Here is a 230,686-nt window from a genome sequence, read left to right as displayed (position 1 = left end):
ATCCTCAACTGCTTCACGATGTCCTACACCATCCATAATTACAAGAACGTGAGGAATTTTGCCAGCATTTGCATCCGTCATAATGGACTCTCTGTTTGTCTATCATTTGATCGGCATAGTCTACCGAAATTTGACAAATTTCTCCATGATCTTGCAGACGCTTTAATCAATAATGATTATCAATTCAAACTATTCAGACCTCTAACGTGCACGATAGAGCAAATAACTCCCTGCCGCAAACATCAACAGGATTGGCAGCAAGACAAACCACGCTGGAGATGGCGCATAGACCAGACTTGCATAACCTAAAAAGTCTTGTAAATAAAAGAACCCTAACCCAGTGAAAAGTGCGATAACCAAGCGAAAACCCATCGACTGCTGACGCAATGGACCAAAAATAAATGAGCAGGCAATAAGAACCAACGTAATCAGTGCAAATGGAGACGTGACTTTTTTCCAAAAGGCTAACTCATAGGTCTTTGGAACTTGGCTATATTCTGATAAATACTGCATAAAACTAATCAATTGACTTGGAGATAAATCATCTGGGTCCAAAGTCACCATATGTACATATTTAGGTTGTAAAGCCAATCCTAACGCTTGTTGCTCGTGATCCGTTTTAATCGCATTCCCTTGAGCAAGTAAATCAACCTGATGTGATTTGTCTAAAGTCCACTGACCATCTTTTAAAAACTGGCCTTTTTCAGCAGTGACAAAGGACTGCAATCGATAGTTCTGATCAAAATCAATCGCTTGAATATTACGCAATTGACCTTGGGAATTCGCATAATCAATATAGATAAAACGTTGACCTTCACGCGACCAATAGCCTTTTACCTCACCCAGTGCAGCAACACTACGTTGGCTTTTTATACTCTGTGCTTTTTCATTGGTATAAGGAATCACCCATTCACTCAATACAAAAGACAATACAATTAAGAGTAAAGCTGAGCGCATCACCCAACCCACTATACGCCACAAACTGATACCAACCGAACGCATGACGATGAGTTCACTATTCGATGCGAGTGCGCCTAAGCCTAAGACAGAACCTATCAGTGCTGCCACAGGTAAAATTTCATATAAATAACTCGGTGCACCCCATATCACATATAGGAAAGCTTGCCATGCATTATAAGTGGGTTTCAGCGAGCCTAACTCACCTAAGTAAGTGAATAATATTTGTAAAAAAGATAACACGAGCGTTGTGCCCAGCATCGCAAGGACTGTAGTTTTTGTCACATGTTTGGCGACTATTCGACGTGCTAACATTACAACCCCACTCGCTGAATACTTTTCTTAAGTTTTGGTGCTAACTTTTGTTTCCGTGCAAAAATTGCCGCCACAATAGCATAAATCATTAATGCGACAGGATAAGCCCAGATATCCAGTTGTTCCTTACTAATCCGCGTTTTAATCGCAATCATCAATACAATCAGGCTGGCGAAAATAAATATAGATGGAATAAGACGATAATATCGGCCTTGGCGTGGACTTACTTCAGATAACGCAACCGCAAGCATCAATCCAATAATAATCACAAATGGACCAAAGATACGCCAACCAAGCTCGCTGCGAATAACAGGGTCATCACGTCTTTCCCATAGCTTAGACATGGATAAAGCTTCAACATCATCGCTTTCAAACTTAACGTCTTTATCATTCTCTAAACGTAAGCGATAAGATTGAAATTCTGCTTGGGTATAGCGCGGCTGATTCGGATAAATTTCGTAACGGCGACCTTGAACCAAATCAACGACATTCGCTGTATCATTTGCCATTTCGACACGTGTCGCTTCTTTGGCTAAAATCATCACATCTGGTTTATCTTCACGATCGGCTTTCTGATAATAAAAAATATCTTTTAAATTTTTTCGATCTTCGGAAAGTGAACCTGCATAAATGGTATACGGCCCCGAGGAGATAAACTCCTTTGGTCGAACCAGATCAAAACCTGCTCGCACTGCTTGTGTTTGCATCAAGCTTTCGTAAGCACGAATTCCAGATGATGAACCCCAAAACATTAATATTGCTTGAACAATCAAAAAAACAAATGTCATCGGCAATAAAAGTTTGGCCAATTGATTACGGCTAACACCACTGCCATTTAAAACCGCCATTTCATGGTCAACATATAGACGACCAAAAACCAGCATGAGTCCAATGAAGAAACCCAATGGCAAAATTAAAGTTAGAAACTCTGGCAAACGATAAGCAATGATACTCAGCAACACACTAGCGTCTAAACGACCCTGTGCAGCTCGCCCAAAAATCTTGATTAACTGCCCACCCATAATAATTAAAGTGAGCAAAGCAGTCACAACCAAAGAGGTGGAGACCACTTGTTTGACGAGATAACGCCGAATAATCAAAGTAATGCTTCCAAAAATAGACCAATCGAGGGGTAGTGCTAGTTTACCCGAATGTTAAAAATATAAAACCTATCGCTTGTTGCGGATTGCAACCTCATATCTGAAAGTGTTTAATGGACTTATCTTTCTTTTTCGCTGCTTAGGTTCTATACAAACAATGAAATTTACCCTTCATACCGCATTCCCAACACAGTCGTCTAGTGAATCTTTGTGGATTTTGGTTGATTCAGAACAATTACAACAAAACTTAAATAGTTATCAAATCAATCATCTAGAAGATGTTCTAAATGCTACACAATTCAAAGCTGGTTTTAATGAAAATATTGCACTGATTACCAATATCGCTGTACAAGCCAATGCACATTTACTCGGTTTAGGCAAAAGTGCTGAATTGAAAGCGACAAAATTAGCAAAACTCGCACAAACGATTATCAAATCATCACAAAATAAATTTAGACAAATCACTGTAGATCTCAGCGCATTACCAACTGATTTACATTACCTATTTGCCTTAGGTTTAACTCAAGCAGCCTATGCCTATGATGAATTTAAATCTAAAAAAAATGAGTTCATCTTAGAAACCATTAATCTAGTTGCAAATGAAACTGTACTTGATGATGCTCAACTAAAGCTCGTCCACGCAGTTCAGTCTGGACAAAATTACGCTCGAGATTTAGGCAATCGTCCAGGAAATATTTGCTTCCCTGAATACCTTGCAGATCAGGCGATTGCACTTGCAGCACAATACCCTGACCTATTAAAAGTCACTATCCTGAATGAACAGCAAATGGCTGATTTAGGGATGAATGCTTTTCTTGCTGTAAGTAAAGGCTCTGATCGACCAGGCAGAATTATTACACTTGAATATCAGGCAAAAGCTGATCAAGCACCTATCGTACTTGTCGGTAAAGGTGTTACTTTTGATACAGGCGGTATTTCATTAAAACCAGGCTTAGGTATGGATGAAATGAAATTCGATATGTGTGGTGCTGCCTCTGTATTAGGTACGATGCAAGCACTTTGCGAAGCTCAACTGCCAATTCATGTTATCGGTGCGATCGCAGCAGCAGAAAATATGCCTTCAGGTCATGCAACACGCCCTGGAGATATTGTGACGACCATGAGTGGTCAAACTGTAGAAATTTTGAATACGGATGCTGAAGGCCGTTTGGTTCTATGCGACACCCTCACTTATATCAAACGTTTTAATCCTGCGCTTGTCATTGATATTGCGACACTTACAGGTGCATGTGTTGTTGCGCTAGGCAAAGTCGTCAGTGGGCTATTCTCTCCAGATGATGAACTGGTACAAGAATTACAACTTGCTGGTGAACAATCACTCGACCGTGTATGGCGTATGCCTGTAATGGAAGAATATCAAGAACTCCTTGATTCACCATTTGCCGATATTGCCAATATTGGTGGCCCTTATGGTGGTGCAATAACTGCAGCATGTTTCCTTGAGCGTTTCACTCGTGATTACCGCTGGGCACATCTTGATGTGGCTGGTACAGCATGGTTATCTGGTGCAGCTAAAGGTGCAACTGGACGCCCAGTACCATTACTGATGCAGTTTTTAGCGAATCGTGTTGAAACGAATAACTAATCTATGGCACAAGTTAGTTTTTATTTGTTTGAAAACAGCGTTGAGCGGCAAGTTGAAAGTGCTTGCCGTTTATGTCGAAAAATTCTGAATCAGCACCCACAGATTTGGTGGTATTGTGTTGATTCAAATTTACAAAATGAGTTGGATAACAAGCTATGGAGTTTTGATTCAAGTAGCTTTATTGCTCATGGAATTGATCAATTGAATAGTCCAGTGTGTATTTCAGCTGAATTACCGCCATCGAATGATTGGATTGTATTTAATTTTAACAATCATGCACTTGAACAAACTCAAGATTTTCGCCACATTATCGAAATTATTGAAAATAATGAAACTGCAAAACAGATCGGGCGAGAGAAATTTAAGATGTATCGTCGTTTAGGCATTGAGCCACGCACATTTAAATTATAAGTCTGTAAATCATAGCATCGTATAAGGAGTGTCGCGTGGCATTAAATGTAGGTCAAGATTTTAAAAAACGTTGGTTAAATACGCCTGAAACTGTCCGTCAGACCTATCAGGAAGATTTAGCTCGTATCTGCGATCTACTGTTACCACAAACACAAATCCAAACATGGATACAACTCGAAGAAAAAGCTCAGCTACGCTCTCAACAACGTATTGATCAAGCTTATGCACATTTAAAAGCCGAGTTAATTGAACAAGCACGTGTTCGTAAACAGTTGGCTTTGGAAAAAGCTTTAGCAGAAAAACGTGCTGCCCAAGCTGCTTATGCCGCGCAACTGCAAGCAGATGAGTTAAATCAGTTCGAACAACAAACGGAAAATCTTGTTGCCCTTCGACAACACATTGATCAAGAAATTGCACAACACACTGAACGTTATCAACCAAATCCTGAACAACCAAGTATTGATTATGCTCAAGGGCAACGTGTTCAGATTGATGACCAGCAAATCTTATCTGAGCTCGAAAGTGTGCGTGTTCGCTTAGAACTAGAAGCAGAAAACTTAATAGAACAAGCTGTAACTGTATTCCGAGCAAAACTACATGCACTTGCGCAAGATGAAATTGATTACATTCTGAAAAATAGTAAGTTCTCAGATGAAAAATAATAAAAAAGCCCAGTTTAAACTGGGCTTTTTTATGTTTCATTTTTTATTTTAAGAAACCGTTTTCAGCCAAAAATGCCATACTGATGTTTGACTCAGTTTTTTGTTCCGCTGCTCTATCACCCAACAATAAGCGCTCGATATAGCGTGCCAGCACATCAACCTCTAAATTAACTTTTGTACCAACTTGCCATGTGCCAATATTAGTACGCTCAGCAGTATGAGGGATGAGATTCAAACTCAGAATATTGCCACGTAGATGGTTAATGGTCAGACTAATCCCATCGACAGTTACAGAACCTTTTTCAGCTAAATATTTTGCCAATTCAACAGGTGCTGTTACTTCAAAATATAATGAACGTGCGTCTTCTCGAACGACTGTAATTTCTCCTAGACCATCAACATGTCCACTCACAATATGTCCACCAAAACGTGTTGTTGGCAACATGGCTTTTTCGACATTGACGGATTGACCTACTTTCCATTGACCTAAAGTCGTTCGATTTAAGCTTTCACGAGACACATCTGCAGCATACCAATTGCTTCCCCACTCGATCACTGTGAGACAAATTCCATTCGTCGCAATTGAATCACCTAAATGTACATCAGACATATCCAAATCAGTTTGAATACGTAGACGTACATCACCGCCTACACTTTGTAAGCTCTCAACCTTACCTAAACTTTCAATAATGCCTGTAAACATGGGAGTTCTAACCTAATCTTATGCAATATATGCCATAGTGAATCGAATACCATAAAGCAAAGCCTTAGAGATAACAAGGGACTCCGAGTTCAAATACCTGCAATAAAAAAGGCGATCTATTGATCACCTTTTATTATTTTCAATCTTAAATTACTGCATTTCAGAGATACGTTTATTGACCGCCTGTTTAAGCTCAACCGTATTATTTAACAAGAAATGGCTAAAAAATAATTTATAACCTAATACCCCTAAGCAAGCGCCAACAATCGGTGCAAAGATAGGCACAATAAAGTAAGGAATATCACGACCGCCAGTAAAAGCAATTGAACCCCAGCCTGAAAAATAGGCCACAACTTTTGGACCAAAATCGCGTGCAGGATTCATAGCAAAGCCTGTTAATGGACCAAAAGAAGCGCCAATAACAGCAACTAATAAACCCACCAAAATTGGTGCTAAAGCACCACGTGGCAAACCATTATGATCATCCCCAATCGCCATGATGAGCCAAAGTAATAACATAGTGATAAACATTTCCACCATAAACGCCTGTCCAATAGACAATAAATGATGTGGATAGGTTGAGAAAATTCCAGCCAACTCCAAACTCTCTACACTCCCTCGTACCATATGGTGTGTTTGCTCATAATCCATAAATAGATTGCTATACAAACCATAGACCAATAGTGCGCCTAAAGCAGCACCAGAAACTTGAGCAATAATATAGAAAGGAACTTTACGTTTATCAAAACCAGCAAACAGTGCTAATGCGATCGTAACGGCAGGATTGAGATGAGCTCCAGAAATACCTGCAGATAGATAAACAGCCAATGCTACAGCCAAGCCCCATACAAGGCTGATTTCCCATAACCCTAGACTTGCTCCTGCAAGTTTAAGCGCAGCCACGACACCAATACCAAAAGATAAAAAAACTGCGGTAGCAAAAAATTCAGCTATACATTGCCCCAACAAGCTGGGTTCCGAGCGACTCATCACAACCTCTCTTGGTCAGTGCTGCGTATAGGCATGACCTGAAATAAAGCTCGGCAAAATATATTCATTTTCGAAAATGAGCAATATTATTATGGTAGTTTTTCAACCAAATAGTAAAATATTTTTTGTAAAAAAAAGATTAAGCCACGCAACAAAAGCATATAAGTAATTGTTTTTAATTATTTTAAAGGTAAATAGTTATTCAGAAAAACTGATTTAAATTTAATGACAATTCATGTAAAAACAATCATTTATTTTATAAAATTATATGTATTAACAAGAAAGTGAAAAAATAGAAAATAGACACCACATTATCCCAAAATGGTGTCTACTTGAATTTACCAAAGTGCAAGCTGAGTACTATTGCCTGTCGTATCAACACCACCTAACTCAGCAAAATGATATAACTGCCCTAAAAGTTGTCGTAATGGCGGGCCAGACTTCGCATGGGTATCCGTAATCACAATAAACTCAAGCACACGTGCACGTTCTGATTGACGCTGTTTACTCACTCGATAACGCGGTACATCTTGAGTTAGCAAAGTCACTTTGCCGCGCTTTAAATTAGCAGTCAGCAAATCTTTAGGCTCAATATTTCCATCAGTCGAATAACTAGTCAAAATATAGCGTGCATTAATCGTTTCCAATAACTTTTCATAAGCTTCTTTCGCATACTTAGAGGAGTTATAAGGACTTGGGCGCTCTTTACGCCATGCTCGATCAATTCCACTCTTAAAGCCTTTGGTATCAGGTGATGGTAAATCCACTTGATCCCATAAAGTCAGAGCATTCAGAACGTGGTAATTACTACTGTAGGCATGCTGATTATAAGGTGGGTCAAGATAGGCAACATCGACTTCGAAACCACTCATTTGGTTGGCTAAATGTTGTGCATCGACACACCACATTTCAGCCGCAGGTCGTTTGGGATCACCAATCTCACAGAAACGGCTCGGAGTAAGCCATATTAATGACTCGATTCGTTCTAGCGCCGTTTGAGTTCGACCACCCCAACCCTGATGAAAGCTCTTAAATACACCACTGGTATTACTAACAAAACTTGCCGAATATAAAAGTGGTGCCAATAGAGCACTCATTTCGACATCATTGATTGCACCTTGCGCTTGCCAAGTTGCGATCTGTTGACGAATTGCATCAATACGCATCCCATTACGGCGTTTGAAGAACAAACGGTCACGAGCAGGATCATACACATCGTCATTACGTGGACAAAGATTATGTGTCACCCAGCCTTTGACTTCTGGCAATCGATTCAAATAGTCGATCGCTTTTTGATAGCCACCTAATTCTTTAAATGCGGGTGCATCAACACAGGCTAAAATCGCGTTGTTCAATGCATGGCTATACGGTTCCCAGTCATTTGCAATAACACGATAGCCGTTTTGACGTGCTAAACGTGAGACCACGCCACTCCCTGCAAAGAAATCAGCAAAAATCGGTGGATTCTTTTTCTTACTATTCAGTGTGCCCGTAATCTCAAGCGCTTCCAAAATGAGATGAAGCAGTCGACGCTTATTGCCTAAATAAGGTACTAGCTGATGAAAAAGATATTCGTCAGTCGTACGTGCTGCATGACGACGCTTGTGATAAACCGATGGTTCTGGATTCATATCATCTCTTGGATAGGGAGCAATCTTAGGCGAATATCTTGCCCAAGTTGGGTTACATCGACTAAATCAAAACGCAATTGTTCTGCCATTGTACTCAATTCAGCATTGAACATTGCACGAGCAGATTGGCCAAGTAAAGTCGGTGCAACATAACTGATCATTTCATCAACTAAACCCTGCTGTAAAAAAGCCGTTGATAAAGTTGCGCCTGCTTCAACCAACACATCATAAATTTGATACTGCTGAGTTAAAGTTTGCAATAATTGACTTAAGGGTTGCGGCGCCAATTGTATCACGCCTAAATCAGCAAGTTCTTGACGAAATGGTGTCATCACCATCACTGTTTCAGGATTTTTCAAAATCTTCGCTGAAAGTGGTAACTGTCCTTGGCGATCCAATACAATACGCTTCGGCTGAACCACGGTACTTAGCTCAATACCGTCCAATGCACGTACATTCAATTCACAATCATCGGCTAAAACGGTTTGAATCCCTGTAATCACAGCACCCGAAATTGCACGCCAATGTTGTACATCTTGTCTAGCTATTGCTCCAGTAATCCATTTCGATTCTCCTGAAGCCATTGCAGTACGGCCATCTAAACTTGATGCAATTTTCAAACGCACATACGGCGAACCCGTAGACATCGCTTTTAAAAAGCCCAAATTGAGCGTTTTTGCAGTTTCTACACAAATTCCTGTTTCAACTTCAATACCAGCTGCTTTTAAAATTTGAACGCCTTTTCCCGCGACTAATGGGTTAGGATCTGAACAAGCGACCACGACTTTCTTCACCTGAGCTTTAACCAATGCTTCTGCACAAGGCGGCGTTCTACCATAATGTGCACATGGTTCCAAAGTCACGTAAGCTGTCGCGCCTTTAGCATGTTCGCCCGCTTGGCGAAGTGCAAAAACTTCTGCGTGGGGTTGACCCGCTTTAGGGTGATAGCCCTCTCCAATCAGCTGCCCATCTTTGACAATAACGCAACCCACGTTAGGATTCGGCTTGGTTGAATATTGTCCTAGTCGAGCCAACTCAATTGCTTGCTGCATCCAATATTGATCTTGGGATAAATGATTTTGCGTGAACTCAGACATGATTTCTCTAACTTATGCTTCATTTTCACGTTGTTGCATTTGCTCAATCTGACGACGAAATGCTTCAACATCTTGGAAATCTTGATAAACAGAGGCAAAACGAACATAGGCTACATGATCAAGTGCAAATAAAGCCTGCATCACAATCTCACCAATGGTTCTCGACTTTACATCTCGCTCACCTAAACGGCGAATTTGTGATTGTATATCACTTAAAACCGTTTCAATTTGCTCTTGGGTTACTGGACGTTTCTGTAAAGCATGCATCAATGAGCGGCGCAATTTTGCTTCATCAAATGGTTCACTCTTGGCATCTGATTTAATGACCCGTGGCATCACCATTTCATAACTTTCAAAGGTGGTAAACCTTTCACCACAAATCGTGCATTCTCGACGACGACGGATTTGACAACCCTCAGCCGCAAGGCGAGAGTCGATGACTTTACTATCAGCAGCGTTACAAAATGGACAATGCATAGTTGTGCGATTATTTACTCACTTGCTTTAAGTGTAGCAAAGTTTCTGCAATTGCTGAACTAGCACACGAAAGGCATAAAAAAACAGCCTTATTCGGCTGTTTTTTAAACTTCAAAGAATAATGAATTATTCGATACGCTCGCCATGTTGGCTAAGGTCAAGACCCATGCGCTCATCATCAGCACTTACGCGGATACCAATCACAAGATCAATCACTTTAAGGATAATGAAAGTCACTACTGCGCTATATACCATCGTTGCGAGTACACCTTCAAGTTGTACTTTTAGTTGTTCGATGATTGTTGGAGCAAGCGCAACGTTAGCAGCTTTAATGATTTCATCACTGTAGAACACCCCCGTAAGAACCGCACCAACGATACCACCAACTGCGTGTAGACCGAAAGCATCCAATGCATCATCTGCTTTAAGGAGACGTTTAAGTGCTGTAATACCCCAGAAGCACACTACACCACCGATTAAACCCATGATTAAAGCACCACCCACACCAACGAAACCAGCAGCAGGAGTGATTACAACCAAACCAGCAACCGCACCTGATGCACCACCAAGTACTGAAGCCTTACCACGAACGAGACGTTCAACAATCAGCCAAGAGAATGCAGCGGCAGCAGCAGCAACTTGAGTTACAAGAATTGCCATACTTGCACGAGCGCCAGCACCTAAAGCACTACCACCGTTAAAGCCAAACCAACCTACCCAAATTAAGCTTGCGCCAATCACAGTGAGCGTAAGGTTGTGCGGTGCCATTGATTCGCGACCTAGACCAGCACGTTTACCCAACATGTACGCAGCCACTAAACCAGCTACACCTGCGTTGATGTGTACAACTGTACCGCCAGCGAAATCTAAAGCACCTGCTTTGAATAACCAGCCATCAGCAGCCCAAACCCAGTGAGTAATTGGTGCATAAACCAAGATTACCCAAACTGCAATAAACGCCATGAATGCTGAATATTTCATACGATCAGCAATCGAGCCGCTAATAATTGCAACAGTGATAATCGCAAAAGTCATTTGGAAAATAACAAACAAGCTTTCTGGAATAGTTCCACTTAAGGCATCAAATGCCACGCCATTTAGCATTGATTTGGCAAAGTCACCGACATAGGCGCCTGAACCAGAGAATGCAAGCGAATAACCAACGATAACCCAAATTAAGCTGACTAGAATGGCCGCAGAAAGGCTAAACATCATGGTGCTGAGTACGTTTTTCTTACGAACCATACCACCATAGAATAGAGCCAAACCAGGGATCGTCATCAACAGAACCAGTGCTGTTGAAACGAGAATCCAAGCTGTATCGCCTGTATCAACTTTTGCAACTGGTGCAGGAGCTGGAGTAGCTTCTACAGGAGCAGGAGCTTCTGCTGCGACAGTCACAGTTGATGCAGCCGCCGTATCAGACGCTGCTACAGTTTGTTCAGCAACTGGTGTTGATGCAGCATCTTCTGCCCAAACCATCGCTGAACCACCTAAGAGTGCGCCAGATAGACTGAGCGCCATAAGCATTTTTTTCATTCGTGTCCCCCAACCTTATTTTGTGAGCTATTTCTCTTAATTCTAACTCAGCAAACTTTGTGCCAATTTAGACAGCATCTGGTCCAGTTTCACCAGTACGAATACGAATGACTTGTTCCAAATTCGTGACAAAGATTTTACCGTCACCAATTTTCCCAGTGCTTGCAACACGAGTGATAGATTCAATAACCGCATCGACCATTTCATCGCTAATCGCAATTTCAATCTTTACTTTCGGTAAAAAATCAACGACATACTCTGCACCACGATACAGTTCAGTATGACCTTTTTGACGACCAAAACCTTTTACTTCAGTTACGGTAATCCCTTGAACACCAATATCAGAGAGTGCTTCACGCACATCATCGAGTTTGAATGGTTTTACAATTGCAGTTACAAGCTTCATGTGTGTTTTCCTTCGGCTTATTTTCACCAGTAAGGTTTTATGTTCAATTTTCATGCCAACATTTGAAGGTTGGGGATTTTCAAACCATCAGCAAGAGCTTTCTTTATAACCTATTTGGACGTCAAGATGTAGATATTCAATCGAAAATAAGTTTCATTTGCTCCTGTTTAACTGAATTTAGATATCGGTGGCATCAATGCGTTGAACAGGGCTATGGGATTACTACAAGCAATGGTACACTTGCCTACAAATACATATAACCTATTGAGCGCTTCATGATTGAAACTCTTTTACAAGCCATTCTTGAACAAGTTGATCAACCTAAAAAAGATTTAGAAAAAAATTTACGTGCTTTGCTCAATGAAAGCGTCGAAAAATTAGATTTAGTCTCTAAACAAGAGCTAGAGCGCCAGAAAATAGCGCTAAATTTGGCAAACCAACGCCTCGCTGCGTTACAACAGCAAATGAGCACCCTAGAAAAAATGGTGCAAGATCAAAAATAAGCACTAGTTTAGCGCAGAGATCAACAAAAATGATTAAAAATAAAGCACCATGATGGAACAATAATAAAATGTCTTTCGCAAAAATTTACACGAGGGGTTTATTAGGTTTACATGCCCCTCAAATCGAAGTTGAAGTTCATATCAGTTCAGGACTCCCCTCCTTAACCATTGTAGGTTTAGCAGAAGCCGCTGTAAGGGAAAGTAAAGATCGTGTTCGATCAGCAATTATCAACAGTGGTTTCTTGTTTCCAACCAAACGTTTAACGATTAATTTAGCACCTGCAGATCTTCCTAAAGATGGCTCCCGCCTAGATTTACCGATCGCACTAGGAATTTTAATTGCTTCAGGTCAACTTCCTGAAAATTGTACTGACGGCTTTGAATTTATTGGTGAACTTGCATTAGATGGACATTTACGCCCTGTTACTGGAATATTGCCAATTGCGATGGCTTGCCAACAAGCCCAACACCGCTTATTGGTACCTACTAATAATCTAGAAGAAGCCAATCAATTTCCGCAGTTTGAAGTTTATGCTGCCAATCATTTACAAGATGTATGTGCACACTTTTTGGGCACTTCTCATTTATCAGCATCACCCAAACATGAAAATTTAACCATTACTCAGTATCAATTTGATCTTGCAGATGTCAAAGGTCAATTACGTCCCCGTCGTGCACTAGAAATAGCAGCAGCGGGTGGACATTCTTTACTTTTCAAAGGTCCACCTGGTACAGGTAAAACATTATTGGCTTCTCGGCTACCTTCTATTTTGCCACCACTCAATGCCCAAGAAAATTTAGAAGTCGCAAGTATTTATTCGGTTGCAAATGCTCAACATACTTTTGGACAACGCCCCTTCCGTGCACCACACCATACTGCGTCAGCGATTGCATTAGTTGGAGGCGGTTCACAACCTAAACCAGGCGAAATTACACTTGCACACTTAGGTGTATTATTTTTAGATGAATTACCTGAATTTGACCGCAAAGTTTTGGAGGTTCTCAGACAACCGCTAGAGTCGAAAGAGATCGTCATCTCCCGTGCGGCAAGACAAATGACATTTCCAGCGAATTTTCAATTTATTGCAGCAATGAATCCATGTCCTTGTGGTTACGCATTTAACCAAGATAGCCGCTGCCAGTGCTCAGCAGAAAATATTCAGCGCTATCAAAACCGTATCTCAGGTCCATTACTAGATCGTATTGATTTACATATTGATGTGCCACCTTTGCAGACCAAAGAACTACAAGATCAAAGTCCGACAGAAAGTTCTACAATTGTGCGGCAACGCGTGATGAAAGCTTATGATAAACAAATGTTAAGACAGCAATGTTTGAATCAGGCACTTTCTCCAAATTTGCTAGAACAATATGCTCAATTAGATGAAAATTCAGCCAAAATCATCGAAATGGCTCAACAGCGACTTAATCTCTCAGCACGCGCCTATCATCGTGTACTTCGTGTTGCACGAACTATAGCCGACTTAGCCGAAAGCGATATCATTTTAACAACCCATTTAACAGAAGCCTTGTCTTATCGAGGCTAGATAGAAAATTACATGAATCAAAAATTGCCTTTATTAAAACTAAAACCTAGCGACATTGAACATGGACTGAAAGTCGTCAATCGTACGAAACGTTTCATTTTTTTGTTCCTGCCTTATTGCATGGCGGTGAAGCACTGATTTTTCCATCGTAAAGTTGTTACTCAGGTCAACAAATTAAGCAAGGCAGAGGTGTTGTTTTTTTATAATGGGGTTGACTCTGCATGGCAAGCAGCCCTCGGTAATGGTGAAGACTGTATTATTATTAATGACATTACTCCACCACAAGCATCGTTGTTACTTGAAGAGTATCATGCTCTCTTAGGGCAAAATAAAAATCTGAACTTACAAAGTATTAAGATGCTTTTAGCATACACCAACAAGAATTAAACATTATTGATTTTTATAATCAACGTACATCCAGTGTATTAACGAATACTAAAATTATTGATAAAAATAATCCATTTTTTATGGAAGTAACCAAACAAGAAATTCACAAAGGATTATATATTCCACATGGATTTATATTTGATGGTGCCGTCCAATAAGTATACCTTCAAGGAGCAGTGATGGTGAGCGATAAGAAAAGATGCTGGGGGGGAGGAACAGATGTATTTCTAAGGGGTTATCGAAAAATAGAAAATGGCAAAGAATACAATGTAATAAGTATTGAAAATGATTTTGGAGAAAGATTTACTTTCTCCAAATAATCAAACCTATAAAAAAGGCTGAGAGATATCTCAACCTTTTTATTAAATAAAATGTCTTTAAAAAGCGTAACCTAAACCCAAAACAACTTTATTTTTTTGCTTTGTTTCATCACGAGTATAGCCACCAAAGATATAGTCTAGGCTCCAAGTTGCACCAGTATTACCTAAAGGATGTGACAATCCAAGAGTTGCGTGACGGAAAGCAAAATCAGTTTTGGTGACATCTCCTGCTTTAGCTTGGTAAGCTAAATACTCATCATCATCACCATAATAATAAGCCGCAACTTGAGCTTTACCGGTAAAACCACCAGCTAATTTTGGTGCATAAGTTGCTAGGAAATAAGTATCACCTTTATTTCCAAAAGTGACATTATTTAATAACGTTTGAGCTGTAATACTCAAATCTTTATAACTTAAGCCGACAATGGTTTCATATCCCGTTGATTCCCAACCTGGATAATAGTAATAAACCGTACCACCAATTTGATAACCAAGATCATCTGTAATCTTACCTTTATAACCAGCATATAAATCATTTTCAAATGACTTCTTCTCTTCCTTCACATCTGTAGGTGAGGTATTAAAATCTGCATATGCAGCAGTTAAGGTCGAAAACCAGTATCCTAAATAGAATCCACTATCATGCGTATAATCAAGCCCACCTTGTACTGCAGGTGTATCACTTTCAGGTGAATTTGTCATGCCACGTAGATTATAACTAGATACTACGTTTACATTGCCTGTAATCGTTCCTGGAAATGGTAGCTTTGTTTCTTCAGCCAAACTTAAAGTTGATGTTGTAAATACCATTGCTAGAACTGTAGCTTTGCATGCAAATTTCATCATATTGATTTCCCCCATTATTTAGATATTCAACTGATTTATGTTCTAAATTGCATCATGATAAAATTTGCAAATGCTGTGCCAAAAGTAGAATTTAAATTTAAATTAAATATAAGCTATTGATTATAATTATATTTTAAATATATTTATTTTATTTTTCTATTAATCAATCAACCGCTCAGGATTAAAATGTGATAATAAAATGCATCTTTAAATATAGAGACGCACATAATTAGCACCTATTTTTAATATGAAATTTTCGTTTTTCTTTTCTAAAAATGAATAAAAAAAGCCAGCAATTTGCTGGCTTTTAAAACATCAATCAATTACATGATTAGAATGTTTTGTTTAATGTAAATACTGCACCTGTTTCAACACCACGTTTATATGGTTGCGCATTTGCATCAATGTTTGTTCCTACAGCAGCTAGTTCAGCTGACAAACCAGGTACTGATTTCACGCTATAAGTTACACCAACTTTCCAATCAACATAGTTATCGTCTTCACTACCATTGTCGCTAAAGTCGTAATCATCAGCTTTGGTATAACCAACGCTAGCTACACCACCAAAACCAGTGTCAGCAAAAGGAATAGTATAAGTTGCGTTTAGATACCACGCATCTTCTTCTAAACCAAAGAAGTCGTTAGTGTAGTTAACAGCAGCTAAAAGACTGTCACCAGAAGCAATAACACTGCTGAATCCTAATTTAGCGTATAACTCAAGCCAGTTAAAATCTGAAGCACTTGGATAACCGTAATACCATAAACCAACATCTAATTTTGGCTTACCAGCAAATGGTAATTCAGTTGCATAACCTACATATGGGTCTAACTCCAAATGTGGATCAGCAGAACCAAAATTTACATTTGAACCCCATACCCCTGCATACAAACCAGAAGAATGAGATAAAGCAAAACCACCTTGTAATGCTGGATCACTTTGAGTTTGTGTCATACCACGATAACGGTAGTCTGTAGTTAAAGCAGCATTACCAGAAAAGCTAAGGCCATACTGAGATAAAGTATTTGTTTCTTCGGCCATAGCAAAAGTCGAAGTCACAGCAAAAATACTCAACGCGATCGCTTTACATGCAAATTTCATCATATTGATCTCCCCCATGATGGATATTCGACTGAATTTATGTTTTAAGTTGCATCATTATGTGAATAGCAAATGCTATGCCAACTTCTTTAAAGCACTATAAAACCTAGGTTTGATGTCACAGCTTTGTCATGAAATATATAAAGAGAATAAAAAAGGGCTATTTAAGCGTTTTAAAATAGATTTTTTGATCCATTTTTAAGCAAAAAATAAGATTAGTAATTAAACTGCACAAAAATAATGCAACAATACTGCTCGACAATCGATCATTGTTAAACATTTAAAGTATTGGCTTAAAAAGCGAGGAAAATTCGCACAACATAAGTGCAACTTCTAAAAAACGAGCGCTTTTTGATACAAAAAACTTACCACTCATCGGGATGTCATTTTTTGCAAATCAACTCAATCATTTTTTAATCGATTACAAAATAACTCATTAAATTTGAAAAGAAATTATCAACATAGTCACATATTTTAAAAAGAAAATATCAAAAAATAATCAATTTTAATTACAGGAATTATATTGTATTTTTTATATAAAAAACAATTATTTAATTTTAATTAATCTATTTTTTATACAAGAATAAAAACAAAAAATCTTATCCTATTTTTGTGTAAATTTAATTAAAATATTTTAATAAAAATCTATCTTTTTTATGCATAACTTATACAATTGGTCAAAATTTCGATTCTGACCGAAATTGATCTTATTTATTATGAGGCTACCTATGCCAAAGGCAAAGAAACTAACATTAGCGGTTTTGATTAATGCCGCATTGATCTCCTCAACATACGCAAGCGAACAAAGCGAAGCAAAAGGTTTTGTTGAGGATGCAAATGGTTCAGTATTGTTCCGCACAGGCTTTTTAAATCGTGATAAAAAAGACGGTTTAACAAATGATACAAGCTCAACTGCTCAAACTGCCATTTTTGATCTTCAATCAGGCTTTACAAAGGGTATTGTTGGCTTTGGTGTTGGCGTAGTAGGTGATGCATCTTTTAAGCTTGGTGCGAATAATAATACGGGTAATCAAATGATTCCTGTAGATGATCGTGGATTTGCTTATGATCATTGGGCTCGTGGTGGTGCCAATGTGAAAGCACGTATTTCCAACACAACCGTGACTTATGGTACACAGGTGTCAACACTTCCTGTCATGGCAAGTAATCAAGCCCGTTTAGTGCCTGAGTATTACACAGGTGTTTTCATTGAAAGTAATGAAATTCCAAATCTAAATGTGGTTGCAGGTAAATTCACAAAAAACCAAATGTCAAACCAAATTAGTACCGATAAAGATGTGACAGGTCAAGGGCTTGATCGTGCAGTAGTTTGGGGTGCTAAATATAAATTTAATGATCAACTCAACTCATCGTATTATGGCTTAGATGTTCAAGATAAGTTAGAACGTCATTATGCCAATGTAAACTTTACCCAAAGCTTAAAAGACAAGAGTACCTTAACACTTGATGCCATGGGTTATCATACAAAATGGGATAAAGATGCACTCACTGATTCACATACCACAGATGATCTAGCAAACCGTAAAAACTCGATTTGGGCTGTTTCAGTGGGCTATGGCAAAGATGTACATAATGTCATGCTTTCTTATCAAGATAACACAGGTAATACTGGATATGACTATGGCTATAATGCTGATGGTTTACAAAGTATCTATGTCCCTAATTCCTATTTAGGTGACTTTAATGGTAATGATGAAAAATCTGTCGGGCTACAATATAACTACAACTTTAAAAATCACGGTTTACCTGGTCTAAACTGGACAACTGCATTTGTTTATGGTTGGGATATTGATATCGCTAAAAAAACAGATCGCTCAAAAATCATTGACCAAGCCGAAGAACATGAGTTCTTTAACCAAGTCAAATATACAGTTCAAACAGGTGCATTGAAAGATGCAAGCCTACGTGTTCGCTATTCTTACTTACGTTCAAGTGATACCTATAATAATGTTTCTGATGAATATGTCAGCAATGTCATTGGCTCAACCAATGAATGGCGTTTGTTCCTTGATATTCCTGTGAAACTGTTCTAATTCACAGCTTTATTTAAGTCATAAAGAAACCTCCATTCAATTGAATGGAGGTTTCTTTATCAGCTAGACTTTAAATCATAAAATCTAGCTGAATCTACTCAGAAAATTACTTCTTAGCAGCTTCGATTGCTTTCAATACTTCAGCTTTTGCAACGTCAGCACCTTCCCACCCGCTGATTTTTACCCATTTACCTGGCTCTAAATCTTTATAGTGAGCAAAGAAGTGCTCAACTTGGCTAATCAATAAAGGTGGAAGATCTGTATATTCTTTCACATCTTTATAGAGAGGAGATAACTTCTCATGTGGAACTGCGATGAGTTTCGCATCGATACCACCATCATCTTCCATTTTTAATTTACCCACTGGGCGGCAACGGATCACTGAACCCGCAGCAACAGGATGTGGAGTTACAACAAGTACGTCTAATGGGTCGCCATCTTCAGATAATGTATTTGGTACATAACCATAGTTAGCTGGGTAGAACATTGCTGTACCCATAAAACGGTCTACAAATAACGCATCAGAATCTTTATCGATTTCGTATTTGATTGGCGCTGCATTTGCAGGAATCTCAATGATGACATAGATGTCATTTGGTGCGTCTTTACCCGCAGGAATATTGCTATAACTCATATCAACACTCGTTTATCTTGTGAACTTAGATGTAAATCCGACAGATTATAGCGTGAATACCATAAAAATGATGCTAGATATGCTGAGCGTTAATGAATTTTATACTCAACATCGATTTAGGTCAGTTTAATCGTAATCACAAACAGTAAAACTGGACAAAATATTGAAAAAAACCAAATAATCGAACGTAAAGTGGCTAGATTCGCTAAATAACAGATGCCATAAATAATGCGAAATACAATATACGCCCAGCCTAAGCTCAGAATAAATTTCTCAGGCACAACCATATATTCAGCCATTAAAATTGCAGCGATAAATAAGGGTAAACTTTCAAAACTATTCTGTTGTACTGCATTGGCTCTTGCAGCTAGACCTGTCGTTTTCGCCAAAAAATCACGCGGATTCTGATTATCCTTTGCTTGGAAGCCACCTTTTGCTTTTGCAATTAAGGTAAAAACATATGGCAATAAACACGCAACGATAAGAATCAATATAATGCCGCTAATACCTTGCATGCTAATATCCATCATTTGAAGTTCTTGTGATCATGCTATCATAACTTATAATTTATCAAACTTTCATTTGTGCTTGTTCAGCAAGCACTGCTTTTATATATTCTGCTAGTTTTAAAAGTAGTTTTCTTTGATTCAATCTCAAGGTCATGTTATGCCAGCTCAAGATCAAAACAAATTGTTTGATGTTCTTGCTCAACAACGACAGCATCAGCTTTTAGTTGACCGCATTCTCAAAGTAGTGTTGCCCATCATCGCATTTCTACTCAGCGTGATTTGTGCAAACCTCAATTGGCAATCAACTTTGGGGACTTTCGCGATTCTCACACTTGCATTTTATGCGGTTGGAATTAAAAGGCTCACTCTTTGGCATTGGCTAACGATAGTTGTTCTCTACGTTTTTGCGGACAATTACTTCAGCTTTAATGGAATTGACCCAATTCGGTTACGTTTTCAACTTGCGACCATGCTTGTATTTGTCGGCATTGTTGGTATTGGACGGCCTTATATTGATCGTTGGTTGATGAAATCAAATAATACTCAATAAGCCCCCCAAAAAAAAACGCCACAATTGTGGCGTTTTTTATTTCCAATAGCTCCCTTATTTTAAACGGAGGCTAAGTGGGATTCTTAAGCTGGTTTACGTAAATCTTTACGTAAGATCTTACCTACGTTCGATTTTGGTAGATCATCCATAAACTCAACATAACGTGGGCATTTATAGCCTGTTAAGTTTTGTTTTGCATAAGCAATAATTTCTTCAGTTGTTAATGAAGGATCTTTTTTCACAATGAATAATTTAGGCACTTCACCTGATTTTTCATCTGGCACACCAATCGCAGCAACTTCCAATACTTTTGGATGCTTCGCAATCACTTCTTCAATTTCACTCGGGTAAACGTTAAAGCCTGAAACCAAGATCATATCTTTTTTACGGTCTACAATTTTGAAATAACCGCGTGAATCCATGACACCAACATCACCCGTACGGAAGAAACCGTCTTTGGTCATGACTTTCTCAGTTTCATCAGGACGATTCCAGTAGCCTTTCATTACCTGTGGGCCACGAATCGAAATTTCACCCTGCTCACCAAATGCCACTTCGTTACCATCATCATCAAGTAAAGCAACTTCAGTCAATGGTAATGGGATACCAATCGTGCCGCTAAACTCAGTCGTTGCAGGAGGGTTTGCTGTTGCAACTGGTGAAGTCTCAGACAAGCCATAACCTTCAATGATGATGGTGCCTGTTACTTTTTTCCACGCTTCAGCAGTCGATGGCAATACCGCCATACCACCACCCATTGCCATCTTCAATTTGCTATGGTCAAGCTGTTTGAATTCTTCGTTATTCACTAAGGCATTAAACAAGGTGTTTACTGCTGGGAAGAAAGAAGGTTGGTATTTACGTAATTCGCCAACGACTGCTGGTAGGTCACGTGGGTTCGGAATCAAGATATTCGCTTGACCTTTATACATACCGTAAAGCGCGCACACCATGAATGCAAAGATGTGATAAAGCGGTAACGCACACACGATACGATCATCTTTAGAACCGTCACCTGTGCCAAATTTACTTGAGAAAATACCATCACATTGTAATAGGTTAGAAACCAAGTTACGGTGTGTTAACTCAGCACCTTTAGAAACACCTGTCGTACCACCTGTATATTGCAGTACAGCAGTATCGCTTAAGGTCAAACTCGGGCGTTTATAATTGCTTGGATTTGCTTTACCTAACGCTGCATTAAATTTAACGTGGCCAGGAATATTCCATGCTGGAATTTGTTTACGTACTTTACGTAAAACGAAGTTTACAATCGTACCTTTCAGTGTACCGAGCATATCACCGACAGAAGCAACCACAACATGCTTCACTGGTGTTTTACCAATAATGCTTTGATAAACACTAGCAAAGTTTTCGATGATTACAAGAGCTTCTGCCCCAGAGTCATTTAACTGATGCTCAAGCTCACGTGAAGTATAAAGTGGGTTTACATTGACCAATACTAAGCCTGCACGGAATACACCTAGAGCAACTACTGGGTACTGGAATACGTTCGGCATCATCACCGCAACGCGCGATCCTTTTTTCAAGCCCAGACCTTGCAGGTAGGTGGCAAATTTACGGCTGGCGACTTCTAATTCATTATACGTTAAAACTTTATCCATGAAGATAAAGGCATCACGTGAACCAAATTTTTGGAAATTGCGTTCAAAAATATCAACAAGTGAGGTGTTTTCAGCAGGCAGCGCAACTGTTTCTGGGATTCCTGTCTTTTGGTATTCTGCAAACCAAATCTTTTCCATAATGCCATTATCTCCGAGTAGTAATCCTTAAAAATGTAACGACGTTACTTTCCATGACAAAACTTTTTTTTAACTTTTGGAATTGCCCTGTCAATCTATTCAAATAATATGAATACCTTGTCATATATAACGTATTTTTATCACAGAATACTAGCCTTATCTCTGAATGAGGAGTCTATTTGCTTTTTGATATCCCCGTGGTAAAAGTTGCCCCTTTGTTGCTCTTTTTCCTATATATTTTTGGAGATCGTCCCCTTTCAGTTTTAGGTGTTGTTGTCCTGCAGCGACTTGGATTATTTCATCTAAACTCAGTGTTGTCATGGATAAAATTTGCTCTTTTTCATCAAGTTGTATCAACTTGTTACCTTTACCTTTATTCAGAACAGGTAATTCAGCCAAATCTATGATCAATAAGCGCCCTGATGAACTGAGAATTGCAACATGTGTGGCTTGTTGAATTGGCAATAAAGGTAAAGCAGTTGCATTGTCTGCAACTGTCAAAAAGGCTTTACCTGCTTTCGCATTGGTATCTAACTGCGCCGCTTGCGTTTTAAATCCATATCCGTTTGAACTGACTGCAAGTAACTCATTACTGTCCTCATCAACAAATACTTGAATAAATGACACGCCGCTGGCTGGTGCAAGCTTTGAGCTCAATGGCTCACCCAGACCACGCGCCGATGGCAAGCTGCTGATTGGCAAGGCATAGCTACGCCCCGTTTCATCAAGGAAATACACCCGTTGATTGGTTTTCCCAACTGCATGACTCAAATATTGATCACCTGCACGGAAATTTAGATTTGCTGCATCAACATCACCACCTTTAGCGGCTCTCACCCAGCCTGCTTCTGACAAGACCACAGTTACTGTTTCCGCAGGCATTAAATCTTGCTCTTTGATTTGTACCGCATCTGCACGTGTCACAATCGGTGAACGACGATCATCACCGAACTTTTTCGCGTCTTCCTTCAGTTCATTGATAATCAGGCTTTTCAATGATTCAGGATTTGCCAGTTGTTCACGAATAATGGCTGCTTTGGCTTCCAACTCCTCCTGCTCGCGGCGGATTTCCATTTCTTCAAGCTTGGCCAAATGACGAAGCTTGAGTTCCAGAATGGCTTCAGCCTGAATATCATCAATGCCAAAATGCTGCATCAAAACAGGTTTTGGTTGATCTTCTTCACGAATAATCCGAATCACGGTATCAATATCTAAATAAGCAATTAAAAGGCCTGCCAAAATGTGCAAACGTTTTTCAATTTTATTTAAATGATATTGTAAACGACGTGTTACGGTTTGCTTACGGATCTCAATCCATTCCAACAAAATACGGCGAATCGATTTGACTTGAGGACGACCATCTGCACCAATCATATTCAAATTAACGCGATAGCTGGATTCGAGATCGGTGGTGGCAAATAAATGACTCATCACCGTTTCGGCATCGACACGATTAGAACGTAATACAATCACTAAACGCGTTGGATTTTTATGATCTGATTCATCACGAATATCTGCCACCAAAGGCAACTTTTTCGCAATCATTTGATCTGCAATTTGCGTGACGACTTTTGAACCTGAAACTTGATAAGGTAGCTCAGTAATCACAATCTCATTTTTTTCGACCGTATACACTGCACGTGCACGATAGCTACCACGCCCTGTAGTTTGGATTTTCAGTAATTCTTCTGGTGGCGTAATAATTTCAGCTTTGGTCGGTAAATCGGGTGCTGGAATATATTCTGCTAATTTTTCATCAGTGGTTTCAGGGTTACGAATCAGCGCAATCGTACCTTTGACCACTTCACGTAAGTTATGCGGTGGAATATCAGTTGCCATCCCCACTGCAATGCCCGTCGTACCGTTCAGTAGGATATTGGGAATCCTTGCAGGCAAAGTAATCGGTTCTTTCATCGAACCATCAAAGTTATCTTGCCATTCACTCGTTCCTTGCCCAAGCTCACTCAGTAATAATTCACTATAAGCAGACAATTTGGCTTCGGTATAACGCATTGCAGCAAATGACTTAGGGTCATCAGGTGAACCCCAGTTGCCTTGACCTTCAATCAATGGATAACGGTAGCTGAATGGCTGTGCCATCAATACCATCGCTTCATAACAGGCTGAGTCACCATGCGGATGATATTTACCAAGTACATCGCCAACAGTACGGGCTGACTTCTTCGGTTTGCCTGTCGATTTTAAGCCCAGCTCGCTCATTGCATAAACAATACGACGTTGTACAGGTTTTAAACCATCGCTGATATGCGGCAATGCACGATCCATAATCACGTACATGGCATAATTTAAGTAAGCTTGTTCTGTGAATTCGGCTACGGAGCGGTTTTCGGTTGCATGATGTGCAAGGCTGGTCATTTCAGCAAGTCATCCAAAATCATTGTTATCGTCAATGCTTTGTATGCTATGTGGATGAATGGCTTGTGACAACCCCTTGTTGTTGTTTAAACGTCAAATGGTGTCTTTGTATAGAAGATAACTTGATCTATCACTTTCTATGGTGAGTATCGCTTTGATACTCACTATTCTTTTAATTAATTAGCGTTATAACCAAATGTTCTCGTAAGTAATGTATTCTTCCACCAACTTTCTCGATTTAATATGACTTGGTCATCAGTTGTTGATTTAAAAATATCTAAAATAGAAAATTTAAAATTCTTTTCAATATATTCTCGACTCAGTTTTTCTAACTGAATATTTCCACCATGCCCACTTTTGATATAATTTTGCCATCTATTTAAAAGCATATTTTCACCATATGCTGACCCTACATACATTTTTCCATTAGAAATATCGGTAATGAGATAAACAGCTTTTTGATTTTGTAAAGCAATTTTCCATGATTCTTTATCAATGACATATTTCAACTGATTCCATGACAAATGGATATGTTCATATCCTGGAAACTTTTCCATAGGTTGATCAGAATATAACTCTATTACTTTTTTATCTGCATTATGATAATGTTGATGCCATGACCTTTCTGCATCCCCCCAATCAATAACTAATCTAAATTTTAGCGCATTAAATTGAGGCATTTCTTCAAGATCATACTCATACTGATCTTTCTCTGGGTTATATCTCCCACTATGGACTTTAAATACCCCCCAAAATAAGGACTTTCGCCCCTCAAAACCAATAAAAGAAATAATGTAATCTAAATTTTTAAATACATCTTTACGCTGTTCACTTTGATAACCCTCTAACTCTGAAATATTAGGAACAATATGTTCAGAAAGCTCTAAGAATCGTTTCTTATCCTTATGGCGAACATACTTAACTCTACTATTTTCATCTAAAGGGCTATTTTCAATTAATTTCATTAAGCTTTTAAATGTCAAATGGTTCACTATTGTTCTCTTTTCTATAAAATATGATTACTTAAAAATTAAGTCAGGTTGAATATCTAAGATACGAAGTAAAAGCAACACTGAACCCGTTGGAGATCGCTTTCGACTTTCCCAATTTTGAAGCTTTTTCATATCTATATGTAAACGTGCAGCGAACTCCTCTTGGGATAAATAGGTCTTTTCTCGCACTTTTTTCACATCTGGATAAGAAATATTACGAAGTACACATTCTATCGGATTGTTCCCCAATCCAAGTTCCCCTTCCTCCAATAAATCCTTAAATTCAGGGTGATTAGGTGAAATTATTTTGACTTCTAAATTTTTAGACATTTATCTATCGACCCTATATTTTTTTAAAGTATAAAGTGCTTAAATTTATAAAAATATAAGGATAAAGATCAAGACGTCAAATTATGGCGCATAAAACATAAGTAATTAATCTATACAAATAATTGTAGAAAAAGCACTCTTATTTTAATTTTGACTAAAAGAATCACTAAGAATCTTGATCTGCTGTCTTAATTGCTTAAGTGCATCATTATTCATTTTAATGCTCATCTGTTGAAGAAGCAGACTCAGCATCATCTTCTTTATAAATAAATTTCGGCATTTCCAAACCAAAATAAATTGCGATTACACGCAAGGTAAAACCAAATACTAAGGTGAAAATCACGGTAAGATCGTGCTGCAATCCGATCTCTAAACAGACCCAATAACAGATCACCGCAACAAAAGAAATACTAGCATACAACTCACGGCGGAACACTAAAGGCACATCATTACAAAGAATATCTCGTAGGATACCGCCTGAAACTCCCGTTAACACGCCTGCCACGGCGGAAACTACAAAACCATGCCCCATCGATAATGCAATTTGACAACCAATAATCGTAAAACCAATTAAACCCATGGCATCGAGCAATAAGAATACACTACGTAAATGCTTCATCCATTTGGCGATAATAATGGTGACAAACGCTGCACAACAAGTCAGAACCAAATATTCAGGATGTTTGACCCACGTTAAAGGATAATGGCCTAGTAAAACATCTCGAACTGAACCACCACCTAAAGCGGTCACACAAGCAATCAGCGTTACCCCAAACCAGTCCATACTACGTCGTCCTGCTGATAACGCCCCTGTCATCGCTTCCGCAGTAATGGCAATAATATAAATCACGGTGAGTAACATCTGCCGACATCCCTAAATCAGGCATCAAAGTGTGCGCTATTTTAAGGCAAACTTAGATGAATTGCGCGCAACATTGTTTAAATTTTTTCCCTGAACCGCAAATACAGGGTTGTTTCATGGTGATTTGCAGATCCAAGGTTGGATCAAGAAAATACCAGTGCTGCTGATGCAAAACAAAATGAGAGATTTCATGATGAACGTGTTGCTGTTTTCCATCATGGTAATGGGCCTTGAATTCTACCAAGGCATGGGTTTTATCCAGTTTTGGCTGGTGCTGCACGACTTCTAATTTTAGCCACTGATTGGATTGACTCCAATCTGCAATCGCATCTCGATCAAAAGCGGCTTGCTGCCCCAAAGCGGTGGTTTCCAAAATATAATCAATCTGTTGTAAAGCAAAAGCACTGTAACGCGAACGCATTAATTGCTCTGCATTTTGAGCAAATTGTTGTTTCAAATGCAAAGGGTGGCAACATGTTACATATAGCCCACTTCCACATGGGCAATTCTCTGTCAATGTCATTTCAATACTCAAATAAAAATAGCCTTGAGCAAAACGACCGTAATCACGATCGTAAAACTCAGAGGCTATTTAAAACAAACTTAATTATGTATCGGCTAACTTTTCTTTGGCAATAATACGCACTTTTTCAATTTTGTGCCCATCCATTGTAACAACTTCAAAGCGATAGCCATCAGCTTCAACCATTTCCCCATTTTCAGGTAAACGACCTAAATGGAATAACACATAACCGGATAAAGTTGAATATTCTTCACTTTCATCAACCAGATCTTTACCTAATAACAGTGATACATGGCGAATGTCCGTTGAACCTTCTAATAACATTGAACCATCATCCAAACTGGCAGCCACAGCTTCCAATTCGTCTTCATCAGGGAACTCACCTGCGATCGCCTCTAATACATCTATCGGCGTTGCAATTCCCTCGATAGAACCGTATTCATTTAAAACGATGGCAATTTGTAATGGAGCCTGACGTAACTGCTCCATCACCATTAATACTTGTGCATTTTCATGCACAATCACAGGCTCACGTAAGTGTTTACTGAAATCAATTGCACCTGTTTCAATATATTCATTCAACACTTTATGCGTTAAAACAACACCTTCAATATTGTCTAATTCACCACGCGCAATAATCAACCGCGAATGAGTCATTGCCATTAAACGTTCTTTCAACTCTGCCGGATCAGCGTCTAAATCTAACCATTCTAATTCAGGACGTGGTGTCATCACAGATTTCACAGGACGTTCAGATAAGCCTAAAACACCCTGTACCAATACGCTGTGATAGACCCCATTATCTTCGTCAAAAACTTCTTTGGCATAGGCTTGAGTCGCTAAAACATCTTCGGCTTCTTTATTTTGGCCTTCACTACCATTACCTTTACTGCCCAACATACGTAATACCGCAGAAGCTGTGCGATAACGTAAATCAGTCGTCGTCACCAATTTCTCTTGATTGCGACGCATGGTCTGATTCACGATTTCGACTAAGACAGAGAAACCAATCGCAGCGTACAAGTAACCTTTCGGAATATGGAAACCAAAGCCCTCAACCACTAACGAGAAACCGATCATCATCAGGAAGCCAAGACACAGAATCACGACCGTTGGATGCTTATTCACAAAATCCATCAGCGGTTTGGATGCCCAAAGCATAATACCAACAGCAATAATCATTGCCAGCATCATGACACTTTGATGCTTCACCATACCAACTGCAGTAATCACACTGTCTAAAGAAAATACGGCATCTAAAACTACAATCTGAACAATCACCATCCAAAAAGTCGCATGTACAGGATTTTCTTCTTTCAGTGTTTGGTGACCCTCGATTCGTTCATGTAACTCCATCGTACCTTTGAAGAGTAAGAACACACCACCAAACAGTAAAATCAGGTCACGACCAGAAAAGGCATGGTCAAAAATATGGAACAGTGGTTCAGTTAGAGTCACAACCCATGCAATTGCAGCAAGCAATCCTAGACGCATGATTAAGGCGAGAATCAAACCAACTCTACGAGCAGCATTACGTTGTTCTGGTGGTAGTTTTTCTGCCAAGATTGCAATAAATACTAGGTTATCAATGCCTAGTACGATTTCAAGCACCACCAATGTAGCTAAGCCAACCCATGCAGCAGGATCAGACATCCATTCAAAAATCATTGATGTGACTCCTCTGCAAAATCAGCAATATCGTTATGTAGTTGAAATTTTAAAAGGTCGGCACAAATAGCCAAAACATTTTTTTTAGGAAATAAGAACAAAGCGGAGCGACAACAACCACTACTCATAGAGGTACATAAATTAATAAAAGGATTTTCAGTATAGGCAAGATTGCAGTGAAATTCATCTTTTTTATGTGCTTGTTGTTTTCAAATTTTTTCTAAAATTCATGATATTGTTTTGTACGTAAAGTGTGCATAAAACTGTCATAAAAGTCATTTAACCTAGACAAGCACAATGAAAATGATAAGGTGAAAATAAACCGAATGAATAGTGTATTTAGAATGACAGATAAAAAAACCATTTCTTCTACTCCCAGAAAAACCACCCAATCTCTTATTGCGTTATATTGCGGTTCTCGTACAGGTAACAAACCTATTTATCGAGATAAAGCCATCGAACTTGCTCAACACATCGCGAATCAAGGTCTTGGAATTGTCTATGGCGGGGCAAGTATTGGCTTAATGGGTCAAGTTGCAGATACTGTACTCGAACATAGTGGTGAAGTAGTCGGTGTAATTCCTGAGTTTATGTTGGACTATGAAATTGCACACAATAAATTAACAGAGCTTCATATTGTTGAAACCATGCATGAACGTAAAGCATTGATGGCAGAACGTGCCAGTGCTTTTATTGCTTTACCTGGTGGTTTAGGTACTTTTGAAGAGATTTTAGAAATAGCGACTTGGGGCCAACTCAATCAGCACCAAAAACCGATGATTATTTATAATGTAAATCGTTTTTATGATGCCTTGATTGCTCAACTAGATCATGCTGTTGAAGAAGGATTTTTACCTCCTCAACATCGTGCCAAAGTGATTATTTGTGATTCGCTTGAACAAATTACCAATGTAATTAAAAATTTGAATAGTCCTACACGTATCGAAGTCTAAAATACTCAACATAAAAAAAACGGATCAAATTGATCCGTTTTTTTTATGCCAAGAGTTTATTGAAGATTAACTTGGTAAACAGCCGTTGAACCACTGACTTCATTACCAACCACGAGTAATGGCTTGCCATTTGGGGAGTCTTTTGCAGAGACAAAGATCAACCCCTCAGGTCCTAAATCACCCTGCTGCGCAATATCGGTTTCTACAAAGTTACGGGTAGTAAAATATTCAATAAACTTAGGTTTATTCGGCGTAGTGATGTCATACGCCATGATACCACTCATACGTTCCAAACCAATAAAAGCAAAGGTTTTCTTCCCGATTGTCCCCACAGTAATACCTTCTGGTTCTGGGCCTTTGGCAGCACTTCGCTTATCAAAAGTGACTTCTTCATGATCACTATTAAAGTATTTAGGGAATAACTCTGCTATTTTCTTTTCAAATTCGCTACCCGAATCCCAAACAAGTTGACCTTGGGTATTCCAGATACTAAATGAACGTGCACCATAGGCATAGAGTTTGTCATAAACCAGATAACCATCTGCATCCAGTTTTGGTGTACCGTCTTGATTCACTTGGTATCCTTTGGTCCACGTCACTTTTAAACGACCTAATTGACCATCTTCACGACAGCCTTTTGCATCTGTTGCCGTTGCGCCACAATAAGCAAAAGTTGATGCATTTAATCGTGCACCTTTTACGCCTACAGCGATTTTCTGTAAATGCGCTGGATACTCATCTTTGACTTTATTGGTAAAACCACTACTCTTAAACAGGTCTTTAATGCGAATTTCTTCTACAAAGCCCTTACTGGTATCACCACCAAAATATGCCTCAGCATCTTTTAACCAAGCTCGTGAATCCCCTTCATTAGCAGTCACCAAATAAGTTTGGCCATTCACCTGATAATTCGCAATCGAATCTGGTTGATACATCCCCACTAAACCTGCCCAAGGTTTGATATTGATAATTCCCTTATCTTTATCTTTGGTATCAATAACACCATCACCATTACAATCTGTTTTTGGATCACAATCCCGATCACTCACATCTAAAGCATTCTCAACCAAACTATGGTCTTTATAGCCTAATGGATAAATATCGGTGACTTTCTGTTGCGCGATATCTATTCTCGCAATTGCATTATTTTCTTGTAACGTGACCCAAGCGGTTTTGCTATCTGCTGAAATGGTTATATATTCAGGTTCTAAATCTTGAGCGACGCTGGCATTTGGACCAAAGATACGTACTCCTTTGGCCAATAAATCTGACTTTTGATTATTCCATGCACTAAAACCTGCCACACTGGCTTTAGGTTGTTGGATATTGCTGATATCAATAATGCTGATTGAACCTTCAGGATCAACCGAATAATCATCATTCGGTTCTGCTTCATTTGCGACTAAAACCGTTTTAGCATCTGGACTAAAAGTCAGCATATCAGGTAAAGCACCTACACTCACTTTGCTAATAAAACTGAGATCTTTGGCATTAAAAAACACCACCATTCCGGTATCCGTTTTATTCTCAGCTTGTACTGCAATCGCAACAATGCCATTTTTCACAGCAACACTATTCACTTCAGAATTTGCTAAATACGTTCGTGCTGAAAGCTCTGCAATGTGTACAGGCTGTGCTGGTTTAGATGCATCTAAAACATCGACTAAACCTTTTTGTGCATTGACTACAAATAAGCGTTTACTTGCCGCATCATACGCAGGAATCTCAGCTGCACTTTTAACAAACACCTTGGTTTCATAACGCCCTAACAAACTTAACTTCATTGTTTCAGGCGTTGCTTCTACAACCTCTGGTGAGTTCGTAGCGTTATCATTTTCATTACAGGCAACCAACCCGACAGACAACAATGTTGTCAATAAAACTGAAATCTTAAATTTCATCATCAAATTCCATACCCTTATTTTGTATGGTTAATTTAGTGATTTGAGATGCAAGTTCGATGACACTTTAATGTCAATTCCATGACCACTCTTTGACAATTTTGGTCTTTATTTCCAATAGGGTTGCATTAAACTAGAACCGATTTCTTATGTGTCAGAACTCATGACCACGACAACACACCAAGCTGTACAGCCCGAATTTCGATGGTTGGTCATATTGGTTTCGATTGGCTTTTTTATGCAAGCCTTAGACACCACCATCGTGAATACTGCAATACCCGCCATGGCGATTCAACTGAATGAAAATCCATTACAAATGCATAGTGTGATTGTCGCCTATGTATTATCTGTTGCAGCCTGTATTCCCTTGAGTGGTTGGTTAGCCGATCGTTTTGGGATTCGTAATATTTATCTCAGCTCTATGGTGATTTTCAGCTTGGCCTCATTGGGATGTGGCTTATCGCAAAACCTAGAACAACTGTTGTTTTTCCGTGTGATTCAAGGTATCGGCGGCGCCTTACTGATGCCTGTAGGCCGTTTGGCTTTATTAAAGCTAATTCCACGCTCCCAATTTCTTTCAGCCATGAGTCTCATGAGTTTGGCAGGGCTAATCGGTCCACTGATGGGACCTACATTAGGCGGTTGGTTAGTTGAAGTCGCCACATGGCATTGGATTTTTCTGATTAATCTTCCGATGGGTATTCTCGGTATGATCATGACATTTAAAATCATGCCCAATCAAAAAGAGCCGACGGTGAAAACTTTCGATTTCAGCGGTTTCATCTTATTAATGGTCGCGATGGTCGGCTTATCCTTAGGCATTGAAAATATGGCCTCCTCACAATATTCAAATCTTGTGAGTATCAGCTTATTGTTGATCGGCATAATTGCCACAGTTAGCTATGCCTATCATGCGCATACCCATCAAAATGTGCTATTTCATGGACGTTTATTCCGTTACAAAATCTTCTCAATCGGTGTATTAGGTAATTTCTTTGCACGTTTGGGCAGCAATGCTATTCCTTTTATTTTACCTTTGATGTTGCAAGTCGCCTTTGGCTTTGAACCTTTCATTACAGGATTAATGATGATTCCATTGGTCTTGGGTTCATTATTTTCGAAACCAATTATTCGTCCATTAATTCAACGTGTAGGGTATCGTCGTTTTCTACTCACCAATACCATCTTGGTCGGATTATGTATTGCGAGCTTCTCATTCATGATAGCAGTGACTCCACTGTGGTTGAAAGTCTTACACTTGTTTATTTTTGGTACATTAAATTCGCTACAGTTTGTAGGCATGAATACGCTCACTCTCAAGGACTTGCCACAACACGATGCCAGCAGCGGTAATAGTTTCTTATCAATGATTATGATGCTGTCTATGAGTATTGGGGTCGCAATGGCAGGCACACTGATTAATCTATTCAGTCAGCACTTTTCAACGACATCAATGAGCAGTGCTTTCCATGCCACATTAATTACACTGGGTTGTATTAACATCATTACTGCAATCATCTTTTGGCAGATCCCAAAAGAAACTACGGATGAGTCTCCATAAGAGAATGTCTAGGATTACTCTCAATACATCATGTAAATTTGTGGAACAATTGAGCCATCAGATGATCAATCTAAAAGCTAAACCGAGTACAATCTCTGCATGATCAATACTGTAAATCCAATACGCAACTCGATCTTGCATAGCATAAAATATGGCAAAGAAACTCTTGAAGCACTCGCTCTCTCAACATTACCCAACGGTGACTAGCATCGCTTTAACAGTGATGCTTGGGCTTGTGAGTTATTTCGGTTTGTTCTATCAACAAAAAGCCGTAGCACAAGATTATTCAATACGTGGATTTGATGTATCACATCATCAAGGTGAGATTAACTGGAAAAAGATCTCTCCGATGCAATACCAATTTGTGTATCTCAAAGCCACCGAAGGTGGCGATTTCAAAGATCAAAATTTTCAGCAGAATTGGCTCAAAGCACGTGAAAGAGGTTTACATGTCGGTGCGTATCATTTCTACCGTCTCTGCCGTGATGGCACCGTTCAGGCTGAAAATTTTATCGCTACTGTGCCAAAGAAAGCAGATGCCTTACCGCCTGTGATTGATCTTGAATATGACAGTAATTGCATTAATACCTATACCAAAGAGCAGCTACTCAAAGAAATTCAGATCATGAATGATCAACTCCATAAACATTATGGCAAACAACCTATTTTTTATATTTCCAAGACTTTTTACCACATTGTCTTGATGGGTAATTTTAGCAATACCCCCTTATGGGTGAGGGATTATGAGGGTAAACCTGAACTCAAAGATGGACGAAAATGGCTCTTTTGGCAACATAGCCAAAGTGGAAAGATAGATGGGATTCCCAAACCTGTTGATCTGAATGTCTATGCAGAATCGCCAAAACAGTGGCGAATCTTTTTAAAACAACAAGGCATCGTAGATGCCAAGTGAACTGCACAAAATCATCCATATTGATATGGATGCCTTTTATGCATCGGTCGAACTCAGAGAACGCCCTGATCTCAAAAACTTGCCTGTGGTGATTTCATCACACCACCCTCGTGCTGTAATTGCTGCAGCATCCTACCCCGCTCGTGTCTTTGGTCTGCGCTCTGCCATGTCGATGGGGCAAGCTAAAAAACTCTGCCCTCAGGTTGTGGTGATTGAGCCGAATTTTGAAAAATATCGTGAAGTCTCAGCACAAATTCATCAGATTTTCCAACAATATACGCCCTTGATTGAACCACTTTCTTTAGATGAAGCCTATTTGGATGTCACTGAAAATTTAAAAAACATTCCGAGTGCCACTGAAGTCGCCACTCAAATCCGAGCGGATATTTTTGCTACTACAGGTTTAACGGCTTCAGCAGGTGTAGCGCCCAATAAATTTTTGGCAAAAATTGCCTCAGATTGGAACAAACCCAACGGCTTGTTTGTGATTAAACCGAATCAAGTCCTCAAATTCATTCAAGATTTAGCACTCAATAAAATTCCAGGGGTCGGTAAAGTCACTCAGGAAAAGTTGAATCAACTCAATCTGCATACACTCGGTGACCTACAAAAAATAGAAGAAAATATACTTATTCATCATTTTGGCAAATACGGAAAACAACTGTATTTATATGCTCAAGGGATTGACCATCGTCCCGTCAAAGCTGAGCGAGAACGCCAACAAATATCAAAAGAGACCACCTTTGATGATGATTATACACTTGAACAATGTCATCACACTTGGCAGCCCCTAGCTGCGCAAGTGTGGCGTAGTCTAAATAAAAAACAATTAACTGCTCGGGGAGTCAATTTAAAACTTAAACTTAAAAATTTTCAGGTTTTACAACACAGTAAAAGCTTCAAACAAGCGCTACAATCTGAACAAGACTTAGCACAAGTCATCTTTCAACTACTGAATGAAATGCATATTGACCCGACTTTTCAATTCCGTTTAGTCGGTGTTGGCGTCTATCAATTACAACCCATGCAACAAGAATCTCAACTTTCTTTGTGGTAGTGGCGTTTTTTTACACAAAAGCATATCCAAAACTAAAATTTATGTTTGCTTTTTATGCGGTTTTCAGTACTCTAGGCGGCGCGGTAACATTATCCTTGTTGCTTGCCCTTGCTAAAGAAATCCTCGCTTTTAGCATTTGCTCCTGTGGTTAGCGTGACGATCAAATCCGAATATTACAGGGCACTTCAGGTGTCCTTTTCTTATTTATCTTTTATAAAAATTCTCAACATTAGTTCTCTCGATCCAGACTTCAGTTAAACTAACATCATAAAATTAGAAAATATTGATTACTGATCATTATGAATCAAAAACAAATTCTCTGTATTGAAGATGAAGCTGCCATTGTATTACCACTGCGTTATGCGCTTGAACGTGAAGGTTGGAGTGTCAGTTGGGCAAATACAGGAATGCAAGCACTCGAATTACTCTCTCAACAGACTTTTGATTTTATTATTTTAGATGTAGGTTTACCTGATCTCAATGGTTTTGAAGTCTGCAAACAACTGCGTCAAAAATATCAAACACCTTTATTATTTTTAACTGCTCGCGATGATGAAATTGATCGGGTTGTCGGTTTAGAAATCGGCGCTGATGATTATTGTACTAAGCCTTTTAGCGCACGAGAAATTGTGGCACGAATTAAAGCAGTATGGCGCAGAATGGAAGTACAAACGCAAAATATCCCACCACAACCACCAATCACACCAACAGAAATTACTTTACAATCTGCTACGTGGACATGCAATCCACAATCGCTACAAATTCAATATCATGGGCAAATGCTGCAACTGACGCGATATGAATATCGTTTGTTATTTTTACTGATTCAGCATCCAGAACAAGTGTTTAGTCGTCAGCAACTCATGGATCATATTTGGGAACATCCTGAGCATAGTTTAGAACGAACAGTGGATACACATATCAAAAGTTTAAGGCAGAAACTCAAACAGATTACCCCTGATGATCCGATTCGGACACATCGTGGGTTTGGGTATAGTTTGGTACAGGCTTAAAATACGGTTTCAATACTGCAAATACAGACAATACTAGAATGAAAGAAAAGATTGATATGCATGATTGGTCACTGATCTCCATTCATATAGATTGGATTCAATCAAATCTGAAAGTTCAGCTCAGAAATAATCAATCTGAAGATGTCACACTCATTGCTGAAAAATTTAAAAACTTTCATATTGCTAATCACAATGAATGGGGTAAAAGTATCTCTATCAATCAAATTTTAGATTTCTCTATTTTAGAAAATGGTCATTCACGAATAATCATTGAAATACAATCAGGTGATCTATTCGAGATTGAAGCAAAGAAAATAACACTTCCCTTCATATCCTAAATTTTGATGTCATCATAATATGTCCATCTTTATCCGCATTTGGTTTTTCTTTAGCTTGGTGGTGGTACTGAGTCTCAGCTTTATTGCCTATACCCTGACTCAACAAGTCAAACCCAATGTACGACAAGTGGTCGAAGACACGCTCGCGGAAAATGCCAATATTATTGCCCAACTCATTGCGGAAGATGTCCATCAACAACAAGTCGATACCCCTGAGTTCGATCAGAAGATTCAAGCTGCATTATCACGTCAACTTGATGCCACGATTTGGCAACATAAAAAAGATCAAATTAACCAACAGCTTTATATTACAGATCAGCATGGTATCGTAATTTATGATTCCGAAAAGAAAGCAGTTGGACAAGATTATTCTAAATGGAATGACGTTTACTTAACCCTACGTGGCAAGTACGGCGCACGCTCTACTGCAACCGATCCTAATGACCGAAATAGTAGTGTCATGCACATTGCTGCACCAATTATCTATCAACAACAATTACTCGGTGTGGTGAGTATTGGTAAGCCTAATCAATCCGTACAACCTTATATTGAACGTGCCGAACAACAACTCATTCATCAAGCCTTGTGGATTGCAGCGCTCAGCTTATTACTTGCCAGTATGGTTGCTTATTGGCTTAAACATAGCATTGATAAAGTACGGCGTTACGCCCAAGCACTTGCGCCTGTGAATCAAGCACCGTTTTTCTATTCCGCCAAAGAGCTGAATCAAGTGACCCAAGCCCTCAGTGACATGCGGGAAAAACTGGAAGATCGTGCCTACGTTGAAAATTATGTCAATACACTCACCCATGAGCTGAAAAGCCCACTGACTGCAATCCAAGCCAGTGCAGAATTATTACAGGATGATTTACCTTTAGAAGATCAACAGCAATTTGCAACCCATATTATGCAACAAGGTCAGCGTCTACAATCCTTAATCGAACGCATGCTATTACTGACACGACTCGAAAAAAATCAGCATGTTTTAGAATTTCAAAGTGTGGATTTCAATACACTGATTCAACAATGCTTTCAGCAACAACAAAGCGCGTTACAGCGTAAAAAAATACAGGTGCAACTTGATCTTCCTGAGCATTGCTCAATCTATGCTGATCCATTTTGGTTAAAACAAGCACTCAATAATCTATTGGATAATGCGAGAGATTTCTGCCCTGAACAAGGTTTGATTGCAGTTCGATTGAAACAGCATAGCGTTACGAACAGTATTGAAATTTCCTTGTTTAATGAAGCTGAAGCGATTCCTAACTATGCACTCGCTCGGGTCTTTGAGACTTATTTTTCGCTAGCACGTCCGCATAATCAACAACGAAGTACAGGAATTGGTCTTAGTATCGTGCAGCAAATTATTCAACAACATCAGGGCAAAATTAGCATTCAAAATATCTCAGCTAACGCTCTCGATTTCTTAGAAAATCATTGTTCTGGTGTCCTAGTTACACTGATACTTCATACAAACTTCACATAAGCTTCAAGCGGAACTCATCCGAAGTGCATCTCGATTCGGAATACTTGTCATATCACAATGACAATGGATTCCACCATGCGCCGTAATTTTATTAATCTAAAAATAGGAGCAATTCTGTTCCTTATTTTGGTCTTTTATATTGGTCTTTTCTTTATTTCCAACTTGGTGACGGAACGTCAAAGCTACCAACAACAAGTGATTCGTGATATTGCCAATGAACAAATTCGACCACAACAACTCATTGCACCTTACTTAAAACTTCCTTATCAAGTTCAAACCACATGTACCAATGAAGAAAAGAAGACCTATGATTGTACTCAAACCGTTTTTATTAGTTTAGGGGCAGAAACAACAGACTGGACAGCACAATTTGACGTATCAAACAGCACTTACAAGCGTAATATTTATAAAGCCATCAGCTATCAAAATACGATGTCTGGTAAAGGGATATTTAAAGCGGTCAGCAATGAATCTCAACGCAACTATCTTTGGAATCAGGCTGAAATTATTTTCCCAATTCAGGATGCACGTGGGTTAAATGCCAAACCCATGTTTAATATTGATGGTAAAGCCTATAAATTCGATTTTGCTGAACAAAGCCAAAGTCAGCAAGGCTTTGATTTGATGCATATCACAGCAAAGCAATATCCTGAGTTAATCCAAAAATTTCAACAAGGATTTCTATTTAGTCTGCAATTCAAACTAGAAGGGCTGAGTGAATTTCGCTTTATTCCAACCAGTTATGAAATGACCTATCACGCAACAGGCAATTGGGGTGATATCAAATATGATGGGCAAAGTCTACCGTTTAAGAAGTCCAGCAAGAAACAAGAATTTTCAGCTGATTGGAAAAATATCGCTCTAGGTAAGCGTAATTTAAACAGTGTTTCGAAGTGTGAAAACAGCCAGTGCATTTATGATGTGTTAAATAATTCAGGCGCTGCAATGGCGGCACTCGAAGCAACACGTGCTGCTGATAGCGTAACATCCTATGCTACAACCACATTATCGAATATCTCAGGGATTTCTACTCAGTTTTTAGAACCCGTCAATATCTATACCCAAACTGATCGCGCGATTAAATACGGCATCATGATCATTATTATTACCTTTGGGTGCTTCTTCTTATTCGAGGTCTTAAAAAGCCTTAAAATTCACCCTGTCCAATATGCGTTAGTCGCTATGGCACAAGGCGTGTTCTTTGTCTTATTACTTTCAATCAGCGAATATTATGCTTTTGCATGGGCTTATCTAGTCGCTGTAGTTACCTGTATCAGTTTAATTACATGGTATTTGTACTTTGTTGTTGAAGGTTATAAAGCAGCATTCCTATTTGGTCTTTTGCTGAGTACGTTATACGGCATGATGTATCTACTTCTGCAATCTAGCGGTAAAACCTTCTTATTCGGTTCTATTCTTTCCTTCATTCTTATCGCCTGCGTCATGTTTATTACTCGTCATGTCAATTGGTATCAATCAGAACAACCAAGCCAATAAAAAATATATAAGGGTGAAGTGTAATCTCTTCGCCTCTTTTCACTACATTGATCAGGAATAAAACCATGTACCAAACGACTTATTTAGCGTTAAAGCAACTTAAACAGCTATGTCCTTTACATAGCTCGATTGCAACCTGTCTGAATCAATTACGACAAGCCAAAATCCAGTTTTTGAATCTGGGAAATATTATTATTTGCCCACAACAACGCTGCATTTTGATTTTCAAACATCGTAACTTAATGGAAATAGAAACTTTTTCCGCCTGATTTATACAAAATTACACTGTAGTTAGGGGCCATGCAGTACAATCAGCCTATGTTTTTTTCATTAGGTTACCATTATGTCTGTGCAAAGACTGCATGTCACTTCACGTTATTGCGAAGTCGCAATTTCAGGAAATCTAGTTCATTTGGCAGGTCAACTGGCAGATGATACCAGTGTCGATGTTACTGCACAGACACAACAAACTTTAGATAATATCGATCGTTTACTCGCAGAAGCAGGTACAGACAAAACGCATATTTTATCTGTCCTTATTTTTCTAAAAGACATTGAACAAGATTATGCAGCAATGAATGCGGTTTGGGATGCATGGATTGCTGAAGGTCATCCCCCAGCACGTACCTGCGTAGAGTCTAAACTGTATACGCCAGATGTTTTGGTTGAAATGACCGTGACAGCAGTACGTCCATAATCAATTAAGATGATTTTGCTGCTAGAACATTATATTTCATAACTCGTTCCGTTTGCGGCATTGTGGTTGCTGTGATTGAAACAGGCATGATCGGTTCAAATAGATCAGGAACTAAGTTCTCACGTAACTCTTGCTCCGTTGGAATACTGCTATAGCGCAATACTCGATAACCGGCTAATTCTAATAAGCTGTCTTGATAATGCTTTTGATGTAGACGATTCACATATGACTCGTCTGCAATCTCAATAATTGCAAGCACTTGATGTTGCTGATCAAGTACAACAAAATCAGCAACTAAACCTTGATACTTACGACGCGTATGTGCAAATTTTGTCGTTAATAGCGCATCAAAAGAAACATGCGCCAAAATCGTATGACGAGGTAATACAGCTTGTAAACGCATCAAGGTAATTTGCTCAGAAATATTGAGAATACCACGGCGTTTTAATGGACTATCTTGACGCCGATTAGGATGTAGACGTCGAAACACAAGTGCTGTAATCAACAGCAATCCAACTATTGTTATGAAATAATACATTTCTAACGAATCCCTTTAGATTTTTTATAATCATTTTGGCTTTGAGCCATTTTTTTAATCAGTAACAACGATAGTTAAAGTCATTTTAGCAGTGTAACTTAAATTTTTTTAATCGTGTTTCACTCGTCGACCAAAGTCGTAAAAGCATCCTGCATATATATTTATAATCATCAGTAGGCAAATATTCAAGCGGATATTGTCAGTATATGTTTCGATAAATTGTACTTTTATAACCAGATTGCGACTACCCTACCATTTATATATAAAAAAGAAGGCATCATGACTGATGCCTTCTTTTTATTGATTTAACGCTTTGGTTTCACTTTAGGTTTTGATTTTCCTGAGAATGGTTTTTTGTCACCTGTTTCACGTGGCGGTAAACCTGTATGTTGCGTTAAGATTTGCCCTTTTTGTGGACGTTTCTGACCTGATTGTGGCTGAGATTGCGCTTGACCACGCTTCGCTGAATCACCTGCAACAGTGGAGTTCTTTTTACGTGCAGATTTATATTCACCTTCAGCCGTACCTTGTGGCTGATAGGTTGGGATCAGATGCTGCTTCGAATTACCAATTAAATCCGAACGCCCCATCTCTTTCAGTGCTTCACGTAACAAAGGCCAGTTATTTGGATCATGATAACGCAAGAATGCTTTATGCAGACGGCGACGCTTTTCACCTTTCACAATATCGACATTTTCAGTATAACGTGCCACTTTAGACAACGGATTTTTGCCTGTGTAGTACATCGTGGTCGCAGTGGCCATTGGTGATGGGTAGAAGGTTTGTACCTGATCAGCACGGAAACCATTTTTCTTCAACCAAATCGCCAAGTTCATCATGTCATAATCGGTGGTACCCGGATGCGCTGCAATGAAGTATGGAATCAGATACTGTTCCTTACCTGCTTCCTTACTGAAACGCTCAAACATTTGTTTAAAGCGGTCATACGTCCCAATTCCCGGCTTCATCATCTTCGACAATGGACCTTGTTCAGTATGCTCAGGTGCAATTTTTAAATAGCCACCCACATGATGCTGTACCAATTCTTTCACATATTCAGGGTTCAATACCGCAAGGTCATAACGTAGACCAGAACCAATCAAAATCTTCTTCACACCTTTGATTTCACGCGCTTTACGATAAAGCTGAACAAGAGGTGCATGATCGGTATGTAGGTTTTGACAAACGCCTGGATAAACACAAGATGGCTTACGACAATTTTTTTCAATTTCAGGGTCATTACAATGCAAACGGTACATGTTTGCAGTTGGACCACCTAAGTCTGAAATGATGCCTGTAAATTGAGGTGCCGTATCACGGATCTTTTCAATTTCACGTAAAATTGAATCTTCAGAACGGTTTTGAATAATACGCCCCTCATGTTCAGTAATTGAACAGAAGGTACATCCACCAAAACAACCACGCATGATATTGACCGAGAATTTGATCATATCAAAGGCTGGGAAACGTGCATTTCCATAAGAAGGATGCGGTAAACGTGCATAGGGTAAATCAAACACATAATCCATTTCCTCAGTGGTCAGAGGAATTGGTGGTGGGTTGATCCAGACGTCCCGCTCACCATGACGCTGCACTAAGGCACGTGCATTACCCGGATTGGTTTCAAGGTGCAAGATGCGGTTGGCATGGGCATACAGCACATGATCATTCGCCACCTCTTCAAATGAGGGCAAACGAATCACCGCCAGTTCACGCGGTGGTAATTTATGTTTAATCGCTTTTGATGGCGCAGGCTTTAACTGCACAATCTGTGTATCTGGATCGAGCTGATCGCCTTCACGCACGATTGGATTGGCAACGATTTCTTTTTGGAAATTTTGATACTGCGCTAATGAGTTACCTTTTTCTTTTTCAACTTCACAGCCATCAATATCTTCAGTCATGACATAAGGATTAATAATTGGATCGACACGTCCAATGGTATCCACGTCATTACTGGCAATTTCAACGAATTTGGCTTTAGATGCTTTATTATGCTTATTAATAATAAATGCTGTACCACGAACATCTGTAATTTCGTGGATTTTCTCACCTTTGGCTAGACGATGCATCACTTCAATGATTGCACGCTCACCATTTCCGTACATCAATAAATCGGCTTTAGAATCCATCAAGATTGAGCGGCGAACTTTGTCAGACCAATAATCATAATGTGCAATACGACGCAAGCTGCCTTCAATACCACCAAGCAAGACAGGAACGTCAGGAAAAGCCTCACGGCAACGCTGACAGTAAACTGTTGCTGCACGGTCTGGACGCTTATTTGCTTCATTGTTTGGCGAATAGGCATCATCGGAACGAATTTTACGATCTGCCGTATAACGGTTAATCATTGAATCCATATTGCCTGCCGTTACCCCCCACGCAATGGTGGGCTTGCCTAGCACACGGAAGCTTTCCACATTGGTCCAGTCTGGCTGTGCAATAATCCCGACACGGAAGCCTTGTGCTTCAAGTACACGCCCAATCACACCCGACACAAATGACGGATGGTCAATATAGGCATCACCACAAACCAAAATAAAGTCACACGCATCCCAGCCGAGTTGATCCATTTCTTCTCGTGACATCGGCAAAAATGGTGCGGGTTCAAAACACGACGCCCAATATTTGTCGTAATCAAACAACGCTTTTGGCGCGGTCTGCATAGTATAGGCAGTAGACATGGCTTGCGAATCTCGGCTAGCAGATGGAGGAGAGACATCTAAAGATGAAAGCCGATCATTTTAGCATGAATTCAATTCATTTTTATAGATCAAAAAACAAACAGAAGCATTTCCCCAAAAAGTATTTGTAACTTATTGAGGAAATAGCATCATAAAATGTTGATAATTATACTTCTTCGTTCAAGAAGCCTTCTTTAATTTCAGAAGGTAAATCTTGATGCCACCACGTATAAATAGAAGCTTTAATTTCTTCATCTTCATCAGGATCATTCAATGGTTCATCATCTTCACGAATAAGCTCATCGCCATCAAATTTGAACCAAAACTCCCATGGATCATCATCACCACAGCCCCAAGCTTGTGCATGAATATCAGGTAATAATCCTTTTAAAAATAATAAAATATTTTCAATGTTTTCATCGCCATTTGAGCCATGTGTAAAATCTAGGACAGCAAATCCATCAACATAGTGCAATGTTTCTGGCGCAAGATCATGTTCAATCGAATCAATCAAATCAACTAGCTCTTGAGTAATCTCATCGGCTTGCGGATTGATGAGTAAAGCTGTCTGAATGAACTTTTCTTCATCTCCATGATGTGTGGTAAATAAGACCTCTAATTGTCCCATGATTGTTGAGTCAGGATGCTTATAATAAACACGACTATGTAATTCCATCTTATCTCCCCCAATTTTAATATTATCTCTACACCCAAATAGGTGCTTGTTTAAATTACTAAATTTTCAGGACTTTTATCAAGTTTATGCGACTTTAATTGTCGTTTTATTTTCATTCTTCATTAAGTGTATCGCGAGCGCAAAACCAATCACTAAGACCACTCCGACACTCAAATTAATTCCAATCCATCCAAAATGCTCCCAGACCAAACCACCACTACTCCCAAGCAAACTTGAGCCGATGTAATAGCAAAATAAATACAGCGAAGAAGCTACTGCCCGATATTGTACCGCTTGAACGGAGACCCAACTACTTGCAGTTGAATGTGCAGCAAAAAATGAAAAAGTGAAAATCGTCAATCCCAGTAAAATTGCCCAAAGCGAAGGAATAAGCGTAATGAACAGACCAACCATCATGCTAAATAATAAAAAAGGCAGCACTTTTGCTCGACCATATTGATACCCCCATTGCGCAGCTTTCGGTGAACTATAAATTCCAGCAAGATAAGCAATCGAAATCAAACCAATCCATGTTTGTGATAAATGAAATGGCGCTTCTAATAAGTGGTAACTGATATAGTTAAAAACTGTGACTAGGCAGCCCATTAAAATAAAGCCTTGGGCAAATAAAATTCGTAGTTTCGAGTCTTTTAAATTTTGCTCAAACGCGGCTTTAAAACGTGAAAATCGGAATGGAAATGGCTTGAAATGCTGTGATTTGGGCAACAATAAATAAAATAGACAAGCAATAATAAAATTTAGAAAACCAATGATATAGGTTGCAGATTGCCAAGAAATAAAGTCAACCAATACCCCTGCAATTAAACGTCCACCCATGCCGCCAATCGCTGTGCCAGAGATATACAATCCCATCGCAAAACCGATATCTTTCTGCGCAATTTCTTCGCCGATATAAGTCATTGCAACGGCTGCGACCCCACTCACGGCTAAACCAATGAGAATACGGGTGCTGAGAAAAATCTCCCAAATTGGAAACGAAGCACTAATCAATAAGAGAATCGAAACGAGGAATAAGGCACAAACCATGATCGGTTTACGTCCAAAACGATCAGAAATAAAACCTGTGAATAACAGACCAATTGCTAAGGCGACGGTAGAAAAGGATAAAGGAAAACTACTATGCGTCGGTGTAACCTGAAAGAATTTTGCAAAAATTGGCATCATGGGTTGTACACAGTACAACGATGAAAAGGATGCAAAACCAGCAAAAAATAAAGACCATAAAATCGCAGTAAACGATTTTGAACCATATTCGATATGGGTTTTGACAATGTCCGACATAAATCAGCTTTTTCTACAGGTCTGGTTTGATTTTAGTCTCTTTTAGACTCCCTGTAATGGCTGCCTTTAAAAAAACCTGAAAAGTTGGGCATTGCATATAGTTTTCTGCAAAATGACCCTATATTTTGTAGGCTAAAACGTACACGAGTTGGGGTAATTAGCGAATATACGACTAAAGTTTAATTATCTATGATATTAGTCATAAAGAGATAGGATGTCTCATTCAGAACAACAAGAAACACAGGATGTGGTCGTTGACAGGAGTTAACGGCAAGAAACCAAATATGAAAAAGCCTCGACAGGATGTCGGGGCTTTTTCTATTGATAAAGAGATATTCACATGATCATAAAGTAACTGTTATTGACTCATTTATTCGTGGTTAATACCATCCATTTAACTTAACGCTAACGGTTTATTATTTTGCAATTCATCTCCATTCACGATGATCAACAACGATCTATAAAAAAATTAAAAAGGCTGATTATTCAAATAAGCTTGATTGTGATTGCAATCAATATGACAGCTTGCAGTAGTTTAAGTGGATCATTCGCCAATCGCTCTACTCAGTTGTCATCTGGACTACAAAATGCCTATTCTGTTTCTCCAAATACAGCAAATCGCTTATCCCCAATGATCGTGCAAAATGCAGAGCGTTATGATATATCACCCACTTTACTCGCTGCGCTCATTCGCCAAGAATCAAATTTTAATAGCTCAGCGCGCTCGCCCACAGGTGCGATTGGTCTAACTCAAATTATTTCTAGCTATTGGAGTACATCTTGCCCTGGCAATTTGTATGATGAAAATACTAATATTAATTGCGGTGCATATATCCTATCGACCTATTATAAATCTGCAGGCAGTTGGTCAAAAGCCGTAGCGTATTATAATGTTGGGCCATCAGGTTATGAACGGAGTTTTTGGACACGCCATAAAGGTAAAAAGTATGCTCGTTCAGTAAAACGTCATGAAAAAATCTTAAAAAAAGCCCTATAAAATAAAGAGTAAATAAGAAACCATGCTCTTAGGCATGGTTTTTATTCGCTGAATAATGAAATTATGCTTCGTCAAACAAACCTTCAAATAACACCGAAGACAAATAACGCTCACCACTATCAGGTAAAATTACAACAATCGTTTTGCCTACATTTTCAGGGCGTTCAGCAATTTGTGCCGCCGCCGCCAATGCTGCACCGCTTGAAATACCCACTAAAATTCCTTCTTGCATTGCACATTTTCTTGCCCACTCAATCGCATCCGCACTATTCACTGGCAACACTTCATCGACCAAGTTTAGGTCTAAGTTTTTAGGAATAAAATTCGCACCAATCCCTTGAATTTTATGCGGTGCTGGTGTAATGCTTTCACCATTTTTAGTTTGGGTAATAATTGGAGATTCAGCAGGTTCGACTGCAACAGAATAAATTGGCTGATTTTGAACTTGCTCAAAATAACGTGAAATTCCTGTAATTGTTCCACCAGTACCAACACCCGCAACTAAGATATCCACTTGTCCATTGGTTGCCTGCCAGATTTCAGGACCAGTCGTATCAACATGAATTTGAGGGTTGGCTGGATTTTCAAATTGTTGTGGTAGGAAATAAAGCTCAGGATTTTCATTGGCTAAACGAACAGCTTCATCGACAGCCCCTTTCATACCCTTTGCTGGTTCAGTGAGCACTAAATTTGCCCCTAAAGCTTTAAGTACTTTTCTACGCTCTAAGCTCATACTTGCTGGCATAGTTAAAGTAATCGGATAACCTTTTGCTGCTGCAACGAATGCCAAGGCAATACCTGTATTACCACTGGTTGGCTCAACAATATGCATCCCTGCTTTCAGTACGCCACGTTTTTCCGCATCCGCAATCAACGCTGCGCCTATACGGCATTTTACTGAAAATGCAGGATTACGGCTTTCCACTTTTGCCAATACTGTAGCATCTGATTTAATCAAGCGATTGATACGAACTAAAGGTGTATTACCAATGGCTTCGGCATTGTTTGCATAAACAGCGATACCTAGGTTGGCAGGCGTTGGAAATTGCTGATCGGTCGACATGTTATTTCCTTATTAGATTTGGAATGATTCTTAAGCATTATAGGCTTGTGAATCTAAGAGGAAAGTAGAAAACATTAAGATTTATGAAAAGTTTTTCCCATATTTATAGTTTTCTTCGCCGATTATGCACCCGTAAACCATGAGAAAAACACATAGTCATCGGACGTTTCATAAAATATCTCTATCTCATTCCAATCTGCTGTTAATCCTAATGCTAATTTTATATCTGAAGAAATAGGTAAAGTAAAACTTTCAACTGGAGTAACCTCCACACCGTTATGATAAATTCCCCAACGATCAGAGTATTTTAGATTTTTCTTTATTAATTTTTCGATAGAATACACTATCCATTGTGTTTGTTCTTGTACTTCTAATTCAATTAGTTTTTTAAAATTAGCTTTCTCTAATATAGGTAATAGCCAAATATCAAAAATATTTTTTAAATCTGTTGTAGTTGTTTCAAGAATATCCCATTCTTCATAAAAATGAAGTTTATGAATAACCAGTATTATAAATGCTTCTAATGAATTCAAACCTTGTGATTTTTTACAAATAAAATAGACAGCATCACACATCCCTTCATCGAAAGTCCTATATTCAACTCGATCAATGTGTACACGGGTAGAATTAGATAGTATATTTTTTACTTGTTTAAAATTTGATTTAATTTTTTCTAATGAGATTTCATCCATAACATCTTCTTAATCAATGACAATCATATAATTAAAATAAATGTAACATAAAAAACACCCCTAACCGTTAGGTTAGGGGTGTTTAGATTTAAAAGCTGGCGATGACTTACTCTCACATGGCAAGTGCCACACTACCATCAGCGCTAAGAGGTTTCACTTCTGAGTTCGGGAAGGGATCAGGTGGTTCACTCTTGCTATTGTCGCCAGCAAACTGTTGTGGTGTTTTGGGGTCTTATTGATCATGTTGTGTTTTCACTTCATGTCTGCCTTACTTACGAACCAAAGAGTTATTAACGGATTAGATATTGAGTCTAACTTTGTGTTCAGCATTTTAACTAGTTTTCACACTAAATCAAGTTGTGTATTGAATTTATCTTGAATACAACAACTGTTTGGGTGTTGTATAGTCAAGCCTCACGAGCAATTAGTATTGGTCAGCTTCACACGTCACCGTGCTTCCACACCCAACCTATCAACGTCCTAGTCTCGAACGGCTCTTTAGAGGAATAAATTCCTAGGGAAATCTTATCTTGAGGTAGGCTTCCCGCTTAGATGCTTTCAGCGGTTATCCCTTCCGAACATAGCTACCCGGCGATGCGACTGGCGTCACAACCGGTACACCAGAGGTTCGTCCACTCTGGTCCTCTCGTACTAGGAGCAGATCCTCTCAAATTTCCAGCGCCCACGGTAGATAGGGACCGAACTGTCTCACGACGTTCTAAACCCAGCTCGCGTACCTCTTTAAATGGCGAACAGCCATACCCTTGGGACCTGCTTCAGCCCCAGGATGAGATGAGCCGACATCGAGGTGCCAAACACCGCCGTCGATATGAACTCTTGGGCGGTATCAGCCTGTTATCCCCAGAGTACCTTTTATCCGTTGAGCGATGGCCCTTCCATACAGAACCACCGGATCACTAAGACCTACTTTCGTACCTGCTCGACTTGTGGGTCTCGCAGTTAAGCGCGCTTTTGCCTTTATACTCTACGCGTGATTTCCGACCACGCTGAGCGCACCTTCGTACTCCTCCGTTACTCTTTAGGAGGAGACCGCCCCAGTCAAACTACCCACCAGACATGGTCCTCGCCCCGGATTACGGGGCAGAGTTAGAACCTCAACATTACCAGGGTGGTATTTCAAGGACGGCTCCATTGGAACTAGCGTTCCAACTTCAAAGCCTCCCACCTATCCTACACAAGTAAGGTCAAAGTTCAATGTCAAGCTGCAGTAAAGGTTCACGGGGTCTTTCCGTCTAGCCGCGGGTACACTGCATCTTCACAGCGATTTCGATTTCACTGAGCCTCTGCTGGAGACAGCGCCGCCATCATTATGCCATTCGTGCAGGTCGGAACTTACCCGACAAGGAATTTCGCTACCTTAGGACCGTTATAGTTACGGCCGCCGTTTACTGGGGCTTCGATCAAGAGCTTCGCTTACGCTAACCCCATCAATTAACCTTCCAGCACCGGGCAGGCATCACACCCTATACGTCCACTTTCGTGTTTGCAGAGTGCTATGTTTTTAATAAACAGTTGCAGCGGCCTGGTTTCTGCGGCTGCCAACCGCTCAGGGAGCAAGTCCCATCACCGTCAGCAGCGTACCTTCTCCCGAAGTTACGGTACCATTTTGCCTAGTTCCTTCAGCAGAGTTCTCTCAAGCGCTTTGGTCTACTCGACCTGACCACCTGTGTCGGTTTCGGGTACGATTCCTGTGTAACTGAAGCTTAGAGACTTTTCCTGGAAGCATGGTATCAGCCACTTCACTGTACAAGTACAGCTTGCTATCAGCTCTCAGCATAGAGTACCCCGGATTTGCCTAAGATACATGCCTACAACCTTCCACCTGGACAACCAACGCCAGGCTGACTTAACCTTCTCCGTCCTCTCATCGCATTACACAGAAGTATTGGAATATTAACCAATTTCCCATCGACTACGCCTCTCGGCCTCGCCTTAGGGGTCGACTCACCCAGCCCCGATTAACGTTGGACTGGAACCCTTGGTCTTTCAGCGAACGGGTTTTTCACCCGTTTTGTCGTTACTCACGTCAGCATTCGCACTTCTGATACCTCCAGCATGCTTCTCAACACACCTTCATCGGCTTACAGAACGCTCCCCTACCACGTATACATAGTATACATCCGCAGCTTCGGCACATAGTTTTAGCCCCGTTACATCTTCCGCGCAGGCCGACTCGACTAGTGAGCTATTACGCTTTCTTTAAAGGGTGGCTGCTTCTAAGCCAACCTCCTAGCTGTCTATGCCTTCCCACATCGTTTCCCACTTAACTATGATTTTGGGGCCTTAGCTGGCGGTCTGGATTGTTTTCCTCTTGACTACGGACGTTAGCACCCGCAGTCTGTCTCCCGGATAGTACTCATTGGTATTCGGAGTTTGCATCGGTTTGGTAAGTCGGGATGACCCCCTAGCCGAAACAGTGCTCTACCCCCAATGGTATTCGTCCGAGGCGCTACCTAAATAGCTTTCGGGGAGAACCAGCTATCACCAGGCTTGATTAGCCTTTCACCCCTATCCACAAGTCATCCCCTGGCTTTTCAACGACAGTGGGTTCGGTCCTCCAGTTAGTGTTACCCAACCTTCAACCTGCTCATGGATAGATCGCCTGGTTTCGGGTCTATACCCAGCAACTATACGCCCTATTAAGACTCGATTTCTCTACGGCTCCCCTATACGGTTAACCTCGCTACTGAATATAAGTCGCTGACCCATTATACAAAAGGTACGCAGTCACCGAACAAGTCGGCTCCCACTGCTTGTATGCATGCGGTTTCAGGATCTATTTCACTCCCCTCACAGGGGTTCTTTTCGCCTTTCCCTCACGGTACTGGTTCACTATCGGTCAGTCAGGAGTATTTAGCCTTGGAGGATGGTCCCCCCATATTCAGACAAGGTTTCACGTGCCTCGCCCTACTCGTCATCATTGTGTGTGCCCTTTCGTGTACGGGAATATCACCCTCTACGTTCGCACTTCCCAGAGCGTTCCACTAGAACACACACAACTTAATGGGCTGATCCCCGTTCGCTCGCCGCTACTAAGGGAATCTCAATTGATTTCTTTTCCTAAGGGTACTGAGATGTTTCACTTCCCCTCGTTCGCTTCATAAGCCTATGTATTCAGCTTATGATACCCGCCTTATAGCGGGTGGGTTCCCCCATTCAGAAATCTCCGGATCAAAGGATATTTGCCGCCTCCCCGGAGCTTATCGCAGGCTATTACGTCTTTCATCGCCTCTGACTGCCAAGGCATCCACCACATGCACTTAATTACTTGACTATACAACCCCAAACAGTCGCTAACCCTTACAAGTAAGGTTAGGACAGATTGCTATGCTCGTTTTTCAACTTACATCGCTCTCATCCAGTTTGTTGCTTCGTGAACTTAATCACCGTACAGCTTCAATCTAAATTCATATACCAAAACGCTTGATTCAGTGTTTTTGCTAGTTCTCAATATGTTTAAATCAATCAAATTACTTCGATCAACTTAAATTCTTGAGTGAACAATTTATTTCAGACTCAATTTTCTAATCTGTTAATGATTAACTACAGCCTCGTCAGCTTGCAGTAAACTGTGATAAATCACAGAGATTAATAAACCAAGATCAATTACTTAATCTTTTTATTCATTAAACTCTATAATCTATTTAGCTTTGAATTAATTTCGTTTTTACAAACTCTTTTAATTCATGGTGGAGACTAGGAGAGTCGAACTCCTGACCTCCTGCGTGCAAAGCAGGCGCTCTACCAACTAAGCTAAGTCCCCAGCTTATCACTTAATGAACGATATATCTTAATCTCTAGCTTTGTTGCAGATTGGTGGGTCTGACAAGACTTGAACTTGTGACCCCACGCTTATCAAGCGTGTGCTCTAACCAACTGAGCTACAGACCCTCAGATACATCTTCGAAGAACAACTTGTTGTGGATTCTTACCGATCGTCAATCTTTCGTTAAGGAGGTGATCCAGCCGCAGGTTCCCCTACGGCTACCTTGTTACGACTTCACCCCAGTCATCGGCCACACCGTGGTAAGCGTCCTCCTTGCGGTTAGACTACCTACTTCTGGTGCAACAAACTCCCATGGTGTGACGGGCGGTGTGTACAAGGCCCGGGAACGTATTCACCGCGGCATTCTGATCCGCGATTACTAGCGATTCCGACTTCATGGAGTCGAGTTGCAGACTCCAATCCGGACTACGATCGGCTTTTTGAGATTAGCATCCTATCGCTAGGTAGCAACCCTTTGTACCGACCATTGTAGCACGTGTGTAGCCCTGGCCGTAAGGGCCATGATGACTTGACGTCGTCCCCGCCTTCCTCCAGTTTGTCACTGGCAGTATCCTTAAAGTTCCCATCCGAAATGCTGGCAAGTAAGGAAAAGGGTTGCGCTCGTTGCGGGACTTAACCCAACATCTCACGACACGAGCTGACGACAGCCATGCAGCACCTGTATCAGAGTTCCCGAAGGCACCAATCCATCTCTGGAAAGTTCTCTGTATGTCAAGGCCAGGTAAGGTTCTTCGCGTTGCATCGAATTAAACCACATGCTCCACCGCTTGTGCGGGCCCCCGTCAATTCATTTGAGTTTTAGTCTTGCGACCGTACTCCCCAGGCGGTCTACTTATCGCGTTAGCTGCGCCACTAAAGCCTCAAAGGCCCCAACGGCTAGTAGACATCGTTTACGGCATGGACTACCAGGGTATCTAATCCTGTTTGCTCCCCATGCTTTCGTACCTCAGCGTCAGTATTAGGCCAGATGGCTGCCTTCGCCATCGGTATTCCTCCAGATCTCTACGCATTTCACCGCTACACCTGGAATTCTACCATCCTCTCCCATACTCTAGCTGACCAGTATCGAATGCAATTCCTAAGTTAAGCTCAGGGATTTCACATCCGACTTAATCAGCCGCCTACGCACGCTTTACGCCCAGTAAATCCGATTAACGCTCGCACCCTCTGTATTACCGCGGCTGCTGGCACAGAGTTAGCCGGTGCTTATTCTGCGAGTAACGTCCACTATCCCAGAGTATTAATCTAGGTAGCCTCCTCCTCGCTTAAAGTGCTTTACAACCAAAAGGCCTTCTTCACACACGCGGCATGGCTGGATCAGGCTTCCGCCCATTGTCCAATATTCCCCACTGCTGCCTCCCGTAGGAGTCTGGGCCGTGTCTCAGTCCCAGTGTGGCGGATCATCCTCTCAGACCCGCTACAGATCGTCGCCTTGGTAGGCCTTTACCCCACCAACTAGCTAATCCGACTTAGGCTCATCATTTAGCGCAAGGTCCGAAGATCCCCTGCTTTCTCCCGTAGGACGTATGCGGTATTAGCATTCCTTTCGGAATGTTGTCCCCCACTAAATGGCAGATTCCTAAGCATTACTCACCCGTCCGCCGCTAAGATAAGGTGCAAGCACCTCATCTCCGCTCGACTTGCATGTGTTAAGCCTGCCGCCAGCGTTCAATCTGAGCCATGATCAAACTCTTCAGTTTAAAATCATTTGTACTTTACTAAAAGTACTAAATCTGGCTCATCAATTTTCTGACTAAAAATTCGCTCAAATAAACTTCGAGTAATTTCTACCATTCAATCAATGAAATATTTTCGATCGATCAACCAGTAAAAATCCACACAAGTTGTTCTTCTATTCTCTTAATGATCTTCTCGATGATTCGTCATCATCAAGCTAGGTCGGCTATATTACTCTAATCTAAATTAAAGTCAACAGGTAATTTCGATATTTTTAAAACCCACCAATCAACCCAAGAACCTAACCAATCTAGCCAAATCCTTGTTTCTCAACAAGTTTTTATCTGCATCACCGCCGATGGATGTGCATTCTACACCATTTCAAAACACACGCAAGCACTTTTAGAAAATTTAAAATTCGGTTGTTTTTTTTTTAAACTTCAACCCACCTAATTTACTGATTTATATAATTTAAAATTTATTAATTTTCTTAAAAGTGAATTTAAATAGACTAACTAATTGAAATTAAAACAGTTTATTGGAATTATGTTTTTATTATCAGCAGAAAAGCATTTTTATTTTTATATTTAGCTTTTATTTTAAGCACCTTACTCCATGCAAAAATTTGTCTCTTATTCGATTGATGTTTGAAACTTCACCACCCAAAATAAAAACAACGGCTTTGATCGATCAAAACCGTTGTTCTCAGTATTGCAATAAGTACTTTCTCTTAAGGAGTACTCCCTCTCACAATATTCAAGAAGTATAGATGACGTTCATATTGATCAATAATGTCTTGGATTAAATCTTCTTGCGTCCAATCCATCACATCATAATTTTGACCACCTTCTCTTAAGAACACTTCTGCTTGGAAATAATTCGATTCATCCTCATCTGCCCGCCCTAACATAAAGCTAGGTGGAACAGTGGCATGCGAAACCACTTTATAGGTAAAGTTAATTTCATGGTGATGATCGACATGTAATTGCAGCCCATCTTCAATCTCCCGAATATCCACCTCTAAATGACGGCGTTTAAATTCTCGCTGGATACTTTCAAAAGCCTTACGAACTTGCGTGTCGATATAGTGCTGAACTTCAGTTTCTGTATGCGGATAATGCATGATCAAACCCAGACGCTGCTGCCAACTGCGTGGATTATTGATGGCACGTGGAGTAATACGCGCCTCTTGAATGGCCTTCATTTTAGTGACATCTAACTTCAAGGCTTTGAGTAAGCCCCAACTCATCAGCAACATAATAAAAGTAAAAGGCAATGCACTCATAATAATAGAGGATTGCAATGCAGACAGACCACCCACCAACAGCAGGATAATGGCCAATGCGGCCATCAACACCGTCCAAAACAATCTTTGCCATGTTGGAGAGTTTTCGGTTTTAGCGGTGAGATAATCAGTAACCAGTGCACCCGAATCCGCAGAGGTGACGAAAAAGAGCATCACCAATACCGTCGCCAATAAACTCATCACTCCTGAAAATGGCAAATGATTCAAAAACTCAAATAACGCAACTGATGAATCACTTTGTACGGCGTGAATGAGACTGTGATTATGCTCTTGCATAATATTGAACAGTGCAGCATTACCTAAAAAGCCCATCCAGATAATGGTAAACCCAGTCGGAATCAGTAATACACCCACAATAAACTCACGGATGGTTCGGCCGCGCGATACACGGGCAATAAACATCCCCACAAATGGCGACCATGAAATCCACCAAGCCCAATACATAATAGTCCAACCGCCAATCCAGCCATTCGGTTGATAAGCATAGAGGTTAAAGGTCATACCAAATAGGTTCGACATATACGAACCCATGTTTTGAATGGTTGTTTGTAGTAGATAGATACTTGGGCCAGCAATAAATACAAAGGCTAAAAGTACCAAAGCCAAGACCAAATTCAGCTCAGAAAGACGTTTTACGCCTTTATCCAAACCGAGAAATACTGACATTGAAGCGAGAATACTGACAAAGACAATCAAACCCACTTGGACTTGGCTACTTTGCTCCACTCCAAATAAATAATGTAAGCCAGAATTAATCTGAGTAACACCAAAGCCTAAAGAGGTTGCTACCCCAAAAACCGTGCCAATGGTGGCAAAGGTATCAATCCCATCCCCCCAAGGGCCATAGATTTTCTTACCAATAATAGGGTATAAGGCTGAACGGGTTTTTAACGGCAGATTATGACGATAAGCAAAATAGGCCAAAGCCAATCCGACCACGGCGTAAATTGCCCATGCATGTAAACCCCAGTGGAAAAAGGTAATCCTTAAGGCTTGTTGTGCAGATGCAACAGTTTCAGGATCACCACTCGGTGGGCTGACATAGTGCATCACAGGTTCTGCAACACCGAAGAACATCAAACCGATGCCCATACCTGCGGTAAACAGCATAGCAAACCACGAACCATTGCTATATTCAGGTTGGCTATGATCTGGTCCTAATTTGATTTTGCCGCTGGCCGAACAGGCAATATAAATCAGTAAAATCAAAAACACCGCAACAGAGAGGACATAGAACCAACTAAAGGAATCTGTAATCCATTGCTTCAGTTGTTGTGTCAGAAATTCAAAGGAACTGGGTGCGATAATGACGATTGCGATAAAAATCGCAATGATAATCACCGTGCTTAAAAACACGTTTGGATTCACATTCGCAAACTGCGAAGATGGCTTGGAAGGCATAATTCCCCCATATTTTTTTAATGATAATGACAGACCCTAAGGATCAAATAAGACATTCACATAGTGAATAAAAGCGAGTTCAGCGGTGTAAAACTCGATACTGATTATAAAAAATGTGAAAAATAAAGCAGTTGTAATGCTGTAACTGTATTTATTCTTTATCGCTCGATTGCTTAGGTAAATGGGCAATGTATTGTAATGCAATTAATCGAGAAACCACGACAGCGAGATACATCACCCCACCAAACATTTGTAGCATGGTTAATACTCTAGCGGCTGGGCTAATTGGCATCAAATCAGATAAACCCGTTGCTGATTGCAGACTAAAACTCAGAAATAATAAATCGAGCCAAACTTGTAAATCTTGTGGCTGATTTGGGTTTTGAAAACTATGGGGTAAAAGCAACTGGCAAATACTATATAAAAAGGCGAATGCCCAAGCGATGAGGGTAAAAACTGCACCTGCAGCAAATAATTCATCTTTGGTGAGATAACGATCTGCAAACATATAACGTAATAATCCATAAGCAGCATAAAAATACGCTAATGCTTCAAAACTATAAGCGATGATTTGGATTTTTGAATTGTCATAGCCAATAAAAATTAAAATTGAAAATAGAAAAGCACCACTGACAAAGACTAAGCCCCAAAATGTGAATACTGGTGTTTGGCGAATGACCTTGGCAATAATTAAGAGAGCTAAAACACCTAGTGACCAAGTTAAGGCACGATATTCACTATCTCCATAAGTCAACATCGCCATAACTAATAATGCCAATTGCACCAACAACAACCACGCAGAAGGTAATAAACGAAAACTGCCCCAAAATTGTTTTAAGCTTTGCATGTTGTTTTCCATGTGATTGTTATGATTTTCATTAAGTTAATGGCATCACACCGTATCTAAAAAGGCAACAATCATTTTAGAGAGTTCTTGTTGTAAACGTTGTTCTTCAATTAAAAAGGTATTTTTACTGGCATAACGCATCATGGTAAATAAGGTACTGTTAATAATCACAAAAGACTTGTGTTTTAAAGTCTCAAAATCCCAATGGGGGTAATAACGTCCAAATAAGTACATACCCACTTCCAAGAAATGCTGCTCTAATACTTGTGCCGCTTCTGAATCACTATAGGCATGCCAATTTTTTAAGATTTCGATAAAGAAACCATGATCCGATTTCAATGATTCAAAACCAAAAGCGATACTTAATGTGATGATGTCTTGAATAGCTGTTTGTTGTTGGAGCATCACTAACTGCTTTAGTGCCTGCCCTAAATTTTCGCTTTTACGTAACAATAGTTCAGCAACAATCTGTTCTTTATTTTCAAAATATTGATAAATTGATCCGACACTTACCCCTGATTTTTCAGAAATTTTAGGTGTTGTTAATTGTAATACACCATATTCAGAAATACATTTTTGCGTTCCCTCCAGAATACTTTCGACAATCATTTTTGCACGTTGCTGCTGGGGTCTTTTTCTCATGTTCAGCCTTTATTAAAACGCGAATTGAATACGAATATTTATTCATATTAAGCTTTGATTAAATAACAATCAGGGGCTTTATGCAATGCAAAGCATCGTTAAACCTAAACGCTTAGCAGCGTTTGAAGACATGATTCAATCAAATATTAAAACCAAAATTCTTGGTTATATGACGCATCAACAAATTCAACCGAGTTATGGGGACTATCTGGCACTGAATACTGCCCTGCAAAGTGGTGATGAGCCGATGGATCAGGTGTTGCGCTGGGTATTACAAAACCCAAAACAACACCGTAAGTATTTTGAAACGGCGCTGTATGAGGGTTTGGACAAGCTGCCACATGAGATTCCTGAACTCACTGAGTTTTTTCGGCTCATTGAACAAAAACCCATTTGGTACGATCAAGGCAAGATTGATGAGGCACTGAAATTTACCTATCGGCTGGGTGTGAATAATGGCCTCATCCTGAGAGATGTTTCGCTCATGACAGGTTATCTGTATCCTGGCTTTAACCAGCCATTAGTGTTGACAGGCGCATTAAAGAAACAGGCGGGCACTCGCCTGGCCGAAACCACCAAATGGTGGGTCGATATCACCGAGAAAGATGGGTTTGAACGTTTTAGCAAGGGCTTTACCTCAACGATTTTTGTGCGTTTTATTCATTCGCTGGTGCGTCATCAACTGCAAAAATCTGAAAAATGGGATGCTGAAACTTGGGGTTTGCCTATCAATCAATATGATCAGGCCATGACCAATATTGCCTTTAGCGGTGTGGTATTGCTGGGTATTCGGGCTTTGGGGATTTTTCCAAACAAGCAAGAAATTGACAGCTTTTTACATTTCTGGAAATACGCAGGCTGGTTGATGGGCGTTGAAGAAAAATGGTTAGTGGATAATGAAGCTGATGGCTGGAAACTCATGTACTGGATGCAGTTTGCACATCCTCAATCTGATGAGAGCAGTGTTTGTCTTGGCTCTAGTCTTTCAAAAGAACCCTTTGAACGGAAATATCGTTACCTACGCTCTTTTCAGCAAAAACTCGCCTATAAGCAACACCTCGAAATTACCCAGTTCTTTATTGGTCGCAAGAAAATGCAGAAATTGGGTTTAGCACCACAGTCAGCCTCATGGTTTGCTTATTATTTAATTGGTCGCAATCTAGCACTCTATACAGGTGCCAAACATATCCCAAAATTAAATCAACTGCTTGAAGAAAAAGGACGGCATTTGCAACGGATCGGTTTGTCACTCTATCGTAATCAAGCGCAACAACTGGCCAGTATGCATCAATAATAGAAAAAGCCCTCAAATGTTGAGGGCTTTAATTCTTAGGATTCGATCTACTTAGTGATCAGATGCACCAGAGATACCAATACCTGTTTGTGAACGAACAAACTGAGCATCGAACGCTTTACGCTCTTTCTCTGCACGAGCTGATTTGTCAGTTACTGAGAAGAACCAGCAGCAAAGGAAAGATAATGGCATCGCGAAAATTGCAGGACCATTGAATGGATTCACTGGGGTGTCTGAAATTTTCAACGTGTCAACCCAAACTGCTTTAGAAAGAATGATCAGGGTTACTGCAGTTACTAGACCAACAACACCACCAATCACTGCACCACGTGTCGTTAAACCTTTCCAGAACATAGACAATACAAGTACTGGGAAGTTTGCACAACATGCAACCGAGAATGCTAAACCAACCATGAACGCAACGTTTTGTTTTTCAAACAAGATACCAAGAATCATGGCAAAGATTGCTAAACCTAAAGTTGCAATTTTTGACATACGTAATTCAGATTGAGGCGTAGTTTGACCTTTTTTGAATACGTTTGCATATAAGTCATGTGAAATCGCAGAAGCACCTGAAAGTGTTAAGCCAGCCACTACAGCAAGGATTGTTGCAAATGCAACTGCTGAAATGAAGCCCATGAACAAGTCGCCACCAACTGCATCACTTAAGTGAACCGCAGCCATGTTGTTACCACCAACCAACTCTAATTTACCTGTTACCGCTGCTTTAGCGACATCAAGGAACTGAGGGTTGTTTGAAACGAATAAGATCGCACCGAAACCGATAATGAAGGTGAGCAGATAGAAGTAACCAATGAAACCTGTTGCAACTACAACTGATTTACGAGCTTCTTTAGCATCTTTAACAGTGAAGAAGCGCATTAAGATATGTGGTAAGCCTGCTGTACCAAACATTAATGCAAGACCAAGTGATAACGCATCAATCGGGTTTGCAGCCAATTTACCAGGCCCCATGATTTTTGCAGCTTCATCCCAGCTAATGCTGTGAGATTGGCTATACACACCAATCGCTTGATTGAACATGTTTGAGAAACTAAAGCCAACAGCTTTCATTACCATGAATGCCATGAATGTTGCTCCACTGAGTAACATTACGGCTTTAATGATTTGTACCCAAGTGGTTGCTAACATACCACCAAAAATTACGTATGCCATCATCAACAAACCGACGATTACAACCGCAATATTATAGTTCAAACCAAAAAGTAATTTGATTAACTGACCTGCTCCTACCATTTGAGCAATCAGATAAAATGCAACCACAACTAAAGAACTTAATGCAGCTAAGGTACGAACTGGTTTTTCTTCCAAACGGAAAGAAACTACATCAGAAAGATTATATTTACCTAAGTTACGTAAACGTTCAGCAACAAGGAAAAGTACGATTGGCCAACCGACCATGAAACCAAGTGAATAGAGCAAACCATCAAAGCCTGAACTGAACACAAGTGCTGAAATACCGAGGAACGATGCGGCCGACATATAGTCACCTGCAATCGCTAAACCATTTTGGAAGCCACTAATTCCACCACCTGCGGTATAGAAATCAGCTGTATTCGTGGTTTGTTTTGCTGCCCACTTAGTAATAAACAAAGTGAAACCAACAAAAATGGTGAACATGATGATTGCATGCCAGTTCGTTGCTTGTTGCTCTGCTGCACCTAAATCAGGGCCAGCAAATGCAACTTGAGAACAACATAGGCTTGCAAGCGCGAACAGTTTCGCTTTGAATGAGGTCCCTTTCATCTCAGTGCATCCCTTTTTCATGTGTGATTGCCTCAACTTCCTTGAGAGCCTCTTCATTCAACTGATCCAGTTTATTATTGGCGATGTATGAATAGACACCACACAATAAAAATGACAGTACGATAATGCCTAAACCGAGGGGCATGCCCCATGTTGTTACACCACCACTAAAAGAACTTGCTAGGAACTCTTTGTTATAGCCAACTAAAAGCATAAATCCGACATAGATAAACAACATGATTGCTGTTAATGTCCAACTTAATGTACGTTTTTTGCTGACCATTTCTTGAAACTTTGGATTGTGTAGAATGCGTTCTACCTGTGAGTCATCCATCATTAACTCCTTATTTTTGTGTCCAGCCGTGGACCCCTTTTTTACTAGGGATTTTTCATTATTTAAATTAACAAGATTATGCTTGACTCGTAACTTAGACTTTGGTCTCTAAATACAAATCTCTGCTCATAACCCTTTTGATGCTTCGGGTATGATAGAAAATGGAGTTTGATCACGTGAGCAATATGAACAATTGGCTTATTATTGGGGCACTTGCCCTATATATCGCACTGTTATTCGGCTGTGCTTTTTTTGGAGAAAAACATGCCAGTCGCTTAAGTACACGTGGTCGCATGTTGATGTTCAGCTTAACTTTAGGCGTATATTGCTCATCTTGGACATTCTACGGCGCAACAGGTGCAGCTGTCCGTGAAGGTATTATTTTCTTACCAATTTATTTAGGACCATTACTTTTTATTTGGTTTGGTTACGACATTTGGAAACGGTTAGGAAGGATTCGTCAGCATCATGCCATTTCTTCAATTGCCGATTTCGTTGCTGCCCGATATGGCAAAAGCGGTAGTCTCGCAGCCTTAGTCACTATTCTTGCAGTGATTGCAATTATCCCTTATCTCGCTTTGCAATTAAGAGCGATTGCATTGAGTGCCTCCGTTGTACTCGAACAGAATGCACATGTTCATACCAGCACAAATAGTGTGTTATTACTTACAGCAGTACTTGCGATTTTGGCTATGATTTTTGGCACGCGGCATATTGCACATACTGAACAGCACGGCGGCTTAATGCTTGCAGTCGCTTTTGAATCTTTTGTAAAACTGTTTGCATTACTTAGCGTTGCAGTTTTTTTCTTATTCCAATCCCCCGAAAATATCAAACAAGTCAGCAATGATGTCACTCAACATTTTCAAGATTTGCAACAATTAGGGGTTCCTGAAACCTTCTGGGTACAAACCTTACTCGCTGCGCTAGCTATGATTTGTTTACCACGACAGTTTCATGTTGCCGTAGTCGAATTACGTGATGAAAAACATATTCGTGGGGCCAGACGCTGGTTTGCAGCTTATTTAATTTTAACAATTATGGCGATTATTCCTATCGCCAGTTGGGCCTTACACTCGCTTCCTGATACATTAGGTACACCCGATATTGCAGTATTGGCTCTCCCTCTAAGTTATCAGCAAGATTGGCTGGCATTACTCGCTTTTTTAGGTGGTTTCTCTGCTTCAACAGGTATGTTACTGGTTGCCTCAGTCGCACTTTCTATCATGCTCAGTAATGATTTAATTATGCCTGCTTTATGGCACTTTAAGATTATCTCTCGACACGATCAACAATTACCAAAAGTACTCAAACTGACTCGAAGAATTAGTATTATCAGTGTGATGTTACTGGGTTTTTTATTCTTCCACTTTTTTAATGACATTAATCAATTATCAGTATTTGGCCTATTGGCTTTTAGCGCAGTTGCGCAATTTTCGCCAGCACTCATTGGGGGTTTATATTGGCGCGGTGCAAGCCGTCAGGGTGTCTATGTTGGTCTGATCGTAGGCTTCATAATGTGGAGCTACACACTATTATTTCCTACATTGTTACGTAGTCTCCCAGAACAATATCAAGCGTTCGCACAACATTTATTATTGTTTGGACCTTTCGATATTAATAGCTTACGTCCAGAAGCTTTACTTGGTTTTGAATCTTTTGCACCATTAACTCATGGTGTCATGTGGTCTTTGGGACTGAATATTATTTGCTATATTTGGGGTTCTCGTTTGTATCGACCAAGTGTTGCGGAACAGATTCAGGCTGAAAGCTTTTTCTACTATGAAAGCAAACCTTTACCCTCTACCCAGACAAACCTTGATTTAACCGATTTACCGCAAAATGCAGCACGGCTCAAAGTTGGCGATTTATTGGCTCTGGCTAAACGTATTACAGGTGATCGCCCTACGACACAAGCGTTCCAGCAATTTTGTGAACAAAATCATGTCGTACTCAATGAAAATCATGTTGCAAATGGCATGTGGTGGCGCTTCACTGAACAATACTTGGCAGGCATTATTGGTGCTGCATCAGCACGTACTTTGCTCACCACCGCCATGATCAATAATGGATTAGCATTAGGGCAAGTCGCGAATATTCTCGATCAAGCTTCACAATGGCAACGCTTTAACCAAAACCTGTTGATGACCATGATCGACCACATGACTCAAGGGGTAAGTGTTGTTGATAAAAATATGTGTTTGGTTGCATGGAACAATCAATATCTTACCTTATTTGATTATCCTAAAGACCTCGTTTATGTCGGTTGTCCAATTGCAGATTTAATTCGATATAACGCAGAACGTGGAGAATGTGGACCCGGTTCAGTTGAAGAACATGTCCGTAAACGAATTCACTGGATGAAAGTCGGTAGCGCCCATGAATTTGAACGTATTCGTAAAGATGGCTTGGTCATTCAAATGCGCGGTAATCCTATTGAGGGTGGAGGATTCGTCACGACCTTCGCCGATATTACTGCGTTCCGCGAAAATGAAGCGATTCTTGAAGAAAGAGTGAGTGATCGAACTCAACAGCTTGCAAATGCACTAGCTGAACAGCAACTTGCCCGTGAACAAGCCGATAAAGCCAATCAATCTAAAAGTCGATTTTTGGCAGCGGCCAGTCACGATTTACTGCAACCGATGCATGCAGCACGTTTGTTCAGTACGGCATTGGAACAGAGTGTCAGCTCAACTGAAGATCAACAAACCTTACAACAACTTGATCGCGCACTGTATGGTGCTGAAAGCATGCTCTCTGCCCTACTCGATATTGCCCGTTTAGAAGGTGGAACCATCCAACCAAAACGCCAAGCCTATTCATTACATGACTTATTGAGTGATCTTGAACTTCAATTCAAATCAATTGCAGCGCAGCGTAATATTCAACTGTCTGTACACGATACTCAATTCTGGGTTGATACCGATCCACAATGGATGCGACGAATTATTCAGAATTTCGTTAGTAATGCATTGCGTTATACAGCACAAGGTCGTGTCGTTGTTGGTGTATTACGTTCTGCACAAAGACCAAACCATATTCGAATCGGTGTTTGGGATACAGGACCTGGGATCAATGAACAACAACGGGTGAAATTATTCCAAGAATTTGAGCGTTGCGGGCATACCTCACCTTGGGGTGAACAAGGACTTGGACTTGGTCTCGCGATTGTTCAACGTATGACCAGCCTGCTGGATTTCCCAGTGCATGTCTACTCAGAATTAGGTAAAGGTTCTTGCTTTATGATCGAAGTACCGCTCGCCGAAGCACCAAAAATTCAAGCGACTACATCGCATGTGACCGCACTGCAACATACTGCATATAAAGTGCTTTGTTTAGACAATGATGAAACTATTTTACAAGGTATGCGGACTTTATTAAGTAAGTGGGGCTATCAAATTTTTACCGCGACTGAACCATCGGAAGCACTAAAACTAATTGAACAAGAAGATATTCAAGTGTGGTTAATCGATCAGCATTTAAATCATAATCAACGGGGATTAGATTTTATTGAACAATATCGCCCTGCACACATTCCAGTCGCATTAATTACAGCAGATTCTGATCCTGAGTTGCCTCAATATTTGAAACAGCAAAATATTGTTCTATTGAAAAAACCGCTCAAACCTGCGGGTTTACGTGCATGGCTTTCTGCTTTAAAAATTATGCCAATGAGCTAAATGGCAAAATATTTTGAAACATAGGCAAAAACCATCAAAAAAAGCGCATTAAAATGACAATAAATTGACCAAAATGCTCAAAAATTTATTGGCTATGGCAAAAACGTTCACTTACACTAGTGAACGTTTGTACACTTACTTACAATTAATTAAGATATTGTTTTTGTTAATAAATATTACCACAAAAACCACATATACAACTTTAGTCGTATTCTACTTGTTTTCTGAATCACGCATAAATTGATCAAAATGATAGAAACCTATGTCTTTGCTGTTTTAGGTTTCTAACACAATCGCCATAAAGGACATGATCATGAATAGCAATCAAGCCACTTCAGAACATAACGAGTTACAGTTTTACCGCCAATACAGTGCAAATGCATTATTACCAGAGCTCAACTGGCAGAATATTTTTGTACAGAGCAACTTAGATGATACTCATCTAAAAGCATTGAATACACTTTATCAAGCAGCCGTCCCCCTTGCCCTCAATGTATTCCATGAGCTGAATTTTGATGTATTTGCACCAGCAGCTTATCAGCCACAAGGTCTAGGACTATTTGAAAAACTAGCGTTACAAGAACAAAAATTCTTGGATGTATTAGAAACAGAATCCGCTCATGTGGATCATGAAACACGTCATCAAATGTGGAGTATGCTACTTCGTGGTGGTGCCGTGTTGGTCTTTAAAGCATGGTTAGGTCATGTCAAAGATGGCGAAAATCAACTGGATAAAAGTCAGTTCGATGAACTATCAGATTTATTATTTATTAAAACTCGCCCAGAGCAATTAGCACAACGTTTAAACGTAGATGCGAATGCAGAACTGACACACATTTTTTTGATGCATGAAAACGATGTATTTTTAGATCATTTCAATAGCTTGGAAACAGCGGCTTTATTTGTAGATTTAGGTGTTTATGACGCTGCTTTCTTAAGTTTACGTGATGATCGAGTCGCAGAATATCTCATCGCAAAAAACTATGTAACTCAAGAACAAATTGATGATTTACAGTGTGCATTAAATCCACTGTATTGCGATAGTTTGATGCCTAAGCAAGATTGTTTAGCTTAATTTTATAAAAAACAAGGTGGAATTTACCACCTTGTTTTTATTGTCTATTAGAACTTCATGCTCATCCGCATCCAGTAATTACGTCCAATATTATTAAACTGCTCACTTGCAGCATAACCAAACATAGACGCACCCGCTTTATTTAAGTGCTCTGTATAAGCCTTATCTAAAACGTTATCAATTCCAACTGAAACATCGACTGCATCAGTTAGCTTATAAGTTCCATTTACAGCTAGGGTATCGAATGCTTTATTTTCATTCATGTCATAACCAACCACATTACCCTCATTCAAACTGATACGATTTTGTTTTGCAACAGCACGCCACAATAGACCTAAGCTATATTTTTCATCAACATAGCGTAAATTTAGTCGACCCTCTAAAGGTGCAATTTGTGGTAATGCGCGATGATCCGAAGTATTTTCTCCCCAAGCGTACATGGTTGAAAGATCCGCTTGGAAATGATCAGTGAATTGATAACCTAAACCTGCTTCAGCACCCGCAATCGTGGCATCAACATTACGTGCCAATGGCTGTCTCATCGTTGGCGTATTATATTCCAACAAAATAAAATCTTTGATTAAACCTGCATAAGCTGAAGCCCACGCACTCCAAGCACCATGTTCAGCTTGGAAGCCAAGGTCAAGTTGTGCCGTACGCTCAGTTTTGAGATTGTCTAAATTATCAAGCATACGATAGGTCGTTACACCCTTGGTTGTTGAACTGATGCCTCGACCTGTCGACGTACTATACAACTCCCAAAAGTCAGGTGTACGTTCCACATATCCCAAACCTAGATAAGTCTTTAAACCATGTTCTGGGAGACTCTTTTCCAAGCGTACAAAACCACTTGGTAGAGTATCTTTACGATTTTTCGCATTTTGTAGATTATCTATTTTGACTTGATCGACACGCGCTCCTGCTACGACTTTTTGATCTTGATCAATTGCATAAGTCCACTCACTAAATGCACCATAAGATTGAAATTTCAAATCTTCAGCATAAGGCGAATTCATTGATGGCATGGCATACATGACCATATCACCACCATGCTTATTCTGCTGCGTATCTACACCTGAAATGACGCTAAATTTATCCCAATCTGTCGTTACAGCTAAACGGGTATTTAAAGTACGACGATCAACCCGCATCGACATTTTATTTGGCACAGTCATATTCATTCCGTGCATATTCATGGTCGTCATTGGCGGCGTACGTAAGCTAAAATTATCCATCACATGATCGTTATAGCTGTAGTCCACTTGGGCTTCAACTTTCTTGATCACCTCTGTAATATTTTTTTGTTCAGCGTGTAGACCGAGGCTTTCTCGTTTAAATTGCGAACCATCCATGCTACGACCAGCGTAGGCAGCCTCACCATCACCTTTACCTGCACGCAATTCTAACCAAGAATCATCTGTTGGCTTCCAACCCAATGCCAAGTCAGTATTCCAGCGCTCCCAATTTGAATGAATGCTTTTATCGTTGCCATCTTTATAATCCTCTGCAACAGAACGATTGGCATTTAAACGAGCATATTTGGTTTCATCGCCAATTGCCGCTTCAATATTATGATCTAGACGACCATATGAACCCATCAAAATACTGGCTTGGCCACGATAAGGCTGATCTTTGCTGAGATTTTCAGGTTGACGCTGAAAAATGACAGTTGCAGCCGAACCAGGCGTTGCGTACTGAACAGTTTGCGGCCCTTTAATCACCGTAATTTTATCGAAGCTTTCTGGCTGAATATAAGAAGTTGGTGCATCCATACGATTCGGGCACGCACCTAAATTTTCACTACCATCAACCAACATTTTAATCCGTGAACCAAACATGCCACGAAAGGTGACATCGCCATTGGTTCCACCATTTTTAATGGCACTAAATCCCATAATATTTTGTAAATAGTCTGCACCGTCCGTTGCAGGAATAGGTTGAATTGCTTGCTTAGGATCAGCGTGAATAATCAATCCATTTGCATCATTTGGCTGCTGTGCTGTAACGACAATAGGTGCTAATACAACATGGGTTTTATCGGACTGAATATCCATATTTGCCCATAATAATGTGCTATTTGAGGCAGCAAGAATCGCAACCGTAAGGGGCTGTAATAAAAATTTAGTTTGAGCCATGATTGGTCTCTCTTAAAACATAAGTAAAACTAGGCTAGAGTTTTGAAAACCCTAATAAAATTGACGTTTTAATTTATGCAAAGAGTGGCGGTGCTCGCCCTTGAGGTAATAAGAATAGCCGTTGCAGTGCAAAATAAACATGCTTAAATGCCTGTTGATACGCGACTAAACGGATTTGGATTCGGACTAAAACCTCTTTCACGCCGAATTCAGGTGGTAATACCAAATTGGCATACACCGTACAGTATTGACACTGGTGATTTGGATCGTGATGATCGTGCGAAGATGTTGTAGATGCCGGTGCTTTTTCGAGTTGATGTGAATGATGACGCATATTGTGCGATACAGACTGCTGTTCAGCTTTTAATTTGGGCAACAATAACGCTTGGGTAATCGTTTCACAGACAGGTGCAATCTGATATTGCTTCGGCAGTAGAGGCTGCAAAAACACCGCAATCTGTAAACAGACTGCGGTGAATGCAAGCAATAAACCACTACGAAACAATAAGGGCACTTTTAATAACCGAAAAACATTTGTTAACGTTTAACCGCAACTTTTTCTTTATCGCGTTGACGTACAACTTTTTCAACTTTCTCACGTGCACGCTGACGTTTTAATGGCGATAAATAATCAACAAAAAGTTTGCCATTTAAGTGATCCATTTCATGTTGGATACAAACTGCGAGAAGTTCGTCAGCTTCTAACTCAAATGCTTGACCATCAAGGTTAATTGCCTCGATTTTTACACGTGACGGACGCGCAACTTTGTCGTATATTTGAGGCACAGAGAGACAGCCTTCTTCGTACGGCTGAGTCTCTTGAGTCAGTGGAGTAACTTTGGGGTTGATGAACACCATCGGTTGATTTTTCTCTTCAGAAAGGTCCATGACAATAAGCTGAATATGATGATCAACCTGAGTTGCCGCTAAACCTATACCCGGTGCCTCGTACATGGTTTCTAACATATCTGCTGCAAGCTGACGAATATCATCAGTGACTTCTTCGACTGGCTTAGCAATGGTACGAAGACGGGGATCAGGAAAACTTAAAATAGGTAATAAGGCCATACCGTTCCTCATTTATGCCATTGATCAGAAAACCAACTGAAGGGAATGCTTGATCAAAAAATTGTGTGTAAAGTCGTTATTATAACGCAACTACACAGATAATTTTTAGGAATTATGATAATGAAAAAGGTTTTAAACGGCATACCATCATTTCATGCCTTGGGGTTAAAAAAACAACTGATTGCTGCTGCAATTTGTGCAGGATTAGGCATGAGCATAAACCTTACTCATGCAGCAAGCCCTAACGCAAACCCACCATCCTTAAAAGCGGGTGCACCACATGTCTATGTGGTGAAAAAAGGCGATACGCTTTGGGATATTTCAGGCAAATTTTTAAGCAAGCCTTGGCGCTGGCCTGAAATTTGGGCAAGCAATAAACATGTCAAGAATCCACATTGGATTTATCCTGGTGATCGCTTGCTACTTTGTAGTTTGAACGGTAAACCACTGATTGGTAAAGATGAAGGTGATGGTTGTGACGGTATCATTCGTCGTTACTCTGGCAATACTTCTACTTTACGTCCAAAAGTTCGTATTGAAGCTTTAAATAATAGCGTTCCTGTTATTCCATTAGCTGATATTCAACAATGGTTAGAACGAACTTCGGTACTTCCAGCGAGTGCGATTAGCAACACACCTTATGTCTTGGGTACAGCGGATAATCGTGTACTTGCAGGCAAAGGCCAGAGCATTTATGTGCGTGGTCAAGGTATTGAAAATGGTCAACGTTATGGCGTATACCGTGAAGGTGAACCGTATATCGTGCTTGATGAAAAAGGGAAGAAACAAAATCTAGGTGTTGAGCTCACGCAAGTCGCTTCTGGTGTTGCGATTACCAACGAAAAAGATATTACTACCTTTGAATTAACTGATAGTTATACTGGTGAAGTACGTCGTGGTGATCGTGTGATGCTTGAACAAGATGCCATGTTACCTACTTTATTCTACCCAACTGAACCAAATCAGGTGAAAGATGGCGGTAAAGTCATCCGTGTCATGGGGTCTATAGGTACAGCTGCGAAAAATGGTGTCGTCACTGTTGACCGTGGTACAGCAGATGGCATTGAAATCGGACAAGTTTTTAGTACGTACCAAGATGGCGAAACTGTTCGTGATCCAAAGACCAAAGAAAGTATAAAATTACCAGGTCAATATGTTGGTAGTATTATGATTTTCAAAAGTTTTGATCGCATCAGCTACGGCTATGTTTTAGAGAGTGAGTTACCAATTAAAATTGGTTCAAATATCAAGCCGCCTCGTCTTGATAACTAAACGCTAATTAGAAATGTTGAATCAGCTATCGCCCCATCATTATCATACTGTGTTGGTGTGGTACTTGGTTCAACACTCGCTTTCTAGTTTTCAAAAAATTCGAAACTATTTCGGTAGTTGTGCGGAAGCAGTCCAAACACATCGACTTTCTGAATGGCAACAGCTCGGTTTACACAAAAATCATTTAAAACGTCTAGAAGAATTCCAAACCCCACACGGAAAGCAGCAATTTGACCATATGGTTCAATTGATTTGTAAGCACACCGATTTTATTTTAACCCCTGAAGATATCGACTACCCTACTCAACTTTTACCTTACTCTGATCACCCTCCTATTTTATTTGGTCAAGGCCAGCTACAAGCATTATTACAGCCCCAGATTGCTATGGTTGGAAGTCGAAAGCCGAGTCCTCATGGACGACAAGTTGCCTATGATTTTGCGTATTATTTAAGTGAAAAAGGATTTTACATCAGCAGCGGTTTAGCCCACGGAATTGATGAAGCGGCTCATCGTGGCGGTTTAGCCCATCATCGGACAATCGCGGTGACTGGAACAGGTTTAGACACAGTTTATCCATCGCAAAATAGCAAACTAGCCCAAGAAATTATTCAAACAGGCGCTCTTGTCACTGAGTTTCTTCCGACTACCCTACCTTTACAGCAGCATTTTCCACGCCGTAATCGTATCGTTAGTGGTCTAAGTCTTGGGGTTTTGGTTGTAGAAGCCGCTTTGAAAAGTGGTTCACTGATCACAGCAAATGAAGCAGCCAATCAAGGGAAAATGGTATTTGCCATTCCTGGACATATTTACAGTGAGTATCATCAAGGCTGCCATCAATTAATTCGTGAAGGTGCAACCTTAGTTGATCATCCAGAACAAATTATTGAAGATCTAGCCTTACCTACACAATGGCAAGTACAACAACAAATTCCAGAAGAACATGTAACCATCACACCAAGCTTACCAACACATTTGATTGCTCTTTATCAAAGTCTCGACTGGGTTGGACAAGACTTGGATGAACTTGCTCAACGTCATCCAATTCCGATCGCAGAACTTACAGCTCAATTGATGGAATTAGAATTACTCGGTTTCTGTATACAACAGGGCGGTCGCTATTTACGTTGTCGTCCAATTCATTAAAATAACCCTATCTTTGTCGCTAAATATAATCCCATGATTACCTCATCAATTTCGGAAGCAGCACAGCTTTTGAAGCAAGGGCAAGTTCTTGCTTATCCAACAGAAGCTGTTTGGGGCTTAGGCTGCGATCCATTCAATCAACAAGCTTTTCAAAACATTCTTGAGCTAAAACATCGCCCAATTGAAAAAGGAGTCATTTTATTAGCAGGTCACTTAGGGCAAGTTGAGCATTTGTTACAAAGCTTAGCCCCAAAGATACGTAAGCAAGTGATTGATAGTTGGACGGATCGTGTAGCAACTGAAAGAGCAACTACGTGGTTACTTCCCGCTGATGAGCACATTCCTATTTGGATTAAAGGTCAACATCCATTAGTTGCTGTACGTGTAACCACGCACCCTTTGTGCGTCGAACTTTGTAATGCCTTTGGTGGCTTTATTGTATCGACCAGTGCCAATCCCGCGGGACTAAACCCAGCACAAAATTTAGAACAAGCTCAAGGTTATTTTGGTGCATCCCTGAATTATTTGGAGGGTGATTTAGGACTTAGCCAAGACCCTAGTCGAATTCTCAACGCATTAACAGGTGAAGTAATTCGCGCTTGATTATGTAAATAGTGAATAAAAAAAAGCTCAGTTATATAGGGATAACTGAGCATAAAAAGGATGTGTATAATCACATCCAGAGGGTCTGCAAATTGGTTGAGTATATTCATCATTAAAAATGAATCTAGCTACTCTGAAAGCTATTATGGATCAATCATTTGATTTATACAAATATATTATTTCTCTAACAAAAAATGTGAAAAGCGTACCATTTTTGTCAGTTTTAAAATTTCAATAAAATTATATTTCTATTTTTATTGAAATTTTTTTGGTCACAAACTTGATAAATATCTAAAATATATTTGAAAATCATATAGAAATAATCTTCATTAAATAAAAATTTTGATATGTTTGTCGCTATTTCAAACAATTTTATACCATCATTTCATATTTAAGTGGCGCTTTAAATCAATTCTGCAGGTGCTTTTTCCGTTTTCTTTTGCGCTAAAATGATACCGACCAAAATCGTCACACCGCCTAAGGTATGGTAGATCGTCCAATGCTCAGATAGCCATACACTTGCAATAATTGCAGTAAATACAGGCATCAAATTCATAAAAATACTAGTACGGTTTGGACCAATGCTTTGTACAGCAATCATCCATAATAAAGGTGCGATCAACGATGGAAAAATACCTGCATACAATACACTTGCTACATTATCTACATTAATTGCATCTAAGCCCAACCAAAGTAGAAATGGAAGATGGTATAGCAACGCAAAAGCGATTTGGATATAGAGACTGGTCATCAATGGCAATTGTACTTGCCATTTTTTTAGAAAGACGCCATAAAATGCATAAAAACCTACGGCCAAGACCATAACAGCATCTCCCCAATGACCTCCTTGATCAAATAAGCGAGAGAAATGCCCTTGGCTCATTACATAAAGTAGGCCGAAAAATGATAGGAAACTGCCAAAAATCGCAAATCGATTTGGCTTATCTTTTAAAATAATATAAGAGATAAAAATGGTAAAAACTGGAACAAAGGCATTTACAATACCCATATTTGTTGCAGTGGTATAATGTGCTGCTGTATAAGAAAGGCCTTGATATAAAACCATTCCAAAAGCGCTCAGAACTGCTAATTTAGGAATATATGGGCGAATCAAAGCTCGCTGTTTCCATACTTTGGGCAACATAAATGGTGTCAAAATGAGAAAGGCAACAAACCAGCGATAAAAACTAATACTGACGGGTGAAATATAGTCCGCAACATAGCGTGTCACTGCAATGTTCAGTGACCAAATCAATACCGCAATCAGTGGCAATACAAATGCCCATTTCTGATATTTTGTTAACTGACCCATCATCATCCTCACCCTATTCCAGCAATTTCACTATTCTGAAAGATGTCCAAAATAATTGAAATATCGTATTTCAGACATTTATATCGCGCTTAAGACATGGCTGGTTTAAAATATGTGTATCGCCTTAAAATGGGCAAAAAGCCTAAACAATCCTAAAGTCACCTGCGAAAACTAAAATGGGCACCCAGATGAAGCATGATGCTGCTGAGCAATTTCCTTTTCTGAGTGGTATAGAAGTGCATGAATTTCTATACCAAAAGGATGATATTGTCAGTCCACATTCCTCACTCTGGGGCGACTTTAATTTTAGTTTAAATGGTACGCTGGAGTTTGATATTGAGGGGCAATACTATCTTTCTCCGCCCAGTTATGGACTATGGTTGCCACCGCGTACTGAACATCAGTCGCTCCCTGTTGAACATGAAATTCATTATATTTGCATCCGACTTCATCCTCGTTTCGGAGATGCATTAGGCGATGTCTGCCGCTGTTTTAGTATTCAACCTTTTTTCGCTCTTTGGTCATTCAAATTCTAGAGCAACAAAAGCAAAATCTTGCGCCTGAATATCTTGAACATTTATTACAAGTGTTATTCGATCAACTAAAGCAAGCCCCAGCATATACACATTATTTACCGCAAAGCACGCATCCAACCTTAGCTCCGATCTTCGATCAACTTGCGAATCCTGAATTATTTCATATGAGCCTACAACAAGTATTGTATAACTTTACGGTCAGTGAGCGCCATGTGTTACGGCTGAGCCAACAAGAATTGCAACTCTCTCTGTCAGAATGGCGCAATCGAGCCAAAATTATTTTTGCAATCAATCAAATTCGTCAAGGCACGACCATTAAACAATTGGCATATACTTTAGGTTATCACCATAGCTCTAGCTTTATTGAATTCTTCAAGCGCTATACAGGACAAACTCCTATTCAACTCAAAAATGCCTCGATATAAATCCAAGACGTGCTTTTGCTCATAATTTGTATGGATTCATATCAAGAGGATTGCACTGTACGAAATTAGCAGTTAAAACAAACAAGTCTTGTCACAACAACATTAGGACGTATTCAATGAGCCAGTCGGTTTATCACATTCCAGTTAAAGATATTAAAGGTCAAGACGTTGATCTTGATCAATATCAGGGTAAAGTTCTACTAATTGTTAACGTAGCCTCAAAATGTGGCTTAACACCACAGTACGAAGGCCTAGAAAAACTTTATCAAGCGAAAAAAAATCAGGGCTTAGAAATTTTAGGCTTCCCTGCAAATAACTTCTTAGAGCAAGAACCAGGCACAAATGATGAAATCGAACAATTCTGTTCACTCAACTATGACGTCCACTTCCCTTTATTTGCAAAAATCTCTGTTGCAGGTGAAGACAAACATCCTTTATATCAAAAACTCACACAAGCAATTCCAGAACGTATTGGTGAAGGACCTTGGTGGAAAGACCTCGTTGATTATGGCTTAACACCAAACAATCCACCTGAAGTACTATGGAATTTTGAGAAATTCTTAGTCAATAAAAATGGGGAAATCGTAGCGCGTTTTGCACCTGACATTACCGCAGATGATGAACGTATCGTCAGTGCGATTGAAACTGAGCTGACTAAATAATTCAGAACAATTATAAGAGCGCCTTGTGCGCTCTTTTTTATGTAAAATGTAAAGCCTTACAAAAATCACTTTTTTATTCATATTTTTTCATTATAGTGACGTTTTTCACATATTTTGGTGCAGTTCAGCCATGATGGACAACCAGTCGATCAAAGCCATCCTTTCAGCCATGACACTTGCTGCTGCATTTACACTGACAGGCTGTGATCAAGTTCCCCATGACCATCAGCAGGTGGAACAAGAATCTGAATTTGAACAGCCTGCTACAACAGCGAATCAGGATAACAGCACCGAAATGATAAAGGCGCAGGACACCCAAAACCTGAGTCGTGGCAATATGCTCAACATTGCACGCGATATTGCAAAGTTACAGCTTGAGACCGATGATTATGTGGCACTATTAAAACAGTCGCAAAGCAGTCTTGAACAGGCGATTCAGGAACAAAATGTTCAGCAGTTGCAACATACCACAGGTGAACTTAAGCAGGAATTACACGGACTACATGACACTTTACTTTCAATAAACCTAAAAAGTGATGAGGTTGACCAGATTCGCCAGAGTCTACTTACAGCCAACCAGCAACTTCTGAGCATGCCTTTGCTGCATGGTCAACTGGACATTGCCCAGCTAGATTTTGCAAAAATTGAAAAGCAGTTCAACGCCATTCAAATGGATATGGTGAAACTGACAACCTTAGTACTCGGCAATAAAGATGATTCAAACGCTTAAAGTCCGTTTATTTTAATTTTCGATCCCATATAAAAAAGCCACCTTTCGGTGGCTTTCTCAATCTTAAATCTGCAATTACATTGCACGATTCTTGATTTTACGGATGGTTTCAAGCTGAGCCGCAGTTTCTGCAAGCGCAGCAAGAGCAGCAGCCGAGTCCAAATCACTCTTTTGATTTGCTAACAATTGTTCAGCTTGTTTACGAGCCTCCATAATTGCAGCTTCATCTAAGTTGTCAGCACGGATTGCAGTATCTGCAAGCACGGTCACAACATGTGGTTGAACTTCTAACACACCGCCTGATACATACACGATTTCTTCTGTACCATTTTCCAACTGAACACGGATCGGTCCCGGTTGGAGTAAAGTTACAAGTGGCGCATGTCCTGGCAAAATACCAAGCTCACCACCCGCACCTTTTGCGATTAACATCGTAACTTGTCCAGAGTAAATAGACTCTTTAACACTTACGACATCACATTGCATAGTCGCCATGAGAATCTCCTTAAATTAGAGTTGCTAATTAAAGTTTCTCGGCTTTAGCAATCACTTCGTCAATACCACCAACCATATAGAACGCTTGTTCTGGGATGTGATCGTATTCACCAGCTAATAGACCTTTAAAGCCACGAATCGTTTCTTTAAGTGGTACTAATTTACCAGGAGCACCAGTAAACACTTCAGCTACGTGGAATGGTTGAGAGAAGAAACGTTGGATTTTACGCGCACGGTAAACAACCAATTTATCTTCTTCAGCTAATTCATCCATACCCAAGATTGCGATAATGTCTTTAAGCTCTTTATAACGCTGCAATACGTTCTGTACAGAACGTGCAATTTCATAATGCTCTTGACCAACAACCAATGGATCTAACTGACGTGAAGTTGAGTCAAGTGGATCGATCGCTGGATAAATACCAGAAGATGCGATGTCACGGCTCAATACTACTGTTGCATCTAAGTGAGCAAACGTTGTTGCAGGTGATGGGTCAGTCAAGTCATCCGCAGGTACGTATACAGCTTGGATCGATGTGATCGAACCAGACTTAGTCGACGTAATACGCTCTTGAAGAACACCCATTTCTTCTGCAAGTGTCGGTTGGTAACCTACCGCAGATGGCATACGACCTAACAATGCTGATACTTCAGTACCTGCAAGTGTATAACGGTAGATGTTGTCGACGAATAATAATACGTCACGACCTTTACCATTTTCGTCTTTTTCATCACGGAAGTATTCAGCCATAGTCAAACCAGTTAACGCTACGCGTAAACGGTTACCTGGTGGCTCGTTCATCTGACCGTAGACCATTGCTACTTTGTCAAGAACGTTAGAATCTTTCATTTCGTGATAGAAGTCGTTACCTTCACGAGTACGCTCACCAACACCAGCAAACACAGATAAACCTGAGTGTGCTTTCGCGATGTTGTTGATCAACTCCATCATGTTAACGGTTTTACCAACACCCGCACCACCGAATAAACCAACTTTACCACCTTTTGCAAACGGGCAAAGTAAGTCAATGACTTTAATACCTGTTTCTAAAAGATCAGTAGAAGCTGCTTGTTCAGCATAAGAAGGCGCTTGACGGTGAATTGGCAAACGTGCTTCAGTCGCTACAGGACCTGCTTCATCAATAGGGCGACCTAAAACGTCCATGATACGACCAAGCGTAGCAGGACCCACTGGAACAGAAATCGGTGCATTTGTGCTAGTTACATTAAGGCCACGTTTAAGACCTTCTGTAGAACCCATTGCGATGGTACGAACAACACCATCGCCAAGCTGTTGCTGAACTTCTAAAGTAGTTTCAGTACCGTCAACTTGGAGAGCGTCATAGATCTTAGGAACGCTATTGCGCTCAAACTCGACGTCGATAACCGCGCCGATGATCTGAATGATACGACCGCTACTCATTGCTGTCTCCTCAATTCAAACTTAATAATGTTAAACGGCAGCGGCACCGCCAACGATCTCGGAAATTTCCTGAGTAATCGCGGCTTGACGCAGCTTGTTGTAAATGAGTTGTAGGTCTTTAATCAATTGGCCTGCGTTGTCTGTCGCTGCTTTCATTGCGACCATACGAGCAGACTGCTCACATGCAACGTTTTCAATCACACCTTGATAAACCATAGACTCGATGTAGCGAACCAACAAACCATTTAACAATTCTTCTGCTTCTGGTTCGTAGATATAGTCCCAACCATAAGTACGGTTGAGATCATCGCCTGCTTGCGCTGGTGCTAAAGGAACAAGTTGTTCTACTTTAGGCTGTTGAGTCATTGCATTGACAAAACCATTTGAAACGAGGTAGATACGATCTAATTCGCCTTTATCAAATGCATCAAGCATAACTTGTACAGAGCCAGTTAACTGTTCCAAACTCGGCGCATCGCCAAGTTGGGTCGTTGCACCAAGCACTTTACCGCCGTAATTCTTAAAAAACGAAACCGCTTTTTGACCAATCAAAGCAAATTCAACTTCAATTGACTGCTGTTGTTGTGCTTTGACATGCTGCACAACTTTCTTGAACAAGTTAATGTTCAAGCCACCCGCCAAGCCACGATCTGAAGACACTACGATATAGCCAACACGCTTAACTGGGCGGTCAACCATATAACGGTGTTTGTATTCAGGGTTTGCTTGAACTAAGTGAGCAATTACACGGCGCATATTATCGGCATACGGACGGCCCTGAGCCATGCGCTCTTGCGCACGACGCATTTTAGAAGCAGCTACCATTTGCATCGCGCGAGTAATCTTTTGCGTGCTCTTGATACTAGCTACTTTGGCGCGAATTTCTTTTAAATTTGCCATACGCTTAACCTAGTATTCGAAAGCCCTTTCGAGCTTTCGAAGGTTGATCCGTGAACCAAACTTAACTAAAGGTAAACTTAGTAAGTTTGAGTCGCTTTGAAGCTCTCAATACCTGATTTGATTGCTGCTTCGATGTCTTTGTTATAATCACCAGTTTCATCGATCTGTTGCATTAACGCAGCTTTTTCTGAACGGAAGTAAGCAATTAACGCAGCATCAAAGTCTACGATTTTCTTCACTTCAACGTCAGCCATATAGCCTTCGTTAGATGCATAAACAGATACAGCTTGGTCAGCAATTGAGTAAGGAGCATATTGTTTCTGCTTCATTAACTCAGTTACACGTTGACCATGCTCAAGTTGCTTACGCGTTGCTTCATCAAGATCAGAAGCAAACTGAGCAAACGCAGCCAATTCACGGTATTGTGCTAGAGCAGTACGGATACCACCAGACAATTTTTTGATGATCTTAGTTTGAGCAGAACCACCAACACGCGATACCGAGATACCCGCGTTCACAGCAGGACGAATACCTGCGTTGAATAATGATGTTTCTAAGAAGATCTGACCGTCAGTAATCGAAATTACGTTGGTTGGTACGAATGCAGATACGTCACCCGCTTGAGTTTCAATGATCGGTAACGCAGTTAAAGAACCAGTTTGACCAGTTACTGCACCGTTCGTGAACTTCTCAACATAGTCAGCTGAAACGCGCGAAGCACGCTCAAGAAGACGTGAGTGAAGATAGAATACGTCACCTGGATACGCTTCACGACCTGGTGGACGACGTAATAACAATGAAATTTGACGGTAAGCAACAGCTTGCTTAGACAAATCATCATAAATAATTAACGCATCTTCACCGCGGTCACGGAAGTATTCACCCATTGTACAGCCTGAGTACGGAGCTAAATACTGCATAGCTGCAGGATCAGCTGCCGCAGCTGCGACAACAGTTGTATACGCCATAGCGCCAGTTTCTTCTAGCTTACGTACAACGTTTGCAATTGTTGATTGTTTTTGACCAATCGCAACGTATACACATTTAATGCCAGAGTTTTTCTGAGCGATGATCGCATCGATCGCCATTGCTGTTTTACCAGTTTGACGGTCACCAATAATCAACTCACGCTGACCACGACCTACAGGGATCATGGTATCAACTGATTTATAACCAGTTTGAACAGGTTCGTCGACTGATTGACGCCAAATTACGCCTGGTGCTACTTTTTCAACAGCATCAGTTAATTTTGCATCAATTGGGCCTTTACCATCAATTGGGTTACCTAAAGCGTCTACGACACGGCCAAGAAGTTCAGGACCAACCGGAACTTCTAATACACGACCTGTACAACGCGCTTTTTGACCTTCTTGCAGGCTTAGGTAGTTACCTAAAACAACGGCACCCACTGAATCCTGTTCTAGGTTCAGTGCCATACCAAATAAGCCGCCGTCGAATTCGATCATTTCACCGTACATTGCATCCGCAAGACCGTGAATACGCACGATACCGTCAGATACCATGACGATGGTACCTTCATTCTTCGCGGTCGCGCTGGTGTCCAGATCGCCGATACGCTGTTTAATGAGCGCACTGATCTCGGATGGATTCAGTTGTTGCATTGCGCTATTCCTCAATCTTTTTTAAGTTCAGTCTTTTTGCTATTACGCAAGAAGACGAGTCCGCATTTTTTCAAGCTTGTTAAGCGCAGAGTCATCTATCACTTGGTCGCCTGCATGAATCACAACACCTGCGATTAACGCTGGATTAACGCTAACAGTCACATGAACAGTTCTGTTAAAACGTTTTTCAAGCGCATGAGCTAAAATATGCTCTTGTGTCGCATCTAATGGAAAAGCAGATTCAATCTCTACTTCCAAAGTGTTGTTGTTCTGCGATTTCAGTAATTCGTATTCTGCTGCGATTTCAGGCAATAAAACTAAACGATCATTATCTGCAAGTAATGTCAAAAAGTTCGACACAGCTTGTGATTGATCTTCACCTAAAACTTTCGCAAAAAGACTTACCTGCTCCGCAGGAGTCAACTCAGGGCGATTTAAATAAGCGGAAAATGCTTCATCTTGCACCGCAGCACTGAGCAGTTGTAATGCATTTGACCAAGAGTCAGTTGCATTTTGCTCAGATGCATAAGCAAATGCTGCCTTAGCGTATGGGCGTGCCAACGTCAAGAGTTCAGCCATATTTCGCCTCGCTTAAAGTTTAGCAGCCAGCTGAGTCAGCATGGCATTATGAGCTTCTGCGTCAACTTGTTGGTTCAGAATTTTTTCTGCGCCAGCAACTGCCAAAGCAGCAACTTGTTGACGTAATTCTTCGCGAGCAGCATTGATGTCTTGATCAACAGTTTCTTTCGCCTGTTGACGAATACGCTCACCTTCAGCAGATGCTTGGGTACGCGCTTCTTCTACCAATTGTGCTGCACGACGGTTCGCTTGTTCGATCAATTGAGCCGCTTGTGCTTTTGCTGCGTCTAATTCTGCCTTAACTTGTGCTTGCGCATCAGCAAGGTCAGCTTTTGCTTTTTCAGCAGCATTTAAGCCATCAGCGATTTTACGCTGACGCTCACTAATCGCATTGATTAGTGGTGGCCAAACGAACTTCATGCAAAATGCGACAAAGAACGCAAATGCAATCGCTTGACCAATCAATGTGAGGTTGATATTCATTTCGCTATTCCTCAATATGTGGATTTAGGAATTAAGCTATTAACCTACAAATGGATTAGCGAAGATGAAGAACAAGCCAATACCAACACCGATCATAGGCACAGCATCAAGAAGACCCGCAATTAAGAACATACGAGTTTGAAGTTGTGGAGCCAATTCTGGTTGACGAGCAACAGCTTCTAAGAAGCGGCCACCTAAAAGACCGAAGCCAATCGCAGTACCTAAAGCACCAAAAGCGATCAAGATAGCAGATGCAATTGCAACTAGACCTAAAGTGAGTTCCATGAAAAATTCCTCAGAGGTTAGGTTATTACCAAATTAAACTAAAATTTAAGCCTAACCATCGATTGATAATTAGGCAATACTATTAATGCTTTTCGCTTGCCATGCTCAAGTAAACGATGGTCAGCATCATAAAGATGAATGCTTGCAACGTAATTACAAGAATGTGGAAAATAGCCCAAGGCACAGATAACGCCCATTGAATCCAGAACGGTAATAACGCGATTAAGATGAAGATTAACTCACCCGCATACATGTTACCGAACAGTCGTAGAGCCAACGAAACTGGTCGAGCAAGAAAAGTTACTAATTCCAAAATCAAGTTCACTGGAATCAATAACGCTTTTGCAACTGGGTTACTTGGGTTAAATGGGTTAAGTGCCAATTCACCGACGAAACCGCCGATCCCTTTTTCACGAATACTATAGAACAAGATCAGTGCAAATACAGACAATGACATACCAAGGGTAATGTTAGGATCTGTAGATGGAACAACCTTGAAATAAACGTGGTGAGGGTCCATACCAAACACGCTTGCACCAATCTTTTGAGCTAGGAAAGGAATCCAGTCAACAGGAATCAAGTCCATTGCGTTCATGAGGAAAATCCACACGAAGATGGTCAATGATAAAGGAGCAATTAAACGTGATTTGCCGTGGAAAGTATCACGAACACTTGAGTCCACAAACTCGATAATCATTTCGATTGCAGATTGGAATTTAGTTGGAACGCCAGCATTTGCAGCTTTCGCAACTGTCCAAAATAACAAACAGAAAATAACACCAAGTCCGATAGACCAACCCATTGAATCCAAGTGAATTGCAGTGAACCCCATCGAATGAGCTTCTTCAGCAGTCTCAGCCAACTTCCATGTACCATCAGGCATTTTGCCATAGGTCATATTGGTCAAGTGATGCTTGATATACTCGGTCGAAGTAAGGGCATGTTCTTCAGCAGCCATAAATCACACCTGGTCAATGTCAATCATTAAAAAGAAGCGAAGCGAATTCTGCGAACTGCAATAATCTCACTCACACTTCCAAAAAATCTTAAATGTGTTTTAAACTCGTTTTTGTAGACGTGACACCCAAAATGGCGCGACCCACGACATCGTTTGAACGAGGATAAATCCACAAAACAACGCAACCGGTGACAGCGGTTTAACATTGCTCAAAATTAAAATAAAACCCACGATCACGATTGCAAACTTACCCAGCATCCCTCGATACATGTTCAGCATGACTTGTTTTGATGCTCTTGCGCCTGCCGTTCTAAACGACTGCCAAGCAAAATAACAATGTGCCAACCAACATACCAAAGCCCCAAGCGCAGCACTTAGAGCAGCAGTGGTGTCTTTCATCATCCATGCAAGCAAAGCTGCAACAGGAATCATACACGCTTGTAAGAAGACCAAAGCTTTTGCTAATCGTCGGTCAATCAAGCGACTAGTTTGGCTCATTTTTTATCCACTCACAACATAACTGCTTGACAAGTTTTATTGATGATCGTTTCGAATCGCAGGCATTATAGAGTTACACCCCTGAACATGCAATCTTTTCTCGACTTAAGTCTGTTTTTTTCGTTAGCATATTTTATGACGATAGAGTCAACTCATTTTTATTTTTTTCATCATTTTTGAGTACTTAATACGCATTTATCGGTTTTTGAAGCCAATTTTTTCCATGCAGCAACAAAATTATCTTGACCACGCATACTTTCATCAACTGGTTGGAACACGACTGGATTTAGCTTTTGATATTGACCACGACTTGCTGATGTTTCAGCCAACAAGCACATTTGTGTTTTAGGGCGACTATCTTTTAAGAATTTAATTTGAGCTACTGTGGGTGCAATATGAGGATCATCAGTCAATGCTCCAGCAAATTTCAAATTGAGTGCTCTTTCTAAATATTGATAGGCATCATGATAAGACCAATAAGGTTTTGCTTTATTGGAACTTTCATATTGCTGTGAAACCTGCAGCATTTGTTGCGAAAACTCTTTTGCATTCGCCATGTATTTGGCTTTATTTTCTGGATATTGTTGTGAACGTAAAGTTGCAATAAAGAAAGCAATTCGCACTGCATTGTTTGGCTCTAACCACACATGACTATCTACAGTGTTTGCCAATGCAGCACCGCGTAAACTACGCTGCGGTAAAATCGTCAAAATACCAGAATCTAAAAGTGCAATTGCTTTAGGGTTTTGATTAAGCAACTTATCTAAAGGTGCTTCATGTACTTTACCTAGCCACAATACCAGCGAAGCATCTTGAATCGCCTTACGATGAGCGGGTGTGAGTTGTACATCATGTCCTGTTTGATCGCCAAGTAACAGAACAGGCTCTTCTATGCCTGCTGTAACCTCTTTAGCAATTAAATAAATTGGATGTGTTGAAACAACTAAACTTTGAGTCCATCCCCATGTGCTTAACATTGAAAAGAAAACAAATACTATTAGGCGGGACATCACAACATTACTCAACTCAGAGAAGCGTGTTATAATATAACAAAAGTTAAAAAACACCTATGTCTTTTTTAGATTTGTCGCGCTCGCCTGTCGAGCTTCAACTTATATAGATGGTTAAATTGAATTGCATGTTATGATAATGGGTCTATTGCAATATCATAAAGGCGATGAGCGAATGAAAAGCAATAGATTCTACAAAAACAATGAGGTCTACCTATGAGTTCTTGTTCACATGAACATAACAATGCTTTACATGGTGTTCACGGTCATCACGATATTAAGGCTCGCATTGCTGAAGCAGAAATTTTGTGTACTGCAGTTGGCGCTCGCTTAACACCTTTACGTAAAGAAGTGCTTGAACTCATTCTAAATGCTTCTGCTCCAATGGGCGCTTATGACTTACTGGCTAAAATCAAAGGTCAAGCAGACCGCCCTGCTGCCCCACCTACAGTTTATAGAACTTTAGACTTCTTATTAGAAAAAGGTCTAATTCATCGACTGACCTCAATTAATGCCTATATTCCTTGTTGCCATCCACGTGAAGGGCATCAAGCTGCTTTTCTGATTTGCACTGAATGTCATTCAGTGAAAGAGGCTTCAGCACAAGGATTAATTCAACAGCTCGATCAACTTGCTGCTTCTGACCAATTTGCTGCCCAACACAGCATTATTGAAATTTCTGGAAAATGTCATCAGTGCAACACACGCCAATAAGCGCTCCACTTATTCAGTTGGAGAATATTTCTGTTCGACGCGACGAACGAGATATTTTAAGAAATATTGATTTTGCATTGCAGGCAAAAGAAATTGTGACACTAATTGGTCCCAATGGTGCTGGCAAATCAACATTAATTAAAATCTTGCTTGGCATTATGTCGCCAAATAAAGGAAAAGTTCACTTTTCCAAGAAATTAAAATTGGCCTACGTCCCACAAAAATTCAACCCCTCAGCCAGTCTTCCCTTACGTGTTCAAGACTTACTTGATTTAGAAATTTGTGCCGCTGATTTACGCGAAGAAATTATCCGAGATACGGGCATTCAAAAATTACAAGCCTCTAAAGTACAACAACTTTCAGGTGGCGAACGACAACGAGTTTTACTGGCACGTGCACTACTCCGCCAACCCGATATCCTGGTGCTTGATGAACCTATGCAAGGTTTGGATATTCAATCCGAAGCTGAGCTTTACGACTATGTGAGAAGCCTACCTGAACGCTACGGTTGTGCAGTATTGATGGTGTCACATGATTTACAATGGGTAATGCAAGGCACGCATCGCGTTGTTTGTCTGAACAAACACATTTGTTGTAGTGGTTTACCTGAAAGTATTCAGCAGCATCCTGAATACCAAGCGATTTTTGGTACGCAACGGATGTTCTATCAGCATCATCACAATCATTGTGGACATAGCGATCATGCGGAACCCTGTTCTCATGATCCACGCCCACACATTCACCCTGAACCGAAGGTCTAAGCGATGATGGAATGGTTACAACTGCTATTACCTGCTTGGATCATGGGGTCACTTTTGGTATTTCTGACAGCACCACTCGGCTGTCTGATGCTTTGGCGCAGAATGTCTTTTTTTGCTGATACCATGGCACATGGCACGCTATTAGGCGTCGCTATTGCAGCCTTACTACATCTACCCTTTTGGTTAGGGGTCGCCTTTCTGGCTGCTTTACTGGTTGGTATTTTATGGGTGCTGCATGACTCTCGCCTCCCTAATGATGCCTTACTCGCATTAAGTTCAGCGACATTACTGTGCTCTGGTTTGTTATTAATTCAGCATATTCCGAGTTTACGCCCCGAATTATTAAGCTACTTATTTGGCGATCTTCTTAGTATTGAATGGTCTGATTTACCCATGTTTGCGGTCGTGATTGTAGGTTCGCTTATCGTTTTGTATCGTTCATGGTCTGCACAAATTCAAATTGCAATTGATCCCGATATTGCAATGAGTGAAGGGGTGAGAGCCAATTGGCAACGCTTGATTTTCATGCTGTTATTGGCGCTATTTACAGTACTTGCGCTCCGTGCTGTTGGCTCACTCCTTATGGGTGCATTACTGGTGATTCCTGCACTAAGCGCACGCTTACTTGCACATTCACCTAAACAAATGGTGATTTGGGCATTCTTACTGGCTCAATTGGCTGTGACGGTTGGCTTATGGTCTAGTGCGGCGTTAAATATTGCCACAGGTCTCAGTATCGTTTTATGTATGGCGCTTTGCTTTGCCGTTATTTTTGCAGTACAAAAATTCTTACCGAATTTTAAAACCAATTAAATGTTTCCAACCTTAGCATCCAATACTTGAATGCAATGTCGACTATTATTTAACGATTATGAATATCGCAAAAATCGTCAAAAATAAGCTATTAAGCACTGCTCACATCGGGCAAAATCATATCTTTGTATCATTTAAAAATAACGAACCAAGGAGAGCTTCATGACTGCTCAATCCGTCATTCTTCCATTACCTTCTGATCATGCCCGTTTTATTGTTTTGCGTTTAAAAGATTTAAGTATTTCTGAACTCAAACAGCAGATTGAAGCTCTACTCTCAACCCGTGATCGTCTGATTACCCAACACCCTAACGATCAAATTAAAACAGCGATTGCCTTTGGTCCTGAGCTTTGGTCAAAGCTTTATTCTCAGACACCTGAAGACTTTAGACAGCTTGACCCGCAACATGGGGCTTTTGACATGCATGTGGTTCCCGCGGATGTATTTATACACATTGCGAGTGCTCGTGCTGATATCTGCTTTGCGATCAGTCAAGCTTTCTTCAATGGTATTCAAAGCAAAGTTGATGTTTTAGATGAGCGTGCATGCTTCCGTTTCTTTGATGGTCGCGATATGACAGGCTTTATTGATGGTACAGAAAATCCTCAATTCCCAGATGACCGTGCTGAAGCTGCCCTCCTTGCAGAAACAGCAGGGGCTTTTGCAGATGGCAGTTTTATTTTCGCACAGCGCTATATTCATAATTTAGCAAAATGGCAACAACTCAAAGTCGATGCTCAAGAACATGTTTTTGGACGTACCAAACTTGAATCTATTGAACTTGATGATGACATCAAACCCCAAAATTCGCATGTCGCACGTACCGTGGTAGAAGATGAGGATGGCGAAGAAATGGAAATCTTGCGTCACAGTTTGCCTTATGGTGATGGTAAAGGTGAACAAGGTCTATTTTTTGTTGCCTATACCAATAATTTGAGCATTATTGATGCCATGTTAAAACGAATGTTTGGTACTACAGGTGATGGTATTCATGACCGTTTATTACATTTCACTACTGCGATTGATGGGGCATATTATTTCGCACCAAGTGATGAATTACTCGAACAGGTTTTACAAGCTTAAAGAGAAAAATGCTATATCTATCGTCGATATAGCATCCCCACCACCACATTGAAAAATAAAAGTCTGAAAAGATTTATATGAATATGTTAATTCCACTTCAATCACTCTCCCCTTAAGCTGCTAAAATTTGCTATATTTGACGTTTTTCCGCGACATTTATTTCGGTAACTATGAATACGGCAATACAAGCAGCTCTTGATCATGCGGTACAATCCCTTCAACAACAAGGGGTACTTCCTTCAGATTGGACAAACACGAGCCATTTAACCCGTACCAAAGACCGAAGTCACGGAGACTTCGCCTCAAATATCGCCATGATTGGTTCCAAAGCGGCGGGAATGAAACCACGTGATTTAGCTGAAAAAATCTTAGCAGCACTACCTGAAGTCGCTGACATTACAAAAGCAGAAATCGCAGGGCCTGGTTTTATTAACTTCTTTCTAAACGCAGACCAACGCTTCGCTGTACTTGATCAAATTCAAGCACAAAAAGACCAATATGGACGCAGCCAAGCCAATGCAGCTAAAAAAATCCAAGTCGAATTTGTTTCTGCAAACCCAACATCTAGTCTGCATGTGGGACATGGTCGTGGTGCAGCTTACGGCATGACTGTTGCCAACCTTTTAGAAGCAACAGGTGCTCAAGTTGACCGTGAATACTATGTCAATGATGCAGGTCGCCAAATGGATATTTTGGCAACATCAACTTATTTACGTTATTTAGAATTGACTGGGCAAACGCTTGTTTTCCCTAAAAATGCCTATCAAGGCGACTATGTTAAAGAAATCGCACAGAGCATTATTGATCAAGATGGCGATGCACACGTTCGTCCAGTTGCTGACATTTACAACGATGTACCTGAAGATGTTCAATATGCTGAAGAACTCGATGCTGAAGGCAATAAAGTTATTTTGTCTGGTGATAAAGAAAAACACATTGATGGCTTAATCGCCAATTCACAACAACAGTTAGGTGCGGGCTATCGCGTATTTCACCAAGCAGCTTTACATGCCATTTTGGATGATATCAAAGATGACCTTGCTGACTTTGGGGTGACTTTTGATGAATGGTTTAGCGAAGCTTCGCTAACCGAAAAAATTGATGAAGCACTTGCGACGCTTGATCAACGTGGCTTTCTCTATGAAAAAGATGGCAATATTTGGTTTAAATCAACTGAATTTGGCGATGAGAAAGACCGTGTGGTCAAACGTCGTAATGGCCAAACCACTTATTTTGCATCTGACATTGCTTACCATTTGAATAAACTACAACGTGGTTATACTGATCTGATTGATATTTGGGGTTCAGATCACCACGGTTATATTTCACGTGTAAAAGCTGCAATTGATGCAATGGGTTACGACTCTAAGAAACTGACTGTTCTTTTAGTTCAGTTCGTGAGTTTATGGCGTGGTGGTGAGATGGTACAAATGTCATCTCGTTCAGGTCAATTCGTGACTTTACGTGATCTACGTAAAGAAGTCGGCAACGATGCGGCACGTTTCTACTACGTGATGCGTAAATCTGAACAACATATCGACTTTGATTTAGACCTTGCCGTTTCTCAAAGCAAAGACAATGCGGTGTACTACATTCAGTATGCCCATGCACGTGTAAATAGCATTTTGAACCGCGCGAAAGAGAAAGGCATTACATTTGATGTCGCATCTGCTCGCCAAGTTGCTAATCTCTTAGCATTAGAGACTGAAACAGAGATTCTCGCTAAATTAGCAGCTTATCCTGAAATTTTGATTCGTGCTGCGAATGTCTACGAACCACATCAAATTGGTAATTATCTAAAAGACTTAGCTGCGCTATTTCATGGATGGTATGCTCAAGATGGAGTTAAATTTGTTGATGAAACAAATATTCCTTTATCACAAGCGCGTTTATTACTTTCAATTAACGTACAACAAGTTTTACGTAATGGCTTAGAGTTACTGGGTGTATCTGCTCCTGAAGCGATGTAATCAATACACAGAGTTGCAATAAAAAGTTCGAATCTGAAATATTGTTGTTAACAACGCTATACAGATCTACTTTTAAACTTAGCCTATCATTGGTCGGCAATATCTTAAACAAAGCATTATTTTCAAACATAATGCTTTGTTTTTAACCAGATTCAAGTTACAAATAATCTAATAGGATCAAGAGGAATTTCAGGTGTTTGGAAAAACGCAACGTGGTGTATCTGAACGACCAAACAAACCCAAAAAACCACTCATTCCAAAATGGTTGGGAATGCTTGTCGCGATTCTTGCGATTCTATGTGTTGGTGTCATGCTCATGCTATGGCAACCATGGCAACCTGTTCCAGCAAAAAATCAGGTAACCTCCGATCATTATCAAGAAGAAGATACCAACAAAGATTATCGTTTCTACGATTTGTTGCCAAAACAACAAGTTACTCCAATCCCTGAACAGGCTGTCCCTGAAACTAAACAACAAGGTAATGTCGTGATTATTGAATCACCAAAACCTGAAACGACCACTGAAGATCCAATAACGATCACCTCGACTGAACCAACTGCATCAGTTCAAGCAAGCTATATTTTACAAGTACGTAGCTATCCTGATCCTGACAGTGCTGATGCACGTCGTGCAGAAATTATTCTGAATGGTTTATCTGCCGATGTTATAAAAACGGTTGAAAATGGCCAAACATGGTATCGTGTTTTCTCTGGTCCTTATAATAGCCAAGATGCAGCACTTGCTGCTCAACAAACCCTGCAACATAGCGGCATTGACTCCATCGTAATCAAGCGTTAATACATTGATAACATGAGAAAGGGGAAACGATCTGTTTCCCCTTTCTCATTCTATATCTGGCTTTAAGCACATTGAGAGTGCAGGCTTTTCTGCTCAGCTCGCTGAAACGCTGGACGCTGCTGAATACGCTGGACAAAAGCCTGAATGTTGGGATATTTCCCGTGTAGTCGATTTTGAATTGCAATCAGTGGAAATGCCATTTGAATATCTGCAAAAGAAAAAGCTCCAGCAAAATAATCATGCTCTCCCAAATACTGCTCCAGATATAGCATATGTTCTTTCATTCGAGGGCGAACAAAGCCAGCTTTCACGCCATCGGTAATTTTTTCAGCAACAGGTCGAATAATCCACGGAACATGCTTACTCACATTATTGATGACGAGAGTCATCACCAATAAAGGCATGAGAGAGCCTTCAGCGTAGTGCATCCAATACGAGTATTGCAGCTGATCTTTGAATTGCTGCGGTTTGAACTGTTGTTTAACATCATACTGCTGTTGCAGATAATCTAAAATAACAGCCGACTCCACAATGACATTCTCATCATCCACCAGAATTGGTGCTTTACCTAGCGGATGAATCTGTTTCAAACTTTCAGGAGCTGCGTAGCTAGGTAACCTCTGATAATACTCAACTTGGTAGTCCATACCAAGCTCTTCTAATGCCCACAAAATACGGAACGAACGTGAGCATTGTAGGTAATGTAAGGTAATCATTTTTGTGCCTGCTTTGTCTACGCAACTGCTGTATGAATCCCTCTCACAGTTACGTTTAGAATTATGATTTGCCCAAGCACAATAGCATTTTAGTCTCAAACAATCACGGTTTGTATGTCTAAACTGCGTAACAAAGTTTTCGTCACTGGTGTTTTACTACATACATTCAGCAACTTCTCTTGTAACGCTGGCGATGGAATCTGCTCAAATATAATACGACGTGTCATCTTTTCTTGCTGTTCACGGTTGGTATGAAAATCAACTTCAACACTGAAAATCACCCAAGTTTATTTGCTTATGCTGTGCATACATGCGTAAGGTAATCATGGTACATGATGCTAAACTTGCACTCAGAAAATCATAAGGTGCAGGTTCCGTATCATGGCCTCCAAAAGATTCGGGTTGATCGGTTAGAAATTGATGTGAGCCACTCGTGACTTCCCCTTTCCACGACGGTTCAGGTAAAGTTAGAACTTTTGCACTCGCTATTATACTCATTTCGATGCCCTCATTTGCTCAGGCAGTACAGGTGCTTCGAGACGCTTCCCTTGATAATCAGGAATTTCACCAAAACGGGCATCATGATTGATCCAATCTTCTCGTGCTTGCTGTAAATCTTGCATCGTACGCCCAACAAAATTCCACCACAGCAAAATTGGTGATTCAAACGGTTCACCCCCGATGAGTAACACACGATGACCTTCAGTCAGTTCAACTTCGATTTCAGTTAGCCCCGTTTCCAACACCACCATATTATCGGCATTGAGTTCATGCCCATTGACCTGAGCAATGCCTTCAAGTGCCATAAAAGCATATTCAAAGTTTGGATTGAGTGGAATACGGGTTTTAGTATTCGCTTGTGCGGTTAAGTCCACACCAACCAAAGGTGTATGTACTTGCACAGGAGAAACCATATCAAGAAAATCCCCTACTAAAATGGTAAATTCAACCTGATCCTTACTGACCACCGGTAGTTCTGGATAATGCTCAAACTTTGGCTCCATATTGCGCTTGTCATCAGGCAAAGCAATCCAAAGCTGTGCTGCATGCATCTTGGTTTCTGTATCTGGTGCAACTTCGGTATGAGAAATTCCTCGCCCCGCCGTCATTAAATTCACTTGCTTAGGACGAATCAGTTGTTTTGAACCAAGACTATCGGTGTGCATCATGGTGCCTTCAATCATCCATGTAAAAGTCTGCAAACCAATATGTGGATGCGGTCCTACATCCAAACCATCTCCAGCGGGAAAACTCACTGGCCCTGCATGATCCAGAAAACACCATGCCCCCACCAAACGCTTCTGACGACTCGGCAAGGCTCGCTTAATGATTGTGCCCTTACCAATTTCTGCCGAGCGAATCGTAAATTCTTGAATAAACTGATTGATATAAGTTTCACAATCTTTTGAATCAGAAATATCGTAATTGTTATTATTACTCATGATATTACTCTCTTTTACCTATGCTATTGCAATGAGTTGTTTTATTGATCTTAACAATATCAACAGTATTCAATATAGTCTTTTGGTAATACGCAGAGTGCTATGCATGAGACAATCTGTATTATTATTCAACAGCTTGATATATCAATGTGGTGGCATTTCCACAATAAAGCTTGTTAAGCGTCGAACAACAGGCAAAAACATAAGCACGACAGGATAGGCAATTAACCATGAAAACAGCCATGTTGACAGCCACTTCGTTGTAAATCCATCTATTAGCCCAACATTCATTAGTAAGTTCATCAATGATAATATTGCGCTCATCAGCCCTGATAATAATGGCACAATCCAAGCAGCATATTTTGCGGGTAATTTAGTAAAGAAATTCTTCTTTGTTTGTTGTATGCCATTTGTCCCCATACTCATTCAGCCTGTTTCTTTACATGTTGCTTTAGATTCTTCATAAATTGACCGAACTGCGGCAGGAATTCTTCGAATAGTGGATGATCTTTATTTTCCAGCATCACTTCGCTGAAAAGTTTTAAACCCACCGCAAAAGCTTTCGTGGTTTGATCATCAAAAAATTCAGCACTATTTAAACGTTCAACGATCTGAAAAATATCATCATGATTTCCAGTATAAAATTCTAAACGTTCGGTGTAAGTTGATGCTTGCCCTTTCGCATCTTTTAAATGTTGTACGGTGACATGGTATTGATGTTGTTTCATAAGTTTTCTCTAAATTCATATTGGATAAGGTGTTTATAAACGTCCAATCGCAATGGCGGCTTGATCAATCTTTTCAGTAATTTGATAAATTTGTTCTTGCTGTAGATCGGCGATATTGAGTTTTAATCGTAATGCTGTTTTTAGATTTTCCATTGCTCGATGGATCTCTATCAGTTGATCGTTGTTATGGATTTCACGTCTAATCCGTAGTTTTTCCAATAAGGCTGTCAACATTTCCTTCTGATCTTTCAGGTACGTTTCGCCATATTCAGTGACTTGGTATTGTTTACGCTCGGCATCGAGCAAAGAAATATAATTCATTTCTTCTAAACTGGTGAGAGTTGGGTAAATTGTCCCTGCGCTTGGTATATAGCCATCACCCACTAAATCACTAATTTCTTTCATAATTTCATAGCCATGTTTGGGGTTTTGCTGAATTAAATGCAGCACTAACAGTTTCATACGTCCTGATTCAAATAAGCGACCGCGACGACCTGAACGGTGATGCTCTCGATGATGTGTATCATGTTCATTTTCACGATGATCTGATTGATGTCTCATCTTTATTTTTCTCATATTGCACAATTTATGCATATTAAGATATATCTTAATATATCTTTTATCCAGTAAGATTTTGAATACTGGTTACCATTTATCTATATTTCGTAATTTTTTTAGCAAACGATTGATTAATTAGCTCTATTGATTATAATTGCAGCAAGGAAATAAAGAAATATCTCCCTAATTTACTTTAAAATCAAATGAGTATAATTTATTTTATGATAAATCATACTCATTAAAGGACTTATTAGTCATACTAATAAAGTCTTTTTTTACACCTTATTTTTATTAAAGGGCAACATTGTGAAAACTCTCATACAACGTCGTAACGATTTAGCTGTAAAGCTAGCTAAAATGACACCTGAAGAGTACTGCCAAAATGTCCGAAATGAAGCTGCCCACACTGCAACTATGAATTTATCAGAGGGTAATGTGCGCCTTCAATCAGGTAGGTTTCTTCTTGTAAAAACTTCAAGGTGTGCTCAACCCGCATAAATAGAGTTAATTGCTATCAAGGGCATATATATGCCCTTTTTTAACAGTCGTTTTAAGGAAAAAAATGAATCAGCTTGCAAAAATTCCAACATCCTTAAAATCAGCATTACTTGAAGTACCCCATAAAGAGCTGGAAGAAATTCTATTATCTTTGAGTGAAGCTTTTCAAAATGCTGATACTTGGTGTAAACGAGTTGAAGTTATTTGTGGAATGCTCCCAATCCCACCAGTTAATCAAATGCGTTATGCAGGCTACCACATCAGTAGATTTCTTAATAACTCAGAAATATTCTCGACAGATCAAAAATCCAATATCAATATTGATGATCTTCGTGCGGCATATAATCATTTACTTCGTGCATATTACGACTCTTTAGATTACATGACTCAGCAGCTTTTAGCTGAAATGAATATTTTCGAGCAAAACTTTTCTGAATTAAACTTAGTACCGACTGATCATTTTTCTGATTTTTACAATTGGAAACGTCAAATATCTCAAATAGAGCAATTTAAAGTCTTTGTTGATGATTCAGAAATCCAAACAACAGCTCGGATTAATGAATTTGCTTTAAATAGCAACGATAGAAAAGCCCACTACGCAAGAATTGTTGAAAAAATTAATGAATTGGAACATATCAAAAATCAATTTGAAGCAATTGGAGTTTGTATAACAACTCAGGCTGTAAACATCACAAAAGAGAAGAAGAGAGATGATATAATTAAGTATTCATTGATTGTTATGATTTTGGGTCTCATAGCAGCAATAGCCATTCCGTTATACTTAGACTATAAGAACTCACCTTTAACGTCTCAACTAGACACAACAAAGGTATCAAATTAAGATACCTTTGTGTACCGCTCGTCTCACTCCCACTCAATCGTTGCTGGTGGTTTAGATGACACGTCGTATACCACACGTGAAACATCTTTAATTTCATTCATGATACGCGTTGAGATTTTATCTACAAGATCATAAGGGAGATGTGCAAAACGAGCTGTCATAAAGTCAACTGTTTCAACCGCACGAAGCGCAATCACCCATGCATAACGGCGACCATCACCAACAACACCCACCGATTTTACAGGTTGGAATACCGCAAATGCTTGCGCAGTTTTATCATACCAACCGCTTGCACGAAGCTCTTGCATAAAGATGTCATCCGCAAGACGAAGAATATCCGCATATTCTTTTTTCACTTCACCCAAGATACGCACGCCTAAACCTGGACCTGGGAATGGATGACGATAAAGCATTTCATGTGGTAAACCTAACGTTGTACCTAAACGACGCACTTCATCTTTAAACAAATCGCGAATCGGCTCAACCAATTCAAAAGCTAAATCATCAGGTAAACCACCCACGTTATGGTGTGATTTAATCACATGTGCTTTACCATTTTTAGTTGCAGCAGATTCGATCACATCTGGGTAAATCGTACCTTGTGCAAGGAAATTTACGCCATCAAGTTTACGTGCTTCTTCAGCAAAAACTTCGATGAATTCACGCCCAATAATTTTACGTTTTTTCTCAGGATCAACTTCACCCGCTAACGCCGTTAAGAAACGCTGTTCAGCATCAGCACGAATCACACGGATACCCATGTTTTTCGCGAACATATCCATTACTTGCTCACCTTCGTTTAAACGAAGTAAGCCATTGTCTACAAATACGCAAGTCAACTGATCGCCAATCGCACGGTGTAAAAGTGCAGCAACAACAGAAGAATCAACACCACCAGAAAGACCTAACAGAACTTTTTGATCACCAATTTGCTCACGCAATTGTTCAACACGCAGGTCGATGATGTTTTCAGAATTCCAGAGATTACGACATCCACAAATCCCATGCACAAAGTTCGATAATAACTCTGCGCCTTTCGCCGTATGGGTCACTTCAGGGTGGAATTGAACGCCATAGAAACGACGTGCTTCATCACTTACCGCGGCAAATGGACAGCTTGGTGTGCTTGCAGTAACAGAGAAACCTTCAGGAATCACACTGACTTTATCGCCATGACTCATCCAAACATTAAGCTTGTCGTCACCATCATTGAGATCACCCAACAATTGATCGCGTACCAACACATCAACAGCGGCGTAACCAAATTCGTGAACTGTACCTGGTTCTACTTTACCACCAAGCTGTTCAGACATGGTTTGTAAGCCATAGCAAATACCCAATACTGGTACACCAAGTTCAAATACAACTTGTGGCGCACGTGGACTACCTTCTTCATGTACGCTCTCAGGACCACCTGACAAAATAATCCCGTTCGGATTAAACGCACGAATGTCTTCTTCAGACATATCGAAAGCATACATTTCAGAATAAACACCCGCTTCACGTACGCGACGTGCAATCAGCTGGCTATATTGAGAGCCGAAATCCAAAATAAGGATACGATCTTCAGTAATTTGAGTATTGGTCGTCATGGCTAAACATTAAAGGCAAATGAATTAAGCGCCATATTCTAACATTTTTCACGCTTTGGCGCACCGCAATTCATCATCTATCTTATTTTTTAGCATGTATGATCAATTGCGACTGATATTTAAACTAAAATTCCCCAAGCACGTGTTGGAAAAGAGAACTAAATCAACAATTCTTGCTGATTCCGATCAACAAAAAGCAAAAATTGGTGCTAAGATGATGAGTCGAAAATATGCATTACCACGGAAAGGTATGCAGTCGGCATCATCGTTTCCTTTTTGTGCGACTGCACTATCCTTGGAAAGAGGAAAATAAAAAGGTAACTAAAAGCCTAAAAGATATTGGCTCAGTCAATATTATAAAATATTTCACTATCATCTATGGCTTGCCCTATCATGAGCAACAATTAGGACTTGAAGGACCAATAAAATAATGTTTCAAGAAATGATTGCGGATTTTCAACAGAATTTCTGGTTATATATTTCGATCCCATTTATTAGTGGCTTTATTGGCTATGTAACGAAAGTTATTGCCATTCAAATGATGTTTGCACCACTTGAATTTAAGGGACTCAGGTTATTTGGTCTTCCAATCGGATGGCAAGGCATCGTCCCGCGAAAAGCTGAAAAAATGGCGACCATAGCCGTTGAGTTAATGACCTCAAAGTTAATTCAGCCCCAAGAAATTTTTGCCAGACTGGATCCGAAAAGGATTGCTCAAGAAATTGAAAAACCATTAATGGCTGCTGCCGAAGACATTACCCGTGAAGTTGCACAGCAATATCAACCGGGTTTATGGGAAGGTATGCCTGAGTTCGCACGAAAGAAATTAATTAAGCGAGTTCAAGCCAAAGCCCCTGAGATTGTTGAACATATCATGGGCGAAGTGCAAAAAGATGTGATCAAATACTTTGACATCAAACACATGGTGATTAGCAATCTCCTCAAAGATAAGCGTCTTCTCAACGAAATTTTCAAAAAAGTCGGTAAGCAAGAGTTTAAGTTCTTTAGTAATGTCGGCTTTGTCTTTGGTTTTGCGATCGGTGTTGTACAAATGTTGTGTTGGGTGGTCACTCAAGGAAAATATCCTTGGATGCTGCCAATGTTCGGTGGCTTTGTCGGCTTTTTCAGTGACTGGATGGCTTTACAAATGATGTTTAGACCATTGTACCCAAAGAAGATTTTGGGCTACACATGGCAAGGTTTGTTCATCAAGCGTCAAAATGAAGTCGCGGCAGACTATGCAGCGCTCATTTCTAAACAATTACTCACATCCCGTAATATGATGGAAGAGCTTTTCTCTGGAACAAATTCAGATAAAGTCATCGAACTTGTCAGTCGCCATGTCAAACAAGAAATTGACCTACAGGCAGGTATCGTTCGCCCATTGGTTGTTTATGCGATTGGTGGTGAAAAATATCAAAATCTGAAAGCAGAAGTTGCCGAACGCATTTTAAAACAACTCCCAGAGACGATGCGCTATGTAGAGTCTTATGCCGAAGATGCCATGGATGTTCGCACGACTTTAGTCGAACGAATGCAAAAATTAAGCCCTGAAGAATTTGAAGGTATGCTCCGCCCTGCATTTAAAGAAGATGAATGGTCATTGATCATTGTTGGCGCAGTACTAGGTTTCCTCGTTGGGGAAATGCAAATTCACTTTATGCTCTAAAGCAATACCATCAGAATCAAACAAGGAAGCTAAGGCTTCCTTTTTTATGCTTAATGCAAGTGTTTTTCTATTTTGATCACTTCAATGTCAGTGGGTTTATAGCGGTGGGTATCCACCTCTCCCACTAGCCGAACATGATCACCCACTTTCAAGCCTGCTTTACGCCAAATATCATCATCAACTTCAATGCCAATCGTGCCACTCTGATCTTTAAATTCGTAATGATCACTTCGCAAATGTTTCGTAATTTGGCCTGTTAAAGTAACACCCGTTTCATCAGCCAGTTGAGCAATCTGATTCACCATTACCACATTTTTTGCTGCTTCTTGCACAAGCACATGATCATCTTTACCTGCCCAAGTTGATGTTGATAAGCCAATTAAAATCGCTATTCCACAAGGCATCAAGATTTGTTTCATTGAATATCTCCTCCAGTTCTTCTCTTTATTATTATCTAAACAGAGATAAGCCTTTGCTTCAGCTTCTGTTTGTAATCAAGAATCAACTTTATCTGTATAAAAACCGATCCCCACTCATTGATGTGGGGATTGTTTTAAATGGCTCATTATTTCTCAATCACATGATCTAAGCTCAAACGACCTGCACCATGCAACATTAAATAAAATAAACCACCAGACATAGCTAAGTTTTTCATAAAGTTGATTTGTTGCATTTGATCATCTGCGCCATGGAAAATGAATGCGGTAATAATACTAAAGATACCTAAACCAAATGCAGCTAAACGGGCTTGAAAACCAAATAACAGCGCAAGTCCACCACCAAACTCAACCAAGATCGTTACTGGTAACAATGCGGCAGGCACACCCATCGATTCCATATAACCCGCTGTAGCGCCATAAGCACTGAGCTTGCCCCATCCTGCAATAATAAAAATATAGGCCATTAGGATACGAGCAACAAGCGTAACGATATTTTCTACACCTGACTGCGTTACCATATTTTTTACGATAACATTTGGATTAAACATAATTGATTCCACACTAGTTGTTTTTTAATACAGAAACAGTTTATGTGTGTTTTATTTTGCAATAAACGTTATATTAATTAATGCATCGTTCTATATTTGCAACAAAAATCATTATTCTAGATCAAAATTAATCATGTCGCTACTCAATGAATGTTACCAATTAAATTGGTTTTTATACTGACATTCTATAGTTGCACTGCTACGATTTAGCTCAAATTCATACTGTTAACAGCTTCATGGAACTTATTGATTTTATTCTGCACGTTGATGAACACCTTTTAGAATTTATTACCAATTATGGCGTATGGATTTATGCCATTTTATTTTTAATTATCTTCGTGGAAACGGGTCTCGTAGTGATGCCTTTTTTACCAGGAGATAGCTTATTATTTGCTGCGGGTGCACTAGCAGCATCAACTGGTGCGATGGATCCGTGGGTACTCGGTATTTTATTATTTATTGCCGCAGTATTAGGTGATACCGTAAATTACCATATTGGGCGTTATATCGGCCCACGTGTATTCGAAATGAATTTACGATTCATCAATCAACAACATTTACTCAAAACACAGCAGTTCTTCCAACGTCATGGCGGTAAAACCATTATTTTTGCCCGCTTTGTTCCATTTGCACGTACTTTTGCACCATTTGTGGCAGGTGCAGGCAGTATGAATTATAAATTTTTCCTCACCTATAACGTAATTGGTGCTTTTTGTTGGATCGCATCATTTATTACGTTAGGTTATATCTTTGGTAATATGCCAATCGTTAAAGATAACTTCACCCATTTAATTTTTGGCATTATTATCATCAGTATCTTGCCGGGCGTAATTGGTTTTGTTCGGCAAAAACTCAATGAGCGTAAAGCTCAATAAATTAAAATAATCGAAAAATCATAGGCAACATACAGATCAGTAATAACATTGCCGACCCTTTATATAAATGGTCGGCTGTAATTCCATTGAAACTCCCAACCAAAAGTGCTCGTCCGAAGTACATCCAAAAAATACTTACAGGGATTAAAATCACACTAAAAATCGCAAAAACCAGCACTGCATTTTCAATCGAATTCCATGTTTCAACAGGAAAAATACCTGCCGCTAAAAGCACTGTTTTTGGATTTTTTAAAGTAGCGCTAAACAATTTTGTCTTACGTATCTTCTGATGGCGTTGATCATATTTTTGCAAATGCGCACTTTTCCAAAGATGAAATGCCATCCAAAGTACCACTGCTAAACTCACCGTATGTAAAATCACATCTAAAGCTGGCCAAATCGGCTCAAAGAGATGAATAAATAATGCCCACAAACTTATGCCATATACATATCCCAACCATTCAATTGGAATGAAGATTATCGTCTTAAAAGCGCCTTGTTGATGAGTTGCACTGGCGAGCAATGCATTGGTTGGACCGGGTATTAATAACACCGCCAACATCGCCAAAACAAAAAACCAACTTTCAATCATAGACAGACCAGATGACAAAATATGCTCGTCACCTTAAACGAATTTGAAGCAAAAAAACAAATTTAGAGGAGAAAATTAGGCTATAAAAATTAAAGAAATGAATATAAATATTATTAAGATATTGTTTTATATATTTTTATCTTGAAATATTTTGCTAAAATTTAGTTATTTATCACTGTAGTAAATTACAGTGATAAATGAATTTCAACTTATGATTTTGAACGTGGCTTGACCACAATTGCACAACCTTTGAACTGTGCAGCTTGCACAATTGCATCCTGCTGTCCAAGCACATTGGCAAGCTCGGTATTCTTGGTGTTCATCGACTGGCCCATATTTAATGAGATTGTTGGCGAAATTCCCCAACCACCGCCTCTTGCCCAACCACCACCAAGTCCAATACCGACACCAACCCCAGTACGTTTAGGTGTCTGCACACCATTATCGATGTATTGTTGAATACGATTATATTCAGCTTGCAACTGTTGGCAGTTTAAAGCTTGGTACTGAGTTGGTGAAACATAAGACGGCTTAACTGTTGATGCGCAAGCACCTAATAACATACTGAGTGCTACCACAGGCATCCAATATAAGCGTTTCATAAGATTCTCTTATTTTTTTGATTCAATCTCACCAAATAAAGTGACGTAAGCTAAGGTCAACTTATGTTCTGATGCCAAGTGAATCAAGGGTAAATTCTTTTGATGTGATTCTTTCATCAACACGGATGGCGGTAACATGCTTTCTAAAACAGGCAAACCTTCATCTTTTAATTGCTGAACCACTTCACGCGGTAACTTTGCTTGAGACTGGAATTGATTTACGACGATTCCTTCAATCTCCAAGCGATCATTATGATCATCTTGGGTTTCGAGTACATTTTCAATCAAAGTTTGTAACGCGCGTTTCGAGAAGACATCACAATCGAAAGGAATCAATACTCGGTCTGCTGAAATTAATGCTGATAATGTAAAAAAGTTAAACGCTGGAGGAGTATCAATAAAAATACGGTCATAACGCGCACTTAGTGATTGGATTGAGTCACGTAACTTATAAATTTTGTGCTTACTTTCTAATGCATGCTCCAAAGCACCAAGACTTGGACTTGCAGGAATCACATCTAAGTTTTCAAAAGATGAGCGATGAACGTAACTTTCTAAACCCTTACCACGTGGTGCTTTCAAAATGGAACCAATTGCATTACCAATCAGGCCCTTTTGCTGCGTGCTTCCCAAAATATCTTCAAAGAAATTTTCAATGTTTGGCTCTAGTGCTGCTTTGTCAGCAGAATATGTTGCATCTTCACCTAAAAGGTACTGGCTTGAATTTGCTTGTGGGTCAAGATCAATCACCAAAGTTCTTAAACCTTGCTTAGCACTAATTGCAGCTAAGTTGACTGTAATACTTGATTTCCCTACACCACCTTTTTGGTTAAATACCACACGAGTTAACATGATTTCCCTCTACAAGATTTTTGTAAACTGCACGCAGTTTAACCTAGTGCAAAAACAATTACTAAAACAATGTCAAACAATTACGCAAAAACAGGTTTAATGATGACTAAGCCAATAATACCAACCAATGCCACTGTACCGACCAACAAACCTGCACGGCGCTGTTGTAACAACACGCTGTTATCTTTTTTATAAATTTTGATTAAAGATGACCAAAGTACAAAAAAGAGAATCACTTTGGCATAAAACCAAGGCGCAACCTCAAAGTTTTTCATCACCACTAAAATAGCACCTGTCACAATAATCAGCGTCAATGATAAATGTTGTAAGCCGACGAGTGCTTTAAATCCTTTTGGATTTGGCTGCTGATCCTGAACACCAACAAATAAAGTCGCTGCACGAAAAACAAAAGCAATAATCAGCAAACTCACAGCGGACATATGAATAATTTTGGTGAGTAAATGTGCGTCCATGATCAATCCCTAACTTTTAGGTGCGTGTGCACATTCAGGGCTGGCTGGCGCTTGACCTTGCCATTCACTAGGAACGTAAGCATGAATTGCTAAAGCATGAATTTTACCAGGACTCATTAGTTCAGCAGCCACAGCATAGATTTTTTGATGACGCTGTACTAAACGTAAACCCTGAAACTCCTCACTCACCACAATCACTTTAAAATGTGATTCTTTTCCTGGGAAATAGCCTCCATGTCCAGCCGACTCATTCAGTACTTCCAAATGGGTCGGTATTAATGTTTGCAAACGCTCAATCAACTGTTGCTCTAATTTCATCAGCCACTCTATAAAGTCAGATTGTGATAGTGCGTTAGTATACATGACCCTAGATGAAGAGAAAATTTTGTACAAAATTTTGCCTTTTAACTTTTTTAATCGCAGAAATGCTTTAATTTTATGCAATTAATTAATTTATTTGCATAAAGTTGTTGACCCTTGTTTTGCTTAATGTATTATAAACGGCACGCGGGAATAGCTCAGTTGGTAGAGCATAACCTTGCCAAGGTTGGGGTCGCGAGTTCGAGTCTCGTTTCCCGCTCCAGTTTGGTTTTTTAAGTGTAAGTTTTAGTAAAAACTGCTCAATATGCGGGAATAGCTCAGTTGGTAGAGCATAACCTTGCCAAGGTTGGGGTCGCGAGTTCGAGTCTCGTTTCCCGCTCCAAATTTAAAAGGCCCTAGTCGAAAGATTAGGGCTTTTTTCTTGTTGATTTTATTATATTTTTGAAAATTCCGCCTCCCTTTGTGATTCAATTCAATAAAAAATATTCTTAATGTAATTTGTATTTTGTGACCAAGATGTGACCATGGCGTGCCCACGACAATAAAAATGGTCTTAATTGATCTCAAATGCTCTCATTACATCTCTACTTTTTAGCCCCCTCAGAGCTTTTTTGGGTGTAAAAAACACATAACTCTTTTCAAAGCACAGTGTTTTTTTACCAATCGTTCAATAATTTGTGACCATTTTACTTTTTGATGTGACCATTTGTGACCAAACTAGTCATTATCATTTTGATTATTATCAATTTTCTTAAAAATCAATAAATCACCCACTCCCACATCTAATGCAATACAAATTTTATCAATGGTTTCAAAATCAATCCGTACAGATTCATCATTATAAAGTTTGTGCAAAGTAGATTTATTAATTCCAGTACTTCTTACCAAATCAGCAACCTTAAGTTTCCTTTCTGCTAATAAAACTGCCAAGTTTGAAATAATCATAAAATTTCCTACTTAAATCATAAAAAGTACTTGCAACAACATAAAAATATGATAATTTATGTCTTAGGAATAATTTTTCCTAGTTACCTAGTAAAAAATATGAGGCTCTATTATGTCATATACCTATCTCACAGCCCAGCAACTGGCTGAAAAAATCCAGTACGACGCTCGTACTATTCGCAACCAGCTAAAGGACAGTGTCTTTATCGAAGGTGTTCACTACATCCGTCCTTTTGGTGGTCGCAAAATTCTTTTTGTTTGGGAACGCATTGAAACTGAAATGCTTAAATTCACTGGTTTAAGCATGGATGCCCTGCAATAAGGCTTAGGAGGTTTAACTGATGGCTACCATCCGGGAACGAAGTGGCAAACTGATTGCCGATTTTCGCTACATGGGCATTCGTTGCAGAGAAACAACTAGTCTTGAAGACAATGCCTATAATCGTCGTATTTTGAAAAAACGTCTCGAGCAGCTTGAAGCTGAAATTACTTTGGGAACCTTTGAATACGAAAAATACTTTCCAAAAAGCAACCGTGTTGAGGAGTTTAAGGAAAAAAGAAGTCAGCAAATCGCTGTACAAACCAAAGTGCCTCTTTTTAAAGAGTTTACTGAATTGTGGTTTAAGCAGAAACAAGTTGAATGGAGAACCTCATACCAGCAAAAGGTTTCAATTGTGATCAAAAACTATTTGATTCCTGCTTTTGGTAATCAGGTTCTCTCGAAAATCAAGAAGTCAGACTTGCTGAACTTCCGTGCCTCTCTCGCCAAAGTGACACACGGAAAAAATCAGACAAGTCTGAAAGCATCGAGAATCAATCAAATCATGACGCCTTTACGTATGATACTCAATGATGCGGCTGAACGATACGAGTTTGAGTCGCCTTATAAAAATATTAACAATCTGAAGGAAAGCAAGATTGAAGTCACACCTTTTTCTCTGGAAGAGGTACATAAAATTCTTACCACGGTGCGTGAAGACTTCCGCCCCTATTACACCATCCGCTTTTTTACGGGTATGCGTACCAGTGAAATCGATGGTCTGCAATGGAAAAATATCGACTTACAGCGTCGTGAAATCCATATCAGAGAGGCGTTAGTGAATGGTGTGCTTGGTGGAACCAAAACTTATGGTTCTGACCGCACGATCCAGATGAATGACCGCGTTTACCAAGCCTTTCTCCAACAGAAAAGCTTAAATAATGGTAAATCAGAGTTTGTTTTCTGCAATCGTGATGGTGGACCTCTCGATTATCGTCTGGTGAATAAACGTGTCTGGCATCCGATCTTGCGCTTTCTAGGATTGAAGTCTAGAAGAGCCTATCAAACACGCCATACAGCAGCAACTCTTTGGCTGTCAGCAGGAGAAAATCCGGAATGGATCGCACGTCAATTGGGACATTCAACGACTGAAATGCTGTTTCGAGTCTATAGCCGTTACATCCCCAATGTTACGCGCCGCGATGGCAGTGCATTTGAAGCCATGCTGGAAAAACTAAATACAGAGGAGCTTGCACATGAATAGTAAAGCTTTCTTTGGTGGTGTGGTCGTCAGCCCTGAAGCAGATATGGTCGCTCGTGAATTAATCCATGAGCTACACATTCCCAAACTTCACAATCTAGCTTTTTTGTTGGAAATCAATAAATGCTTCGATGATCACCAGGCGTTGAGACTCTGGTTACAGCGAATGTTGGATGAAGGGCAAGCCCATTACGATGACTTGGCCCAACAGGCCCGTCTCCGCTTAATGAGTCTCGCTCACTAATAAAACAAACACAGACAGAAGGTCATCCAATCGATGACCTTAGCCCCTCTATACCTATAAAAAGGTGAACACATGCATAAAGATATTTCAATTTGGATGCCACTCTATATTGGCGACCTACAGGCAAAATTTGCACGAATGACGGCAGAACAAATTGGTGCGGCACTGCTGTTAATGATGGATTTCTGGAAAAATGGTGCCATTCCTCATGACCTAGCTACTGTATGCAGCATCACGAAATTACCTCAGCACACCAAGGCTAAAACTTTGTTGAATACGCTGATGGCTCTGGAATTGTTTGAAGTCGAGTCTGAGCAGATTCATTCAAGTTTTTTAACCAGTTTAAAAAGCCAGGCATTGCAAAATCAGCAAATGAAATCTGATAAAGCTAAAAATGCAGCTCAAGCACGTTGGGGGAAATCCGCTAGTAATGCTCAAGCATCAACCAAGCAACGAAAAGTAAATGCTCAAGCAACTCCTGAGAAGAGCTCGAGTATTACTCAAGCCATGCTTGAATCATGCCCTTCATCTTCATCTTCATCTTCATCTTCATCTTCAAATTTTGAAGAAAAAAATGAGAGTTTTTTAGAAAATTCAAAGTGGATTTAGGAGATCAGTCATGAATACCATGCTTAAAACACTCCAGTTTCGCGCAGAAACAACGGAAACACTTTGCGCTACCCATCATATACCCCTGATAGAAATTGCAGGTCACAGGCTCTGTAAATTGTGTGCCAAAGAAACCGTCCATCACTCAAATGTAGCCTATGAGGATGAACTGCAACAGCGATTGCTAGAACAGAAAATCAAAAACTCAGGGCTCAATAAACGCTATCTGGACCGTGGCTTCAAGAATTTTGTAGTTGCATGTCCTGCTCAAGACAATGCCATCAAACTATGTCAGGCTTTTGCGCAGCAGATTATTTCTGGTCACAATCCGAACATGTTGATGATTGGTACACCGGGTACAGGTAAAACCCATCTGAGCGCATCAATTATTCGCAACATTCTGCATAACAGTACAAAGTCTGCACGCTACTATACCAGTGCAGAAATTGCTCAAAAAATGATGGATACCTGGTCAGATACTTCACGCTCTGAGAAAGAAGTCATCGACCATTTCTCCAGTTTTGATTTATTAGTGATTGATGAATATGGCCTGCATGACCGGCATGAAAAACGCCTAGAGATGGTACATAAGGTTCTATATAGCCGTTATGACAATATGAAATCTACCCTGCTGATTTCCAATTTCACAGTCCAAAATATGCAGCGGGATTTAGGTGTAAGATTATGGTCTCGGTTACATGAGAACCATTTGATTGTAGTGCCGTGTTATTGGGATGACCGACGAATTAGCGGATAATCGCAACTCTCACTTAAGCCAATTATCTCACTGAAATAATTGGCTTTTATTACAAGAATTATTTACAGAATATCTCGCTTGCATAAGTATAACTGAAAATAATACTTCTAAGCTGCCTATACGGCAGTGGACGGCATGTCTCAATCAGCATTAGCAAAAAAGGCTTTCTAAGCTGCCTATATGGCAGTGAACTTGTTGGTGTGTTATCAGGTGGAATAGTATCATTTCTAAGCTGCCTGTATGGCAGTGAACCTATACACCAGTAGAAACGTATTATTCAGCATTTTCTAAGCTGCCTGTATGGCAGTGAACTTATTGCTTTGGCAGATGAAAGAATTTGGCAATTTCTAAGCTGCCTATACGGCAGTGAACTTTGCTAGTTTAAAGGCTTCATTCGCTGCATTTTTCTAAGCTGCCTATACGGCAGTGAACCTCGGCTCCGTAGTGATGCTTTGACTCGTTCGTTTCTAAGCTGCCTATACGGCAGTGAACTGAACGGTTGAGAGGTGGGTGATGTTGGTAAATTTCTAAGCTGCCTATACGGCAGTGAACGATTTTGAGCTTTCGATCTGTCTCTTGACTCATTTCTAAGCTGCCTATACGGCAGTGAACCCATAATTTATGTCTGGTTCATAAGGAATCTTTTTCTAAGCTGCCTATACGGCAGTGAACTGTGGAATACGACCAATTTCAAAAGATGAACATTTCTAAGCTGCCTATACGGCAGTGAACCAGTTAATCCGACTCCAGTAGTTGATGAAAATTTTCTAAGCTGCCTATACGGCAGTGAACGTTACATCAACACACGAGTAATATCGCAAATGTTTCTAAGCTGCCTATACGGCAGTGAACGTTGACGGTAGCACAACTTTCGGGCACTCATTTTTCTAAGCTGCCTATACGGCAGTGAACTAAGCCGCCTACCCAGTTATTCTCAACACGTCTTTCTAAGCTGCCTATACGGCAGTGAACCTGTTCCAGCGTTAGTGTTTCTAGCTATTGTTTTTCTAAGCTGCCTATACGGCAGTGAACAAAGGCGGTAACTTAAATTCTGAACCTTGGGATTTCTAAGCTGCCTATACGGCAGTGAACCTGATATACCCATTCATGTATCAATCGGTACTTTTCTAAGCTGCCTATACGGCAGTGAACTTTTTGGGAAAAGGTTAACGAATTTTTCGACTTTTCTAAGCTGCCTATACGGCAGTGAACTTTTGGCGCTGCTGCTAACGATTTTAAATATATTTCTAAGCTGCCTATACGGCAGTGAACTGTTTCCACTTCAAACTTTTATCAATGCATTTTTTCTAAGCTGCCTATACGGCAGTGAACAAGACTGACGTTCATCAAAGTTTTGACGCAACTTTCTAAGCTGCCTATACGGCAGTGAACCTACACCAGCTTGGAAAGGTAGTTTTACAACATTTCTAAGCTGCCTATACGGCAGTGAACTCATGCAATTTAAATCAACAATGGTAGTACTTTTTCTAAGCTGCCTATACGGCAGTGAACTCGTTAGCAGCAGCGCCAAAGTTTTTTTGGACTTTCTAAGCTGCCTATACGGCAGTGAACATCGACACTACAACAAATCAGTGCCTTGAATGTTTCTAAGCTGCCTATACGGCAGTGAACATAAAAATCATTGTTCTGCTGTAAATCTTGTTTTTCTAAGCTGCCTATACGGCAGTGAACCACTGGTGGTACTTGGGGCTAAATCTTCAAAATTTCTAAGCTGCCTATACGGCAGTGAACGTTCTGAGCAGTGGTATGCATTCAGAGACGATTTTCTAAGCTGCCTATACGGCAGTGAACGATATTTTAATCGAGGATTGATTTTTAAGAATTTTCTAAGCTGCCTATACGGCAGTGAACCAGAAATCGCAGGAGTCAAAGACTCAAGACAATTTCTAAGCTGCCTATACGGCAGTGAACATAAGGCTCTTGATATTGTTAAGGTTCAGTTCTTTCTAAGCTGCCTATACGGCAGTGAACACATCAAAATTACATGTAATGAAATTACACATTTTCTAAGCTGCCTATACGGCAGTGAACATGTGATTTTATTCAGCAAGCGCCTAAAGACTTTTCTAAGCTGCCTATACGGCAGTGAACAATGCCCGATTGGTCAAACTCTTGATGCTTCATTTCTAAGCTGCCTATACGGCAGTGAACATGGAAAAATATGGGCGTTTGAGTCGAACTAATTTCTAAGCTGCCTATACGGCAGTGAACAAGGTCTAATCATGCTCATAAATTGACAAAGTTTTCTAAGCTGCCTATACGGCAGTGAACTGCTAGGTTCAATTGCTCGATGGTCAGATGATTTTCTAAGCTGCCTATACGGCAGTGAACGGGATGGAAAATACTACGCATACACACAACAATTTCTAAGCTGCCTATACGGCAGTGAACAGCTTGTGAAACGTCAAGTTTTGTGCCTTGTTTTTCTAAGCTGCCTATACGGCAGTGAACACATTCCGATTCACGTATCAATCGGCACGGGTTTTCTAAGCTGCCTATACGGCAGTGAACTTTTTGGGAAAAGGTGAATGAATTTTTCGACTTTTCTAAGCTGCCTATACGGCAGTGAACCAAGGTCGGCAATGCAACCCACAAATCGCATTTTTCTAAGCTGCCTATACGGCAGTGAACCTCGCAACCGTATGGGGTATTAAAGTCATTCGTTTCTAAGCTGCCTATACGGCAGTGAACATTTAAAATACTTTCACTTGCATCGGGTGCAGTTTCTAAGCTGCCTATACGGCAGTGAACGTTCCAAGTCAAAGTAGTCAATTCAGAAGCACTTTCTAAGCTGCCTATACGGCAGTGAACCAGAAAATCCCGAAAATCCCGAAAATCAGGATTTTCTAAGCTGCCTATACGGCAGTGAACGCATTCAGGCTTTTCAACATTCGCACCCTTTCTTTCTAAGCTGCCTATACGGCAGTGAACAATTGATTAAATAGAGTTAAAACAACACCACTTTTCTAAGCTGCCTATACGGCAGTGAACATTTTATGATGAGATACGTGATTTTTTTGATTTTTCTAAGCTGCCTATACGGCAGTGAACCGTAGAATTTACGAAAAGCGTTTAAATATTTGTTTCTAAGCTGCCTATACGGCAGTGAACAAAAATGCCCAGTTGGCCAAACACTTGTAAACTTTCTAAGCTGCCTATACGGCAGTGAACTTAGCCCTTACTTTTGTGAAGGAACGATTTTGTTTCTAAGCTGCCTATACGGCAGTGAACTTTCTCCAGACATAAAAAAACCGCCTTTCGGCTTTCTAAGCTGCCTATACGGCAGTGAACATAAAAAGTATTGTGAGCAGTTGTGTCTTTAACTTTCTAAGCTGCCTATACGGCAGTGAACCCTTTTTTAATTCATGCGCCATTCGTCTAATTTTTCTAAGCTGCCTATACGGCAGTGAACGCACGAATGTTCAGACAGCCTTTGGTATGGATTTTCTAAGCTGCCTATACGGCAGTGAACACACTGGTGGTGGTGGCCAGTTTGGTGGTGGTTTTCTAAGCTGCCTATACGGCAGTGAACAATAGTTTTAACATAAAAAATAAAGCTATAACAGCAAGTTATGCTTAAAATCCTATAAAAGACCCAAGTATTAACTTACTATTATAACTTATTGATTTTATTAAGCTGTTAAAGAGTGAAAAAATATTGGGTTAAAATTCGGGTACGGATGATACTGAACTTAATCCATAAGTGCTAAAAACCTGAGTTTCAGATTTTTCAGCAGATTGCTTTTCGATAAACAATTTAAAACGTTTTTCACTTTGCTGATCTGAAGTGCTCAGGCTTTTCATTTCAATATAAGGCATGTTGGTTGTCGTAACTACATTGCTGTATCTGGCTAATGCCTCATCAAAGCCAATATCTCCACGTTTAATACGATGCCGTGCCAAACGCTGGGCATTGGTTTTCACTTGCTTACGCTTGTAAATGGCATAGCCTTTAATATCGCTAGGTACTTCACGAATTGATGTAATATGCACATAATCTTCTAAACGTTCCAGCCATTTTCGAATATCTAATTTTTTTAAATCAGCTTCAGACTCAGCAAATAAACGAAGTTTGTTACCTAGATTGATCCTAGCTTTTTGGTTTTCTACTTTTTCCTCAAAAATATATTGAGGGAAAGAAGCACCAATTCCCACCTTATCTGAATCATCCTTTATTTCAGCCAATGCGATATGTACTTGTGTATACAGCTTTGACCAAATGAAATATGGGGAAATTTCAGCCTGATCAATCAAGGTAATTTCCTGATAAAATTTCATAATCAGTCATTTCCACCAAAGACGCCACCACGGATTAAATTTGCAACCACAAAATGTTGATCATCTTTAGAGATCTCTTCATTTTCTAGCCAGTTAATAAGTAGAGTATAGAAATCTGTTTTACTGATTCGATATGCTTGACCACGGTTTGGTACTGAGCCATATGGTTCAACTGCAATAGGTGCTTTTAAGGAATCACTATTTTCTACTGTGTACCAATCGTCAATCGTTCGAATAGCATTACCAATTTTTTCAGAGTGGATACCGGCACACATACCTTGATTCGTTTTAATCTGATATAAATATTTAGACTTTTGGCCTTTTGGTGGTTTATCTACAAATTCTTGTGATGGAAATATATGTTGCCCTTCACCAACTTTAGCAAATGCCGTCACCTCTAATAATAAATAATTATCTTCACTAAAGCTTTTAGCAACTAGCTCTGCAATTTCCATCGCTTGTTTATCTTCTAGCTCATCAAAATTATTTAATGAATGCTGATAAGCATTTTCAAAGTTCCAAATCTGATTAGTGTCTGTATTTCTAATTTGTAAAGCAATATTTTCTGCACCCAAACGATTTCGCCATAAGAATCGAGCATTGATCAAGTTTCGAACATAGCGTTTTGCTAATGTTAAAAATCCAATGTCTTGCTGATATGTTGCAAATTTTTCTTTTAATTTAATCTCAAAATCTGGACGATTATGCGTAGTAGGTTCAGCAATATTTCCTAAGAATTTCACTGTAAAGAAAACTTTTAAAGTATCCGCTTCAAATGGTAGACGCGCATCATCTCCCCATACTAAATTTGGGTCAGTTTTCTCGGCATCATCTACGCCATATTGGCTTTTTGTACCTCTATTACGCTTTTCATGTAGATCGATATTTTTCCATGCTGTTGAATTAGCGCGCTCTGACCATAAGCCTGACTGCATTAAGGCATCCGAAGGTTCAATTTTACGATTAAATGCGAGTACGCTTGGTACTTTCGCGCTATCAGTTGCTACTTTAGGTTTCTTCGCCATGTTATTTTTTCCTTTTTAGTTTGAAAGATTAATTGAAATCAAAGTTAAATGAACCATCATCTAAGGCTGGTTGTGGTTGTTCAATAGGTTCTATATTTGCTTGAAAATTTTGCTTCTGTTGGCATAAATACCATTCGTCTTCTATGTGATATCTCCAAATCAAATCAGATAAGTTCTGTATTCGGTGTGTACTACGCCATTCACCAATACTATGTACAGATTCAACAAATCGGAAGGGATATCGTGGATCACGATGGTGTTCAACTTCTTGCCCCTCATACAATGGACTAATCCCTTTAAAACCAATCATCAAGGGTACAAACCAACCTCTAGGATTGGGTTTATCTTTACGTACCCATTGCACAGTACTTTGATCTTCATCAATTTTAGATTCTGCTTTATAGGCAAAAAAATCTGTCCATAAATCGAATAAATCAGAATTTGGATCATCTATTTTTGATTGTTCCACATGCTTTTCTAAGGTGGATGTCGCATCAAGTAATACAAAGCTAGGTAAGAGCTTTCTTTTTAATTTGTTGAGATCTGATTCTTCAGTCCAAAAGCTAATATTTTTAATATTCGTAATACTTCCACCGACTAAACGTGCTTGATATACCCATTTTTTTAAAGATTTTTGATAAAGTTTTTTTTGTTCATCTACACCTGACAACACCTGTTTACATTGTAATAGTAAGGAAATTGTTAAATCCATTTTCCCTTCTTCAATAATAGGTGGTGTTTTATTGGCTTCTGCACGATATTTTTGCCCTTGTAATGTCACAGGCGGGCGTTTACTTTGAATAAATCGAACATCATATTGTTCATTGGTATGCAAGGTAAAATCATGACTAAAAATCGCACAACCTACAATTTCTATGCCAAACTCAGCATTAAATTTACGGGAGATCGCATGAGTAAAGCCTAAAAAACCTGTGATTGCTGGAAAACCATAGGTAAATCCCGCAATACAATTTGCATCTTCCACGCTAACTTTTTCTAATAAAATATATGAGGTCATTCAATTGACTCCACTGTTAATACTGCATGAAAATCTTTAAAAACAGGATGTAGTGCATTAAACCAAATTGCTTTTAATTCTCTATGCTCATATTTCTCACCCATATTTTTATTGATCCACTTCGAAACTTGTTCTGTAAATTCATCAATAAATGCTTTATTTTCCTGTTGCTTACTTTCAATTGGATCTAAAAACGCACGTAAATAAGGTTCAATTTCTAGATCATTTGCCCAACCTTTGGCATAACTTTGCTGAATCCATAAAATTTGATGAATCACTTCATCTGCGATTGATTCGAGTAATTCTGTTAAAACATTTCTTCGATTTAAATTAATGCTCAGATTCTCTTTTTTCATGACATAGAATAATCTTTTAATTTCTTTGAATATTTCTACACTATGAGTTGTGCGACAACGTGCTAAAAAGTTTTCCATATTCGGAGGTGGTAAAGCATCTTTTCTCCACTGTGGCGGATTTGCTTGGAAAAAATATAAGCCTCCCCGACGTGTTCCATTTAATTTAGACGCATTTTGATGATTACTTTTCGTCACACTTAAAAAAGCAGTTTTAGGAAAAAATGTATAAACACCTTCATAGCTTAGATTTTGTTTTCTCGCTTGATTAACAGGCGTATCCTTAGAACGACTATATGTGATTTTTTCAAAAATTTTATGTGCCAAAGCACTCGATTTAACAGGCGAAATGACATGATAATGATCATCTACTGGAATATAGACTTGTTTGGCTAAGACGTGACTATTTAACTTTTTTGCCACATAGGCTTCTGAAATTTGCATTTGCCATTGTTTTCGAACATCGGCATTGTCTGATATTTTACTAAAATAAATTTCATCTTCCGCTAGAAATTGCCCTAAGTTTTTGTCTAAATCAATAACGTTAAAGCTTAAGAATTCGGCAACAGGTGCATAACTCGCATCAGTATAAGCACTGTCTGATTCATTTACATTTGCTGTTTGTGTCGTCAGTAAATAATGATATTTTTGTTGTGGAATCAAATCGATTAAATTAATGGCTTTATTACTAGAATGAGTGAGTTTTGCTACATGGCTGACATTCAAACTCACTTTACTCGCATTTTCAGCAATATAAGTTATCCATGATACAATTTCATGATCGCTGTGGATCTTAGATAATTGCTCATCGGTAAAAGCCTCTTTCAGTTTTTTTCGCTCAGCTTCTACTTTTTTATCTATACGTTGCCTTAAAAAGCTTTCGATACTGGCATGTATCACATCAACATTCATTATAATCTCCTATAATTTTTTATCTAAGAACACGCCTAAAAAAGGGTGATAGTAATATTGAATATTTTTATCATCCAACAGAGATACTTCCCCATAATTTAAAACAACTTGCCTTTGTGAACTTTCTAAAATTTCTTCAATATCATGATAACGTTGATTTTCATCTGTACTAAACCACATTTGACTGTTTGGATGAAAACTTAAATTTTTATAGCTCCGAATCTCATCAACCATAGAAAATGTATAATTTTTTTCATCGTAACTATACCACTGCATTTTTCCTGTGCTAGTAGGTATAAGATAAAGACTTTTTTCAGCTTGAAATTTTCGAAATGGCTGACGTCGTTGTAACTCCCCGCTCCAAGAGAGTGAATTACACCACCATAAACGTGCGTTATTATCTTCTTCACGTGCACCCAATAACGTCATGGCATAGGCCGTTTGTTCCAGTGTTACTAAGTCGTTAAAAATAGGTAGCTCTGTTCTTGTGGGTGGTTTAATAAAATAAATACTTGGAATAGCATTGATATATTGATATTGCTCTATTGTCAGTAAATTTCGTATTTCTTTATTCTCACTTAAATGACGACCACTTTTATAATTTCCTTCAAAACCAGGTTTAGTAAATGCTACCGTTTGCTTTTGTAAAGCACGAATGTTTTGATTCAAAATAAATAAGTTTTCCTTATTCACATTTTGTTTTCGATGTCTTTGAATACGCCCTGCTAACTGTACCAAAGATCGCATAGAACTCGGCTCAGCAATTGCCCAATCATAGTCATGATCTCGTCCAACCTCACAGACAGATGTCGCCAATACGATAAAAATATGTTTTTTAATTTTTGGATATTTATGGATTGCATTAGAAATTTCTGGTTGCATCCAAATTTTATCTGCTCTTTTTCGATTTAAAATTCGATCTAGTTTTTCTTCAATAAAAGAACGCTGTGCTAAGGTGAATTTACTATGATAAATACAGTAATGAAGCATCGTTTGTTCATCAATATGCTGAGTCAGCAAATTTTGAGCAACCTGAACAAGAGGATTAATATTCGCAAAGCGAATCACACCTAAAGAAATTTCCACACCGTTTTCACTTGTCTGATGATGATGTGTATGTGCTTCAGCAATCCCTTTTAATAAAGTATTGACTACTTTTTCTTGAATATTTAGGCCTTCTTGAACCTCTAATATTTTGGCTTTTCTTAATCTATTTTCATCTGCTTTGAGTTTTTTAATACGCTCATTCACATAGAGAGTATGATGCTTACAGAATTCAGAAATAGTTGAACTTTCTAGCTCTTTTACTGCAAACTCATCAAACCAAGCACATACAATCGGCTTTTGTTGTTGATGACCTAACATGGCTTGTTGATATTTTTGTCGACCTAAAGCATAGGATTCATATAAAGCAAAAGCCATAGCAGGAGGAATGGTCGCACTAGATAATAAGACTTTAGCACCTAACATCCCTGCCCAATTGACCAAGCGCGAAAGTGCAGGTAAATCATCTAGTCCAAACTCATCAGGTTCATCTAAAATTAAATCTGAGCTGAGTAATCGTAAAATGGGGGCAATTTGTCGCCCACCTCTTAAGCTTTCTGTCGCTGGGATTAAATAATCGATTGTGCTGACCAAAATTGGGGCATGTAATAATTTTTGAATTTTAGGGTCTTTCCCAAACCATGTTTTTAATAAGCTATCTGCATCTATATCAGGATAATCCACATCAAAGCTGTCTTCGGTATCTTCTAGGCTTTCACTGCCACGCATAGCAAATTCATTTTTTTCTAAATCGGCTAATAATTGCTTTTGTTGTTGAGCATCTTTATCTTGTTGAAAAGCCTTTTGTAGGCGTTGTATCGCACTTGAACCAATAATGGTCGCAATATCACTGTCATCTAAATTCAAGTTTTGCTTTAGGGCATCTCCTGTTTGTGTTGTTAATGTACGAAGACCTAAAGCAATACTAAAGCGGGTGCCTTTTTCGATATCAGATAAAGCGTACATGATACGGGCATTGGCAATCGTTTTGCCCTTTCCTGTACTTGCCATATTAATACCAAAGAAACCACATTCATTACTACGAATATTCAGTTTTTTGCATAGCTTAACGGCTTTATCTTGCCACTCACTCAACTGGGGATCTGAATTTGAAAATCCTCGATCCAATATTCGATTCACCCCCAATTCAGGGAGTTCAGCAATAAACTGTGGAAGTTTACGACTGTAAATATAAGCATAAAAACTAACTGCTAAATTATGTTCATCTAATTTTTGTTTTAATTTTTGTTCATTATCTGTATTGGCATATGCCTGATAAGTTTGATCTTGTAGTTCAACTCTCGCATTTTGTGCTGAATACCAATGATCGGTCATCATTAACATTAAACGTGATAAATGCATGGTTAAAGGATCATCTAACCAGTTCAATTGTTGAATTTGAGCAATTTGATTACAACCTCTTTTTGAAAGTAATTGTGCTTTTAACCGCCACTCTTGGCTACGTACAGGTAAACCATGACTAAACATCCAGTTTTTTTCTATTTCTGTTGCAGTCCAGTCATATTTAATGCAATTCGGCGAATTCCATTTCACATCACATTCAGATAGCCAATATTGGCTTAAATTTTCAAATTTTGATAAACCTGACTTATGGATATTTAAGACAGGTGGGCTATTTTCAAAAAAAGGATAAATAGGTAAACGATGATGACTGAGTATCAGCCATGCAACTAATTGTGCAAATTGTGGTAAATAAGCAAATGTATCTCCGAGTTTTGGTCTTGAACGCATTTCCGATAATTTTTCAAGCCATCTACATTCATCAGAAGCCTGTAAATTCCCTAATTGGGTAAGCCACTGTTGATCACTTTGATCTACAATAAAAGCTTCAAATATTTTTAGTGAAATCCATTCGTGTCGGTATGGTTCATAACCCTTTTCAGTTTTAATTTCAGGGTTTAACTTGGCTTGAAATAAATCATTTGCTTTGCCAAAATCATGAAATAAACCTGCGATTCCTGATGCAATTGCAACCAATTCCAAATTTTGCCATAAATGCGATGATTTCCAAGGGTTTAGACTTTTCTGCGTCGTATTAACTGGCACCACACCCTCACGATTAAACTTATTCCGATTCCCCACAATCCATAGCAACTCACTTCGACGTCTACCCCGAATCCAGTGACAACTTACCGCTGTACTTTTGGTCACGGTTTTACGCAGCAATTTTTTAACTGCAATTAAACCTTCCTCAGTAATCACTGTCTGCCAGGTGTTATCACCAATTCGGTCTGCAAAGGCATCTAATACCCGACGCGTTCGTGGAATGGCTTTCTTTTCACATTGACTAATAAACGTCACAATCATAATGTTTCTCCATCTACATCATGATTTTTACAAGCTTGTCCTTTGACTTGATCAAACATAAAGTCCAGACATTTATGCTCGGTAAATTTCTGCAAAATCTGCTGTCTAAATTCTTGTTCAGTCATTTTTTCTTTGGCGCAAATAAAGGCATAAGGCAAAACCACAGCATCCTTAATTAAATCTGCCACATCAAACACTAAAGCCCCTCGACGCGTCTTGCCATGCATGACTGCAAAACCGTGTGGAATTCCAAGTACCCAAAGTGTTGTCGCTGCTAAACCATAAGCCAGATAATTGCCATGATTTAAAAAATCATTGGCTAAATCACCTTGTTCAGGATTGCGACTAAAATCCTTTAAACCTGTACGAGTCGCTGCAATTTTATAAAGTTGTTTTGTGGTCGCAGCTTCTGCAAGTAGTAAGTCTCCAACTTTAGTTTGTTGTGAAATTCTTGCTGCATAGCCCGTTAAAGCCTGTTGAATATCTAAATCATCCACATGAAAGGTATATTCTTTTAAATCTCGGTCTTTCGACCAAATCTTCTGAATATATTCAACTCGTGCCAATTGAAAATGTTTAGCAACATCTAAGCGTTTGGCTTCATCAAACCAAAATTGCATCCAACCTTGCATATACTCAGTTGGACGGTATTCACTTTGTGGTGTCATCCATTCAATTTCACAGCCCATAAACAAAGGCGTGCCACCTCCACCTGCAAAACCAACCAGAACACCTGCACTTGCGAGCATGCGCATTGCTGCTTGAGTAATTGATGTGCCTGTACCCAATAGAATCACTGTAGTATTGGCAATCGGAATATTCCAGTACTGATTTTCGTTTTTAGCCTCGGTCAGATAAAGAACTCGACCATCTTTCTGCATCACACGGCAATGTTCAAGATAGTACAAATTGGCACGTTTCGAATGTAATATTGCTTTTAGATCTGATGGATTAAGCTGTTCCATTCTTATCATCAATTATGAAGAAGAGTTGTCCTTAAAATATCCTGTTCGAATAATTATTTAAAGAAATTTTAGGAAATTAACGTCACATATTGACGCAGTCTTTTTCAAGAATTTGTGTGATTCATACAGTTAAAAATATTTTTAAAACTTAATACACTGCGGCAAATATCTTCTTGTCTTTTCCGCCCAACCAAACTAAATACTCATTCTCTATTGCCTGCTTATACGCCCAATCGGCAACCCGATGCGAACGTTGCAGATCGGTTAGAAAACCTAATTGAGAAATTTCTCGAATAATAGATTGATCATGCAGATGATTACGTTCCTGCCACTGATGTAAGAATTGCTGTGATGCTAAATAATTACTTTTTTGTGAGTTGCATTTTTCATCCGCCAGGACAAAATTATGTCCGGTATCGGCAGGATATAAAGACCATGGAATAAAATGATCCACGGCATATTTTGAATTTTTGGGACTTTTTCCACAGTAAAAACACTGGCATTGCTGTAAGTCAATTAAGAAGTCCGCGACCTGCCCCAATTGATTACGACTTGGAGCAAACATGAATTCATCTAGGTCAGGCAAACCATCCAGTACCACCAGGTTCTGCTTGTTTAGCCGAACAAAATCAATCCAGCGCTTCTGGCACAACTCTTCAATAATTTCACTGAACTGTCTCAAACAATACATCACTTTGGGTAAAAGCTTGAGGGACTGTTTGGAGTCTTCAAGGCAATAGAGAAATTCTACCGTTTGACCATTCAGATTCTGCAAATATACTACCGGCATTTGCTTAACCCTTGTCGCAACTGTTCGCTTCAGCCTGTTCCAGTAAAGTACATCCTTTCTCAACGCGGCCAAGGTCTTGAATTGTTGCTGTGCATTCTGAATTTCACTGATGATCTTTGCCTGCTTACCAGTACTTTGATGAATAGTAAAAGGCTCGTACTGGTTAAACTGAAACGGCATTGACTGTTTCCAGTACAGGTCAATAAACTTTTCAGCAATATCCTGATAGTCCAAATGCAACACAGCGCCGGTATCTTGACCCTGTTCAATCGCCAGACGCGTGATACTTATCAGCAAAGCAAACTTATATGTCGAAGTAAATGCCCCTGACTGCAAAATCTGCTGAATATGCTTCAAGAATTTTAACTGTTCTTGAGGGGTTGGTATTTCGGCTATACTGAATAACATATCTAAGCCTGCACTTTTCTAATCAGAATATTCAGCCACTCTTCTGTACGGTCTGAACGTTTATCTACAGTAATCCATTGCTGTAACAGTAAAGCCTGATCTATTTGTTTGAGTAAGTCGTAAGCTTGCTGCTCATTCAAGTCAGTAAAGCTGCGCCCTTCTTTCTCACGGTCTGTATCGCCATATTTAAAAGACATATAACACACACCATTTGGCTTTAATGCTTTAAATATGCGCGCCAGCACTTCAGTCAGGCGATTTCTTTCACAGTGCAAAAGAGAAGCACAAGCCCAAATCCCATCATACTTAGCTACTTCATTCAGCTCATAAAAACTTTGCTGACGTACCTCGATGCCTGTCAGCTCTCTCGCCTTTTCAACCAGCTCGGCAGAATAATCAATTGCCTCAACTTGATAGCCTTTTTTCTTAAATGCCAGAGTGTCACGCCCAGAGCCACAGCCCAAATCCAGGATCAATGCCTGTTCCGGCAAATATCTTAGAAATGGTGCGTAAAGACTTTCCATCTCAACCTGATAGGTATTTTCAAAAAATGCTTGAGCATGTTGATTGTAATAATTTGATGTTTGATTCATTGTCTAAAAGCCAATATCTTATGTTAAAGAACATACTGATATTTCACTAGATAAGTCAAATGATCAGTCCTATTCCAAGCACCAACCCTATAAGAACAGAGCTGGCAACCAAGAGAATCCTGCTCAGGAACAACAACCACTCTATACATCAGATACCGAACAACCCAAATCGAATGTCTGGATTTGGGTAATTTTTGGATTATTTTGTTTTATTGTAGGGGCAATTATTTTTTAAATTTAGCCATTCTTTGCACCCATAACATTCATTCCGCTAGGCAAAATTTAATTCATTTATTACTATGGACGGATGTTAAATATAATAAAGGCTGCCGCTGACGTCTGATAATGACAGTACTCTGGATTATGATGAAAATGATTTAATCGATTCTCCCTTGTCTCAAATTTTACAAGAGAATAATGAGCAAGTTGAAATTCTCATTTATCGATTACCTGATAGTAACTGGACACTGGAAGTGGTAAACCAAAATGGTACTTCTACGGTATGGGATGAAACATTCCCGTCAGATCAGGAAGCTCTATCTGTTGCTATAGATGGAATTAAAGCCGCAGGCGGTATTCAAGCATTTTCCGAACTCAGTGACCTCGAAGCAAAGAAAAATATTTTTCCTGAATCCCTTACTCGCCATTAAAAATGAAGCTGCTAGCGTGGATATGAATCAGTATTTTCTGGATTCTTAGAACCTATCGTGATGATAGGTTCACTTCAAGCCTAACCCCTCTAGGGTCGAAGGGTCAAAATTTTCATCAAACACAAACTCATCTGCTCGCCCTTTTCTTAATGTCGCTAAGGCATAAAAGAAACATTTCTCACATAACTGCAATTCATATCTTTCCCCGTCATGCTTGGAACCATAGCCCCAATGCGCCGATAAAGTGCCAAACTCTAGTTTCGTTGATTGGTTGCATATATCACATACAGCATCTGTAACGACTTCTACCTGTTTCTATTGTTTAATTTCCATATTAAGAAACTCTTAGTTTTAAAATAAATAGCATTGCTATAAGTTGTGACCCCGTTCTTAAAAATATAAAAAATCACAATATATTGTATATAGTTTGTAAATATACACAAAATATAGGGTAGATCAATCTTGTTTAATATTTCAAAAAATTATAAGAATATTCACTTGATTATTTTTTACACTTATGAAGGACTATGGAAAACGCTTTTGATTTCAATGAAAAATTTGGCACACCTAAAAAATTGTTGTGCAAAAATTTTAATAAAATCCAAATCAGTATCCACCCTGATTTTTCTGGAATTTATCTTTGCTATCAAGAGGCTTTCAAATCCTTAAAAGCTGATCTATCAATATTGACTTCTTACCCTGAAATCCGTGTCTGGAAAGACCCTAATAGATCTGGCTATACCATCGCAAATGCCTGTCAGTGGCACTTATATTGGTCTAAGAACACACCTAAGAATATCAACTTACTCGTCCATTCTTTTCCTCAAGATGAAGACAAAATTGAGCTATTAAAAAAAGAGGCAAGTTTGGAATTCATGAGATTTCTGGCCTCTTATCACCATGATCTGGATCGAATGAATCCTGCAAAAATGCAATCGCTGATCAATGCACATATCTCATATGAAGTTATCTTGGTTTTAAACAAAGAAAATTCTTTCAAACCTCACCGTACTATGAGCTTAGACCTGCTAGCAAAACTACTCTCATTCACACGAAATCAGCTGAATTATCGAAATAAAGTTATAAACCGGCAAAGACAGAAGATTTTTGATCAACTGCAACAAACCAGTGGAATTGTGCAACAACTTTTAAACAATGTGGACTTCGTTCTCACGCCAGATCAGCTATGGAAAGCATAATGTCAGAATATAACCCAAACCATCAAAATGCTGCTGATATTCCGCGGGTATCATTAAAACAGACACTGGAAAAACTCTTTGGTAATGAGCAGTTCAACCGTGCAGAACATATTCAATATATTGCTGATTTACTGACTTTACACCCCACTGATCAATATCTGAAGGAGCTGAATCTCGATCTATTAGATTTTGATCTACAAACTAATTCTGTTGTTGCTAGACCCGCTGCCTTGGTCTCCTCTCGAAAACATACTGTTAGTGCAACACCCGTTACTTGGTATGTGAACTCAATTGCACAATTAGCAAAGTCAGAAGAAAATGCCTTAACCTGGAATATTCTAGTTTTAAAAGCAGCAATTTATTTAATTGCTCTTCCTGAGCTCAAGCCAGATCTTTTTAAACAAGCGCACGCCGAACACTTCAATACCGTAAAGCGCTTATTCCAGCGCTTTAGGACTGCAAATAAAAATTTAGATACTGAAAAAAAATATCATAATACAGAAGAATATAAACGCCTCTGGAATGTCTATCTTAAAGATCTAACGCTGAGCTTAGAGCAATTTATTCAACATCTGATCACATTAGATACGGATGAATTGCCTGAGTTTGATCGCAATCTACTCAATGATATTCGCATTACTTTTAACTATGTTTTAAAAAACAAAGCGAAGATTGCACGTGCAAGTATCGATACGCAGCTTCAACATCAGTTTCTTGATGAAGAACAATTCATTGAAGAAAGTATCGAAATCAAAAAAGGGGCTAAATCTAAAGCACTGAATATAGAAACCTTAATCGATGAGCCGATTAATCGGCAAATTGTTGTCAATCCAACTGACGTCACACCACTCGCAGCACATTCAGAAACGAGTCAAAGCTATGTTCTACCGCTTGTTGCAAAACATATTCAACGCAAAGAACATTTACTCACGTCGAGTAGTTTTTTTCCGAATCCATCTAGCGTGAACCATCTACTGAAAAGACTTCATGTGGACTACTCTGAACATCAAAATAAAAGTGCTTTGATCCTGATGCTCGCATTTTTAACAGGCAACAGTGTGAATGAGTGGCTATATATACAAAGCAAGCGAGCTAAAAACTTAAATAACCGCCAAAAATTGATCCATAAAAATGATCAGTTCTTCTTAAGCAGTAAATTTAATGTATTTGAGAACCGTGATTTTGAGTATTCAAAAAGCTTGCTTAATCAGACGATCTATTTAGACATTCCAATCCCGAATCTATTCATTGAGGATCTCCGCAAAATGGATTCGGTTAGTTTCGAGGATATACAGCAATATTTACGCAAATTAAGACAAGAATTATTGATTCCAAAACTGTCTGTCGTAAAGGTGAGTTCTCTACTGCATCATACGGTTCTTGCAAAAACAGGGAATAAACAACTCGCAGATTTAATCACAGGGATTGATACCAATCAGTCATCATCTGTTTCTTATTGTCATCAGAATATTCCACAATTACATGCACAATATGTTGATATTCTAAAATCACTTTGTGCAGATGTAGCAAACACATATGAAAGTTGTGTACCTTCGCTCCCTGATTCAATAATTCATTTTGGTAGTCGTAAGGCTCCAAAACCACAGGTCATTACAGAGATTTTTGCTGTATTGAAATTTAATATTTTTTCACAAGCTGAAGACGATCTGATTGCTATATACAACCACTACAACATATGGATGTGGCATACCCTCCTTCTTTTTACAGCAGCACGCCCCGTTGCTGAATTCCCTGGATTTCTTAAAAACTTTAATTTAAAACGCCAAATTTTGATGGTTTCTGACAAAGAAGTAGGCGGCCGTAATGGATTCGGACGCCTCATTCCGCTTTGTTCATTTTTAGTTGAAGAGATAAAAAAATTCCTTAAATTTTTAGAATATTTTTCGACTCAAATCATGATGAGTCATCCAGCTTTAAGTGATGTCATACAACAAATAGAAGCAAGTAAGCTGCCCTTTTTGGGAATCATCCAAAATGATGAGTGGAAACCACTAAGTCCTTCTACAGTCAAAGATTTCCATCCTGAATTAGGACTTGATCATGAAAATTGGCATCGCCACACAGCTCGTGCATTTTTGACTCATAAATTTTCTGAACCTGAAATTTTAGCTCTATTTGGGCATGAGCTCATGCAACAAGAAGCAGCACATCCATTTTCCAGTTTATCGCTCTCTCAATTTTCTAAGATTGCAGATGTTTTAGAGCAAATGAAAACATATTTTAAAATTACAGGTGTTGAAGCTCATGTCATCACGCAATAAAAAAATCTCAGAAAAACGCTATGCTGAAGACAGACGTCAATTCAAACGAGATAAGTCTAAAAACGACATACGAGCTGGTGCAGAACAAGAGCTCCGACAATACTTTGATGAACAAAAATTCTCAAATGAAGACTTAATTCAAGCTTATCCTGCAATTTATGAGTTTATTAAACGTAAAGCACCGAATCTTGCCTGGAAAAAATATGCTCATGAATTCTTCCGAACATATATCAAAGACCTCAATAAAAGTAATAACCTAGACCTCCCACTACCTTATCTCACCTTTGAGATGAAACGCGATGAACCAATTTTCACCCTAGATTGGATCCAAGCAGGTCATGAAATTGACATCATCCTCGAAAAACTGTGGGATTACTGGATTCTTGCTCAAGATAGTTCCGCTTTTTCTGATGATGAAATTATTGGGAATATTCTGCTTTGCTCAATGTTATACGGTGGATTAAATCAAACAGCTTCATTAAATGCTTTGCTCGAACATTTAAAAAACCCTGAAAAAATCCAAAAAATTTGCGATTTTAATATCATCTTTTTAGAGCCACTTTCTCCAAGCTATGGCGATCTATTTGTTGATGAAAAAACAATACGAAAATCACGTAATTTTGTTCCAGATCAACTCACACGACTCTGGCTCATTCACTTCAATACAAGACAAATTCGTGACATCAGTCTAGACGTGAATGCGTATCTGCACCTCATTTTTCAAAAAATAAAACATCCATACACCAACAAGACTTTTAAGTTTTTACGTGACTACGCCAATTTTAATTGGCTACAACTGCAGAATGCAGATGTTGATCCTGCCCTTTCACAATGTTTGTTAGAAAACACACTCACGTGTGGTTTATCAGAACATGAGTTTGAAAACTTTGCATTCCCAAAATTTAAAACACAATTAAGTGATGAAATCGAACGAAATGTCTCTTCTACAGCCAAAGTCCTACCAGATCGCAATACGTCTGAAGCAGTAGAGAATGTGATATTTATTCATAAAAACTTGCTGAAAATAATTCGCACATCATCAACGGACCAACCTATTGCTGAACTCATTATTGATTTTTGCCTGCGTCACCAAGAGCAGTTTAATGAATTTTCTAAACGTATTATTTTGTGGCTCATCAGTCTCTATCTACCAAGTTCAGAGCAAATAAAAAAATTATCAGCCACCTTTGATTTTGATACAACTCAGTACACGAAGGCATTTCAAGACAATCAAAAACTCGCAGATAGTTCAATCTATACATATTACACCCGGATCGCAGAACCGTTTTTAACTCATGCCTTACAATACTTCGATGCCGACGATGACATTAATGATCTGCTGAACAAAATCTATCAACAAATCATTAGCAATACACGACTTGCTGATGAAGCAGATCGACCTGAGTTTAAAAAATCTAAAGACCAAACAATCCGCATGTTGAAACGCTTTCACACCTTTCAACAATTTGTTTTTCAAGCAGAAGATTTTGAACTTGAATTTATTGCATCGCAAAGTCGACCACGGGTACGTATCATAGGTCACACAGCCTTCCAGGTCATATTAAAGAAGTTAAATCAGCTCTTACATGACCAATCCATCTCAGACCATCACTATAAATTATTAAAAATTATTTATATTTTGGCTTACCGTACTGGTATGCGTATTAACGAAATACTCGGGTTACGTGTAAAAGATATCGAGGGTTTAAATCAATTTTCTATCTGGGTTCAACCTTATGGTTCAAAAAAACAAGGGAATCAACATCTGCTCAAAACGGATAGTGCGGAACGGATTGTGCCTGCATACGCTTTGCTAAAAGATGATGAGTACCAATTCTTTAGCGATTTTGTTGTTGAAAAACGTTTAGAGAACAAGAAAAGTTTATATTTGTTCAGCAACTTGAATGAAAATAAAAAACTGAATAAACACACTGTCACCGTACCTCTAAAACTGATATTAAATCAGATCTTTAAAGGGCATCATTACTCCTTTCACTCTTTTCGTCACACTGCAGCGAATCATTTATCGCTTTTACTGAACTGTGAATATGCACCACTTGTGCAAAAGCTAACCGACTATAGCGAAAACGAATATCAAAAAATTCAAGCTGAGCTACTTCAAAATCAACATGGACAAAACCATTGGTTTGTTATTGCACATCTCTTAGGACATATAGAGCCAGTTGAAACATTCAAAAGCTATATTCATTTAAGTTATTTCATAGCTGGTCAAAAACTACTAAAACATCATCCAGATATGCCTAATGAATTGGCTAAAAAAATTATGGGCCACAATGCAACGTTTAAAAATTTGCAAATAACAAATGATGAAAAAGACTTTAATTTTGAAAAAAACCAGGCCGCTCTAGCAACTATATTATTGAACGATCAAACAAAATGGCTTCAAAGTAATGCTACTGACATTTTAGATGAACTGTCGTTACAAATAGATCAATCCCATGATTTTTTTGATTTCTTTGTTGGAACAGAAGATTCTAAAATTTCACTTCAACGCTTCTATGAAACGCTCAATATATTGGAGACTACTAAAGATCCTAAAAGTACAGCTCAACGTATGTGCTTGCCAGAAGAACTCGTCAATTATTGGTATGAAAATGCTCTAAATTTAGCAAACATTAAATCAAAAAAAGGGAATCCACGTTTATTTAGTATTGATAGCTCAACCCACTTAAAACCAGCAATGCTTGATAGCACTGAAGAGCTTCATGCGGTGACTTATTTTTTTGAACATCTACAGAAAATAGCTCGTAAAAATCCAATACAAATTGCATGCGTCCTGAATATATTTTTGAATCGAGTGACCGCATCACACACAGGTATCCATTATCGCTGGAAGGATATCGATCAACTCGAACATTTTTACTCCCAAGTTAAGGCTTTATTTCCTGCCAAATTTTGGCACTTACTTGGACAAGATTTGCAAACAAAGTTAGATGCTAAACAACAGCCTCAACTTTTCAAATTAGCAAAAGCATCAACAGATAAACATCCATCAACTCAAGAGGAATTTCCTCGTCTACAACTCTACTCAGTAAAAGATGGTCATGCTCTTGCTGCATTTAAATTTTGCTTACATCTAGCATGTATTGGGCGCCCACTATCTATTCCGCTTAATGGGTTGGATTACATGTCACCTGATACCGTACATAAACCTATGGCTGTATTACACCAACAGGAACTTCTTAAAACTGATTAAATCACTGATCTATTTATGATTTCCATTGTGTGTTTAACACCCCCATAATTCTATTTTAATAGTAAAATATAGTCAGTTTTCGCTATTATATAACTATTAAAATAGTATAATTCCCCTTATTTTCAATGGTCAGACTATCTACATTAAACAAAATCATAAATTGCTTTTCACAATAAAAGAAACTAATATGTTTCTTACATGACCTAAAAGCAATAAATGTATCTACAATGAATAAGTCTTTACTTCAGCAAATCAAAAAAAGACGAACCCAATTGGGCTTAAAGCAAGTTGATATGCAATCCCGTACAGGCATTTCAAGACAGCAATACCAAAAGCTGGAAAGTCAGGGCAACCCTCGATTAGAGACCTTAGAAATTATCGCGGCAGGATTAAATGCTCAACTGATGCTCATCCCTGATGATAAGGTTCATTTGATTAGACAATTATTGAATGATGAAATTAAAGTCACTATTGAAGATCAGGATGACTTAATGACTAACCCATGGAAGGGTCTTCTCGGAGGAGAGGAACCATGAATACTGTTGCCGTCCTGAAATTAACATTACATCACGCTGTCGTTGGATACTTGGCAGGATTTCAGAGCGGAAAAAATATTCTGGTTTTTACGGATTCTTTCCGATTTGATCAGCAACGCCAGACCTTGAGCTTGCTGACTTCCCCCTTGTATCCTCAAGCAGATAAGATTTTAGAAAAGACTTATGTTACACATCAGCGCTTACACCCCTTGCTATCAAACTTGCTACCAGAAGGCGCATTACGCGAACTCATTGCACAAAGCCTTAAAGTACATATAGACAATGAATTTCAGTTATTGGCAGCTTTAGGTCATGACTTACCTGGAGCACTCATTGCGACCCCATTAGATCCAGAAGAAATTCCAGATGAAATAAAATTCAAACTGCAGATCTCGAATCCAGATCAGATTTTAAAGCAAGAGATTCGAACAGATAATAAGTTTTCCTTGGCTGGCGTCCAAATGAAGTTTTCCATGAAAGCCAAAGATGGGCGTTTTACATTAGCACAGGCAATAGAATCCAGTCTATTAGGGGATTGGATTATCAAAACTCCTTCTTCCAGACATGGTTTTGTTCCACTAAATGAATATTCTATGATGAGCCTTGCCAAAACAGTCGGCATAGATGTCCCTGAGATTCGCTTGGTGGATATGGCACTCTTACAAGACCTGCCACCATTAAATTTACCCCAAGAGCAATATGCTTTCGCAATCAAAAGATTTGATAGACAGAGTACTGCTGATACTATAGAGCTTATTCACATCGAAGACTTTGCTCAGATCTTCGGCGCATATCCACATCAGAAATACAGCACCACAAATTATGAGCAGATAGGAAAGATCATTTATCAATTTTCAGATAACAAAATTCTTGATATTCAGCAATTTGCCAGCCGCTTACTCGTCAATATTTTGCTCGCCAATGGAGATGCGCACTTAAAAAACTGGAGTATGATTTATCATGATAAAAGTGCACCCAGATTATCTCCCGCATACGATATATTAATGACCAGTGTATATATTGAAAATGAGCGTCATTTCGCATTAAATCTTGCCAAAAATAAAGATTGGTATTTAGCTGAGATGAAACACTTTGAACAATGGGCTGAAAAAGTCGGTGTTCCATGGCGTGTTATTGAAAAACAACTTCACGCGATCATGGACAAAGCACGGTCAGTATGGCCAGTGCTATTACTAGACTTACCTATGATTTCTGTTCATAAAGAAAAATTAAGAGAACATTGGAAAAAATTGCATCCAGACTTTCAGATACTTACAGATGATTAGGGTAATCTGAAACCAAGCTAAAATTTCTCAAACAATTTCATCACATCATTTTCCGTCAGTTTCGCTTCTCCCTCATGATCTGTGCTTAGAATAGACTGTGCCAGTTCTGCTTTATTTTGCTGTAAGGCAAGAATTTTTTCTTCTATGCTTTTATTGGTAATCAGCTTATACACAAATACCGGCTTATCCTGTCCAATCCGCCATGCACGATCTGAAGCTTGATCTTCAGCAGCAGGGTTCCACCATGGATCATAGTGAATGACCGTATCTGCGGCAGTTAGATTCAGACCGACCCCTCCTGCTTTCAGACTGATTAAAAATACCGGCACTTGTCCAGACTGAAACGCGGTAATGACTTCATCTCGCTTTTTGGTCTTTCCAGTCAGCTTCACATAGCCAATTTCTGCGTGATGGAGCTGTTGTTCAATCAGTTCCAACATTGAGGTAAACTGAGAGAAGATAAGAATTTTTCGCCCCTCTTCCACCATTGGAACGACCATATCCATCAACCGTTCAAGTTTGGCAGAGTTTGCCTGCCCAATTTTCACTGAATCCAGCTTTAGTAAGCTAGGATGGCAGCACACCTGACGTAGCTTCAGTAAGGCATCTAAAATTTGGATTTGACTACGCTTAAAGCCTTTTTCTGCCACAATTTTCTGAATATTTTCCTGCATCGTGGCACGAACAGCCTCATATAACTTGGATTGCTGGTCATTCATATCAATATTGACTTCAATCGTGGTTTTTTCTGGCAACTCTTTGGCTACGTCAGTTTTCAAGCGACGTAAAATGAAGGGCTTAATCCGGTTGACCAACTTTTGCCTTAACTGCTGATCACCGCGTTTTTCAATCGGATGACGGTACTTTTTATTAAAAATTTCTTGTGAATATAAAAATCCTGGCATCAGGAAATAAAATAGTGCCCACAGCTCACCCAAATGATTTTCCATAGGTGTACCAGTTAAACATAGACGATGTCGCGCTGTTAATTGCCGTACTACCTGTGCAGCTTTGGCACGCGGATTTTTGATATTCTGCGCCTCATCCAAAATGAGTTGATGATATTCATATTGCTTTAGTTGCTCTTCATCTCTCGCCAGAAGCGGATAGGTGGTTAACACAATATCATAGTGCGGAATCTGCTCAAAATACTGATGGCGATCGGGCCCCTGTAGCAGCAATACCTTGAGCTCAGGGGTAAATTTCTCCGCTTCTTTGAACCAGCTATGCATCAGCGATGTGGGTGCAACAATTAAGGCGGGACTATCCTGCAAATATCCAGCCTGCTTTTCCATGAGTAAATGGGCTAAAGTTTGTGCTGTTTTCCCCAAGCCCATATCATCTGCCAGAATCCCGCCATGCTGGGTTTCCCTTAAAAACTGCAACCAGCCTAAGCCCTGCTGTTGGTATGGACGCAACTCCCCCTGAAAACCTTGTGGTGTCGGCAGTTGTTGCTGATAGCCTTGTTTGAATTTCTGTACAAATTGCTGCAGGCGATCACTGACCTGCCATGTCATCCCAAGATTATGCTGCAATTCTAATAATTGACTCGCATCATAGCGATCAATACTGCGCTCTTCTTGCTGTAAAATGCTCTGCAAATGCAACAATACCGGCTTAATATCCCTAGCGGATAGAGCCAAATCTGGTTGATCCGCTGCAGTTTTCAGGGTGAAAATTTGACTGTCATTCAGATGACTAAAAATCCGTGGATCAAGTAAATCAGGCTGTTCTTTCACCAAAGCCACAAGTGCATCGAGTAAATCATAGCTATTGCCTGCACTGTCCTGAACGGTCGCCCCGATATTGAACCAGTCTTGTTGGCTTTCAGATTCAGTGATAGAAATATTTAAATTTTCAACATATTGCAGCTTAAATGGGCTGTGTTCCAGATGCTCTATCTGCCATCCCATCAATTCAATTTGATTGATGGGCATCAGCTGTTTGATCCAGTCTCCATAGAAAGCAAAAACCATAGAATCAAGACGTTGTTTATCCAGTTTTAATTGCTGGTCATAACTAAGATCTTTCATCCACTTCAGTGATTCGACCAACAGCTGTAAACGCTGGATTGACTGTTGTTCCTGAACTAAATCCCGAAGCTGTCGCACCATTTTTCCATGCTGCTCACCAATAAAACTGTCGCCTGATGTACCTGCTTTTATTCTTCCGCCTGCATAGGAGAATTCAATTTCAGCACAAACAGACTCCTCTAATTTCCAATCAAATTTATCTAAAACACCGAAGCGTAAAATTGGCTGGGGACTACCCTCAAGGACATCAATATGCTGAATAGACTCGGGCCGAGGCAGATTTTTCACGTCTGAATATTGATGAGTCAGTTTCTCAAACTCTGGCAAGAGCATAGATGGAAGATCAGGCATCTGTAAAAAATGGTACAGAAGATTTGCCGTATATTCACCATATAACTGGCCCACCGTGTTCTGTTGAATATCCACATAACATGGGGGATGGCTCGCGAGAATCTGAATATGTGGATTTGATTTTAAATCGAGTCGAATATCACCATTGACCAATTCAATGTTTAAATGCTCTGTCTGTTTGTTTATACCTTGTTGCCAGATCAGTTCGATGTGATAGCCTTGTTCTGACCATTGAAGTGCAGTATGGCTCTTTTTTTGCCAGTACACATCGCCACTTTGAATAAAAGATTTGAAATGCTCCAATAAAATGCTTGAGATATCAAGATTGCTTTGATAAAAGCGTTCGTCACTGTTTATTTTGGCATAATAATAAATCTGGTTAAATAATTGTCGTTTTTGTTCAGGTAAAGTCAGATGCTTTCTGGTGATATTTTCATATTGGGTATAATAACTTTCCCCCACAATTGAGCCGTTTTTATTGCGTCTGGCTTTCTGAACATCAACTGTCAATTTCTTTAAGCTGACCGACTGATCTAGCAGGTAAATTAAATAATTGTTTGTTTTGACAGATTGCTCTGGTTCAGTCTGTTGTAAATACCGTTTAAAATCATTCAACCAGCGCTGCGCCTGATCATCCCCCCGTTGGCGTTTTGCGATTCCCTGCGGGGATTGAGAGTCAGCATAACGCTGCTGAAATTCCTGACGATATTCTTGAAAGAATAACCGCGCTAAAGCAGCAGCATGTTTACAGTTATATCCAACCGGACAAGTGCAGTCGTCATCGATTAAACGGTCTTTTTTAAGATTATAGGTAATCGCGGTATCGTAATAATCTGTCCCTTCAATTTGGGCATACATCGTAACCCCGTCTTTGTCCTCAAAGAACTCAATCGTTTCCCTATCAATGTGTTTAGCATAGCTCAGACTGCGCTGAAGAGTTGCTGTACTAAAGCGAGATAGAAAATTGATCAATGACGACATGATTACCAGACACTAAAAATGTTTATACAATTATAACGGACAAAGCTGTCATTTCAGAATAGTAGGGCTTTGTTGCACAAAGATTTATAATTTGAAGCATCCCCCAACTCACTCAAATTTAAATTATAACTCGCTATCTGGTAGTGAACTTTGGTGTTTTTTCTATTGGCTGGGGCTTTGTTGCATAAATATGTAAGCAACTGATTTAAATAAATTTAATTTTGGATCAAAAAATAATCAAAACTTTTAAAATCATATAGTTATGAAATCTTTGTGCAACAAAACCTATTTGATATAAAACTGTTACAACATTGACAACATGTACAGAATCCTGTACATTTTAGATTGTAAAGTTCAATCACTATCATCTAGTCAGTAGCGTTTTAATACAGCTTACTTTATGAGGGAGAAATATATGCATGTATTTACATATACAGACGCACGTAACAACTTAAAATCTGTTTTAGATAAAGTTATTGATGATGCAGATGTCGCTTTCATTACAAGAAAAGAAGGCGGTCATGCTGTAGTAATGGGACAAGATCATTACGACAGTTTAATGGAAACGTTGTATCTCCTTTCATCTCCAAATAATACCACTCGTTTAAACGAATCAATTGCTCAATTACGCGCAGGTAAAACCAAACAAAGAGAGTTGATTAAAGATGACGAGTCGTAATGTCGAATGGACTGAAAATGCCTGGGATGAATATATCTATTGGCAAACACAGGATAAAAAAATACTCAAACGTATCAATACCTTAATCAGAGAATGTCAAAGAACACCCTTTGAAGGAACTGGAAAACCAGAACCTTTAAAAGCAAATCTTTCAGGATTCTGGAGCCGTAGAATTGATGAGAAGCATAGATTAGTTTATGAAGTGACGGATGAACGAATTTCCATTGTTCAATGTCGGTTCCATTACTAATAATATTCCCTATTCTTAGTATGAGAGAATATTTTATAAGTACTTATTGACCAGATCTCTTGCGAAAGTGATTATTTCAAGTTTATCCGGTTTACGAGTGCAGCAATTAAGTTAATGCGTAAACTGAATCTTTTCCGTCTATTTCGATAGCGTTCACTTAATATTCTAAATGTTTTCAATTGACTATTAATGTGTTCGATCACAACTCGTATTTTTCCAAGGCTTTGTTGCATAAAGATTTTAAAGATAGAGCTTTCCTAAGTTATTCAAATTTAAGTGGCAACTTGGGTGTGAGGTCGGCCGAGCTCCGTAAACTTATTTAAGATGGCCACACGTGCATGAATCTCGTTGACTTGGCTATCAAAATTCCGAGCATTGAGTTTATCGCCTAATAATTTGATGCAGTGCATCTTGGTTTCTACCAGACTTCGCTGATGGTAACCCGACCATTTTTCCATAGTGTATAGTGTCCTGCCTAAACGTTTAACAGTGCGAAGTCATTCATTTCGCTCTAGCGAATGAACTTTTGTATCTTTCCAAGGCTTCGCATTTTTTCTGGGTGGAATAATCGCATGGGCATTTCGATCTGTGATCAACTGGCAACACCCCTCTCATTATAAAATTATACCAGTCAGTAAAATACCCTTAGATTAAGCATATGTATGTTGGTTATTATTGTTGATTATTACAATAAATTTGTGACCCGAAATCAAAGTACCCCACCCCACCTTAAATTACATCACACAAAATAAAAACTCTATATAACTGTTATATATAGAGTTTATTAACGTACCAATTATGTTGTTTAGTGTATTTTATGTCGGTGACTCTTGCCAAGGTTGGTGGGTTTATATATTATTTTTATGTCAGTTTTTAGACGCAACAATTATATGATCATCAAAAAAGGATAGAAATTTTTAACTACTCGCATCCATCTCATCCAACAAAGGCTCAAAACATTATATGATTTTATAATCTATTATAGATCTTCAAATTTGACTAGCCATACTATGCTTTTCTTTGAGAATGCTCTTTTGAGCATACTTTAAAAAGGAACTACCGACTCAAGCTCGATCGCAGATTGTTTTAATGGATGTTGGAAAGCAAGATAGGTGGCATGCAATGCCATACGTTTAAAATGGAATTTGGCAGGTTCAGGATGATAAAGTTTATCGCCCATAATGGGATGCCCAATATGCATCATATGTACACGAAGCTGATGTGAGCGTCCTGTCACTGGTTCTAAACGCACTCTACTTTGATCCGTTGTCACATCATACTCAATCGATCGGAATAGCGTTTTGGCAGGCTTTCCCAATTCAAAATGCACCATCTGACGAGGACGATTTTCCCAATCGGTAATCAAGGGCACTTCCACACTGCCGTCTTGCTGAATCTGTCCTTGCACAAGTGCCACATAATATTTTTTAACCGTTCGTGCTTGGAACATTTTGCTAATCGCAACTTCAGCATCTCTATGCTTCGCGAACATCAACAATCCTGATGTTGCCATATCTAAACGATGTGTCACTTTAGCAGAAGGATATTGTGCTAAAACGCGCAAATACGCACTATCTTGATGTTCAGGCAAACGCCCCATGACCGACAATAGCCCTGCTGGCTTATTAATCACCACTAAATCTTCATCCTCATAGATCATCTCAAGAGCATCTTGCGGCGGTAGATAAATAAAGTTGTCATTTAAGGGCATGAGCAGTAAAGGTTCTAAATAAAGCGGGGCAATTATAGCGAGTTCTCAGCCAAAAACGAATTTTGAGATGAAATCCTGAACAGAGAACTCGTTCTATTGAAATGCGATTGAAGATGTCTAGAGTTAATGTCGTTGCCTGTTTTGATTATTATTGTTACGACATTAACTCGTATATTTTTATGATGCTGTTTTTATCGCTTTATTTAAACTGTCTTTATAAAGCTGCTCTAAAGTTGCAATGTCTCGATTTAAAAAAGTAATCAAATATTCTTTGGCACGACTCAACGTTAAGTAATTAAAAGAAATCGTGTCTTTGCTCTTACGTGTCACCAATCCGAATAAATCTTTTTTAGGAATAAACACAGGAATATCGCTTTCTAATTTAAATTCAAGCTGCTGTGTTTGTGAAAAGGCATCTATTGTGATGCGTAAGGTTTGTTCAGTGTAATCATCTCGTACAATAAAGCTGGTACTTACACCATCTAGCTGTAATTGACGAACCAATTGCTGACGCCATCCCATCTCATCGAAACGAGCAACGATCGTTTCTAAATCAAAAGCACCCAAATGATCAGCTTCATTTCGATTAGTTTGATGCGGATAACGTATTTTAAGATCGAATTCTTTCATTATTTTTATGACCTCTTCCAATATGATCAATTTTCTAGTTTCAATTATATCATTTTGTTTTTTATTATAAAAACAGGAGTTTATATTCAAAAAATAAATATTATAAGACCTATTTCACACTTATATTTAAATTCATTGATCGGGTTTTTATTATTTATATCTGATTGGTCATATTCTGTTTATATTAAATTTTTAGGGTATCAAGGGAAAACATGTTGTTTACTTCAACACCTATGACTTTGTAAGCCATAACCTTTGCCTATAGACTTTTGATCTATAGCGTCCTAAGCCGAATCGAGACCTTTTGGGTTTTTACACACTTGCTTTATAAGCATCGGTGCATGCTACTCTTTTCGATCCCCTTACGGAACTTTAATCGTTCCTCAACCCTTGAGACATAGTTTAGGCAGATCAGTACGGGATTGTTTTCCTAAAAACTGGTATTTTTCGCCACTAATGAAATAATTTTGCATATCTCATCCAACAATAAGAATTATTTTCCATTTCAATAAAAAATAGCTGATTTAAATTTCAATATATTCCAATTTAGATGTGTATTTTTTCATTTAAAACCTAAATTTATGCCCAGATCACCATAATAGCCGCCACAATTACCAGCCATAAACCTAAATGATCCGTCTTTGCCAACTTTTCTTTAAAGAAAAATACTGAGATCAGTAAGCTAAATAGAATTTCGATCTGACCCAGTGTTTTCACAATCGCCACAGTTTGCATACTCATGGCGCTGAACCATCCCAAAGATGCTAAAAAACTGCAAATACTTACACGAAAGGTCAGACCAAGACGTTGCCACATGTTATACAACGTACTTCGACTAAAGATTCCCAAATACAGCAATAATGCAATGCACTGAAAACTAATCAAACTGCATAACACCCATCCTGCACGATGCAAAAATGGCAACATGCTCAGCTCTAAACTGGCTTCACGTACCAGAAGTGAAGTAATGGCAAAACATAAACCACTGCCTAAACCAATGATTAAAGTATTGAAGGAAAGTTGCGTACTATGTCGACCTTTACTCAATAAAAAAACTGCGATTGCCCCAATCAATACACCAACCCAGCCCAAAGTGGTCAACCGCTCTTGTAGAAAAACCACTGCAATCAAGGCTGCCAAAATCGCTTCGCTTTTAGCCAACCCGATACCAATCGCATAGTTCTTTTGTTGAAATAGTTTCACCATCAACGCTGTCGCAAAAATTTGGCTGATTCCTGCAATCACTACATAAAGCCAAAATGTATTGGAAAAATGGGCTTGAACAGTGACAGGTTGATGCAGATAAAGGAATGCTAAATAACTAAACGCAAAAATCGGAGAAAAGATAAATCTGGCCAATGTCGTACCATAAGCATCGACTGTGGTACTGAGCTGTTTTTGAAATGCGTTGCGCCACGCCTGCATAAACGCAGCCATGATCGTGAATAGAATCCAAGTAAATGCCATAAACGCCAACGCACCATCAAAATGTGTGTGTAATTTACTCGCTTCCTTATGATTTTTCGAGTGGTATTAACACGTTGACGGATTGATCTGATTTTTTCTCTTTTTATGTATCCAACGTGCAACCACAATCACGAGAATAATCACAAATACCGTAATCACGACAGGCATCACAAATGCCAAGATCGACAAGACAATTGAGCCAATCAACTCACCCGTTGCCATTACAAAATTCCCCAGTCCACCAGTGGTTGCTGTTGAGACACCTCGTGCAGCTACCGTACTCATTTGCACCACACCTGCTGTTCCGCCACCCACGATAAGCGCGGCTGCCCACGTTGCAAACTGTGACATTTCTCCACTACTGACCGCCATCGTACTAAGTGTGCCTGCCACTACAGCAGCAGGTGTGGCAATGGTATCCAAGAGATTATCGATCCACGGCACATAGTAAGCTGCGATTTCACAGATGGTTGCAAATCCAAGTGCAGCGCATACAGCAGGGATCGCTAACCATTCAAAGCCTTTGGCAGGTTCATACCAACCCAACAAAGTTGCAATGCTCATCACCAGTAAAGGAACAAAGACACGAAAACCACAGGCTGCACTTAATCCTACGCCGATACAAAGTCCTAATATTGTTTCCATCTTGGTTTTCCTTATTTTTGTAGGATATTGTTATCTTGTTATTTCATATTTTAAAGTAACAAAAAAGCCCTATCGAGTGACAGGGCTTTCATCAAAACAGTGGGTAACTGTTTGGTGTTTGCGGCTTAGGCATTCTTACTGTTGAATTGATTGCCAAGGCATTTGGTACACGGAGGTAAACGATCAGTACCAATTTCTAAATAGGTGCGGTGTCCGCATTGAACACAAAAATAGAAGCCAGTTCCAGGTTTTTCGCCAGCAGTAACCATCTTTGTTCTCCATAGATTTTAGAAATGGTTCATATACTATAGCGTGATAGTTTTGATTATTTATTGACCTTTCCGACAAGTGGTATTGGCAATTTAGTTAATAAATATTTTAAAACAGAGTTAATTGAAATTCTCGCTAAAAAATTTCAACTATTTTAAATATAAAATTAGCAGAAACTTGAATATTTTTTAAAAAGAGTTCTCTCTACTATATTCATAAATCAATCAAAGATTTTCGTCATACTATTTATAGAAATAATTTCTTCTAAATTATATTCGATATTTTCATAAATCTTTTTATAAATTTTAGGTAAATATTGAATAATATCATTCATATCCACTTCCAGTTTATCAAATCCATGATACTTTTCTAAGTATTCAATAGTTAATTGTTTTTCTTCATCCCTCATTTTAACAACAGGATCAAAATCTCGATATAAGTGCTTATCTGTTAAATGTACTAGACCACATCCAAAATTATAAACTACAGCTTCCTATCCTCCTGTTTGAAGCATGTCAATGTCTCTTACTTTCTGCTTTTTCCCATTAGCATTTAAAAATCCCCACTCTCCTATTTGGACATTATTGCTAACTAAATCAAATGCATTCTGACGAAATTGACAACCATTATCCCAATCGATTAAATAGCTAACCCTCTGTAAGGAATCTAATTCTTGCCTAATAATACCAATGCATACTCCATAACATTCATGCTTGTAAAGTAATTCAAAAGACTTCTTATTTTCGGCTGATCTAGCTTGAACTTGAGCTATGAATTTCTCTAGTATATTCATCATGTAACCAACTTGTATTTCTTATATTAAAAACCCCACTTTAAAGTAGGGTATTTTTTTAAACAATATCAATTACTTTTAGCTAAAGTATTAAGCTACTTGACCTTATAAAAAGTCCTGTACAAAACGCTGTAATACACCGCCCGCTTAAAAAGAAACTGCTCTACATCAAAATGATCAAAGTTTAATTGCTGTTTGCCACATAATGTGCATATAAAATATCTGCAAAATCGCTTTCAGTGACTTCACCGATGACTAAATCTCTGACAGCATCAGCTAACAGCTCGTTATCTCGTAGCAGTTCATAATCATTTAAAGATAAATATTCCAAAGCAACTGCTAAACCAGTCCGTTTATTTGCATCAGACAATGCATGAGCATTTGCAATACTTGCAGCATATTTAGCTGCTATTTCAAACACATCATCTAAACCTTCATAAACAATCGCATTATCCACACGCGCTAAAGCACCTTGCAATTTTCCAATATCTGCTGCACCTTTCATACCTTTTTCTGTGGCTAGAATAAAGGCATTGATCTCAATCACACGCTCAAATGGAAAACAAATAATATTCATTACATATCTGCAAGGCGTTTAAATGTCTTACTATGTGTACGCAACGCTAGTTTTGTTTCTGACTTTACGATCTGACGACCAGTTTCACCTGACAAATCTAATTGCTTCGTTGCTTGAATTCTCGGGCGTTCAACTGCAGCAACACCATATTTTTCTACTTTTTTATTCATCAACTAATCCCAATAAAAAAAGCTCTATCCTAAGATAGAGCTTTCCTTCCATTTTTACAACGTCAAAGCATTAACTCACACAACCGAACCTTCTAAAAAGTCTTGTGCAAAACGCTGTAATACACCGCCCGCTTCATATACAGAAACTTCTTCTTCTGTATCTAAACGACAGGTCACAGGCACTTCAAAAATTTCTTCTTTACCATCAGCAGTTGAACGCTCAATCACTAAAGTCAAAGTCGAACGCGGTGAGATATTACCAATCACGCTATACAGCTCAGTACCATCTAACTTCAACGTTTTACGGTTCACACCTGGTTTAAACTCAAGCGGTAACACACCCATACCCACTAAGTTAGTACGGTGAATACGCTCAAAACCTTCAGCCACGATCGCTTCAACACCTGCAAGACGAACACCTTTCGCTGCCCAGTCACGGCTTGAACCTTGACCATAATCCGCACCTGCTACAATGATCAACGGTTGCTTACGGTTCATGTAAGTTTCAATCGCTTCCCACATACGCATCACTTCGCCTTCAGGCTCTACACGCGCTTTTGAACCTTGTTTAATCGTGCCGTCAGAACGAACCACCATTTCATTAAACAATTTCGGGTTGGCAAATGTTGCACGTTGTGCGGTCAAATGGTCACCACGATGTGTCGCGTATGAGTTGAAGTCTTCTTCAGGTACGCCCATTTTGTGTAGGTATTCACCCGCAGCCGAATCCATCATGATCGCATTTGAAGGCGATAAATGGTCAGTCGTGATGTTATCACCCAAAATTGCAAGCGGACGCATGTTGGTCAACGTACGTGGTGCAGCCAACGCCCCTTCCCAATACGGCGGACGACGGATATAAGTACTCATTGGACGCCAGTCGTAAAGTGGGCTTTCCGCTTGCTCAACTTCACCGAGGTCAAACATTGGAATGTAGACTTTACGGAATTGTTCAGGCTTCACAGCTTCTTTTACCAGTGCATCGATTTCAGCATCAGATGGCCAGATATCTTTCAGGTAAATTGGATTACCGTCTTTGTCTGTACCCAATGAGTCTTTTTCGATGTCAAAACGAATTGTCCCTGCAATCGCATACGCTACCACAAGTGGAGGCGATGCCAAGAACGCTTGTTTTGCATAAGGATGGATACGACCATCGAAGTTACGGTTACCCGAAAGTACCGCTGTCGCATACAAATCACGGTCAATGATTTCTTGTTGAATCACTGGATCAAGCGCACCTGACATACCATTACACGTAGTACATGCATACGCCACGATACCAAAACCAAGTTTTTCTAGGTCTTTCAGTACGCCAGCTTCTTCAAGATAAAGTGCAGCAGCTTTAGAACCTGGTGCAAATGAAGATTTCACCCAAGGTTTACGCACTAAACCAAGTTCATTGGCTTTACGTGCCAATAGACCTGCTGCCACCGTGTTACGTGGATTTGAGGTATTGGTACAAGAAGTAATTGCCGCAATGATGATCGCGCCATCAGGCATTAAACCATCAGTACGGTTTTCAACAACACCTGCAATACCTTTTTCTTTCAAGTCAGCAGTAGATACACGTGCATGTGGGTTTGATGGACCTGCAATGTTACGAGTGACTGTTGAAAGATCGAAACGGAGTACGCGTGGATACTGTGCTTTGGTCATATCTGACGCCCAAAGACCGATTTCTTTTGCGTATTGCTCAACCAATGCCACTTGTGCATCTTCACGACCTGTCAAGCGTAAATAATCAATCGTATTTTGGTCGATGTAGAACATCGCAGCCGTTGCACCGTATTCAGGTGTCATGTTCGAGATGGTTGCACGGTCACCAATCGACATGGTGTCTGCGCCTTCACCGAAGAACTCAAGATATGCACCAACGACACGTTCTTTACGTAAGAATTCAGTGAGTGCCAATACGATATCCGTAGCCGTGATGCCTGCTTGACGCTGACCGACTAGCTCAACACCGATAATGTCTGGAAGACGCATCCAAGATGCACGGCCCAACATCACGTTTTCAGCTTCTAAACCACCCACACCCACTGAGATCACACCAAGTGCATCGGTATGTGGGGTATGTGAATCTGTACCAACACAGGTATCAGGGAATGCTAAACCATCACGATTTTGAATCACTGGAGACATTTTCTCCAAGTTGATCTGATGCATGATGCCGTTACCCGCAGGGATCACGTCGACATTTTTAAATGCCGTTTTCGTCCACTCAATAAAGTGGAAACGGTCTTCGTTACGGCGATCTTCGATTGCACGGTTTTTTTCAAACGCGTCAGGATCAAAGCCGCCATATTCAACTGCCAAAGAGTGATCCACGATCAACTGAGTTGGAACCACTGGATTGACTTTAGATGGATCACCACCTTTTTCAGCAATCGCATCACGCAAGCCTGCAAGATCAACCAATGCTGTTTGACCTAAGATGTCATGACAGACCACGCGCGCAGGATACCAAGGAAAATCCAAGTCCTGACGGCGTTCGATCAATTGCTTTAATGCATCGTTGAGTAATGTAGGATCACAACGGCGAACCAATTGTTCAGCCAACACTTTAGAGGTGTAAGGCAAGGTTGCATATGCGCCTGGCTGAATGTCTTCAACGGCTTGACGCACGTCATAGTATTCGAGCTGGGTATTGGGCAGTGCCTTACGATATTGATTTGTCATTAACCACGCTCCGCCAATGGTTTGAATTCTAAGTTTTCAGGGCCAGTATAGTTCGCGCTTGGACGAATGATTTTGCCGTCTTGACGTTGTTCAATCACGTGTGCAGACCATCCCGCAGTACGTGCAATCACGAATAATGGCGTGAACATTGCTGTTGGCACACCCATGAGGTGATAGCTTACCGCACTGAACCAATCGAGGTTCGGGAACATGTTTTTCACTTCTTTCATCACTGCTTCTAAACGTTCAGCAATGAGGTACATTTTGGTGTTCTCTTGTGCTTCGGCAAGGTCATACGCCACTTTTTTGATCACTTCGTTACGTGGGTCAGAGATGGTATACACAGGATGACCAAAGCCGATGATCACTTCTTTCTTCTCTACACGGCTACGAATGTCGGCTTCTGCTTCATCCGCATTGTCATAACGTTGTTGAATCACGAATGCAACTTCGTTCGCACCACCATGTTTTGGACCACGTAGCGCACCAATACCACCCGTGATGGCTGAGTACATGTCTGAACCTGTACCTGCAACCACACGTGACGTAAATGTAGAAGCATTGAATTCATGCTCAGCATACAAAATCAAAGAGGTATGCATGGCTTGAATCCATTCTTCAGATGGCGCTTCGCCATGAAGTAAATGGAGGAAATGCGCAGCGATTGAGTCATCATTGGTTTCAACTTCGATACGACGACCGTTGTTGCTGAAGTGGTACCAATACAACAACATTGAACCCAAGCTTGCCATCAATTTATCAGCGATGTCTTTTGCACCTGCTTCATTGTGGTCTTCATGTTCAGGCGTTAAACAACCTAGAACTGAAACGCCCGTACGCATCACGTCCATTGGGTGTGCAGATGGTGGTAACTGCTCAAGTGCCGTTTTCAATGCGGCTGGTAAACCACGAAGTGCTTTAAGTTTTGCTTTATAGGCTTTCAACTCAGCTTTGTTTGGCAGTTTGCCATGTACAAGCAAATGTGCAACTTCTTCAAATTCGCTACCCACTGCAAGGTCAAGAATGTCATAACCACGGTAGTGCAAGTCATTACCACTACGACCGACGGTACAAAGTGCTGTGTTACCTGCAACTTGACCACTTAACGCAACTGATTTTTTTGGCTTGAAGCCTGTTGGAGTTTCATTACTGCTCATAAGATTGTCCTTTTCTGTTCTTTCTATGTGAATTATGAGTTCTAAAATCCCACTTGCGGAGCTACAACCGCTCCTCACCTCCCTTTCCAAAGGGAGGGAAGTCCCCCTTTGAAAAAGGGGGATTTAGGGGGATTCCTTATTTTGCTTTTTCAAATGACGCATCAAGATATTGTTCAAACGCATGGTAGTTAATGCGTTCATACAATTCTTGACGGGTTTGCATGGTGTCAACAACGTTCTTCTGTGTGCCTTCTTGACGCAAAGTCACATACACATTTTCCGCTGCTTTATTCATCGCACGGAATGCTGAAAGTGGGTACAACGCAATGCTCACATCAGCAGAAGCCAATTCTTCAGTCGTGAATAATGGTGTAGAACCAAATTCAGTAATGTTCGCTAATACTGGAACTTTGGTCAGATCAGCAAACTGCTTGTACATTGCCAATTCAGTGATTGCTTCAGGGAATAACATATCCGCACCTGCTTCAATGTATGCCCCTGCACGATCAATCGCTGCTTGTAGGCCTTCAACCGCTAAAGCATCGGTACGTGCCATGATCACAAAGTTTTCATCAGTACGCGCATCCACTGCCGCTTTAATACGATCAACCATTTCCTGTTGCGTGACGATGGCTTTATTCGGACGGTGTCCACAACGCTTAGCACCAACTTGGTCTTCGATGTGCATTGCTGCTGCACCGAACTTAATCATTGATTTAGTTGTACGTGCAATGTTGAATGCTGAAGCACCAAAACCGGTATCCACATCAACCAATAATGGTAAATCACAGACATCAGTAATACGGCGTACATCCGTCAATACATCATCAAGGTTACTAATCCCTAAATCAGGTAAACCTAACGAACCTGCTGCAACACCACCACCTGACAAATAAATTGCTTTATAGCCTGCACGTTTTGCTAACAATGCATGATTGGCGTTAATCGCACCCACCACTTGTAATGGTTTTTCATTTGCGACCGCGTCGCGGAATAGCTGACCAGCAGATTTAGCCATGTTGATGTTCTCCTTGGGTTTGCAGCAATGTTTGCTCAACAATTTTGTAAGATGCATTGATGTGACGGTGCATCAGCATTTCGGCAAGTTCACCGTCACCTTCTGCGATCGCATCTAAAATGCGGATATGTTCGTCCCAAGCTTTGCTCGGTCGATTTGGGGTGTTTGAAAATTGAATTCGGTACATACGGATGAGGTGATACAGCTCATCACATAACATTTTTTCTAAGGTTTTATTGCCACTGCTTTTGATAATGCAGTAATGGAAATCGTCTTGACCTTCTTGTAGGTAATAACCCTTCCCTGCTTTAAAATTTTCATCTTCAGCATGCATTCGCAACACATCACGCAATGCTAAGATTTGTTTTTTATCAATATGCTGTGCAGCCAGCTTACAAGCTAAGCCTTCAAGTGAAGCACGAATTTGGTAAAGTTCTTTAAATTGTTGTAGAGAAAGAGAAACAACTCGCGCACCAACATGTGCCGTACGCTCCACCAATCGCTGCCCTTCGAGACGATGAATCGCCTCGCGCAATGGACCACGACTAATCCCGTAAATACGCGCTAACTCAGGCTCAGAAATTTTACTGCCCGCAGGAATTTGTCCTAATACAATCGCCGATTGAATTTGCTTAAATACGTGTTCCGTCAGAGTAATACTCTGACTCGTGCTGATGGCTTGAGGAACAAGGGTATCTTGCATATTGTCGACAATCTCTACAGTTTTTATGATTTTATAACGAGATAGAAGAAAAAATGCAATAGGATTGTCGACAATAAAATAGAATGATCCAGTCAATACTATTCGATTGCCTCACAATAGAATGTTCTAAAAAAGGTACTAAAATATATAATAATTATATATAAAACATACTCTTACTAAAACTTAAGTACTTTATTTCGATTGATTCAAGGCATTTTTCCCAGTATTTATGTTACGTATGCTACGACCATGGTATGACAGCTTGATTGTAGACAATCCTTATAATCGATCGATTTTATACGAATTTTTGTAAGTAAATACTGCACCAGAAATGTAAATAACAGCGTGCTTCATCATCGCTTTATTGGTACATTATTGGGCATCTGGAGCAGCGCTCCACAAGACACATCCATGCACCTTGTTGAATAAAAGGACATTGTTAATGTTTCAACATATCCCACCTTATGCAGGCGACCCAATTCTCTCTTTAATGGAACAGTTCAACGCTGATCCACGCGCTGAAAAGGTTAATTTAAGTATTGGTTTGTACTACAACGAAGACAGTATCGTTCCTCAGCTTGATACCATTATCGAAGCGCAAAAACGTATTGCACCTAAAAATACTCAAACCAAACTTTATCTCCCAATGGAAGGCTTCAAACCTTACCGTGATGCGATTCAAGCGTTATTGTTTGGCGCAAATAGTCCTGCAATCCAACAAGGTCGTGTTGCAACCATTCAAACGCTGGGTGGTTCTGGTGCATTAAAAGTCGGTGCAGATTTCTTAAAAACTTATTTCCCAAATTCAGAAGTTTGGGTCAGCCAACCAACGTGGGATAACCATGTTGCAATTTTCAACGGTGCTGGCATCAAGAGCAACTACTATCCATATTTCGATGCTGAAACACGTGGCGTTGATTTTGATGGTATGTTGTCGACATTAAAAACTTTGCCAGAGCAAAGCATCGTATTGTTACACCCTTGCTGTCACAACCCGACAGGTGCGGATCTAAATCCAGCACAATGGGATCAAGTAATTGCGGTATTAAAAGAGCGTAACTTGATTCCATTCCTTGATATCGCTTATCAAGGCTTTGGCGATAGCATGGAACAAGATGCTTATGCGATTCGTGCTTTAGACCAAGCTGGTTTAAACTTCATCGTCAGCAACTCGTTCTCTAAAATCTTCTCACTTTATGGTGAGCGTGTTGGTGGTTTAACTTTCGTGTGTGATGATGCTGAAGCAGCAAAATGCACATTCGGTCAGTTAAAAGCAACTGTGCGTCGTATCTACTCAAGCCCACCAACAACTGGTGCATGGTTGGTTGATCAAGTCTTAAATGATGCTGATCTGAATCAACAATGGCAAAACGAAGTTAAAGAGATGCGCGAACGTATTATCAAAATGCGTAGTATCTTAAAAGATGAGTTGACCAAAGCACTTCCTGAGCGTGACTTTAGCTACCTTGTAAACCAGAAAGGTATGTTCAGCTACACAGGCTTAACGGGTGAGCAAGTCGATATTCTTCGTGAGGAATATGCAATTTATCTGGTACGTAGTGGCCGTATCTGCGTTGCAGGTTTAAATATGAATAATATTTATAAAGTTGCAAAAGCAATGGCTGAAGTGCTAGCAAAATCAGCTTAACATCCCCTTGCGGAGCTATAATCGCTCCTCATCTCCCTTTTAAAAGGGGGACTTTATGGATCAAAAATGGTTGTTTCACGTGAAACAACCTTTTTTATTTTTACAAAACCAGCGTCATTAAAACTAAAATTTATCCGACAACTAGAGCCAAGAATAAATGTGCTAAATGATTAAATCTGTATCATTCAATGTTCAATCTAGCTCAGTCTTTGTATACTGCAACACATGAATAAACAACAAACAGCACCTTTAAATATGACTCAACTGACCTGCTTTAAAGCCTACGATATTCGCGGAAAACTAGGCACCGAACTCAATGAAGAAATCGCCTATAAAATTGGTCGTGCATACGGACAAATCTATCAACCTAAAAAAGTGGTGATTGGTTGTGACATCCGTCTGAGTAGTGAAGGCTTAAAGCAAGCAACCATTCGTGGTCTTAATGATGCAGGTGTCAATGTTCTAGATTTAGGCATGACGGGTACCGAAGAAGTTTATTTCGGCGCTTTCCATCTTGATGTACAAGGTGGCATTGAAGTTACGGCGAGCCATAATCCAATGGACTATAACGGCATGAAATTGGTTCGGGAAAATGCACGTCCAATCAGTGCGGATACTGGCTTAAAAGACATCCAAGCTCTCGCTGAATCAGGTACTTTTAGCGAAGTTGAGCAGAAAGGTTCGACTGAAAACTATAATGTTTTGCCTGAATTTGTCGATCACTTATTAACATATATCGACCCACAAAAAATTAAACCCCTCAAGCTAGTGGTAAATGCTGGCAATGGTGCAGCAGGTCATGTGATTGATGCGATTGAACAAAAATTTCAAGAACTCAATATTCCAGTTGAGTTTATCAAAATCCATCATGAAGCAGATGGAACTTTCCCAAATGGGATTCCGAACCCAATCTTAATTGAAAATCGTGACAGTACCCGTGATGCAGTAGTTGCTCATCATGCAGATATGGGCATTGCCTGGGATGGCGACTTTGACCGCTGCTTCCTATTCGATGAAAAAGGTCAATTCATCGAAGGCTATTACATTGTTGGCTTATTAGCACAAGCATTCTTGATCAAACAATCAGGTGAGAAGATTGTGCATGACCCACGTCTAGTATGGAATACCTTTGATATCGTAGAGCAATATCAGGGTATCGCGGTGCAATCAAAGTCTGGACATGCTTTTATTAAAGATGTGATGCGTGAACACAATGCTGTTTACGGTGGGGAAATGAGTGCGCATCACTATTTCCGTGATTTTGCCTATTGTGATAGCGGTATGATTCCTTGGCTACTGACCATTGCACTGCTTTCAGAAACAGGTCAATCGCTTTCAACTTTAGTTGAAAACATGATTGCCAAATTCCCATGTAGCGGTGAAATCAATTTTAAAGTGGCGGATACCCAAGCAACGGTACAAAAAATCTTTGATCATTATGCCGATCAAAATCCGAAAGTGGACCGTACCGATGGGGTAAGCCTTGATTTTGGTGCATGGCGTTTAAATGTCCGTGCTTCCAATACCGAGCCTTTACTGCGTTTAAATATTGAAAGCCGCGCTGATAAGAATCCACAACCGATGCAACATTATGTAAATGAATTAACAGCTTTGATTCAAGGCTAATTTAGCCCAATAAAAAAGGAGCGTATGGCTCCTTTTTTATTGCTTTAGCATTCAGTTAAAGCCGTTGGGATTCTGCTTCTGCCAATTCCAGCTATCCGCCAGCATATCTTCCAAGGTATATTGAGGCTGCCAACCGAGCTCGCTCAATGCACGCGTATTGTCTGCAAATGAAGTGGCAACATCACCTGCACGACGTGGCGCAAATTCAAATGCAACAGGCACACCATTGATTTGCTCAAAGGTATTTTTGACTTGTAATACCGATGAGCCATTGCCTGTGCCAATGTTCCAAGCACGACAGCCTTGTGTAGATAAACGATTATTCAAAGCACACAGATGAGCATTCGCCAGATCCACCACATGGATATAATCACGAACACCAGTACCATCTACAGTGTCATAATCATTGCCATAAATGGACAATTTTTCGCGACGACCGACTGCGACTTGTGTGACATAAGGCATTAAGTTATTTGGAATCCCCTGCGGATCTTCACCAATCTGACCGCTTTTATGCGCGCCGACAGGATTAAAATAACGAAGTAAAGCAATCGACCAACGTGCATCTGCTTGTGCAAGTTTTTGCAGCATTTGCTCAACAATCAGTTTGGTATAACCATAATTGTTATTTGGCATTCCCGTTGGCATATCTTCATTCAAAGGCGACACATTGGCTTCATCATAAACCGTTGCAGATGAGCTGAATACCAAGCTAAACACACCTGCGCGCTCCATCGCCTTGACCAGCTGGATACTACCCACAATATTATTATCAAAATAAGCCAATGGAATCTGCTGGCTTTCACCAACCGCTTTCAGACCAGCAAAATGAATGACTGCATCAATCTGATGGTCTTGGAAAACTGAATCTAACTCAGCCTGATTGCGAATATCACCCTGCACAAACACCAAACTTTTATTTGATAATGCTTGTACTCGACGCAAAGACTTTTCCGAGCTATTTGAGAGGTTATCGAAAACAATCACCTCATGACCTGCAGCAAGCAACTCTAAACAAGTATGGGAGCCAATATAGCCCGCACCACCCGTCACTAAAATTTTAGCCATCTGTTTTTCCTAATAATATTTTCAACAAACCTTGTGTTGATGCATCAAATTTAGAGAGATCATCCTGTTCACGATTCAAAATCGGTAACAGCTGATTGGCAATTTCTTTGCCTTTCTCAACGCCCCATTGGTCAAAGGGATTAATATTCCACAACACCGACTGCACAAAAACCTTATGTTCATACATCGCAATCAGCATCCCTAAGCTATAAGGATTCAGCTCTTTAAGTAGAATAGTGGAGCTAGGTTGATTGCCTTCATATTGTTTATAAGCTGGTAAGTCTTCCAGTTCATCTGCTGCCAATGCTTGATTTCCAAAGGCCAACAGGCGCGACTGTGCCAAACAGTTGGATAAAGCCAAATGATGCTGCTCAGCCAACGCCTCTGCACTTTCAGCATAGGTAAATTGATTGGCATTATAACGCTTCACAGGGGCAATAAAGTCACAGCTAACGGAATGGGTACCCTGATGTAAAAGCTGATAAAAAGCATGCTGGGCATTCGGCCCAACCTCTCCCCAAACAATTGGGCAAGTGGCTGAACTGACCTTTTCTCCATTGCGTTGAATCGATTTCCCATTAGATTCCATTTCAAGCTGCTGCAAATAAGCAGCAAAATATTTGAGACGACCATCATACGGTAAAACTGCATGGGTCTGGATATCCAGAAAATTGTTATTCCACGCGCCTAATAGCCCCATCAAAACAGGAATATTCTGCTGAAATGGTGCGGATTGAAAATGCTGGTCAATCGCATAAGCACCTGCTAACAGTTGCTTAAATCCGTCAACACCAATGGTCAGGGCAATTGGTAAACCAATACATGACCACAAAGAATAACGCCCCCCAACCCAATCCCAGAGCAACAGCTGTTTATCAGCAGCAATGCCCCACTCTGTCATCTTGTCAGGCTTAGTCGAAACCCCGATAAAATGATTTTTCAGAATCTTGTCATTATGCCCCAATGCCTTTTCTAACCATTGACGTACGGTTTGGGCATTAGAAAGTGTATCAATAGTGCCAAATGATTTTGACGAGATGATAAATAAGGTTGTTTCAGGGCGGAGTTGATGCAGTAACTCAGATAACTGACTACCATCCATAGTCGAAACAAAATGCACATCTAAAGCTTTTGTGGTCGCGACCTTAAAGTCGGAGAGTGCATGCGTCACCATGAGTGGCCCGAGATCAGAGCCGCCCACACCAATATTGACTACATCTTGAATCACCTCACCCGTCGCACCACGATACTGTCCAGCATGGATTTTATCCACTAAAGCATACATTCGCTCCAACTGTTGCTGCACCAGTTGATTGACTTCGGAAAAGTCTGGACTCGATTGTGGTAAGCGTAAAGCCCAATGCATGGCTGCACGGTGTTCGGTATAGTTAATCTGCTCAGATGAAAACAGTGTTTTGATCCACCGTTTTAAATCTTGTGCCTGCGCTAAATCCACTAAGCTATTTAAAATCGTTTGATCAATACGATGCTTACTAAAGTCCAAAACAATTTGGTCATACTCAACCGAAAAACGTTTAAAGCGTGCAGGATCTGCTGCAAATAATGTATTTAGATGAACCTCTTTAAATTGCTGTTGTAAAGATATCAGGTGCTCCACGACGGAAGCCTGCTCTTTTACAGCAAAAGGCTGAATCTGCTCGATCATCTTTAACGTCCCACGCCCATATATGCAAAACCTTGTGCTTTGACATAGTCAGGATCATAAATATTGCGACCATCCAAAATTAAAGGATGCCTCATCAACTGTTCAAGCTGCTTAAATTCTGGACTCCAGTATTGTTTCCAAGCCGTAAGTACACAAAGACCATGCACATTTTTTACCGCATCATACTGATTTTCACAAAGAATCAGATCGTCACGTTGACCATACATTAGCTTTATTTCATCTAAAGCTTGAGGATCATGAAGATGAACCGTTACCCCTTGCGCCCAGAGTGCTGCAAGCATTTGGTGAATAGGTGATTGCTGAACACTTGAGGTATTTTCTTTAAAAGAAGCACCCCAAATTGCAACAGATTTTCCCTGTAAATCCCCATGATAATAATTCCAAAACTTACGGAACAGGATTTCTTTTTGTTGCTCATTAATTTGCCATACTTGTGCAAGCAATTGGCTTTTCACGCCTGTATTTGCAACTGTATTAGAGAGTGTCAGAATATCATGAGAAAAATTTTCACCGCCAAAACCAGCACCAGGGGCTAAGTAAGCTGAACCAATACGGTTATCCGCTGCCATACCCTGACGTACTGATGCAATGTCAATGCCCAACTTTTCCGCCACAACAGCAAGATCATTGATATAGCTGATCCGTGTTGCCAACATGCCTGAGATACTGAGTTTGGTAAACTCAGCATCTAGAATCGGCATAAATAGATATTGCTGCGCCAAAGGGAAAAAAGGACGAAGTAATTCTTTGACTTTGGTCTGAACATTAGCTTGAGTACATCCCACGATCAACTGCTTAGCTTGGGTCAGACTCTGTAACGCATTTCCCTCTTGGATAGTATCTGGTAAATAGACCCAGTCATCTTCAGAAAGGATTTGTTGAAAATGCTCAGTCCCATGTAAGCCAAAGGTGGATGCATTGATCATCAGTTTAGGATGAATAATCGGACGCTGTTTGAGTGATGCTAACAGTTGAAAAACTTGTTGCTCTTGAGTTTGATTAAAACTAAATAAGTAAGCATCAATGTCTAAAGGAATACCATCCAGATCACGATAAATCAAAAATCCACTACTGAGTTGTTTTTCAAGTAAGCGACTGACATTTTCATCATGAAAAGAATATTGCTGACCACTTTCATTTGGGTTGAGGTGGGAACACCAATAGACAAAATGCCCAGATTCAGACAATAATGCAGACATTACGCCTGCATATAATGTATTGCCAAAGATTGCAACTTTCATAACTACACGCCCTAAAACTATAGGACTAATTCTTGAATTAAGCCCTTAAACTCTGCGCCCAATTTTGGATGCTCGATACCATAGTGTAATACAGCTTTTAAATATCCAAGCTTACTACCACAATCAAAGGTTTGTCCCTTCATACGGTAGGCTTCCACAGTTTCTGATCGCTGCAATGCTGCAATCGCATCCGTGAGTTGGATTTCATTCCCTGCCCCACGGGGTGTATCTGCTAATAGCCCCATAATCTGAGTGGGTAAAATATAACGTCCCACCACCGATAAATTTGAAGGAGCTGTGCCGACAGCAGGCTTTTCAACAATGCCCTGCATCGTGATACTTTCACCTTCGTTCGGTATAACTGCAACATCCACAATACCATATTGATCGACTAGATGATCAGGCACCGCTTCTACCATGATTTGTGCTGCTTGCGACTGTTCAAAACGCTGAATCATGAGTGACAAATCATTATCACAGCTTTGATTCTTGACCAGTACATCAGGCAATAACACCGCAAAGGCTTCATCGCCCACGATATCTTTCGCACACAATACCGCATGACCTAGTCCTAGGGGTTGTGGTTGGCGTACACTGACCACACTGACATGCTTCGGTAAAATATCAGTAATTTCTTTCAGCAGGTCAAATTTCTTTTTTTGCTCTAAAGTTGTTTCTAACTCAAAATTACGATCAAAATAATTCTCAATTGATGCTTTAGATGAGTGAGTGACCAAAATAATTTGCTCAATACCCGCTTCAACCGCTTCTCGTACTACATACTCAATTGCGGGACGATCGACTACCGTCACCATTTCCTTTGGAATGGATTTACTTGCAGGTAAAAAACGGGTGCCTAAACCTGCGACGGGTAAAATTGCTTTTTTGATCATACAATACTCTCTTAATTAACTCGTACTTCGCCGCTACGTTTATAGCCATCAACATAATATTCTAACTGACTTAAAGCCCAATCTACATCATGATCTACTGCACTCATTTGATTGATTCGACTAAATACAGACTGAATCTCTTGTAACGGATAATGCTTTTCAAAAGAACGCAAAATACGAGTATGCTCGGTATAACCTGTGTTATCTTGATCAATGAGTAGTTCCTCGTAAAGTTTTTCTCCCGGACGTAAACCACTATAAGCGATTTCAATATCACCATCCGTTGTATTTGCTTCTCGAACTTTTAAACCACTTAAAGCGATCATTTGTCGTGCTAAATCCTGAATTCGAACAGGTTCCCCCATATCGAGTAAGAACACATCACCACCTGAACCTAATGCTCCAGCCTGAATGACTAACTGAGAAGCTTCAGGAATCGTCATAAAATAACGTGTTACATCAGGATGAGTCACCGTAATTGGGCCACCTTTTGCAATCTGCTGTCTAAATAAAGGTACAACCGAACCAGAAGAACCCAATACATTTCCAAAACGTACGATACTGATCTGAGTATTTGGTTTCGTTTCAGCCACGGCTTGACAATACAATTCCGCCATCCGTTTCGATGCACCCATGACATTCGTCGGTCTAACTGCTTTATCCGTTGAAATCAATACAAAGGTTTCCACGCCTTTTTTTACAGCGGCATTTAAACTATTTGCGGTTCCAATTGCATTATTTTTTAATCCAGCAATTGGATTACACTCAACCAATGGAACATGTTTATAAGCGGCGGCATGATAGACTGTCTGCACATGATATTGTTCGATGATACGTTCTAATTTTTGTTGATCTTGTACAGTCCCTAAAATGGGAACAATGTCGCAACTCGCAGTTTGCCTTAACTCTTTATCAATATCATATAATGCAAACTCAGTTAATTCATATAAAACCAGCATTTTAGGTTGATTTTTTATGATTTGTCGACAAAGCTCTGAACCAATCGATCCGCCAGCACCTGTCACCATAACAATTTTATTTTGAATATTTTTAGCCAATAAATGGGCAATAGGTGGAACAGGATCTCGTCCTAAAAGGTCAATAATATCAACCTCACGGATATCTGAAACTCGAATATCACCATCAACAAGTTTAGTGAGCCCTGGCAGTTCTGTGACTTTCACAAACGCTGGTTCTAGTTGTTGAATAATTTCACTTTTTCGTACACGCCCCACAGAAGGTAAAGCAAGTAAGATTTCATCTATCTTATATTTTTTAAAATTCCGCAGTGCTTTCGCAGTAGAATAAACTTTTAAGCCACCTACAATTTGATCTTGTAATGAAACTTTATCATCAATAAAGAAAACTGGCGTATGGTCATCTGAACGATGTAGAGCTGCTGCGATTTGCTGACCAGCATCACCTGCACCATAGATTACTACCCTTTTACAACCACCATGAGTGTGTAAGGTTGCTTTCACAATAAAACGAATAAATGCTCGACTGCACCATATCCATGCAAACATCATAAAGCCGAACATAAATGGAATCGACATCGGGATATATGCATGACTAAATGCATTAAATCCATACAGTATTATCATCATACTGCATACAGCAAATGCCAGTTTGACAATAAAAACTTCATTAAATGTTCGAACAATAAAATGATAAACGCCTGTCAACAATAAGCTAATAATTGAAAGAAATGTGATTAAAATTACACCGTGGTTAAGTCCAGGTACAACTTCTGCTCCTAAATCAAATAAGCGAATGACATAACACAACCATAAAATCACAGGAAATGCGAATAAGTCTAAAAATACCAATAGAGCCTGTTTTGCTAGCCTTGGTGCTGATGCAAGCTGATAAATAATCTTTTTCACAATAATCTTCTAATTATCCCACTAAGCATGCGCACGTTATACGCAATTCTTCCACAAGCTGAAATGACGATCTTGCATTAATAATACAACGATAAAGCAAAAAGCTAATTTATGATTACCTGCTTTAAGCTCTATCGCCTACTCTCTCATCACTGATCTAAAACTTTCTTTAGTTTTTCAATCGTATCAACGGTTTTCTTAATATTATCTTCGCTCAGTGTTGGATGTACTAAAAACATAAGACTAGTTTCACCAAGCTGCTGAGCATTTTTCAAACGTTCTTTCGGTCGCCAATTCGTACTATCAAAAGCATGCTCTAAATACACTTCAGAACATGAACCACTATAACATGGTACGCCTTCTGCATTGATAAATTGCATGATTCGGTCACGAGACCAACCACTAGGTAACTCATTTATATTGACTTGCACATAACATTTATATTGTGCATGTAGATAATCATCTGTTGGTCGATTTACAGTAAAATAATTAGAATGATCAAATGCTTTTAATATTTTATCTGCATTTTCAATCCTATTTTTCGTCCAATCTGGCATATAAGTGAGTTGAATGCGACCAATAACAGCTTGCATTTCCATCATACGCCAGTTTGTTCCAAAAGAATCGTGTAACCAACGGAATCCTGGTAGATGTTGTTTATTGTAGACACTATCGTAGCTTTTGCCATGATCTTTATAAGACCACATTTTTTTCCATAGGCTCTCATCGTTAGTGGTAACCATTCCACCTTCGCCACCCGTAGTCATAATTTTATCTTGGCAAAATGACCAAGCAGCAATGTGGCCAATAGAACCTGCAGGTTTACCTTTATATTTAGCACCATGCGCTTGAGCACAATCTTCTATGACATATAAACCCTTTTCAGATGCTAGTTGCATAATTGGATCCATATCACACATCCAGCCAGCCAAATGAACACAAATGATTGCTTTCGTATTTGGCGTTAATACAGCCTCTATTGTTCGTCTTGAAATATTTTGTGAATCTAACTCAACATCAGCAAAAATTGGATTCGCTCCAGCTGTAACAATCGAACTTGCTGAAGCTAAGAAAGTACGTGAAGTTACAATCACATCATCGCCAGTACCAATTTGTAATGCTTTCAATGCAACATCAAGTGCAACAGTCCCATTTGCTAGAGCAACGGCATATTTTGTACCAGAAAACGATGCAAATTCCTTTTCAAATTCACGGCATTCTTGCCCTGTCCAATAATTTACTTTATTCGAAAGCAATATATTTTTAACTGCATCTGCTTCTTTCTCTGTAAAGCTTGGCCATGGTTCAAATGCTGTGTTTAACATACTCTCATCCCTTTATATTGCTGATAAAATCTATTTTTTCTCTAAAATTCGTGCAGGATTTCCAACAACTGTGACACCAGCTGGAATACTCTTTGTAACGACTGCGCCCATACCAATCACCGCACCTTTTCCAATTACTAAAGGCTTGTCTGGTGTACCTTGCTTAATTATTGCACCAGTACCGATATAAGCATGGTCTTCGATATGAATGTTCCCATTGCATTTAACACCTGGTGCAAAAGTCACATAGTCGCCAATTACACAGTCATGAGCAACATAGCTATAAATATTGGCATGAAAAAATTTTCCAATTTTAATATTTGAAGTCAGACAGGTAAATGGACAAAGTAAACTACCTTCACCAATTTCAACCTCATCCAACACAACCGTATTTGATGCTTGAATTGATAAGTGTTGGATATTATCTTGGTTTAACTGAGTAACTAATTTTTCACGGACACTGCTATTCGCAATTGCAATTGTAACAAGCTTATTTGATACTGGCTGTTTAATAAAATCTGTATAAGTTAGAACTGAGTATCCATTTAAATGAGTTCCGGCCTTTCCATCATCAATAAAAATAAAGTTTTCTTTAGCTAATATTGGAAATTGCTGGCGAACCAAAGGCATGACTTCCTTACCAAAACCACTCGCACCATATACACCGATTAGCATTGTCATTAACCTACTCCTTCTCACTTGAACCTGTGAATTTGCTCATTGTTGCTTCACCAGCTTCATTAATATCATCCTTAGCAATCACCTTTTTGACGGTTTTAAGCATAATTTTGAAGTCTAACCAAACTGATTGATTTTCTACATACCAAGTATCAAGTTTGAATTTCTCATCCCAGCCAATTGCATTACGACCATTAACTTGGGCATGACCAGTCATACCAGGACGAACGTTATGTCGTTTCGCTTGTTCATTATTATAAAGTGGTAAATATTCCATGAGTAATGGACGAGGCCCTACAATACTCATATCACCTTTGATGACATTCCATAACTCAGGCATTTCATCCAGACTTGTTGAACGTAACATCTTTCCAAAAGGGGTTAAACGTTCGTGATCAGGTAATGGATTCCCTTGTATATCCACTGCATCTTTCATCGTCCTAAATTTAATCATTTCAAAAGGTATTCCATTTAACCCTGGACGTACCTGACGGAAAAGAACTGGGGAGCCTAGATTTTTTTTCACTTTATACGCTACAAAAATGTATAAAGGAGATAGAATTACCAATGCAATTGATGCAATCACAATATCAAGTAAACGTTTAAGCATCTTTCACCCTTTTGAAAATTTCAATAAATTGTTGTGTACCATAACTTAAAGATAATTTTTCATCATAAAACTGCTTAGCATTCAAACCTAATTGATGTTGTCCATCAGTAGGTAAATGATATATTTCCAGAATAGCAGTTTTAATATTATCAACATCTTCAGATCTTGCTATACGACCACATTGAGCTTCTTGTACAAGATCTGCTGCATCTCCAGATACAGCCATTAATAGTGGCTTGCCTATTGCCATATAGGCTTGTGTTTTAGATGGTACTGTAATTTCAAAAAGTGGATCGCGCTTAAGATGAACCAATAGCACATTTGCATAATCCAAGACACCACCAACTTCAGACATTGGCAATCGAGGAATGAAAACTATATTTTCAATACTTTCATGAATTACCCTTTGTTTAAGTCGATCGGTTTCAGTTCCCGCACCCACAAAAACAAATTGTATTTTTGATTCTAATTTTAATTCTTTTGCAACATCCAAAATCGTATCTAATGATTGGGCTTTACCCATATTGCCAGCGAATATAATATTGAAACGATCCTTCAATAAATTCTGATAATCAACTTTGATTGGTTCTGCTTGTGTCAAACTGTTTTCATCACACCAATTGTAAATTACACTGACTTTATCTTCTGATACGCCTCTTTCAATTAATAACTTTTTAAATCCAGGGCATAAAACCACGATATGGTCAACATAAGAGTAAACTAAATGGCATACGTGGCCCACGATATTCAATATTTTCTGATTGTTGAGCATTCCCGTTGCTTTAAGCGTATCAGGCCACATATCCTGAATATCATATACAATAGGGATTCTTCTAAATAATTTAATGAAAATTGCAGCTAAGCCAACTGTTAATGGCGGATGATAAGCATAAATAACATCCGCTTTTTTAGTTGCAAAAATACCGAAAAGCAATGCCATAAAAGCAAAACTAATATAATTTAAAATCCTTTTTAACGCAGAGCTACCATGATCAGGAAATAATGCAACTCGTAAAACCGAAATTCCATCAATTTGTTCACGTTGGTACAATTTCAATTTATAACCATCATAAATTTTTCCTCCAGGATAGTTTGGAAACCCTGTTAGAACTTGTACTTGATGACCTTGTCGTTGTAGCTCCCTAGCAAATGCTAAACCTTTAAAAGTAGGTTCAGGATCAAACCATTGCGTTAAAAGAAGAATTTTCATTACTTAATATTTTTTCCATACCACGCGATTAACATAATCGGTATAGCTCATGATGATACGAACGACCTTATCACTTACATTTGGCATACTATAGTCTGCCACCAAGCGTAATAAACGCTCATCTCCACGTGCTTGAGATTCTAAAATTTCCAAACCTTGTAAAATTCGTTCAGCTTTTAATCCAACCATCATCACAGCGGCTTCTTCCATACCTTCTGGACGCTCATGTGCTTGACGTAAATTCAATGCAGGGAAATTCAAAATCGAAGATTCTTCATTGATTGTACCACTATCAGATAATGCTGCTTTAGCGGAAAGCTGAAGTTTATTATAGTCACTAAAACCAAGCGGCTTTAATAATTGAACCAATGGATGAAACTCAATATTAAGTTGTTCAATACGCTTACGTGTTCTTGGATGTGTAGAAACAATTACAGGGAATTGATACTTTTCAGCGACTGCATTCAACATTTCCACAAGATCTAGAAAGTTTTGATCAGAGTTAATATTTTCTTCGCGATGCGCACTGACAATAAAATATTGCTGTTCTTTCAAACCCAATCGTTCAAGAACATCTGATGCTTCAATCTTCGCTTTATAATGATTCAGTACTTCAAACATCGGACTACCTGTTTTGATGACTAAGTCAGCAGGCAACCCTTCCGCTATTAAGTAATCACGAGCAATCGTACTATAAGTTAAGTTAATATCTGCTGTATGATCTACGATTCGACGATTGATTTCTTCAGGCACACGCATATCAAAACAGCGATTGCCAGCCTCCATATGAAATGTTGGAATTTTACGACGTTTGGCAGGTAGTACAGCCATACAACTATTAGTATCGCCAAGAACCAGCAATGCTTCTGGTTGTACTTCGTCCAAAATCTTATCAACGGTAATAATCACATTACCAATTGTTTCTGCACCTGTTCCACCTGCAGCATTTAAAAAATGATCAGGTTTGCGAATCCCTAAATCTGTAAAGAAGATTTCATTCAATTCATAATCATAATTTTGCCCTGTATGTACCAAAACATGATCAAAATATTGATCACATGCGGCCATAACTCGAGACAAACGAATAATTTCAGGACGCGTACCTACGACGGTCATTAACTTTAATTTTTTCACAACAATTCAACTCTTAATCTGTTATCGGCATTGCATAAGTATCAGGCTTACTACGATCAAAAATCTCATTTGCCCATAGCATCACGACCATTTCATCATCACCAATATTGGTAATGTCATGGGTCCATCCAGGTACTGTCTCAACAATTCTCGGCTCATCCCCATGCGTTTCGAGTTGATAAAACTCACCTGAAACCACATGCTTAAATTTAAATAAGGCTTTACCCTTAATCACAAGGAATTTTTCAGTCTTGGTATGATGGTAATGTCCACCACGAGTAATGCCCGGATGTGCAGTAAAATATGAGAACTGACCAGCATCAGGTGTCTTTAACATTTCAACAAAAACACCACGCGCATCACCATATTTAGGCACGCTATAATCAAACTGCGTAGGTCTTAAAAAGCTTAAGTAAGTTGAATATAAAGCTCGCGTTAATCCTGTTCCGACTCGATCAGTAATTAACGTATCTCTCGATGCTTTAAAACCATTTAAAGTTTTAGCTAAATCACCGACAGTAATTTGATATTCAGGCTGGATTTGAAAAGTCTGTTCAACGCTCACTGAGCCATTGATCATGTTCCAAAAGGTCTCAACAACATCATCAACATAGACTAATCGAATAAGGGCGTTTGCATCATTGATTTGAAGTGGCAAATCATTTGCCACATTATGGCAAAAGGTTGCAACAGCAGAATTATAATTTGGACGAGACCACTTACCAAAGACGTTGGCTAAACGACAAATGTAAACTGGATTTCCTCGTTCTGCATGTAATTTCTCAAGAGCTTGCTCACCACCAAGCTTACTTTTCCCATAAGCGTTATCCCGATCAGCTTGAATAGATGACGATAAGATAATCGGTGTTAATTTGTGTTCTGCTCTGAGTGTTTGGGCAATTGTCTCTGTGAGCGTAACGTTACCATCAATAAATTCACTTTCATTTAATGGGCGATTAACGCCTGCTAAATGAACAATCCAATCAGCAGCTAAAATAGAGTCTTTTAGTTCTTGCTCAGATGATTCCCGATGAACTTTTAAAACTTCAACTTCGGTTTTTTCAGATAAAAACTGAATCAAATTTTTAGCAATAAAACCATTTGAACCTGTTACCAAAACCTTCATATTAAGCCTCTGGATCTACATATTGCCCTTGTGTAAGTGCGCGAATAAACTCTAACTTAAGTAACAGTTTCTTCATGCCTTCAACATCTAAGCGTTCAGTATTATGTGAATTATAATCTTCATATTGAGTAATTTTTAAGTCACCGTCTTCAACATATTTTGAGTAGTTGAGGTCACGCTGATCCGCTGGAACACGATAATAATAACCTTGATCTAAGGCAACCACCATTTCTTCACGACTGAGTAATGCCTCATAGGCTTTTTCACCATGACGTGTACCCATAATTGAAATTGGATGCTCTGGTACATTTAATAACTGAGTTAAAGCTTGCGCTAGAACATGAATAGTTGCTGCTGGTGCTTTTTGTACGAAAATATCCCCATTTTGACCATGCTCAAATGCATATAACACCAGGTCGACAGCATCATCCAACGTCATCATAAAACGAGTCATATTAGGATCAGTAATGGTCAGTGGTTTACCCTGACGAATTTGATCGACAAATAAAGGAATGACAGAGCCACGAGATGCCATCACGTTACCATAACGCGTACAGCAAATAGTTGTATCTAATTCTTCTAAATTACGTGATTTTGCTACAATAACTTTTTCCATCATTGCTTTGGAAATGCCCATTGCATTGATTGGATAAACTGCTTTATCAGTACTCAAGCAGACAATTCTTTTAACATGATTTTGAATCGCCGCTTCAAGTACATTTTCTGTACCAATTACGTTTGTTTTAACAGCTTCCATTGGATGGAATTCACAAGAAGGGACTTGTTTTAACGCAGCAGCATGATAAATATAGTCCACACCACGAGTAGCATTTAAGATGCTGTTATAATCTCGTACATCACCAATATAGAATTTTAACTTCGATGATTGATACCTTTTACGCATATCATCTTGCTTTTTTTCATCTCGGCTAAAGATTCGAATTTCTTTTATATCAGTTTCTAAAAAACGCTTTAAAACTGCATTTCCGAATGATCCAGTGCCACCTGTGATCAGTAAAGTTTTTCCTTTGAACATGCCTACTCCGCTCTATTGATTAGTTCAAAAATTTCAGATTGCTCGAAACAAATATATCTAGAAGAATCTAATAACTTCATGTTATGTATATAGAATTCATAATTAGATGTTAATTTATAAATTGCTGAAGCCAAATCATCGTTAATAGCAATCTCTCCTACGCCGTCCCTGACAACAATCTCTGACAAAGCAACATTATCTGAACAGATAATTGGTTTTAAGAAAGCAATAGATTCATACAGTTTATTTGGCAATGCTAATTTTACATTATTATTAGTCGTATCATAAAGAATTACATTAATATCAATATTAGAATAAATATCAGATAAATCCTCAGGGCTTTTAAAACGACCATGATAAAAAACATTTTCTATATCATTGAACATCCCATACAAACCATCACCATATATATGAAGCTCAAAATTTTTATTTTTAATAATAAAATCTCTTATTTTTTTTAAGGATTCTTTAAACATCAAGCTCCCAATTAATCCAATTTTAATTTTACTAGATGGTAAAGTCATAACATGATTATTAATTCTATAATCATTAATCGTAGCTTCAATATTTGGCAAAAGTTTATTTTCAACAACTATAATTTTATTTTTCAAAAATTTTTCATATTTAATCAAATAACCAGAATAATAGTATGGAGAGGTAACAATAAGACCTGATATTCTGGAAAAAATAAAATAATCAAACATTTTGTATATTTGATTTTTTCCATCAATTTGATATAGATCACCAATCTCGAAAAAAACATTTTTTCCTGCTAAAATTGAAATAATTGCTTGATCTGGAGATGTACAATAAACTCTACTAACATTAGAAAAAAGTAAAATAAAAAATAATTTTAGAAGCAAAAATATACGAGAAATATACCTTCCATCTTTTACTTTACCTATATTTATTGAAGTATTTTGATAACCTTTATAATTTTCAATATATTTATCTCTATAGAAATAATATACTTTAACATCATATTTCTCACGAAGTAGACTAATTCTTTTTTGATGCCTAGGTTGCTGTAAAGCCGAGCTTAAAAAAATAATAGATTCACTCATTCAACTATCCTCTCTTTATAAGGAAATAAACTTTTAACAAAGATAAAAAAAACATAAAGATATAAAGATATAAATATGACGATATGAAATTATTATTTGCAAAAAGAAAGACTATACTCCCTCCTAATATTACAAAAACAACTTTAAAAACAAAATCATTACATCTTGTTGCAAAAATCCAAGATACACCTAATCCAAAACCAAGCAAACATACATATAAAGGCACAAAATAAAAGCTAAAGTCGTTTGCTATCCATAAATAAGCTGAGTGCCATTGAATATTTGGATCAATACCATAACTCGTTAGTCTATGAACATAACTATTTTGAGTATTATCCAAACCTAGTAAACTTGCGATATTAATTAATGCAGGATTCGAACCAAGAAAATTTGAAAACCTATAATCCAAATCAAAACCAAAAGATAGAAAGTAATAACCTTGTGTAAGATATGAAAAAAATGTAAGCAACGTCGGTTTTAAAAAATCTGGTGTAGATGTAAAGATATAACTATCATAATTAATAGTAGTCATATATATCTCATAAGATGAGAGGTCAGTTATATCTCCCATCCTGCTATACATAATTCCTGAAAAAACAATAATTATAATAAAAACTAAAAGTAAAATATAAGATAAAGATTTTAAATTAACTTTACCCATATTCAGCAAATATGAAAGAAAGAAAATTATAATTAAACTAATTATACCAAAGTTGGTACCTCTACTATACCAAAAAACTGCTTCAAAAAGAATGAAAAATGAAAATAAAATTTTATTTTTTGATGATAATTTACCAAAAAAAATAGCACCACTAATAAAAAAAAGTGAATGAAAGATTGAAATGAAAGCATACAACGACCATGGTAATGTAAATGCTTTTGAACTATCCAATGTAGATAAATATCCATATTTTGGATCTACTACACCCAACAAAATCTCATTAATAATTCCAAATAAATCATAGAACTGAAATTTCAACAAATAAGCATATCTAAAAATAAAAGTTAAAATATAAAAAAACAATAATAAATTAAACAACTGATTATCCGTCTTAACTTTATATAGCTGAACGAGTTTATATTTTTTAGTCCCAAATAGCATAATTGAAAAAAAATAACCAAAAAACAAAGCACCTATATTAATTAAGACATATATAGATGACAAATAAAAATTTCCATATAGATAATTAAATGGTGAAATTAAGAATAATATCAGTGTCAAAATATTAACACCACCTAGAAGCAGAATGGGGATCATATCTCTTTTATAAACATTCATAATATTCTCTTCACCAAACTAATTGAAAGAAATATTTGTTAATATAGAGCCATAATATGACTCTATATTCTTAATTTGTTCATTGTTTTTATCTTCCAAAACATTTTTAGCATAAAGTTCTTTATTATTTTTAAAGATTAAAGGTAACAAGTAAAATTTATAATTAGTTTTAACTATTTTAGTTGAGTTTATTATAGCCATAGCATTTAACCAAAGATCGTCAGCTAGAGGACTCAATTCTAATATTTTTGTTTTATCGAATGCATCTGAATATAATGAATATGCAGGATATAACACTCCGCTACCGCCAAATTGCATTATATTATATGTTGGCTTAACCTCTTTCAAAAGAAGGTTTTTCCAATCACTATAATTAGCTCCATTTCTTTCTAAGGCAAGATGTGTAATCACGCAATCAGGATAAATTTGATGGTGATCATACAAATTTTCAAGCATACTTTTTTCATAAATAAAGTCATCATCAATAGTAACTACTATTTCGTCAGGATATCTAAGCATTGAATATAGATATTTTTTATGAGACCGAATATCATCACTACTCCAAATAACTTCCAATAATTTTTCTTCCTGCAATTTAATTAATCTAGATGGTATTTTCTTTCCTTCAAACTGCAGCTCTGATAAAGTTAAAATTATTTTTTTAGGTCTTAATGTTTGCCTTAAGATCGAATCTATAACAATCCAAATCTTATCTATTCTTGCAGGAAAAGTCGTTAATGAAACTATAAAATCACCTTGTTTAGAACTAAGTTGTTTTTTTGTCAAAGTATAATATATTGGTATAAAGAAGTTTAAATAATGTTTAATAATAAATCTTATAAATTTATTATTAAAATTATTTTTCTTCCCAATAGTTGAACTATAAATTGAATATAGTGTAGTAATCATCCCTTACCTCTCAAACAAGAAATAGTATTTATACTATACAAGTTTCTCAAAACCTTATCTCTATCATTAGAAAACTCAGGATTAATAATAATTTTCTTTATAATTTCACATATATTTTTATAATTATGATCCGAAAAACAAACTCCTGAAACTTGCTTTTCAGACACAAATTTAGTTACAGGACTATTATTAGAGGTGATACATAAAATATTTCTATTAATAGTAAGATAGTTAAAAAATTTACTTGAAATAAAAACATCATTCTCAATTTCTGCATCAATATCAACCAACAAATCTGCTTCTTGATAAAAAGGTAATAAATCAGTTGTATAACCAAAAATTTTAATTTTAGATGATGCTTTTTCACTTATTATATTTAGATCTACAGCTGCTGGGTTTGTACCTACGAAGTTTAACTGTATATCAATACCCTCCAAAACCAGTTTCTCTAAAGCTAGCAATAGCTGATCTACTCTTCTAGCTTGATAAATCCCACCAGTATAAAGAAGTGTAAAAGGTCTTTTATTTTGCTTAGGTAGTAATTCAATATAGTCTTGATGTGGAAGTGTATATAAAACACCCGATTCACCATCAAAACAATTGCCTAACAGTGCTAATTGATAGCTCAGCATCACTTGGTTTGAAAAATATAAATGATCAACATTTATTAGAAATTTTTTGATCATTCTTATCAAACCGTTGCTATAACTTTTAGATAATCCCCATCCTTCTGGAGCAGGTATTGCGTCAACAGAATAGTTGATCCATTGAACATCCTTAAACTTTTTTTTATAAAAATAGCCAAAATAGAGGGGGAAAAAATGATTAGCAGACATCATACTAAATACGATATCATATCTTTTTTCCATTTTTTTCATATATTCTTTAGCTTGAAAATAATCAAAAATATCACACCCTAAATAAGATATGCTTATTTTTTTAATCCTTGGATGTATTTTCTTCAGTTTCATATATGTAGCATTAACTGACGAGTCATTACTAACAACATCAATCTCAATACATTCATCTTTTTCCATTAATGATAAATATTTAGAAAAAACTTTACCAGGTGCGGTATTACCTGTACTGGAAGCAATAACTAATATTTTCATTACTTTCCTCTTCTTATTTTTGAAAAAATTTCAGAAAAATTTACTACATGCATAAATGAAAACACCAAAAATAACAACACAATAAAATCTAAAACCACAACCTTCAATAATATATTATTAACTATATTATTGATAAAAAAGAAGATCACAACCAAAGTTATTACAGGGGAAAAAACCTTTACTATATACTGACTTAGATTTATAAGCTTTCTTTGATTTAACAAAACAATTCTAAAAATAAGAGCCGCCAGTGTTAAAAAAAGTGAAACATAGTATATTGCATCTGGATCAAATTTTTTCTCGTATAAGATCCATCCTATTGGAATATTAAAAAGCAATAAACCACTAACAATAATTTGATACCACTTAATATTACCATCACCTTGTAGTAATGAGTGTAATGGACCTGATAAAGAAAGTAATAAAAGTTCAGTGAACATTATTTTCAAAAAAACTTCCAAATATTCAGGTATCAAATCTATCCAAAATTTTAAAAGTGTATCCAAGTAGAAATATACGGGAACCAACATAAAACATATTAGAAAAAATCCTAATTTTGAAAAAAAATACACATATTCATTTGTATCTTGTTTTTTTTGAGAAAATTTTGTAATAATAAGAGGAGTGTATACTGTTTGTGCATTTGAATTTACATTATTTATAGCATTATATATTTGCAATGATAATGCTCTTGAGGAATTAATTTCAGGTTTAAAATAAATATTTAATAATACATTAACCCCAACATTTTGTCCTAGTCCAGCAAAAACACCTAGTAAATTCCAAGAAGCAAAATTTATCATCTCTTTCATTTTTTTAAATGAAAAAATATATTGTGTATTTTTTATATAACTAAAATTTTTCAATGCATAAAAGTAATAAAAACTATAGGTAAAAATAGATATTACAAAAATAATCGCTGCATAAAAAGAAAGTTTATCTTGTTCTATAAAAAAAAGTAAGTAAGCCAATCCAAACTTAAGCACAGCATCAATTACACCAACTAAAGCATAGAAACTCATCTTTTGGTGTACCAAAATAATAGACATATATGGTACATTCAAAATCATAATAATCATTGAAAATAATGAAAATTGATAAACTAGATTTACTGCCTCAATACGACTGGAATCAAAATTCAAAAAATGATTAACAAAATAAAGTCCAAATGTTTCAGCAACTATAAAAACTATAAGTGCTACAAACAGATGAATAGTTTTTGAAATTCTAAATATCTCTATGATCTTGTTTCGATCTTTTAGGTTGAAGCTTAAATAGCGTTGGGTTGTTGCGACCATAGCATTATTTAGAAATGCAAGGATAACAACCACCCCTCCTACTACGCTGTATATACCATAATCATTTACACCTAAATTTTTAAAAACATAACTTGATGTTATAAATGATAATAGCATCACAAATAACATTCTTATGTAAACAAAAATGATGCTTTTGATTAATGGCATCTTTATAACCCACAAAAGTTGAGTGTTTTTTCCATTTTCAGATCTAGATTTTTAAATTGAGTATGTTTAACTAAAATCACATGGATATCTGCCATATGATTTTTATCAAGTTCAATCAATTTTATATTTTCAGGTAAATCATTCGGTAAACTATCAATATGTGGTTCAATTGCTAGAATATTTAGTCCCTGTTTTCCTAACTTTCTAGCGATTTCCAAAGCAGGGCTTTCACGTAAATCATCAATATCAGGTTTAAAGGCCAATCCATAACAAGCGATAGTTACATCTTTAATCGTTTTATTTGGATTTTCTTGTAAAAACTCTGTAATTTTAATTTTAATCTGATCTATTACCCAAAATGGTTTAATATCATTTACTTCACGAGCCGTTTTAATCAGACGGGCTTCTTCGGGTGTTTTGGCTACAATAAACCACGGATCAACAGCTATACAATGTCCGCCCACACCTGGCCCTGGTTGTAAAATATTAACTCGAGGATGACGGTTTGCAAGAGAAATTAGATCCCAAACATTGATATCTAATTTGTCACAAATGATTGAAAGCTCATTTGCAAATGCGATATTAACATCTCTAAAAGAATTCTCTGTTAACTTACACATTTCCGCAGTACGTGCATTTGTTTCAATACATGCACCTTTAACAAAAACACTATATAAATCAACTGCTGCTTTAGAGCATCTAGGTGTCATGCCACCAATAATTCTATCATTACTAATAAGTTCTTGTAATACCTTTCCTGGCAGTACTCGTTCAGGACAATGCGCGACTAGAATATCAGCTTGCTCTCCAGCAATTTGTGGGAATGTTAAATCAGGACGTGCCTTATGCAGCCAATTTGACATTTTTTCTGTTGCTTCAACAGGAGAGGTTGACTCTAAAATAACTAAATTTCCTTTTTTCAAAAAGGGTGCTAAAGCATTTGCAGCGGCTTCGATATATTTTAAATCAGGTTGATAATCACCTTGAAATGGTGTCGGAACAGCCACAATATATGCATCAGCCTCAATTGGCGTTAATTGTGCAGATAATTTCCCTTGAGCCACCACATCTCGAACCAATGCATCAAGATCAGGTTCAACAATATGAACCTTACCCTGATTAATCATATCTATAGCATGTTGATTAATATCAACGCCTGTGACCTTCAATCCATGTGCTGCAAATGTTGCAGCTGTAGGCAGACCAATATAACCCAGCCCTATAACACAAATATGTTTAAATGAACTACTCATAAGATATACTTTTTAAATCAACTTAATGGAAATATTTAAATCAACTCTGCTTCAAAAAATCTATAATCTGCTGACAAGCAGTCCCATCACCATATGGATTATGAGCTTCTGCCATTTTTGCATAAATATTTGGATTTTCTAACAGCTCGACTACTGCATTTTCAATTGTACTTACATCAGTACCAACTAAGCGCACAGTTCCTGCATTAACAGCTTCAGGTCGCTCGGTTGTATCTCTCATAACTAAGACTGGCTTACCTAATGAAGGAGCCTCCTCTTGGATACCACCAGAGTCAGTTAAAATAAGATAGCTACGATTCATTAAATAGACAAAAGGTAAGTAGTCTTGTGGATCAATCAAGAAAATATTATCAATATCAGCTAACAACTGGTTCACTGGTTGTTGAACATTTGGGTTCAAATGTACAGGATAGAGAATTTGAACATCTGTAAATCTTTTTGCAATATTTGATAATGCGCTACAAATATTCAAAAAACCTTGACCAAAATTCTCTCGTCGATGCCCAGTAACCAAGATCATTTTCTTGTTAGCATCTAAAAATGCAAATTCACTTCCAACTTTCTTTACTAGATCTTGATTTTGTTCTATTTTCAACTTCACTTGAAGTAAAGCATCAATAACTGTATTCCCTGTTACAATTATGTTTTGAGTATCTATATTTTCTTTAACTAAATTTTCATAAGCAGAATCCGTGGGTGCAAAATGATAATTAGCTAATACACTTGTCAACTTTCGATTCGCTTCTTCTGGCCAAGGCGAATAAAGGTCGCCCGTACGTAATCCTGCTTCGACATGACCAATATCAATTTTATGATAATAAGCAGCCAATGAAGCAGCAAAAGTTGTAGCCGTATCCCCATGAACTAAAATCAAATCAGGGTGCCATGTTTCAAAAACTTTCTCTAATCCTTTTAGAACGCCAGAAGTAATATCAGATAATGTCTGCTGTGGTTTCATTAGATCCAAATCAAAATCTGGATCTAAATCAAATAACTCCAAAACTTGATCAAGCATTTGGCGATGTTGACCAGTAACACAAACCTTTGTCACAAAGTCATGACTAAATTGTTTTAATTTTAAAGCCAAAGGTGCCATTTTTATTGCTTCTGGTCGTGTTCCAAATACTAATAAAACCTTTTTCACCCCAATCTAATCCTTCTTTTATTTAAGCAAACAAAGTAATTTCTTAAGCTATCCCAATTAGGACGGTTTATTGCATAAACTTAAATTGAATTTAAGCTATTGAAAAATAAAATTTTCAAGCAACAGAGCTAATTTCAAACCTATAGGCGTGAAATTTTTTGCTAATATAACAGATTTACTACTCTTCCTATAACGAAATTGTATAACGTATTTTTCTTTTAAGCTGTTTTATTCATAAATTTTACTAAAATGCAATATTATCAATAATTAACAAATCTGTTTCTTTTTATGAGATAAACTTAGCATACAAAGCCATGCGATTAATCGGTGATTTTTTAGGTTTTTTGAGCTAGAATTGGCAAAATTCTAAGTCTAAACACAGAGAATTGTGTCTAAACTGATATTAATTAGATATAAATATTCAAGGGTAAAGTGTGAAGCATTATCAACTATTTTCCATCCTTGCAATTAGCATTAGCGCTGTCGGATGTGCTGTCACTTCTGGTCTTCAAACTTACGATATTCCAAATGAAGGGATTTATAAAACTGAACTTGGGACGACTGTAAGTGTTATAAAAATAACTCAAGATACATTACAATCGATAAAACCAACCCAGTTGAATTACCAACAAAACTATACCGATTTATTCAACCAGCCTCAGCACGTATACCGTTTAAGTTCAGGTGATGTTTTATCCATTCAACTCTGGGCATACCCTGAAATCACTCCACCTGTAAACAATCTGACGAATGATCAATCGATTCAAGCCAATGGATACCCTATTGATTATAATGGATTCATCCAATTGCCCTTAGTCGGTCGATACAAGGCATCCGGTAAAACTTTAAGTCAATTAACTACAGAATTACGAAATCAATTTGCTCATTTTTTAAAAAATCCTGACGTAATTGTTAGAGTCTTAAACTATCAAGGACAACGGTATTCTGTACAAGGAAGTGTAAAAAAAGGCGGACAATTTTATTTAAATGACCAACCTATCAATTTATATACTGCTCTTGGTATGGCTGGTGGTGTATCTGAATTAGGTGATAATACTTATATACAATTAGTACGTAATGGTACTACTTATAATCTCAATACACTTGAATTAGAAAAAGCAGGCTATTCGTTACACAAACTTTTAATTCGACCAAACGATACAATTTACGTAAGTACTAAAGACAATCAGAAAATATATATTATGGGTGAGTCTGGTAAAAACCAAGCTCTGCCAATGCGCGATCAGGGCATGACTTTAAGCGACGCTCTAGGTGAAGGTTTAGGTTTGAATCCTTTATCAGCAAGTGCTAGCCGAATTTATGTATTACGCACTAACGTAAATGATCATCGAACTGAACTTTATCATTTGAATTTAATGAGTCTAGGTGACTTTGGGCTAGCAAATCAATTCCGTTTACGTAGTAACGATATTGTGTATATTGATGCAACAGGCTTAACTCGCTGGCAACGTGTTATGAACCAGATTGTACCTTTCTCCAGCGCACTTTATAGCTTTGATCAGCTAGGTAAGTAATCATGCAGATTCAAAGTATTTTAGTCGTTTGCGTTGGTAATATTTGTCGTAGCCCTATGGCAGAATACTTACTAAAACAGGATTATCCTCAGCTAACGATAGAGTCAGCAGGTATTTCTGGACTTTCAGGTCATCCTGCTGATGACAAAGCACAGCTATGTATGCAACATTTAAATATTGATATGAGTGGGCATATCGCTAAGAAATTAAATACTGAGCACTTAAAAAAAGCAGATTTAATTCTCGTGATGAGCAAAAATCAGCAAGCTCATATTGAACAAACATGGCCTTTTGCTAAAGGAAAAGTTTTCCGCTTAGGCCATTGGCAAAATAAAAATGTGCCAGACCCATATCAGCATGATCAGGCTTTTTTTGATGAGACATGTCAGCTTATTCAACAGTGTGTCACTGATTGGAAAAATTATATTTAACTTTTAGATTAAGATTATGAGCCAAAATACCAATACTGAAGACACAATTGACTTGAAAGAACTTTTTTTTTCTCTTATTGCTCAATGGAAATTAATCGCTTTATTTATCATTCTTAGTCTTGTATGTGCACTTTTGTACCTTCGTGCAACACCTGATACCTATTCAGTTGATGCCTTAGTTCAAGTTGAAGACAGTAAGGGAGCCTCAGCTGCTTTATTGGGTGATTTATCACAAATGATTGACCAAAAATCACCCGCTCAGTCTGAAATCGAAATTCTAAAATCTCGTTTAGTTTTAGGATCAGTGATTCAAGCACTTCATCTTGATTTAAATATTTCAAGTACAGAAGATACTTTACGTCATCGTTTATTGAAAAAACCACACTATACCACTGAATATAACCCTCAATCTATTATCTTCAAAGATGATACCAAGCAATTTGAAGTAAGAGATTTTTTAATTCCTAGTCAATTCCTTGATAAAGGTTTGACGCTCAATTTCAAAGATCAGAAATTCTTTTTAATTGATCCCAAAAATGATCAAGTTATATTTACTGGCATAATTAATCAATCCAATTCCATTCAGAATAAATATGGCTCATGGAAAATAAGTATTTTTACAAGAGACACTTTAACCAGTACATATAGAATTCATAAGAAATCTTTACCTGCTGCTGTCAATGCTATTAACTCAAATTATACAGTTGCGGAAAGAGGAAAAATGACTGGAATTCTTGGTTTGAACTATCAGGGGCAAGATAAACAGCACATTACCAAAGTTTTAAATGCTATCTTATCTGCATATAGCGCCCAAAATGTTGCACGTCGTTCTGCTGAAACTGCCCAAACGCTTAAATTTCTAGATGAACAACTACCAGAGTTAAAGAAACAGCTTGATAATGCAGAACGTGAATTTAATAGATTCCGTCAAAAATATAATACTGTTGATGTCACCAAAGAGTCTGAGCTTTACCTTACTCAAAGCATCACTTTAGAAACAAAAAGAATAGAATTGCAGCAACAACAAGCTGATTTAGCTGCCAAATATACTAATGAGCATCCAGCTATGCGAGAAATTAATGCTCAAATTACTGCAATTAATAAACAAATTGGTGATTTAAATAGTACATTAAAACAACTTCCAGACATCCAAAGACAATACTTGCAACTCTATCGTGAAGTTGAGGTCAAAACTCAACTTTATACGGCTCTACTGAATTCGTATCAACAGCTCCGAATCGCAAAAGCTGGAGAAATTGGTAATGTTCGTATTGTAGATACTGCGGTTGAACCTGTCGAACCGATTAAGCCAAAGAAATTACAAGTACTTATTCTTGCTATTTTCTTTGGCGGTTTTCTGGGTACACTCATTGCCTTATTACGTAATATGTTGCGCACGGGTATCAAAGATACTGGGCAAATTGAGAACGAATTCAATCTACCTGTTTATGCAACTGTACCTCGATCTCCGATTCAAGAGACACGCATCAGCATTTTAAAGAAAAAGAAGAGTATTCCTATCCTTGCGGTTAAGCATAATGATGATATTGCAATTGAAAGTTTACGTAGTATTCGAACAGCGATTCATTTTGCACTCGTAAATGCAAAGAATAATATTATTGTCATTGCAGGTCCTTCTCCTGAAGTTGGTAAATCATTTATTTCAACCAATTTGGCCACTATTCTTGCACAGACTAACAAGAAAGTTTTGTTGATTGATGCAGATATGCGTCGTGGCTATATGCATAAATATTTTAATTTAGATGTAAAGCCTGGTTTATCTGAATTTTTAAGTCATCAAGCTGATCTAAACCAAGTAGTTCATACAACTGAAGTAGATGGCTTAAGTATTATTACACGAGGTAAAAGTCCAGCAAATCCATCGGAAATGTTAGGATCTGAGCAGTTTGAATTATTACTTAAGCAATTAAGCCAAGAATATGATCATATTATCATTGATACACCACCTGTACTTGCTGTAACCGATGCAATTATCATTTCTCAATATGCGGGTGTGAACTTACTTGTAGCACGCTATGCTAAATCACAAATGAAAGAGCTTGAACTAAGTTTAAGTCGCTTTGAACAAGCGAATGTCAAAGTAAATGGCTTCATTTTAAATGATATTCAACGTGCTGGTGCTGGGTATGGGTATGGGTATGGGTACAATTATTCATATGCTTACAAAGCAAATAAAGATGATTAAAAATCCATCATAACAGTCATATCAAAAAGCCAGATCTCAAAGTCTGGCTTTTTATTGATAAACACAGAAACTATATAAAAAATACACGCATTTTTTAGCTGAGTTATTCAATGCTTAAGCTTAGACATGCTAAGATCATGACCATATTTTTTATTAAAATCTTACTTCGGACATCTCATGAGTAAAGCTTTACCTGTCATTGCAGCAGTCGTTTTAGGTGGCGCAGCCCTTGTTCCTGTTTACTATGCTACTCAGCACCCGACGACTGAACTTGGATCAAAAGCGGATAAAAATGCAGCCCCTGTTGCAAAAATCAGTTATGCCTTAGGCTATGAAGTTGCAAAACAAACACCACCTGAATTGGAAACAGCTGCATTTATCACAGGTTTCCGTGATGGGCATGCCAAAAAGCCTGCTGCATACACCGAAGAAGAATTACAAGCTGCTTATATGGAATTCCAAAAGGAACTTCAACAAAAACAAATTAATGAAACCAAAAAAGCTGAAACCACAAACAATGGTTTTTTAGCTGAGAATGAGAAAAAAGAAGGTGTAAAAAAAACGGCTTCCGGTTTACAGTACAAAATTATTAAAGAAGGTACTGGCAAACAACCTGTTGCAACCTCTGTTGTGAAAGTTCACTACAAAGGTCAATTAACCGATGGTAAGGTCTTTGACAGTTCTTATGATCGTGGTGAGCCAATCGAATTTCCACTCAACCAAGTCATTCCCGGTTGGACAGAAGGTTTACAATTAATGAAAGAAGGTGGCAAAGCAACGCTTTATATCCCTTCTCAACTTGCTTATGGAGAACAAGGTGTTCCTGGTTCTATTCCACCAAATAGCACATTAATTTTTGATGTCGAATTAATCGCTGTAAAATAATTAGTACCAAGGAGAGCATACGCTCTCCTTTATTTTGGAAGAAATAATGAAAAAACTAAGTTTGATTTTAATTGCATCAATGATGAGCACAGCACATGCAGCACCTATTACTTTAAAAAGCCCACAAAAAGATCAGTTAGGATATAGTTACGGTTATTTAATTGGTAAGAGTTACGCAGAGACATTAAAAGATCTTGATATTGCAACAATCTCACAAGGTCTAGAAGAAGCGATACAAGGTAAGTCTGCATCGTTAACTGATGAAGAAATGATTAACCTATTAAGCCAATATAAAAAGCGTCTCGAAGCAAAACAACTGATAGAATTTCAGGAACTTGCTCAAAAAAATGAGCAAATTGGAAAAGCGTTTTTAGCTGAAAACACAAAGAAAGCTGAGATTATAACCACCAAATCAGGTTTACAGTACCAAGTGATCCAAGAAGGCAAAGGTAAATCACCTAAAGCAACTTCAACAGTAAAAGTAAATTACGAAGGACGACTCTTAGACGATACGGTATTTGACAGTTCAATTGCACGAAATCATCCAGTTGAATTCAAGCTTAACCAAGTCATCGCAGGTTGGAGTGAAGGTGTTCAAACCATGAAAGTGGGTGGTAAGAGTCGTTTCTTTATTCCAGCAAATTTAGCATATGGCGAAGTGGGTTCAGGCGATGTGATTGCGCCAAATAGCACACTCATTTTCGATATTGAATTACTAGAAGTAAAATAAGAAAAAACCTCCTGTACAGGAGGTTTTTTTATATTAATGCTTAAGTTGTCTTGGTCTAAAACCTGTAATCAATAATCCAATCACATAGGCCACCACACCAATTACACATAAACCAGCCACTTCAGCGATGCGTAACCATTGTGAAATATCGCCTTGATACCAACTTAAACCATACCAAAGCGCGACAATCATAGTGATGTTCGCAATTGCATATTGGAGCGCTAGTTTCTTCCAATGCGCACCAAATCGATAGATATTCCGTTTATGTAAATAAAAATATAGCATACCCGCATTCACCAAAGCTGAACCTGATGATGCTAAAGCTAAAGCCATGTGTTCTGCATGCCAATCAATTAATTTAAAGAAACCGATAAAAACGACGTTTAAAATCGCATTGGCAGCCACCGCCATTAACCCGACACGAACAGGGGTTTTGGTGTCTTGCTGAGCGTAAAACCCAGGTGCGAATACTTTGATCAACATAAATGAAATCACCCCTGCACTCATACATTGCAAGGCTAATGCTGTCATTCGTGTATCTTCCAACGTAAATTCACCACGTTGGAACAAGGCTTGAATAATTGGTGTCGACAGCATAAATAATGCAATGCTCGAAGGAATACCAACAAGCATGATGATTTTAGCTGCCCAATCGATCATGCTCTTAAATTTAGCTTGGTCTTGTTCTGCATGACGTGCTGATAACGAAGGTAAAATCACTGTACCGATTGCTACGCCAATTAAACCCAATGGCAGCTCTGTCATACGTTCAGCACTATATAACCATGACACTGAACCATCTTGCATGAATGAAGCCCAAATCGTATTCAGCAATAAGTTGATCTGCGTGACTGATACACCAAATAAAGCAGGTAACATCAGTTTTAAAATACGGTCAACACCTTCATGTTTAAAATCAACTTTTGGGGGAATCAGTAAGTTTTTATTCCATAATTCAGGAATCTGAATCGCGAGCTGTAAAATCCCTGCCACGACAACGGCCCAGCCTAATGCCATAATTGGCTCCGCCATATACGGCGTTAGCCACCACGCCCCTGCAATCATTGCCAGATTCAGCAACACAGGTGAAAAGGCTGGCGATGCAAATGAACCATAACTATTTAAGATGCTACTCGCAAAAGCCGTTAATGACATAAACATCAGATAGGGAATCGTAAGACGAAACATATCAACGGCAAGGTCAAATTTCTCAGGATCATTATGAAATCCGGGTGCGTAGATATAAATAATTGCAGGTGCAGCAACCATTGCGACAAACGTCAATAATGACATGGCTGTGAGTAGACAACCAAAAACTCGACTGATGAGAATCTGAACTTCGGCATGCGCACGACTGGTTTTATATTCTGTTAGAACAGGAATAAAGGCTTGAGAAAATGCCCCTTCCGCAAATAAACGCCGAAAAAAGTTGGGAATACGAAAGGCAACAACGAAAGTATCGAAGTCCTTGCCCGCACCAAATACATTGAGTAGCACAACATCACGTACCAATCCCAAAATTCGGGATAACATCGTCATTGCACTGACAATGACAGTCGATCGCCACAATGCCATCGCATTCACCTACGGCTTATCTTTTAAAAAGCGTTATTGTAATGAAAGTCAAAATAGATTTCGTTGTGAAATCATAAATTCGACGAAGTTTTTTTAGATAGTAATTGACGGAATAATTGCCAATCAAAATATAACCCGGGATCAGTTTTACGTTTTGGGGCGATATCAGAGTGACCTGCAATATGATTCTGAATTTTTGGATAGGCCTGTCGCAATACCGTTACGATTTCTACGAGAGCCTGATATTGTTCAACTTCAAAAGGCAAATCATCGCTGCCTTCTAATTCGATCCCAATCGAATAATCATTACATTCTTTTTGAGCCAGATAACTCGAGCGCCCTGCATGCCATGAGCGATCATTAAAGTTTACAAATTGAATGACCTCTCCCGTACGCAAGATCAGCAAATGTGCGGATACCTGCATCCCTTCAATGGTCTGAAAATATGGATGGATAGACCAATCTAATTTATTTTGAAAAAACTGCTGAATATAGCCTCCACCGAACTGTGAAGGTGGCAAACTAATATTATGAATAACAATTAGTTGAATATCTGTATCATCAGGACGAGTATTAAAATTAGGTGATGCAATCTGGGTCGCACCGATTAATTTTCCATCTTGCACTTGAGTAAATTTAGTCTGTTGCATTATGACCCGAATCAGCAATTTAATGTTTATTTACTGCATTCTGACATGCTTTATCAGGAATAATCGAGATGAAATACTTATTTTTTATGAGGACAATGCTAAGATAAGCCCCAAGTTTTTTGGTCAACATCTACTGGAACGGGTATGAGTATTCCTCAATCTTTGCTTGAACAATCTATTCAAATCAATATTCAACAAGCATTACAAGAAGATATTGGGGATGGTGATATTACCGCAATGCTTACCCCTGAAGAAGAGCAAGCAACCGCAACGATTATTACCCGTGAAGATATGGTATTAGCGGGTCAGCCTTGGGTGAATGCACTCATTCAAGCATATGACAGTAATGTTCAAATTACCTGGCTAAAGCAAGAGGGTGAACTTGTAGCGGCAAATGAGGCATTTTTAAAACTTGCAGGTTCTGCACGTAGTTTACTGACTGTGGAACGCCCTGCTTTAAACTTTATTCAAACTCTTTCTGCTGTGGCGACTAAAACTGCAAATTATGTGCAACAACTTGAGGGTTTAAATACCAAATTGCTTGATACACGTAAAACCTTACCCGGTCTACGTATTGCACAAAAATATGCAGTTGCTGTGGGTGGTGGACAGAACCATCGTCTAGGTCTATTTGATGCATTCTTAATTAAAGAAAACCATATCATGGCAGCGGGTGGTATTGCTCAAGCAATTGCTAAGGCACATGACATTGCACCGGGTAAACCTGTCGAAGTAGAAGTTGAGACTTGGGACGAGTTAAACCAAGCACTTGAAGCTGGTGCAGATATCGTCATGTTAGATAATTTCAGCCAACAACAGATGATTGACGCGGTTAAACATGTTGCAGGGCGTTGCAAATTAGAAGCCTCAGGCAATATCACCATTGAAAATTTACGCGAAGTTGCAACAACTGGCGTCGACTATATTTCAATGGGTGTACTCACTAAGGATGTGAGAGCTGTCGATTTATCTATGCGTTTTAATGCTTAGACATCATCTATCTCAGTTGAATGCTTATGAGTCGAAGTATCGATAGATGCTTCGGCTTTTTCACTCCATGCTGACTTAGCTTGTGTCAAATCTGTTGGTCTTGGATCCGCAGCCATTAAAACAAAAGTCACCGCCGTTAATAAAACCAAAAAAACTTGTACCATGCTTCCCGTCCTTCTTTATTTTTCATTTTTCTAATCTATCAAAGCAAAATGATTCAAATAAATGGGTTATGTGACAAACTGCAAAGATTGTGTGATTTTATGTTGAGAAATAAATTGACCTGTTTATTTCGTTACTTGCTGTTACAGCCCTTGGCAACAAGTTCGTGTTGATATGCTATGGTTGGACTTTTGACTTGGGTTGTACTCATTTTCCTGAGTATTTATAGGTTTATGCTTCATTAGCATCTAAATTGATAAATAAAAAAAAGGCGGTCTAAACATACCAGACCGCCCGCACTATCAACTGGAGATTACCAACCGAGTGCCTGCTGTTGCTTCTGAATCAATTCTGCGATTCCTTTTTCTGCAAGCTCTAACATGGCATTAGACTGCTGGCGAGTGAACGGTTTCTCTTCTGCAGTTCCTTGAATTTCAATAAATTCGCCCGCTTGTGTCATCACCACATTCAAATCCGTTTGGCAATTTGAATCTTCTTCGTAACACAAATCGAGTAAGACTTCGTCTTGGTACATTCCTACTGAGATTGCTGCTACGAGACCTTTTAATGGGTCTTGTTTAATCTTTTTATTGCTCAGTAACACATTCATGGCATCAACTAAAGCCACCGCTGCGCCTGTAATGGCTGCTGTACGCGTACCGCCATCTGCTTGAATGACATCACAGTCAATCGTAATCGTGTTCTCACCCAACTTCTTCAAATCCACCATGGCACGAAGACTACGACCAATGAGACGTTGGATTTCTTGGGTACGTCCTGTTTGCTTACCACGCGCTGCCTCACGGTCACTACGTGTATGCGTCGAACGTGGCAACATACCGTATTCAGCAGTCACCCAACCTTGCCCTTGACCTTTCAAAAAACGTGGAACTGAGTTATCAATACTTGCTGTACACAACACTTTGGTATGACCAAACTCAACCAAAACTGAACCTTCTGCGTAACGGGTATAGTTACGTGTGATTTTTACTTCACGTAATTGGTCTAATGCTCTTTGGTCAATACGCATAACGATTCCTTAAAACTATGGCACAAATATGATTGCGCCATAGTATAGCTCAATTACACGTGCTTTCAGTTTTACTTATTCGTTACAATTCCACGAATAAGCAATCCTTTAAGCAAATTTAAATCTCGCTTTTAAATTTGTCCAACCTTGCGCCAATTGTGCCGACGTATCATTTGGCAATGAACATTTTGCTAAGCGCACCCAAACTGTCCAAAATTGCTTCATGAAATTCGCTTCGTTATAGTTCACGCCATATTCAGCACATAAAGCTCTGATCTGTGGTGCCACTTGCTCATAACGATTGGCTGGCATATCTGGGAACAAATGGTGCTCAATCTGATGGCTTAAGTTACCACTCATAAAGTGCATCCACTTACCACCTGTGAAGTTGCTCGAACCACGGATCTGACGTAAGTACCATTCAGCCTTGGTTTCGTTCTCAGTATTATCGGCTTCAAAGGTTTCTGCATCTTCAGTAAAATGACCATTAAAAATCACTGCCGAAGACCATAAGTTACGAATCACATTGGCTACAGCATTGCCTGCCAATACTGGGATAAAGTTAATGGTCGCAATCGCAGGGAAAAACACATAATCTTTGAGGACTTGGCGAGTCGCTTTTTTACGAAACTCGGCTGCATCTGCCCACACTTGTTTCCATGTTTTAGTTTTGTAGACCAAAGCATCTTCTAAATGTAGGTTTTGTACGCCCACATACCATTGGAAAAAGAACATTAACTGTAATGCCAATGGAATATTGGCCAAATGACGAACTTCCCATTTTTGATCTTCCGTGACACGTAAGATGCCATAGCCCACATCATGGTCTTTGCCCACAATATTGGTATAAGTATGGTGCATATAGTTATGGGTAAAACGCCAATCATTCCCTGAACAGGTATTGTCCCAGTCATAATCTTCACCACGTAAACTTGGGTCATTCAACCAGTCAAACTGACCATGCATGACATTGTGTCCAAGTTCCATGTTTTCGACGATTTTAGATACACCTAACATTGCTGTACCCACTAACCATACAGGTGGAATCCAACCACCGAACATCAACATGCCACGAGATGCGATTTCGGTATAACGCACAAAATTACGGACTTTATAGATATATTTTGAATCTTCTTCGCCTAAATTCTGCATCACAGCTAGACGAATTTCTTCGACACGGCGACCAAATGCTTCAACTTGCTCTGGCGTTAAATGTGCTGACTTTGATGCTGCTTTAAATTCTAATGCCATATTCATTTCAATTATCCTCAATATTTGTTTTTATAGGTCAATCGTGACTGGGCTAAGGGCTTGGCTTACACATAACTTGATCGCACGATTAGGCTGATCATCAATCTCACCCGTAATCACGTTCTGTGTTACACCACTAACTTTGGTACAGCTACAGCGATTACAGACCCCCATGCGACAACCATGCTGTGGGCGTAAACCTGCTTGCTCCGCACTACTTAATAGATTGGTCGTTGCAATAAAATTCTGTTGTGCACGGCGGAAAGTAATCGGTTGAGCTTCGTTAGACTGCTCAATTTGTACAGGTTGGAAAAACTCTTGATGAAAATTTCCTACCGCATCCTGTTGAGCATAAATCTCTTGTGCTTGGCGCATCATGCTGTGATGCCCACAAGCATATGCCTGTAATTCTTTAAAATTCGGAACTAACTTTTCTAATAAAGCGGTATCTAAATGCTGCTTTTGCTGTGCTGTATTAAAAAAGTGATATTTCAGTTGTGGATATTGTTCTGCTAAAGCCAATATTTCCTGATGGAACACTTCAGCACGGTTAAAATACACGACATGAATTTCTTTAAGCTTTTGAGCAACTGCCTGTTTTAACAATGAGTAAATTGCAGTAATCCCAGAACCAGAAGCAATCAAGAGTGCGGACTGTTGTCCTTGATGTAGCACAAAATCGCCTTGTGCTTGAGAGATTTCAAAACGATCCCCTACACGCAATTGTTGTGCTGCTTTTGACACTAAACCTTGAACTTTAATGCCTAATCGAATTTCACCATTTTTAGTCATATCGACAATTGAATAGCTACGTTGGTGATAAACCCCATTGATCATTAGCGTGATCAAAACACTTTTACCTGCTTCAACTTCAATTAAATCAAAGTTGTGGTTTGGTTTTATGGTGAGTAAAACCATATCTGAGCTTAACGACTTTACAGCGGTAACTTCTGCAAGAATACGTTTCCAAGCAAACGTTGGCTTTATTTTTTGCAAAACAAAATCAACAAAATCTTCGCGAATCCAATGTGGCTGATAATTTAACTCTGCGCTCATAAGTTCCTCGTTTTGTATCTGGCTATTTATTTTGAGTGAACAAATGTTCTTGTAGTGAACATATGTACACTATATTTATTTGTGTTCACTGAGTCAACACTTGTTCACTAATTTTTTGAATATTTTTTTATGCTTTTTTATAAGTAATTAGAAATATTAATAAAATAATTATTTTTAGGCTTCACCACGCCAAAAGTGATTGCTGATATTTCTTTGTCTAATTGAAAATGTGTCTGATTTAGCTCTGGATTAGGGCTAAAAAAATGATGTTTTTTTTGCTAGACTCTACTGTATGGTTTTAATGGATCTTATTCATGTCGATTAGAGATGAACGAAAACAACAGAGTCGGCAGGCTCTACTGGATGCAGCACTGCATCTCAGTACTTCTGGGCGTTCATTTAGTAGTATTAGTTTGCGTGAAGTTGCACGTGAAGTTGGCTTAGTCCCAACGGCATTTTATCGTCATTTCCAAGATATGGAGGCATTAGGGCAAGAACTAGTTGACCAAGTGTCTTTGCATTTAAAAAGCTTGATTCATCAATTGGGGCAAAGCTATTTAAAACATAGCGGATCTGCTAAAACACGTACCAGTATTGAATTGTTTGTACAGGCTGTCAATCATAGCCCTCAGCAATGGCAATTTATGATTGCAGAACGTTGGGGCGGCTCCGAAACTGTTCGTATTGCGATTGCACGTGAGATTGAATTTTTGATTGAAGATCTCGCAATCGATTTATGCAAACTCGAGACCTTTAAACACATTCAAGAAGCCAAAGATTTACAAGTGTTATCAACGATTCTGATTAATATGTCATTTACATGGGCAATGACGTGGATCAACTTACCGAAACAATTTCCAATTGATCGTTTGTTAGAACAACAAAACTTATTTATTGACAATGCAGCGACTCAAGTCCGCTTACTTTTCCGAGGTATCTCGAACTGGGAACCACAAAACGCCTGATCTTATCAAAGCTAAAGTTTGATATATAAAAGCATTGCTTAGCGTTATGATTAATAACACACTAATGCAAATGCCGTTTAGAACACTATGAGGAGCCTATAAGCATCATGAATCCTGATCGTCATACTCAGTTCTTAATTCGTAAAGAAAAAATTTTGCAGGTTGCAGAAAAACTTTTACTAGAAAACAACCAAGAAATGACCTTGGATGAACTGGTTGCCGAGCTAGATATTGCTAAAGGTACTTTATATAAACATTTCCGCAGTAAAAATGAATTACTGTTGGAACTGATTATTCAAAATGAAAAAGAAATCCTAAAAATTTCAGAAAAATATAACACTGATGTTAAAGAATATGCCCCTCGCTATATGCTTTATCATTTAACCTCACCGAGTCGTACGATTTTACTGCATCAGTTAGAAGAACATCTGACCATGACCGAGTCAAAGCTAAAGCACCTGTTTGATGAGCTGTATGCGGTTCGCCAGCAACGTATTGTTTCACTAAAAGAAATGACTGAGAAATATTTAAAGTCACAGAATTATGATATGTCGATCCGTGACTATCTGTCCTATATCTGGTCCTTGACCTACGGTGCCGCCCTATTGCTTAACTCAAGCTATTACCAGCGTTCAATTGGTTCTCGTGAGAAGCTGATTAACCTGTATGTAAACCAAGCTCTGTCTTTACCGACACAAAAAGTTCAAATCGATTTAAAAGATTTACAAATCGATCAAAACTAAATAAAAAAGGACTGCTACTGCAGTCCTTTTTTATTGCTCATAGTATGAACTATTTCGCTTTACGTTCTTTTTCTAATAAGTAATCAACAACTTGTGTCACTTTACCATCTTCACCTTGCACAACATACTTACCGTTTACAACAACGGCAGGTACGCCCGTAAGTTGATATTGCTGTGCCAATTTATTTGACTCAGCCACTTTTGCAGTGATTGGGAAAGAGTTAAACATACTGTTAAATTTCTGTTCAGGCACGCCATAACGGGCAAAGAATTTTGCTTGTGATGCTTGATCAAAAATTTGTTGTCCGCCGTCATGGATGGCATGGAACAATGGAATATGGGTTTTCTTACGTACACCTAGTGCCTCAGACACATAGTAACCTCGAGCACCCTGCTCCCACACTTTATTCATCGCTGCTGGCGTACGGAGGAAATATACATCGCTTGGAATCTTCTTTAACCACGTTTGCATATGTGGTTCAAGCTTAAAGCAGTGCGGGCAACCGTACCAAAAGAATTCACGTACTTCAATTTTTCCCGCTGGCGCAGCTGTTTTACCCGGATTGGCAACCACGGTATAGTCTTTACCAGCAACAAAATCAGCAGCCATTGCATTCATCGAAAATGCCATTACAACTGCACTTAAACCACCTAATACTAACTTTTTCATTGAGTTTGCTTTTCCTCTAAGCATTTTTCGTAAGTTTATATGCTAAATATAAATCAAACACGACTAATTCGTTTTGCTTGTGTGAAGTTTTTTATTGGATTTATCGCTTTTTTTTCAAGAAGCGCTACACTAACAACAGATTAAACCGAAATAATCATCCTAATATAGAGGTATTTCCATGTCACAATTGAATGTTGACCCACAAGAAATCGCAAAATTTGAAGCATTAGCTGCTAAATGGTGGGACCAACATTCTGAGTTCCGCCCACTTCATCAAATCAACCCGTTACGCTTAAACTGGATTGATGAGCGTGTTGGTGGCTTAGCAGGTAAGAAAGTGCTTGATGTTGGCTGTGGTGGCGGTATTTTGGCAGAAAGTATGGCTCGTCGTGGCGCTGATGTTTTAGGGATCGACATGGGCGAAGCACCGCTGGCTGTAGGACGTTTACATGCACAGCAAGACAATGTGCAAAATATTGAATATCGTCAAATCCCAGTTGAGGAGTTGGCGCAACAACAAGCAGGACAATATGACGTAGTGACCTGTATGGAAATGATGGAGCACGTTCCTGATCCAGCCTCAATTGTCAAAGCCTGTCAAACACTGGTTAAACCAGGTGGACACGTCTTCTTTTCGACCATTAATCGCAATCCAAAATCCTATTTATTCGCAATTATTGGCGCAGAATATGTCCTACGTTTGTTACCCAAAGGTACGCATGATTATCATAAATTTATCCGCCCTTCAGAAATGGCGCATGATATTCGTAACGCAGGCTTGAGTCTAAAAGAAATGACTGGCTTACATTACAACCCTATCACTAAGCATTATTGGTTAGCACCCAATGTAGATGTGAATTATATGGTTCATACCACAAATACAGGTGCCTAATGAAAGCCGTTTTATTTGATCTTGATGGTACTTTGATCGACACTGCTGCTGATTTTATTCGCATCATTCAACAAATGTGCCGTGATGAACAACGTCCTGTTGTTGATGCAGCAACCATTCGCACTCAAGTGTCTGAAGGCGCACGGGCAATGGTTAAATTGGTGTATCCAGAATTGGATGTGACCGATCCCATCTTTCTAGCTCATCGCCAGCGCTTTTTAGATGTATACGGTGACAATATTGTGGTGGATACGGATTTATTTGTTGGGATGTATGCTCTGCTCGAAGAACTTGAAGCAAACCAGATTCCTTGGGGAATTGTGACCAATAAACCACGTGGTTTAAGTGAATCATTATTGGCTGAATTAAATTTAACCGAACGCTGTGCAGTTTTGGTTTGTCCTGAAGATGTCACGCATACCAAACCCGATCCTGAACCGATGTATCTAGCGGCGAAACAGTTGAATCTGGATGCCAAAGACATTATCTATGTGGGGGATCACCCACGTGATATTGATGCAGGACGTAATGCGGAGATGTACACGATTTTGGCGGCTTACGGGTATTTACCAATAGAATCTCGTGATGATCTGAACGCTTGGCAAGCAGATGCAATTATCCAAACTGTGACTGAGTTACATCAACTGCTCAAACAGAAAATCTCTGCTTTATCAGAAAATCAGGGTATGATGAGCTAAACATTCAACATAAGAACTAGGAGGCATAACAATGAAATATTCAGAATATCAACCTCGTCCAGATCTACTCAAAGATCGTATCATTCTCATCACGGGCGCAGGTGATGGAATTGGTCGAGCTGCTGCTCTTAGTTATGCCCTTCATGGTGCAACTGTGGTTTTGCATGGACGTAGCCTGAATAAACTTGAAGTCATTTATGATGAAATTGAAGGTTTAGGTGCACCACAGCCTGCAATATTGCCATTACAGCTTTCAACTGCATCCAGTCATGACTATGAGCTTCTTGTCGATACGCTTGAGCAACAATTTGGTCACTTGGATGGAATTTTACATAATGCGGGCATGTTAGGTGATCGAGTTGAACTAGCGGATTACCCTGTTGATGTTTGGGACGATGTCATGGCCGTAAATTTACGTGCACCTTTCGCGTTAACTCAAGCATTATTACCACTGCTTGAAAAATCTGAACATGCTTCAGTGGTATTTACCAGTTCGAGTGTAGGTCGTGAAGCTCGTGCTTTATGGGGAGCATACTCTGTTTCTAAAGTTGCAACCGAAGCAATGAGTAAGATTTTTGCAGCAGAAAACACCTATCCGAATATTCGTTTTAACTGCATTAATCCAGGCGGTACCCGTACAGCGATGCGTGCGAAGGCTTACCCAGAAGAAGATCCAAAAATCCTTCCAACGCCAGATAGCATTATGCCTGCATATCTTTATTTGATGGGTGATGATAGTTTAGATATGAATGGGCAAAGTATTGATGCTCAATCTTAACCAATTGAATATAATAAATTTAAACAATATTAAATACGGGCTTCGATGATACTTTTCTAGAGAAATTGCTTAAGGATCTCCATCTTTTTAATGGAATAATGAATTGATCTTCACAGTTTCTCTGCATTTTTAAGGTACAGTTTTCACATGAGAGACATCCGAAGTCCATAAGGTGCATCATGAAAAAATTTTTCATTATCTTGGTTTTAGGTTCAACAAACCTATTGAGTAGTATGGGTAGTTTTGCAGGTCCACATTTTGATCGTGATGATGACTCACGCGGTGGGGGCTGGCAAGGTCGTAACTTTGATCGTCCAGATGATGAAAACCGTATGCGTGAACGTCGTATGCGTGAAGAACGTGGTGTTGAGCGTTTAAAACAACATCGCTGGCAAGCAGGTTACGTCATGCCACAGCATTATCGCGGAAACGGCTACAAAGTTGATTATAAATATAATAATCTCCCACGCCCTGGTCGTAATGAGCAATGGTATAAAATCAATAATGATTTTATTTTAGTCAACTCTGATGATAATAGTATTATCCGAATCATGGGGTTCTAAACATATTCTCGGACGATGACTGTACAAAGTTGAAGCGTTGTTTTAGGAATAGATTTATCTTTTTATTTTTTTCGTTAGAATCAGATAAATTGATGTATATCTGAGATGAACATGGCGAACCAAATGACTGAAACTTCACATAGCACAACGCAAGATTATGTGCATTGGTTTCGCCACTCAGCACCATATATTAATGCCCATCGTGATAAAACTTTTGTGCTTATGTTTGGTGGTGAGGCCGTCTTACACCAAAACTTTCAGCATATTATTCATGATATTGCCCTATTGCATTCTTTAGGGATTCGTTTGATTTTGGTGCATGGCGCACGCCCACAAATTAATCAAAATCTACGTGAAAGCCAAATTGAAACGCCTTTTCATCAAAGTCGTCGTGTGACAACTCGTGCATCACTACGTAGTATCATGAATGCAGTTGGATCGATTCGTTTAGAAATTGAAGCTCTTCTATCAATGGGCTTAGCAAATTCACCCATGTATGGTGCCCGCATTGATGTCGTTTCGGGTAACTTTGTAACGGCTAAACCCTATGGCATTCGGGATGGGGTTGATTTTCAGCTCACAGGTGAAGTCCGTTCAATTGATACCGATGCGATTCAACGTCACTTAGATAATCATAATATTGTGTTACTAGGGCCTACAGGTTACTCAACCACTGGAGAAGTATTTAACTTATTGGCGGAAGAAGTCGCGACCAAAACAGCAACTGTATTACAAGCCGATAAATTGATTTTCTTGGGTGAAAAACAAGGATTAATGAACGAGCAACAACAATTATTACGTGAATTAAGCTCGTATCAACTTGAACCTTATATTCAACAATACCAAACACAATATCCAGAATTCGCTTTACACCTCAAACAAGCTCAACAAGCTTCATTATCTGGGGTGCACCGTGTTCACCTCATTTCATATACTTATGATGGTGCTTTGATTGAAGAATTATTTACACGCGACGGGATTGGCACTTTAATCACAGATGCCCACTATGAAGAAGTACGCATTGCCAATATTCATGATGTCGGCGGTTTAATCAACTTATTACGTCCACTCGAACAGGAAGGTATTTTAGTCTATCGTTCACGTGAACGTCTTGAAAGTGAAATAGAACAGTTCGCGGTGATTGAACGAGATGGCATGATCTTAGCCTGTGCAGCGCTCTATCCTATTCCTGCTGAATCAGGTGAAATTAAATCTGCTGAAATTGCCTGTGTCGCTGTCGATTCGAGTTATCGTAAATCGAATCGTGGTAGCCAAATTTTGCAATTTTTGGAAACCAAAGCAAAACAACAAGGTATTCAACAACTATTTGTTCTCACGACCCGTACCGCACATTGGTTTTTAGAGCAGGGTTTCAGCCCAGCAAGTGTTGATGATTTACCGAATGCTCGACAAGCGCTCTACAATTATCAGCGTAATTCCTTAGTCTTCAAAAAAGTTTTGTTCTAATTATATTTGACCTGAAGATATCTTTATTTCTGATAAAGATATCTTTTGACTTCTTTCTTTTCTATTTTTATTCAGCTCATTAGAAAAATAAGCGCACTGAATTTTTAAAAATAAAAATATAAAACAGAAACTTAAATATTAATTAAATTTCAATACTTATTCATCTTCTCAATAACATTATCTATTTTTCTATTTTGCACTTTTCATCATAAGCAAAGCCCAATTATTTATTTTTTATGCATTAAAAAAAGTTTTAGCTTAATTGCTCAACTTATTTAGATCTTGTAATTTTCTGGGGAGCACAATCAACATGGCTATTTTTATCAATCGCTCATGGGCAACTTCAACCATCATCGCAGCAACTATTGCTGGCGTAATGGGCGTTGCGGGTTGTGCAAAAAAACCTGAGCAGCAAGCAACACCAAAACAAGAAACCACCACATTAAATATCGGCTTTCAAAAGTATGGCATTTTGCCGATTGTCAAAGCAAAAGGTGAATTAGAAAAGAATCTTGCTGCTCAGGGCGTCCATGTAAAATGGGTTGAATTTCCAGCCGGTCCCCAACTTTTAGAAGGCCTAAATGTAGGTAGTGTGGTATTTGGTGAGGCCGGTGAAGCGCCTCCTATTTTTGCCCAAGCAGCAAATCCTAACTTGGTCTATGTTGCAAATCAGCCACCAGCACCTACTGCAGAAGCCTTAATCGTTCAAAAAGATTCACCAATACAATCTGTACAAGACCTGAAAGGTAAACGTATTGCATTGAACAAAGGCTCAAACGTTCATTATCTTTTATTGAAATTACTAGAAGCCAATAATTTAACTTTAAATGATATTCAGCCTGTTTATTTACCACCATCAGATGCTCGCGCAGCATTTGAAAAAGGCGCAGTCGATGCTTGGGTGATATGGGATCCATTCTTTGCAGCAGCAGAGCATCAAATCCATGCACGTGTGATCGCAAACGGCGAGCATTTGGTCAGCAATCATCAATTCTATTTAGCTGATCGTAAGTTTGCGGAAGGACATCCCGAAGTTCTAAAAACACTGGTGACAACATTGAATCAAACCACGGATTGGGTAAAGATCCATCCTGATGATGCTGCAAAATTACTCGAAAAACCAACCGCACTTGAACTCGATGTTTTAAAAACTTCAATTTCTCGGATGGGTTTTGGCGTTCAGCCAATTTCTGAAAAAGTCACAAAAGAACAGCAGTACGTAGCTGATGCCTTTTTTGCTCAGAAATTAATTCCAAAGCAACTGGTCATTGCAGATGCTGTATTAAAAAACCAAGTTCAATAATTGAGAGTCTACTTTAGGTAATTTCTCATTGGTTTTGATTGTGATCAATCAAAGTGCTTTATCCCTCATGCAGATTGCAATCTAAAACACGATGCAATCTGTCTCATTTACATGATCTCATTCTTCATAAGGAATATCGACATGAATATTTTCTGGTTCATCCCCACTCATGGTGACAGCCGTTACTTAGGCACCAGCAAGGGCGCACGTCAGGTCGATCATGCTTATATGAAACAAATCGCCGTTGCTGTCGACAACCTTGGTTATGCTGGCGTATTGATTCCAACAGGTCGTTCTTGTGAAGATCCATGGATCACAGCAGCCAGCCTCATTGATGCAACCAAACAATTAAAGTTTTTGGTGGCACTACGTCCCGGAATTACGACCCCCGCGTTGGCGGCGCGCATGGCTGCTACCTTTGATCGCCTCTCCAATGGTCGTATTTTACTCAATCTTGTAACAGGCGGTGACGAGCAGGAACTCAAGGGCGATGGTCTATATGAAGATCACAGTACTCGTTATCAGACTGCCTCTGAATATGTCAAAATTTGGCGTGAGATTCTGACTCGCTCCCATACAGGTGAATCTTTTACTTTTCATGGCGAACGACTCAGTGTCGATGAAGCAAAATTACTTTATCCACCTGTGCAAAAGCCCTATCCTCCCTTATGGTTTGGTGGATCATCAACAGAAGCAACTGAACTTGCCGCTGAACAGGTTGATACTTATTTAACTTGGGGTGAACCACCTGCTGCGGTGGAAGAAAAAATTAATCATTTACGTGCTCAGGCAGCAGCCAAAGGACGTACTCTAAATTATGGTATCCGATTGCACGTGATTGTTCGTGAAACCAATGAACAAGCTTGGGCTGCCGCCGATGAACTCATTCAATATTTAGATGATGAGACTATTGCAGCAGCGCAGAAAAAATTTGCACAAATGGACTCGGTCGGGCAGCAACGCATGGCGGCTTTACACGGCGGACGCAAAGATCAATTAGAAGTCTCACCAAACTTATGGGCAGGTATCGGTTTAGTTCGTGGCGGTGCAGGTACAGCTTTAGTCGGCGATCCAAAAACTGTTGCTGCACGTATTCAAGAATATGCTGACTTGGGGATTGATACCTTTATTTTCTCTGGCTATCCACATTTGGAAGAATCGATCCGCTTTGCTGAATTAGTATTTCCACTTCTGCCACTCAAAACTCGTGAGAAACTGACACAACCACATCTCACAGGTCCTTTTGGTGAAATCATTGCCAATAACTATGTGCCTGAGGTCAAAACACCAAAAGCGTTGGTTCAGGAGGAGGCATGAGTACAACACCATTTCTAAATAATGTTTCACGTGGAACACAAAAAATAGGCAAAGGTCTCTTGCCGTGGTTGTTTCCAGTTTTATTGCTACTGATTTGGCAAGCTGCTTCAAGTTCAGGTCTATTACAAAGCCGTGTATTACCTGCTCCAACTGCCGTAGTGAGTGCTTTTTGGCACTTACTGATCAGTGGTGAACTTTGGCATCATGTCAAAGTCAGCGCAGGTCGTGCCTTGCTTGGTGTGTTGGTCGGCGGTGGTCTCGGACTACTTTTAGGACTACTTAATGGTTCATCACGCATTGCATCGACCTTACTTGATACCACATTGCAAATGATCCGCAATATCCCCGCACTAGCACTCATTCCGCTGGTAATTTTGTGGTTTGGTATTGATGAAACAGCCAAACTCTTTTTAGTCGCAGTAGGTGTATTTTTCCCAATCTACATCAATACCTATCATGGTATTCGCTCGGTAGATCCTCAGTTGATTGAAATGGGTAAAAGTTACGGACTCAATCGCTGGCAATTGTATAAAGAGATCATTCTACTCGGAGCAATGCCTTCTATTTTAGTTGGACTACGCTTTGCTTTAGGTTTGGTTTGGGTATTGCTCATCGTGGCCGAAACGATTTCCGCTCAAGCAGGTATCGGCTATATGACCATGAATGCACGTGAGTTCTTGCAAACCGATATCGTTTTGGTCGGTATTTTACTTTACGCCATACTTGGAAAATTAGCGGATGTATTGGCAAGAGCACTAGAGCGATATTTATTACGGTGGCATGCAGGCTATCAAAAATAAAAAGGTCAACTATATGAGTAATCTAAATTTAAATTTCTATGAAAATCCCTTGATTCAACCCCTTGGCGAATCTGAAGCATCGACTACTGCAAGCAATAGCAATGGTGCAAATATTCTGATTGAACAATTGTATAAGTTTTATGGTGAAGTCAAAGTGCTTGAAGACTTAGACTTAAATATTCAAGCAGGTGAATTTGTCGCCATAGTAGGTCGCAGTGGTTGTGGTAAAAGCACCCTACTCCGCTTAATCGCCCAACTTGAAAAACCAAGCTATGGCGAGATTAAATTTCAGTCCGCAAGAAACTTTCGTGAAGGCATCACAAACGATGATATTCGCGTTATGTTTCAAGATCCACGCTTACTTCCGTGGAAAAATATTTTACACAACGTACAATTAGGTTTACCAAAAGATCAACACCTGCTTGCTGAAAATTTATTAGAAAAAGTAGGCTTAAAAGACAAATCCACACAATGGCCAACTCAACTCTCTGGAGGTCAACGTCAACGTGCCGCATTAGCCAGAGCACTTTCTCATGCACCACGTATTTTATTACTGGATGAACCCTTAGGGGCGCTAGATGCTCTCACACGTTTAGAAATGCAAAGCCTGATTGAACGCCTTTGGAAAGAACAAGGTTTTACTGCAATTTTGGTCACACACGATGTGAGTGAAGCGGTACAATTGGCAGATCGAATTATTTTGCTAGATCAAGGACATATTGCACATCAATTTCAAGTGAATTTACCACGACCACGTAAGAAAACTATTGCATTTGCGCAGTTGGAACAACAAGTGTTAGATGCGGTTTTAGCAACTTAAAACCGCACCATGATCATAAATTCCACTGGATATGCATCAAAAACTGAGCTTATTCATCAGCATTTAACACTGAATTGTTTACAAAATATGTAATTCATTTTTTAGATTTCAAGTATTATCAATTAGATCGCTTCAATTCATCTTGGAACTGCGTATTTTTCGACAAAAAAACTGTGTTATTGTGCACAAATCGGACAATTTATCTTACAATGTCAATGACATTTTTTGAATCAAGCTCGCAGATGGAACAGAAAAAAAGTACACAAAAGCGCAATCAACTGCTGAATGCTGCCCTCGATGTTTTTTCCGTCTATGGATTCAGTGGAGCTAGTCTGGATGAGATTGCCCAGCTCGCAAATATGCATAAATCCAATATTTTCTATTATTATGAAAATAAAGAGTCACTTTATGTTGAAGTGCTCACCACGGTATTACAAAAGTGGCTTGCACCCTTGCAAACCCTAGAGTCTGAGCTTGAGCCAACTGAAGCCCTCACTCACTATTTAATTCAAAAAATTGAAAGCTCGCGTGATCAACCGAAAGCCTCACGTTTATTTGCCCTTGAGATTATTCAAGGTGCGCCGCATATTTTACCAATCTTAAAAGGCCCTTTGAAAAAGCTATTTAAGCGTAAAACCAAGGTGATTCAAACTTGGCAAGAACAAGGTAAATTGTCGGCAGAGATTGACCCTGAATTGTTGATTCTCAATATTTGGGCAATCACCCAAAACTATGCTGATTTTTCGACGCAAATGGAAATGGTCACAGGTAAAACTTTGCGTAACCGTAGTATGTTTCAACGTACGGTTGAGCACACTGTGCATATGATGTTGTATGGTGTGTTGCCACGTTAAATTTTCTGGTGGTGTTTCAAAAAGTATGCTGAAACAAAGCAGGTTGAATTTTGATAAAATAGAGAAATGCGAATAACTCTAGAAATCAAATGTCCAACCTGCCTCAGTGACAGTATAAAGAAAAATGGCATCAAAGTAGATGGGAAACAAAACTATCAGTGCAAAGACTGTAAACGTCAGTTTATTGGTGACCATGCTCTGAGCTATCTAGGATGTAATTCAGGCATTACTCGAAAAATATTACAGTTGATGGTCAGAGGTAGTGGTATACGAGATATCGCTGAAGTTGAGCGAATCAGTATCGGTAAAGTTTTACGTACTTTAACCGAATCGACCTACCAAATTCAGCCTAAACAAAGTCATTATGAGTCTCTTGAAGTTGATGAGTTTTGGACTTTTGTGGGAAATAAAAATAATAAACAATGGCTTATTTACGTCTACCATCGAGAAACAGGTGAGATTGTTGCTTATGTTTGGGGTAAAAGAGACTTAGCTACAGTTCAACGATTGAAAACAAAGCTTAAACAATTAGGTATTCACTACACCCGAATTGCAAGTGATCATTGGGACAGTTTCATAACTGCTTTTAAAAACTGCAAGCAAAGTATTGGTAAATTTTTTACTGTAGGTATTGAAGGTAATAATTGCAAAATAAGGCATCGAATTAGGCGTGGTTTTAGAAGGAGTTGTAATTTTTCAAAAAAGATTGAAAACCATTTTAAAGCTTTCGACTTAACCTTTTTTTACATCAATAATGGCTTCATTTAATGTCAGCATACTTTTTGAAACACCACCAATTTTCTTTAGTTACAAGCTTTAATTTTAGCGATTGGCGTACACCAAAAAAGCGACTGTGTTAGTCGCTTTTTTCTTGCTAAATAATTAAGGCGATTATTCAACTGAGCTCATCAAAAATATAGAAAATTGATTAATAAACATACGTGAAACGTGAAAGATCAAGAAAAACAGTTCCAGAACGCTATTTACTGAAACGAATTTAGTTAAGATATTGATAATAAAATAAAAATTAAAGAATTTCGCATAAGGTCTATTATGTTAATTTTAGATAAACTTAATTTTTAATATCCATATAGCAGCTTTAAACAAAGTTAAAGAGTTAGGCCGACCACATACCCGAATTGTCACTTAAATTTGTTTAGCTTAGAGAAACTCTATATTTAAAAGCTTCATGCAAAAAAGCCGAAAAGAATCAAAACCGTGTGTTAGCATTATGGAAATAATAGTAGCGTTTTTGGTCTCTAAGATTTTTTGAATCGAATATCATTGACTTAAGTCGTTATTCGTAACAGCGCTCTCAGGCCGATACAATTCTGTCTTTCCCCCCATTTTTAGCTTCATATAGAGCTAGGTCAGCTCGTTTGATAGTGTCTTTGTATGAACGATCTTCCGGCACTATAACTGTCACCCCAATACTAACCGTGACAACTGAACTGTCCACTGAAAACTGGCTTAACTCTTTTTTAGAACTGTCATGTATACGCTTGGCAAACTGAATTGCCTGCTCATGCTCAGTATTGGGCAAGGCAACCACAAACTCATCACCACCCAAGCGGCAGGCACAATCAGTCTTCCGTAGTGTTGAGCGAAGAATGTTAGCTACTGCCCGAATCGCCTCATCGCCCACGTGATGCCCCTTGCCGTCGTTGATTTTTTTTAGGTTATCAAGATCCAACATCAAGATGGAAGTTGGCACTGAATACCGTACGTATGACTCATAGTCTAGCGTCAACTCATGCTCTAGTTTTCTTCGGTTGAAAAGGCCAGTTAGCTGATCGGTATCGCCTAGTTCTCTCAGTCTGATTTCCAGGTCGTGTCGCTTTGAAATATTACTTGCGACCCAGAGCACCACATCTTCGTCGTCCACAGAAAAACTCAGTGCCTGGATGCGTCCTTCAAACCAAATCGGTTTTTCAGGACCATGATCGGGTAGACCTTTTACATCACTGTTGCTCAATTCGTACTCTTCGATGATTAGTTCTCCAGACTCCAGAGTCCGGCCAATCTGTTCAAGAAACCAGTTGGCCTTATCAGGCTTGATTAAATCTGAAATATACAGACCAACGAGACCGGAACCATCGTGATAATAGCGCTTATCACGACCACCAAATACCGCAACGTACTTTCCACTTCGGGACAAGATAAAGGCAGGGTCTGGTAATGTATCAAGAACTATGGACATCTGCTCAATGTTAATCATGAAGCACTTCTTCTGCTTGATTTACAATAATTAACACATTACTCAAATAAAAATAAAATGCACGTATTTTTTGACCAAAAGCTACTACTACTGGCTATTTGGTGGGTACTGTTGGGTAATCCTCCCATAAATAACCGAAGTTAAAAGTAGAGGTACACATAAGTTAAAATTTTATAGAATTGCTTGAGTCTAAAATCTCTAATTAGCATGTATTGAAAACATGTATATTTATCTAAAAAGAGAACTATTTAACATAATGGCCGTTATGCGAACTCAACACAAAATAACACTTTAGTTTCAACAACTCACCCACCACAAATAAGTCCACTAATTACATACCACAGTATTCAACCATTGCATTTAAAAATGGGCTTGATACAGCGCCAATAATTTCTGTGCCCCCACCAGCAGATTCTCTTCCCAATCTAAATGAGCCGTATCATTGGCACCATCTGTAATATATTTGACTGAAATCAAACGCACCCCAAGCTTCTGGCACACTTTGGCGAGGGCATAGGCTTCCATGTCCACCAGATTACAGGATACTTTTGGCTGTCCTGTTTCAAAGGAGTCACCTGTACCACAGATCCCTTTAGGTAAATGTTCAAAATGCGGCTGAACATGGATTTCGGCAGGAATGTCCTCATCCATTGGGGTCACACCCACCGCAAAACCCAGTGGAGACACATCCATGTCGCGTTGCACAAAGGTAATCACCTCAACCAGACTGTGGGCATCAAAATGTGGACTGCCTGCACTGCCCAGATTGATCAGGGTTTTACAGCCAGTTTTCTGAATCACTTCAAAGGCTTTAAACGCCGCATTGATTTTGCCAATGCCACTATAGTGAACCTGAATGCCTGCCTGCTCAAACAGACCCTTTGATTCATTCGGCAATGCCATGATTAAAGCAATATCAGACTGCATCGTGATCACCCAACAATTTAAAATGCGTAGTGTAGCGAATTATCCACCAGAATAAAGCGGGCTAAGCAATCACCCTAAAAAGCCTTTCTCCGAATTTTTTACTGATGAAAAACACAACAACAAGACGAAACGCTGAGAATATGGCAATATATAGCCTTTGCAAAATCACTGTATTTAACGCCCATGAAGTTGCTTCGTCTCAACGCATTATCGCCAGATTTTCAGTTACCGCCGACTGCGGTAACGATTGGCAATTTTGATGGTGTCCATCTTGGTCATCAAGCGATGATTGCCCAACTCAAAACATTGGCAGATGCCAAAGGCTTAAAAACATTGGTGATGATTTTTGAGCCGCAACCACTTGAATTTTTTAAAGCTTATGATGCACCTCCTCGCATCAGCTCGCTCAGAGAAAAAGTAGAATATTTAACTGAACTCGGTGTTGATTACATTGCAGTTGCGAAGTTTGATCAATATTTTAGAAGCTTAAATGCCACTGAATTTGCCGACCTACTCAAATTAAAACTCAATGCACAAAGCTTGGTGCTAGGCGATGATTTTCATTTTGGCAAAGACCGCCAAGGCAACAGCGAATTTTTACGCGATTATGGCTTTGACGTGACCAATTTAAATACCGTCGCTTTAAATGGTGAACGTGTCAGTTCAACCCGTATTCGTCAGGTTCTACAAGAAGGTGATCTGGCATTAGCGGCAAAACTATTGGGCCGTCCTTATAGCATCACAGGCCGAGTGCAATATGGTGATCAGATTGGTCGCACCCTTGATTTTCCAACCATTAATGTGCGCTTAAACCGCCACAAACCGTGTTTAAACGGCATTTATGCGGTGGATGTAGTCTGTGAAAATGCATCATTAAATGCAAAAGTAAAGCATTCAGATCCTACCCTCAACGGGATAACAGGCTATCAAACTGACAGTTTGTTTGGTGCAGGTCATGTCGGGACACGCCCAGCCATCAAACAAGAGCATCCAGAGTGGCGATTAGAAGTACATTTTCCTGATGTTTCTGCTAATCTGTATGGCTTATTGATGCGGGTAACCTTTCTTCACTATTTGCATGGTGAACTGAATTATCCTTCGCTTGAAGCCCTCAAAGCTGGAATCGATGATGATGTGCAAAAATTACGAGACTATCGTGAACGCACACCAGAATTTCCTTTTTAAATTTAAATTTCATTTGTAATACATGTCAGTTTAGACTGATAAAACTGGAAGAAAACTTGCATGAGCGATAAGCAAACTCCTGAAAATGCAGTGGATTATAAAGCCACACTCAATTTGCCAGATACTGAATTTGCCATGAAAGCAAATTTGGCTGTGCGTGAAGCCAAATGGTTAGAAGAGTGGTATGCCGACAACATTTATCAGCAGATTCGTGCATCGCGTATTGGCAAGAAAAAATATGTGCTTCATGACGGCCCTCCATATGCCAATGGTCAAATCCATTTGGGTCATGCAGTCAATAAAGTCCTCAAAGACATTATTATTAAAAGTCGTGTTATGGATGGCTTTGATGCGCCGTATGTGCCAGGTTGGGACTGTCACGGCCTGCCTATTGAACTGAAAGTCGAAGAAAAAGTCGGCAAAGTGGGCGTTAAAGTCGATGCTTCAACTTTCCGTAAAGCGTGTCGTGAATATGCCTACACCCAAGTCGAATTACAGAAAAAAGACTTCGTGCGCATGGGCGTGTTTGGTGATTGGGATAATCCTTACCTCACCATGAACTTTAAGCAAGAAGCAGACATTGTTCGTTCGCTTGGCGCAATTGCCAAAGCAGGTCATATCGAACCCGGCTTAAAACCTGTGAACTGGTGCTTGGATTGTGGTTCTGCGCTCGCAGAAGCAGAAGTTGAATATGAAGATAAAAAGTCTGATGCAATTGACGTTGGTTTCACCGTTGTTGACCTTAAAGATTTAAGCAGCCGTCTTGGTGTTAATGTCCAAGATGTGACTGATATTGTGATCTGGACAACCACACCTTGGACGTTGCCTGCCAACCAAGCCGTTGCACTCCATGCTGAAATTGACTATCAATTGGTTCAAGTGACAACTGAACATGGCAAGCAAAACTTTATTCTTGCCAAAGATCTGGTTGAATCTGCAATTGAGCGCTATAAGCTTGAAAATCCAGTGGTACTGGCTGATTTTAAAGGTTCAGCAATCGAGAATGTCTTATTACAACATCCTCTGATTACTGATCGCCAAGTGCCTGTTATTTTAGGTGAACACGTTATCGCAACCAGCGGTACAGGTGCAGTACATACCGCTCCTGGACACGGTGTGGACGACTATAAAGTTGGCTTACAGTACAACCTAAAAGTCGATAATCCTGTCGGTGGTAATGGCGTATATTTACCAACTGCACCGATTTTTGCGGGTGAGCATATTTACAAAGCCAATCCAAAAATTATCGAAGCTTTGGGTGCTGTCGGTCGTCTATGGGCGCATCAGCCAATCAAACACAGCTATCCACACTGCTGGCGTCATAAAACTCCAATTATCTTCCGTGCGACACCTCAGTGGTTTATCAGCATGGATGCTAAAGGTTTACGTCAGACAGCCTTGAATGCGATTGAAAATGACATCGAGTTTGTCCCAGATTGGGGTAAAAATCGTATTCAATCGATGATTGAAGGACGCCCTGACTGGTGTATCTCACGTCAACGGACTTGGGGTGTGCCAATCCCATTCTTTGTACACAAAGATACCAATGCTTTGCATCCTCGTACGCCTGAATTGATCGAAGAAGTCGCTCAACTGATCGAACAAGAAGGGATTGATGGTTGGTATAACCGTGATGCGAGCGATTTTATTGGCGCAGATGCTGAACAGTACAATGCCGTACGCGATACACTTGACGTTTGGTTTGACTCTGGTACTACACATTACGCAGTATTACGTGAACGTGAAGAATTACAAGATCCAGCAGATCTGTATCTTGAAGGTTCAGACCAACATCGTGGCTGGTTCCAATCGTCATTGTTAACTTCAATTGCGATTAATCAACGTGCACCGTATAAAGGTCTACTTACTCATGGTTTCGTGGTGGATGAGAAAGGTCGTAAGATGTCTAAATCATTAGGCAACATCATCACCCCACAAGATATTATTAAAGATATGGGTGCAGATGGCTTACGCTTCTGGATCGCATCTGCTGACTATCGCTATGAAATGACCGCAGGTAAAGAAATCTTTAGCCGTGCCTCTGATGGTTATCGTCGTATCCGTAATACTTTACGTTTCTTATTGGCAAACTTAAATGGCTTCAAACCATCAACTGATGCTCTACCTGTAAATGAGTTGATTGCATTAGATCAATACATCTTACAACGTGCTGCTGATGTTCAAAAAACCATTCAGCAAGCCTATGAAGAGATGAATTTCCATATTGTCACCAATGCATTGACCAACTTCTGTATCAATGACTTGGGTGGGTTCTATCTCGACATCATCAAAGATCGTCAGTACACCACCAAAGCAGATTCACAAGCACGTCGTTCTGCTCAAACAGCGCTATATCATATCGTGCAAGCTTTTGTTCGCTGGATGTCGCCAATCTTGAGCTTTACCGCACAAGAAGCTTGGCCATTAATTCCAGAACAAACTGGCAAATATGTATTTACCGCAGAATGGTATGACATTCCAACTGCATCAACAGCAAACTTACTGTCTGAAGCAGATTGGCAAACATTGATTAGCGTAAAATCAGCAGTAAATAAACAGATTGAAGCAGCGCGTAACGCTAAACTTGTTGGTAGTAACTTATCTGCAAAAGTTGAACTTTGGGCAGATGAAGCGTTACAAACATTGTTAAACCAATTGGCTGATGAATTACGTTTTGTCTTGATTACGTCTCAAGTCATCGTTCACCCTTACGCTGAACAAGGTGAAAACACGGATCTCTCAGGATTACGTGTCCAAGTCTCCGCAGCAGATGGTGAAAAATGTGTACGTTGCTGGCATGTGCTGCCTGATGTAAATACACACGTTGGCCATACTGGATTATGCGCTCGTTGTATCGTCAACGTCACTGGCAGTGGCGAAGTGAGAAAGTATGCCTAATACACAATCAAAAAAAGGCTTGTTTCAATTTTATCCGCACAATTTACTTTGGCTCGGGCTATCAGTCCTTGCCATTGTGTTAGATCAATGGACAAAATGGATTGCAAGTACACACTTAAATTATGCCGATCCTGTTCCTATATTACCTTTCCTAAATTGGACATTACTGCATAACTATGGTGCTGCATTCAGTTTTCTTTCTGATGCTGGTGGCTGGCAACGTTACTTTTTTACTTCTTTAGCAGGCTTTGTCTCGATTATCTTTATTTTTTGGTTAATGAAAATGCCAAAAAAGATGATCATCCTTCCGATGGCAATTGCATTAATTCTCGGTGGTGCTATAGGCAACCTCATAGACCGCGTCTCATTGGGTTATGTCGTTGACTTTATTCATGTCTATTATCAAGACAGTCACTTCCCTGCTTTTAATATTGCAGATAGTGCCATTACCTTAGGAACAATCCTGCTACTTATTGATACTTTCTTCCTTGAAAAGAAACGTATCCAAAATGCGGAAACAAGAAATGTCTGAAATTATCCAACCAAACGAAGAAATTCGCATTCAAGATGGCTCAAAAGTCGACTTACATTTTTCTGTTTCTATTGAAAATGGTGTTGAGATTGACAATACACGTAATCGTGAAGAACCCGTCAGCCTCGTAATTGGTGATGGTAACTTACTGCCAGGATTTGAAAAGGCATTGTTTGGTTTACGTGCAGGCGACCGTCGTACTGTGCATTTACCCCCTGAAGATGCGTTTGGTCCTTGGAATCCTGAAAATATCCAAATCTTCGATACTGTAAAATTTGAGCAACGTCCGATCGTTGGTCATATGATAGAATTTGAAGACAAAGCCAAAGCGACCTTGTTCGGTATCGTAAAATCCGTCAATGATGACACTACAGAAATTGATTTTAATCATCCTCTTGCTGGTAAAAATATTACCTTTGAAGTAGAAATTTTCAGAGTCACCCCGGCTGGTCAGCAAGGCATCAAATTGATGTAACAAAAAAGCTCTCAAATGAGAGCTTTTTTTTACGCTAAAGAAAAGTATAAGATCATTAAAAGTATTCATTTTTAAAATCAAAGCAATAACACATAGGAATTTCAATATGCTCATTTATATTATTGTTGGTAGTGTTCGGGAAGGTCGTACAGCGATCAAAGTCGCAAATTGGGTACAACAAGCGACAACTGAACTCGCATTGAAAGATATTCAAACCGAAATCATCGATCTTAAAGAGTGGGACTTACCTTTATTTGCAGGTACTCATCCTCCAGCTTCTGGTATTTATGATCAACCTAAACAACAGCAGTGGGCAGATAAAATTGCGCAGGCACAGGCATTTATCTTGATTAGCCCTGAATATAATCATGGCTATAGTCCAGCACTCAAGAATGCCTTGGACTATCTCGGTAAAGAATGGCAAGGCAAATCTGCTGCTTATATTGGATATGGTTCAACCAATGGCTCACGTTCAATTGATCAAATCCGTCAGGTAGGTACACAACTTGGGCTGGTTGATTCTAATGCGGTTCTTGAAATCCGAGATATTTTTAAACGAAACCAAACAGAAACCTTTGAGGCAAATGAATTTGAAATTAAGACACTCAAAGCCATCATTGAAAAGCTACAAAAATATCATGTAAGATAGATGTCAGCTTAAACGTACAATAATCAGGGTCTTTAACCAATATACTGCCATCAACTTTAGCTTTAATCTATCAATCATAGAGAGACAGGAAGTCTCATTCAGAACAACAAGATGCACAGGATGTAGTTGTTTAAAGGAAATAAACGACAATAAACTGAATATGAAGAAACCCCGTCAGGATGATGGGGCTTCTTTTTTTATTATTTTCACTATGTAACAAAATTTGACAGCGTATCCATCGAGATACAATCCGCCGATGAAAACCCTACACTTTTCAGGCTTTTGCATTGTTAACCTAGAAACAAAATAATATTGAGGAATTTCACAATGGTTAAAAAGGCATTATTTATCACCTCAAATGTAGGCGTAGAGCATGATGAGCTGATTCAGCCACTGGAATTTTTAAAAGGCAAGGGAATTGAAGTCATACATGCCGCCGAAAAGATGGAACCTGTACAAACGGTAAAAAGTGATAAAGAACCTGGGCCAAGCTACCCTCCACAGACTTCTTTGGAGCAGGTCTCTGTGGAAGACTACGATATTCTGGTCATTCCTGGTGGTACAGTCAATGCAGACACCCTCCGTCTCAATGAACATGCGCATAGGATCATTCAATATTTCACCGATCAAAACAAACCGATTGCCGCCATTTGCCATGCACCCTGGAGCTTGATTAATGCCGAGCGAATCAACGATAAAAACCTGACCTCTTATAAAAGTATCCGCCTCGATCTAGAAAATGCAGGCGCACATTGGACAGATGCAGCTGTTAAACGCTGTAATACAGGGGGCTGGGTACTCATTACTGCTCGCTGCCCAGATGACATCCCCCAGTTTAATGAGGTGATCCTAAGCGAACTGAACAGCTTGTAAAATTCTGCATTGTTTAGATAAAAAAACACCCCCTCTGCATTAGCGGAGGGGGTATTTATATTTAAAAGCTGGCGATGACTTACTCTCACATGGCAAGTGCCACACTACCATCAGCGCTAAGAGGTTTCACTTCTGAGTTCGGGAAGGGATCAGGTGGTTCACTCTTGCTATTGTCGCCAGCAAACTGTTGTGGTGTTTTGGGGTCTTATTGATCATGTTGTGTTTTCACTTCATGTCTGCCTTACTTACGAACCAAAGAGTTATTAACGGATTAGATATTGAGTCTAACTTTGTGTTCAGCATTTTAACTAGTTTTCACACTAAATCAAGTTGTGTATTGAATTTATCTTGAATACAACAACTGTTTGGGTGTTGTATAGTCAAGCCTCACGAGCAATTAGTATTGGTCAGCTTCACACGTCACCGTGCTTCCACACCCAACCTATCAACGTCCTAGTCTCGAACGGCTCTTTAGAGGAATAAATTCCTAGGGAAATCTTATCTTGAGGTAGGCTTCCCGCTTAGATGCTTTCAGCGGTTATCCCTTCCGAACATAGCTACCCGGCGATGCGACTGGCGTCACAACCGGTACACCAGAGGTTCGTCCACTCTGGTCCTCTCGTACTAGGAGCAGATCCTCTCAAATTTCCAGCGCCCACGGTAGATAGGGACCGAACTGTCTCACGACGTTCTAAACCCAGCTCGCGTACCTCTTTAAATGGCGAACAGCCATACCCTTGGGACCTGCTTCAGCCCCAGGATGAGATGAGCCGACATCGAGGTGCCAAACACCGCCGTCGATATGAACTCTTGGGCGGTATCAGCCTGTTATCCCCAGAGTACCTTTTATCCGTTGAGCGATGGCCCTTCCATACAGAACCACCGGATCACTAAGACCTACTTTCGTACCTGCTCGACTTGTGGGTCTCGCAGTTAAGCGCGCTTTTGCCTTTATACTCTACGCGTGATTTCCGACCACGCTGAGCGCACCTTCGTACTCCTCCGTTACTCTTTAGGAGGAGACCGCCCCAGTCAAACTACCCACCAGACATGGTCCTCGCCCCGGATTACGGGGCAGAGTTAGAACCTCAACATTACCAGGGTGGTATTTCAAGGACGGCTCCATTGGAACTAGCGTTCCAACTTCAAAGCCTCCCACCTATCCTACACAAGTAAGGTCAAAGTTCAATGTCAAGCTGCAGTAAAGGTTCACGGGGTCTTTCCGTCTAGCCGCGGGTACACTGCATCTTCACAGCGATTTCGATTTCACTGAGCCTCTGCTGGAGACAGCGCCGCCATCATTATGCCATTCGTGCAGGTCGGAACTTACCCGACAAGGAATTTCGCTACCTTAGGACCGTTATAGTTACGGCCGCCGTTTACTGGGGCTTCGATCAAGAGCTTCGCTTACGCTAACCCCATCAATTAACCTTCCAGCACCGGGCAGGCATCACACCCTATACGTCCACTTTCGTGTTTGCAGAGTGCTATGTTTTTAATAAACAGTTGCAGCGGCCTGGTTTCTGCGGCTGCCAACCGCTCAGGGAGCAAGTCCCATCACCGTCAGCAGCGTACCTTCTCCCGAAGTTACGGTACCATTTTGCCTAGTTCCTTCAGCAGAGTTCTCTCAAGCGCTTTGGTCTACTCGACCTGACCACCTGTGTCGGTTTCGGGTACGATTCCTGTGTAACTGAAGCTTAGAGACTTTTCCTGGAAGCATGGTATCAGCCACTTCACTGTACAAGTACAGCTTGCTATCAGCTCTCAGCATAGAGTACCCCGGATTTGCCTAAGATACATGCCTACAACCTTCCACCTGGACAACCAACGCCAGGCTGACTTAACCTTCTCCGTCCTCTCATCGCATTACACAGAAGTATTGGAATATTAACCAATTTCCCATCGACTACGCCTCTCGGCCTCGCCTTAGGGGTCGACTCACCCAGCCCCGATTAACGTTGGACTGGAACCCTTGGTCTTTCAGCGAACGGGTTTTTCACCCGTTTTGTCGTTACTCACGTCAGCATTCGCACTTCTGATACCTCCAGCATGCTTCTCAACACACCTTCATCGGCTTACAGAACGCTCCCCTACCACGTATACATAGTATACATCCGCAGCTTCGGCACATAGTTTTAGCCCCGTTACATCTTCCGCGCAGGCCGACTCGACTAGTGAGCTATTACGCTTTCTTTAAAGGGTGGCTGCTTCTAAGCCAACCTCCTAGCTGTCTATGCCTTCCCACATCGTTTCCCACTTAACTATGATTTTGGGGCCTTAGCTGGCGGTCTGGATTGTTTTCCTCTTGACTACGGACGTTAGCACCCGCAGTCTGTCTCCCGGATAGTACTCATTGGTATTCGGAGTTTGCATCGGTTTGGTAAGTCGGGATGACCCCCTAGCCGAAACAGTGCTCTACCCCCAATGGTATTCGTCCGAGGCGCTACCTAAATAGCTTTCGGGGAGAACCAGCTATCACCAGGCTTGATTAGCCTTTCACCCCTATCCACAAGTCATCCCCTGGCTTTTCAACGACAGTGGGTTCGGTCCTCCAGTTAGTGTTACCCAACCTTCAACCTGCTCATGGATAGATCGCCTGGTTTCGGGTCTATACCCAGCAACTATACGCCCTATTAAGACTCGATTTCTCTACGGCTCCCCTATACGGTTAACCTCGCTACTGAATATAAGTCGCTGACCCATTATACAAAAGGTACGCAGTCACCGAACAAGTCGGCTCCCACTGCTTGTATGCATGCGGTTTCAGGATCTATTTCACTCCCCTCACAGGGGTTCTTTTCGCCTTTCCCTCACGGTACTGGTTCACTATCGGTCAGTCAGGAGTATTTAGCCTTGGAGGATGGTCCCCCCATATTCAGACAAGGTTTCACGTGCCTCGCCCTACTCGTCATCATTGTGTGTGCCCTTTCGTGTACGGGAATATCACCCTCTACGTTCGCACTTCCCAGAGCGTTCCACTAGAACACACACAACTTAATGGGCTGATCCCCGTTCGCTCGCCGCTACTAAGGGAATCTCAATTGATTTCTTTTCCTAAGGGTACTGAGATGTTTCACTTCCCCTCGTTCGCTTCATAAGCCTATGTATTCAGCTTATGATACCCGCCTTATAGCGGGTGGGTTCCCCCATTCAGAAATCTCCGGATCAAAGGATATTTGCCGCCTCCCCGGAGCTTATCGCAGGCTATTACGTCTTTCATCGCCTCTGACTGCCAAGGCATCCACCACATGCACTTAATTACTTGACTATACAACCCCAAACAGTCGCTAACCCTTACAAGTAAGGTTAGGACAGATTGCTATGCTCGTTTTTCAACTTACATCGCTCTCATCCAGTTTGTTGCTTCGTGAACTTAATCACCGTACAGCTTCAATCTAAATTCATATACCAAAACGCTTGATTCAGTGTTTTTGCTAGTTCTCAATATGTTTAAATCAATCAAATTACTTCGATCAACTTAAATTCTTGAGTGAACAATTTATTTCAGACTCAATTTTCTAATCTGTTAATGATTAACTACAGCCTCGTCAGCTTGCAGTAAACTGTGATAAATCACAGAGATTAATAAACCAAGATCAATTACTTAATCTTTTTATTCATTAAACTCTATAATCTATTTAGCTTTGAATTAATTTCGTTTTTACAAACTCTTTTAATTCATGGTGGAGACTAGGAGAGTCGAACTCCTGACCTCCTGCGTGCAAAGCAGGCGCTCTACCAACTAAGCTAAGTCCCCAGCTTATCACTTAATGAACGATATATCTTAATCTCTAGCTTTGTTGCAGATTGGTGGGTCTGACAAGACTTGAACTTGTGACCCCACGCTTATCAAGCGTGTGCTCTAACCAACTGAGCTACAGACCCTCAGATACATCTTCGAAGAACAACTTGTTGTGGATTCTTACCGATCGTCAATCTTTCGTTAAGGAGGTGATCCAGCCGCAGGTTCCCCTACGGCTACCTTGTTACGACTTCACCCCAGTCATCGGCCACACCGTGGTAAGCGTCCTCCTTGCGGTTAGACTACCTACTTCTGGTGCAACAAACTCCCATGGTGTGACGGGCGGTGTGTACAAGGCCCGGGAACGTATTCACCGCGGCATTCTGATCCGCGATTACTAGCGATTCCGACTTCATGGAGTCGAGTTGCAGACTCCAATCCGGACTACGATCGGCTTTTTGAGATTAGCATCCTATCGCTAGGTAGCAACCCTTTGTACCGACCATTGTAGCACGTGTGTAGCCCTGGCCGTAAGGGCCATGATGACTTGACGTCGTCCCCGCCTTCCTCCAGTTTGTCACTGGCAGTATCCTTAAAGTTCCCATCCGAAATGCTGGCAAGTAAGGAAAAGGGTTGCGCTCGTTGCGGGACTTAACCCAACATCTCACGACACGAGCTGACGACAGCCATGCAGCACCTGTATCAGAGTTCCCGAAGGCACCAATCCATCTCTGGAAAGTTCTCTGTATGTCAAGGCCAGGTAAGGTTCTTCGCGTTGCATCGAATTAAACCACATGCTCCACCGCTTGTGCGGGCCCCCGTCAATTCATTTGAGTTTTAGTCTTGCGACCGTACTCCCCAGGCGGTCTACTTATCGCGTTAGCTGCGCCACTAAAGCCTCAAAGGCCCCAACGGCTAGTAGACATCGTTTACGGCATGGACTACCAGGGTATCTAATCCTGTTTGCTCCCCATGCTTTCGTACCTCAGCGTCAGTATTAGGCCAGATGGCTGCCTTCGCCATCGGTATTCCTCCAGATCTCTACGCATTTCACCGCTACACCTGGAATTCTACCATCCTCTCCCATACTCTAGCTGACCAGTATCGAATGCAATTCCTAAGTTAAGCTCAGGGATTTCACATCCGACTTAATCAGCCGCCTACGCACGCTTTACGCCCAGTAAATCCGATTAACGCTCGCACCCTCTGTATTACCGCGGCTGCTGGCACAGAGTTAGCCGGTGCTTATTCTGCGAGTAACGTCCACTATCCCAGAGTATTAATCTAGGTAGCCTCCTCCTCGCTTAAAGTGCTTTACAACCAAAAGGCCTTCTTCACACACGCGGCATGGCTGGATCAGGCTTCCGCCCATTGTCCAATATTCCCCACTGCTGCCTCCCGTAGGAGTCTGGGCCGTGTCTCAGTCCCAGTGTGGCGGATCATCCTCTCAGACCCGCTACAGATCGTCGCCTTGGTAGGCCTTTACCCCACCAACTAGCTAATCCGACTTAGGCTCATCATTTAGCGCAAGGTCCGAAGATCCCCTGCTTTCTCCCGTAGGACGTATGCGGTATTAGCATTCCTTTCGGAATGTTGTCCCCCACTAAATGGCAGATTCCTAAGCATTACTCACCCGTCCGCCGCTAAGATAAGGTGCAAGCACCTCATCTCCGCTCGACTTGCATGTGTTAAGCCTGCCGCCAGCGTTCAATCTGAGCCATGATCAAACTCTTCAGTTTAAAATCATTTGTACTTTACTAAAAGTACTAAATCTGGCTCATCAATTTTCTGACTAAAAATTCGCTCAAATAAACTTCGAGTAATTTCTACCATTCAATCAATGAAATATTTTCGATCGATCAACCAGTAAAAATCCACACAAGTTGTTCTTCTATTCTCTTAATGATCTTCTCGATGATTCGTCATCATCAAGCTAGGTCGGCTATATTACTCTAATCTAAATTAAAGTCAACAGGTAATTTCGATATTCTTAAAACTCACCAACCAACCCAAGAACCTAACCAATCTAGCCAAATCCTTGTTTCTCAACAAGTTTTTATCTGCATCACCGCCGATGGATGTGCATTCTACACCATTCCCCACCCAACACAACCCCCTTTTTTATTATTTTCTTTTGCATGTTTCTTTTTTCTACAAAATTAGTGTTTTCGTTGTTTTTATCAGCTATTTACGTATAAAAAGCAGGCTAATGGCCTGCTCTTTATTTTTTCCATTGTGATTTAATCAGTAAAAGTCACACGAGCAATCGCTTTTTTACCCGATTGGATGATTAAAGTGACATTCTCTTTTACAGAGAAGCTCATATCAACCACATTCCAGTCAACTTTAACCGCACCACGACCCACGGCATCTTTTGCAGCAGCTGCATTTGGGTTTAAACCAGCAACACGAAGAATTGTGGCAATAAATAACTCACCACCAAACTCGCCACGAGAAATCGTCACTTCTGGTGTATCTTCAGGTACTTCGCCTTCTGTGACACGGTTACCCGCGCTCTTGTGTGCATTTTCAGCCGCTTCTGCATCATGGAAACGCTCCACCAGCTCAAGTGCCAAGATACGTTTGATTTCCTGTGGATTGCGACCCGCAGCCATTTCATCCAGCAAGACTTTGATTTCATCCAGTAACTTAAAGCTGAGTAAATCAAAGTAGCGTTCAATCAAGCTATCTGGCATTGACAGGATTTTTTGGTACATTGCGCCTGGGGTATCAAATACACCAATATAGTTGCCTAAAGATTTAGACATCTTATTGACGCCATCTAAACCTTCAAGAATCGGTACAGTGATGCAGACTTGTGATTCTTGACCGTAACGACCTTGTAAAGTACGTCCCATGAGCAAGTTAAAAGTTTGGTCTGTTCCACCTAACTCAACATCTGCTTCAAGCGCAATCGAGTCATAGCCTTGTACCAGTGGATATAAAAACTCATGGATTGCGATTGGCTGGTGGTTGTTATAGCGCTTGGTAAAGTCATCACGTTCCAACATACGTGATACAGTTTGCTGACTTGCCAATTGAATTAAATCAGCTGCAGTTTTTTGGCTAAACCATTCTGAGTTAAAACGAACTTTGGTTTTATTTGGATCTAAAATTTTAAAAACTTGTTCTTGATAAGTCTTGGCATTGGCAAGTACTTGCTCTTGTGACAACGGCGGACGTGTTGCGCTTTTGCCTGTTGGATCACCGATCATTGCGGTATAATCACCAATCAAGAAAGTAACCTCATGTCCCAAATCTTGGAATGTTTTTAATTTATTGATTAGAACCGTATGTCCTAAGTGTAAATCAGGAGCCGTTGGGTCAAAGCCTGCTTTTACACGGAGTGGACGATTCTCTTTCAGTTTTTTCAATAAATCTTCATCTGAGATAATCTCGTGCGTGCCTCGTTGGATGAGAGCAAGCTGTTCTTCGGCTGGCAAGAAATTTGACATCACAAAACCTAAACACATCAGTTATTCAATTTGTGCGATATACTAACATTTTTTCAGCATCTTGCAGGATAAGTTGTATATGAGCGCGATCTATATTGGTGTAATGACAGGCACGAGCATGGATGGTGTTGATATTGTTGCAAGTTCATTTGACCCTTTAACACTACATGCCACACTGACTGTGCCTTTTGAGCCTGAATTACACGATGAATTAATGGCTTTAACGCTTCCTGACGACAATGAAATTGATCGTATGGGTAAAGCCGATGTCGCTTTGGCACAAATGATTGGACATGGGATTAATACGCTGATTGAAAGGAACAATATAGATCGTAGCCAAATTAAGGCCATCGGTTCACATGGGCAGACCATTCGCCATCGCCCTGAACATGGCTTTACCCTGCAAATTGGTGATCCAAATATCATCACTGAAATTACTCAACTCCCTGTGGTTTCTGATTTCCGTCGTCGTGATATGGCGGCTGGTGGACAGGGTGCTCCTTTAGTACCAGCTTTCCATCAAGCTTTGTTTCAGCATGACAGTATCCATCGTGTCATTTTGAATTTAGGCGGTATTGCCAATGTCAGTATGTTGCCTGCAAATGACCTTGACGGTGTTTATGGCTTTGATACAGGCCCTGCAAATATGTTAATGGATGCATGGTGTCATCGCCATACAGGGCATCCATACGATGAAAATGGCGACTGGGCTGCTTATGGCCATCCAATACGTTCCCTATTAGATCGATTGCACTCACACGAATACTTTTCGAAAGAACCTCCAAAAAGTACAGGTCGCGAAGACTTTAATATTGATTGGTTAGATGATCAACTAATCGATTGGCGCAATGATTTAACCTATGACGAACTCGAAGATACACCTGAAAATATTCAAGCGACCTTACTGAAACTTACCGTAAGGGCAATTCAAAAAGCAGTCTATCGTTCTAGCATGGAAACAGGCGAACTCTACGTTTGTGGCGGCGGTGCTTATAATTCTTATTTATTGGAACAATTACGTTGGCGCTTACGCAAACACAATTGGTCAGTACAAACCACGGATGCCCTTGGCTTAGCACCGACATGGGTCGAAGCGACGGCGTTTGCATGGTTAGCCATGCGTTTCGTTGAACAACTGAGTGGGAATTTACCCGCTGTAACAGGTGCATCGGGTGATCGTATTTTAGGTACGATTACGATGGTATAAACAATAAAAAGCTTCTCAAATTGAGAAGCTTTTTTATCTTTAGAATCTATTAAATCGAGAAAGATGATCCACAACCGCAAGTTGTCGTTGCATTCGGGTTTTGTACCACGAAGCGAGAACCTTCCAGTCCTTCAAGATAATCAACCACTGAACCAACCAAGTATTGATAGCTAAGTGAATCAACTAACATTTTAACGTCGCCATTGCTAAATTCAGCATCATCTTCATTAACACTTTCAGCGAAATTAAAACCATAAGAAAAGCCTGAGCATCCACCACCCGTTACATAAACACGTAACATCAAGTCGTTATTCCCTTCACTTTCGCGTAATTGGCGAACTTTGTTGGCAGCATTATCTGACAATTCAAGAGCTTGGGCATTCATGGTAGATATTCCTCAGACTTCAATACGTCTTTCATAAATAAAAGACCCGATATTCAGTATAGCATACTCAATATCGGGTCTGTATCTGAAGTTTAAAGTGTGTTTAAAGACTTTTTACAGGATTATTTATAGTTTTCATCTTGTAGCGCACACTCAAAGTTCTTGGCATCTTCACGACAACGGAATTGCCATAGCAATTTCATCATACGCTTGTCATAAATGCCCTTTGCAGTCAGGTTGATACGCGCTTCACGCATCAGCTTTTGGTAGCCAGGCTTGTCAGCCGCAGGAACTTCCATCCAGTATTTTTGTGGAATATCCGCTTTCATCTTGCCAAGTATGCCAAAAGCACGTGGTAACTGTGCCTTCACCCATTCCCTTGATTTTTGACCAAAACCAGCAGGGAATTTATCAGGATGGATAATCAGGTTGCCTGTCACCTGCAAGATTGGGTAATTGACAATCGCCCCTTTAGTACCTAAACCTTTGTAAAGTTCTAATGGTTTAAACGCGGCAGCAGGTGCACCTATGATGTCAACCTGACCATTATTAAATTTAGCACCAAAATTAGTGATATCTGAACTTATAGCTTGAGCACCCACTTGTGAAGCCATAATTTTTTGTGCTTCATCATAGTCTAAAACCGCAATTTTTTTACCTGCAGCTTTTGCAACGGTATTGATATTACGGTCATTTACTAATAAATATGCATCACCAATCGGAATCACACCAGCCACTTCATATTTGCCATTCACCATCGCTTTGGCAAAAGTTGGACTGGCTAACCCTTGCATCACTTTGACAGCAAGCTTAAGGTCGGTGATAGCACCAATTGCATCTAATGAGCCTGTAAATGGATTGAATTGTCGGCCTCGCATACCTGTGATACTGACGCCATCACATTTCCCTGCTTTAAAATCTTCAGCAATTACAGCTTCATTCGTCGCTACTTTGAGTTCAATATCTGCACCCCAAGTTTTAGCTGCAAGCTGATAATCTTTCATTAGTGCATATACATCGCCGCTTTTACCTACGATGTCAAATACACACATTGTTTGTTTTGCTTGAGCTGCAACAGAGACAGTTGCTATGCCTGTTGCAAGTAGTAAAGGCTTAAACCATTGCATATTATTTTTCCTTTGCATCTATATTGTTTTGTTGCGAAACATTTACGTATATGAAGAGCAACGTTCTATCCTAATAAGGTCTTCAAATGAATATATGTTTAAATACAGTCGTTTTTAATCTTCCTGATTAAAACATATTTTAAATCTTCTCGATTTCATTTGTTTTTATATGAGTATGATTGCGATATTTCTATATAAAGACAATGACTTAAATGACAAGCACTTAAAAACAAAAAGCCTAGAAAAATCTAGGCTTTAAGTTGCTTTTATAGCATTTGATGATTATTCACCAGGTAATGCACATTCAAAGTTCGCTTTGTCTACTGAACAACGTGCTTTCTTCAATACTGACATCATACTAGCATCATAAATACCACGTTTAGTCATATCTAAACGACCATCACGCATTAATTTTTGATATTTTAACTTGTCTTCAGCAGTTAAGTTCATTTTGTATTTTGCTGGAATTTCAGCTTCATAACGCTTGATCATTGCGAAAGATTTTGGAAGTTGCTTCACAAAATAATCACGAGATTTTTGGCCAAAACCAGCTGGGAATTTTTCTGGGCGTAACACAAGATCCGCAGTCACTTGTAACACTGGGAAGTTAAACATCGCACCGTTAGCACCTAAGCCTTTGCTCAACTCTAATGGCTTATATGCATAAGCAGGAGCACCTACCATATCTACTTGGCCATTGTTAAATTTAGCAGCAAAGTTAGAAATATCAGAAAGTACAGCTTGTGCACCTACGCGTTGTACCATAATTTTTTGCGCGTCATCATAACCCAATACTGCAAATTTTTTACCCGCTGCTTTTTCGATTGAGTTAATGCTCTTATCACGCACGAAAATATAAGCCGCACCTAATGGAGCAATACCACCAACTTCGTATTTATTACCACCAAGGTTAGTTACCATTTTTGCTGCATTACGTTGATCTAGAACATAAGTGATCGCACGTTGAGCGATTTCATTACTTGGCGCACCACCTAAAGAGTCAATAGAACCCGCAAACTTGTTATATGGACGAGCACGCATTGCTGTCATTGCTACAGCAGCACATTTACCCGCTTTAAAGTTATTATCAGCGACTTGTTCATCTGTGATTGCAAGAAGGTTTACATCAGCGCCCCAGCCTTTTGCTGCAAGTGCCCAGTCCTGCATCATTTTGTATGATTCACCTGACTTTCCTAATAAGTCGAATACACACACATCAATTGCTGCTTGAGTAGAAGCAGATACACCTAAGATCGAAGTTGCTGCAATAGCTAACGCAATTTTTTTCATATTTTTCATCCTTCCACAAACTTTATGTTTGTCTCCTTGTTCGAAGCAAATATTAATCATGTTTTTCAAAAAAAAATAGAGCTTGTGCTCTATTTTTATGTCAATAATGTTTACTTTTTGTCCTGTTTTTATCTCATTCACTTATTTTCATAAACATATTTGTGATAAGTGATGACTTTCGTTAATCAATTTATAAATTCAGGAACAAAAACTATAACTATTCGCCACTCAAAGAACATTCAAAGTTAGTGCGTTCAACCGTACAACGTGCTCGTTTAAGGACGTTCATCATGCTGGCGTCATAGACCCCTTGTCTGGTCAAGTTCATTCGTCCATCACGCAACATTTTTTGATAGCGAATTTTATCTTCACTAGACAATGTAATTCTTTTCGCATTCATACCCGCTTCTAAACGCTGTACCATTGCGAAGTTACTTGGCAATTTGTTCACGAACCATTGTCGAGATTGGGTACCAAAACCACTTGGGAATTGCCCAGGGCGAATAATTAAATCCCCCGTGATGTTCACAACTGGAAAATTAAATAATGCGCCATTTGCTAAACCTTTACTAATTTCTAAAGGTTTATATGCATATGCTGGTGCAGCAATTACATCTACCTGACCACTATTAAACTTCTTCACAAAATCTGAAATATCAGAGGGTACAGCAACAAGATTTATGCTTTCAACAATCGTTTTTTGCGCTTGATCATAATGTAAATACGCAAATTTTTTGCCTTTGGCCTTTTCAATCGTATCTATATTTTTATCACGTACGAAAGTATAGGCTAAGCCAACTTGAATAATACCAACAACTTCGTATTTCTCACCATTGGTTGTTGCAGTTAAACGGTGTTGGTTACGCTTATCAAGCACATAAGTAATTGCTTTCTGTGCAATCGCATTGCTAGTCACCGCGCCTATAGCATCAACAGATCCTGCAAATTTATTATATTTACGAGCTCGCATCGAAGTCATATAAACCCCGTCACATTTACCCGCATCGAAATCTTTCTCCGCTTTTTCTTCATCTTGATAAGGGATCAGCTCAACATCAGCTTGCCATGTTTTTGAGGCAAGCTTCCACTCTTCAACAAGTTTGTAAGACTCGCCAGCTTTTCCCAATAGATCAAATACACAAATTTCTTGTTTTGCCTGTACAGGAGTAGTCATGACAAATAGAGTCGCAGCACTCAATGCCAAAAGTCCTTTTTTCATTTTGTTTTCCCTTATTTGCTGTTTTTGCATATTTTTCCACCACCGAGAGACGAATATAGTCAGATCTTAACTAAAAGCCTAGTCCTTTTATTTACATACATCGGGTTTTACTGATTTTTAATAGTACTCATCACATTTTACTCATTGATAAAATATCTATTTTCCCTATCAAATGATTTGTTCAAATCACCACACAATTCAATCTGGATTCAGATTTTTATTCACCTCCCAATGAACATTCAAAACGGGTTCTTTCCACTGAACAACGTGCCCGTTTCAACACGCCCATCATCACTGGGTCATAAATACCATCTTTGGTAAAACGGATTCGTTGCTCCCTGAAAAGTTTTTCATAATTCTCAACTTCTTGCTTAGAAATCGAATATTTATATTTTGTTGGAATGGCATCCTCAAGCCGTTTAATCATGGCAAAACTTGTTGGAATTTGTTGTATAAACCATTCCCGTGAATTCAGAGAGAAACCTGCGGGAAAAGAATTTGGGCGAATAATCAACTCAATCGTAATATTCACAACAGGAACGTTGTCAAACATTGCCCCTATTGTTCCCAGTCCTTTCTCAATTTCCAGAGCTTTATAGGCATAGGCAGGCGATGCAATCACATCGGCCTGATTGGCATTAAATTTTTTGGCAAAATCAGAAACGTCTGATGGCAACCCAACCATTCCGATTGCTTCAAGAATTTTCCTTTGTGCATCATCATGTTTCAGATAAGCAAATTTTTTGCCTTTGGCTTTAGCAAGCGAGTTGATACTTTTATCATGTACAAAAATATAGGCCAGACCAAACTGGGAAATCCCTGCAACCTCAAAGGTATCTCCATCTATTGTTGTGATCAGACGGCGTTTATTACGCTTATCCAACGCAAAATGGATCGCTTTTTTTGCCACCTGATTAGGGTGTGTTGACACTTTTAGCTTAAAAAAATAGCGAAGTAGTAAAATCAAATCGCCGAACCCAATTTTACTATTCGCTATGCCTCGTACCATGCTGACAGATCAACACTGGCAAAAGTTGAAAGTTATTCTGCGTAATTTATCCATTCACCACAACTCAAATTTACGCAATTTTATTGAAGCTATTCTCTATAGAATTAGAACAGGCTGTCCGTGGCGAGATATTCCTTGTTGTTTTGGTCATTCAAACTCTATTTTCAAACGTTTTAATCGTTGGTCAAGCAGCGGTAAGTTACTTAGATTATTCAAATTACTAGCCTCATGCCCCGATATGGAGTGGATTTTTATTGATGGCTCTCATGTACGTGCTCATCAACATTCTGCCGGCATAGCGAATCAATCTATTTCTAAAAGTGTAGGAGGAAACTCCTCAAAAATACATTTGATTGTTGATGCACATGGCAATCCTATTGATTTCATGATTACCGATGGAACCACACATGATGTTAAAGTTGCACCTGATTTAATATCAACATTAGATTTAAAAGAGACAAAAGTGGTATGTGCAGATAAAGGCTATGATTCAGAACCACTGCGTGAACAGATCAGGAAAACAGGGACTAAAGCGAATATACCAAAGAAAACAAATAGCCAATCGAACAATGACCATATGGACTGGTATTTATATAAAATCAGGCATTTAGTTGAAAATATGTTTTGTAGATTAAAGCAATTTAGAGGAATAGCTACTCGATATGACAAGCTCAAAAGAAATTATCAAAGTTCTGTTGCTTTAGCCTGTATATTTTTATGGCTACCTTTATAGGGTTAATTATGAACAGTAAATGTCAACAGACCCTATTGATCACACCACCAATTGCATCTATTGAACCTGCAAACTTATTGTATTTACGGGCGCGCATGGAGGTCATATATACTCCCTCACACTCACCAGCTTCAAAATCATTCTGTGCCTTGGCTTCGTCCTTATAGGGAACCAACTGAATCTTGGCTTGCCAAACCTGTGCAGCCAGCGCCCATTCCTCCGCGACTTTATACACTTCTCCCGCTTTTCCCATCGGATCAAACACACAAATTTTTTGTTTTGCCTGAGTTTGACCCGCAACGCTGAACAATGTTGCAGCAGCTAAAGCGAATAATCCTTTATTCATTACATTCTCCCTATAGAATTATTTAATCATCAAAAATTTAAAATCTATTCACCACCCAGTGAACATTCAAAACTGGTCCGATCCACCGTACAGCGCGCACGCTTGAGCACGTTCATCATGGTGGCATCATAAATACCTCGTGAGGTCAAACCAATACGTGCCTCACGTAGGATTTGCTGATAACGCGTCCTGTCCTCATTGCTCAGATTCATTTTATATTTGGCGGGTAATTCCGCTTCAATCCGCTGAATCAGGGCAAAGTTGGTATTGAGGCGGTTAATGAACCAGGCCCTCGAATGTTGGCCAAAACCACTGGAGAATTTTTCAGGACGAATGATCAGGTCCATGGTCATGTTGACAGCTGGAAAAGTAATAATTGCCCCCTCATGTCCCAAACCTTTAAAGAGTTCTAATGGTTTATAGGCATAAGCTGGTGCGGCCATAATATCGGCTTGGCCATTGTTAAATTTTTTAGCGATATCGGAAATGTCCGAAAGGACTGCTTGCCCACCCAAGCTTTTAACAACGATTTTTTGTGCTTCATCATAGCCGAGAACAGCAAATTTTTTACCTTTGATGTGCTCAATGGTATCCATTTTTTTATCTTTAACGAAAATATAAGCCAGACCAATTTGTGATATACCGACAACTTCGTAGACCTGATTACCTATACTACTGGTCAGACGACGTTGATTACGCTTATCTAAGGCAAAACTAATGGCTTTTTGTGCAATTGCATAACTCGGTACAGCACCAATCGCATCGACAGAACCTGCAAATTTGTTATAACTCCGCGCACGCATAGATGTCATGTACACACCATCACATTTGCCCTGCTCGAAATCATTCTGGGCCTGAGCTTCATTTTGATAACCCAGTAAAGTGATGTCACTGCGCCATGTTTTGGCCGCCAAAGCCCATTCCTCCATCGCCTTATAGGCCTCGCCAGATTTTCCCAACAAGTCAAAAACACAAATTTTAGTATCTGCATTGACCTGCATACTTCCCCCCAACATCAGCATTGCCCCCACGGCAAGAATTGCTTTGTTCATCCCTGATCCTGTCACTATACTTTTAATCTTGTTGCTTATTTTTCACTAAAACTAAATAATAATCTGATTTGCATCACAAAAATAGAGCTTTTACTCTATTTTTTTTATTGGTAGAATGATTTAATTCGATCAGTTTGATCTGTAATATAAAAATTTGCATTCATGGGCGATCACCTTAAAATGCAGCTATCTCTTCGCTATTTTGCATACTCATGATTCAATTTGACCAAGTTTCATTACGCCGTGGTGGGCGAGTTCTATTTCAAAAAGCATCGATGCAGCTTCATCCTGGCTGGAAAATTGGTCTTACTGGCGTGAATGGCGCAGGCAAATCAACACTATTTGCTGCTTTCTTAGGTGACTTGGTTGCAGATGAAGGGAATCTAACTCGTCCAGCGGTTTGGACTGTGGCACACATGGCTCAGGAAATTAAAGCCTTAGAAATGCCAGCAATTGATTTTGTTTTGTCTGGTGACGAAGAATATTGGGACATTCAAGAAAAATTAGCTCATCCAGATCAACTGAGTAATGATGATTTAGCCAAATTACATGGTCGATTTGATGAAATTCATGGTTATGCAGCACCTGCGAAAGCAGCCCAATTAATGGCAGGTTTAGGATTTCTTGACCATCAAATCCGTTTAAATGTCGCAAGCTTCTCTGGTGGTTGGCGGATGCGTTTAAATCTTGCACGCACCTTAATGAGTCGTTCAGACTTACTGTTATTAGATGAACCAACCAACCATTTGGACTTAGACGCCATCTTATGGCTAGAAGATTGGCTTAAAGCCTATGAAGGAACATTGGTGCTGATTTCGCATGACCGTGATTTTCTCGATGCAATTACGGATCATATTCTTCATATTGAAAATCAAGAATTAACTTTATATACAGGCAACTACTCTACCTTTGAAACGACACGTAGCGAGCGCTTAGCACAACAACAACAGGCTTTTGAAAAGCAACAAGAAACGCGCGCCCATCTGCAAAAATTTATTGATCGCTTTAAAGCCAAAGCAACTAAGGCTCGCCAAGCGCAAAGCCGTATCAAACAGTTGGAACGCATGCAACAACTTGCACCTGCTCATGTCGATACGCCATTTACCTTTAGTTTCCGTGAACCCACCAAAATGAGTTCACCCTTGCTGAGTTTAGATGCAGCGACTATTGGTTATGGCGATAAAATGATTGCTGAAAAAATTCGCCTGCAAATTACTCCAAGTTCTCGTATTGGTTTACTAGGGATGAACGGCGCGGGTAAATCAACGCTGATCAAAACTTTAGTGGGTGATTTACCATTACTTGCTGGCGAACGTAAAGCCTCAGAATTACTCAATATTGGATATTTTGCTCAGCACCAGATGGATGCTTTAGATGCCAATGCCAGTCCAATGCTACAATTGGCTCGTATTGCTGATAAAAAGATCAGTGAAGCCGCATTGCGTGCTTTTTTAGGTGGATTTGGCTTTAGTGGCGAACGTATGGATACGCCGTGTGAAAGCTTTTCAGGTGGCGAACGTGCTCGCTTAGCTTTGGCGCTGATCGTATGGCAGCGCCCAAATGTTTTAATTCTAGATGAACCGACCAACCATTTAGACTTAGATATGCGCCATGCTTTAAGTATGGCTCTACAAGATTTCGATGGTGCAGTGGTCTTAGTTTCACATGAACGTCAACTGATCGCCAGTGTCTGTGATGATCTACTTTTAGTACATGCAGGAAAATGTACGGAGTTTGAGGGTGATTTACAAGACTATGCGAAGTGGTTACGTGAAGCGCGCCAACAGCTCATTAATTCACAGAATGCAGTACAGCAACAATCGGTAGCATCTCAAAATACAGCAGCTAAAGTTGACAAAGAAGCGCAACGTAAAGAAGCGGCTCGTCGTCGTGAAATAACTCGTCCTATTCGAAAAAATATTGAGAAAGCTGAAACTCAAATTGAAAAGATTCAGCCACGCTTAGCTGCAATTGAAAATGCATTAGCAGACAGCACTCTGTATGAAGCTCATCGTAAAGATGATTTGATTAAGCTAATGAATGAACAAACTGAGCTAAAATCTAAGCTGGAACAGTACGAAGAACAACTGTTAGAGTTGATGATGGAGCTTGAAGAGTTAGAAAGTTCTTTTGAAGTTTAAAATAAATGCCTAATTCTCTTTTTGGGAATTAGGCTTTTTCTAATCATAGAAGAATAAATAACGACATTACGATTTGCTTAGAGACTAAAAAAATAATAAGAATACCGATAAAAGTGCCATGATTCTGCCAATCATTTCAGATCAGGTCTAAATTGGAATTTTCTCATAAAATTGAGCTTTAGGTTCAGGCTAGATATACTCAACCTTATCATTTTAAAGTTATTACTTTTAAATGCACATCGAGAACTAAGTTCATTTTATATTTTTGTACTTCAATTTGGTGAGTACTCGATTTTGGATCATACAAACTGAATGAATTCTTTAGATTTTATTTTTAACTTTGAACATATTCTTCCCATTTTAATTCAAGAATATGGCTTATGGATTTATGCGATCCTATTTTTGATTATCTTTTCAGAAACCGCCTTTGTGTTTATGTTCTTTTTACCAGGCGATAGTCTTTTACTCACCGTAGGCGCTTTATGTTCAGTTATTGAATTTATGCATTTGGGTTATATGATTAGCTTACTTTTTATAGCTGCGGCTTTAGGCTACATGGTGAATTATCACATTGGTCGTCATGTTGGTGACCGAATTTTTAATATGGAATCTCGATTTATCAAACAAGAATATCTAAAGAAAACTAATACATTTTTCTTAAAACATGGCGGGAAAACTATTCTATTGGCTCGTTTTATCCCATTTGCACGTTCTTTTGCGCCTTTAGCCGCTGGTTCTAGTGCTATGAATTATACCCATTTCGTAATTTATAATATCTTAGGCGCGCTATTATGGATTAGTGTGCTGGTTACTGCTGGTTATTTATTTGGACATGCACTCATTCAAGTCAGCGATTTAGTTGAAACCTAATCAACGGAATGTTCCACGTGAAACCTTCATATAAGAAAAAGGCGATGCATCAAGCATCGCCTTTTTCTTATATACGAGAGAAATAATACAAACTAAATCTCACATTAATTTAATTAAGCATCAATATCCGCATTTAGTGCATTTTCTTCGATGAAGGCACGACGTGGTTCTACATCATCACCCATCAAACAAGAGAACATACGATCTGCTTCAATGGCATCATCAATGGTCACTTGCAACATATTTCGATTTTCAGGATCCATCGTCGTTTCCCAAAGCTGCTCGGCATTCATCTCACCCAAACCTTTATAGCGTTGGATCATCATGCCACGGCGCGAGTCTTGTAAAATATGTTGCCATACTTGATGGAAATTACTTACCTGAATACGACGCTCGCCTTTTTGCAGATAAGCTCCTTCTTCAAGTAACTTAAACCAGCTCTTCGAATTCTTCAATAAACGCGCATATTCAGCAGAATTTAACAGACCAGCATCGAGTAAATACGAATGCGGTAAGTTATGTACATAGACAGTGACACGTGGCCAATAATGTGCTGATTTCTCACCTTGTGCATTTTCACGTTCAAACGTTTCTAATGTAATCTCAGCACGTAAGCTTGGTTGTAACTTTTCAATTGCAACACGTAATTGCTCAGCCCATGATTCAACATAGTCACGTTCATGATTGTGATCTGTTTTAAATGCATCTAGCTCAAGTAAACCATCCAATAAACTTGCAGGATAGCGTTGAGTGAGGCGTTGTAAGCTCTTCTGTGACACCTGATAATCCGCAATCACACTCGCTAATGCTGCACCATTAATCGCTGGTGCTTCAGCGCTGACATGTAATGCAAGTTCATCAATCGCATTAGAAATTAGGTAGGTTTCAAGTGCATCATTATCTTTGATGTACTGTTCTTGCTTACCTTTCTTCAACTTATACAATGGTGGCTGTGCAATATAAATATATCCACGCTCAACCAATTCTGGCATTTGACGGAAGAAGAAGGTCAATAACAAGGTACGAATATGTGAACCATCCACGTCCGCATCGGTCATGATAATGATTTTGTGATAACGCAATTTGTCTGGATTGTATTCTTCACGTCCAATCCCACAGCCTAAAGCAGTGATGAGCGTACCAACTTCTTGACTTGAAATCATCTTATCAAAGCGCGCACGTTCAACGTTCAAGATTTTACCTTTCAACGGCAAAATCGCCTGCATTTTACGGTTACGACCTTGTTTCGCACTACCGCCCGCAGAGTCACCCTCGACTAAATACAATTCAGACAATGCTGGGTCTTTTTCCTGACAGTCTGCCAATTTACCCGGTAAACCAGCAATATCTAATGCACTCTTACGACGAGTCATTTCTCGTGCTTTACGCGCCGCATCACGCGCACGCGCTGCATCAATAATCTTACCTGCAATCGATTTCGCTGCTTGTGGATTTTCCAGTAAATAAGCAGAAAACTCTTTGTTCATGGCCTGCTCTACCGCAGGTTTTACTTCACTCGAAACCAATTTTTCTTTGGTTTGTGAAGAGAATTTAGGGTCAGGTACTTTCACTGAAATAATTGCAGTTAAACCTTCACGTGCATCGTCACCTGTGACAGCAACTTTTTCTTTTTTCAATAAACTTTCATTTTCCATGTAGCTGTTTAAGCCACGAGTCAATGCTGCACGGAAACCTGCAAGGTGTGTACCACCATCTTTTTGCGGAATGTTATTGGTAAAGCAACGTACATTTTCCTGATAACTATCATTCCACTGCAACGCAACTTCAACCCCAATACCATTGTCAGCAGCAACGGTAAAATGAAAAATATCATTCAAATGGTGTTTACCTTCGTTAATATATTTAACGAATTCAGATAAACCGCCTTCATAGTCATAAACATGCTCAAGATTGACACGCTCATCACGTAAAACGATTCGAACACCTGCATTCAAGAAAGATAGCTCTCTTAAACGACGTGCCAAAATATCGACACTAAAAATGGTTTGGCTAAACGTTAGCTCACTTGGCCAAAAACGAACCGTTGTACCCGATTTATCTGTTTCACCAATCACACGTAATGGATATTGTGAATCACCATGCCGATATTCTTGCTCGTGAATCTGTCCAGCACGATAAATTGTAAGTTGTAATTTTTTTGATAAAGCATTTACAACTGAAACGCCTACACCGTGTAAACCGCCTGACACCTTATAGCTATTATCATCAAACTTACCACCCGCATGCAGAATGGTCAAAATCACTTCTGCCGCAGATATCCCCTCTTCAGGGTGAATGTCGGTTGGAATACCACGACCATTATCGGATACGCTGACCGACTCATCCTCATGGATCGTGACTAAAATTTCATCACAATGTCCTGCTAAAGCTTCATCGATGGCATTATCCACCACCTCAAACACCATATGGTGTAAACCTGTACCGTCATCAGTGTCACCGATATACATACCAGGACGTTTACGAACCGCGTCTAATCCACGTAATACTTTAATACTAGAGGAATCATAAGCCTTTTCATTTGTTTGTTCTGTTTGAGAGACTGATTGAGACTCTGAACTCATGGTTACTCCCTAGTAAATATTAATCTATCCAAAAATGAGGAAATAAAATTATGGTGCAGCAAGACTGACTTGACCGTGAACAACGTGGAATAATTGAAAAGAAATCGACAAATCCTGTAAGTGTTTTAATACCGACGCATGGTCTAAGGTGGTCATAAAAACTTGACTTCCTAACTGACTCAATCGCTCAATTAACCGTTGTTGTGCGGTCTCATCTAACTCTGCTGTCAGATCATCTAATAATACCACAGTTTCCTTATTACTCGCATGTAGCATTGCAATTTGTGACAGTTTTAATGCCATGATTAACAACTTTTTTTGCCCACGAGAGAGTACATCATCAGCATTGCCAAAAGGCGTTTTTAAACGCAAATCAGCACGATGCGGACCATACTCAGTATAACGCCGATCCAGATCTTTTTGATGCTGTTGAACCAAGTCTTGCAATAGACCTTGCTCAGTATGAAAACCAGGATTGTATTCCAGTTCTATATCAAGATTAGGTAGCAGTATTTTTAAATCTTCATGGAAAAATTGCTTCCATTGCTCAACAATACTGACCCGCTGTGAATGCAACATTTCACCATAATCACTGAGCATTTTATTCCAAGGCTCTAAATCAGCCAAAGTCAGATTACGCCGTGTTTTGAGTAAACTATTACGTTGTTTGAGTGCCCGAGAATAATACTGCCATGCAAAATAGAATTCAGGTTCCACGTGGAACATTAACCAATCTAATAACTGTCGTCTTGGCTTTGCGCCATGATCAATAATATCGGTACTTTGTGGATCGATATGCTGTAAAGGTAATAATTTTGCCAGTTGACCTTGAGTCGCAATGGTATCGCCATTGACCTTCATCACCTGTTCGCCCGAAGCCAGCTTTTGCATGCCAATACGTTCAGTGGCAGATTGCGCAAAAACAATCGCATCCCCTGCTTCATATTGAATGTAATGTTTTGGAATATGGGTGCGAAATGAACGCCCTGTTGCCAGTAAATGAATAGCCTCTAGAACTGACGTTTTTCCAGAACCATTTGCGCCGTAAAAAATATTAAACGGTTGCAACTCATGGAGTGCAACCGTCTTTAAATTACGTACACGTTCGATATTTAAACGCGTGATTTGCATGCTTTAAAACTCAAACATCAATCGTCATTAAACTCGCATTGGCATCACGACATAAGTTTGATCAGGATGCGCTGGATCTTGAACAAGCACCGACTGATTGGCTTCACTCATGCTCATTTTCACGTCATCACCATCCAGCACACCAAGTACTTCAAGGATATATTGCGCATTGAATGACATTTCTAAAGGTGCATCTTGATATTGAATTGCAATATCTTCAACCGCCTCATCTTGTTCTGGGTTATTGGCACGCAACTGCAATGAATCTTGATTAAAATTCAAGAAAACACCACGAAGTTTTTCATTACTTAGAATCGCCACACGTTGTAAAGATTGCTTAAAGACATCATGAGCAATAAAGACATGCTTGTCACCATTTTTAGGAATCACACGGCGATAATCAGGGAACTTTCCATCAATTAGTTTAGTGGTGAAACGCACGGTAATATCGCCCTGCTCTTTATCACGGCTTGGCGTATTGATGGTGACATTCAACAATTCACGTCCAATCAACACAGTCAACTGTTCGTCTTCAATACTCAGTAAACGTTGTAACTCTCCAACCGCTTTACGAGGTACGATCGCTTGAATCGGTGCCGATGCAGTTGATGAAGCAGCAACTTCACACAAAGCTAAACGATGACCATCTGTTGTTACTGTACGCAATTGATTTTGATCAATTTCCAACAAAGTACCAGTTAAGTAAAAACGTACATCTTGAACTGCCATCGCAAAGGCTGTTTTTTCAAATAAACGTTTTAATTCACGCTGAGTGACTTGAACCTGAGTACCTTGACTATTGTCAGTCGTGAGTAATGGATAATCTTCTGCTGGAAGGGTACCTAATACGAAACGGCTATTGCCTGATTTTAAAATACAGCGTTGGTCTTCTGTTATTTGCAAATCAATCAAGGCTGCTGTGGGAAGGGATTTACAGATTTCAACGAGTTTACGTGCAGGAACAGTTGTTTCACCCACCTCTAAACAAGCACCTTCAGATAAAGTTGTGCTTGCGACTAATTCAACTTCTAAATCAGAACCCGTAATCGTTAAGGCCTGTTGAGTGGTTTGAATTTTGACATTTGAAAGAATATTCAAGGTATGGCGACGCTCAACAGCCCCCACCACATGTGATAAAACATTGACTAAACTTTCTTTAGCGATTTTCAAACGCACGATTTTATTCCTCTTACAACAGAAGCTGATATGAATGTTAGCAGTGTACTATGCTGCACTTAAAAGTAGTTTGCAACTCTGAAAAATAGATTAACTTTGTAACAGACGAAGTAAGTTTTTATAATCTTCATTAAAAATTGGATCTTGTTCGCGCAAGCTAACCACTTTTTCACAGGCATGCATCACGGTACTATGATCACGACCACCAAATGCCATTCCAATCTCAGGAAAACTATCCCCTGTCAGCTCTCGGGCTAGCCCCATCGCTAATTGGCGTGGACGTGCATAAATACGGGTGCGTTTAGGTCCAATTAATTCTTTTAATGGGATACGGAAATATTCACTGACGACGCGCTGAATATTTTCCACACTAATGGTGCGTGCACGAATCGCTAAAACATCTTTTAATGACTCACGCACCACATCCAAATCAATCGCAGTGCCTTTAAAACGTGAGATAGCCACCACCTTATTGAGGGCACCTTCAAGTTCACGAACGTTTGCGACCACTTGTTGTGCAATGAATAAAGCACAATTTCGTGGCAAATCTACCCCACTATTTTCAGCTTTTTTTAGCAAAATTTCGATACGTGTTTCAATATCTGGTGGCTCAACACCAACAGATAATCCCCAAGAGAATCGAGAAACCAAACGCGGATCCAATTCCGTGAGTTCTTTTGGATAACGGTCTGAGGTTAAAATAATTTGTTTAGATTCATCCAGTAAAGCATTGAATGTATAAAAGAATTCAACAAGGCTTGCTTCTTTACCAGCAAGCAAATGAATATCATCAACCAACAATAAATCTAAAGAACGACAATTTTTCTTAAACTCTTCAACCTTACCTTTCTGCAATGAACTGACAAAGTCTTGTACAAAACTTTCCGAGGTCATATACATGACACGTGCATTCGGTTTGGCTTGTAAAAGTGCATTCCCTACGGCTTGCATCAAGTGTGTTTTACCCAAACCTGTTGGACCATATAAAAATAAAGGATTGTGCTGAGATGCGCCTAATTGGGTTAATACCTTACGGCAAGTCTCAGCAGCCATTTGGTTAGAACGACCTTCAACAAATAAAGAGAATGTAAATAATGGGTTGAGTTGTCTTTTCTTTGGTATTTTCGCGACATTTTGACTTGGTTGCACCAAATCAGTTTCTTTCTTAGCTTTAATAGGAACGATTGGAGTGGTTGAAGTGTTACCTAAAGCCGCGGTCGTGGTTGCAGGTTGCTCATGAGAAGACAAAATAGTACCTGGACGCGAATCAACCAAGATTTCAACCTGACGTACTCGACCTTCCGACAATTGCTCAGCAAGAATTGAAATTAACTCTAAATGGTTGTCTTGAATATAACGTGTCCAATATGGGTTAGGTGCATATAAACGCATCACACCGTCAACTTCTTCAGCAACCAAAGGACGAATCCACATCGCAAAGACGTTGTCAGAGAGCTCTTGTCGCAAGCGAGTTAAGCAGTCTGTCCAGAGCAT

Annotated in this window: 203 protein-coding genes, 6 tRNA genes, 6 rRNA genes, 7 pseudogenes and 1 CRISPR repeat array (1 of these 223 cut by a window edge); of the genes and pseudogenes, 85 read left to right on the top strand and 137 right to left on the bottom strand. The window is 39.4% G+C overall.

Annotated features, from left to right (window positions below; genetic code table 11):
• From gpmI to lptF, 3 genes are all read right to left on the bottom strand, one after another.
• Positions 1-81, bottom strand: the 5' end (the start) of a protein-coding gene (gene gpmI / locus ABLB98_RS01110) for a 2,3-bisphosphoglycerate-independent phosphoglycerate mutase (protein ID WP_348883359.1). 1,464 nt of this gene lie to the left of the window's left edge; only the first 81 of its 1,545 coding nucleotides appear in the window; it begins with the start codon at positions 79-81; the stop codon falls past the left edge of the window.
• Positions 82-201: 120 nt separating this feature from the next.
• Positions 202-1,272 (bottom strand): LPS export ABC transporter permease LptG, encoded by a 1,071-nt coding sequence (gene lptG, locus ABLB98_RS01105; RefSeq protein WP_348883360.1) that lies wholly within the window; start codon positions 1,270-1,272, stop codon positions 202-204.
• Entirely contained in the window at positions 1,272-2,372 is a 1,101-nt protein-coding gene (lptF, locus tag ABLB98_RS01100; RefSeq protein ID WP_348883361.1) for an LPS export ABC transporter permease LptF, read from the bottom strand. The genes lptG and lptF overlap by 1 nt, the downstream gene beginning before the upstream one ends.
• Positions 2,373-2,529: 157 nt before the next feature.
• Between lptF and ABLB98_RS01095 the strand changes: the two genes are divergently transcribed.
• Genes ABLB98_RS01095 through ABLB98_RS01085 form a run of 3 tightly spaced genes read left to right on the top strand, consistent with a single transcriptional unit; the run spans position 2,530 to position 5,051 of the window.
• The gene (locus tag ABLB98_RS01095) at positions 2,530-3,978 is read left to right on the top strand and encodes a leucyl aminopeptidase (RefSeq protein WP_087547837.1); all 1,449 of its coding nucleotides are present in this window, start codon (positions 2,530-2,532) and stop codon (positions 3,976-3,978) included.
• A 3-nt stretch (positions 3,979-3,981) separates the two neighbouring features.
• Complete coding sequence (locus ABLB98_RS01090; RefSeq protein ID WP_046738933.1) at positions 3,982-4,389, top strand: DNA polymerase III subunit chi; 408 nt, start codon at positions 3,982-3,984, stop codon at positions 4,387-4,389.
• Positions 4,390-4,424: 35 nt separating this feature from the next.
• Positions 4,425-5,051 (top strand): hypothetical protein, encoded by a 627-nt coding sequence (locus tag ABLB98_RS01085; RefSeq protein WP_348883362.1) that lies wholly within the window; start codon positions 4,425-4,427, stop codon positions 5,049-5,051.
• A gap of 43 nt (positions 5,052-5,094) precedes the next feature.
• Here the strand turns inward: ABLB98_RS01085 and ABLB98_RS01080 are convergent, their stop codons facing one another.
• The 7 genes from ABLB98_RS01080 to glnK form a co-directional block, all read right to left on the bottom strand.
• On the bottom strand, positions 5,095-5,754 hold the full coding sequence (locus ABLB98_RS01080; protein ID WP_004680777.1) for a riboflavin synthase: 660 nt from the start codon (positions 5,752-5,754) through the stop codon (positions 5,095-5,097).
• Between the two features lie 150 nt (positions 5,755-5,904).
• Positions 5,905-6,744 carry an MIP/aquaporin family protein gene (locus tag ABLB98_RS01075; RefSeq protein WP_178883055.1) on the bottom strand — a complete coding sequence of 280 codons (840 nt, stop codon included), beginning with the start codon at positions 6,742-6,744 and terminating at the stop codon, positions 5,905-5,907.
• A gap of 338 nt (positions 6,745-7,082) precedes the next feature.
• Entirely contained in the window at positions 7,083-8,375 is a 1,293-nt protein-coding gene (locus tag ABLB98_RS01070; protein WP_004659442.1) for a DNA adenine methylase, read from the bottom strand.
• Positions 8,372-9,472 (bottom strand): bifunctional diaminohydroxyphosphoribosylaminopyrimidine deaminase/5-amino-6-(5-phosphoribosylamino)uracil reductase RibD, encoded by a 1,101-nt coding sequence (gene ribD, locus ABLB98_RS01065; protein ID WP_249570662.1) that lies wholly within the window; start codon positions 9,470-9,472, stop codon positions 8,372-8,374. The genes ABLB98_RS01070 and ribD overlap by 4 nt, the downstream gene beginning before the upstream one ends.
• 12 nt (positions 9,473-9,484) lie before the next feature.
• The gene (gene nrdR, locus ABLB98_RS01060) at positions 9,485-9,949 is read right to left on the bottom strand and encodes a transcriptional regulator NrdR (RefSeq protein ID WP_087536531.1); all 465 of its coding nucleotides are present in this window, start codon (positions 9,947-9,949) and stop codon (positions 9,485-9,487) included.
• 126 nt (positions 9,950-10,075) lie between these two features.
• Positions 10,076-11,488: an ammonium transporter gene (locus ABLB98_RS01055; RefSeq protein ID WP_178883057.1), complete on the bottom strand. Its 1,413-nt coding sequence runs from the start codon at positions 11,486-11,488 to the stop codon at positions 10,076-10,078.
• A 67-nt stretch (positions 11,489-11,555) separates the two neighbouring features.
• Positions 11,556-11,894, bottom strand: coding sequence for a P-II family nitrogen regulator (gene glnK / locus ABLB98_RS01050; RefSeq protein WP_000780326.1), 339 nt, complete (start codon positions 11,892-11,894; stop codon positions 11,556-11,558).
• Positions 11,895-12,169: 275 nt separating this feature from the next.
• On the opposite strand from glnK, the gene ABLB98_RS01045 reads away from it, so the two are divergent.
• The 4 genes from ABLB98_RS01045 (at position 12,170) to ABLB98_RS01030 (ending at position 14,651) form a co-directional block, all read left to right on the top strand.
• Complete coding sequence (locus ABLB98_RS01045; RefSeq protein WP_087536529.1) at positions 12,170-12,397, top strand: accessory factor UbiK family protein; 228 nt, start codon at positions 12,170-12,172, stop codon at positions 12,395-12,397.
• 68 nt (positions 12,398-12,465) lie between these two features.
• On the top strand, positions 12,466-13,944 hold the full coding sequence (locus tag ABLB98_RS01040) for a YifB family Mg chelatase-like AAA ATPase (RefSeq protein WP_348883364.1): 1,479 nt from the start codon (positions 12,466-12,468) through the stop codon (positions 13,942-13,944).
• A gap of 189 nt (positions 13,945-14,133) precedes the next feature.
• The gene (locus ABLB98_RS01035; protein WP_348883365.1) at positions 14,134-14,331 is read left to right on the top strand and encodes a hypothetical protein; all 198 of its coding nucleotides are present in this window, start codon (positions 14,134-14,136) and stop codon (positions 14,329-14,331) included.
• Between the two features lie 179 nt (positions 14,332-14,510).
• A complete protein-coding gene (locus tag ABLB98_RS01030; protein WP_348883366.1) occupies positions 14,511-14,651 on the top strand; it encodes a hypothetical protein in 141 nt (46 codons plus the stop codon).
• Between the two features lie 57 nt (positions 14,652-14,708).
• Here ABLB98_RS01030 and ABLB98_RS01025 read toward each other — a convergent pair whose 3' ends face one another.
• Together ABLB98_RS01025 and ABLB98_RS01020 are read right to left on the bottom strand one after the other, a co-directional pair.
• A complete protein-coding gene (locus tag ABLB98_RS01025; RefSeq protein WP_348883367.1) occupies positions 14,709-15,497 on the bottom strand; it encodes a TorF family putative porin in 789 nt (262 codons plus the stop codon).
• Positions 15,498-15,828: 331 nt separating this feature from the next.
• Positions 15,829-16,599 carry a TorF family putative porin gene (locus tag ABLB98_RS01020; RefSeq protein WP_348883369.1) on the bottom strand — a complete coding sequence of 257 codons (771 nt, stop codon included), beginning with the start codon at positions 16,597-16,599 and terminating at the stop codon, positions 15,829-15,831.
• Positions 16,600-17,324: 725 nt separating this feature from the next.
• Between ABLB98_RS01020 and ABLB98_RS01015 the strand changes: the two genes are divergently transcribed.
• Positions 17,325-18,650: an OprD family outer membrane porin gene (locus ABLB98_RS01015; protein WP_348883370.1), complete on the top strand. Its 1,326-nt coding sequence runs from the start codon at positions 17,325-17,327 to the stop codon at positions 18,648-18,650.
• 106 nt (positions 18,651-18,756) lie between these two features.
• Here ABLB98_RS01015 and ppa read toward each other — a convergent pair whose 3' ends face one another.
• Together ppa and ABLB98_RS01005 are read right to left on the bottom strand one after the other, a co-directional pair.
• Positions 18,757-19,284: an inorganic diphosphatase gene (gene ppa / locus ABLB98_RS01010; protein ID WP_046737873.1), complete on the bottom strand. Its 528-nt coding sequence runs from the start codon at positions 19,282-19,284 to the stop codon at positions 18,757-18,759.
• A 116-nt stretch (positions 19,285-19,400) separates the two neighbouring features.
• Entirely contained in the window at positions 19,401-19,799 is a 399-nt protein-coding gene (locus ABLB98_RS01005; RefSeq protein ID WP_348883371.1) for an MAPEG family protein, read from the bottom strand.
• 151 nt (positions 19,800-19,950) lie between these two features.
• On the opposite strand from ABLB98_RS01005, the gene ABLB98_RS01000 reads away from it, so the two are divergent.
• Entirely contained in the window at positions 19,951-20,343 is a 393-nt protein-coding gene (locus ABLB98_RS01000; protein ID WP_087536523.1) for a hypothetical protein, read from the top strand.
• 83 nt (positions 20,344-20,426) lie between these two features.
• Here the strand turns inward: ABLB98_RS01000 and ABLB98_RS00995 are convergent, their stop codons facing one another.
• From ABLB98_RS00995 to ABLB98_RS00965, 7 genes are all read right to left on the bottom strand, one after another.
• Positions 20,427-22,106, bottom strand: coding sequence for an AMP-binding protein (locus ABLB98_RS00995; protein ID WP_087536522.1), 1,680 nt, complete (start codon positions 22,104-22,106; stop codon positions 20,427-20,429).
• A 156-nt stretch (positions 22,107-22,262) separates the two neighbouring features.
• The gene (parC, locus tag ABLB98_RS00990) at positions 22,263-24,482 is read right to left on the bottom strand and encodes a DNA topoisomerase IV subunit A (protein WP_348883372.1); all 2,220 of its coding nucleotides are present in this window, start codon (positions 24,480-24,482) and stop codon (positions 22,263-22,265) included.
• A 176-nt stretch (positions 24,483-24,658) separates the two neighbouring features.
• On the bottom strand, positions 24,659-25,474 hold the full coding sequence (locus tag ABLB98_RS00985; RefSeq protein ID WP_005163199.1) for a GIY-YIG nuclease family protein: 816 nt from the start codon (positions 25,472-25,474) through the stop codon (positions 24,659-24,661).
• A gap of 27 nt (positions 25,475-25,501) precedes the next feature.
• Entirely contained in the window at positions 25,502-25,804 is a 303-nt protein-coding gene (locus tag ABLB98_RS00980) for a DNA-binding transcriptional regulator (protein ID WP_005163201.1), read from the bottom strand.
• A gap of 217 nt (positions 25,805-26,021) precedes the next feature.
• On the bottom strand, positions 26,022-26,666 hold the full coding sequence (locus ABLB98_RS00975; RefSeq protein WP_087545102.1) for a trimeric intracellular cation channel family protein: 645 nt from the start codon (positions 26,664-26,666) through the stop codon (positions 26,022-26,024).
• Positions 26,667-26,718: 52 nt separating this feature from the next.
• The gene (locus ABLB98_RS00970; RefSeq protein ID WP_348883373.1) at positions 26,719-27,189 is read right to left on the bottom strand and encodes a YchJ family protein; all 471 of its coding nucleotides are present in this window, start codon (positions 27,187-27,189) and stop codon (positions 26,719-26,721) included.
• 84 nt (positions 27,190-27,273) lie between these two features.
• Positions 27,274-28,857, bottom strand: a complete 1,584-nt coding sequence (locus ABLB98_RS00965) for a TerC family protein (RefSeq protein ID WP_178882884.1) — start codon at positions 28,855-28,857, stop codon at positions 27,274-27,276.
• Positions 28,858-29,183: 326 nt separating this feature from the next.
• Here ABLB98_RS00965 and ABLB98_RS00960 point away from each other — a divergent pair, with 326 nt between their 5' ends.
• Positions 29,184-29,810 carry a TIGR00730 family Rossman fold protein gene (locus tag ABLB98_RS00960; protein ID WP_087536517.1) on the top strand — a complete coding sequence of 209 codons (627 nt, stop codon included), beginning with the start codon at positions 29,184-29,186 and terminating at the stop codon, positions 29,808-29,810.
• 56 nt (positions 29,811-29,866) lie between these two features.
• Here ABLB98_RS00960 and ABLB98_RS00955 read toward each other — a convergent pair whose 3' ends face one another.
• Positions 29,867-31,711 carry a choice-of-anchor I family protein gene (locus ABLB98_RS00955; RefSeq protein WP_348883374.1) on the bottom strand — a complete coding sequence of 615 codons (1,845 nt, stop codon included), beginning with the start codon at positions 31,709-31,711 and terminating at the stop codon, positions 29,867-29,869.
• A gap of 163 nt (positions 31,712-31,874) precedes the next feature.
• On the opposite strand from ABLB98_RS00955, the gene mdtD reads away from it, so the two are divergent.
• The 9 genes from mdtD (at position 31,875) to ABLB98_RS00910 (ending at position 40,273) form a co-directional block, all read left to right on the top strand.
• Positions 31,875-33,272: a multidrug transporter subunit MdtD gene (mdtD, locus tag ABLB98_RS00950; RefSeq protein ID WP_348883375.1), complete on the top strand. Its 1,398-nt coding sequence runs from the start codon at positions 31,875-31,877 to the stop codon at positions 33,270-33,272.
• A 151-nt stretch (positions 33,273-33,423) separates the two neighbouring features.
• Positions 33,424-34,185 carry a GH25 family lysozyme gene (locus ABLB98_RS00945; protein WP_348883376.1) on the top strand — a complete coding sequence of 254 codons (762 nt, stop codon included), beginning with the start codon at positions 33,424-33,426 and terminating at the stop codon, positions 34,183-34,185.
• 1 nt (position 34,186) lies between these two features.
• Positions 34,187-35,242, top strand: a complete 1,056-nt coding sequence (gene dinB, locus ABLB98_RS00940) for a DNA polymerase IV (protein ID WP_348883384.1) — start codon at positions 34,187-34,189, stop codon at positions 35,240-35,242.
• A 296-nt stretch (positions 35,243-35,538) separates the two neighbouring features.
• Positions 35,539-36,255: a two-component system response regulator CreB gene (gene creB, locus ABLB98_RS00935; RefSeq protein WP_348883385.1), complete on the top strand. Its 717-nt coding sequence runs from the start codon at positions 35,539-35,541 to the stop codon at positions 36,253-36,255.
• Positions 36,256-36,293: 38 nt separating this feature from the next.
• The gene (locus ABLB98_RS00930) at positions 36,294-36,593 is read left to right on the top strand and encodes a hypothetical protein (RefSeq protein WP_005163230.1); all 300 of its coding nucleotides are present in this window, start codon (positions 36,294-36,296) and stop codon (positions 36,591-36,593) included.
• 58 nt (positions 36,594-36,651) lie between these two features.
• Positions 36,652-38,079, top strand: coding sequence for a two-component system sensor histidine kinase CreC (creC, locus tag ABLB98_RS00925; protein ID WP_369028933.1), 1,428 nt, complete (start codon positions 36,652-36,654; stop codon positions 38,077-38,079).
• A 75-nt stretch (positions 38,080-38,154) separates the two neighbouring features.
• Entirely contained in the window at positions 38,155-39,576 is a 1,422-nt protein-coding gene (creD, locus tag ABLB98_RS00920; protein WP_348883378.1) for a cell envelope integrity protein CreD, read from the top strand.
• Between the two features lie 65 nt (positions 39,577-39,641).
• A complete protein-coding gene (locus tag ABLB98_RS00915; RefSeq protein ID WP_348883379.1) occupies positions 39,642-39,845 on the top strand; it encodes a hypothetical protein in 204 nt (67 codons plus the stop codon).
• Between the two features lie 74 nt (positions 39,846-39,919).
• Positions 39,920-40,273, top strand: coding sequence for a RidA family protein (locus ABLB98_RS00910; RefSeq protein ID WP_178882881.1), 354 nt, complete (start codon positions 39,920-39,922; stop codon positions 40,271-40,273).
• A 4-nt stretch (positions 40,274-40,277) separates the two neighbouring features.
• On the opposite strand, the gene ABLB98_RS00905 is transcribed toward ABLB98_RS00910, so the two are convergent.
• The 4 genes from ABLB98_RS00905 to ABLB98_RS00890 form a co-directional block, all read right to left on the bottom strand.
• On the bottom strand, positions 40,278-40,811 hold the full coding sequence (locus tag ABLB98_RS00905) for a DUF2726 domain-containing protein (protein ID WP_005218803.1): 534 nt from the start codon (positions 40,809-40,811) through the stop codon (positions 40,278-40,280).
• Positions 40,812-41,116: 305 nt separating this feature from the next.
• The gene (locus tag ABLB98_RS00900) at positions 41,117-43,498 is read right to left on the bottom strand and encodes a YgiQ family radical SAM protein (protein ID WP_348883380.1); all 2,382 of its coding nucleotides are present in this window, start codon (positions 43,496-43,498) and stop codon (positions 41,117-41,119) included.
• A gap of 166 nt (positions 43,499-43,664) precedes the next feature.
• Positions 43,665-44,174: a hypothetical protein gene (locus ABLB98_RS00895; RefSeq protein WP_249570649.1), complete on the bottom strand. Its 510-nt coding sequence runs from the start codon at positions 44,172-44,174 to the stop codon at positions 43,665-43,667.
• Positions 44,175-44,258: 84 nt separating this feature from the next.
• Positions 44,259-45,476: an MFS transporter gene (locus ABLB98_RS00890; RefSeq protein ID WP_249570648.1), complete on the bottom strand. Its 1,218-nt coding sequence runs from the start codon at positions 45,474-45,476 to the stop codon at positions 44,259-44,261.
• A gap of 517 nt (positions 45,477-45,993) precedes the next feature.
• Between ABLB98_RS00890 and ABLB98_RS00885 the strand changes: the two genes are divergently transcribed.
• Entirely contained in the window at positions 45,994-46,473 is a 480-nt protein-coding gene (locus ABLB98_RS00885; protein ID WP_348883381.1) for a lytic transglycosylase domain-containing protein, read from the top strand.
• Between the two features lie 61 nt (positions 46,474-46,534).
• On the opposite strand, the gene cysK is transcribed toward ABLB98_RS00885, so the two are convergent.
• The 10 genes from cysK to ABLB98_RS00835 form a co-directional block, all read right to left on the bottom strand.
• Positions 46,535-47,536: a cysteine synthase A gene (gene cysK / locus ABLB98_RS00880; RefSeq protein WP_348883382.1), complete on the bottom strand. Its 1,002-nt coding sequence runs from the start codon at positions 47,534-47,536 to the stop codon at positions 46,535-46,537.
• A gap of 122 nt (positions 47,537-47,658) precedes the next feature.
• Entirely contained in the window at positions 47,659-48,228 is a 570-nt protein-coding gene (locus tag ABLB98_RS00875) for a hypothetical protein (RefSeq protein ID WP_348883383.1), read from the bottom strand.
• A gap of 93 nt (positions 48,229-48,321) precedes the next feature.
• Positions 48,322-48,436 (bottom strand): 5S ribosomal RNA (gene rrf, locus ABLB98_RS00870).
• A 195-nt stretch (positions 48,437-48,631) separates the two neighbouring features.
• Positions 48,632-51,523 (bottom strand): 23S ribosomal RNA (locus ABLB98_RS00865).
• A 413-nt stretch (positions 51,524-51,936) separates the two neighbouring features.
• A tRNA-Ala gene (locus tag ABLB98_RS00860) sits at positions 51,937-52,012 on the bottom strand.
• A 51-nt stretch (positions 52,013-52,063) separates the two neighbouring features.
• Positions 52,064-52,140 (bottom strand) — tRNA-Ile (locus ABLB98_RS00855).
• 59 nt (positions 52,141-52,199) lie between these two features.
• A 16S ribosomal RNA gene (locus ABLB98_RS00850) occupies positions 52,200-53,736 on the bottom strand.
• Together the 16S, 23S and 5S rRNA genes with 2 tRNA genes alongside form the textbook arrangement of a ribosomal RNA operon.
• A 707-nt stretch (positions 53,737-54,443) precedes the next feature.
• Positions 54,444-56,420, bottom strand: coding sequence for a choline BCCT transporter BetT (locus ABLB98_RS00845; protein ID WP_348882769.1), 1,977 nt, complete (start codon positions 56,418-56,420; stop codon positions 54,444-54,446).
• A 151-nt stretch (positions 56,421-56,571) separates the two neighbouring features.
• Positions 56,572-57,267, bottom strand: coding sequence for an ion channel (locus ABLB98_RS00840; protein WP_005155251.1), 696 nt, complete (start codon positions 57,265-57,267; stop codon positions 56,572-56,574).
• A gap of 45 nt (positions 57,268-57,312) precedes the next feature.
• Complete coding sequence (locus ABLB98_RS00835; RefSeq protein WP_050041930.1) at positions 57,313-57,909, bottom strand: TetR/AcrR family transcriptional regulator; 597 nt, start codon at positions 57,907-57,909, stop codon at positions 57,313-57,315.
• Positions 57,910-57,994: 85 nt separating this feature from the next.
• Here ABLB98_RS00835 and ABLB98_RS00830 point away from each other — a divergent pair, with 85 nt between their 5' ends.
• On the top strand, positions 57,995-59,203 hold the full coding sequence (locus ABLB98_RS00830; protein WP_348882768.1) for an oxygenase MpaB family protein: 1,209 nt from the start codon (positions 57,995-57,997) through the stop codon (positions 59,201-59,203).
• Positions 59,204-59,254: 51 nt separating this feature from the next.
• On the opposite strand, the gene ABLB98_RS00825 is transcribed toward ABLB98_RS00830, so the two are convergent.
• Together ABLB98_RS00825 and ABLB98_RS00820 are read right to left on the bottom strand one after the other, a co-directional pair.
• The gene (locus ABLB98_RS00825) at positions 59,255-60,970 is read right to left on the bottom strand and encodes a cation acetate symporter (protein ID WP_178882836.1); all 1,716 of its coding nucleotides are present in this window, start codon (positions 60,968-60,970) and stop codon (positions 59,255-59,257) included.
• Between the two features lies 1 nt (position 60,971).
• Positions 60,972-61,304 carry a DUF485 domain-containing protein gene (locus ABLB98_RS00820; RefSeq protein WP_005155260.1) on the bottom strand — a complete coding sequence of 111 codons (333 nt, stop codon included), beginning with the start codon at positions 61,302-61,304 and terminating at the stop codon, positions 60,972-60,974.
• A gap of 185 nt (positions 61,305-61,489) precedes the next feature.
• Here ABLB98_RS00820 and ABLB98_RS00815 point away from each other — a divergent pair, with 185 nt between their 5' ends.
• Both ABLB98_RS00815 and ABLB98_RS00810 read left to right on the top strand, forming a co-directional pair.
• A complete protein-coding gene (locus tag ABLB98_RS00815) occupies positions 61,490-64,984 on the top strand; it encodes a PAS domain-containing hybrid sensor histidine kinase/response regulator (protein ID WP_348882767.1) in 3,495 nt (1,164 codons plus the stop codon).
• Positions 64,985-65,297: 313 nt separating this feature from the next.
• On the top strand, positions 65,298-66,059 hold the full coding sequence (locus ABLB98_RS00810) for a hypothetical protein (RefSeq protein ID WP_249571324.1): 762 nt from the start codon (positions 65,298-65,300) through the stop codon (positions 66,057-66,059).
• A 47-nt stretch (positions 66,060-66,106) separates the two neighbouring features.
• On the opposite strand, the gene ABLB98_RS00805 is transcribed toward ABLB98_RS00810, so the two are convergent.
• From ABLB98_RS00805 to def, 3 genes are all read right to left on the bottom strand, one after another.
• On the bottom strand, positions 66,107-68,194 hold the full coding sequence (locus ABLB98_RS00805; protein ID WP_348882766.1) for a TonB-dependent copper receptor: 2,088 nt from the start codon (positions 68,192-68,194) through the stop codon (positions 66,107-66,109).
• A gap of 73 nt (positions 68,195-68,267) precedes the next feature.
• Positions 68,268-68,708 (bottom strand): DUF2946 family protein, encoded by a 441-nt coding sequence (locus ABLB98_RS00800; protein WP_348882765.1) that lies wholly within the window; start codon positions 68,706-68,708, stop codon positions 68,268-68,270.
• 23 nt (positions 68,709-68,731) lie between these two features.
• The gene (def, locus tag ABLB98_RS00795; protein ID WP_004680037.1) at positions 68,732-69,262 is read right to left on the bottom strand and encodes a peptide deformylase; all 531 of its coding nucleotides are present in this window, start codon (positions 69,260-69,262) and stop codon (positions 68,732-68,734) included.
• A gap of 120 nt (positions 69,263-69,382) precedes the next feature.
• Here def and ABLB98_RS00790 point away from each other — a divergent pair, with 120 nt between their 5' ends.
• From ABLB98_RS00790 to ABLB98_RS00780, 3 genes are read left to right on the top strand one after another with little or no spacing between them, the layout of a single operon-like run.
• A complete protein-coding gene (locus ABLB98_RS00790) occupies positions 69,383-70,534 on the top strand; it encodes a LysM peptidoglycan-binding domain-containing protein (protein WP_348882764.1) in 1,152 nt (383 codons plus the stop codon).
• A 13-nt stretch (positions 70,535-70,547) separates the two neighbouring features.
• Positions 70,548-71,678: a DNA-processing protein DprA gene (gene dprA / locus ABLB98_RS00785; protein ID WP_348882763.1), complete on the top strand. Its 1,131-nt coding sequence runs from the start codon at positions 70,548-70,550 to the stop codon at positions 71,676-71,678.
• Between the two features lie 33 nt (positions 71,679-71,711).
• Positions 71,712-72,281, top strand: a complete 570-nt coding sequence (locus ABLB98_RS00780) for a Sua5/YciO/YrdC/YwlC family protein (RefSeq protein ID WP_348882762.1) — start codon at positions 71,712-71,714, stop codon at positions 72,279-72,281.
• A gap of 403 nt (positions 72,282-72,684) precedes the next feature.
• Here the strand turns inward: ABLB98_RS00780 and ABLB98_RS00775 are convergent, their stop codons facing one another.
• Positions 72,685-73,593, bottom strand: a complete 909-nt coding sequence (locus ABLB98_RS00775; RefSeq protein ID WP_348882761.1) for a DMT family transporter — start codon at positions 73,591-73,593, stop codon at positions 72,685-72,687.
• A gap of 188 nt (positions 73,594-73,781) precedes the next feature.
• Between ABLB98_RS00775 and ABLB98_RS00770 the strand changes: the two are divergent.
• From ABLB98_RS00770 to ABLB98_RS00760, 3 genes and pseudogenes are all read left to right on the top strand, one after another.
• A pseudogene (locus ABLB98_RS00770) lies at positions 73,782-74,554 on the top strand (helix-turn-helix transcriptional regulator).
• Between the two features lie 116 nt (positions 74,555-74,670).
• Positions 74,671-75,216, top strand: coding sequence for a glutathione peroxidase (locus tag ABLB98_RS00765; protein ID WP_348882760.1), 546 nt, complete (start codon positions 74,671-74,673; stop codon positions 75,214-75,216).
• A 130-nt stretch (positions 75,217-75,346) separates the two neighbouring features.
• Complete coding sequence (locus ABLB98_RS00760; protein WP_348882759.1) at positions 75,347-75,946, top strand: hypothetical protein; 600 nt, start codon at positions 75,347-75,349, stop codon at positions 75,944-75,946.
• A gap of 75 nt (positions 75,947-76,021) precedes the next feature.
• Here ABLB98_RS00760 and ABLB98_RS00755 read toward each other — a convergent pair whose 3' ends face one another.
• The 10 genes from ABLB98_RS00755 to ABLB98_RS00710 all read right to left on the bottom strand — a co-directional run bounded on the left by ABLB98_RS00755 (position 76,022) and on the right by ABLB98_RS00710 (position 84,199).
• Positions 76,022-76,441, bottom strand: coding sequence for a F0F1 ATP synthase subunit epsilon (locus ABLB98_RS00755; protein ID WP_004665198.1), 420 nt, complete (start codon positions 76,439-76,441; stop codon positions 76,022-76,024).
• Positions 76,442-76,469: 28 nt separating this feature from the next.
• Complete coding sequence (atpD, locus tag ABLB98_RS00750; RefSeq protein ID WP_004680053.1) at positions 76,470-77,864, bottom strand: F0F1 ATP synthase subunit beta; 1,395 nt, start codon at positions 77,862-77,864, stop codon at positions 76,470-76,472.
• 30 nt (positions 77,865-77,894) lie between these two features.
• Positions 77,895-78,764 (bottom strand): F0F1 ATP synthase subunit gamma, encoded by an 870-nt coding sequence (atpG, locus tag ABLB98_RS00745; protein ID WP_004665202.1) that lies wholly within the window; start codon positions 78,762-78,764, stop codon positions 77,895-77,897.
• 77 nt (positions 78,765-78,841) lie between these two features.
• Positions 78,842-80,386, bottom strand: a complete 1,545-nt coding sequence (gene atpA / locus ABLB98_RS00740) for a F0F1 ATP synthase subunit alpha (RefSeq protein WP_087544534.1) — start codon at positions 80,384-80,386, stop codon at positions 78,842-78,844.
• 42 nt (positions 80,387-80,428) lie between these two features.
• A complete protein-coding gene (locus tag ABLB98_RS00735; RefSeq protein ID WP_004665206.1) occupies positions 80,429-80,965 on the bottom strand; it encodes a F0F1 ATP synthase subunit delta in 537 nt (178 codons plus the stop codon).
• Between the two features lie 12 nt (positions 80,966-80,977).
• Positions 80,978-81,448 carry a F0F1 ATP synthase subunit B gene (locus tag ABLB98_RS00730; protein WP_004665208.1) on the bottom strand — a complete coding sequence of 157 codons (471 nt, stop codon included), beginning with the start codon at positions 81,446-81,448 and terminating at the stop codon, positions 80,978-80,980.
• Positions 81,449-81,487: 39 nt separating this feature from the next.
• Positions 81,488-81,733 carry a F0F1 ATP synthase subunit C gene (gene atpE, locus ABLB98_RS00725; RefSeq protein WP_000424060.1) on the bottom strand — a complete coding sequence of 82 codons (246 nt, stop codon included), beginning with the start codon at positions 81,731-81,733 and terminating at the stop codon, positions 81,488-81,490.
• An 82-nt stretch (positions 81,734-81,815) separates the two neighbouring features.
• Positions 81,816-82,691 (bottom strand): F0F1 ATP synthase subunit A, encoded by an 876-nt coding sequence (atpB, locus tag ABLB98_RS00720; RefSeq protein WP_004665210.1) that lies wholly within the window; start codon positions 82,689-82,691, stop codon positions 81,816-81,818.
• Between the two features lie 99 nt (positions 82,692-82,790).
• Positions 82,791-83,189 (bottom strand): ATP synthase subunit I, encoded by a 399-nt coding sequence (locus ABLB98_RS00715; protein WP_004665211.1) that lies wholly within the window; start codon positions 83,187-83,189, stop codon positions 82,791-82,793.
• A 170-nt stretch (positions 83,190-83,359) separates the two neighbouring features.
• Positions 83,360-84,199: a metal ABC transporter substrate-binding protein gene (locus tag ABLB98_RS00710; RefSeq protein ID WP_249571332.1), complete on the bottom strand. Its 840-nt coding sequence runs from the start codon at positions 84,197-84,199 to the stop codon at positions 83,360-83,362.
• Positions 84,200-84,415: 216 nt separating this feature from the next.
• On the opposite strand from ABLB98_RS00710, the gene ABLB98_RS00705 reads away from it, so the two are divergent.
• From ABLB98_RS00705 to ABLB98_RS00680, 6 genes are all read left to right on the top strand, one after another.
• Complete coding sequence (locus ABLB98_RS00705; protein WP_087536716.1) at positions 84,416-84,913, top strand: transcriptional repressor; 498 nt, start codon at positions 84,416-84,418, stop codon at positions 84,911-84,913.
• Complete coding sequence (gene znuC / locus ABLB98_RS00700) at positions 84,886-85,674, top strand: zinc ABC transporter ATP-binding protein ZnuC (protein ID WP_087544528.1); 789 nt, start codon at positions 84,886-84,888, stop codon at positions 85,672-85,674. The genes ABLB98_RS00705 and znuC overlap by 28 nt, the downstream gene beginning before the upstream one ends.
• A 3-nt stretch (positions 85,675-85,677) precedes the next feature.
• Complete coding sequence (znuB, locus tag ABLB98_RS00695; RefSeq protein WP_087536714.1) at positions 85,678-86,487, top strand: zinc ABC transporter permease subunit ZnuB; 810 nt, start codon at positions 85,678-85,680, stop codon at positions 86,485-86,487.
• A 162-nt stretch (positions 86,488-86,649) separates the two neighbouring features.
• The gene (locus ABLB98_RS00690) at positions 86,650-87,570 is read left to right on the top strand and encodes a Dyp-type peroxidase (protein WP_348882758.1); all 921 of its coding nucleotides are present in this window, start codon (positions 86,650-86,652) and stop codon (positions 87,568-87,570) included.
• A gap of 170 nt (positions 87,571-87,740) precedes the next feature.
• On the top strand, positions 87,741-89,540 hold the full coding sequence (gene argS / locus ABLB98_RS00685; protein WP_087536712.1) for an arginine--tRNA ligase: 1,800 nt from the start codon (positions 87,741-87,743) through the stop codon (positions 89,538-89,540).
• Between the two features lie 193 nt (positions 89,541-89,733).
• A complete protein-coding gene (locus tag ABLB98_RS00680) occupies positions 89,734-90,339 on the top strand; it encodes an SPOR domain-containing protein (protein ID WP_348882757.1) in 606 nt (201 codons plus the stop codon).
• Positions 90,340-90,401: 62 nt separating this feature from the next.
• Here the strand turns inward: ABLB98_RS00680 and ABLB98_RS00675 are convergent, their stop codons facing one another.
• The 6 genes and pseudogenes from ABLB98_RS00675 to ABLB98_RS00650 all read right to left on the bottom strand — a co-directional run bounded on the left by ABLB98_RS00675 (position 90,402) and on the right by ABLB98_RS00650 (position 93,786).
• Positions 90,402-91,055 (bottom strand): glutathione S-transferase family protein, encoded by a 654-nt coding sequence (locus tag ABLB98_RS00675; protein WP_087544519.1) that lies wholly within the window; start codon positions 91,053-91,055, stop codon positions 90,402-90,404.
• Positions 91,056-91,150: 95 nt separating this feature from the next.
• A pseudogene (locus ABLB98_RS00670) lies at positions 91,151-91,553 on the bottom strand (OsmC family protein).
• Positions 91,550-92,497 (bottom strand): pirin family protein, encoded by a 948-nt coding sequence (locus ABLB98_RS00665; protein WP_087536709.1) that lies wholly within the window; start codon positions 92,495-92,497, stop codon positions 91,550-91,552. Before ABLB98_RS00665 ends, ABLB98_RS00670 begins: the two are co-directional and overlap by 4 nt.
• A 144-nt stretch (positions 92,498-92,641) precedes the next feature.
• A complete protein-coding gene (locus ABLB98_RS00660) occupies positions 92,642-92,917 on the bottom strand; it encodes a DUF2798 domain-containing protein (RefSeq protein ID WP_348882773.1) in 276 nt (91 codons plus the stop codon).
• 2 nt (positions 92,918-92,919) lie between these two features.
• Positions 92,920-93,225, bottom strand: a complete 306-nt coding sequence (locus ABLB98_RS00655) for a DUF3861 domain-containing protein (RefSeq protein WP_004665235.1) — start codon at positions 93,223-93,225, stop codon at positions 92,920-92,922.
• A 33-nt stretch (positions 93,226-93,258) separates the two neighbouring features.
• On the bottom strand, positions 93,259-93,786 hold the full coding sequence (locus ABLB98_RS00650; RefSeq protein ID WP_348882756.1) for a PadR family transcriptional regulator: 528 nt from the start codon (positions 93,784-93,786) through the stop codon (positions 93,259-93,261).
• 559 nt (positions 93,787-94,345) lie between these two features.
• Here ABLB98_RS00650 and ABLB98_RS00645 point away from each other — a divergent pair.
• Complete coding sequence (locus ABLB98_RS00645) at positions 94,346-95,122, top strand: hypothetical protein (protein WP_348882755.1); 777 nt, start codon at positions 94,346-94,348, stop codon at positions 95,120-95,122.
• A 23-nt stretch (positions 95,123-95,145) separates the two neighbouring features.
• Here the strand turns inward: ABLB98_RS00645 and guaA are convergent, their stop codons facing one another.
• Positions 95,146-96,714, bottom strand: a complete 1,569-nt coding sequence (guaA, locus tag ABLB98_RS00640; RefSeq protein WP_005155336.1) for a glutamine-hydrolyzing GMP synthase — start codon at positions 96,712-96,714, stop codon at positions 95,146-95,148.
• 442 nt (positions 96,715-97,156) lie between these two features.
• Here guaA and ABLB98_RS00635 point away from each other — a divergent pair, with 442 nt between their 5' ends.
• Entirely contained in the window at positions 97,157-98,383 is a 1,227-nt protein-coding gene (locus tag ABLB98_RS00635; RefSeq protein ID WP_249571581.1) for a DUF445 family protein, read from the top strand.
• 50 nt (positions 98,384-98,433) lie between these two features.
• Here ABLB98_RS00635 and ABLB98_RS00630 read toward each other — a convergent pair whose 3' ends face one another.
• Entirely contained in the window at positions 98,434-98,802 is a 369-nt protein-coding gene (locus ABLB98_RS00630; RefSeq protein WP_348882754.1) for a NirD/YgiW/YdeI family stress tolerance protein, read from the bottom strand.
• Positions 98,803-98,948: 146 nt separating this feature from the next.
• A complete protein-coding gene (locus ABLB98_RS00625) occupies positions 98,949-99,371 on the bottom strand; it encodes a DoxX family protein (protein ID WP_348882753.1) in 423 nt (140 codons plus the stop codon).
• Between the two features lie 236 nt (positions 99,372-99,607).
• On the opposite strand from ABLB98_RS00625, the gene ABLB98_RS00620 reads away from it, so the two are divergent.
• Positions 99,608-100,246 (top strand): DedA family protein, encoded by a 639-nt coding sequence (locus ABLB98_RS00620; RefSeq protein ID WP_005155341.1) that lies wholly within the window; start codon positions 99,608-99,610, stop codon positions 100,244-100,246.
• Between the two features lies 1 nt (position 100,247).
• Here the strand turns inward: ABLB98_RS00620 and ABLB98_RS00615 are convergent, their stop codons facing one another.
• The 5 genes from ABLB98_RS00615 to ABLB98_RS00595 all read right to left on the bottom strand — a co-directional run bounded on the left by ABLB98_RS00615 (position 100,248) and on the right by ABLB98_RS00595 (position 103,083).
• On the bottom strand, positions 100,248-100,838 hold the full coding sequence (locus tag ABLB98_RS00615) for a LysE family transporter (RefSeq protein ID WP_087536702.1): 591 nt from the start codon (positions 100,836-100,838) through the stop codon (positions 100,248-100,250).
• Positions 100,839-101,047: 209 nt separating this feature from the next.
• On the bottom strand, positions 101,048-101,440 hold the full coding sequence (locus tag ABLB98_RS00610; protein WP_005155349.1) for a hypothetical protein: 393 nt from the start codon (positions 101,438-101,440) through the stop codon (positions 101,048-101,050).
• A 9-nt stretch (positions 101,441-101,449) separates the two neighbouring features.
• Entirely contained in the window at positions 101,450-102,292 is an 843-nt protein-coding gene (locus ABLB98_RS00605) for a ParA family protein (protein ID WP_004665257.1), read from the bottom strand.
• 80 nt (positions 102,293-102,372) lie between these two features.
• On the bottom strand, positions 102,373-102,765 hold the full coding sequence (locus tag ABLB98_RS00600; RefSeq protein WP_005155351.1) for a SirB2 family protein: 393 nt from the start codon (positions 102,763-102,765) through the stop codon (positions 102,373-102,375).
• A 9-nt stretch (positions 102,766-102,774) separates the two neighbouring features.
• Positions 102,775-103,083 carry a BolA family protein gene (locus ABLB98_RS00595; protein WP_348882752.1) on the bottom strand — a complete coding sequence of 103 codons (309 nt, stop codon included), beginning with the start codon at positions 103,081-103,083 and terminating at the stop codon, positions 102,775-102,777.
• Between the two features lie 189 nt (positions 103,084-103,272).
• Between ABLB98_RS00595 and ABLB98_RS00590 the strand changes: the two genes are divergently transcribed.
• Together ABLB98_RS00590 and ABLB98_RS00585 are read left to right on the top strand one after the other, a co-directional pair.
• Positions 103,273-103,348 (top strand) — tRNA-Gly (locus tag ABLB98_RS00590).
• Between the two features lie 44 nt (positions 103,349-103,392).
• Positions 103,393-103,468, top strand: a tRNA-Gly gene (locus tag ABLB98_RS00585).
• Between the two features lie 335 nt (positions 103,469-103,803).
• Here ABLB98_RS00585 and ABLB98_RS00580 read toward each other — a convergent pair.
• Positions 103,804-104,031, bottom strand: a complete 228-nt coding sequence (locus ABLB98_RS00580) for a helix-turn-helix transcriptional regulator (RefSeq protein WP_000587224.1) — start codon at positions 104,029-104,031, stop codon at positions 103,804-103,806.
• A gap of 112 nt (positions 104,032-104,143) precedes the next feature.
• On the opposite strand from ABLB98_RS00580, the gene ABLB98_RS00575 reads away from it, so the two are divergent.
• The 5 genes from ABLB98_RS00575 (at position 104,144) to ABLB98_RS00555 (ending at position 107,161) form a co-directional block, all read left to right on the top strand.
• Entirely contained in the window at positions 104,144-104,353 is a 210-nt protein-coding gene (locus ABLB98_RS00575) for a hypothetical protein (protein WP_000122748.1), read from the top strand.
• A 19-nt stretch (positions 104,354-104,372) separates the two neighbouring features.
• Positions 104,373-105,554, top strand: a complete 1,182-nt coding sequence (locus tag ABLB98_RS00570; RefSeq protein WP_348882751.1) for a DUF3596 domain-containing protein — start codon at positions 104,373-104,375, stop codon at positions 105,552-105,554.
• The gene (locus tag ABLB98_RS00565) at positions 105,547-105,795 is read left to right on the top strand and encodes a hypothetical protein (RefSeq protein ID WP_004895356.1); all 249 of its coding nucleotides are present in this window, start codon (positions 105,547-105,549) and stop codon (positions 105,793-105,795) included. Before ABLB98_RS00570 ends, ABLB98_RS00565 begins: the two co-directional genes overlap by 8 nt.
• 72 nt (positions 105,796-105,867) lie before the next feature.
• The gene (locus ABLB98_RS00560) at positions 105,868-106,404 is read left to right on the top strand and encodes a hypothetical protein (protein WP_348882750.1); all 537 of its coding nucleotides are present in this window, start codon (positions 105,868-105,870) and stop codon (positions 106,402-106,404) included.
• Between the two features lie 10 nt (positions 106,405-106,414).
• Entirely contained in the window at positions 106,415-107,161 is a 747-nt protein-coding gene (locus tag ABLB98_RS00555) for an ATP-binding protein (RefSeq protein ID WP_249571580.1), read from the top strand.
• A gap of 104 nt (positions 107,162-107,265) precedes the next feature.
• A CRISPR array of direct repeats spans positions 107,266-110,714; the repeat unit is 28 nt; unit sequence TTTCTAAGCTGCCTATACGGCAGTGAAC.
• Between the two features lie 131 nt (positions 110,715-110,845).
• Here ABLB98_RS00555 and cas6f read toward each other — a convergent pair.
• From cas6f to ABLB98_RS00515, 8 genes are all read right to left on the bottom strand, one after another.
• On the bottom strand, positions 110,846-111,460 hold the full coding sequence (cas6f, locus tag ABLB98_RS00550) for a type I-F CRISPR-associated endoribonuclease Cas6/Csy4 (RefSeq protein WP_249570935.1): 615 nt from the start codon (positions 111,458-111,460) through the stop codon (positions 110,846-110,848).
• Positions 111,461-111,462: 2 nt separating this feature from the next.
• Complete coding sequence (csy3, locus tag ABLB98_RS00545) at positions 111,463-112,485, bottom strand: type I-F CRISPR-associated protein Csy3 (RefSeq protein ID WP_348882749.1); 1,023 nt, start codon at positions 112,483-112,485, stop codon at positions 111,463-111,465.
• 28 nt (positions 112,486-112,513) lie between these two features.
• Positions 112,514-113,503: a type I-F CRISPR-associated protein Csy2 gene (gene csy2, locus ABLB98_RS00540; RefSeq protein ID WP_087547275.1), complete on the bottom strand. Its 990-nt coding sequence runs from the start codon at positions 113,501-113,503 to the stop codon at positions 112,514-112,516.
• Positions 113,500-114,768 carry a type I-F CRISPR-associated protein Csy1 gene (locus ABLB98_RS00535; protein ID WP_087547276.1) on the bottom strand — a complete coding sequence of 423 codons (1,269 nt, stop codon included), beginning with the start codon at positions 114,766-114,768 and terminating at the stop codon, positions 113,500-113,502. Before ABLB98_RS00535 ends, csy2 begins: the two co-directional genes overlap by 4 nt.
• 9 nt (positions 114,769-114,777) lie before the next feature.
• Positions 114,778-118,140: a type I-F CRISPR-associated helicase Cas3f gene (gene cas3f / locus ABLB98_RS00530; RefSeq protein ID WP_348882748.1), complete on the bottom strand. Its 3,363-nt coding sequence runs from the start codon at positions 118,138-118,140 to the stop codon at positions 114,778-114,780.
• Complete coding sequence (gene cas1f / locus ABLB98_RS00525) at positions 118,137-119,105, bottom strand: type I-F CRISPR-associated endonuclease Cas1f (RefSeq protein ID WP_249570932.1); 969 nt, start codon at positions 119,103-119,105, stop codon at positions 118,137-118,139. The genes cas3f and cas1f overlap by 4 nt, the downstream gene beginning before the upstream one ends.
• A 148-nt stretch (positions 119,106-119,253) precedes the next feature.
• Positions 119,254-120,303: an HNH endonuclease signature motif containing protein gene (locus tag ABLB98_RS00520; RefSeq protein WP_348882747.1), complete on the bottom strand. Its 1,050-nt coding sequence runs from the start codon at positions 120,301-120,303 to the stop codon at positions 119,254-119,256.
• A gap of 2 nt (positions 120,304-120,305) precedes the next feature.
• A complete protein-coding gene (locus tag ABLB98_RS00515) occupies positions 120,306-120,896 on the bottom strand; it encodes a bifunctional 2-polyprenyl-6-hydroxyphenol methylase/3-demethylubiquinol 3-O-methyltransferase UbiG (RefSeq protein WP_136700185.1) in 591 nt (196 codons plus the stop codon).
• Between the two features lie 67 nt (positions 120,897-120,963).
• Between ABLB98_RS00515 and ABLB98_RS00510 the strand changes: the two are divergent.
• A pseudogene (locus ABLB98_RS00510) lies at positions 120,964-121,131 on the top strand (DUF4236 domain-containing protein); the annotation flags it as partial.
• A 91-nt stretch (positions 121,132-121,222) separates the two neighbouring features.
• The gene (locus tag ABLB98_RS00505) at positions 121,223-121,546 is read left to right on the top strand and encodes a hypothetical protein (protein WP_348882772.1); all 324 of its coding nucleotides are present in this window, start codon (positions 121,223-121,225) and stop codon (positions 121,544-121,546) included.
• A 69-nt stretch (positions 121,547-121,615) separates the two neighbouring features.
• On the opposite strand, the gene ABLB98_RS00500 is transcribed toward ABLB98_RS00505, so the two are convergent.
• Positions 121,616-121,825, bottom strand: a complete 210-nt coding sequence (locus ABLB98_RS00500) for a hypothetical protein (RefSeq protein WP_329603207.1) — start codon at positions 121,823-121,825, stop codon at positions 121,616-121,618.
• Positions 121,826-122,073: 248 nt separating this feature from the next.
• Between ABLB98_RS00500 and ABLB98_RS00495 the strand changes: the two genes are divergently transcribed.
• The 5 genes from ABLB98_RS00495 (at position 122,074) to ABLB98_RS00475 (ending at position 130,066) form a co-directional block, all read left to right on the top strand.
• On the top strand, positions 122,074-122,745 hold the full coding sequence (locus tag ABLB98_RS00495) for a hypothetical protein (RefSeq protein ID WP_125268711.1): 672 nt from the start codon (positions 122,074-122,076) through the stop codon (positions 122,743-122,745).
• Positions 122,745-125,027, top strand: coding sequence for a hypothetical protein (locus ABLB98_RS00490; protein WP_348882746.1), 2,283 nt, complete (start codon positions 122,745-122,747; stop codon positions 125,025-125,027). Before ABLB98_RS00495 ends, ABLB98_RS00490 begins: the two co-directional genes overlap by 1 nt.
• Complete coding sequence (locus ABLB98_RS00485; RefSeq protein ID WP_348882745.1) at positions 125,011-128,244, top strand: site-specific integrase; 3,234 nt, start codon at positions 125,011-125,013, stop codon at positions 128,242-128,244. Before ABLB98_RS00490 ends, ABLB98_RS00485 begins: the two co-directional genes overlap by 17 nt.
• Before the next feature lie 227 nt (positions 128,245-128,471).
• A complete protein-coding gene (locus ABLB98_RS00480; RefSeq protein WP_004282130.1) occupies positions 128,472-128,780 on the top strand; it encodes a helix-turn-helix transcriptional regulator in 309 nt (102 codons plus the stop codon).
• The gene (locus tag ABLB98_RS00475) at positions 128,777-130,066 is read left to right on the top strand and encodes a type II toxin-antitoxin system HipA family toxin (RefSeq protein ID WP_004647812.1); all 1,290 of its coding nucleotides are present in this window, start codon (positions 128,777-128,779) and stop codon (positions 130,064-130,066) included. The genes ABLB98_RS00480 and ABLB98_RS00475 overlap by 4 nt, the downstream gene beginning before the upstream one ends.
• A 17-nt stretch (positions 130,067-130,083) precedes the next feature.
• Here ABLB98_RS00475 and ABLB98_RS00470 read toward each other — a convergent pair whose 3' ends face one another.
• Positions 130,084-133,431 (bottom strand): DEAD/DEAH box helicase, encoded by a 3,348-nt coding sequence (locus ABLB98_RS00470; RefSeq protein WP_348882744.1) that lies wholly within the window; start codon positions 133,429-133,431, stop codon positions 130,084-130,086.
• 415 nt (positions 133,432-133,846) lie between these two features.
• Between ABLB98_RS00470 and ABLB98_RS00465 the strand changes: the two genes are divergently transcribed.
• Both ABLB98_RS00465 and ABLB98_RS00460 read left to right on the top strand, forming a co-directional pair.
• Positions 133,847-134,110: a type II toxin-antitoxin system Phd/YefM family antitoxin gene (locus ABLB98_RS00465; protein ID WP_000557943.1), complete on the top strand. Its 264-nt coding sequence runs from the start codon at positions 133,847-133,849 to the stop codon at positions 134,108-134,110.
• A complete protein-coding gene (locus ABLB98_RS00460) occupies positions 134,097-134,360 on the top strand; it encodes a Txe/YoeB family addiction module toxin (RefSeq protein WP_004907133.1) in 264 nt (87 codons plus the stop codon). Before ABLB98_RS00465 ends, ABLB98_RS00460 begins: the two co-directional genes overlap by 14 nt.
• Positions 134,361-134,431: 71 nt before the next feature.
• Here the strand turns inward: ABLB98_RS00460 and ABLB98_RS00455 are convergent.
• The 15 genes and pseudogenes from ABLB98_RS00455 to ABLB98_RS00385 form a co-directional block, all read right to left on the bottom strand.
• Positions 134,432-134,587 (bottom strand): annotated as a pseudogene (locus tag ABLB98_RS00455) (transposase); the annotation flags it as partial.
• Positions 134,588-134,632: 45 nt separating this feature from the next.
• A pseudogene (locus ABLB98_RS00450) lies at positions 134,633-134,971 on the bottom strand (transposase); the annotation flags it as partial.
• 434 nt (positions 134,972-135,405) lie between these two features.
• Positions 135,406-136,071, bottom strand: coding sequence for an RluA family pseudouridine synthase (locus tag ABLB98_RS00445; RefSeq protein WP_348882743.1), 666 nt, complete (start codon positions 136,069-136,071; stop codon positions 135,406-135,408).
• 177 nt (positions 136,072-136,248) lie between these two features.
• Positions 136,249-136,701 (bottom strand): hypothetical protein, encoded by a 453-nt coding sequence (locus ABLB98_RS00440; protein WP_087536636.1) that lies wholly within the window; start codon positions 136,699-136,701, stop codon positions 136,249-136,251.
• A 579-nt stretch (positions 136,702-137,280) separates the two neighbouring features.
• Positions 137,281-138,168, bottom strand: coding sequence for a DMT family transporter (locus ABLB98_RS00435; protein WP_087536637.1), 888 nt, complete (start codon positions 138,166-138,168; stop codon positions 137,281-137,283).
• A gap of 66 nt (positions 138,169-138,234) precedes the next feature.
• Positions 138,235-138,813, bottom strand: coding sequence for a DUF4126 domain-containing protein (locus ABLB98_RS00430; RefSeq protein ID WP_348882742.1), 579 nt, complete (start codon positions 138,811-138,813; stop codon positions 138,235-138,237).
• A 125-nt stretch (positions 138,814-138,938) separates the two neighbouring features.
• Positions 138,939-139,082: a zinc ribbon-containing protein gene (locus ABLB98_RS00425; protein WP_004637424.1), complete on the bottom strand. Its 144-nt coding sequence runs from the start codon at positions 139,080-139,082 to the stop codon at positions 138,939-138,941.
• A 221-nt stretch (positions 139,083-139,303) separates the two neighbouring features.
• Positions 139,304-139,492: a hypothetical protein gene (locus tag ABLB98_RS00420; RefSeq protein ID WP_348882741.1), complete on the bottom strand. Its 189-nt coding sequence runs from the start codon at positions 139,490-139,492 to the stop codon at positions 139,304-139,306.
• An 84-nt stretch (positions 139,493-139,576) separates the two neighbouring features.
• Entirely contained in the window at positions 139,577-139,876 is a 300-nt protein-coding gene (locus tag ABLB98_RS00415; protein WP_369028919.1) for a hypothetical protein, read from the bottom strand.
• A 184-nt stretch (positions 139,877-140,060) separates the two neighbouring features.
• On the bottom strand, positions 140,061-140,453 hold the full coding sequence (locus tag ABLB98_RS00410) for a type II toxin-antitoxin system death-on-curing family toxin (RefSeq protein ID WP_348882739.1): 393 nt from the start codon (positions 140,451-140,453) through the stop codon (positions 140,061-140,063).
• Positions 140,453-140,623, bottom strand: coding sequence for a hypothetical protein (locus tag ABLB98_RS00405; RefSeq protein WP_019385311.1), 171 nt, complete (start codon positions 140,621-140,623; stop codon positions 140,453-140,455). The genes ABLB98_RS00410 and ABLB98_RS00405 overlap by 1 nt, the downstream gene beginning before the upstream one ends.
• Positions 140,624-140,698: 75 nt before the next feature.
• The gene (acnD, locus tag ABLB98_RS00400) at positions 140,699-143,305 is read right to left on the bottom strand and encodes a Fe/S-dependent 2-methylisocitrate dehydratase AcnD (protein WP_348882738.1); all 2,607 of its coding nucleotides are present in this window, start codon (positions 143,303-143,305) and stop codon (positions 140,699-140,701) included.
• Positions 143,305-144,462, bottom strand: coding sequence for a 2-methylcitrate synthase (gene prpC, locus ABLB98_RS00395; RefSeq protein WP_348882737.1), 1,158 nt, complete (start codon positions 144,460-144,462; stop codon positions 143,305-143,307). Before prpC ends, acnD begins: the two co-directional genes overlap by 1 nt.
• Positions 144,463-144,598: 136 nt before the next feature.
• Positions 144,599-145,480, bottom strand: coding sequence for a methylisocitrate lyase (gene prpB, locus ABLB98_RS00390; protein WP_151730805.1), 882 nt, complete (start codon positions 145,478-145,480; stop codon positions 144,599-144,601).
• Positions 145,473-146,183, bottom strand: coding sequence for a GntR family transcriptional regulator (locus tag ABLB98_RS00385; protein WP_004956801.1), 711 nt, complete (start codon positions 146,181-146,183; stop codon positions 145,473-145,475). Before ABLB98_RS00385 ends, prpB begins: the two co-directional genes overlap by 8 nt.
• 442 nt (positions 146,184-146,625) lie before the next feature.
• On the opposite strand from ABLB98_RS00385, the gene ABLB98_RS00380 reads away from it, so the two are divergent.
• Positions 146,626-147,831, top strand: coding sequence for an amino acid aminotransferase (locus ABLB98_RS00380; RefSeq protein WP_348882736.1), 1,206 nt, complete (start codon positions 146,626-146,628; stop codon positions 147,829-147,831).
• A gap of 255 nt (positions 147,832-148,086) precedes the next feature.
• Positions 148,087-149,457: a phosphomannomutase CpsG gene (locus ABLB98_RS00375; RefSeq protein ID WP_348882771.1), complete on the top strand. Its 1,371-nt coding sequence runs from the start codon at positions 148,087-148,089 to the stop codon at positions 149,455-149,457.
• A gap of 51 nt (positions 149,458-149,508) precedes the next feature.
• Here ABLB98_RS00375 and galE read toward each other — a convergent pair whose 3' ends face one another.
• The 19 genes from galE to wecB (ABLB98_RS00280) all read right to left on the bottom strand — a co-directional run bounded on the left by galE (position 149,509) and on the right by wecB (ABLB98_RS00280) (position 171,599).
• Positions 149,509-150,525, bottom strand: coding sequence for a UDP-glucose 4-epimerase GalE (gene galE, locus ABLB98_RS00370; protein ID WP_336939092.1), 1,017 nt, complete (start codon positions 150,523-150,525; stop codon positions 149,509-149,511).
• The gene (gene pgi / locus ABLB98_RS00365) at positions 150,518-152,191 is read right to left on the bottom strand and encodes a glucose-6-phosphate isomerase (RefSeq protein WP_348882735.1); all 1,674 of its coding nucleotides are present in this window, start codon (positions 152,189-152,191) and stop codon (positions 150,518-150,520) included. Before pgi ends, galE begins: the two co-directional genes overlap by 8 nt.
• A gap of 2 nt (positions 152,192-152,193) precedes the next feature.
• The gene (locus ABLB98_RS00360) at positions 152,194-153,453 is read right to left on the bottom strand and encodes a nucleotide sugar dehydrogenase (RefSeq protein WP_348882734.1); all 1,260 of its coding nucleotides are present in this window, start codon (positions 153,451-153,453) and stop codon (positions 152,194-152,196) included.
• A 17-nt stretch (positions 153,454-153,470) separates the two neighbouring features.
• A complete protein-coding gene (gene galU / locus ABLB98_RS00355; protein ID WP_348882733.1) occupies positions 153,471-154,346 on the bottom strand; it encodes a UTP--glucose-1-phosphate uridylyltransferase GalU in 876 nt (291 codons plus the stop codon).
• A gap of 11 nt (positions 154,347-154,357) precedes the next feature.
• Positions 154,358-156,232, bottom strand: coding sequence for a nucleoside-diphosphate sugar epimerase/dehydratase (locus ABLB98_RS00350; RefSeq protein ID WP_348882732.1), 1,875 nt, complete (start codon positions 156,230-156,232; stop codon positions 154,358-154,360).
• Between the two features lie 149 nt (positions 156,233-156,381).
• A complete protein-coding gene (locus ABLB98_RS00345; protein ID WP_348882731.1) occupies positions 156,382-157,557 on the bottom strand; it encodes a DegT/DnrJ/EryC1/StrS aminotransferase family protein in 1,176 nt (391 codons plus the stop codon).
• Positions 157,558-157,587: 30 nt separating this feature from the next.
• On the bottom strand, positions 157,588-158,238 hold the full coding sequence (locus ABLB98_RS00340) for an acetyltransferase (protein WP_046739295.1): 651 nt from the start codon (positions 158,236-158,238) through the stop codon (positions 157,588-157,590).
• A gap of 4 nt (positions 158,239-158,242) precedes the next feature.
• The gene (locus ABLB98_RS00335) at positions 158,243-158,845 is read right to left on the bottom strand and encodes a sugar transferase (protein WP_269229152.1); all 603 of its coding nucleotides are present in this window, start codon (positions 158,843-158,845) and stop codon (positions 158,243-158,245) included.
• Complete coding sequence (locus ABLB98_RS00330; protein WP_348882730.1) at positions 158,838-160,055, bottom strand: glycosyltransferase family 4 protein; 1,218 nt, start codon at positions 160,053-160,055, stop codon at positions 158,838-158,840. The genes ABLB98_RS00335 and ABLB98_RS00330 overlap by 8 nt, the downstream gene beginning before the upstream one ends.
• Before the next feature lie 3 nt (positions 160,056-160,058).
• The gene (wecB, locus tag ABLB98_RS00325; protein ID WP_348882729.1) at positions 160,059-161,189 is read right to left on the bottom strand and encodes a non-hydrolyzing UDP-N-acetylglucosamine 2-epimerase; all 1,131 of its coding nucleotides are present in this window, start codon (positions 161,187-161,189) and stop codon (positions 160,059-160,061) included.
• Positions 161,190-161,202: 13 nt separating this feature from the next.
• The gene (locus ABLB98_RS00320; protein ID WP_348882728.1) at positions 161,203-162,315 is read right to left on the bottom strand and encodes an NAD-dependent epimerase/dehydratase family protein; all 1,113 of its coding nucleotides are present in this window, start codon (positions 162,313-162,315) and stop codon (positions 161,203-161,205) included.
• A 1-nt stretch (position 162,316) separates the two neighbouring features.
• Positions 162,317-163,351: a polysaccharide biosynthesis protein gene (locus tag ABLB98_RS00315; RefSeq protein WP_348882727.1), complete on the bottom strand. Its 1,035-nt coding sequence runs from the start codon at positions 163,349-163,351 to the stop codon at positions 162,317-162,319.
• 2 nt (positions 163,352-163,353) lie between these two features.
• Positions 163,354-164,415 (bottom strand): glycosyltransferase, encoded by a 1,062-nt coding sequence (locus ABLB98_RS00310; protein WP_348882726.1) that lies wholly within the window; start codon positions 164,413-164,415, stop codon positions 163,354-163,356.
• 4 nt (positions 164,416-164,419) lie between these two features.
• A complete protein-coding gene (locus ABLB98_RS00305; RefSeq protein WP_348882725.1) occupies positions 164,420-165,694 on the bottom strand; it encodes a hypothetical protein in 1,275 nt (424 codons plus the stop codon).
• 18 nt (positions 165,695-165,712) lie between these two features.
• Positions 165,713-166,603 carry a glycosyltransferase family A protein gene (locus ABLB98_RS00300; RefSeq protein WP_348882724.1) on the bottom strand — a complete coding sequence of 297 codons (891 nt, stop codon included), beginning with the start codon at positions 166,601-166,603 and terminating at the stop codon, positions 165,713-165,715.
• A complete protein-coding gene (locus ABLB98_RS00295; RefSeq protein ID WP_348882723.1) occupies positions 166,600-167,715 on the bottom strand; it encodes a hypothetical protein in 1,116 nt (371 codons plus the stop codon). The genes ABLB98_RS00300 and ABLB98_RS00295 overlap by 4 nt, the downstream gene beginning before the upstream one ends.
• Positions 167,715-169,181, bottom strand: coding sequence for a hypothetical protein (locus tag ABLB98_RS00290; protein WP_348882722.1), 1,467 nt, complete (start codon positions 169,179-169,181; stop codon positions 167,715-167,717). Before ABLB98_RS00290 ends, ABLB98_RS00295 begins: the two co-directional genes overlap by 1 nt.
• 2 nt (positions 169,182-169,183) lie before the next feature.
• The gene (gene wecC / locus ABLB98_RS00285) at positions 169,184-170,434 is read right to left on the bottom strand and encodes a UDP-N-acetyl-D-mannosamine dehydrogenase (protein ID WP_208727599.1); all 1,251 of its coding nucleotides are present in this window, start codon (positions 170,432-170,434) and stop codon (positions 169,184-169,186) included.
• A gap of 40 nt (positions 170,435-170,474) precedes the next feature.
• Complete coding sequence (gene wecB / locus ABLB98_RS00280; RefSeq protein WP_348882721.1) at positions 170,475-171,599, bottom strand: non-hydrolyzing UDP-N-acetylglucosamine 2-epimerase; 1,125 nt, start codon at positions 171,597-171,599, stop codon at positions 170,475-170,477.
• A 434-nt stretch (positions 171,600-172,033) separates the two neighbouring features.
• Between wecB (ABLB98_RS00280) and ABLB98_RS00275 the strand changes: the two genes are divergently transcribed.
• The 5 genes from ABLB98_RS00275 (at position 172,034) to ABLB98_RS00255 (ending at position 177,386) form a co-directional block, all read left to right on the top strand.
• A complete protein-coding gene (locus tag ABLB98_RS00275; RefSeq protein ID WP_348882720.1) occupies positions 172,034-173,134 on the top strand; it encodes a polysaccharide biosynthesis/export family protein in 1,101 nt (366 codons plus the stop codon).
• A gap of 2 nt (positions 173,135-173,136) precedes the next feature.
• Positions 173,137-173,565, top strand: coding sequence for a low molecular weight protein-tyrosine-phosphatase (locus ABLB98_RS00270; protein WP_348882719.1), 429 nt, complete (start codon positions 173,137-173,139; stop codon positions 173,563-173,565).
• Positions 173,566-173,581: 16 nt separating this feature from the next.
• Entirely contained in the window at positions 173,582-175,771 is a 2,190-nt protein-coding gene (locus tag ABLB98_RS00265; protein WP_348882718.1) for a polysaccharide biosynthesis tyrosine autokinase, read from the top strand.
• Between the two features lie 177 nt (positions 175,772-175,948).
• A complete protein-coding gene (locus ABLB98_RS00260) occupies positions 175,949-176,656 on the top strand; it encodes an FKBP-type peptidyl-prolyl cis-trans isomerase (RefSeq protein WP_249570902.1) in 708 nt (235 codons plus the stop codon).
• A gap of 46 nt (positions 176,657-176,702) precedes the next feature.
• Complete coding sequence (locus tag ABLB98_RS00255) at positions 176,703-177,386, top strand: FKBP-type peptidyl-prolyl cis-trans isomerase (protein WP_348882717.1); 684 nt, start codon at positions 176,703-176,705, stop codon at positions 177,384-177,386.
• A gap of 33 nt (positions 177,387-177,419) precedes the next feature.
• Here ABLB98_RS00255 and murJ read toward each other — a convergent pair whose 3' ends face one another.
• Positions 177,420-178,970 carry a murein biosynthesis integral membrane protein MurJ gene (gene murJ, locus ABLB98_RS00250; protein WP_348882716.1) on the bottom strand — a complete coding sequence of 517 codons (1,551 nt, stop codon included), beginning with the start codon at positions 178,968-178,970 and terminating at the stop codon, positions 177,420-177,422.
• Between the two features lie 62 nt (positions 178,971-179,032).
• Positions 179,033-179,611 carry a 1,6-anhydro-N-acetylmuramyl-L-alanine amidase AmpD gene (ampD, locus tag ABLB98_RS00245; RefSeq protein ID WP_087536661.1) on the bottom strand — a complete coding sequence of 193 codons (579 nt, stop codon included), beginning with the start codon at positions 179,609-179,611 and terminating at the stop codon, positions 179,033-179,035.
• Between the two features lie 144 nt (positions 179,612-179,755).
• On the opposite strand from ampD, the gene nadC reads away from it, so the two are divergent.
• Positions 179,756-180,601, top strand: a complete 846-nt coding sequence (gene nadC, locus ABLB98_RS00240) for a carboxylating nicotinate-nucleotide diphosphorylase (RefSeq protein ID WP_161420029.1) — start codon at positions 179,756-179,758, stop codon at positions 180,599-180,601.
• Here nadC and ABLB98_RS00235 read toward each other — a convergent pair.
• The 4 genes from ABLB98_RS00235 to ABLB98_RS00220 form a co-directional block, all read right to left on the bottom strand.
• Entirely contained in the window at positions 180,598-180,765 is a 168-nt protein-coding gene (locus ABLB98_RS00235) for a hypothetical protein (protein ID WP_005163598.1), read from the bottom strand. The genes nadC and ABLB98_RS00235 overlap by 4 nt on opposite strands.
• 311 nt (positions 180,766-181,076) lie before the next feature.
• Positions 181,077-181,793: a ribonuclease PH gene (gene rph / locus ABLB98_RS00230; protein WP_004665354.1), complete on the bottom strand. Its 717-nt coding sequence runs from the start codon at positions 181,791-181,793 to the stop codon at positions 181,077-181,079.
• Positions 181,794-181,901: 108 nt separating this feature from the next.
• Positions 181,902-183,044 carry an acyl-CoA desaturase gene (locus tag ABLB98_RS00225; RefSeq protein ID WP_348882770.1) on the bottom strand — a complete coding sequence of 381 codons (1,143 nt, stop codon included), beginning with the start codon at positions 183,042-183,044 and terminating at the stop codon, positions 181,902-181,904.
• Between the two features lie 30 nt (positions 183,045-183,074).
• Positions 183,075-184,100, bottom strand: coding sequence for a ferredoxin reductase (locus ABLB98_RS00220; RefSeq protein ID WP_348882715.1), 1,026 nt, complete (start codon positions 184,098-184,100; stop codon positions 183,075-183,077).
• 314 nt (positions 184,101-184,414) lie between these two features.
• Here ABLB98_RS00220 and ABLB98_RS00215 point away from each other — a divergent pair, with 314 nt between their 5' ends.
• Positions 184,415-185,065, top strand: a complete 651-nt coding sequence (locus ABLB98_RS00215) for a TetR family transcriptional regulator (RefSeq protein ID WP_087547328.1) — start codon at positions 184,415-184,417, stop codon at positions 185,063-185,065.
• 107 nt (positions 185,066-185,172) lie between these two features.
• Positions 185,173-185,808 carry a TetR/AcrR family transcriptional regulator gene (locus ABLB98_RS00210; RefSeq protein WP_348882714.1) on the top strand — a complete coding sequence of 212 codons (636 nt, stop codon included), beginning with the start codon at positions 185,173-185,175 and terminating at the stop codon, positions 185,806-185,808.
• 49 nt (positions 185,809-185,857) lie between these two features.
• On the opposite strand, the gene ABLB98_RS00205 is transcribed toward ABLB98_RS00210, so the two are convergent.
• Entirely contained in the window at positions 185,858-186,478 is a 621-nt protein-coding gene (locus ABLB98_RS00205; RefSeq protein WP_005218967.1) for a thiol:disulfide interchange protein DsbA/DsbL, read from the bottom strand.
• Between the two features lie 178 nt (positions 186,479-186,656).
• Here ABLB98_RS00205 and ubiG point away from each other — a divergent pair, with 178 nt between their 5' ends.
• The 11 genes from ubiG (at position 186,657) to ABLB98_RS00150 (ending at position 196,738) form a co-directional block, all read left to right on the top strand.
• Entirely contained in the window at positions 186,657-187,370 is a 714-nt protein-coding gene (gene ubiG / locus ABLB98_RS00200; protein ID WP_005163612.1) for a bifunctional 2-polyprenyl-6-hydroxyphenol methylase/3-demethylubiquinol 3-O-methyltransferase UbiG, read from the top strand.
• Positions 187,370-188,068, top strand: coding sequence for an HAD family hydrolase (locus tag ABLB98_RS00195; protein ID WP_087544425.1), 699 nt, complete (start codon positions 187,370-187,372; stop codon positions 188,066-188,068). The genes ubiG and ABLB98_RS00195 overlap by 1 nt, the downstream gene beginning before the upstream one ends.
• 31 nt (positions 188,069-188,099) lie before the next feature.
• Positions 188,100-188,846, top strand: coding sequence for a YciK family oxidoreductase (locus ABLB98_RS00190; protein WP_087547329.1), 747 nt, complete (start codon positions 188,100-188,102; stop codon positions 188,844-188,846).
• A 179-nt stretch (positions 188,847-189,025) separates the two neighbouring features.
• A complete protein-coding gene (locus tag ABLB98_RS00185) occupies positions 189,026-189,409 on the top strand; it encodes an RcnB family protein (RefSeq protein WP_348882713.1) in 384 nt (127 codons plus the stop codon).
• Positions 189,410-189,520: 111 nt separating this feature from the next.
• The gene (argA, locus tag ABLB98_RS00180; protein ID WP_348882712.1) at positions 189,521-190,876 is read left to right on the top strand and encodes an amino-acid N-acetyltransferase; all 1,356 of its coding nucleotides are present in this window, start codon (positions 189,521-189,523) and stop codon (positions 190,874-190,876) included.
• A 310-nt stretch (positions 190,877-191,186) separates the two neighbouring features.
• On the top strand, positions 191,187-192,179 hold the full coding sequence (locus tag ABLB98_RS00175) for a sulfonate ABC transporter substrate-binding protein (RefSeq protein ID WP_348882711.1): 993 nt from the start codon (positions 191,187-191,189) through the stop codon (positions 192,177-192,179).
• Positions 192,180-192,320: 141 nt separating this feature from the next.
• Positions 192,321-193,496, top strand: coding sequence for an FMNH2-dependent alkanesulfonate monooxygenase (ssuD, locus tag ABLB98_RS00170; RefSeq protein WP_249570892.1), 1,176 nt, complete (start codon positions 192,321-192,323; stop codon positions 193,494-193,496).
• Positions 193,493-194,296 (top strand): aliphatic sulfonate ABC transporter permease SsuC, encoded by an 804-nt coding sequence (gene ssuC / locus ABLB98_RS00165; protein ID WP_249570891.1) that lies wholly within the window; start codon positions 193,493-193,495, stop codon positions 194,294-194,296. Before ssuD ends, ssuC begins: the two co-directional genes overlap by 4 nt.
• Before the next feature lie 13 nt (positions 194,297-194,309).
• The gene (locus tag ABLB98_RS00160) at positions 194,310-195,116 is read left to right on the top strand and encodes an ATP-binding cassette domain-containing protein (RefSeq protein ID WP_249570890.1); all 807 of its coding nucleotides are present in this window, start codon (positions 194,310-194,312) and stop codon (positions 195,114-195,116) included.
• A gap of 242 nt (positions 195,117-195,358) precedes the next feature.
• Positions 195,359-195,970 carry a TetR/AcrR family transcriptional regulator gene (locus tag ABLB98_RS00155; RefSeq protein ID WP_004907340.1) on the top strand — a complete coding sequence of 204 codons (612 nt, stop codon included), beginning with the start codon at positions 195,359-195,361 and terminating at the stop codon, positions 195,968-195,970.
• Positions 195,971-196,036: 66 nt separating this feature from the next.
• The gene (locus tag ABLB98_RS00150; protein WP_369028918.1) at positions 196,037-196,738 is read left to right on the top strand and encodes an IS1-like element ISPa14 family transposase; all 702 of its coding nucleotides are present in this window, start codon (positions 196,037-196,039) and stop codon (positions 196,736-196,738) included.
• Positions 196,739-197,285: 547 nt separating this feature from the next.
• Here the strand turns inward: ABLB98_RS00150 and ABLB98_RS00145 are convergent.
• Together ABLB98_RS00145 and ABLB98_RS00140 are read right to left on the bottom strand one after the other, a co-directional pair.
• Positions 197,286-198,188, bottom strand: a complete 903-nt coding sequence (locus tag ABLB98_RS00145; RefSeq protein ID WP_004907343.1) for a GGDEF domain-containing protein — start codon at positions 198,186-198,188, stop codon at positions 197,286-197,288.
• A 360-nt stretch (positions 198,189-198,548) separates the two neighbouring features.
• Positions 198,549-199,115 (bottom strand): 5'-nucleosidase, encoded by a 567-nt coding sequence (locus ABLB98_RS00140; RefSeq protein ID WP_348883690.1) that lies wholly within the window; start codon positions 199,113-199,115, stop codon positions 198,549-198,551.
• 183 nt (positions 199,116-199,298) lie between these two features.
• On the opposite strand from ABLB98_RS00140, the gene ribF reads away from it, so the two are divergent.
• The 6 genes from ribF to ABLB98_RS00110 all read left to right on the top strand — a co-directional run bounded on the left by ribF (position 199,299) and on the right by ABLB98_RS00110 (position 205,727).
• The gene (ribF, locus tag ABLB98_RS00135; protein WP_348883691.1) at positions 199,299-200,300 is read left to right on the top strand and encodes a bifunctional riboflavin kinase/FAD synthetase; all 1,002 of its coding nucleotides are present in this window, start codon (positions 199,299-199,301) and stop codon (positions 200,298-200,300) included.
• 60 nt (positions 200,301-200,360) lie between these two features.
• Positions 200,361-203,198, top strand: coding sequence for an isoleucine--tRNA ligase (ileS, locus tag ABLB98_RS00130; protein ID WP_348883692.1), 2,838 nt, complete (start codon positions 200,361-200,363; stop codon positions 203,196-203,198).
• Positions 203,191-203,730 (top strand): signal peptidase II, encoded by a 540-nt coding sequence (gene lspA, locus ABLB98_RS00125; RefSeq protein ID WP_348883693.1) that lies wholly within the window; start codon positions 203,191-203,193, stop codon positions 203,728-203,730. Before ileS ends, lspA begins: the two co-directional genes overlap by 8 nt.
• Positions 203,723-204,205 carry a peptidylprolyl isomerase gene (locus tag ABLB98_RS00120; RefSeq protein WP_249570887.1) on the top strand — a complete coding sequence of 161 codons (483 nt, stop codon included), beginning with the start codon at positions 203,723-203,725 and terminating at the stop codon, positions 204,203-204,205. Before lspA ends, ABLB98_RS00120 begins: the two co-directional genes overlap by 8 nt.
• A 106-nt stretch (positions 204,206-204,311) precedes the next feature.
• The gene (locus ABLB98_RS00115) at positions 204,312-204,854 is read left to right on the top strand and encodes an NAD(P)H-dependent oxidoreductase (RefSeq protein WP_348883694.1); all 543 of its coding nucleotides are present in this window, start codon (positions 204,312-204,314) and stop codon (positions 204,852-204,854) included.
• Between the two features lie 327 nt (positions 204,855-205,181).
• Positions 205,182-205,727: a type 1 glutamine amidotransferase domain-containing protein gene (locus ABLB98_RS00110; RefSeq protein WP_348883695.1), complete on the top strand. Its 546-nt coding sequence runs from the start codon at positions 205,182-205,184 to the stop codon at positions 205,725-205,727.
• Positions 205,728-205,793: 66 nt separating this feature from the next.
• Here the strand turns inward: ABLB98_RS00110 and rrf (ABLB98_RS00105) are convergent.
• From rrf (ABLB98_RS00105) to tyrS, 6 genes are all read right to left on the bottom strand, one after another.
• Positions 205,794-205,908, bottom strand: a 5S ribosomal RNA gene (gene rrf, locus ABLB98_RS00105).
• Between the two features lie 195 nt (positions 205,909-206,103).
• Positions 206,104-208,995, bottom strand: a 23S ribosomal RNA gene (locus ABLB98_RS00100).
• Between the two features lie 413 nt (positions 208,996-209,408).
• Positions 209,409-209,484 (bottom strand) — tRNA-Ala (locus ABLB98_RS00095).
• Between the two features lie 51 nt (positions 209,485-209,535).
• Positions 209,536-209,612, bottom strand: a tRNA-Ile gene (locus tag ABLB98_RS00090).
• Positions 209,613-209,671: 59 nt separating this feature from the next.
• Positions 209,672-211,208: ribosomal RNA gene (locus ABLB98_RS00085) — 16S ribosomal RNA — on the bottom strand.
• A 501-nt stretch (positions 211,209-211,709) separates the two neighbouring features.
• Positions 211,710-212,942, bottom strand: a complete 1,233-nt coding sequence (gene tyrS, locus ABLB98_RS00080; protein WP_348883713.1) for a tyrosine--tRNA ligase — start codon at positions 212,940-212,942, stop codon at positions 211,710-211,712.
• A gap of 61 nt (positions 212,943-213,003) precedes the next feature.
• Between tyrS and ABLB98_RS00075 the strand changes: the two genes are divergently transcribed.
• The gene (locus ABLB98_RS00075) at positions 213,004-214,131 is read left to right on the top strand and encodes an anhydro-N-acetylmuramic acid kinase (RefSeq protein ID WP_348883712.1); all 1,128 of its coding nucleotides are present in this window, start codon (positions 213,004-213,006) and stop codon (positions 214,129-214,131) included.
• A 49-nt stretch (positions 214,132-214,180) separates the two neighbouring features.
• Here ABLB98_RS00075 and erpA read toward each other — a convergent pair whose 3' ends face one another.
• From erpA to ABLB98_RS00050, 5 genes and pseudogenes are all read right to left on the bottom strand, one after another.
• Positions 214,181-214,516, bottom strand: a complete 336-nt coding sequence (erpA, locus tag ABLB98_RS00070; protein WP_348883711.1) for an iron-sulfur cluster insertion protein ErpA — start codon at positions 214,514-214,516, stop codon at positions 214,181-214,183.
• Positions 214,517-214,638: 122 nt separating this feature from the next.
• Positions 214,639-215,643: a putative solute-binding protein gene (locus tag ABLB98_RS00065; protein WP_348883710.1), complete on the bottom strand. Its 1,005-nt coding sequence runs from the start codon at positions 215,641-215,643 to the stop codon at positions 214,639-214,641.
• Between the two features lie 282 nt (positions 215,644-215,925).
• Positions 215,926-216,933, bottom strand: a complete 1,008-nt coding sequence (locus tag ABLB98_RS00060) for a putative solute-binding protein (RefSeq protein WP_005158934.1) — start codon at positions 216,931-216,933, stop codon at positions 215,926-215,928.
• A 217-nt stretch (positions 216,934-217,150) separates the two neighbouring features.
• Complete coding sequence (locus ABLB98_RS00055; protein ID WP_348883709.1) at positions 217,151-218,152, bottom strand: putative solute-binding protein; 1,002 nt, start codon at positions 218,150-218,152, stop codon at positions 217,151-217,153.
• A gap of 217 nt (positions 218,153-218,369) precedes the next feature.
• Positions 218,370-219,068 (bottom strand): annotated as a pseudogene (locus ABLB98_RS00050) (putative solute-binding protein); the annotation flags it as partial.
• A 79-nt stretch (positions 219,069-219,147) separates the two neighbouring features.
• Between ABLB98_RS00050 and ABLB98_RS00045 the strand changes: the two are divergent.
• Positions 219,148-219,894, top strand: a complete 747-nt coding sequence (locus tag ABLB98_RS00045) for an IS5-like element ISAba31 family transposase (protein WP_004645384.1) — start codon at positions 219,148-219,150, stop codon at positions 219,892-219,894.
• Positions 219,895-219,940: 46 nt separating this feature from the next.
• Here ABLB98_RS00045 and ABLB98_RS00040 read toward each other — a convergent pair.
• Both ABLB98_RS00040 and ABLB98_RS00035 read right to left on the bottom strand, forming a co-directional pair.
• Positions 219,941-220,240, bottom strand: a pseudogene (locus tag ABLB98_RS00040) (putative solute-binding protein); the annotation flags it as partial.
• A 44-nt stretch (positions 220,241-220,284) separates the two neighbouring features.
• Positions 220,285-221,292: a putative solute-binding protein gene (locus tag ABLB98_RS00035; RefSeq protein ID WP_348883328.1), complete on the bottom strand. Its 1,008-nt coding sequence runs from the start codon at positions 221,290-221,292 to the stop codon at positions 220,285-220,287.
• A 212-nt stretch (positions 221,293-221,504) separates the two neighbouring features.
• On the opposite strand from ABLB98_RS00035, the gene ABLB98_RS00030 reads away from it, so the two are divergent.
• Positions 221,505-223,433, top strand: a complete 1,929-nt coding sequence (locus tag ABLB98_RS00030) for an ATP-binding cassette domain-containing protein (protein ID WP_348883327.1) — start codon at positions 221,505-221,507, stop codon at positions 223,431-223,433.
• Positions 223,434-223,745: 312 nt separating this feature from the next.
• Complete coding sequence (locus ABLB98_RS00025) at positions 223,746-224,303, top strand: VTT domain-containing protein (protein ID WP_348883326.1); 558 nt, start codon at positions 223,746-223,748, stop codon at positions 224,301-224,303.
• A 113-nt stretch (positions 224,304-224,416) separates the two neighbouring features.
• Here the strand turns inward: ABLB98_RS00025 and gyrB are convergent, their stop codons facing one another.
• The 4 genes from gyrB to dnaA all read right to left on the bottom strand — a co-directional run bounded on the left by gyrB (position 224,417) and on the right by dnaA (position 230,686).
• On the bottom strand, positions 224,417-226,885 hold the full coding sequence (gyrB, locus tag ABLB98_RS00020) for a DNA topoisomerase (ATP-hydrolyzing) subunit B (RefSeq protein ID WP_348883325.1): 2,469 nt from the start codon (positions 226,883-226,885) through the stop codon (positions 224,417-224,419).
• Positions 226,886-226,933: 48 nt separating this feature from the next.
• On the bottom strand, positions 226,934-228,016 hold the full coding sequence (recF, locus tag ABLB98_RS00015) for a DNA replication/repair protein RecF (RefSeq protein ID WP_348883323.1): 1,083 nt from the start codon (positions 228,014-228,016) through the stop codon (positions 226,934-226,936).
• Between the two features lie 27 nt (positions 228,017-228,043).
• Positions 228,044-229,192, bottom strand: coding sequence for a DNA polymerase III subunit beta (gene dnaN / locus ABLB98_RS00010; protein WP_005158909.1), 1,149 nt, complete (start codon positions 229,190-229,192; stop codon positions 228,044-228,046).
• A gap of 90 nt (positions 229,193-229,282) precedes the next feature.
• Positions 229,283-230,686: a chromosomal replication initiator protein DnaA gene (gene dnaA, locus ABLB98_RS00005; protein WP_087537333.1), complete on the bottom strand. Its 1,404-nt coding sequence runs from the start codon at positions 230,684-230,686 to the stop codon at positions 229,283-229,285.

It is taken from the genome of Acinetobacter yuyunsongii (genome assembly GCF_041021915.1).
Classification (GTDB): Bacteria; Pseudomonadota; Gammaproteobacteria; order Pseudomonadales; family Moraxellaceae; genus Acinetobacter.
Note: the sequence above shows the minus strand (reverse complement) of the source record. Positions and strands in the feature narration are given on the sequence as shown.

Coding starts and splice junctions, on each gene's coding strand:
- ABLB98_RS00620 (WP_005155341.1), top strand. CDS start 99,608: ATGGAACTTATTGATTTTATTCTGCACGTTGATGAACACCTTTTAGAA.
- ABLB98_RS01090 (WP_046738933.1), top strand. CDS start 3,982: ATGGCACAAGTTAGTTTTTATTTGTTTGAAAACAGCGTTGAGCGGCAA.
- ABLB98_RS00830 (WP_348882768.1), top strand. CDS start 57,995: ATGCAAAGCATCGTTAAACCTAAACGCTTAGCAGCGTTTGAAGACATG.
- csy2 (WP_087547275.1), bottom strand. CDS start 113,503: ATGACCTCATATATTTTATTAGAAAAAGTTAGCGTGGAAGATGCAAAT.
- ABLB98_RS00215 (WP_087547328.1), top strand. CDS start 184,415: ATGTCGATTAGAGATGAACGAAAACAACAGAGTCGGCAGGCTCTACTG.
- ABLB98_RS00210 (WP_348882714.1), top strand. CDS start 185,173: ATGAATCCTGATCGTCATACTCAGTTCTTAATTCGTAAAGAAAAAATT.
- ABLB98_RS00185 (WP_348882713.1), top strand. CDS start 189,026: ATGAAAAAATTTTTCATTATCTTGGTTTTAGGTTCAACAAACCTATTG.
- ABLB98_RS00470 (WP_348882744.1), bottom strand. CDS start 133,431: ATGTCGTCATTGATCAATTTTCTATCTCGCTTTAGTACAGCAACTCTT.
- atpA (WP_087544534.1), bottom strand. CDS start 80,386: ATGCAACAACTGAATCCATCCGAGATCAGTGCGCTCATTAAACAGCGT.
- ABLB98_RS00310 (WP_348882726.1), bottom strand. CDS start 164,415: ATGAGTGAATCTATTATTTTTTTAAGCTCGGCTTTACAGCAACCTAGG.
- ABLB98_RS00420 (WP_348882741.1), bottom strand. CDS start 139,492: ATGAGGGATGAAGAAAAACAATTAACTATTGAATACTTAGAAAAGTAT.
- ABLB98_RS00630 (WP_348882754.1), bottom strand. CDS start 98,802: ATGAAACAAATCTTGATGCCTTGTGGAATAGCGATTTTAATTGGCTTA.
- ABLB98_RS00145 (WP_004907343.1), bottom strand. CDS start 198,188: ATGATTAACATTGAGCAGATGTCCATAGTTCTTGATACATTACCAGAC.
- ileS (WP_348883692.1), top strand. CDS start 200,361: ATGAGCGATAAGCAAACTCCTGAAAATGCAGTGGATTATAAAGCCACA.
- ABLB98_RS00595 (WP_348882752.1), bottom strand. CDS start 103,083: ATGAAATTAGAGCAACAGTTGATTGAGCGTTTGCAAACATTAATACCG.
- ABLB98_RS00675 (WP_087544519.1), bottom strand. CDS start 91,055: ATGATTACCTTACATTACCTACAATGCTCACGTTCGTTCCGTATTTTG.
- csy3 (WP_348882749.1), bottom strand. CDS start 112,485: ATGGCGAAGAAACCTAAAGTAGCAACTGATAGCGCGAAAGTACCAAGC.
- ubiG (WP_005163612.1), top strand. CDS start 186,657: ATGTCACAATTGAATGTTGACCCACAAGAAATCGCAAAATTTGAAGCA.
- ABLB98_RS00955 (WP_348883374.1), bottom strand. CDS start 31,711: ATGAAATTTAAGATTTCAGTTTTATTGACAACATTGTTGTCTGTCGGG.
- lptG (WP_348883360.1), bottom strand. CDS start 1,272: ATGTTAGCACGTCGAATAGTCGCCAAACATGTGACAAAAACTACAGTC.
- ABLB98_RS00565 (WP_004895356.1), top strand. CDS start 105,547: ATGAATAGTAAAGCTTTCTTTGGTGGTGTGGTCGTCAGCCCTGAAGCA.
- ABLB98_RS00930 (WP_005163230.1), top strand. CDS start 36,294: ATGAAAGAAAAGATTGATATGCATGATTGGTCACTGATCTCCATTCAT.
- ABLB98_RS00030 (WP_348883327.1), top strand. CDS start 221,505: ATGATTCAATTTGACCAAGTTTCATTACGCCGTGGTGGGCGAGTTCTA.
- ABLB98_RS00415 (WP_369028919.1), bottom strand. CDS start 139,876: ATGAATATACTAGAGAAATTCATAGCTCAAGTTCAAGCTAGATCAGCC.
- ABLB98_RS00140 (WP_348883690.1), bottom strand. CDS start 199,115: ATGCAGTCTGATATTGCTTTAATCATGGCATTGCCGAATGAATCAAAG.
- ABLB98_RS01030 (WP_348883366.1), top strand. CDS start 14,511: ATGGTGAGCGATAAGAAAAGATGCTGGGGGGGAGGAACAGATGTATTT.
- ABLB98_RS00515 (WP_136700185.1), bottom strand. CDS start 120,896: ATGAATCAAACATCAAATTATTACAATCAACATGCTCAAGCATTTTTT.
- ABLB98_RS00635 (WP_249571581.1), top strand. CDS start 97,157: ATGATTGCGGATTTTCAACAGAATTTCTGGTTATATATTTCGATCCCA.
- ABLB98_RS00065 (WP_348883710.1), bottom strand. CDS start 215,643: ATGCAATGGTTTAAGCCTTTACTACTTGCAACAGGCATAGCAACTGTC.
- ABLB98_RS00380 (WP_348882736.1), top strand. CDS start 146,626: ATGTTTCAACATATCCCACCTTATGCAGGCGACCCAATTCTCTCTTTA.
- ABLB98_RS00845 (WP_348882769.1), bottom strand. CDS start 56,420: ATGCCTTCCAAGCCATCTTCGCAGTTTGCGAATGTGAATCCAAACGTG.
- ABLB98_RS00825 (WP_178882836.1), bottom strand. CDS start 60,970: ATGAAAGGGACCTCATTCAAAGCGAAACTGTTCGCGCTTGCAAGCCTA.
- ABLB98_RS00205 (WP_005218967.1), bottom strand. CDS start 186,478: ATGAAAAAGTTAGTATTAGGTGGTTTAAGTGCAGTTGTAATGGCATTT.
- ABLB98_RS00650 (WP_348882756.1), bottom strand. CDS start 93,786: ATGAGACATCAATCAGATCATCGTGAAAATGAACATGATACACATCAT.
- ABLB98_RS01045 (WP_087536529.1), top strand. CDS start 12,170: ATGATTGAAACTCTTTTACAAGCCATTCTTGAACAAGTTGATCAACCT.
- ABLB98_RS00885 (WP_348883381.1), top strand. CDS start 45,994: ATGACAGCTTGCAGTAGTTTAAGTGGATCATTCGCCAATCGCTCTACT.
- tyrS (WP_348883713.1), bottom strand. CDS start 212,942: ATGTGTTTAGGTTTTGTGATGTCAAATTTCTTGCCAGCCGAAGAACAG.
- ABLB98_RS00385 (WP_004956801.1), bottom strand. CDS start 146,183: ATGCAAGATACCCTTGTTCCTCAAGCCATCAGCACGAGTCAGAGTATT.
- creD (WP_348883378.1), top strand. CDS start 38,155: ATGCGCCGTAATTTTATTAATCTAAAAATAGGAGCAATTCTGTTCCTT.
- ABLB98_RS00600 (WP_005155351.1), bottom strand. CDS start 102,765: ATGGACGCACATTTACTCACCAAAATTATTCATATGTCCGCTGTGAGT.
- ABLB98_RS00460 (WP_004907133.1), top strand. CDS start 134,097: ATGACGAGTCGTAATGTCGAATGGACTGAAAATGCCTGGGATGAATAT.
- ABLB98_RS01075 (WP_178883055.1), bottom strand. CDS start 6,744: ATGAGTCGCTCGGAACCCAGCTTGTTGGGGCAATGTATAGCTGAATTT.
- galU (WP_348882733.1), bottom strand. CDS start 154,346: ATGATCAAAAAAGCAATTTTACCCGTCGCAGGTTTAGGCACCCGTTTT.
- ABLB98_RS00945 (WP_348883376.1), top strand. CDS start 33,424: ATGGCAAAGAAACTCTTGAAGCACTCGCTCTCTCAACATTACCCAACG.
- ABLB98_RS00335 (WP_269229152.1), bottom strand. CDS start 158,845: ATGCTTAAACGTTTACTTGATATTGTGATTGCATCAATTGCATTGGTA.
- ABLB98_RS00175 (WP_348882711.1), top strand. CDS start 191,187: ATGGCTATTTTTATCAATCGCTCATGGGCAACTTCAACCATCATCGCA.
- ABLB98_RS00705 (WP_087536716.1), top strand. CDS start 84,416: ATGAGTTCTTGTTCACATGAACATAACAATGCTTTACATGGTGTTCAC.
- ABLB98_RS00520 (WP_348882747.1), bottom strand. CDS start 120,303: ATGTTATTCAGTATAGCCGAAATACCAACCCCTCAAGAACAGTTAAAA.
- ABLB98_RS00190 (WP_087547329.1), top strand. CDS start 188,100: ATGAAATATTCAGAATATCAACCTCGTCCAGATCTACTCAAAGATCGT.
- ABLB98_RS00300 (WP_348882724.1), bottom strand. CDS start 166,603: ATGATTACTACACTATATTCAATTTATAGTTCAACTATTGGGAAGAAA.
- ABLB98_RS00575 (WP_000122748.1), top strand. CDS start 104,144: ATGTCATATACCTATCTCACAGCCCAGCAACTGGCTGAAAAAATCCAG.
- ABLB98_RS00195 (WP_087544425.1), top strand. CDS start 187,370: ATGAAAGCCGTTTTATTTGATCTTGATGGTACTTTGATCGACACTGCT.
- ABLB98_RS00485 (WP_348882745.1), top strand. CDS start 125,011: ATGTCATCACGCAATAAAAAAATCTCAGAAAAACGCTATGCTGAAGAC.
- ABLB98_RS00440 (WP_087536636.1), bottom strand. CDS start 136,701: ATGAAAGAATTCGATCTTAAAATACGTTATCCGCATCAAACTAATCGA.
- mdtD (WP_348883375.1), top strand. CDS start 31,875: ATGACCACGACAACACACCAAGCTGTACAGCCCGAATTTCGATGGTTG.
- acnD (WP_348882738.1), bottom strand. CDS start 143,305: ATGACAAATCAATATCGTAAGGCACTGCCCAATACCCAGCTCGAATAC.
- glnK (WP_000780326.1), bottom strand. CDS start 11,894: ATGAAGCTTGTAACTGCAATTGTAAAACCATTCAAACTCGATGATGTG.
- ppa (WP_046737873.1), bottom strand. CDS start 19,284: ATGAGTTATAGCAATATTCCTGCGGGTAAAGACGCACCAAATGACATC.
- ABLB98_RS00780 (WP_348882762.1), top strand. CDS start 71,712: ATGATTACCTCATCAATTTCGGAAGCAGCACAGCTTTTGAAGCAAGGG.
- ABLB98_RS01070 (WP_004659442.1), bottom strand. CDS start 8,375: ATGAATCCAGAACCATCGGTTTATCACAAGCGTCGTCATGCAGCACGT.
- ABLB98_RS00615 (WP_087536702.1), bottom strand. CDS start 100,838: ATGATTGAAAGTTGGTTTTTTGTTTTGGCGATGTTGGCGGTGTTATTA.
- atpE (WP_000424060.1), bottom strand. CDS start 81,733: ATGGAACTCACTTTAGGTCTAGTTGCAATTGCATCTGCTATCTTGATC.
- erpA (WP_348883711.1), bottom strand. CDS start 214,516: ATGAATGCCCAAGCTCTTGAATTGTCAGATAATGCTGCCAACAAAGTT.
- ABLB98_RS00340 (WP_046739295.1), bottom strand. CDS start 158,238: ATGACAATGCTAATCGGTGTATATGGTGCGAGTGGTTTTGGTAAGGAA.
- ABLB98_RS00260 (WP_249570902.1), top strand. CDS start 175,949: ATGAGTAAAGCTTTACCTGTCATTGCAGCAGTCGTTTTAGGTGGCGCA.
- ABLB98_RS00610 (WP_005155349.1), bottom strand. CDS start 101,440: ATGAAACGCTTATATTGGATGCCTGTGGTAGCACTCAGTATGTTATTA.
- ABLB98_RS01040 (WP_348883364.1), top strand. CDS start 12,466: ATGTCTTTCGCAAAAATTTACACGAGGGGTTTATTAGGTTTACATGCC.
- ABLB98_RS00690 (WP_348882758.1), top strand. CDS start 86,650: ATGACTGCTCAATCCGTCATTCTTCCATTACCTTCTGATCATGCCCGT.
- ABLB98_RS00835 (WP_050041930.1), bottom strand. CDS start 57,909: ATGAGAAAAAGACCCCAGCAGCAACGTGCAAAAATGATTGTCGAAAGT.
- znuB (WP_087536714.1), top strand. CDS start 85,678: ATGATGGAATGGTTACAACTGCTATTACCTGCTTGGATCATGGGGTCA.
- ABLB98_RS00840 (WP_005155251.1), bottom strand. CDS start 57,267: ATGCAAAGCTTAAAACAATTTTGGGGCAGTTTTCGTTTATTACCTTCT.
- ABLB98_RS00495 (WP_125268711.1), top strand. CDS start 122,074: ATGGAAAACGCTTTTGATTTCAATGAAAAATTTGGCACACCTAAAAAA.
- ABLB98_RS00735 (WP_004665206.1), bottom strand. CDS start 80,965: ATGGCTGAACTCTTGACGTTGGCACGCCCATACGCTAAGGCAGCATTT.
- ABLB98_RS01055 (WP_178883057.1), bottom strand. CDS start 11,488: ATGAAAAAAATGCTTATGGCGCTCAGTCTATCTGGCGCACTCTTAGGT.
- ABLB98_RS00225 (WP_348882770.1), bottom strand. CDS start 183,044: ATGGCATTAGAATTTAAAGCAGCATCAAAGTCAGCACATTTAACGCCA.
- ABLB98_RS00375 (WP_348882771.1), top strand. CDS start 148,087: ATGACTCAACTGACCTGCTTTAAAGCCTACGATATTCGCGGAAAACTA.
- ABLB98_RS00810 (WP_249571324.1), top strand. CDS start 65,298: ATGAATAGCAATCAAGCCACTTCAGAACATAACGAGTTACAGTTTTAC.
- cas3f (WP_348882748.1), bottom strand. CDS start 118,140: ATGATTGTGACGTTTATTAGTCAATGTGAAAAGAAAGCCATTCCACGA.
- nadC (WP_161420029.1), top strand. CDS start 179,756: ATGAGTATTCCTCAATCTTTGCTTGAACAATCTATTCAAATCAATATT.
- ABLB98_RS00295 (WP_348882723.1), bottom strand. CDS start 167,715: ATGAAAATATTAGTTATTGCTTCCAGTACAGGTAATACCGCACCTGGT.
- ABLB98_RS00360 (WP_348882734.1), bottom strand. CDS start 153,453: ATGAAAGTTGCAATCTTTGGCAATACATTATATGCAGGCGTAATGTCT.
- ABLB98_RS00965 (WP_178882884.1), bottom strand. CDS start 28,857: ATGATTTTTGAATGGATGTCTGATCCTGCTGCATGGGTTGGCTTAGCT.
- ABLB98_RS00970 (WP_348883373.1), bottom strand. CDS start 27,189: ATGACATTGACAGAGAATTGCCCATGTGGAAGTGGGCTATATGTAACA.
- ABLB98_RS00445 (WP_348882743.1), bottom strand. CDS start 136,071: ATGCCCTTAAATGACAACTTTATTTATCTACCGCCGCAAGATGCTCTT.
- ABLB98_RS00220 (WP_348882715.1), bottom strand. CDS start 184,100: ATGAGCGCAGAGTTAAATTATCAGCCACATTGGATTCGCGAAGATTTT.
- ABLB98_RS00710 (WP_249571332.1), bottom strand. CDS start 84,199: ATGTCCCGCCTAATAGTATTTGTTTTCTTTTCAATGTTAAGCACATGG.
- ABLB98_RS00055 (WP_348883709.1), bottom strand. CDS start 218,152: ATGAAAAAAGGACTTTTGGCATTGAGTGCTGCGACTCTATTTGTCATG.
- prpB (WP_151730805.1), bottom strand. CDS start 145,480: ATGGCTAAATCTGCTGGTCAGCTATTCCGCGACGCGGTCGCAAATGAA.
- ABLB98_RS00975 (WP_087545102.1), bottom strand. CDS start 26,666: ATGTTACTCACCGTGATTTATATTATTGCCATTACTGCGGAAGCGATG.
- ABLB98_RS01080 (WP_004680777.1), bottom strand. CDS start 5,754: ATGTTTACAGGCATTATTGAAAGTTTAGGTAAGGTTGAGAGCTTACAA.
- ABLB98_RS01020 (WP_348883369.1), bottom strand. CDS start 16,599: ATGATGAAATTTGCATGTAAAGCGATCGCGTTGAGTATTTTTGCTGTG.
- ABLB98_RS01005 (WP_348883371.1), bottom strand. CDS start 19,799: ATGCAAGGTATTAGCGGCATTATATTGATTCTTATCGTTGCGTGTTTA.
- lspA (WP_348883693.1), top strand. CDS start 203,191: ATGCCTAATACACAATCAAAAAAAGGCTTGTTTCAATTTTATCCGCAC.
- ABLB98_RS00625 (WP_348882753.1), bottom strand. CDS start 99,371: ATGTTTAATCCAAATGTTATCGTAAAAAATATGGTAACGCAGTCAGGT.
- ABLB98_RS00475 (WP_004647812.1), top strand. CDS start 128,777: ATGAATACTGTTGCCGTCCTGAAATTAACATTACATCACGCTGTCGTT.
- ABLB98_RS01000 (WP_087536523.1), top strand. CDS start 19,951: ATGCCAGCTCAAGATCAAAACAAATTGTTTGATGTTCTTGCTCAACAA.
- ABLB98_RS00905 (WP_005218803.1), bottom strand. CDS start 40,811: ATGTATTATTTCATAACAATAGTTGGATTGCTGTTGATTACAGCACTT.
- nrdR (WP_087536531.1), bottom strand. CDS start 9,949: ATGCATTGTCCATTTTGTAACGCTGCTGATAGTAAAGTCATCGACTCT.
- ABLB98_RS00755 (WP_004665198.1), bottom strand. CDS start 76,441: ATGGCGACTATGCAATGTGATGTCGTAAGTGTTAAAGAGTCTATTTAC.
- parC (WP_348883372.1), bottom strand. CDS start 24,482: ATGACCAGCCTTGCACATCATGCAACCGAAAACCGCTCCGTAGCCGAA.
- ABLB98_RS00155 (WP_004907340.1), top strand. CDS start 195,359: ATGGAACAGAAAAAAAGTACACAAAAGCGCAATCAACTGCTGAATGCT.
- pgi (WP_348882735.1), bottom strand. CDS start 152,191: ATGATCGAGCAGATTCAGCCTTTTGCTGTAAAAGAGCAGGCTTCCGTC.
- ABLB98_RS00715 (WP_004665211.1), bottom strand. CDS start 83,189: ATGAGCCAAACTAGTCGCTTGATTGACCGACGATTAGCAAAAGCTTTG.
- argS (WP_087536712.1), top strand. CDS start 87,741: ATGAATACGGCAATACAAGCAGCTCTTGATCATGCGGTACAATCCCTT.
- ABLB98_RS00265 (WP_348882718.1), top strand. CDS start 173,582: ATGAGCCAAAATACCAATACTGAAGACACAATTGACTTGAAAGAACTT.
- ABLB98_RS00320 (WP_348882728.1), bottom strand. CDS start 162,315: ATGAAGGTTTTGGTAACAGGTTCAAATGGTTTTATTGCTAAAAATTTG.
- ampD (WP_087536661.1), bottom strand. CDS start 179,611: ATGCAACAGACTAAATTTACTCAAGTGCAAGATGGAAAATTAATCGGT.
- galE (WP_336939092.1), bottom strand. CDS start 150,525: ATGGCTAAAATTTTAGTGACGGGTGGTGCGGGCTATATTGGCTCCCAT.
- ABLB98_RS00255 (WP_348882717.1), top strand. CDS start 176,703: ATGAAAAAACTAAGTTTGATTTTAATTGCATCAATGATGAGCACAGCA.
- ABLB98_RS00345 (WP_348882731.1), bottom strand. CDS start 157,557: ATGTTAAACACAGCATTTGAACCATGGCCAAGCTTTACAGAGAAAGAA.
- ABLB98_RS00895 (WP_249570649.1), bottom strand. CDS start 44,174: ATGGAATTACATAGTCGTGTTTATTATAAGCATCCTGACTCAACAATC.
- cas1f (WP_249570932.1), bottom strand. CDS start 119,105: ATGGAACAGCTTAATCCATCAGATCTAAAAGCAATATTACATTCGAAA.
- rph (WP_004665354.1), bottom strand. CDS start 181,793: ATGCGTATTGACCAAAGAGCATTAGACCAATTACGTGAAGTAAAAATC.
- ABLB98_RS00330 (WP_348882730.1), bottom strand. CDS start 160,055: ATGAAAATTCTTCTTTTAACGCAATGGTTTGATCCTGAACCTACTTTT.
- ABLB98_RS00570 (WP_348882751.1), top strand. CDS start 104,373: ATGGCTACCATCCGGGAACGAAGTGGCAAACTGATTGCCGATTTTCGC.
- ABLB98_RS00915 (WP_348883379.1), top strand. CDS start 39,642: ATGTACCAAACGACTTATTTAGCGTTAAAGCAACTTAAACAGCTATGT.
- cas6f (WP_249570935.1), bottom strand. CDS start 111,460: ATGAAATTTTATCAGGAAATTACCTTGATTGATCAGGCTGAAATTTCC.
- ABLB98_RS00305 (WP_348882725.1), bottom strand. CDS start 165,694: ATGAATGTTTATAAAAGAGATATGATCCCCATTCTGCTTCTAGGTGGT.
- ABLB98_RS01095 (WP_087547837.1), top strand. CDS start 2,530: ATGAAATTTACCCTTCATACCGCATTCCCAACACAGTCGTCTAGTGAA.
- ABLB98_RS00820 (WP_005155260.1), bottom strand. CDS start 61,304: ATGGATGACTCACAGGTAGAACGCATTCTACACAATCCAAAGTTTCAA.
- ssuD (WP_249570892.1), top strand. CDS start 192,321: ATGAATATTTTCTGGTTCATCCCCACTCATGGTGACAGCCGTTACTTA.
- atpG (WP_004665202.1), bottom strand. CDS start 78,764: ATGGCAAATTTAAAAGAAATTCGCGCCAAAGTAGCTAGTATCAAGAGC.
- ABLB98_RS00790 (WP_348882764.1), top strand. CDS start 69,383: ATGAAAAAGGTTTTAAACGGCATACCATCATTTCATGCCTTGGGGTTA.
- ABLB98_RS00660 (WP_348882773.1), bottom strand. CDS start 92,917: ATGGGGACAAATGGCATACAACAAACAAAGAAGAATTTCTTTACTAAA.
- ABLB98_RS00980 (WP_005163201.1), bottom strand. CDS start 25,804: ATGTCTAAAAATTTAGAAGTCAAAATAATTTCACCTAATCACCCTGAA.
- ABLB98_RS00900 (WP_348883380.1), bottom strand. CDS start 43,498: ATGTCTACTGCCTATACTATGCAGACCGCGCCAAAAGCGTTGTTTGAT.
- ABLB98_RS00235 (WP_005163598.1), bottom strand. CDS start 180,765: ATGGTACAAGTTTTTTTGGTTTTATTAACGGCGGTGACTTTTGTTTTA.
- ABLB98_RS00150 (WP_369028918.1), top strand. CDS start 196,037: ATGCGAATAACTCTAGAAATCAAATGTCCAACCTGCCTCAGTGACAGT.
- ABLB98_RS00805 (WP_348882766.1), bottom strand. CDS start 68,194: ATGGCTCAAACTAAATTTTTATTACAGCCCCTTACGGTTGCGATTCTT.
- ABLB98_RS00765 (WP_348882760.1), top strand. CDS start 74,671: ATGAGCCAGTCGGTTTATCACATTCCAGTTAAAGATATTAAAGGTCAA.
- ABLB98_RS00060 (WP_005158934.1), bottom strand. CDS start 216,933: ATGAAAAAAATTGCGTTAGCTATTGCAGCAACTTCGATCTTAGGTGTA.
- cysK (WP_348883382.1), bottom strand. CDS start 47,536: ATGTCGACCGATCAGCAATTTCCAACGCCTGCCAACCTAGGTATCGCT.
- gyrB (WP_348883325.1), bottom strand. CDS start 226,885: ATGAGTTCAGAGTCTCAATCAGTCTCTCAAACAGAACAAACAAATGAA.
- ABLB98_RS00075 (WP_348883712.1), top strand. CDS start 213,004: ATGAGCGCGATCTATATTGGTGTAATGACAGGCACGAGCATGGATGGT.
- ABLB98_RS00580 (WP_000587224.1), bottom strand. CDS start 104,031: ATGATTATTTCAAACTTGGCAGTTTTATTAGCAGAAAGGAAACTTAAG.
- ABLB98_RS00160 (WP_249570890.1), top strand. CDS start 194,310: ATGAGTAATCTAAATTTAAATTTCTATGAAAATCCCTTGATTCAACCC.
- argA (WP_348882712.1), top strand. CDS start 189,521: ATGGCGAACCAAATGACTGAAACTTCACATAGCACAACGCAAGATTAT.
- ABLB98_RS00875 (WP_348883383.1), bottom strand. CDS start 48,228: ATGGATGAAATCTCATTAGAAAAAATTAAATCAAATTTTAAACAAGTA.
- ssuC (WP_249570891.1), top strand. CDS start 193,493: ATGAGTACAACACCATTTCTAAATAATGTTTCACGTGGAACACAAAAA.
- recF (WP_348883323.1), bottom strand. CDS start 228,016: ATGCAAATCACGCGTTTAAATATCGAACGTGTACGTAATTTAAAGACG.
- ABLB98_RS00120 (WP_249570887.1), top strand. CDS start 203,723: ATGTCTGAAATTATCCAACCAAACGAAGAAATTCGCATTCAAGATGGC.
- ABLB98_RS00430 (WP_348882742.1), bottom strand. CDS start 138,813: ATGGAAACAATATTAGGACTTTGTATCGGCGTAGGATTAAGTGCAGCC.
- atpB (WP_004665210.1), bottom strand. CDS start 82,691: ATGGCTGCTGAAGAACATGCCCTTACTTCGACCGAGTATATCAAGCAT.
- ABLB98_RS00405 (WP_019385311.1), bottom strand. CDS start 140,623: ATGAATAAAAAAGTAGAAAAATATGGTGTTGCTGCAGTTGAACGCCCG.
- ABLB98_RS00995 (WP_087536522.1), bottom strand. CDS start 22,106: ATGGAAAAGATTTGGTTTGCAGAATACCAAAAGACAGGAATCCCAGAA.
- def (WP_004680037.1), bottom strand. CDS start 69,262: ATGGCCTTATTACCTATTTTAAGTTTTCCTGATCCCCGTCTTCGTACC.
- ABLB98_RS00535 (WP_087547276.1), bottom strand. CDS start 114,768: ATGAATGTTGATGTGATACATGCCAGTATCGAAAGCTTTTTAAGGCAA.
- ABLB98_RS00270 (WP_348882719.1), top strand. CDS start 173,137: ATGCAGATTCAAAGTATTTTAGTCGTTTGCGTTGGTAATATTTGTCGT.
- ABLB98_RS00665 (WP_087536709.1), bottom strand. CDS start 92,497: ATGAGTAATAATAACAATTACGATATTTCTGATTCAAAAGATTGTGAA.
- ABLB98_RS00045 (WP_004645384.1), top strand. CDS start 219,148: ATGCCTCGTACCATGCTGACAGATCAACACTGGCAAAAGTTGAAAGTT.
- znuC (WP_087544528.1), top strand. CDS start 84,886: ATGTCATCAGTGCAACACACGCCAATAAGCGCTCCACTTATTCAGTTG.
- ABLB98_RS01015 (WP_348883370.1), top strand. CDS start 17,325: ATGCCAAAGGCAAAGAAACTAACATTAGCGGTTTTGATTAATGCCGCA.
- ABLB98_RS00465 (WP_000557943.1), top strand. CDS start 133,847: ATGCATGTATTTACATATACAGACGCACGTAACAACTTAAAATCTGTT.
- ABLB98_RS00490 (WP_348882746.1), top strand. CDS start 122,745: ATGTCAGAATATAACCCAAACCATCAAAATGCTGCTGATATTCCGCGG.
- ABLB98_RS00730 (WP_004665208.1), bottom strand. CDS start 81,448: ATGAATATCAACCTCACATTGATTGGTCAAGCGATTGCATTTGCGTTC.
- ABLB98_RS00315 (WP_348882727.1), bottom strand. CDS start 163,351: ATGTTCAAAGGAAAAACTTTACTGATCACAGGTGGCACTGGATCATTC.
- atpD (WP_004680053.1), bottom strand. CDS start 77,864: ATGAGTAGCGGTCGTATCATTCAGATCATCGGCGCGGTTATCGACGTC.
- ABLB98_RS00655 (WP_004665235.1), bottom strand. CDS start 93,225: ATGAAACAACATCAATACCATGTCACCGTACAACATTTAAAAGATGCG.
- dnaA (WP_087537333.1), bottom strand. CDS start 230,686: ATGCTCTGGACAGACTGCTTAACTCGCTTGCGACAAGAGCTCTCTGAC.
- ABLB98_RS00110 (WP_348883695.1), top strand. CDS start 205,182: ATGGTTAAAAAGGCATTATTTATCACCTCAAATGTAGGCGTAGAGCAT.
- ABLB98_RS00910 (WP_178882881.1), top strand. CDS start 39,920: ATGTCTGTGCAAAGACTGCATGTCACTTCACGTTATTGCGAAGTCGCA.
- dprA (WP_348882763.1), top strand. CDS start 70,548: ATGTTGAATCAGCTATCGCCCCATCATTATCATACTGTGTTGGTGTGG.
- wecC (WP_208727599.1), bottom strand. CDS start 170,434: ATGAGTAGTTCATTTAAACATATTTGTGTTATAGGGCTGGGTTATATT.
- ABLB98_RS00480 (WP_004282130.1), top strand. CDS start 128,472: ATGAATAAGTCTTTACTTCAGCAAATCAAAAAAAGACGAACCCAATTG.
- ABLB98_RS00425 (WP_004637424.1), bottom strand. CDS start 139,082: ATGGTTACTGCTGGCGAAAAACCTGGAACTGGCTTCTATTTTTGTGTT.
- ABLB98_RS00605 (WP_004665257.1), bottom strand. CDS start 102,292: ATGTTAACTCGTGTGGTATTTAACCAAAAAGGTGGTGTAGGGAAATCA.
- ribD (WP_249570662.1), bottom strand. CDS start 9,472: ATGTCTGAGTTCACGCAAAATCATTTATCCCAAGATCAATATTGGATG.
- ABLB98_RS00775 (WP_348882761.1), bottom strand. CDS start 73,593: ATGGGTCAGTTAACAAAATATCAGAAATGGGCATTTGTATTGCCACTG.
- ABLB98_RS00435 (WP_087536637.1), bottom strand. CDS start 138,168: ATGGCATTTACTTGGATTCTATTCACGATCATGGCTGCGTTTATGCAG.
- ABLB98_RS00555 (WP_249571580.1), top strand. CDS start 106,415: ATGAATACCATGCTTAAAACACTCCAGTTTCGCGCAGAAACAACGGAA.
- ABLB98_RS01025 (WP_348883367.1), bottom strand. CDS start 15,497: ATGATGAAATTTGCATGCAAAGCTACAGTTCTAGCAATGGTATTTACA.
- guaA (WP_005155336.1), bottom strand. CDS start 96,714: ATGACGACCAATACTCAAATTACTGAAGATCGTATCCTTATTTTGGAT.
- ABLB98_RS00960 (WP_087536517.1), top strand. CDS start 29,184: ATGAATAGTGTATTTAGAATGACAGATAAAAAAACCATTTCTTCTACT.
- ABLB98_RS00115 (WP_348883694.1), top strand. CDS start 204,312: ATGCTCATTTATATTATTGTTGGTAGTGTTCGGGAAGGTCGTACAGCG.
- ABLB98_RS00290 (WP_348882722.1), bottom strand. CDS start 169,181: ATGCCATTAATCAAAAGCATCATTTTTGTTTACATAAGAATGTTATTT.
- prpC (WP_348882737.1), bottom strand. CDS start 144,462: ATGAGCAGTAATGAAACTCCAACAGGCTTCAAGCCAAAAAAATCAGTT.
- ABLB98_RS00760 (WP_348882759.1), top strand. CDS start 75,347: ATGATGGACAACCAGTCGATCAAAGCCATCCTTTCAGCCATGACACTT.
- ABLB98_RS00025 (WP_348883326.1), top strand. CDS start 223,746: ATGAATTCTTTAGATTTTATTTTTAACTTTGAACATATTCTTCCCATT.
- ABLB98_RS00645 (WP_348882755.1), top strand. CDS start 94,346: ATGAATCAGCTTGCAAAAATTCCAACATCCTTAAAATCAGCATTACTT.
- ABLB98_RS00560 (WP_348882750.1), top strand. CDS start 105,868: ATGCATAAAGATATTTCAATTTGGATGCCACTCTATATTGGCGACCTA.
- ABLB98_RS00815 (WP_348882767.1), top strand. CDS start 61,490: ATGAACAATTGGCTTATTATTGGGGCACTTGCCCTATATATCGCACTG.
- ribF (WP_348883691.1), top strand. CDS start 199,299: ATGAAGTTGCTTCGTCTCAACGCATTATCGCCAGATTTTCAGTTACCG.
- ABLB98_RS00410 (WP_348882739.1), bottom strand. CDS start 140,453: ATGAATATTATTTGTTTTCCATTTGAGCGTGTGATTGAGATCAATGCC.
- ABLB98_RS00035 (WP_348883328.1), bottom strand. CDS start 221,292: ATGAACAAAGCAATTCTTGCCGTGGGGGCAATGCTGATGTTGGGGGGA.
- ABLB98_RS00890 (WP_249570648.1), bottom strand. CDS start 45,476: ATGTCGGACATTGTCAAAACCCATATCGAATATGGTTCAAAATCGTTT.